Below are 171,076 nucleotides of genomic sequence, written 5' to 3' on the forward strand. Positions count from 1 at the left end.
CGCGCCGCGGGTGTGGACCTTCAACTCATGCTTGCGGCCCAGCACGGAAATCATGGCGAGGTTGATCAGGCTGCGGTCACGGCGGGAGAGTTCTTCCTCGCGCCCCCAGGTCCAGCCCCAGCAATAGGTGGCGACCAGTTCCTGCAGCGGGTCGTTGAAGGGGTTGGGATTGGCCGTCGCCTTGTCGACATAGGCATCGCCCAGCACCTCGCGGCGGATTTTCATGCCCCGCTCGAACAAATTCTGGTCGAAGAGATCCTTGTCCATGGTGTGTCCTTTTCAGAGAGCCGCGTAGACCGCGTCGATCAGCCGCCGCGCACGCGGGCCATTGTCGCCCACGGCGTGCATCTGGTTGCAGCAGTAGGAAAAGCCGAGCTTCGCATCGGGATCGCCGAAACCGATCGAGCCGCCGAGGCCGTGATGGCCGAAACTGCGCATGTTCGGCCCCATGTAGACTGCCTCGGGCGTGTTCAGCAGGACGCCGTTCGCCTGGTGGTAGGGCCGATCCTGTAGCAGTTCGATCTGGTTGTGCTGCTCCGTAATCATCGCTTCGAGCTGCGCGTCGGACAGCAGGTCGACGCCGTCCACCTCTCCGGTAGCCGCGCCGTAGATGCGCGCCACGCCGCGCGCGTTGCCGTGGCCGGAGCCGCTGGCGATCTCCACCTCGCGCCAGCGGGCGGAGTTCATGGTGTCGTACCACGGCTCCTTCGCGTTCTGCAGGAAAGCGAAGCTGCGCAGCACCGCGCCATCCTGCCAGCCTTCGGGCGTGGTCGGCTTCTCCGGCACCTGCTGGTCCTTCGCCGCGAACAGGCGCGCCTTGGTGTTGGGCAAAACCTCGGCGACATGGCTCTGCTCTTCGGCGTCCATGCCGCCGATGTAATATTCCGCGCCCAGCGGCTCTGTCACGTTTTTGCGCAGGAACGGGCCTACGGTCATGCCCGTCACGCGGCGCATGATTTCGCCCAGCAGGAAGCCCTGATTGTGCACGTGGTATGCGGCGACGGTGCCCGGCTCCCACAGCGGCTCCTGCACTTCCAGCGCGCGGATGTAGTTCTCGTAATCGAGCAGGCCGCCGGGATACATAACATCGTTGGTGAGCACCGGAATGGCGGCGGTGTGATCGAGGATCATCCGAACGGTGATCCGCTCTTTCCCGCCATGCGCGAATTCCGGCCAGTAGGTCGCCACCGACTCGTCGAAGTCAACCAGCCCCCGGTCCGCGAGCATGTTGAACGCGATGCCGGTCACGCCCTTGGCAACGCTCATCATGCAGACGGTGGAGTGCTTGTCCCACTCGGCGGAATGGTCGGCCTGCGCAAAGCCGCCCCACAGGTCCACCACGGTCTGCCCGTCGACGACCACGGAGCAGCCCGCCCCCAGTTCCTCTTCCTCGCGGAAATTGGTGGCAAAGGCCTCTGCCACCCCCTCGAACCCTTCGGCCACATGGCCGTGCAGCGGAAACGTGCTCCCGCGCGCTTGGATATCCTGCGCGATTTCGACGTGCGCCAATCATGCTCTCCCCTTGTGAAGTCGCCTGGTTTGTTCTCCGGTCGACTCTAACGATCGTTAGCGTAGGCGAGGCTTGTGCCCCGCATCAAGCTCAATCGAAGTAGGCGATGGTGCGCAGCTCGATGGATTCGCGCGGCGCGGCGTCGCTCGGCACTTCCGTCGGGTTGAAGCTGGTGTGCGCGGTGAACTGCACGGCATCTTCGTTGGTATCGAACAGCTTGAACACCATCATTTCTTCGGGACGCTGGTAGGGCAGCCAGCACCAGCGATGGACGGGATTGTAAGCGAGGTTGAAGCCCCACAGCGAGAAATCCACGCCGCCAAGGCCGCCCACGATCTCGCTGGGGAACAGGTCTTCGCGCTTCACCGTGCTGGCATCGCACAGGGCAAAAGGGGCGCTCTCGACCGTGGAGATGGGTCGCCACAGGTTGAACAGCATGTGCCGTTTTGCCAGCCGCTCCTCGGCCTCCTCGGCGGGCAGGATCAGGCGGGTGTAGTCGCCCACTGTCTTCGCCCCGTAATCGACATGTGCGCCGTTGGCGGGCTGGTTGTGCCCGTGGGTGCCGGTGGCACTGGTGCGCCGGATCGCGCCGAAACTGACGACTTTCGATGCGCCTGTCAGCCGCTGGACCGTGTCCTCGCAATAGCGGCAGTAGGCTTCGAGCTGATCTGGATCGGCATAGTCCGAAACGGGCGATGGCTCGTCCAGAACGACAAAGCCGTTGCGGTCAAACGCCAGCCGGTCCTTCTCGCCGCGGATATCGTGGATGGTGACGAGGTGGTCCTCCCCCGGCCAGTAGCTGCGGTCGCGGTCGCCCGCGTAGAAGGTCGCCTTCTCCCCTCGCACGACATAGCGGATTTCCGCCTCCGCATCGCGGGTGATCGTATCGCTGTCGTTTCGCATCGGTCGTGCCTAACCTCTCGCTCTCCGCGCATGCCATATCGCCAAGCGCCGGTGTGCCGCAAGTCGCGCAGGTGCCAATTCCCCCTCGAAGCTTGCCATTCGTTTCAAGCAGATCGGTCAATGCTGTTGCTTGATTACGACAATCACGCCCAGCTTCTTGGATTCGTGCGCAACGCGCTTGATTGTAACAGTCGTGATTGTAAAAAGGCGACTGGAGAGGAAATTGGCAGAAACGCGCGTCTGGCAGACAGCGTAACTGTACTTGCACCCTCACCAGACTTCGAAGCGACCCGCCAATAATGGGCGCGCGAAATACATAGCATTTGCGCACCGTCTTAACGGGCGGCGCGCCATAGGGAGGATGCCTGATGAAATTCAAGAAGCTCAGCGTAGCGTCGTCGCTGGCCATTGCCGTGTGCATGGCCGCGCCAGCGCTCGCCCAGGACGAAACGGATGCGCAGGAAGCGTCCGAGCGTCGCGACAACCAGACCAACGTCATCGTCGTGACCGCGCAGTTCCGCGAACAGAACCTGCAGGAAACCCCGATCGCGATCACCGCGGTGAACGCGGAAATGCTGGCCGCCCGCGGCCAGACGGACATCTCCCAGGTCGCCGCCCAGGCCCCGAACGTAACCCTGCGCCCGCAGCCGCAAAACGGCGGCTCGGGCCTCATCGCCTTCATCCGCGGCGTCGGCCAGACGGACTTCAACTACGCGCTCGACCCGGCAGTGGGTGTCTACGTGGACGATGTCTATATACCCACCCTGTCCAGCTCGCTGCTTGAACTGGTCGACCTCGACCGGGTGGAAATCCTTCGCGGTCCGCAAGGCACGCTCGCCGGCAAGAACTCGCTGGGCGGTGCCATCAAGCTGTTCTCCGCCCGTCCGACCGGCGACGGCTCGGGCTCGCTGCGCGCCGAGTACGGTTCCTACAACAGCGTGTCGATCCGCGGCATGGCCGACATCGGGCTGACCGACACCCTGGCCATGCGTGTGTCCGGCATGGGCCGCACGCGCGACGGCTATGTCGACATCGTCGACTATTCGCTGACCCATCCGAACTCCAACGTGCCGTCGAACAACGCGCGCGGCGCACAGACCAGCTACGAGACGATGGGCGGCCAGAGCGTCGTCGCCGGTCGTGTCGCGCTGGAGTGGGAGCCCAACGATCGCCTCAACATCTATGTCGCGGGCGATTTTAACCGCGAGGATTCGGACGCCATCCCGACCGTGCTGATCGCGGCCGGCGCTCCGGTCGGCAATGCCGCCAACTTCGATCCGGATTCGACCAACCCGGCAACGGATGCGAATGGCAACGCCTGGCTTCCAGGCCTGAACGGTCAGCCGGTAACGGTGGATTGCCGCTTCGTGCCCGCCGGGCAGTACAGCTGCGACAGCGCGAACCTTTCCAGCCTCGGCTATGATCCGCGCTATGTCAGCTATTCCAACTTCGCGGACACCAAGGTTCCGACAGGACAGGCTCCGTACAAGCCCTACTTCGCTCTTCCGATTACGGAATTCGAAGGCTGGGGCGTGATGTCGAACGTCACCTACGACTTCACCGATGCGCTGCAACTGGTGGCCATCGGCTCTTACCGTACCTACACCTCGCGCTGGGGACAGGACCAGGATGCGACCCCGGTTCCGATCGCGCAGCTGGACAACCAGCTCGACCACGAGGCGTGGAGCGCGGAAGTTCGCCTGAACTTCGAATTCGCGGACGAACTGGTGCAGGGTACAGTCGGCGGCTTCTACCTCGATCAGGATGGTGAATACACCGCCCGCGTCGATCTGAACTACGCCGGTATCGACTTCATCCACGGCCCGGACACCACGCCGAGCACGACGAAGGCCGCGTTCGGCACGGTAACGATCACGCCGAGCGAAGTGTTCAGCATCACGGGCGGCATCCGCTATACGAAGGACGAGAAGCTCTACACCTACTTCCGTTCGAATCCCGATGGCACCGTGCCGTTCCGCGAGAACGGTTCGCTGCTCGGGCCGGAACTCGAAGTTGCGCCCGGCGTCTTTATCCCGACGCCTCCTGTCTGCGAGTTCTTCCTCGGCGCGCCGACAGCCGGCCCGACCGGCATCGGCAATACGCCCAACTGCCTGCTCACCGGCTTGTTCGGGATTTCGGACGGCTTCGAGGGCGATCGCTGGGACTGGCGCATCGTGGGTAACCTCAACGTCACCGAAGACGTGCTGCTCTACGCCTCGGTTTCGACCGGGTTCAAGGGCGGCGGCGTGAACCCGCGTCCGTTCTTCGGCCCCTCCGCCGGTGACTGTAACGCGCCTGACTACGTCGCTCCGGCGCCGTGTAACCAGCTGCGTTCCTTCGATCCGGAGGAAATCACCACCTACGAAATAGGCTTCAAGGTCGATGCTCTAGACCGTGCCCTGCGCCTGAACGGTGCAGCGTTCTACAACGACTACAAGAACATCATCCTGACACTGCCGGCCTGCCCCAGCGTGCCCTGCCTGCAGCCGCGCAACGTAGGCGAGGCCAAGGTGAAGGGCTTCGAACTGGAAGTGACGGCCTATCCGGCCGATGGCTTCTCGCTCGACGGTGCACTAAGCTACATCGACTTCAACTACGATGATACCTCGGTCGCCGCTGCAGGACTGACGGGTGACGAAATCACCCCCTATACGCCGGAATGGACCTGGAGCTTCGGCGCCCAGTACGACCACGAACTGCAGAGCGGCGCGAACATTTCCGCCCGTTTCGACGGCAGCTACCAGTCGACCATCTACACCGACGTGTTCAACACTGTGTGGTCGGAAATCGAAGGCTACTTCATCGGCGGTGCCCGCGTCGCCTTCACCGATCCGGCCGATCAGTGGACGCTGGCGCTGCGCGTCGACAACATCTTCGACGAATACTACTTCCAGTCGGTCAGCGATGTGACCACTTCGCTGGGCGTGGTGACGGGTGCCCCCGGTCTGCCGCGCACCTGGTCGCTGTCGGTCGAACGCCGCTTCTGAAGAAAGGGGGCTCCCGCTTCGGCGGGGGCCTTCCTTCCACGCCCTCCTTTCACGCAGGGCAAACAAGAAGGGCGCGGACTTTACGAAGTCCGCGCCCTTCTTGTTTGTGCCGCTATGTGCGAGGAGGATCAGCCTTCCGGGTTCAGCCGCTCGCGCATTTCCTTGCCCGGCTTGAAATACGGCACCCGCTTGGCCGGAACGTCCACCGTTTCTCCGGTGCGCGGATTGCGCCCCGTGCGCGCATCGCGCTCACGCGTGGAGAACGTGCCGAAGCCGCGCAGTTCGACCCGGCCGCCTTCAGCCAGTCGCTGCGTGATTTCCTCGAAGAAGATGTCGACCACCTGTTCGACTTCTTCGGGCCGCAGGTCGGGATTGTCTGCCGAAAGGGCTTGGAGAAGTTCGGACCTTATCATTTATTTCCCCCCAGAGGCTCGGCCACGCGAACGCGTTGCCGTTGTTATCGTCCAATGCGCGCGACCCGAAGCGCAGCTAACATTTGTTAACGTGCCAGAACATGTGCGCAAGCGCAATTATTTGGGTCAATTATCGGCGGGGCCGGGAGTGACGAAATCTAGGCGTGATCGAGCAGGTCTGCCGGGTCGAGACCGAGGCGCTCTATCCGCGCGCGAATGTCGGGCCATTCGTCCTTGAGAAAGGTCTCCCGCTCCGCCTGGCGCAGCGCCTGAGCCGCGCCTTCGCGCACGAACATGCCGACCCCGCGCTGCACCCGGATCAGGCCGTCCGCCTGGAATTGCTGGTAGGCCTTGGCCACCGTCAGCGGATTGGCGCCCTGTTCCGCCGCGAACGCGCGTACGGAAGGCAACATCTCGCCCTCAGGATAGCTGCCGTCGATGATCGCGGCGGCAATCTGCTCTCGCAAGCGAAGGTAGACGGGGCGGGTATCGGCCATAGGTGAGTGAGTGCCATAATACAGCGGGTCAGGTCAAGGGATTGGCCCGTAAGCGCCCAACAAAATTCGGTTTCATGCGCAACTTGGCTTCACATGACCGAAACAATCGCTAGGGTGCCCGTTTTTCGGGACAAGCCTGGCAAGCCGGGCAAGCAGTGAATTCGGGGAGTACGAATGAAAGACATGGCCTTGTGGAACGAGGGCGACTGGATCGTGGCGATCGCCTCGGTCGTCCTTGCGCTCTTCCTGATAGCCGGCGCCTGGGCGGTGACCCGCAAGGAGCCGGAAGTCGGCGGACACCCGAAGGGTCTCTACATTCTGTTCTTCGCCGAGATGTGGGAGCGTTTCTCCTACTACGGCATGCGGGCTTTGCTGATCTTCTACCTTACGCAGCACTGGCTCTATAACGACAGTTCCTCGAACATCATCTACGGCGCCTACGTCAGCCTCGTTTACATCACGCCGGTCCTCGGCGGCTGGTTGGCAGACCGCTACCTCGGGCAGCGCAAGGCGGTGCTGTTCGGCGCGGTTCTGCTGACGCTGGGCCACTTCTTCATGGCCTTCGAGGGTACCGGCGGGCAGAACGATCCCACGATCAACATCTTCTGGCTGGCGCTCAGCTTCATCATCGTCGGCTCGGGCTTCCTGAAAGCCAACATCTCGGTGATCGTCGGCCAGCTCTATCCGCGCACCGACGTGCGCCGCGACGGTGCCTACACCATCTTCTACATGGGCATTAACGTGGGTGCTGCCGTCGGCACGATCATCGCCGGCTACCTCGGCCAGACACTCGGCTGGGCTTACGGCTTCGGTGCGGCCGGCATCGGCATGCTGCTCGGCCTCGTCGTCTTCATCCTCGGCAAGCCGCTCCTGCTGGGCCGGGGCGAGCCGCCGCGTCCGCTTGCAAAGCGCACCGAAACCACGATGTACGCCATCGGTATCCTTGGCGTTGCCATCATGTGGGTGCTGATCCAGTACCAGTCGGTCGTCGGCTGGCTGATGCTGGTCTGCGGTGCCGCGCTGCTGCTCTACGTGCTCATCGAAGCCTTCAAACTTGAGAAGCACCCGCGCGAGCGCATGTTCGCCATTCTCTTCCTTATCGCCCTGCAGCCGCTGTTCTGGGGCCTGTTCGAACAGGCTGGCGGCTCGCTCAACCTGTTCACCGATCGCTACATCGATCGCCAGGGCGTGCCTGCTTCGCTGTTCCAGTCGATCAACCCGATCTACATCATCCTGCTGGCACCCGTGTTCGCCGGACTGTGGACCTGGCTGGGCCGACGCGGCCTGGAACCGTCCACCCCGGCCAAGTTCGGCCTGGGCCTCGTGCAGCTGGGCTTCGGCTTCCTCGTGCTGGTCTGGGGCGCGGCCACGGTCAGCCCGGAAGCGCTGATCCCGGTGATCTTCCTGTTCGGCATCTACCTGTTCCATACCACCGGCGAGCTCTGCCTCAGCCCGGTCGGCCTCTCGGCCATGAACCGGCTTGCGCCGAAGCACCTGGCTTCGCTCATCATGGGCGCATGGTTCTTTGCGACGGCTGGCGGCAATTTCGTGGCCGGCCTGATCGGCGCTGCCACCGGCGGCGAAGACGGGGAAATGACCCGTGAAGGCACGCTTGCGGTTTACCAGCAGATCGGCTGGGTCGCGATTGTCGTCGGCATCGTGGTCATCGTGATCGCCCGCTTCGTGAAGAAGCTCATGCACCTCGATACGCTGGCCGACGACGATGTCGGTGACGACCTCGAAGGTCAGGCTGAAGGTCCCGGCGAGCCCCAGGGCGCCGGCATCCACCCCAGCACCCGCCCGCAGGAGTAGAACAGAACATGGGTCGTCACTCGAAAAAGGGCGGCCCTGTCGCCCTGCTGCTTACCACTGCCGCGTCACTGGCGCTGGCGGGCTGCACCTCGGCATCGGGCAACGATCGCCCTGCCGTGGCTGCTGCGCCCGTCGCGGCGGAGGAGCCTTACGCCTCCACTTACGAACGCTATCCGGGCGTGCCGACCGCCATCGTGGGCGCCACGATCTACGATGGCGCGGGCGGCATGATCGAGAACGGCACCGTGCTGTTCGCCGATGGCGAAGTGGTCGGCATCGGCGGGGCGGACCTTGCCATTCCCGCAGGCTACACCCGCGTCGATGGCACGGGCCGTTTCGTGACGCCGGGCATCATCGATATCCACTCGCACCTGGGTGACTATCCCACGCCTTCTGTCGACGCGCACAGCGACGGCAACGAGGCGACCGATCCCACCACGCCGGAGGTCTGGGCCGAACATTCCGTCTGGCCGCAGGACCCCGGCTTCAGCCGCGCGCTGGCGAACGGCGGGATCACCAGCCTGCAGATCCTTCCCGGCTCGGCCAACCTGATGGGGGGCCGCTCGGTCACGCTGAAGAACGTGCCCAGCCGCACGGTGCAGGGCATGAAGTTCCCCGGCGCGCCCTATTCGCTGAAGATGGCCTGCGGCGAAAACCCGAAGCGCGTCTACGGCGGCCGCAACCGCATGCCCAGCACGCGCATGGGCAACTTCGCCGTCAACCGCGAGACGTGGATCGAGGCGCAGGAATACATGGCCGAGGAAGAGCCCGACCGCGACATCGCAATGGAAACCCTGGCAGGGGTCCTCTCCGGCGAGATCATGATCCAGAACCACTGCTACCGCGCTGACGAAATGGCGCTGGTGCTGAGCATGGCGGACGAATTCGGCTACCGCGTCTCCGCCTTCCACCACGCGGTGGAAAGCTACAAGATCGCCGACATGCTGCGCGACAACGAGGTATGCAGCGCCGTCTGGGCCGACTGGTACGGCTTCAAGATGGAAGCCTACGACGCCATTCCCGAAAACGCCGCGCTCATTCACAACCAGGGTGCCTGCGTCGTCATCCACTCGGACGACGAGAACGGCATCCAGCGCCTGAACCAGGAAGCCGCCAAGGCGCAGGCCGACGGCCGCCGCATGGGCATCGACATTGCCGACGCGGACGTGATCAGCTGGATTACGCTCAACGCCGCGCGGGCGATGGGCATCGGCGACGTCACCGGCAGCCTCGAAGCGGGCAAGATGGCCGACGTGGTGCTGTGGAACGGCGATCCGCTCTCCATCTATTCGCGCCCGGAAATGGTCTGGATCGACGGCGCGGTCATGTACGACATGAATGATCCGCAAATGCGTCCGGTGAGCGATTTCGAACTGGGCCAGCCGGGTGAAGGAGACGTGAAATGAAGCGCCTCCTGACCCTTGCCGTCTCTTCCCTGGCCCTCGCCGCCTCCCCCGCCCTTGCACAGGATGTCGCCATCACCGGCGCTACCGTCGCGCTCGGCGATGGGAGCGATCCGGTGGAGAACGCCACCGTCGTCGTACGCGGTGGCCGCGTGGTGGCCGCTGGCGCAGGCGTCAGCGTGCCAGCGGGCATGACCGTGCTGGACGGCACCGGCACGTGGGTGACGCCCGGCATTTTCGCCTCGATCACCAATCTCGGTCTGGTGGACGTGGGTGCGGTTTCTGAAAGCAACGATGTCGATGCAGACGATTCGCCGTTCGGCGCGGCGCTCGACGTATCGCCCGTCATCAATCCCAACGCGCAGGATTTCGGCTACAGCCGGGCAGGCGGCGTCACCCGCGCCAGCGTGATGCCCGAGGCCGGAGCCTCGATCTTCGGCGGACAGGGCGCGATCATTGATCTTGGCGCGGATTACGACGCGGTGCGCCATCCGCGCGCCTTCCAGGTCGTCGAATTCGGCGAACGCGGCGCACGCCTTGCGGGCGGCAGCCGCACCTCGGTCCACGCCCTGCTGCGCAATGCACTGCACGAAGCGGGCACTTACGGCGATGCCGGAGAATTGCGAACCGCGGGCAGCGCGGGCGGCCAGCGCGAGGGGCTTGGCCTCGATTCCCGTATGCCCAACAACGTAGACCGGCAGGGCGACGTGTTACTGACTCGCTTCGATGCTGCCGCGCTGGTGCCTGTCGTGCGCGGCGAGCAGAAGCTCTACGTGCAGGTCGAACGCGCCAGTGACATTCTTTCCGTGCTTGCCTTGCGGGAGGAATTCCCTGCACTCGATATCGTGCTGGTCGGCGCGACCGAGGGGTGGATGGTGGCGGACAGGATCGCCGCAGCGGACGTACCGGTCATCGCCAACGCGCTGCGCGACCTTCCTGCCTCGTTCGAGCAGTTGGCGGCAACGCAGAGCAACGTCGGGCGCCTGGTGGATGCAGGCGTGAAGGTCGCCATCGGCGGCTACGACAGCAGCGGGGACCACCCGCGCAACCTGCCGCAGCAGGCGGGCAACATGGTCGCCCTGAACCGGGTGCCGGGCGCGACGGGCCTGACCTGGGGCGAGGCATTCGCCGCGATCACGTCCGTCCCCGCCGAAGTCGCCGGGCTGGGCGGGCGCATGGGCGTGCTGGCCGAAGGTGCCCACGGCGATCTCGTGGTGTGGGATGGCGACCCGCTGGAGACCAGTTCGGCACCTGTGAGGGTTTTCGTGGATGGCGTGGAGCAACCGCTCACCAACCACCAGACGCGGCTGCGCGACCGCTACCGTTCGCTCGACGAGAGCGAGCGGCCGCGCGCCTACGAATGGTGATGCCATCCTGAACGGGGGGAGAGGGCGGAACCGCGAAGGTTCCGCCCTTTTCGCGTCGGCTGGCCGCGTGATATCCTGCGCCCGTAGAGGGAGGGGGATGCCGTGGACGAGTCGCTGGTTCAACTGATCGCTGCAAGCACAGCATTCGTCGGAACGCATTTCGCCCTGTCCCACCCGCTGCGCGCGCCGCTCGTCCGCATGCTTGGCGACAATGGGTTCATGGCGCTCTATTCGGTCGTCGCGCTGGCCTGCCTCTACTGGATGTCGGAAGCGTTCAAGGCCGCCGCAGCGGCATCGCTGGGCGGCAGCGGCATTGTCGGCTGGATCGTCGCCAGCGCACTCACCGTAGCGGCGCTGGTGTTGCTGCTCGGTTCGTTCCGCGCCAACCCCGCCCTGCCCGCGTCCGGGGCCGAGAACATCGCCGCCACGCGTGAGCCGACCGGCGTGTTCGCCGTCACCCGGCATCCGATGATGTGGGCTTTCGCGCTCTGGTCCGTGTCGCACGTGGTGCTTTGGTGGAGCTGGCGCACGAACGTGGTGGCCATTGCCGTGCTCATCCTCGCCCTCGTCGGCGCGCATTTGCAGGATCGCAAGAAGGAGGCGCTGATGGGCGAGGCGTGGACCACCTGGGAAGCGAAAACACGCTACTGGCCACGCTGGGGCAAGCTGCTTTCGGCTGGCTGGGCCCTGTGGCTGGCAGCAATCCTCGCATGGCTGGGTATAACCTGGATGCACCTGTGGCTGGCCGGTATTCCAGCGGGCGCCTGGCGCTGGCTCTAGGGGCGGGAAATCGCCTCGACGAACGCTGCAATCCGGTCCTGCACGGGCTCGTGCGCGATCAGGTCGTGGCCCCAGCCGGGAAAGGTCTCGATCACCGTATCGTCGCGCACGGAGGCAAGCGCCTGCGCCTGTTCCAGCGCGATGAGCGAATCCTCCTCTCCATGCAGGATCAGGATGGGTTCGCCGATCTGCACGATCTTTTCGTCGTTGGCATAGCGATCCTGCAACAACAGGCGCATCGGCAACCAGCGCGCGCGGCGTGCGGCGGTATCGCCGAGGTTGTTGAAGGGCGAGACGAGCACGAGGGCCCGCGCCGTCACTTCGGTGGCAAGCTGCAGCGCCACGGCCGCGCCCAGCGAATTGCCAACCAGCACGATGTCGCCATCATCCACGCCCTGCCCGCGCAGGAAGGTCCACGCCCCGCGCGCGTCCTGATAGAGCGCTTCCTCCGACGGCGTGCCCGGATTCCCGCCGTACCCGCGATACTCCACTGCCAGCAGGCCGTAGCCCTTTGCCATGAGACGCTGCGAGACCATGATGGAGCTCTGCCAGCTTGCGCCGTTGCCGTGGAAGAAGGCGATGGTCGGCATCCCGTCGCGCGCGGGGCGGTATCCGGCCACGAGTTCCAGCCGGTCCGGCGTCCTGATCGTCACCCGCTCAAAGCCGGAAGGGACCCCGCCCTGCACCGGCGGGGCGGGATAGATGAGCTGGCGCTGGTTGAAATAGACGATGGACACTAGCCCGCCGTAGATCACCGTCAGGCTCACGGCGAAAAAGACGAACATCCGTACCCCCTTATTCTTCCAGGACTCCGCCATGGCACCCCCACATCCGTAGCCGCCAGCGCGATGCTACCCGAATTGGGGGCACGCGCAAAGGCAGCGGCGGCGAAGGGCCGCCCGCACTATGCCGGGAGGGAAATGGCGGGAGCCGTCAGGCGCGGGCTTCTTCGACGCCTGCCGAATTGTGCCGCAGGGCGTTCAGCACCGTATCGACGATATGCGGCGCGTTCAGCTTCGCCTGTTCGTACTGCTTTTCGGGCGAGTCATGGTCGATGAAGACATCGGGCAGGCGCATGGTGCGGATTTTCAGGCCGCCATCTGTCAGGCCCTCGTCGCTTGCCATCGTCAGCACGTGCGCGCCGAGGCCGCCGATCGCGGCTTCCTCGACTGTCACCAGCACATCGTGCGTGGCGGCCAGCTTGCGGATCAGCTCGCTGTCGATGGGCTTGGCAAAACGCATGTCGGCAACCGTGGTGGCAAGTCCCTTGGCCTCGAGCTGGTCGGCGGCCTTCTTCGCCTCTTCCAGGCGTGCGCCGAGCGAGAGGATGGCGACCTTGCCGCCTTTCTCCGCGTCGCCGCGCACGATCCGACCCTTGCCGATTTCCAGCTTCTGCAGCGTCTCGGGAATTTCCACGCCCACGCCGTTGCCGCGCGGGTAGCGGAAGGCGATGGGGCCTTCGTCGTACTCGACAGCGGTGTAAGTCATGTGCGCCAGCTCCGCTTCGTCGGCGGCGGCCATCACCACGAAATTGGGCAGACTCGCGAGGTAGGTCACGTCGAAGCTGCCCGCGTGGGTCGCGCCATCGGCACCGACCAGACCGGCACGGTCGATGGCGAAGCGGACGGGCAGGTTCTGGATCGCGACGTCGTGCACCACCTGATCGTAGGCGCGCTGGAGGAAGGTGGAATAGATCGCGGCGAACGGGCGCATACCCTGCGCGGCAAGGCCTGCTGCGAAAGTGACGCCGTGCTGTTCGGCAATGCCGACATCGAAGGCGCGTTCCGGATGCGCCTTGGCGAACTTGTCCACGCCGGTGCCGCTCGGCATGGCGGCGGTGATGGCACAGATCCGCCTGTCGGTTTCGGCCAGCCTGGCCAGCGTTTCGCCGAACACGTTCTGGTAAGCGGGCGGACCAGCCTTGGACTTGGCCTTTTCGCCCGTCACCACGTCGAACTTGGGCACGCCGTGGTACTTGTCGGCGCTGGTCTCTGCCGGTTCGTAGCCCTTGCCCTTGGTGGTGACGACATGGATCAGGACAGGGCCCTGCTCGCTGTCGCGCACGTTTTCGAGCACCGGCAGCAGGTGATCGAGGTTATGGCCGTCGATGGGGCCGACGTAGTAGAAGCCCAGCTCCTCGAACATGGTCCCGCCGGTCACCATGCCGCGGGCATATTCCTCGGCCTTTTCGAGACCGTGGTGCACCTTGCGCGAAAGCTTGCGCGCCACCTTTGACGCGAGCGAGCGAAGGCCCAGATATTCGCTGCTAGACACCATGCGCGCCAGATAGGCGGACAGGCCGCCAACCGGCGGGGCGATCGACATATCGTTGTCGTTCAGGATCACGATCAGGCGATTGCCCGCCTGCTCGGCGTTGTTCATCGCCTCGTAGGCCATGCCTGCGCTCATCGCGCCGTCGCCGATCACGGCGATGGCCTTACCCGGCTTGTCGTTCAGCTTGTTGGCGATGGCAAAGCCGAGGCCTGCCGAGATCGAGGTGGAGGAGTGCGCCGCGCCGAACGGATCGTATTCGCTCTCGCTGCGCTTGGTGAAGCCCGACAGGCCGCCGCCCTGGCGCAGGGTGCGGATGCGATCGCGCCTGCCGGTGATGATCTTGTGCGGATAGGCCTGGTGGCCGACGTCCCAGATCAGGCGATCTTCGGGCGTGTTGAACACGTAGTGGAGCGCAACGGTCAGTTCGACAACGCCGAGGCCGGAGCCGAGGTGCCCCCCGGTCGATCCCACGGCGTCGATCATTTCGGTCCGCAATTCGTCGGAAAGCTGCCGCAATTGCTCGGGCTTGAGCTGGCGGAGATCGGTGGGTGTGTCGACGGTGTCGAGCAGGGGGGTGTCAGGACGATTGGCTGTCATAACCTTCGGCTCTACACGCTCAAATCTGGCCTGTCGATGAACGCTTCATCGACAAATTAGCACGGCTCGTCGCTGTCATATCGAGGCTCACGCGGCGCAGTCGCTGCACAGGCCGCGCAGTTCCACAACCGGGCGCACATCGGAATAGCCGTGAGCCTTGCCCGCTTCGCGCAGCGCGCCGGTCAGCTTGTCGTCGTCGAAATGCTCTGCCTGTCCGCAATCATCGCAGATCAGGAAGATGCAATCGTGGCGGCAACCGGGGTGCGCGTTGGCGAGATAGGCGTTCGCGCTCTCGATCCGGTTAGCGAGATTGGTGCGCACGAACAGGTCGAGAATGCGGTAGACGGAGTTTGCCGCAACCCGCTTGCCGCGGCGTTTGCCCACTTCCTCCGCGATGTCATAGGCCGATGCGGGCCGGTCATGGTCCGCCAGCGCGCGGAACACGTCCTCGCGCATCGTGGTCCACTGTTCGCCTGCGTCGGCGAGAACTTTGCCCGCTTCGTCGACGAGCCGATCGCCGGAATGTTCGTGATGCTTATGCTGCGTAGCCATGGAACCTACATAGGACGGGCAGCCGGGTACGGCAATCTGTCCCTAAGGCGGTTGCGGGTTTCCGGGTTCAGCCCGTGCGGAAGCGCGAACGGTAGAACCGCGGGAACATCTCCTGCAGCGCTTCTACCTTGGGCGCATCCCAGCGCACGATATAGGCGGCACGCGGGTTCTTCAGCATGTAGTCCTGATGATAGTCCTCAGCCTCGTAGAACGTGCGGTAACGCTCGATCGCAACGGCCATGGGGCGATCCCACACACCGGAGCGCTCCATCTGCGCCACATAGGCCTGCGCCACGGCACGCTGTTCGTCCGTTGTCGGCACTATTGCCGCGCGGTACTGCGGGCCACGGTCCGGGCCCTGGCGATTGTGCAGTGTCGGGTCCGCGCCAACCGAGAACAGGATCTGCAGCAACTGGTCATAACGGATTACGCTGGGATCGTAGGTGACGCGCACGGATTCGGCGTGACCGGTCGTGCCGCTGACAACCTGGCGATAAGTCGCCGTGTTCGCCGTTCCGCCGTGATATCCGGAAACCGCGCTGGTGACGCCGCGCGTATGACTGAAAATACCTTCGATACCCCAGAAACAGCCGCCGGCGAAGATCGCGGTCTGGAGGCCGCTTTCGTTTGCCTGGCGCGCGGCCACCGGCGCGTCGAACACTTCATCCGCCATTGCCATGCTTGGAAGCGCGCAGGCCGAAAGGCCCAGCGCGGCGGCAGCAAAGAGCGATTTGATATGCATTACATTCCTCCGATTTGCGGCAGAATATTCGCTGCAAGTACTACAGCGGTTACAGCAAATCCGGCAAGGAAAGAGCGGTAGAGTTCGGCGTTGAAGAGTTCCATCGGGAAGTGTCCAGTCGGGTCGTGTGTCTGTCTTTATGTTCGACCCGAACCTAGCAAACAGTTACTTACGACCGACTGAACCTCACGCGCAGCAACGCGCGCCCATCGCAGGTGCGCCACGCTTCGTCGCACATGGTTAAGATCGTGTTAGTGGCGGAAGTGCCGCATTCCGGTGAAGACCATGGCAATGCCCGCCTCGTCGGCGGCGGCGATCACTTCGTCATCACGCATGGAGCCACCCGGCTGGATCACCATGGTCGCGCCCGCTTCCACCGCGCTCAGCAGGCCATCGGCGAAGGGGAAGAAAGCATCGGAAGCCACCGCGCTGCCCACGGTGCGCGGTTCGCTCCACCCGGCAGCTTCCGCCGCCTCGCCCGCGCGCACGGCGGCGATGCGGGACGAATCGCGGCGGTTCATCTGGCCTGCACCGATGCCTGCCGTCACGCCGTCTTTTGCGTAAACGATGGCGTTGGACTTCACATGTTTCGCCACCTTCCACGCAAACAGCGCATCGGCCACTTCCCGGTCGGTCGGCTGGCGCTTGGTGACGACTTTCAGATCGTCATCGCCGATCACGCCGTTGTCGCGCGACTGGAACAGCATGCCGCCGGCGATGCTCTTCATGTCGAGGCCGGGACGCGCGGGGTCGGGAAGGTCTTCCAGGATCAGCAGGCGCAGGTTCGGCTTGGCGGCAAAGGCCTCGCGCGCGGCATCGTCTGCGCCCGGCGCGATCACGACTTCGGTGAAGATTTCGGTGATGGCCTTCGCGGTCGCCCCGTCCAGCGGCACGTTCGCCGCCACGATCCCGCCGAATGCGGAAACGCTGTCGCAGGCAAGCGCCGCCTGCCACGCTTCCAGCAAGGTGTCGGCCACGGCCACGCCGCAGGGGTTGGCGTGCTTGACGATGACGATGGCGGGCTTGTCGGCAGGGAATTCCGCGACAAGGCCCAGCGCTGCATCGGCATCGTTGAGGTTGTTGTAGGAAAGTGCCTTGCCCTGCACCTGGTCGGCCTGCGGCACGCCCTTCGTTGCCGGGCCGTTCGGCAGGTAAAGCGCCGCCTGCTGGTGCGGGTTCTCGCCGTAGCGCAGCGTATCGCCCAGCTTTCCGGCAACCGTCAGCGCGGCGGGGAACTGCTCGTGCTGGTCGGCAAAGGCGAACCAGCTGCTGATGGCCGAATCGTAGGCTGCGGTCGCGGCAAAGGCCTTGGCTGCCATGGCCTTGCGGAAGGCAAGCGTCGTTGCCCCGTCATGCTCGGCCAGCTCGTCGTACAAGCCGTGATAGTCCGCAGGATCGGTCACGATGGTGACATAGGCGTGGTTCTTCGCCGCACTGCGCACCATCGAAGGGCCACCGATGTCGATGTTCTCGATGATGGTCTCCCGGTCCGCGCCGCTCATCACGGTGTTCACGAAGGGGTACAGGTTCACCACGACAAGGTCGATCGCGCCGATATCGTGCGCTTCCATCGCGGCGGCATGATCCGGATCGTCGCGCACGGCCAGCAGGCCGCCGTGTACCATCGGGTGCAGCGTCTTCACCCGCCCATCCATCATTTCCGGAAAACCGGTCACGTCCGACACGTCGAGCACGTCCAGCCCCGCGTCGCGCAGTGCGCGCGCCGTGCCGCCGGTGGAGACCAGTTCCACCCCCGCCTTGGCAAGGCGGCTTCCCAGTTCCACAATACCGCTCTTGTCGGACACCGAGAGCAGTGCCCGCTTGATCGCCACATCAGTCATCGTGTTAAATCTATCCCATTCGTTTGAGCAGCCAGGCGAAATTTCCGCCCCCGCGCGAGGCGAATCCCTCGATCACGAGCTGCTGTACCGGATGCGGCCTGCCATTGCCATCGACCCACAGGCTTTCTTCCAGCGTCACGCCTTCGGCGCCCGTCATGAATTGCCACAGGCTGCCATCGGGCAGTAACAAGCTGGCGCCCTTGCCGTTGTCCGCCACTTTCGCCTCGATATTGCGGCCAAGGTGGAAGCGGATAGCGAAGGGCACCTTGCCGCGCTTGCCCTTGCGGCCGGAGGGAACGAGCACGTCCTCCCCACGCAGTTCGTGGCCATCGTCCCGCAGCATCAGGATGCGGCGGTGCACGAGGCCGAAGCGCGAGGCATAGCCATCGTGGCTGGCCTCGATCCGGGTGGCGGAACCGTTGCCCAGCTTCACCTGCCGGGTGTCGATCTCAACCTCGCCGACGCCCGCGCCCAGCTTGCCGTCGATCATCACCGCGGTGGAATTGGCATCGCCCAGCACCATCGTGGAATGGGCCGCGGTGGCGCGCAGGCCCTGCTCGATGCGCACCGGTACCTGCCCGCCTGCCAGCGCCGCGCCGCCGCAATTGACGATCAGGCGGTGTTCGCCGTGGCTGAATTCAAACGCCAGCGTGGACGCGCAGCCGTGGCGCGCGTGCTTGCCGTGGGGCGGCGGAGCGCCATCAACCAGCAGCGTGGCCTTGCGCGCAGTCACCCGCTGATAACCCCATCCGCTCGGGTCCTTCAGCGGACGGGCGCGCACACCGCTCGCCTCGATCAGCTTGCCGAGGCGGGAGGCCTTGATCGCTCCGCTGCCCTGCCAGTTGCCGATCCCGCCATCGCCGTGCGTTAGCGCCAGCAGGGGCGGCACCAGCATGTGCAGCATCGTGGCAAGCAGTTGCGGCGGCTCGCGCCCCGCCGCCTTGTAGCAGGCGCGAAGGTCGACGAGGCTGGCAATCGCCTGCATCTGCGCATCCGGGCTGCGTGACAGCAGGCCGCCATCTTCGCCCACCGCTTCGCCCAGCGACTTGGCAAGACCCGCTTCGCCGTAAAGGCGGCGCGGCTTGCCTTCGGGCAGCAGCAGGCCGGCGGCGATGATCGCGCACCAGCCGATCACTTCGCCCAGCCGGTCGTCGGCCTTGCGCACGTTGCGATCCAGCCAGCGGGCGGTATCGGCCATCACGCCCAGCACGCGGTGGCGCAGTGCACGGTCCTCGCCGGAAATCAGCAGCGGGGCATGGACCAGCCAATTCAACAGGCGAAGGCCGACGTTCTCCACCCGCCATGCAGGCCCCTTGCCCGCCGTCGGGTTGGCATCCAGCCACGCGGCAACCAGCCGTTCTCCTACCGGGCGGCACTGGTGCAGCAGGCCGGAACTGGAAAGGTCCTGCAACCAGGTGAAGCCTTGCACCACCCGCTCGAACGGGGGACTGAGATTGCCGAGCGGGCCCATGTCGACTTGCGCGAACGGCGCTTTCACGCCGTGGATGTAGAAATGCCCTGCCCGCAAGGCCATGCCCGCCGCGCGGTCACCCTCCAGCGGTGCCTCAACCGTTGCCAACAGGCGCGGGCGCAGGGGCTTGCGGAAAGGCGCGACAATCGTCGAGTGCGAGACGCCCAGGCTGAATGCGAGCCGCATCAGGCGGTCCGACGGAGAGGCGGCGGGCGGCGAGAAATCGGTGATCACCAGCGCCCGATCGGGCGCGAGGTCTTCCGTCCTGCCGGTATCCTCTTCGCTCTCGATAAGGTCCTCGCGCTGTTCCGCACCCAGCGGCATCGCCATCTGGCCGGCTTTCTCCAGCCTCTCCCTCGAGACCTTGCGCGAAAGCTCGGCAGAATGTGCGTTCACCGACTGTCTCCCCGAAGAGCCGCGATATTGGCGGCGTAGCAATCCGGTCCGCCCTTGAAGGTGGCAGATCCCGCCACCAGCACGTCGGCCCCTGCGTCGACGCATTGCCGGGCGGTATCGACGTTCACGCCCCCGTCCACTTCGATCAGGACGTCGTATCCGCCCTTGTCGATGGCCTTGCGCACGGCTTCTATCTTGCGCAGTTGCGAGGGGATGAAGCTCTGCCCGCCGAAACCGGGATTGACGCTCATGATCAGCACCAGGTCGATTTCCTCGAGCAGGTAATCGAGCATCTTGGCCGGCGTGCCGGGATTGAGCGAAATGCCCGCCTTGCAGCCCGCCGAGCGGATCGCCTGCACGCTGCGATGCACGTGCGGACCCGCCTCTGGGTGGACCGTGATGATATCGGCCCCCGCCTTTGCGAACGGCTCGATCCACATGTCCACCGGCGACACCATCAAGTGCACGTCGAAGGTCTTTTCGGTATGCGGGCGAAGTGCTTTCACCACGTCCGGCCCGATGGTGAGGTTGGGCACATAGTGCCCGTCCATCACGTCCACGTGCACCCAGTCGCATCCTGCCGCGTCGATCGCGCGCACTTCTTCGCCCAGCTTCGAAAAATCGGCTGAAAGGATCGAGGGTGAAATGAGTGGTTGGGCCATGATTAACTATTCGCGTTAGAGGGGCACGAATCGCCTAACAAGCGCTGTGCAAGGCGTTTTCCACCAGTGTTGCGACGCATTGCCCTTAGCGTGCGATTTCGGGACGCTTCAGCCCCGGTTCACTGCGCCGGCGGCAAAAGACTGGCAACTATCAGTTATTGTCAGTGGAAATTGCCGGATCGATGCCCATTGTCTGCGGCACGGCCGTTTCGTTGGCGAAAAGGAATTATGATTTCGATGACCAAGCGCTTTCTTCGCCTTGCTGCCGCCGCGGCCATCGCGGTGGGTCTTTCCGCCCCGGCGGGCGCGCAGTTCCGTAACGAGATTACCCATTCTGTCGTACCGTGCCAGGGCAATGGCCCGGCGGTGTGGATCCAGGTTTCGGGGATCGAAGGCTCGACAGGCACCATGCGCATCCAACTCTATCCCGGCACGTCTGCCGACTGGCTGGAAACGGGGCGCTGGATCAACCGGATCGAGGTGCCTGCGCGCGCAGGTTCCATGCAGGTCTGCATGCCGGTGCCGCGTCCGGGCAACTATGCCATCGCGATCCGGCACGACAAGAACAACAATGGCCGCACCGACATCACCAGCGATGGCGGGGGCATGTCGAACAACCCCAGCATCAACATCTTCAATCTCGGCAAGCCGTCGATCGACAAGACCCGCTTCTCGATCGGCCGCGAAGTGCTGCCGATGTCGATCCGGATGCGCTACCTGTAAGACTAGTCCCGGTTTGCCCGCTTCGCCCGCCAGAGCTGAAAAGCGACGGCGGGCGCGGACAGGATCGGGTGCTTTTCCCGGAACGGCGTGACTTCGATCTTCGTGCCGGTGTGCCGCTCCACTTTCCAGGCTGCGTAGCGCGCGGCCCCGTCGAACGTGCGGGTGGCGCGTGCCAGCCTTGCCACGTTCAGCGGCTTGCCCATGCGCCGCCGCTTCTTCCACCAGCGCAGCACCTGCTCGCGCTCCGCCACGGTGATGCGCGGAGTCAGGACCTTGCCGTCGCGGCCGTAGGGAATGCCCCCCGCGGCCAGGGCCGCTGGCAGCAGGCCATCGAAATGCGCGGCATTCAGCGTGAGGATCGAGTCCTCGCGCCCCGGCTTCTCCACGCGGAATTCGGCCCGGTAGGTGGCCTGGAACAGGGCGCGCCAGAACTGGTCTTCCGTCCCGCTGTCCGGGCCGACGGCAACGGCCAGCCGCGCCGCCGTCATCGCAGCTGCCGCGATACTGACAGCGACCTGTTCGTTCGCGTTCTCGTCCGCCTGCCACACCAGCGCGCTGGGCTGCACGAAGCGCGCCCAGATCGTGGTGTCGATGCTCTCACCGCGCGCAGCCTCGGTGAACTTGGCCAGCGTCATCGTGGCGATCTTGGCGCGCAGGGGTTCGCAGTCGTGCTCCCATTCGCGGTAGGAAACGGTCGGCCACAGGCCTTTCTCGGCCTCACCCTCTGTCAGAACGTAGAAATCGAGCACGCCCTCGCGCGAACCGGTGCGCAGGTTGGAGCCGTAGAACAGCACCGCGCGCGCATCCGCCTCGCCAGCGAGACGCGCCGCGAAGGCGGTAACGGCGGGATCGACTTCCCGCGATAGCGCCGCGCGGACGCGCGCGCGAAGGTTCACGGGACCACGAACCGCAGCTTGGGCCCGGCAGAAAGGCGATACTGGCCAGCAGGGAAAGCCTCTCCGTCGAGGATGAAGGAATCGCCGATGTCGAGGTGCACCGCCTCGTCCCCGAAAGCGTGATATCCGCGCCGCTTCGTTTCATCCGAAGCCGTGCCACGGAAAATCGAGGGCAGGCGCAGCAGCAGCCCGCGCCGCGGATTGTCCATCACCGCCAGTTGCAGCGGCGTTTCCACATCGCGGAAGGGATCGAGCCCGGCGGGGAAGGATTGCAGCGTGGAGGCGAAAAGCAGGTAACGCTCGTCCTCTGGCAGACCGCCCCGGTGCGCCAGCTCGCTGCCATCGGCCATTTGGAGGCGCATAGGCGTGCCCTGTCGCCATTTGTTGCCCGCCCGTCCGAACATCGCCTGCAACACGCTCCACACCGTGGTGACGCCCACGACCGCCTGGTTAAAAGCGCCAAGCTGGTGGCTGCGCTGGCCAAGGTTGATGACCTGGTTGAAAGCACCCCCGCCCAGCACGAAACCGCGCACCTGCGAGCGTTCGTCTCCGCGCTCGGCGACCACCAGCGGCTGCCTGCGGGCAAGCTTCCCGCGCTGCACCGCGGCCAGCGCATCGTCGAGCGACCAGTCCGTCGGCACGCCAAGATCCAGTGCCAGCGCGTTGGTCTTGCCGCCCGGCAGCACGATCAGCATGGGCCAGCTGTCGCCGAACAGCCCGGCGCCGCAAGTCAGCACGTCGCGCACCGTCCCGTCGCCGCCATCGATGGCGATGTAGTCCACCCGCTTTTCGGCAAAGTCTGTCAGCACGCCCAGCAGTTCGCTGCGGCGGCGCGGCGTTGCCAGCAGCACGCCCTCGCGCAGTTCTTCGGTTCCCGAGCGGCCTTCGTTGCGATGGCTTCGGGCGTTGCGGATCACCCCGATCAGCGGGCGCGTGCGCACGGGCGATGGCGCAGGGTCGTTCGCCGCGCGCGGATTCGCGCCTATCTGCGGCAAGCGCTCGAAGAGATGGATGCTCTCGTGCATGACCTCGTCGCCTTAAACATGGGGCCGCGCCAAATACTACGCTTTTGTCGGCACGGAGCGCAAACTGTCGCCACATTGCAACAAGTCGGTCCACGCACTGTGCCTTTATCGCACCACACATGTCGGGCGGTTTCATGGATGCGCGTCGCGGAAATGGGTGGCATAATGCCGCAATCAACTCCGGGATCATCCATGCTGACCGAAAACCTGCTCAACGCCGCTCGCGATCATGCCGACGCGATCACCGCCCTTCGCCGCGCCATCCATGCGGAGCCGGAACTGGGGCTGGAAACACCGAAGACGTTGGCCAAAGTAAAACAAGCCCTCGCCGACCTGCCGTTGGAATGGCGCGAAGGCCCTTCGTGCACCGGTGCGGTGGCCGTACTCAAGGGCGGCAAGCCAGGCCGTGCCGTTCTGCTGCGCGGCGATATGGATGCTCTGCCGATGGACGAACATACGGGGCTGGATTTCGCCTCCAACGTGCCGGGCCGGATGCACGCCTGCGGCCACGACGCCCACACCGCCATGCTGGCGGGCGCCGCGCGCGTGCTGGCTACGCGGGCAGACGATCTCGCAGGCGAAGTGCGCTTCATGTTCCAGCCGGGCGAGGAAGGCTTTCACGGCGCGCGGCACATGCTGGAGGATGGCCTGCTGGGTGGCAGTGGCGATTATGCCCTGCCCGACGCAGCCTTTGCCCTGCATGTCTGGCCCAATGCCCCGCACGGCCGACTGGAAGCGCGCGCGGGTGCGATGATGGCATCTGCCGACATGCTGGAAATCACCGTGAAAGGGAGCGGCGGCCACGCCTCCATGCCCTACGATTCGATCGACCCGGTGCCCGTCGCTGCCGAGATCGTGCTGGCGCTGCAGGTGATGATCACCCGCCGCTTCGCCGCTGCCGAGGCCAGTGTGCTGACGATCGGCAAGATCGAGGCGGGCAGCAACAACAACATCATTCCCGACAGCGCCTACCTGCTCGGCACCATGCGCAACCTTTCGCCCGAACGGCGCGAAGCGATGAAGGATGCTGTGCGCGAGGTTGCGGAGAACATCGCCAAGGCCCACCGCTGCACGGCAGAGGTGACGATCACCCCCGGCTTCCCGCCCACCATCAACGATGCCCGCGCCGTCGCACTGGGTCAGCAGGTGGCAGAAGGACTGGGCGGCGAGGAACCCTGGGCCACCCGACCTGCGCCCACGATGGGAGCAGAGGACTTCTCCTACGTGCTGGAGAAAGTGCCCGGCGCGATGTTCTTCCTCGGCGTGGCGGCGGAAGGGGTCGACTGGCAGGGCTGCTGCGGCCTCCATTCCAGCCGCATGGTCGTGGACGAAAGCGTGATGCCCAAGGGCAGCGCCTTCCTGGCGGGATGCGCGGTGCAGTTTCTGGAAGACGGCTGGAGCTAGGCGGCGAAGTTCCGCGCGCAGGCATCCAGCATCGCGGAAACCTTGCCGAGATCGGCAGGCTTCGCGCCGGGCGGGAGCGGCTGCATCTTCTCCGGCGGCGGAAAGGTGCCGTAGCCTGCGAACAGGCAGTGCCAGCTCATCGGGGCGTAGGCGGGCACGGCGTAGTTCTGCCGGTTGGCGGCGGCCATGTCCTGATGCGTGAACCACGCCGTCATCATCGCTTTCAGCTGGTCTGACAGTGCGTGGTTCGCGGCGTTGTCGCGCCAGAAGGCGGAATCGCTGCGCTGGTTCATCCGGTAATGCGCCACGATGTAATCGCGGATGCTCTCGTAACGCGCGGCGATGTTGCGGTTGAAGGTATCGCGGTGCTGGGAGGTGAAGCCGCCCTGCTCATGGGCCTCGGCAAATTCCAGCGCGGTGGCAATCACTATGTGCAGCGCGGTCGCCTCCAGCGGCTCTATGAACCCCTGCGCCAGACCTGCGGCGAGACAATTGCGGCTCCAGCTCTTCTCTAGCCGTCCCACTTTCATCTGCAGGAAACGTGCAGGCTGGCCTTCGCCTTCCATACCGATCGCCGCGCGCAGTTCCGCTTCCGCGTCCTCGTCCGAGATATATTTCGAAGAATAGACGTATCCGTTGCCGGTGCGCGTGGTGAGCGGGATGTGCCAGCGCCACCCTGCCGACATGGCCACCGCCTCGGTCTGCGGGCGGAAGTGTGCGACGCGCGGCGTGGGCATGACTACGGCACGGTCTGCGAAGAGGTTCTCGGCAAAGGGCAGGAACGGTTCGCCTAGTGCACCCTGCGCGATCATGGCGCGAAAGCCGGAGCAATCTACGAACAGGTCGCCCTCGACACGCTCTCCGCCGTCGCACAGCAGCGCGGCAAGGTCGCCCTCGCCCGATAGCTCCACCTCGCTCACTTTCAGCGGGCGATGGTCCACGCCGCGCGAAGTGGCCCAATCACGCAGGAAGGCGCCCAGCTTGTAAGCGTCGAAATGATAGCCGTAGCTGGGCGCGAAGGGGAAACTGTCGTCCGGATGCGGACCCTTGCCCTCTGCCGCCAGCCTGGCTGCAAGGAACCAGTCGTCGGGCAAGGCAGGCACATCGAACCCGCGCCGGGCGAGCGAGCAGTTCTGCACGAAGCCGGGCTCCGTATGCAGGTCGACCGGGCCGGGGAACGGGTGGAAATAGCTGCCGTACCCCTCGCGCTCGCTCCAGCCGGTGAAGCGGATACCCAGCTTGTAAGTGGCATCGCAGGCGGCCATCCAATCGGCCTCGGCGATGCCGAGGTGATCGAACATGGCCTTCAACTGCGGGGTCGAGCCTTCGCCCACGCCAATGATGCCGATGTCCGGGCTTTCGACGACCGTGACTTTCCCGCCCCTCTCGCCCCAGCGATGGTGCAAGAGGCAGGCGGTGATCCATCCCGCGCTGCCGCCACCAAGGACGACGACGTGCGGCGGCGAGGGCGCGCTCATTGCTCCGCCAGCAGCCATGCGAAGACCTCGGGCAGGCGCGCGGCCCATGCGTTTTCCTCGTGCGCGGCACCGTCGTAGACTTCGCTGCGGAAGTGCTCTCCCTCCCGCCAGCCGCTCGCGCGAAAGCGCGCATCGATCGCCTGCTGATACGGCGCATAATAGGCATCGAGCGTAGCGGTGCCGTGATCCATCCACACCCGCCGCCCGTAGGGGTCGCCAAGACGCTCGGCAAACCAGCGGTCCCACAAGGCGATCAGTTCCGGATTCGCCTCACCCACGATGCGAGGATCGGCGGCCGGCCAGTGCGAGGAGATGCATCCCGCGCGGCCATAGACATCGGGCCGTTCGAGAAAGGCATAACACGACATGAGGCCGCCCATGCTGGAGCCCGCAATGGCGGTGGCATCGCGCCCGGTCTGCGTGCGGTAATTTGCGTTCACCCAGTGCCGCAGCGGACCTGCCAGCCAGTCAAGATAGGCGCTTCCGACGGGCGGTCCCTCGATCATCGCATCCATCGCCGCGCGCGGCGCGCCTTCAGCCTCCTCGTAGAGCGACTGCGGCAGGTACTGGCGATAACGGTCTTCGCCCGGCGCCCAGATGCCGACGATGATATGCGGCTCGATCCCGTCATCGCGCATGGCTGCCAGCATGGCCTTGTCTGCCGCCCACACCTTGTCGAAGTTCGACTTGGCCGGGTCGAACAGGTTATGCCCGTCGTGCATGTAGAGCACCGGGTAACGACGCTCCGAACTGTCGTAGCCGGGCGGGAGCCAGATCGTCAGCCGCTGGTCCGGCAGTCCCGCCGCTGCCATCTGCTCCACCTCGACGAAGCGCGCCGGGCTCCCGGCAGGGCCTGCGGTGGTGCAGCCCGCCAGGACCAGCGCCAGCAGGGCCGCCAGCAGCTTCACGGCACCGGCTCGAGCCGGATCGCCAGCCCGCCGCCGGGGGCGAGGTGGAAGGTGTGCTCATCCCCGGCGCGGACTTCGAAATCGTCGTAAGCGATGTTGTGCCGCGCTTCGGTTTCGTAGGTCGCGCCCTCGCCATCCTTCCACACGCTTGCGCGGTAGGTCACGCCGGGTTCGAGGAAGGCGAAATCCAGAGTCACGTCACGCGGCGTAGCATCGTTGATGCCGCCGGCATACCAGTCGTCGGAGCCTCGATCCTTACGCGCGAAAATCGCGTAGTCCCCCACTTCGCCCGACACGAGGTGGCTCTCCGCCCAGTCGGCGGGCACGGCGCGGATGAATTCCAGCTCGCGCGGATGTTCTGCCAGGCTCTCGATGAAATCGGCGGCCATCTGGATCGGCGAATAGATCGCGAGATAGAGGCCAAGCTGCTTCGCCAGCGTCGAGGCGAGGGGCACGTCGTTGTCGCCTTTCAAGCTCAGCACGCCGGGGGTGTAGTCCATCGGGCCCGACAGCATGCGGGTGTAGACCAGCGTCGGCTCGTGGTCCGGGCCGTTACTGAAAGCGCCCCAGGCGTTGTATTCCTGCCCCCGCGCGCCCTCGCGGCTCACCCAGTTGGGATAGGTCCGCCTGAGGCCTGTATCCTTCACCGGTTCGTGCGGGTTCACCGCCACGCCGTTGGCGGCAGCAGCTTCCAGTACGCGGATGTGGTGCTGCACCTGCCGCTGGCCGTCGTGCCATTCCATCACCTGCCCCTCGCAGGGGTCGGCAATATCGGCGTTGCAACTGATGATCGCGCCCGCATCGGCGACGTAGCCGGTCTTCACCCAGTCCACGCCGAGGCGACCGTACAATTCCATCGCATCGTCCAGCTGCGCTTCGTAATTGGCGATGTTGCCGCCCGTCTCGTGATGGCCGACGAGGCGCACACCGCGTTCGCGCGCGTAGTCTGTCACTTCCTCAAGGTCGAAATCGGGATAGCTTTCGGTAAAGCTGAAATCGCGGCCGTTGCCGAACCAGGTGCCGTCCCAGCCGTAGTCCCAGCCTTCCACCAGCACGCCGCGAAAGCCGTTCTCGGCGGCGAAATCGAGATATTCCTTGGTCCGCTCGGTCGTTGCGCCGTGGCGCGGCCCCTGCGCCCAGGTCCAGCGGTTGGAAATCATGCCCCACCAGATGCCGATGTACTTGCCCGGCTCCACCCAGCTGACATCGCCCAGCTTGTTCGGCTCGTTGAGATTGAGTTCAAGGTCGTTCTCCACCAGCCCCGCGGCATCGTCGGCAATGCGGATCGTGCGCCACGGCGTGGTGAAGGCACCCTCGCGCACCACTTTCGCACCGCGGCTCGAAGGCGCGAGGGTGGAGCGGAAGCGCTGTCCGTCCATGCGTTGCAGCCACATGCCCGAATAGTCGACCAGCGCGGCCTCGTGCATGGACAGGTGCGTGCCGTCCGCCAGCCGCATGGTAATGGGCGTGTGCGCGACGGACACCGCCTCGATCGGCGTGTGGTGATAGAGGTATTCGTAGCGGTTCCAGTCGCCCGCCTGGATCCACCACGCCTCGCCTTCGGACGCGATATTGAATTCGGTCAGCTCCTCGGCAATGCGCGTTTCCCCGCGATCAGGGAATTCGTACCGAAAGCCCACGCCTTCATCGAACACGCGCAGCCGCACGGTGAATTCGCGCGCCGCATCGTCCTGCTGGCGGAAGGTGACGGCCAGTTCGTTGTGCCGGTCGGTCACGAACTGGCGTTCGCCCCATGGCTGTTCCCAAGTCGTATCGGCACTGGAGGTGCCCTGCGCCACGACGGTGAAATTGCGCCGCAGCGGGTCCTCGTTCTCGAGGTTGAAGCCGAGGCCGGACGGAGCGATGAGTTCCTCCCCATCGCGCTCCACCGCCCAAGTCGGCTTGCCTTCGCCATCGGCGGCGAGCGAGGCGGTGATGCGGCCATCGGGCGAGGATACGCTCTGCGCCAGCGCCGCGTGCGAGGTGCCGAGCGCGAGCGTTGTCAGGGCGGCGGCGAGCGAGAAATGCAGGGGGCGCATCGGATCAGATCTCCAGGATAAGGGCAGCGTAGGGGGGAAGGGTTTGCGCCTCCGCGCCGTTGGCGGTGAACAGCGTGGTGCCCGCCGCATCGCCCAGCGCAATCGGCGCGGGGCCGAGGTTGAACAGGCAGCGCAGGCGCTGGCCTTCGCTCGCCCGCGTCAGGTCGAGCAGGTCGCCATCGACCTTGCATGAAGTGACCGCGCCGTGGTGAAGCGCGGGGTTCGCCTTGCGCAAGGCCAGCATCGCCCTCGTATGTTTGAGCAGCGAAGCGTCGTCCGCCTCCTGCCGATCGACGGCCCGCGCGTGGTTTTCCTCGCCCAGCGGCAACCAGCTCGCCTCGGACCCGAAGCCGCCGTCCGCACTCTGCGTCGTCCACGGCATGGGCGTGCGCGCTCCGTCGCGGCTTAGCGTCAGCGGCCAGTTTGCGATGGCTTCGGGATCGTGCAGCTGGTCGAACGGGATATCGACCTGAGTCAGGCCCAGCTCCTCGCCCTGGTAGAGGATGATGTTCCCGCGCAGCGCCGCCAGCAGCGTCATCTTCAGGCGGGCGAAGGCATCGCGGTGGCCGTTGTCAATCCAGCGCGAAAGGGCACGCGGGGCGTCGTGGTTCTCGAAGGCCCAGCTGGGCCAGCCGAGACCCGGCTCGTCGGGCCAATTGCCCAGCGCCTTGCACACCAGTTCCCCGGTCAGCTTGTCGGCATAGAGGAAATCGAAGCCGTAGGCGGAGTTCAGGTGTGTCTCGCCCTGCGTAAAAGCTTTCATCTCGCGGTCGGCATCGTCGCCGCCCACTTCGGCCACGGTGAAAGTGCCGTCATAGCGGTCGGTCAAGGCGCGGATACGCTCGATGAAACGCGGAATGTCGGCGTGCGACTGGTTGTGCAGCTTCAACTGGAAATCGAACGGGCGTGTACGCGGCTTGCCGTTTGCGGGTGCAGGCGGATTGTCGGTGAGCGCAGGGTTGTGCATGCAGAAATTCAGCGCATCGATGCGGAAGCCGTCGACCCCGCGGTCGAGCCAGAACTGCATCACGTCCAGCACCGCGTCCTGCACCGCCATGTTGTGCAGGTTCAACTGCGGCTGCGAGGACAGGAAATTGTGCAGGTAATATTGCCGCCTCCGGGCGTCCCACGTCCACGCGGGACCCCCGAAGACGGACTGCCAGTTGGACGGCGGCGACCCGTCGGGCTTGGCGTCGGCCCAGACATACCAGTCCGCCTTGTCGCTATCTGCGCTGGACCGGCTCTGCGTGAACCACGGGTGTTCGTCGGATGTGTGCGAGTAGACCTGGTCGATCAGCACTTTCAGGCCGAGTTCGTGCGCGCGGGCGACCAGCGCGTCGAAATCGGCAAGCTCGCCAAAGATCGGATCGACATCGCGGTAGTCCGAAACGTCGTAGCCGAAGTCCTTCATCGGGCTGGTGAAGAACGGGCTGATCCAGATCGCGTCCACGCCAAGATCGGCCACGTAGCCCAGACGCTGCGTGATGCCGGGCAGGTCGCCGATGCCGTCGCCGTTCGCGTCCATGAAACTGCGCGGATAGATCTGGTAGATCGCCGCGCCCTTCCACCAAGGCAGTTGTGTGGTCATTCGGCCACCTCGCTCACCCGGCACAGCGCCCATCCGAATGCCGGCAGCGTAAAGGCCGCGCTGCCGGGAGCGGGCACGGCCGCAGGGCAGGTGCCCGCCAGCGTCTCGAACGCGCGCGCCTCGTAACTGAGCCACACGTTGGCGCTGCGCTGTTCGTCGGCGGTGTTGAACACGGCGAGGTATTCTGTGCCGTCGTCGGGATCGAAGCGGGAGACGGCGAAGAAGCCCGGCTCCTGCTCGTAATGGCGCACCTGTTGGCGCCCCAGCGTGAAGGCATCGTGCCCGCGCCGGATGGCAGAGAACTGCGCGATCAGCCGATAGAGCGGATGATCCTCGTCGAAGTTGCTTTCCGCCGTCGTCGCATCGGTGCCGATCAGGTCGTTGTCGTTGTAATCGGGCGTGCGGCTGGGGAACATGTCCTCACGCGCCTGCTGATCGTTGCCGTCGCCCACGAAGCCCTGTTCGTCGCCGTAGTAGATGACCGGAGAGCCGCGCAGGCTCAGCATCATGGCGTGGCCCAGCATCACGCGGGAGAGCAGTTCGTCCTGCGAAATGTCGGGCTGGTCGGCGCGGATCAGGGTGGAGAAGCGGCCCATGTCGTGATTGCCGAGGAAAGTCGGCATGGCGCGTGCGGCCTCCTCGCCGCCTTCGTAGAGCACGTCACCATCGAACATCTCGGACAGCACCACGGTGCCGGTCTCGCGCCCCAGCAGGTCGCGCATGGCGGCCTGGAAGGCGAAATCGAGCACGGCGGGGAAGCCGTCGCGGCGGGTGTACTGGGCGATGTAGCCACTGTCGGGCACGTCCTTGTAGACTTCGCCGAAGATGTGGAAGTTGGGGATGCCTACAACCTCGCTGCGCGCTTCCATTGCGGGCACGAAATGCTGCCAGAAGCCGGGATCGACGTGGCGCGCGGTGTCCACGCGGAAGCCGTCGATGCCGAAATCGGCGATCCAGCTTTCGAAGATCTCGGTCATTCCCTCGCGCACGCGGGGATGTTCGGTGAACAGGTCGTCCAGTCCGGCGAAGTCGCCCATGCGGCTGTCTTCGCCCGTAAAGGTCGTGCTGCCGCGGTTGTGGTAGTAGATCGGGTCGTTGAGCCAGGCGGGCACTTTTACGTCGCTCTCGGCTTCGGGCACTTCGACGGTGTAGGCGTAGTTCGGGTTCACCAGTTTCGCGAAGTTTTCCTCGCTCGAATCCTCGTGGCCCATGAAGCCGGGGTTGATCGGCGCGCCGTCGGGGCCACCGCGCGTGGAATAGGGATAGTCGCCGAGGCTGCGGTAGGCGAAGCCGGTGTCGTCACCTTCGGTAAACTGGATCACGTCGGCGGTGTGGTTCGTGATGATGTCCATGTAGACCTTCATGCCGCGCGCATGGGCGGCTTCGACGAAGGCGGCGAACTCCTCGCGCGTGCCGAAATGGCTGTCGGGCCGGGTGAAGTCCGTCACCCAGTATCCGTGGTAGCCTGCGGACTCGTTGCCTTCCGGCCCCTGCACCGGCTTGTTCTGGAAGATCGGCGCGAACCAGATGGCGGTGATGCCGAGGTTTTCGAGGTAATCGAGACGCGCGGTCAGCCCGGCAAGGTCGCCGCCGTGGAAGAAGCCGCGCGCGGTGGGGTCGAAGCCGTGATCCAGCCGGCCGCCCTCGAAACCGCCGGTGTCATTGGACGTGTCGCCGTTCTCGAACCTGTCCGGCAGGACGAAGTAGACGATCTCCTCCGACGGCTCACGCTCGCGGAAGTCGGCGGATGCGTCCGCGGTGTCGGCCTGCGCCGTGGCACAGCCCGGCAGGGCGAGCGCGGACATGGCGAGCGCGAGGGCGGTCTTGTGGATTGCGGTGTTTGTCATGCGGGAATCTCCACGCGGGCATTTCCGCGCACACAGGATTGCAGATAGTCGAGATGGCGCGGCAGAGCCGAAGCCTGCTGGGCGAGCGTTGCTTCGAGGCCGTCGAGCATCGCGCGAAGGTCGGCCTCGCTCATGGCATCGGCCACGGGGTTGTAGCCTGTTGCCTCCACGCCCTGCCCTGCCAGCACCTGCAACCAGCCCACTTCGGTGAACAGTTCCTCGTGTTCGCGGTGAATGTGGCCGGAGGCGCGCCACTGCTCCAGCTTGGCGGTCAGCGTTTCGGGCAGGTCCATGTGCCGCACCTCGTCCCAGAAAGGCTCTCCTTCGCGGCCATTGGCCCAGTAGTGCAGCACGAGAAAATCGCGGATGCGCTGCCATTCGAAATCGGCCTGCGCGTTGAACCAGTCGATCGTGGCGGCAGGCGCGCGGCCCTTCGGCAGGACCTGAATGAAGCGGCTGATGGCGCTCTGGATCAGGTGGATCGAGGTCGATTCCAGCGGCTCCATGAAGCCTGCCGACAGCCCGATGGCAAGGCAGTTGCCGATCCACTGCTGCCGCCGCTTGCCAGTGGTGAAACGGAGCGGTTTCGGCTCTGCCTGCGGTGCGCCGTCGAGATTGGCGAGCAGCAGGTCCGCCGCCTCATCATCGCTCATGTGCGCACTGGCGTAGACCAGGCCGTTGCCGATGCGGTGTTGCAGCGGGATGCGCCACTGCCACCCGGCCTTTCGCGCGATGGCGCGGGTGTAAGGTGTGAATTCGCCCTTCGTCGCGCAAGGCACGGCCATTGCACGGTCGCAAGGCAGGTAGTGGGTCCAGTTCTCAAAGCCCGCTTCCAGCGCACCTTCGATCAGCAATGCGCGAAAGCCGGTGCAGTCGATGAAGAAGTCGCCTGCGATCCGCTGCCCGTCCTTCAAAATCAGCGCGCCGATCTCGCCGCTCTCGCCGTCACGCTCCACGCTCTCGATCATGCCTTCGATGCGCGTGGCGCCGCTCCCTTCGGCAAAGCGGCGCAGGTACGCGGCATAGAGCCCGGCATCGAGGTGATAGGCGTGCGGCATGGCCTCGCGCTGCATCCGGAGGTCGCGCGCTGCGATCTCGTTAAGCGAAAAGTGCGCCAGCGACTTGGCGAAGCCCGCCTGCTTCGCTCGCAGCCAGTAGTGCTGAAACGGCAGCACACCATGCGCGCGGCCAACGGGGCCGAAGGCGTGCATGTATTCGTGGCCTTCGCCCAGCCAGCCCTCGAACGCGATGCCCAGCTTGAACGTGGCCCGCGTCTCGCGCAGCAGGGCGTTCTCGTCGAGGCCCAGCGCCTTGTTGAACAGGCGGATCTGCGGGATCGTCGCCTCGCCCACGCCCACCGTGCCTATGGCTTCGGATTCCACCAGCGTCACCCGGCACGGGGTCAGCTTCGAAAGCGCTGCCGCCGCCATCCAGCCCGCGGTACCGCCGCCGGCGATCACGATGCTGGGAAATGGCGTATCGGTCATCCTGCTGGCCTTTCGCTGGCGTCAGTCACCCTGCTGCCCCGTTATGGGCGCGCAGGGTAATCGATGGTTCAGCCCATGAATCGGCGGGGAGCAAGAGGAGGAGCGTCTCCCCGCCGATCAGGAACCTATCGGAAACGATAGGTGAAGCCTGCGAGGAAACGGCGTCCGTATTCCTGGTAGTCGATCACGGCGCGCGGCTCGGGCACGTCGAACTGCGACACGAACGGTGCGTTCGTCAGGTTCTGGCCCTGAAGGTAGACCGACAGGCCATCCAGCGCGCCGCCGTCGAAATCGTAGCCCACCTGCGCGTCGACGATCGTCTCTGCGCGGGCCAGGCGGCGCGTCGGCGATCCGCCGAAGCCGGTGAAGTCGGCGAGGAATTCGGAGCGGTAGCGCACGCTGCCGCGAGCATTGAACCCGCCGCGCTCGTAATAGAGCGTGCCGTTCGCCACCCACTTCGAATAGCCGGGGATCACGTCGGTATCGCCGTTGGCGTTCTCGATCGCGGTCTTGGTGTAGCCCACGCCGCCGGTCACGCCGAAGCCGTCAAGCGCGGTGGTGAACACGTCGAACGGGATCGTGGCCGAGAGTTCCGCACCGTAGAAGCTGCCGCCGCCGGTGTTCACTTCGGAATCGAGGAAGCCGACGGTGGTTTCGGGCGTCTGCCCGGCAGGTGTCGGCAGTCCGGCGAAATCGAAGATCGTACGCGAGGAGTCGACGTAGTTGACGAGGTCCTTCACGAACAGCTGCAAGGCCACCACGCCAGCGCCCCCGGCAAAATACTTCTCGATATTCATGTCGAGCGCATTGGCACGGTAGGGGCGCAGGAACGGGTTGCCGCCGCTGCCGCTGATGAACGGCGCTACGCCGGTCGGGCTTTCGGCTTCGTTGTTGTTGATGCCATAGCTGATGGCGGAACGCAGGTCGTCGAGCTGCGGACGCTGAATCTGGCGCGAATAGGCGAGGCGCAGCACCCAGTCGCTGTCGAAACGCACGGTGAAGTTGGCGCTGGGCAGCACGTCCCAGAACTTGTCGCCCAATTCCACGTCCACGCGCTGGCCGCCGGCAAAGGCGATACCGCTCGAGCTCTGGTCGGTGCGGATCGCCTGCACGCCGATGTTTCCGGTCACCACGCCGCTGTCGAAGGGGCGCTCGAAATCGAGCTGAACGTAGCCGGTCATCAGCTCTTCGGAAATGGTGAAGGCCTTGGCCGGGATGTCGTTGGAGGGGTTTTCCTCCAGCACCAGCGTGCCGTCCGCGATCAGGTCGCGCGCGTCGTAGCTGACAATGGGACCGAGGCCGAGATAGCCGAGGTTGGTGGCGCGCAGCAGGAATTCTGAGGGGATGGCGAGTTCTTCCGCGCCGCCTGCGGGAACGACGAAAAACTCGTCCGGCGTCAGGCTCTTGCTGCGGTCGGTGTAGTTCGCGCCCACGTGCAGGGCGGTGAACAGGCCGTCCATCTCGAAGGTCAGGCCGGTGCGATACTGGAACAGCTCGTCTTCAAGGATGCGGTTGTTGTAATAACCCGCCTGGATACGGTCGCCGCCCCAACCCAGCGGGTCGGTCAGCACGATCAGGTTCGGATCGGAGTAGTCGAGCGTCGGGTTGAAGCTGGTGCCGTTGCTGTCGGATACGAAACCGATGGTATCGGTCGCCCCGCCGTCCACATTGTAGCCGGTACCCGAATAGCTCTCGATGCTCAGCTCGTTACGGTCGGTGCGCGAGTAGCCGAAGTCGAAAAAGGCACTCCAGCCGTCGTCGCTTTCGTAGTCCAGGTTCACGCCGCCCGAATAGAGATCAGCCTGGCGCTGGAAGATGTCGTTGCGCACGACGCCCTGCACGTTCTCGAACGTACCGGCTTCGGCAAACCCGCCGAAGGGGCCGTCCACCACGGTGGCGGTGTCGGGATCAAAGGTGGTGCCGAATGCCTGGAAGCCCAGCGGCAGTTCGATGCCGCGCTTGGACTGGTCGTCGTCAAAATTGGAGTAGAAGCCGTCGACCGTCAGCATCAGGTTGGGCGAAGCTTCCCACTGCAGCGTGCCGTTCACGCCGATCCGCTCCAGCTGGGTGGAGGTGACGAAGCTCTTGCTGCCGCCGATGACGAAGGGGCTGCCTTCCTCGCCGCTACCGGCATAACCCCAGGCATTGAATTCCTGCAGCTGGTAAGGCTCGTTGGTGTAGGCCGCCGACAGGGCAAGGCCGATGGTGTCGTTGGCGAACTGGTCCACGTAGGTGGCGTTCACGCGGTAGCCGTATTCCTTCGAGCCTGCGTTCAGTGCGCCGATATCGGCGTAGGAGCCCTTCGCACCGATAGCGAGAACCTGCTCGCCCGCTTCGAGCGGACGAATGGTGCGCACGTCGATCGTGCCGACGAGGCCCTGACCCACCAGGCTGGCGGACGGAGTCTTGTAGACCACCACCTGGCTGACGACTTCGGAAGGATACTGGTCGAATTCCACGGCGCGGTTGTCACCGGTGGAAGTCTGCTCGCGTCCGTTCAGCAGGGTCTGCGAGAAATCCGGGCCGAGGCCGCGAATGGCGATCACGTTGGCGCGGCCATTGAGGCGCTGCGAGGTGACGCCGGGCAGGCGGGCGATCGATTCGCCGATGGAATCGTCGGGCAGCTTGCCGATGTCCTCGGCCGTCACCGATTCCACGATCAGCGCGTTGCTCCGCTTCTCGCCCACGGCGCTTTCCAGCGCGGCGCGGAAGCCTTCGACGATGATCACGTTGTCATCGGCAGGAGCGGGCGAAGCCTCGGTTTCCTCTTCTTCCTCAGTATCCTGCGCCAGGGCATGGGCCGGGAAAGCGGCAAGGGTGGCCAGCGCCATGCCCGCAGCCAGTGCCCGCGTGCTGATGCCCCCACAGAGCGTATTGCGGTGAAGCGAATTGCGAATTGCCATCGAAATGTCCTCTCAATCACCGGCATTCTTTGCACCGGTTGTCCCACGGACTCGGCAGCCTGATCCAGATGTGGCCGCGTCCTTGGCCCTCTGGATAGGCGCGACATTTCGCATATTTGAAGATAGCATACGTATGTGATGCATTCATGCCACAGTTCGGCAGGGCTGCGCCGAGCAGCGGCAAGGCCGTTGTTTACCCCTTGTGCCGCGTTGCCAACGCCCGGCGGTGGGCTATAGCCGGAAAGGCCCGTGACACCGCGCCAAAGACGGCGCGCACCGGACGACATCGGGCAAGAGGAGAGCGAATTGGGACGCAAGCCGAGCGGCAGGCCAACCAGCTTCGACATCGCATATCGGGCGGGGGTATCGCAGCCCACCGTCAGCCGTGCCCTGCGCGGCGACAAGTCCGTCAGCCCCAGCACCCGCGAGCGAATCGAGGAGATCGCGCGGGAGCTGAACTACACCGTCGACAAGAACGCATCGTCGCTCCGCTCGCAGCGATCGAACACCATCGCCCTGCTCTTCTTCGAGGACCAGACGGCGGACGAGAGCATGATCAACCCGTTCTTCCTCTCCATGCTCGGCTCGATCACCCGCGCCTGCGCCAACCGCAAGCTGGACCTCTTGATCTCGTTCCAGCGCATGGAGGACGACTGGCACGTGCAGTACCAGGACAGTCACCGGGCCGACGGGCTGATCCTGCTGGGCTACGGCGACTACACGCTTTACCGCAAACGGCTGGACCAGCTCGAGCGGCAAGGCACGCATTTCGCCCGCTGGGGATCGGTGACGAACGACAGTTCCGGCTCCACCATCGGCTCCGACAATTTCGGTGCAGGCAAGCTGGCAGGAGAGCACCTGATCGAGCGCGGACGGCGCAGACTCGCCTTTCTCGGCCATGCGGACGATCACTATCCCGAATTCGCCCAGCGCTATCGCGGTATGTGCGCCGCGATGGAGGAAGCGGGCCTTGCGCCCGACGCTGGCCTGCAGCGCGATGCCATCACCACCGAAGAGGCCGGGCAGGCCGCAATGCGCAGCCTGATCGAAAGCGGCGCGCAGTTCGACGGCATTTTCGCCGCCAGCGATCTCATCGCGATCGGCGCGATGCGCGCGCTGGCCGAGGCCGGGATGACGGTGCCCAAGGACGTGGCGCTGGTGGGCTTCGACGATATCCCCGCGGCCAGCCTCACCAGTCCGCCGCTCACCACCATCATGCAGGACATCAAGGGCGCGGGCGAACGGCTGGTGGAAACGCTGCTGGCCAAGGTAGACGAGCGCGACATGCCCGATAATCGCCTGCCCACCCGCCTGATCGTGCGCGCCAGCAGCGGAACGGCCCGGAGCGACTAAGCGCCGAAATCCTGCCTGCAATACATTCGTATACGTGTTGTCCGGCCTCGCCATTCGTGCCAGCCACCGGGGATTGACGCGAGACGGCCACAAGACCGTCCGCGCTACGGGATAGGGACACGTTCGATGCAAAAACCGCGTCAGAGTTTCTGGGGGCTGTGGAATATCAGCTTCGGCTTCTTCGGAATCCAGATCGGCTTCGCGCTGCAGAATTCCAACATGAGCCGGGTGTTCCAGACGCTGGGCGCGAGCATGGACGACCTGCCCGCGCTATGGGTCGCCGCGCCGCTAACAGGCCTGATCGTGCAGCCCATCATCGGTCACCTGTCGGACCGCACGTGGAACCGCCTTGGCCGTCGCCGCCCCTATTTCCTGACCGGGGCGATCTTTGCCGCGATCTCGCTGTTCGTCATGCCTCTGGCGCCTACGTTCGGCGCGCCGCTGCTGTTCGCCGCGGCCATGCTGTGGGTGCTCGATGCTTCGCTCAACGTTTCAATGGAGCCGTTCCGCGCTTTCGTGGGCGACATGCTCGATACCGACCAGCACAGCGCGGGATACGCCGTGCAGACGGCCTTCATCGGGGCAGGCGCGGTGGTCGGTTCGATCTTCCCATACCTGCTGGAACAGCTTGGCGTCGCCAACATCGATCCCGCTGGCGGCATTCCCGATACCGTGCGCTGGAGCTTCTGGGCAGGCGCCGCCGCGCTGCTGATCGCGGTGGTATGGACCGTGGTGACAACGAAGGAATACAGCCCCGAAGAACAGGCTGCCTTCGCTGGCGGGCAACCGGTGGAGGACGGCCATCCGATCCGCCTGCTGGCGCAGAAAACCTACCTCTCCAGCTTCATGTGGATCATCGCGGGCGCGATCCTGCTCGCCATCGTGCAGGTTTTCGCGCTCGAGAAGGAGCTGTTCCTGCTGGGCGGCCTGCTGGCAGTCTACGGCCTGCTCTCCGCAATCGCCATCGGCCTCGCCCGCGATGGCCGGACGACCAACATGCTCTCCAGCATCGTGGGTGATTTTTCGGGAATGCCGGAAGTGATGAAGCGCCTCGCCGTGGTGCAGTTCTTCAGCTGGTCGGCGCTGTTCATCATGTGGATCAACACCACGCCGGTGGTGACGCAATACGTGTTCGGCAGCACCGACACCACCAGCGCCGCCTACAACGAAGGGGCGAACTGGGTGAACGTGCTCTTCACCGTCTACAACGGTGTGGCCGCGATCGCCGCCCTCGCCCTGCTCCCGTGGCTCAGCCGCCGTTTCGGGCAGGTGTGGACCCACTCGATCTGCCTGACGCTGGGCGCGCTGGGCTTCCTGATGTTCTTCTTCGTGCGCGATGCGCAGGCGCTGCTGCTGGCCGAGGTTGGCATCGGCATCGCCTGGGCCAGCATCCTGGCGATGCCCTACGCCATCCTCGCCAGCAATCTGCCGCAGGCGAAGCTCGGCATCTACATGGGGCTGTTCAACATCTTTATCGTCGTGCCGCAGCTGCTGGTGGCGACCGTGATGGGCCAGATCATGCTGTGGCTGTTCCCCGGCGAGCCGGTGTGGACGATGCTGTTCGCGGCCATCGTCTGGCTGATCTCCGCCGCCGCCATGCTGCGCGTGCAGGCCGTCCTTCCTTCCGCCAAGCCCGAGGTTTCCCATGCCTAGAATCGCTCTCACCGCCGCCCTTGCGCTGGCAGCCACACCGCTCGCAGCGCAGCAGGCCGATCCATGGCAGCCGCAGCAATACGTGCAGATCGAGGCGCCGGAATGGTCGCGCGATGCAGTGCTCTACCAGATCAACACCCGGCAATTCACGCCGGAGGGCACTTTTACCGCTGCCGAGCAGGAACTGCCGCGCCTCAAGGAACTGGGCGTCGATATCCTCTGGCTGATGCCGATTCACCCCATCGGCGAAGTGAACCGCAAGGGTACGCTCGGCAGCCCCTACTCGGTGCAGGACTATTACGCGGTAAATCCCGAGTTCGGCACCGAGGAAGACCTGAAGAGCTTCATCGAGGCGGCCCACGATCAGGGCTTTCGCGTCATACTCGACCTGGTGGCCAACCATACGGCATGGGACAACCAGCTCGCGAGCGACCATCCCGACTGGTACGAAAAGACCTGGGACGGCCAGTTCCGCCCTACCCCCTGGTGGGACTGGTCCGACATCATCGATCTCGACTGGAGCCAGCCCGGCGTGCGCGAGCACGTGGGCGGAGCAATGGAAATGTGGGTGCGCGATTTCGAGGTCGACGGCTTCCGTGCCGACGTTGCTGGCTATGTCCCCATCGATTTCTGGGAGACGATGCGCGCCCGGCTCGATACCATCCGCCCGGTCTTCATGCTCGGCGAAGTGCAGCAGGTGGTCCACCACCGCGCCGCCTTCGATGCGACCTATGCGTGGGACTGGCATCATACGTCGAAACGCATCGCCAAGGGCGAGGCCGACGCCACCGGCCTGTTCGGCTACTATGCCGAGAACGAGAGCCTGTGGCCGCGCGAGGCCATGCGCCTCACCTATATCGAAAACCACGACAGCAATGCGTGGGAAGGCACGATCTACGAGAACTACGGCCCCGCGCTGCCGGCGATGACCGCGCTCTCTTTCACCGGCGAAGGCCTGCCGATGATCCACAACGGGCAGGAAGCCTGCAACGCCAAGCGCCTCGAATTCTTCGAGAAGGACCCGATCGACTGGAGCCAGGGCGAGGACTGCGCATACGGCGACCTCCTGACGGACCTGATCGCCTTCCGCGATGCCAACCCGGCGCTGCACAACGGTGCCTGGGGCGCTGTGATGAGCCAAGTGGTGAACGACAGGCCGCAGCAGCTCTTCGGCTGGGTTCGCCAGCGCGATGGCAACAAGGTCGTCGGCCTGTTCAACCTGGCGGACGAACCCGTCGAGGCAACGCTGGCCGATGGCCTCGCCGCCGGCACGTACCAAGAGTTCCAGTCCGGGGCGGTGGTGACGATTGGCGTCGGTGACACCGTGTCGCTGCCTGCATGGGGCTTTCGCCTGTTGTCGGCTGGCGGTCATTGAAAGAACTGGCGCACCCGACAGGATTCGAACCTGTGGCCTCTGCCTTCGGAGGGCAGCGCTCTATCCAGCTGAGCTACGGGTGCCGGTCGCCACTATTGGCAGCGGCGCGCCCGTAGCAATGGCACGGGGCATCGCCAAGCGCAATCTCGCGTTTAACCTGCGGGCGAAAGCTTATTGCGCGCGGGGCAGTTGCACCAGTTCGGTGCCGTCTTCCTTGATCACCCGCACGTTGAAGCCGCCGCGGCGTCCGTCGCGCAGGGGATAGTAGCCCACGGTAATCACCTCGCCCGGTGCCAGCGAGCGGCGGTTCCAGCCGAAGCGGCTCAGCGTGTTGGGCGTCATCCCCTCGAATGACCAGCGCCGATCGCGCGTATCGCGGGCGTAGATGAACGTGTGCGGATTGGTCCACACCCAGCGCTCCACCGTCATCTGCTCCAGCGTGCTCTCCGCTCCCCACTCGAACATGGCGGTGGAATGGTGCGCCGAGCCGGGCACGGACATGCCTGCAACCACGGCCAGGGCAGCCCCTGCGGCCAACGCAATGCGGCGGAACGGTTTCGTGGTCATGCGTCTCACTCTCTCCGCAAATGGGCAAGCTGTCTGCGCCGCTCGCCTCTAGTCTGGAAAGATCATGCCAGCAAGAACCGGACAAAATCAACCCGTCGCTTGACTCGTCCCTGTAAAGCACCGCAACCTCGTGCGAAACAGGATCAACATGGGTGAGGAAAACCGGATGAAACTCAACGCAGGATTCCTGCGCGCGGCAGCTGTAACCGCGCTGGCGACGCTGGCTGTTCCGGCCGTTGCTGAGGAAGGCGACTACACGCCCCCGCGCGCGGAGGGTTATGCCGAACTGGCAGATCTGCCCGACTGGACCGGCACCTGGCACCAGGACTGGGCGCGCCTGTTCGGCGTCACCGTGGCCCCCGTCGTGCTGACGCCCGAGGCGCAGGCTGTGCAGGACGAGTTCGAGGCGCGCTACGCCGAAACCGGGCCGCCGCTGGAAGCCGAAGCGCGGTGTCTGCCGCCGGGCGTGCCGCTGATCATGAGCGTGGGCGGTATGCCGATCGAAGTGCTCTATTCACCCGGCCGTGTGACAATCCTCACCGAAGCATACGGCCAGGCGCGGCGCATCTTCACCGACGGGCGCGCGCTGCCGGACGATCCCGAACCCTTCTTCAACGGCAATTCCGTGGGTCACTGGGAAGGCGACACGCTGGTGGTGGAAACCGTGGGCCTGCACGAGATGAACGGCATCGCGCGCGGCATCTACGTGCCGCATTCGGAACAGATGCGGGTGAGCGAGCGGATCTACATGCCGGCGGAAGGCGAGCTGGCGGTGGAGATTACCGTCACCGATCCGCCCGTGCTGGCAGAGCCGCACGTGATGCACCTGTTCTACAAGCGGCAGAACGAATTCCCGATCCGCGAATACGTGTGCGAGAACAACCGCCTCGTCACCGGGGAGGACGGCGCGAACATCGATCTGGGTCTGGATGACGAGGGCGATCCCTTCGGCCCGCCGTTTACGGAGAACTCTACGGAGGATTGAGCGCGGCTTTTTGCGTGCGGATCGCTAAGAGATTGGCAACCTACGCGGCGCTATCGCGCATGGCATGAATGCACCCTCGGTCAATTTCGGCAATTCCCATTCCCGCTCCACCCTCAATGCCAGCAGCACGTCGATGCGCTGGGCCGCTCTTGGCGAGGCGGGACAGGTGGTGGCCATGCTGGCCGGGCTGGAACCGGAGCGGCCGAGCAAGGAGATTCGCAACTTCCCGGCCCTCATCCGCGATGCAGAGAAATGGCGGCGCGACCTTGTCGACAACGGCTGCGCCGATCTCGCCGCGGTGATGGAGCCGGGAATTACCGCGCTGCTTTCGGTGAATGCGCGCGGGGCCAACTGCAAGCCTGCCGCTCTCGCCCTGTGGCGCGAATTCGTGATGGCGCGCTCCGCCCTGCTGGCGCTGCTTCCTCCCACTGGCGAGTACGGCCCGCGGCGCAGCGCGTGAGCGGAAAAGAGAATCGGCACGACTTGACCGTGTTCGCTTTTCGTTCCAGTTTCGGAATATGGCCGATTCGCTGATCCAACCCTCCGCACACGTCCTTGCAAGTGCCTCGCACGATGCGGGCGACGATCCCTTCACCCTGCGCTCGCGGGCCGTGTGCCGCGGCATTTCCCGCCTGTTCGCGCGCAACAACGTATGGGCCCTGCCCGAAATGCCGCTGCGCAATGGCAGGCGTGCAGACCTTATGGGCATCGATGCCAAGGGCAAGATCGTGATCGTCGAGGTGAAGACCGCACGCGGAGACCTGATGGGCGATGGCAAGTGGCCGGACTACCTCGATTTCTGCGACCGATTCTACTGGGGCTTGCCGCCGGAGCTTGACCGTGCCTGCCTCGACGGGCCGGATTTCCGCCCGGAATGCTGCGGCGTGATCGTGGCCGACGAATACGATGCCGAAATCGTGCGCCCTGCCCCCAGCCATCCTCTCGCCGCGGCGCGTCGCCGGGTGGAAGTGGAGCGATTGTCACGCACGGCGCTGCGCCGCCTGCAAGTGGCGGCGGACCCGCATTGCAACACCTGGGGCGCGGAACTGGCGGGTTGAGCCGCGACTTTCGCGAACCATGCAGCAGGTAATGGAATAATTACGCGGCTTGCGCCATAAGCCTTGCGCCAATGCTTCTCGCGATCATCCTTTCGGCCCTTGTCATGACGGCCATCGTCGCCGTGCGCTACCTGCTCACTAGCGGGGGCTTCGCACTTGCGACGCGCGCCGTGCGTCCGGGCCTGTACAACGGGCTGAACCCGCAGATCCGCAAGGAAATCGGCTGGTCGATGGTGTCGGCGGCGATCTACGGCATACCCGCAGGCGTGGTGGCCTGGGGCTGGCAGGAACTGGGCTGGACGCGCATCTATACCGATCTGGCGGCCTATCCGCTGTGGTACCTGCCGCTCTCGCTGTTCCTTTACCTGTTCGCGCACGACACTTGGTTCTACTGGACCCACCGCTGGATGCACGAACCAAAATGGTTCCGCATCGCCCATGCCGTGCACCACGCCAGCCGCCCGCCGACGGCATGGGCGGCGATGAGCTTCCACCCGATCGAGGCAATCACAGGCGCGGTGGTGATACCGTTCCTGGTGTTCTTCATACCCGTGCACGTCGGTGTGCTGGGCCTGGTGCTGGGGATCATGACAGTGATGGGGGTCACCAATCACATGGGCTGGGAAATGTTTCCGAAATGGCTTGTTCATTCCCGCGCAGGGAATTGGGTGATAACAGCCAGCCATCACCAGCGGCACCATGACGAGTACCGCTGCAACTATGGCCTCTATTTCAGGTTCTGGGATCGCTTGTGCAAAACGGATCGCGGGCTGGCAAAGCCCTCCTCGCCCTCTTGACCGCCGCCCTGCTGGGCGCGCCCGCCGCGCAGCTTTCGGCTGAGCCTTCGGGCACGCAGGTGGTGATCGAAGTCGCCAACCTGCGCAATGCCGATGGCGTGGTGCGCGCCTGCATGACTCGCGATTCGCAGCGTTTCCCGCGCTGCCAGAATGCGGCGCAGGGCTATCGCACGGTGGTGCCCGCCGGGCAGGCCGCCACCCTTCGCTTCACCAACGTGCAGCCAGGCACCTATGCCATCGCGCTGCTGCATGACGAGAACGACAACGGCAAGGCGGACAGGGTGCTGGGCATGATGCCGCGCGAGGGCTTCGGATTCTCGAACGATGCGCCCGTCAGCATGGGCCCGCCGTCGTTCGGCGATGCCGCCATCCAGGTGGGCGCGCGCGAAATGCACCAGACCATCCGCATGCGCTACATGCTGTAAAGGCTGGCAGATTTTCTCCGGGCAGACTCGTTTTTCCGCGTCCCGGCCCTGAAAAGCCCGGCACAACTTCACACAATTTTTACCAAAAATGGCCAAAGGTGTCTTTGTCACAAGGACACATGAAAAGGCGATTTTGGCATGGATACTTTGCGCGGCAACTTCGAAGCGCTCGACACGGCAGACCTGGGCCCCGGCCTCGATGCCATGGATTACGAGCACGACGACGCGGTGGATAACACCCCGCCGCCTGCCATCGGCACGGACGAGCGCCGGATGCAGGTGCGCGCCTACAATTTCTGGGCCAGCCTGCTCGACAATCGCAATTTCCCCGCCATCGACGATCTCGATCCCGAGGCCCTGCCCGACTTCGGCCCCAACTCGGTGCTGCTGGATTTCTCGCGCGGGCTGGAAAACCCTGAAGTCGCCTATCTCGGTGCCGGGCTGGCGCAGGAATGCGACAGCAACTCCGCCGAGATCAACCAGCTTTCCGACGTGCCTGCGCGCTCGCTGCTGAGCCGCATCACCGACCATTACATGCAGATCATCGCCAACCAGGCGCCGATCGGGTTCGAGGCCGAATTCGTCAACCAGCGCGGGGCGACGATCCTCTATCGCGGCATCCTGCTGCCGTTTTCCAGCGACGATGAGACGATCGATTTCATCTACGGCGTCATCAACTGGAAAGAGATGGCGAGCAACGAGATATCGGACGAACTGGTGCTGGAAATGGGCCAGGCGCTGGACCACGAGGACGACGACGATCCCTGGGAAACCGGGGCACGTCGCCCGGCGGCGGACGAAATGGTCGACTGGGCCGATGGCCCGGCAAGCCTGGACCTTGCCGCAGGCGACATCGCCGAACCTGAAGTCGCCCCTTCCGTCATGCTCGACCCCGCGCAAATGGAGCTGGCCGACTGGCTGGCCGCCGCGCGCGAAATGGCGCACACCGCGCAGAGCAGCGAGGAGCGTACCCGCACCTCGCTCTACGAAGCGGTCAGCCGCGCCTACGATTTCGCCATCGCCGCTCTCGATGCACCGGCCGACTTTACAGAGCTGCTGCGCGATTCGGGCCTGACCATGCAGGAGCGTGCGCCGATGACCCCAGTGGTGAAGCTGGTCTTCGGCGTCGATTACGACAAGACGCGCCTCACCGAATATGCCGCCGTGCTGAGTTGGGCTAAGCGCACAGGCGTGGAGCGCGGCGCGCTGGCCGAACACCTGAAGACTGCCGAGGGCGGCCTCAAGGGCATCATCGCGGCAGAGCGCGCATACCGCCGCGAACAGGACGGCAAGCCCGTCGCCCCCAAGGCGAAGGGGCCTAAGAAGTCCGTCGTGCGCAAGCTGCGCGCCATGGAACCGCGCCGGTTCGAATCGCTGGCGGGCGAAGGCGAGGAATTCGGGCTGGTAATGATCCGCCGCACCGAAGATGGCGACGTGGTGATGCTGGGCGAAGTGCCCGCCAACGCCGCGCTTATCGAAAAGGCTGCGCGCGGCCTCTTCGACTGACGGGTTCTTCCTGCCGCGAGGCGGAACCGACAGGCCGACATCAAGGTTGGGAAAGGCATGCCTCTTTTCCCGACCCGGCCGCTCCGCATCCAGCCCTATTTCGGCCACCGCAGCCGCTCCCGCCTCGTCCTGTCCGCTCGCGCGCTGCGGGTGAAGGAAGCCAATTTCGACAGGCAGAGCACGCTTGGCGCGATCGGTACCATGCTCGGCCAGTTCATCAGCCACGAGGTGGCGGGCGTGGCCGTGACGCTGGTGGTCCACGGCAAGGACGGCCCCATCCTCTCGCACGAGATGCAAAGCGACGAGGAAGGATTCGTCCATTTCGACGTTCCGCTGGAGCCGGAGTGGGACCTGCCCGAACACCCGGCATGGGAAGTGGTGCACCTGCACTGGAACGCGCCAGACGGCGTGCAGGAGGTGGAGGCGCATGTGCTGGCGCCCGGCTGCGACGGCAGGCTGGCCGTCATCTCCGACATCGACGATACCATCATAGAGACCGGCATTACCGGCGGCATCGGCTCCGTCGCGCGCAACTGGGACCGCGTGTTCGCGCAGATGCCCGGCCAGCGCACCGTGGTGCCCGGCGCGGCCACCTTCTACAGCGAACTGGGCGGCGCTGGCGATAGCGGCAAAGCGGACAAGCCCAGCGAAACCCTCGTCGCCACGCGGCGGCCGTTCTTCTACGTGTCGTCCAGCCCGTGGAACCTGTTCACCTACCTCGTCGCGTTCCAACAGATGCGCGGCCTGCCACTGGGGCCGATCAAGCTGCGCGACTGGGGCCTCAACCGGCAGACGTTCGGCAAGTCCAGCCACGGCAGCCACAAGGTCGAGGCGATCGCCGGTATCCTGAAGATGTATCCCGACATGCATTTCGCGCTGATCGGCGACGATACCCAGGGCGACCTGCCCGCTTTCGCCAATGCGGCAGAGGCGTTCCCCGGTCAGATCGCCGCCGTCTTCATGCGCACTGTATCGAGCGAGGGGCTCTCCACGAAGGAGCAGGACGCCATCGACGCGATCCGCGCGGCGCAGATCCCGCTGTGGATGGGCGAGGATTACGAGACCGGGCTGGAGTTCCTATCCGCCAACGGCTTCACCCCCAGCGGCGAGACACAGCAGATCGTCAAGACGGTCGACCGTGTGCCCGAAGCGGACGAAGGCACGGCAGCCGCGAATGCCGAAGGGCAGACGAGCGCCTAAATCTTCAGTTCCGGTTCATGGCGCAAGCCGCTAGGCTGCGGCCCTCATGGCCACGATAAAAACCCTCGCCACCCGCCTGCTTGCCCTGCTGGCCGCGATCGCCGTCACCGTGCAGCCCGCTGCTGCGCAAAGCCTCTCCATCCTGCGCGATGCCGAGACGGAGCAGCTCTTGCAGGACATGGTCGATCCGCTGGCCGAGGCCGCCGGGCTGGGCGAAGGCGCGGTGGAAGTGGTGCTGATCAACGACAATTCGATCAATGCCTTCGTCGCCGGCGGGCAGCGCATCTTCGTGCATTCCGGCCTCATCAACGCCGCCGACAGCGCCAACGAGGTGCAGGGCGTGCTGGCGCACGAGTTGGGCCACATCACCGGCGGCCATATCAACCGTTTCTCCGAAGGCGCGGGTAATGCAACGCGCATCACCCTGCTTTCAGCGCTGCTGGCCGTCGGTGCGGCACTGGCTGGCGGCGGCGAAGCGGCGATGGGCGTGCTGGGCGCGGGGCAACAGGCCGCGATGGGTAGTTTCCTCGCCTTCAGCCGCGTGCAGGAAGCCAGCGCCGATGCTGCGAGCGTGGAATACATCGAATGCGCCGGAATCGACGGCGCGGGGCTGATCACGTTCTTCGGCAAGTTGCAGAACATGGAATACCGCCGCCACATCCCGCAGGACGAGAGCGCAGGCTATTCGCGCACCCACCCGCTGACGGGCGACCGCATCGCCCGGCTGACGGATGCCATTAACAACGGGTCGGGCGGACCTGAGGCCGATCTCTACGCCGAAGTGCAGGAAGCGCCGTCCGTACAGGGAGGGCAGACGATTGCGCGGGATCCCGGCATCTGCGCCACCGCTCCCGTCGACACGACCGTGTTGGAAGAGCGGTTCCAGCGGGTGAAGGCCAAGCTTTACGGCTATCTCGCCCCACCAGAGCGCACGCTGAACAACTACCCTGCCTACATGACCGGCGCACCTGCCCGTTATGCCCGCGCCTATGCCTACCACCAGCAGGCCAAGGTGGACGAGGCGCTGGCGGAAGTGGACGCGCTGATCGCGATGGACCCGCAAGACCCCTATTTCCTCGAATTGAAGGGGCAGATCCTGCTCGAATCGGGCCGGGTGGAGGATGCCCTTCCCCCGCTGCGCGAGGCAACGCGTCTTACCGGGTCCAACCCGCTGATTGCCGGGAGTCTGGGCCATGCGCTGATCGCCACGGAAAACCCTGCCAATCTCGACGAGGCGGAAAGCGTGCTGCGCGCTGCCGTGGGGCGCGACCACGAGAACCCCTTCGCCTGGTATCAGCTTGGCGTGGTCTACGGCCAGCGCGGGGATACGCCGCGCGCCCGTCTCGCCAGTGCGGAACAGCAGGTGATGCAGGGCAATTTCCAGGGTGCGCTGGTGAATGCGCAAGCGGCGGAAAGCAACCTGCCCGTCGGCTCGCCTGACTGGATTCGCGCGCAGGACGTGGCGCTGCAGGCGCGCGGACTGCTTGAACGCCAGCGGGATCGACAGTAACCCCTTCCGCCATGCGCTGGATCATCACCATTGTCATCGCCCTAGTCGCCGGTTTTGCGGGGGCCGCCGCCTGGGACTACGCCGGGCTCGGTCCGGACAGGACGCGCGAAGCCATCATGGCCAATCCCGAAATGCTTCCCGAAGCGATCGAGGAACTGCAGCGGCGGGAGGCGGTGGCGAGGCTGGAGCCGGTGCGCGACGAGATCGAGGAGCCGTTCCCCGGCGCCGTGCTGGGTAACCCCGATGGTGAAATCACTCTTGTCGAATTCTCCGATTACGCCTGCGGCTACTGCCGCATCAGCGTCGACCATGTGAACCAGCTTATTGCTGCCAACCCCGACCTGCGCGTGGTCATCCGCGAATATCCCATCCTCTCGGCAGGCAGCGCCGATGCCGCGCGCATGGCGCTGGCCGCCGCGCAGCAGGGCAGGTTCGAGCAATTCCACAACGCCATGTTCGAATTCGAGGGACTGACGTCTGAGAACATCGAGGCTGCGGCGCAGCAGGCCGGGGTCGACATGGAGCGCGCGCGCACCGCCATCGAGGCGGGCGTTTTCGAAGGGCAGTTGCAGAACAACGTCTTCCTCGCGCGTAACATGGGCCTTACCGGCACGCCGGCCTGGGTGGTGGGGGACCAGGTGCTTTCCGGCGCGGTCGGCGTGGAAACCCTGAGCGCGGCTATCGACGAGGCGCGCGATTCCTGAGGCAGGCCGCCTTGCACGGGAGACCAATTCCGCACGGCAGCCGATGGCAAGCGGCGCAAGCGATACCAGATTAGCCGGCATGAACATGCTGCCGATCAGCCCCCGGCCCTTCTTCGCCGACAAGAACAAGGCGTTCTGGCGGTTGCAGTTGCTGGGCTGGGGCGGCGCTTTCGTGTTCCGCTCCGCCACCACCATCGCCAACGAACGGCCGCTCGACTTCCTCATCACCGTGTTGATCACCGCCATTGCGGGCTTTTCCATCAGCACCGTGCTGAGCGTCATCTATTCCAACCTCATCAACCGACGTCCGCTGATCACCTGGACGTCCACCGCCGTCGTGCTGCTGATGGCCGTAGGGGTTTCCGCCTTCATCAACGCCTGGACGCTCGACGTGTACCAGGGCGGCGCGGAATCCAGCTTCCTCCAGCTGATGCTGGGCGTTGCCTACATCGACATGACGCTGCTGGGCGCATGGTCGGCGCTGTATTACGCGATCAATTTCTTCCTGCAGGTGGAGCAGCAGGCCGAAAGCCTCGAACGGCTGGAAACGCAGGCCACCAGCGCGCAGCTTGCCATGCTGCGCTACCAGCTCAACCCGCACTTCCTGTTCAACACGCTGAACTCCATCTCCACCCTCGTGCTGCTGGGCGAGACGAAGCCTGCCAACGCCATGCTCACCCGCCTGTCCAGCTTCCTGCGCCATACGCTGGTGAACACGCCGGGCGGCAAGGTAACGGTGGCGCAGGAGGTGGAGACGCTGAAGCTCTACCTCGATATCGAACGCATGCGTTTCGAGGAGCGTCTGCGCACCGATTTCGAGATCGGCGAGCGCGCCGCGCGAGGGTACATCCCCTCGTTCCTGCTCCAGCCGCTGATCGAGAACGCCATCAAGTACGGCGTTTCCGCACAGGAAGAAGGCGCGCGCATCAGCCTCTCCGCCCACGTGATCGGCAACATGCTGCGCATGATCGTGTCCGACACCGGCCCCGGCTTGCAGGGCGCACAGCGCAACGCCGAATCGCTGGTGCACACGCCATCGTCCACCGGTGTGGGTCTCGCCAATATTCGCGACAGGCTGGCCCAGGCTTACGGCGAGAACAGTCGCTTCGAGATTGAAACCCCGCCCGATGGCGGCTTTACAGTGATTATCGAACTGCCCTTCGAACCGGCGGAGGCAGAGCAGGAACAGCAAGGCCGGGGGAAACCTCCCCGCGCCTCGCGTGTTTCACACTCACCGGCTGCAACAGGGAACGCACAACCTAACGAAAGCGACGGCGAAACCGTCCCAGCCCCCCGAACCGGAGCCAATGCATGAGCATCCGCACAATCATCGTCGATGACGAAAAACTGGCCATCCAGGGCCTGCAACTGCGCCTGGAACCCTTCACCGATATCGAAGTGATCGAAACCTGCGCCAACGGGCGCGAAGCGATCCGCGCGATCAAGACGCAGAAACCCGACCTCGTCTTCCTCGACATCCAGATGCCGGGGTTCGACGGGTTTTCCGTGGTGAAAGGCGTGATGGACGTCGATCCGCCGCTGTTCGTCTTCGTCACCGCCTACCAGGAACACGCTATCCGTGCGTTCGAGGCGAATGCCGTGAACTACCTGATGAAGCCGGTGGACGAGGACAAGCTGGCCGACACGGTGGAACGCGTGCGCCAGCGCCTTGCAGAAATGCGCAGCGCGGAAGAGGCGGAAAAGCTGAAGGACGTGCTGGCCGAAGTCAGCCCCGACAGCCTCGAGGCGATTTCCGAGGGCGAGGATCCCACGGGCCGCTACGAGAAGATGATCAACGTGAAGGATCGCGGCCAGATCTTCCGCGTCGATGTCGACACCATCGAGCATATCGAAGCTGCCGGCGACTACATGTGCATCTACACCGGCGACAACTCGCTGATCCTGCGCGAGACGATGAAGGACCTGGAACGACGGCTGGACCCGAAGAACTTCCAGCGCGTCCACCGCTCCACCATCGTGAACCTCGACCAGGTGCGACAGGTGAAACCGCACACCAACGGCGAATGCTTCCTCGTGCTGGATTCGGGCGCGGAGGTCAAAGTAAGCCGGTCGTACAGGGACGTGGTGGCCCGCTTTGTCCATTAATCCCTGACCCCGCTCGCCCTGAGCTTGTCGAAGGGCTGCCTTTTCTTCTAGCGCAGCGCCGGAAGGGAAAAACAATCCTTCGACAAGCTCAGGATGGGCGAGGAGTTGGCATGGAATTCAAACTGGAAGGCTTCGACCTTCACGCATTCGTCCGCGAAACGCTCGCCGAAGACCTTGGCGAAGGGCTGCCCGGCGGCGGCGTGGATGTCACCGCCACCAGCGTGATCCCGGCTGATGCACGCTTCCAGGGCGTGATGGACAGCCGCGATGCCATCACCGTCGCGGGCCTGCCCATTGCCGTCGCCTTCTTCCGCCATCTCGATCCTGACATGGCTGTAGACCTGCTTGTGGAGGAAGGCGCGCAGGTCCAACCCGGCACGGACCTGATGCGCCTGTCCGGCAACGCCCGCGCCATGCTGACAGCGGAGCGAAGCGCGCTGAACACGGTGCAGCACCTCTCCGGCATCGCCACGCTGGTGCGCCAGTATGTCGATGCGATGAGAGATGGGGGAGGCAACGCCGATTGCACCCTGCTCGATACCCGCAAGACCATTCCGGGTCTCAGGCACATCGAGAAATACGCCGTACGCATGGGCGGCGGCAGCAACCACCGCATGGGCCTGTGGGACGCGGCGATGATCAAGGACAACCACATTCTCGTTGCCGGGAACGTGGGCGAAGCGGTGCGCCGCGCACGCGATGCGGGCGTCACGAACATCATCTGCGAGGTCGACCGGCTCGACCAGATCGAGCCCGCGCTCGCCGCAGGGGCGGACCATATCCTGCTCGACAACATGAACCCGGAAACCTTGCGGGAAGCGGTGGCCATGATTGCCGGTCGCGCGAAGACCGAGGCGAGCGGCGGCATCGATCTCGACACGATCAGGGCGAAGGCCGCGACGGGCGTGGACTACGTCTCCGTAGGCCGCCTGACGCAAAGCGCGCCCGCCGCCGATATCGGGCTGGATTTCACTGTAGAATGAGAACGGTGAGCGGGCCGCGCCCGTTTCCGATCCGGCTGTTTGCCGCGCTATTCCTGTTCGCGGCGCTGATCCGCCTCATCGCTGGATTGATCGACACAACGCCGATGATCGCGGACCTGTTTCGCTGGCTGCCCCTTACGGTCATCACGCAGGACCTCGCCATCGTGGCGCTGAGTGCGGAATTCACCATCGCCTGCATTCCGGTGGCCCTGGTGTGGTTTCGCGCGATGCGCATCGCTCGCGTGCTGGTGGGCGTGATGGCAGGCGTGCGGCTCGTCTCCTTCGAGACTGCGCCTTGGCTGATCGGGCTGCCGGTGCACGAAATCGCGCTGGCCTGCTCCGTCATCGCCGCGCTGCTGCTTTTTACGCCGCCAGCGACACGCTGGTTTGCGCACAGGGGGAGGCGCAGAAGCAATGCCGAGATTTTTGAATAAGGCCGCATTCCTCGCAGCCGCGCTCGCGCTGCCCACGTCGGCTTATGCGCAGGCCTACCAGTGCCGCGTGCCGAACGGCCCCGTCTCCCTTCCCCCTGTCGAACGCGACGGCCCGGTGCGCGAATCGCGCGTCACCGGCTACACCCTCGCGCTCAGCTGGAGCCCTGAATTCTGCCGCTTCCGCGACGAGCAGGCTCGCCATGCGCGCCAGTGCGGCGGGCGGGCCGGGCGTTTCGCCTTCGTGGTCCACGGCCTCTGGCCCGAAAGCGGACCCGGACGCTGGCCGCAGTGGTGCCCCGCCCTTCGCCAACCGAGCGCTGCCGAAGTGCGCGCCAGCATGTGCATGACGCCGGACCTGTCGCTGCTCGCTCGCCAGTGGCGCAAGCACGGCGCCTGCATGACGCGCGACCCGGACACCTACCTGCGCGTAACCCGCATCCTGTGGAACTCCCTGCGCTGGCCCGACTTCGACCGCCTCTCCCGCCGCGACAACCTGACCGCAGGCATGATCCGCGAGACCTTTGCCGAGGCGAACCCCTACTGGGACGCGGAAGACGTCGGGCTGGTGGTCAATGAACGCGGCTGGCTGCGCGAAATGCGCCTCTGCTACGATGCGGACTTCATGCCGACGCCGTGCGACCGGCAGCGGTTCGGACCGGGAGATGACGCGCGGGTGCGAATATGGCGGGGGCTTTAATGTCCGAAATGGGGTGGGAAGCTGAAATTGCAGAATGATGATCCTCGTGGCACTGACAGCAAATGTATAGGCCCATTGAGATAGGCAGTGGCTTGATTTCTGCCACTATGGTCGCGACAGCTTCAACAGCTGGGATCGTATCAGTTGTGTCCAGTATCGACGATTTGTTCTGGCTGATCGAAAACAATCAAAGTATTTCGATGTGGCCAATCAGGGTCGTTTTTTCGGCCATAGGCACGGCGGGTGCTGGTGTCGTCTTCGGATTCATTGGCGCTGTCTTATTTCTCGCTGTCGGCCTCCTTCCTCTGCTCAAGAGAGGCTCGAAAGTCCTGATGATTGTTGCGGGCGGCCTTGCTGGTCTCGCCCATTCAATCGTTGGCTGGGCGTTGCGTATCGCAGACAATTACGTCGGACCTCTAAGCCAGCTTGAGGGTTTGTTATTATCGGTGGGGGCGTGGGGGGGCTTCCTTTTGACAGACGGTCGACAAACCGTGGCCATTGCAACCGTGCCCGCCTCTATCGTTGGCGGTTGTGCAGCCGGTTGGATTTTTTATCACATTGTGATTGGTCGGCCACCAGCAACACAATAGCGTCCGCAATCGGGTCGTTAGCGGACATTCCCGCCCCTCACCGCCGCTCAGCAAAGAAGGTCCGCAGCAATTCCGCCGCCTCGCCCTCACCCAGCCCGCTGTAAACCTCCGGCTTGTGCAGGCATTGCACCTGCTGGAACACCCGGCTCCCGTGTTCGACCGCGCCGCCCTTGGGGTCGCTTGCGCCGTAATAGAGCCTCCCAACCCGCGCATGGCTGATCGCGCCGGCGCACATCGGGCAAGGTTCCAGCGTCACGTACAAATCGCAGCCGGTCAGGCGTTCATCGCCAAGCTTCTCCGCCGCCGCGCGAATCGCCACCATCTCCGCGTGGGCGGTGGGATCGCGATGGGTGCGGGTGAGATTGTGGCCCTCGCCCACCACCACGCCGTCCTTGACCACCACCGCGCCAACGGGCACTTCGCCTGCGGCAGCCGCCTCGTGCGCCAGTTGCAGGGCGCGTCGCATCGGTTCGGGAGTGGACCATTTCGCCATGCGGCAGGGCTACCGCGAAGCTTGACGAATCTCCACCCCCCCTGTATGCGCGCGCCTTTCCCAGCCCAAAAAGCTGTTTCGAACAACCGTTGTAAACGAGAGAATTCGCCATGTCGCGCATCTGCGAACTTACCGGCAAGGGCCGCCAGGTCGGCCACAATGTCAGCCACGCCAACAACAAGACCAAGAAGGTCTTCCTGCCGAACCTGCAGAACGTCACGCTGATCAGCGAGAAGCTGGATCGCAGCTTCAAGTTCCGCGTGTCGACCCACGGCCTGCGCTCGGTGGAGCACAACGGCGGTCTCGACAACTGGCTGCTGAAGACCCGCGACGACAAGCTTTCGGGCAACGCCCTGAAGGTAAAGCGCGAGCTGAAGAAGGCGATGGCTTCCAGCGAAGCCGCCTGACGTCGGGCTAGCTCGGCGCGTTCCAGCACTGGAGATTGCAAAAGGCGCGTGAGGTTTACGGTTCCTCACGCGCTTTTTCGTGCGCGAAATCCGGGTCCCAGTCGAGCCGAGCGAGCAGGGTGCGCTGGAACGAGGCGATGTTGTCGTCCGATGCCAGCCACAGCCGCACCGTGCCGTCCGCGTCCACTCCGTCCACCGCCAGCGCCTCGTAGTTCTCGCGCGGCAGGATGTCTTCCAGCCTGATGAGGAGTTCGAGGTCCAGCGTCTCGCCTTCTTCAAGCCCCGTCGGGTCGGCGATCGCAATGGCGGTGGCGAACGGCGGGACGGCCCAGGCCACCTGCCGCAGCAGCACCAGCACCCGGCCATCGGGAAGGGCGGCCATGTCGGTCGGGCTGTATCCTTCGGGAACGGCGAACCGGAAAGCCAGCGGCTTGAGGTCATCGGTCGGATCGGAGGGATGGAGAAGCCCGACGGAATCGCTTTCGGGCAGCACGAGAAAGCGCCCGTCGGGCAGGCGCGCCATGGCCTCTGCGCCGCTATTGTCCGGCCAGTGTTGCCACTCGGGCGGCTGTCGCGAGGCGAGGTATCCGCTGGCGACCGAGAAGCGCACTACGGCATTGGTATTCTCGAAAGCCAGCCAGTAATCGCCCGTCGCGGGGTCGCGCGCAGCCGCCTCGATATCGGGCAGGGTCGCGCTGAGGGGGCCGCGATCCCAGACGGTCGCCACGCGTGGCTCACGCGTGCGCGGACCATCGGGCGATGCGAGTGTCAGCATTTTGCCCCTGTCCGAAAAAAGCCGAAGGGTGTCTTCGCCAAGCACCAGCATCGCGGAATAGCCGCCGAAATCGATGCGGGAGTTCGACAGTTCCCAAACGCCTTTTCGAGTGAAACCGCCAATGCTGGCCAGGGCCGGCAGGTCCTCCACCGCGCTTACCGAGAGATCGACCTCCGACCCGGTAGGGATCTGGGTTCGTACCAGGGTGCCCGGCGCCAGGGCCAGGGTGACGAGCAGCGCCGCAGCGAGCTTTCTTCGCTTCATGCCCCCCAGCCAGCCGCGATCAGGGCATGGGGCCGGTGAACAGGATGGGATCGAGGCGGGTGAGGTGCCATTTCAGGCTCCAGTGCAGGTGCGGCCCCGTCGCCCGGCCGGAAGAGCCGATACGGCCCAGCACCTGCCCCTGCTCCACCCGGTCTCCCTCTTCCACGGCAATGTCGGACAGGTGCAGGAACGCGCTGTTGAGACCCGCGCCGTGGTCGATGATGAGGAGGTTGCCTTCGAGGCTGAAGCCTTCGACGGCGAGCGTCACCACGCCGCTGGCAGGGGCGACGAACGGGTCGCCGCTTCCGCCTGTCGCGATGTCGATGCCCGAATGGTAGCTGCCCGGTTCGCCGCGATAGATGCGCTGCGAGCCGAAGCGGCCCGAAATGCGGCCCGTCAGTGGCCAGATGAAATCCTCTTTCCACCCGTCGACGGGCGAATCGGCGGTGCGCGCGTCCCAGATCGCGTCGAGTTCGGGCTGGCGGCGGCGCATGAAGCTTTCGCTCGCCCCGCCCGCACGGCGCGCCACGTTCACGCGTTCGATATCCCAGTCGCGCGGGGATACGGCCAGCTCCTCGGTGACGATGGAGCCATCGGCCATGGTGGCGACAAGCATTTCCGACGTTCCGGCATCGCGGTCGAACGCGGCGAAGAACCGGCCTTCGTCGTCCAGCTTCACCGGCGTCTCACCCAGCGTGGCGGATACCGCGCCACTGGGGGCCTGACCGCGAATCCAGCCGCCCTGCGTCAGTTCTCCGGCATAGGAGAAATCTCCCCGCAAGGCGGGATCGGCAGCAGGCGCAGCAGAAGCACTGGCACTGGCACTGGCGAGATTTTCCGCCTGCGTGGGCTCGTCACCGGCATGGGCGGGCTGCGATGCACAACCGGCGAGGGCCAGCGCGCAGGCAATGGCGGAAGGAAATAGCAGGGCCTTGATCACAGGTCCTCAAGCGCGCGGCGGGTGGAAAGTTCCGCGCTGGCATAGGCTTCCTGCCGCTCCACGCTCCAGTAGCGCAGTTCTTCCAGCGGGACGGGCACGCCGCTCATCGCGCAGACCACGAAGTGGCCGGGTTTCACGACGCGAAAGCCATTGGGGCCGTACATCAGGGTGGCGGCTTTATCGGATGATGACATCAACATGGTTGCCTATGTAGTGCGTGGAGCCTGTCGGCGCAATTTACAGCAGTTTCGGTTGCCCGCTTTCGGGTGCTTCCTTCGGGCGCTTGGGCGTCTTCTTCGGCGCGGAGCCGGGCACCACCTGCAGCGAGCCGTCGGCGAATTCCAGTGTCAGCAACGGCTGCGCGGCGGCCACCGCCTGCGATTTCACCACCGGGTGCCCCCCCGCGCTCACCAGCGCATAGCCGCGCTTCAGCGGAGCCTTGGGGTCGAGCTGAAGGCGCAGGCGCTCCAGCGCGGCAAGGCGTTCGCGACGTTCGGCTATCGGACGGGTGACGAGGGCAGGGGAGAGCCGCGCGGAGGCGAGCCGCTGGCGCGAATCGCGCAAGGCACCGCGCAGGATCGCGGGCGAGAGGCGTAGGTCGGCCAGCTTCTCGCGGCCCTTCGCGGCACGGTCCACCAGCCCGCGGCGCAGGCGTTCGCCCAGCTCGTCCAGCCGCTGCGCGTGGGGTTGCAGCAATTGCTCCAGCTTCGGCAGCCGGTCGGCTCGCGCGGCAAGGCGTTCGCGGCCAAGCTGCACCGGGCGCAGCGCGCACTTACGCTGGCGCAGGGCAAGGTCGTCTATCGTCGCTTCCAGTTCGCGCAGCACCGGCACGGCGATTTCCGCTGCTGCGGTGGGCGTGGGGGCGCGGCGGTCTGCGGCATAGTCGCACAGGGTCGTGTCGGTCTCGTGCCCCACTGCGCTGATCGTGGGGATCGGCGATTCGGCCACGGCGCGCACGACGATCTCCTCGTTGAAGCTCCACAGATCCTCGATCGAGCCGCCGCCGCGCGCTACGATCAGCAGGTCTGGCCTCGGAACAGGTCCATCAGGTTCAAGCGCGCCGAAGCCGCGAACCGCGTTGGCAACCTGCTTCGCCGCACCGTCGCCCTGCACAAGCACCGGCCACACGATGACGCGGGTGGGGAAGCGATCTTCCAGCCGGTGCAGGATGTCGCGGATCACAGCGCCCGTGGGCGACGTCACGACGCCGATAATGCGCGGCGCGAAGGGCAGGGCGCGCTTGCGGGCCGGGTCGAACAGCCCCTCTGCCTCCAGCCGCGCCTTGGTCTTTTCCAGCAGCGCCAGCAGCGCGCCTTCGCCCGCGATCTCCATGCGCTCGATCACGATCTGGTACTTGCTGCGCCCCGGATAGGTCGTCAGCTTGCCGGTCGCGACCACCTCGATCCCGTCTTCGGGCTGGAACGCCAGGCGCGGCACGGCGCTGCGCCACATCACGCCATCGAGCACAGCCTTCTCGTCCTTCAGCGCGAGGTAGAGGTGCCCCGAGGCCGCCCGCTTCACGCCCGACAGTTCGCCGCGCAGCCGCACGTAGCCGAACCGGTCCTCCACCGTGCGCTTCAGCGCCTGCGAAATCTCGGTGATCGTCAGCGGTGCGGAATTGTCGCCCGCCTCGCTGGTCGCTAGGAGCCTGTCGTCACCTGTATCGTCGTAGGGAGTGTTGGCGGCCATGAATATCCTTGTCCTGGGCGGAGGCGGCCGTGAACATGCCCTGTGCTGGAAGCTGGCGCAATCCGCAGCGATCACCGAAAATGAGGGCAAGCTGTTCGCCGCGCCCGGAAATCCCGGCATTGCCGAGTGCGCGCAGCTGGTGACGCTGGACGAGAAGGACCACGCCGCAGTCGCCGCCTTCTGCGCCGAGAACGCCATCGGCCTCGTCGTGATCGGGCCGGAGGCACCGCTGGTGGATGGCCTCGCCGATTCCCTGCGCGCCGCCGACATCGCCGTGTTCGGCCCGTCGAAAGCCGCCGCGCAGCTGGAAGGCAGCAAGAACTTCACCAAGGCGCTGTGCGACCGGGCGAACATCCCCACCGCGGGCTATGTTCACTGCACCTCGCTGGAGCAGGCGAAAGAGGCGCTTGCCACCTTCTCCCCGCCCTTCGTGCTGAAGGCCGATGGCCTCGCGGCGGGCAAGGGCGTGGTGATCGCGGAGAGCGAGGAACACGCGCACGAGGCGCTGGAAGACATGTTCGGCGGCGCTTTCGGGTCTGCGGGCGCAGAAGTGGTGATCGAGGAATTCATGGAAGGCGAGGAAGCCAGCTTCTTCGCCCTGACCGACGGCGAGACGGTGATCCCCTTCGGCACCGCGCAGGATCACAAGCGCGTGGGCGAGGGCGACAGCGGCCCCAACACCGGCGGCATGGGCGCCTACAGCCCCGCGCGCGTGCTGACGGAGGAACTGGTGGCCGAAACGCTGGAGCGGATCGTCTTCCCCACAGTGCGCCAGATGCGCAAGGACGGCACACCCTATGTCGGCGTGCTCTACGCCGGGCTGATGCTGACGGACGAGGGCGTGAAGCTGGTGGAATACAACTGCCGCTTCGGCGACCCGGAATGCCAGGTGCTGATGATGCGGCTGCAAAGCGACCTCGCCGAATACATGCTCGCCTGCGCCAGCGGATCGCTCGCCGCGCTGCCGGAACCGACCTTTGCCGAGGATACCGCGATGACCGTGGTGATGGCCGCGAAGGGCTATCCCGGCACGCCGGAGAAGGGCGGGGCGATCGTGCTGGACGATACCGAGGGGGAGGGCACCAAGGTCTTCCACGCGGGCACGAAGCTGGACGGCGAGACGCTGGTGGCGAACGGAGGCCGCGTGCTGAACGTCACCGCCACCGGTGCGGATACGCGCGCCGCGCAAGCCGCCGCCTATGCTGCGGTGGAAAAGGTGGACTTCCCCAGCGGCTTCTACCGGAAGGACATCGGCTGGCGCGAGATAGCGCGCGAGGGGTAGGAATGCGCTGCGCGCGAACGGTTTTGGTACAGCGCACCTGGTGTGAAACAGGGCGATTCGCCACCGTTCGGAGGCGCCGCAATCATCAGCCGGGTTCACTTAACGTCATTAAAACGAGGCGTTAACCGACCTTCGGGCAAAGAGCTTTGTGATCCTGCGCCCTGTCGCTACTCTGGTCGGGCAATAGGGAGACTGCCGTGACCAGAATAGATCGGGTAATTTTCCCAAGGTCTCCACTGGTCCAGAACGCGCTTGCGATTCTGGCGGAGACCTCAAAGATCGTGGGAGAGGGCTACTTTCCCGTGCTCGTCGAAGCGCTTGCCCGCTCATTGAGCGTGCGGTGGGTATTCGTTGGAAAGTTTGACAGAGCAGATCCGACCCGATCGGAGACCATTGCCTTCTGGGACAATGGTCCCGCAGAGAATTTTTCCTACTCGCTCGAGAACACGCCGTGCGCGAATGTGGCGTCTGATAGTGTCTGTTGCTTTCCGGACAACATTTGTGACCTGTTTCCGGATGACCAGCTTCTTATCGATATGGGTGCCCGAAGCTATGCCGGCATGCCGCTGCGCGCTGCGGATGGGCGGGTTCTCGGCCTGGTGGCGGTTCTCGATGAAGAACCCTTCTCCGACCCGGAAGCCGTCGAGAACATCATCGCGCTGTTTTCTGGCCGGGCCGCCGCCGAGCTGGAGCGACTTGCCACCCGATCAGTAAACGAGCAACTCGGAAGGATCGTCGAGGCATCGGTGAGCGAGGCTTTCGTTTTCAACGGCGATTCCTACCAGTTCGAACTCGTGAACCGCGGTGCCCGGCAAAATCTCGGGTATACGATGGAGGAGCTTCGAACCCTGACGCCCTGGGACATCAAGCCCGAATTTTCCAAGGATGAGTTTCTTGCCTTCCTGCAGCCGCTGATTTCCGGTGAGGAAGAAACGCTCGTCTTCGAGACGGTGCATGTCCGCAAGGATGGGTCGACTTATCCGGTGTGCGTGCAGCTGCAGTATTTTCCCGACGTCGGAAACGTCTTCTTCGCCTCGATTACCGACGAGACCGAGAAGAAGAAGCAGGAAGACCACGAACGGCTCATCCTGCGTGAAATGAGCCACCGAGCGAAGAATGTACTGGCGATTGTCCAGGTTCTCGCGCGGCAAACGGTGAAGAACCATCCGGAGGATTATTTAGCCAGTCTGGAAGCGAGAATCGCAGCTCTTTCCGCCAGTCACGATATCCTGATCCGGAATGAATGGAAGGCCGTCCCCCTTCAGGACCTTGTACGCTCGCAGCTTGCCCATTTCAGGGATCTGCTGGAGAGCAGGATACAGTTGAGCGGCCCGCACATCCTGCTCACCGCCCAGGCGGCTCAGGGCTTCGGGCTGGCGCTGCACGAGCTGGGGACGAATGCCGCCAAATATGGGGCGCTTTCGAACGCGGACGGCATCGTCACCATATCCTGGCAGGAAATCTGCGAAGGCGGCGAACAGGTCTTCGAATTGACCTGGAAGGAAGCGGGCGGCCCCGAAGTGATACCTTCCGAGACAAAGGGTTTCGGGTCGTTCCTGATCGAGAAAGGGCTCTCCTCGCAATTTGGCGCTGATGTCCGGATCGCCTTTGATCGGACAGGCATCGTCGCAAGGTTCCGCGCACCGTGCGACAGGGTGCAGGCAGATGAACAGCGATAGGTAAGCCATCGGGCAAGGCCGCACCTTTCCTACAGCGGGTGCGCCTGCCACAGCCGCGCCCGCTCTTTCTCGCCGTCCGCTATCGCTTCCAGTTCGCGTCCATTCGCATGCGCGCGCGAGGCACGCCTATGGAAACAGACGAAACCCTACGCCGTGCATGTATTTCATCAACTAAAGTCGCCGTCGCCCGATCAGCCGAGCTTTACGGCCATCAGCTTGGCAAGGTCCGTTTCCGGGCGCGCGCCGTAGTGGCTGATGATTTCCGCCGCCGCGATGGCGCCGCGCTTCAGGCAGCGGTTCGGTTCCTCGCCGCGCACGTGGCCGAACAGGAAGCCTGCGGCGAACAGGTCGCCCGCGCCGGTGGTGTCCACTACCTTGTCGATCGGCTCTGCCGCCACTTGGTAAAACTCGCCGCCCGTGGCGCAGACCGCGCCCTTCTCGCTGCGGGTCACGACCAGCGTGGGCACCTTGTCCTTCAGCGCGTCGATCCCGGCGTCGAAATCCTTCTCGCCCGTCAGCGCGCCCAGTTCCACCTCGTTGGCGAACAGGATGTCGATCAGGCCATCGTCGATCAGCGCGCGGAAATCGTCGCCGTAGCGTTCGATCACGAAAGCGTCGGACAGGGTGAACGCCACCTTGCGGCCCGCCTGCTTTGCCGTCGCGATGGCAGAGCGCATGGCCTTGCGCGGCTCTTCCGGATCCCAGAGATAGCCTTCGAGGTAGAGGATCTCAGCGCCTCCGATGGCTTCCTCGTTCAATGCACCTGCCGGCAGGAACTGCGTTGCGCCAAGAAACGTGTTCATCGTGCGCTGGCCGTCGGGCGTCACGAAGATCAGGCAGCGCGCGGTCGGCGGCTCGCCCTCACGCGCGGGCACGTCGAAATCGATGCCCACGGCGCGAATGTCGTGCGCGAAGACGTTGCCCAACTGGTCGTCCGCCACCTGCCCCACGAAAGCGCACTGCGCGCCCATGCCGGAAAGACCTGCCAGCGTGTTGGCTGCCGAACCGCCCGAAATCTCCTTCGCAGGGCCCATCGCGTCGTAGAGTTCCTTCGCCTGGTCGGCATCCACCAGCGTCATGCCGCCCTTGGTCATGCCCAGCTCCTCGACCAGTTCGTCCGAAGCGGGGGCCATCACGTCGACAATGGCGTTACCGATGGCAATTACGTCGTAACGGGGGGCAGTCATGCAGTCTCCTGAACTCTATCCGGCGCGTTTTCCGGTGCGGGCGCGCCACGCGGCGTTGACTTGGCCGATAGGGCGCGCAATCGCAAGGATTGATGGGTTCACTTGCAACTTCCCTGGCACTGGGCCTGCGCCAACTGGCGGACAGCACAGTGCTGCGCATCCTGCTGAAGAGCCTGGGCGTGACGATCATCGTGTTCCTGATCGTCGCCACGGGCGGGTGGTTCGCGCTCGACTGGCTGCTGGCCTGGGGCGGGCTGGAGGACAGCCTGTTCACAGGGGCGGGCGCGGTTCGGGGCGCTGTCTCCGCGCTGCTGGCGGTAGTCGGCCTGTGGCTCACCTGGCGCATCGTCGCCATGGCGGTGATCCAGTTCTACGCCGACGAGGTGGTGCAGGCGGTGGAAGCCCGTCACTATCCGCAGCAGGCCGAACTGGCGCGCGACCTGCCGTTTGCAGAGCAGATGCGCAACGCCCTCTCCGCCTCCGGGCGCGCCTTGCTGGCGAACCTTGTTGCGCTCCCGCTCGCGCTGATCTTGCTATTCACCGGCATCGGCACCTTCGCGCTGTTCCTGCTGGTGAACGCCGTGCTGCTTGGGCGGGAGTTGCAGGACATGGTCTGGCTGCGCCATTGCCATTCCGCTGGCGACTGCGCGCCGGTCAGCCGTGCGCAGCGTTTCCTGCTGGGCGGGGTGATCGCGGCCATGCTGGCCGTGCCCTTCGCCAATTTCCTCGCGCCTGTGCTGGGGGCGGCATCGGCAACCCATCTCGTCCACCGCAATTCCCGCAACCGGTCCAATCCGTAGAAAGACGCCACCTATGCGCCTGACAGCCGCTCTCCTGCTGGCCGCCACCCTTTCCGCCTGTGTTTCCGCTCCCCGGCAGCAAGCCCCGGCCCCGCCGCCGATCACGGTCGATCCGAGGCAGGTCCCGCCGACCGATCCTGTGGCTGTGCCGCCGCCGAGGTCAGGCTTCCGCGTGCCGGAAATCATGGAAGGTCCAGGGCTGGCGGGTCTTATCCGCGAACCCGCCTCCACGCTGGTCTCGCGCTTTGGTCAGCCACGGCTCGACACGCCAGAGGGCGACATGCGCAAGTTGCAGTTCAGGGGCGAGGCCTGCGTGCTCGACTTCTACCTCTATCCCCTGTCGCCCGGTGCTGAGCCGGTGGCGACCTGGGTGGAAGCGCGCCGCTCCAGCGACGGGGCAGCGGTCGACCGGCTCGCCTGCATCCAGGCGCTTTCACGGCGGCGCTGAGGGGCGAATTCGGGTCTCGGTAACGCGAATTTAAGCCTGTTGCGGCATGACCTTCCCCGCACAGGAGGATTTGCCCCGATGAGTTTTGAATTCGCCGAGATCGCCCGGCACGCCGCTGCCGATCGCACCATCAGTTCGGAAGAAGTGATGGCCCTGCGCCGCGAAGGTTGGGCCGACGGACGGATGAGCCGCGAAGAGGCCGAAATGGTCTTCGCCACGCAGCACGCCATCGACAATCCCTCGCGCGAATGGTCCGACTTCTTCGTGGAGGCGATCCGCAACCACGTGCTGAACGGGTCCGACCCACGCGGTTTCGCCAGCGCCGAGGAAGCTGAGTGGCTGATCGCGCAAGTGGAGGCGGACGGCGCTGTCTGCTCGATGACTGAACTGGAACTGCTCACTTCCATCATCGAGCGCGCGCATAACGTGCCCGAAACGTTGAAAAGCTACGTGCTCGGCGTAATGGAGCGCGAGGTGCTGGAAGGCACCGGCCCCACCCGGTGCGGCGGAGAACTGTCGGACAGCCACGTCAGCGCGGCTGAATGCCGCATCATGCGCCGCGTGATCTTCGGTCAGGCGAGTGATCGTCCGGCAGCAGTCAGCCGCCGGGAAGCTGAAGTGATGTTCCGCATCAAGGACGCAGTCGCAGGCAGCGGCAATGCCCCGGAATTCAAGCGGTTGTTCGTGCAGTCCGTCGGCAATTACCTGATGGGTTTTGCCCATGCGAACGGGCAGATCAGCCGCGAGCGGATGCTGGAACTGGAAACCTTCGTGGCCGACAACAAGGCCAACGTGGGCCGCTTCATGGGCCGTATGGCGAAGCAGGCGCCCAATGCCTTCGGCGTCGTCTTCGGCAGGAAGGACGACAGCTCAAGCCGTGAAGAACAGGTTGCCGCAGATGCCGAGGTCACGGCGTTCGAACAGGACTGGCTCGACGCGCAAATCGCCCGAAGTGGCGACGTGGACGAATACGACCAGGCGCTGCTGGAATTCATCGCCGAGGAAACCGGCGAGGCCTGAGCCTCACGCGATAGAAAGCCTCAAACCATGAAGCTTTCGCCGCACCCGCAGGCGCCCTTGGCGTTGGGGTTTTCGAACACGAAACCGGCGGTGAAGTCGTCCTCCACCCAGTCCATCGTGCTACCGACGAGGTAGAGCACGCTGGCACCGTCGATGTAGAACACGCCGCCGGGCGTCTCGATCTTCTCGTCGAAAGCCTGTTCCTCGGTGACGTAATCGACCGAATAGGCAAGCCCCGAGCATCCGCGGCGCGGGGTGGAAAGCTTGACGCCGATCGCATCGTCGGGCGCTTTTGCCATCAGGTCTGCCACGCGCTGCTCGGCAGCGGGCGTCAGCACGACGGCGGCTTTTGGCGCGGGTCGGGTCTTTGTCTCGGTCATCACAGCATCCCCAGTTCGAGGCGGGCTTCGTCGCTCATCTTGGAGGGGTCCCACGGCGGATCCCACGTCACCACGACTTCGGCATCGCGCACGCCGGGAAGGCCCATCACGCGCATCTCGATTTCGTTGGGCATGGTTTCGGCGACAGGACAATGCGGCGTGGTGAGCGTCATGGTGACTTTCACGTCAGCATCTTCTGCTACCTCGACATTATAGATCAGGCCAAGGTCGTAAATGTTCACCGGGATTTCCGGATCGTAGATATCCTTCAGTGCATCGATCACCGACTGGTGCAGTTCGCCGCCCGGTTCACCGGCGGGCACGCCCTCGGGTTTCTTCTGCAGGAAACCCTCCAGGTAGTCTCGCTTTCGCTCGAACTTCTCGCCCGCTGTCTCTTCGGGCAGCGGCGCATCCGACACGCGGGCACGCGGCGGCTTCTCGACCACGTTCTCGGTGGGCGAGGGCGCTGCCACGAAATCCTTGTCGTCGTTCTGGGTCATGTCCTCGTGATTTGACATCAGCCGAAAATCCTCTTGGTGCGTTCGATGCCGCGGATCAGCGCGGCGACGTCTTCTTCGTCGGAGTATATCCCGAAGCTGGCGCGCGCGGTGGCGGGAATGCCCAGCTTCTCCATCAGCGGCTGCGCGCAGTGGTGGCCTGCGCGGATCGCCACGTTCTCTTCATCCAATATGGTGCCCAGATCGTGCGGGTGAACCCCTTCCATCATGAAACTGACGATCCCGGCGCTGTCATCCGGCCCGTAGAGCGTCACGTCGTTCATGCCGCGAAGGGCCTCGCGGGTCTGGCGCACCAGTTCCGCCTCGTGCGCGTGGATCGCTTCCAGCCCGATCTCCGCCACGTATTCGCAGGCCGCGGCAAAACCGATTGCCTCGACGATGGCAGGCGTGCCCGCTTCGAACCGCTGGGGCGCGGGGGCATAGGTGGTCTTTTCGAAAGTTACCTTGTCGATCATCGCCCCGCCGCCCTGCCAGGGGGCCATGGTGGCAAGCAGATCAGCCCGGCCCCATAGCGCGCCGATCCCGGTCGGGCCATAGAGCTTGTGCGAGGAAAAGGCGTAGAAGTCGCAATCGAGCGCGGCCACGTCCACAGGCACGCGAGGCACCGCCTGGCAACCGTCGAGCAACAGCTTTGCACCAACCGAGTGCGCAAGGTCGGCGGCGCGTTTGCCGTCTACCACGCTGCCGAGCACATTCGACACGTGCGCGAAAGCGACCATCGTGTGCTCGCTCGTCAGCATCGCCTCGGCAGCGTCGAGGTCGATCTGCCCGTCTTCGGTGATCGGGCACACGTCCACCTGCCATCCGGCCAGTTGCCACGGCACGATGTTGGAGTGGTGCTCCAATTCGGACAGCAGCACGCGGCCTTTGTCTGGGTAACTGTAAGCAAGCAGGTTGATCGCCTCGGTCGCGCCACGGGTGAAGACGATCTCGTCCTCCTGCCCGCCGATAAATTCCGCCACCCGGCGACGCGCTGCCTCGTATCCCAGCGTCATCTCGGCGGAGCGCGAATAGACACCGCGATGGACCGTCGCGTAGTCGGCGCCCAGCGCGCGCGACACTGCGTCGATGACCACCTGCGGCTTCTGCGCCGTCGCGGCGGAATCAAGGTAGTGCCACGGCTGGCCATCGGCAGTGACCATGCCGGGGAAATCGGCCTTGCGGGACTTCGTGGCAGCGTCGGTCGGGCTCATGCGATGCGGTCTCCCGCATCGTCTAAAACGTCGAGGGCGGCTTCGAGCAAACGCTCCGCCTCGCCCTCGTCTTCCAGAGCGGCAAGCGCATCGGCAATGAAGGCGCGCACCAGCAGCTTCTTGGCCAAGTCGGGCGAAATGCCTCGGCTGGCCATGTAGTAACGCGCCATCTCGTCCATCTGGCCGATGGCCGCGCCGTGGGCGCATTTCACGTCGTCGGCAAAAATCTCCAATTCCGGCTTGGCATTCGCGGTGGCGCCCTTCTCCAGCACCAACGCCTTGAAATCCTGCCCCGCATCGGTGCGCTGCCCGCCCCGGCCCACGTTGATCGCGCCGAGGAAGTTGCCCGTCGCCTCGCCCCAGTGAACGGCGCGCACCACCTGATTGGACGTCGCCTCGGGCAGGTCATGAGTCGTGCGGGTCACGAATTCGCGCACGGCATCCCCGCCGCCGATCGTGACGCCGCCGAATTCGAAATGCGCGCCCGTCGCGAGCTCGGTTTCCACTTCCACGCGGGCGTAGTCATTGCCCACGATGACGACGAACAACTCGGCCCGCGCGCCTTCACCCGCCTTGATGCGGATGCGATGCAGTTCGGGCGCTTCGTCGCCCACGATCATGCACTGGCGCTTCGTTTCACCAGCGGCGAGTGTGATCTCCTCCCACTGGTCGAGCGCCGCCGCGCCGAGTTTCTGGACTGCGGCAATATCAGAATAGCGCCAGGCTTCGTCTCTGGTTGTCGGCATGGTAGTCATGCTTCGCTCCTTTCAAGAGCTTCGCGTAAGTAATCGGTGAGGAGTTTCGCGGCGATCATGATCCGGCGCGCTCCCATGCCATGCGGGTCAGCACGGCGTCTTCGTAGTCTTCGGCGCAAGGGCCGACGGTTTGCGCCAGTTCGCCGATGCGAGCGTCTCGCTCCCGGCGCGGGAGGTCGAGCGCGGCCAGCGCCTGCACGTCGGCGTCCACCTGCATTGCGCAATAGCGCAGGGCATTGCAGCGGATATCGTCGAGCGCGGCATCGCCCGTGCTTTCGTCGATGTCGCAGGCAAAGGCCCCGTCCGCACGGCGCACGCGGCCACGAAATGCGTCCATGCGCTCTGCCAGCACGCGAATTTCCTCCGCGACCGCTGGCGGCATCGGTGCCTCTGGTGCCGTCTGCACCATGGCAGCAAGGGCGAAAGCCGCGATCACGCCGCCATCACCTCGTCGTAGCCCTCGTCTTCCAGCTTCTTCGCCAGGTCCGCGCCGCCGGTCTTCACGATGCGGCCGGCGGAAAGGATGTGCACGAAATCGGGCTGCACGTAGTCGAGCAGGCGCTGGTAGTGGGTGATCAGCAACACGGCCTTGTCGGGCTTACGCATGATGGCGTTGATGCCTTCGCCCACGACCTTCAGCGCGTCGATGTCGAGGCCGGAATCGGTTTCGTCCAGCACCGCGAAGGCGGGGTCGAGGATGCCCATCTGCACCATTTCGTTGCGCTTCTTCTCGCCGCCGGAGAAGCCGACGTTCACGTTGCGCTTGAGCATTTCCATGTCGAGCTTCAGCAGCCCGGCCTTTTCCTTGGCGAGCTTCAGGAATTCGCCGCCGGTGAGTGGTTCTTCACCGCGCGCCTTGCGCTGCGAGTTCAGCGCCTCACGCAGGAACTGCACGTTGGAGACGCCGGGAATCTCGACCGGGTACTGGAAGCCCAGGAACATGCCCGCCGCCGCGCGTTCGTGCGGCTCGAGGTCCATAAGGTCCTTGCCGTTGAAGGTAACGGAGCCCTGCGTGACTTCGTAGCCCGGACGTCCGCCCAATACGTAGGCCAGCGTGGACTTGCCCGCGCCGTTCGGCCCCATGATGGCGTGCACCTCGCCCGCGTTCACTTCGAGCGAGAGGCCCTTCAGAATTTCCTTGCCGTCGATTTCGGCGTGGAGGTTTTCGATTTTCAGCATTTCGTACGTCTTTCAAACTTCCATGAGGTTGATCGCAGAGGGGGCGAAGTAGATGGCAACGGCGGCAAACAGGAAAGCGAGCAGAAGGCCGGTTCCGCGTCGGTCGCTGTTCATCGCGGTCAGCAGTGAGAGGATTGCAATGGCCGCCGCGACCACGAACACGATCACCGGCATATACGGGTGCTGGAGCAATTCTCGCATGAAGCGTTCCTTTCAGGTTCGAGGGCCGACCACGTCGACCAGGTTGCGCGACCCGAACCATGGCACGGCAATCCGATTGGAGGACTGCGCCGCGCCGCACTTCAACTGTCCTGTTCTAGGCTATCGCCTGTCCCCCTCCTTTCTGCGCGGCGGACCGTTGCCTGCGCGGTCGTAGCGCGGGCGGGTCTGCCGGGGATTTTCTGCTTCGTGACGACGGCGCGCTTCGCCCTTGTCGGCGATGCGCTGCCGCATTCCGGCGGTGATACGCTTCAGCACGTCGTCCATGTTTTCGAGGATATCGGTGGCGGCGAGGTGCATCACCTTCACGCCGACGGCATCCAGCGACTTGTCGCGGCGGCGATTCAGCGCCGGGTCGTCGCCTTCCTCGTCGATCACGATGGCCATGCCGAGGTTGTGGCAATTGAAGTCAACAATCGCGCTGCCGACCACGGCGAACCGCTTGAAGGTATACTTGCCGAGGTCCGCCTTGGCGAAGCGCTCTGCCAGCGCCTTGTGCGCTTCGGAAGCATGGCGCTTCATCTCGCGCGCACGATCGTGCAGCGCGTCGAGACGCTTGTCGGAAATCTCCCAGCCTCGCCCACGCTTCTTGAGCGCGGGCGCTTCGGCGTCCGAGGTGTCGCGGAGGTTGAGGGTCTTGCGATCAGTCATTGGACGGTCTCGCGATTGCGATCTTCTAGCAGACTGCGCGCCAATCCATCGTGAATTTCGTCGTAAGCTTCGATCGACTCGGCAAAAACCGGGACAACGCGCATCCGGAGTGCATGGGCCCGCGCGTCAGAGCACTGTTCGCGTACTGCTGCCACATCCGAACCAACAGGTTGCGAAGGAACGCCCAGCGATTTGACCGCTTCGTCTATACATCGCGCATAGGCGAGATTCGCCGAAGAAATCTCTTCAAACGGGGGCATCGGGTCAGCCTCCTCCGCGCATCCGATAACCGAAGACGCACATATCAAAAGAAAAAGTGCCCTCACCCCACGCTCCCCTCAAGCGAGATCGCCAGCAGCTTCTGCGCTTCGACGGCGAATTCCATCGGCAGCTCTTTCAGCACTTCCTTGGCGAAGCCGTTGACGATCAGCGCCACGGCCTCTTCCTCGTCCAGGCCGCGCTGCATGGCGTAGAAGAGCTGGTCGTCGCTGATCTTGCTGGTGGTGGCCTCGTGCTCGATCTGGGCGCTGGGGTTCTTCACCTCGATATAGGGCACGGTGTGCGCGCCGCACTGGTCGCCCAGCAGCAGGCTGTCGCACTCGGTACGGTTGCGCACGCCATCGGCATTGGCCGCCACGCGCACAAGCCCGCGATAGGTGTTGTTCGACTTGCCCGCGCTGATGCCCTTGGAAATGATCGTGGAGCGCGAGCCCTTGCCGTTGTGAACCATCTTGGTTCCCGTATCGGCCTGCTGGTGGTTATTCGTAACCGCCACCGAGTAGAATTCGCCCACGCTGTTCTCGCCGTTCAGCACGCAGGAGGGATACTTCCACGTCACCGCAGAGCCGGTTTCCACCTGCGTCCACGAAATCTTGGAACGGTCGCCGTGGCACAGGCCACGTTTGGTGACGAAGTTGTAAATGCCGCCCACGCCTTCGGAATTGCCGGGATACCAGTTCTGCACGGTCGAGTACTTGATCTCGGCATCTTCCATCGCGACCAGTTCCACCACCGCGGCGTGCAGCTGGTTCTCGTCTCGCATGGGCGCGGTACAGCCTTCCAGGTAGCTGACGTAGCTGCCCTTTTCGGCCACGATCAGCGTGCGTTCGAACTGGCCGGTGTTCTCCGCATTGATGCGGAAATAGGTGGAAAGCTCCATCGGGCAGCGCACGCCTTCGGGCACATAGACGAAAGTGCCGTCAGAGAAGACCGCCGCGTTGAGGCAGGCGAAATAGTTGTCGCGCTGCGGCACGACTTTGCCGAGCCACTTCTTCACGAGGTCCGGGTGCTTCTTCAGCGCCTCGGAAATCGAGAGGAAGATGACGCCGGCGGACTCCAGTTCCTTGCGGAAGGTCGTGGCGACGCTGACAGAGTCGAACACCGCATCCACGGCTACCTTGCGCGCACCCTTCACCCCGGCAAGCACTTCCTGCTCCGCAATCGGGATGCCGAGTTTGTCGTAGACGGACTTGATCTCAGGATCGAGTTCGTCGAGCGATTCGAGCTGCTCCTTCTTCTTCGGAGCGGCGTAATAGTAGGCGTCCTGATAGTCGATTTCGGGATAGCCGAGCTTGGCCCAGTTCGGCTCCTCCATCTCTTCCCAGATGCGGAAAGCCTTCAGGCGCCAGTCAAGCATCCATTCCGGCTCGCCCTTCTTGGCCGAGATGAAGCGGACGGTGTCCTCGGTGAGGCCCTTCTCCGCAAATTCGGTCTCGATGTCGGAGGACCAGCCATGCTCGTACTCGGCAGCCTTCTCGGCGGCTTCGCGAGCTTCGCGGTCTTTCACTTCGACTTGTTCATTCATGCCATTTCTTCCGTTCTTGCCAGCTGCACCAGCGAGATATCCGCCAGCGCGCTGCGCAAAGCATTGTTCACAATCGGCCAGTGCGGCTGCACCGCGCAGCTGCCTTCCAGCGCGCAGTCGTGCCGCCCTTCATCGACGCAGGAGGTGAGCGCGATCGGCCCCTCCACCGCCTCGACAATGTCGGCAAGGCTGATCGCCGCCGCCGGGCGTGCCAGCTGCAATCCGCCCCCTGCGCCCCTTGCCGACCGCAGGAGGCCCGCTGCCGTCAGCTTGCTGACCACTTTCTGCACCGTGGGGGCAGGCAGGCCGGTTTCCTCGGCCAGTTCCGCCGCAGACGTGCGCCCGCCACCGCAATGGCGCGCGGCCTCGCTCATCGTTACGACGGCGTAATCTGCAAGATTGGATAGTCTCATTTCGGGCGCAATAGTTTAATCGGACCAATTCGTTCCGATTGGTCACCTATGCGTAAATCAGGCGGAATCAACCCATTTCCGCCTGTTGCGAGTCGTTAGCAATTCTGTCCGGAGGACTCAGCCCAGTTCGCGCAGGTTCTTTGCGTCGATCAATTCGCGCAGGTACGGCGCATCGCTATCGGCAAGACGCGCAGGCGTGCGCCCCACGAACTCGCGGATTTCGTGGATCATGTGCGGCTGATCGTAAAACGTATCCTCGATCATCGCCGCTTCCTCGGGCACCAGCTCTGGTTTCGAAAACGCGGCGGCAGCCCGCAGCGCGCGGTATTTCCTGCGCAGCGCCACGGGCGATACACCGAAATACTGCTGCACCAGTCGCTGGGTCTGGCGGCGGGAGAAGCTGCTGGCGGCGTAGAGGTCCTCGATATCGGGAAGCAGGCTCTGCGAGAGCCAGCGCCCGACCGTGGCAATCAGTTCGAGATGCGGCGCCCGCGGGAGCTTTGCATGGGCGACGATCATCGCCGAGATCTCCTCGACCATGTGTTGCGCACCGTGTTCGCCGTCGCGATAACCCTGGCAGAGGTTCTTGCTACGCTCCGCTATTTCCGGGGCAAGCCAGTCAGCGGCATCGTAGAGGTGATTCGCATGCTCCTGCGCATGAAGGCCCGTCAACGAAGCCCAGCCGAGCGGGGAAAGCGCAGCGCCGACGGCATGAAATGGTCCTTCCACCTCTATGTGGAGGGCCCGAGACAGCGGCGTCAACAGGTTGACCTCGTGCGACCAGTCGTATTCGCCGTCCGGAAGGCTCATGCGCCCCTTTCCGCACGGGAAAAGCGAGAGGTGGCCGATTGCGGCGGGCTGGATATCGCGGATGAGGCGGTCGTCGCAGCGGAAGTGATAGAACGTTGTCACGAATTTCGCGACATCGCCTTCGGGCGCGAGATAGTCGATCTCGAAGCGGCTCGGCGGGGTCAGTTCCCCAATGCCAGGATTTTCCCTCTTCATTGCCGCGTCCCCATCAACAGCCCACTCATCCTGACCGTTATCCAGCCATCGCGCCAGCCTTTCGATACGGACGGAAGGTCAGGATACCGCAACTGGATCCGAGCGACAAACACACGGACACCTAGGCGCGTTCCGACGGCACGGAGAGGGTCGCTGGTCGAATCGCCGAAACAAAAAAAGGGCGGCCAGAACCAGAAGGTTGGCCGCCCTGTTTGAGTAGAGGTCTCGTAGCGACAAACGCTTCGAGCCCTTCGGGTCGCGGATGCTGCCTAGCCATTTCTTGCGCGCAACGCTTGTAAGAAGACGACATTCGCAAGCCTTGGGCCCAGACAGACGAATTATTGACCGACGGACGGAACCCCGTCGCCACAAGTTGGCGCTAGAAAGCGTTGCGCAATGCGGCTTGCTGCTGCCAAGGGCCTATCCATGCTCTATTCGCTTATTCGTCCGGCCATCTTCACGCTCGATGCAGAACGTGCGCACGGCCTCGCAATCAAGGCGCTGAAGGCCCTGCCGCGCGGCAGGCCCGCACCCCTGAAAGGGCCGCTCGGTACAGAGGTGGCGGGCATTCGCTTCCCCAATCCCGTCGGCATGGCCGCCGGGTTCGACAAGGATGCCGAGGTGGCAGACGCGCTGCTGGGGCGGGGCTTCGGCTTCGTCGAGGTTGGCTCCATCACCCCCCTGCCGCAACCGGGCAATCCGAAACCGCGCCTGTTCCGCTTGAAGGAGGATCGCGCGGTCATCAATCGCATGGGCTTCAACAATCGCGGCGCCGAGGCTGCTGCTGTGCGCGTCGCCTCCCGCGGGACGCGCCCCGGCGTGCTGGGCATCAACATCGGCGCGAACAAGGACAGCGCGGATCGCATTGCCGACTATGCCGCGATGACGCGGATCATGGCGCCCTACGCCACCTATCTCGCGGTGAATATCTCCAGCCCGAACACGCCCGGCCTGCGCGCCTTGCAGGACGAAGGCGCGCTAGTGGAACTGCTCGACAGCGTGCTGGAAGCGCGCGGGGCTCAAGGCCCGCCGGTGTTCCTGAAAGTCGCGCCTGACCTGCAGAACGCAGACGTCGACGCGATTACTAGCATCGCGATGGACAAGGCACTGGGCGCACTGATCGTTGCGAACACCACGATCTCGCGGCCCGAACTCGTCTCTGTCCATAAGGGCGAGACCGGCGGCCTGTCGGGCGCTCCGCTCAAACCGCTGGCGCTGGAAATGGTCCGCGCCTTTCGCAAGGCATCGGGCGGGGCAATCCCGCTGGTGGGCGTGGGAGGCATCGCCACGGCCGAGGATGCGTGGGAGCGCATCCGTGCAGGTGCCTGCCTGGTGCAGCTCTACAGCGCGATGACCTATCGCGGGCCGAACATTGCCCGGCAGATCACTAAGGGTCTATCAAAGTTGATGAAGCGCGACGGCTTCGCCAGCATTGCCGATGCCGTGGGCAGCGAAGAGGTCTAGGGTTCTCCCACCAGCACCACGCCTTCGCGGCGCGGATCGTAACCGCCGTCGACCTCCCCATTGCGGATCAGCACCGCGTGAACGCCGGAGTCCTCGCCCTGGCCGGGCTGTAGGTCGAAACCACGCTCGGCAAGGCCCTCGACGATCGCCGGATCGAACCGGCTTACCTCGCCCCCAATGCGGTTGCCGCGCGCGACGAGGTTCGGCTGTGCGAGGGCATCCTGCACAGAAAGCCCCCAGTCGACTGCCGCGACAAGCGTCTTGCCGACGTAAGCGGGAATGGAATTGCCTCCGGCAGATCCGATCGCTCCGGCAAACTGGCCATCGGCATCGAGCAGGATCAGCGGCACCATCGAGGAACGGGGGCGCTTGCCGGGTGCCACGGCATTGGGTGCCTCGTCGCCATTCGGCTGCAGCGGGTTGAAAGAGAAGTCGGTCAGCTGATTGTTGAGGAAGAAACCGTCGACCATTCGGCCAGTGCCGAAAATGGATTCGACCGTGGTGGTGATCGAGAGGACATTGCCGTGCCGGTCGCGCACGATGAAATGTGAAGTTCCGGCGGGTTCGTGCGTCAGGTCTTCCATAGCGAGTTTCGCACCTGCGGGCTGTCCCGGCTCCACGTTTTCCGCCGCCACCGGGCCGATCAGCGAGGCGCGCGAGTCGAGGTAAGCCGGATCGAGCAGGCCCTCGACAGGCACGTCGACGAAATCGCCGTCGCCGAAATAGGCATCGCGGTCAGCATACATCAGGCGGCTCGCTTCGGCGAAGAGATACCAGGCCTGCGGATCGTCCGGACCACGCTCTGCGATATCGGTGCGTTCCAGCAGGGCGAGCAGTTCGAGCATCGCGGCCCCGCTCGACGGTGGCGGCGGAGCGCAGACACGGTATTCGCGCCACGCATTGCAGACGGGTTCGCGCCTGATCGGACGGTAAGTGGCGAGGTCCGCCATCGTCATCGCGCCGCCCCGCGGCGCGGCGCGCGTGCGCTGGACGATCTCGGCAGCCGTGCTGCCCTCGTAAAGTGCGGAGATGCCGTTGGCGGCCAGTCGCCTGAGGAAGTCGGCATATTCTGGGTTTTCCAGCCGGTCCCCCGCGCCCTTGCGCGTGCCATCGGGCGCGGCGAAGTAGGCGGCAGCATCGGGCTGCGCGAGTTGCGGGAAATCGATGCCGAGGAACCGCCCGAGACGCGGGCTGATGGCGAAGCCATCCTCCGCCGTAGCGATCGCAGCATCGAACAACCCGCTCCAGGGAAGCGCGCCATGCTCCTCGTGAAGCATTGCCAGCGCCGCCACCGCGCCGGGAACGCCCGTCGCCCGTCCGCTGACCACGGCTTCGCGATAGCCCAGCGGCTCGCCCTCGGCGTCGAGGAACATCGTGCGGCTGCCCTGCGCCGGAGCCGTCTCGCGCCCGTCGTAGATGATCACGCTGTCGCTGGAAGCATCGTAGTAGTTGAGGAAGGCGCCGCCGCCCATGCCGGAGCTTTGCGGCTCCACCAGCGAGAGCATGGCCTGCACCGCCAGCGCCGCGTCGGCCGCACTACCACCGCGTTCCAGCACGTCCATGCCCGCCTGCGCTGCCAGCGGATTGGCCGCGATCACGAACGGAGCGATCTCCTGCTGCGCGAAGGGTGCCGAGGCCGGCGTTTCGACCGTGGCGGGAACAGGGGCGCAGGAGGCGAGAGTCAGCGCGGCGAGAGCGGCGCACATACGTGTAAGGACCATGGCGCAAGCCTTAGGCATCAAGCCCATCGCTGGCAATGAAGCAGGCTTGCCCCCCGCGCGCCTGCCGCCTAACTCCTGTTTTCAAGTCACTGTCCCGGCCAGAACACAAGCAAGGCAGGGCGCAAGGGAGAGCACCGCGCATGCAACTCGCCGATATCGACAATGCCAGCAGCCTAGTCGCACTGTTCCTGCAGCGCGCCGACGAGCGCGGCGACAAGCCGTTCCTGACGGCGAAGAAGGACGGCGAGTGGGTCTCCATGTCCTATGCCGAGGCGGCCGAGAAGGTCTGCCTGATGGCGGAAAACCTGCGTAAGCTGGGCCTTCGCGATGGCGACAGGGTGGTGATCGTTGCCGAGAACCGGCCCGAGTGGTGCATCGCCGACCTCGCGATCATGGCGGCAGGCTGCATCACCACGCCTGCCTACACCACGAATACGGAGCGCGATCACTGCCATATTCTTGACGATTCAGGCGCAAGCGGCGTCGTGTTGGGCAATGCCAAGCTGGCAGGGCCGCTATTCCGTGCCATCATGAAAACGGGTCGTGGCAAGCAGGTGATCGCGATCGATCCCGTTTCCTCCTCGCAAAGCGGCAGTATCGAACTCACCAGCTGGGACACGATTGCCGAGGGAGACCCAGTGGCAGCGCGCAAGGCCGTCGACGCGCGCATCGCTGGCTTCAGGCGCGACGACATGGCCTGCATCATCTACACCAGCGGCACCAGCGGCGCACCGCGCGGGGTGATGCTGCACCACGGCGCGATCCTGCATAACGTCGCGGCTGCGGCTCATGTGATCGAGAACGACTTCGGCTGGGAAGAGGAACGCTTTCTGTCGTTCCTGCCTCTGAGCCACGCGTTCGAGCACACGGCCGGGTTCTACCTGCCGCTCGGTCTGGGCGCAGATATCTGGTTCTCCGAAGGGCTCGACAAGCTTTCCAGCAATCTCGAGGAAGCGAGGCCCACGATCATGGTGGTCGTGCCGCGCCTGTTCGAAGTGCTGCGATCGAAGATGATGAAAGCGATCGAGAAGCAGGGCAAGCTTGCCCGCTTCCTGCTGGGACGCGCGCTGGTGTTGGGCGAAAAGCAGGTGAAAGGAACCACCGGCCTCATCAGCGCGGCGGACGATGCCCTGCTGTCTGCCACCCTGCGCCCCAAGATCAAGGATCGCTTCGGCGGCCGGGTGAAGGCTCTCGTTTCCGGCGGTGCACCGCTTAACCCCGAAGTGGGCGGGTTCTTCCAGGCCATGGGTCTCACCATGCTGCAGGGCTATGGCCAGACCGAGAGCGCGCCGGTGATTGCGTGCAACTATCCCAGCGCCGGGATCAAGCTCGACACCGTCGGTCCGCCCCTGCGCGGCGTGGAAGTGAAGATCGCCGAGGACGGCGAGATCCTGGTGCGCGGCGAACTGGTGATGAAGGGCTATTGGCAGCGTCCCGACGACACCGAGAAGACACTGGAAGGCGGCTGGCTGCATACCGGGGACGTGGGCCACATCGACGACAAGGGCCGCATCAAGATCACCGACCGCAAGAAGGATATCATCGTCAACGACAAGGGCGACAATGTCGCGCCGCAGAAGCTGGAAGGGATGCTGACGCTGCAACCCGAGATCAGCCAGGCGATGGTCTCGGGCGACAAGCGGCCCTACATGGTCGCGCTGATCGTGCCCGATGCCGAGTGGGCCGTGGCTTGGGCGCGCGAGAATGGCGAGAAGTTCGACATGGCCGCGCTGCAGGAGCTGCCCGCCTTCCGCGCCGCCATCAAGGCCGCGATCGATCGCACGAACGAGGATCTCTCGGTAATCGAGAAAGTGCGTAAGTTCGTGCTGGCGGACGAGCCGTTCACGGTGGACAACAACATGATGACGCCGACGATGAAGATCCGGCGGATGCAGATCCGCGAGAATTATCAGGATCGGCTCGACGCGCTCTATTGAGCCGCCGCGAGCGTCAGGCGGCTTCGGCCTCGATCTTTTCCGGATAGAAAGCCGGTTCCTTGCGCGACCATGCGGGCGCAGTGGCGGCTGCCTCGCTTAGCGATTGCAGCAGCATCCGGCGGCGCTCGGGGCGGATCTGGGGCAGTGCGGCCGCAGCGCAGAAGGCTGCGGGAAGGAAGGGCCGCACCGCAGCGCCAAGCAGGCGCTCGTAGAGGAAGCGGTAGGCGGAAAAGCTGTCGAGCCGTTCCATGGCAAGGTCCTGAGCCGATATGCGGAGCAAGGTGCCCATCAGGTTCTGGATGCCATCGAAAGTCTCGCCATCGGGGATCAGCGCCCGCAGGTGCTTCAGCTCGCGGTAGGCAAGGTACTGGCCGCGAATGGCGCGCTTGTCCTCGGGAGAGACGCTCCAGGTCTTGAAGGCATCGCCGCGTCCCAGCGCGATATCGAGCGCGCGTTCGATGAACTCCTGCTCGTATTCGGCAAAGCCTGCAAACTCGCGCATCTCGGCGATGGTGAGTGAGAACGTCTTCGATTCGTGACCCATGATCGGCCCTTCCCTTGCGGTGTCAGGGAAGGTGTGCGGCACTATGGTTAATTTGTCGTAAGCAGGCGCCTCAGCCCTGCACCACGTCCGACCAGTCGGGGTGGCGTGCGGCCTGCGCCTTGAAGAACGGGCACAAGGGAATGATCCTGAACCCCTTGGCGCGCCCCTCCTCCACGACGCGCTGGGCCAAGGCCTTTCCGACACCCATGCCCCTCATGGAATCGGGTACGAAGGTATGGTCGACGATCACCAGCGAATCCGACGCGCGCGAGAATGTCAGTTCGGCCTCTTCGTCATGGCTATCGAGAGCAACGACGAAGCGTCCCTTGCTGCCGTTTTCCTCAAGCCGAATGTCCACTAGATCAATCCAGCGAGTGGCGAGCTTGGATCGGCATACTTGCGCCGCCCCATGCGGCCCGCGAGATAGGCCTCTCGCCCGGCTTCCACGGCCAGTTTCATGGCGCGGGCCATGCGGATGGGGTCCTTCGCCTCGGCAATAGCAGTGTTCATCAGCACGCCGTCGCAGCCAAGCTCCATGGCAACCGCAGCGTCCGATGCCGTCCCCACGCCTGCATCCACCAGCACGGGCACTGTAGCACCTTCCACGATCAGGCGGATGGTCACCTGGTTCTGGATGCCCAGACCCGAGCCGATCGGCGCGCCCAGCGGCATGATCGCCACCGCGCCCGCTTCTTCCAGTTGCTGCGCCGCGATGGGATCGTCAGTGCAATAGACCATCGGCTTGAAGCCTTCCTTGGCCAGAACTTCGCAGGCGCGGATGGTTTCGACCATGTTGGGATAGAGCGTCTTCGCTTCGCCCAGCACCTCCAGCTTCACCAGGTCCCAGCCGCCCGCCTCGCGCGCCAGTCGCAGCGTGCGGATGGCATCCTCTGCCGTAAAGCAACCCGCGGTGTTGGGCAGGTAGGTCACCTTCTTTGGATCGATGTGATCCATCAGCACGGGCTGGTTCGGATCGGAGATGTTCACCCGGCGCACGGCCACGGTGACGATCTCGGCCCCGGCAGCCTCGACCGCGGCGGCGTTCTGGGCGAAGTCCTTGTACTTGCCCGTGCCCACGATCAGGCGCGAGGTGAAGCGGTGGCCGGCAACTTCCCAGCTGTCGTCCTGCGAGTCCGGCGAAATGGTCTGCATCTGCGTCATGCGCGCGGCGGTATCGACCCGATGGCGCAGTGGCAAGGCCGATGCGGCGCGTTCCTTTCAGCCCCCGCCGACGAAGTGGACGATTTCCAGCTGGTCGCCATCTGACAGGGCGACATCCTCCAGCGTGGAACGCGGAGCTATTTCACCGTTGTGCTCCACGGCAACTTTCTCCGGCTTCAGGCCCAGCTCGCGCACCAGTGCAGCGATTGTGGCGGCTTCGGTCCGGCGGGATTCGCCATTGACGGTAATGGAAATGGGCTGGGTCATCACCAGCGGCACATAGGGCCTGTTAGGCGTGGCGCAAGTTGAGGATGTGGCCTGCGGCCACCAGTGTCACCCCGATCATCGTCAGCACCGCTTCCTCGAAACCATGGCCAACGGCCAGCGCGCCGCCCATGAAGGTGAGGCCCGTCATCGCCACGACGAAGGGTTTCGCGCGTCGATGACGCACGGCACCCACACCGATGGCAACGCCGGCGATGATCGTCGCCAGCAACAGGCCCCAGCGATGGATATCGGGATCGAGCAGGAAAGCGCCGCCAAGCCCCATCCCGGCGACCAGCACGAGACCGAGCACGCAGTGCACGAGACACAGCGCGGAGAGCATAACGCCGACGCGGTCCAACCGGCCGCGAATCCAGGGGGTGATCGAACCCATGCGCCCACATCTATGTAACGTCATAACATTGCGCAAGGGCCATATGCCATTTCCGGGGTCGTGACTGGCCGCCTGTGGGATACCTGCACTAAGGTGGGTGCTTGCGAATCCCGCCCTAAAGTTGCAAATCGCCTGCACCATGGTCGCCGCAACCCTCTCCGAGACCCCCTCCGCCGCTGGCGCGCCCCGTCCGCTTGCCGTCGCCCGCTGGCTGTTCGCAGTCGCTGCGCTGGTGCTGGTCATGGTCGCCGTGGGAGGTATCACTCGGCTGACCGAAAGCGGCCTGTCGATCACCCACTGGAGCCCTGTCAGCGGCACGCTGCCCCCTCTCAGCGAGGCAGACTGGCAGACAGAGTTCGATCTCTACAAGCAGACAGGCGAATACCGGAACGTCACCGGCCCTGCCGGAATGGACCTCGCGGCGTTCAAGTTCATCTTTTTCTGGGAGTGGTTCCACCGCCTGCTGGGCCGCGTGATCGGCCTGGCCTTTGCCGTGCCGCTGGCGTGGTTCTGGCTGCGGGGCGCCATTCCCGCTGGATACAAGCCACGCCTCCTCGCGCTGCTGGCGCTGGGCGGGCTGCAGGGGGCGTTCGGCTGGTTCATGGTCCGCTCCGGTCTCGGCGCGGAAATGACGGACGTTTCGCACTTCTGGCTTTCGATACACCTGCTGACCGCGTTCTTTACGCTGGGTGGCCTTGTGTGGACGGCGCTCGATCTGCGCCAGCTCGATGCAAGCGGACACGGGAAGCCAGCGCGATTTACCGGACTTACCTTTTTCGTGGCGGTGATCCTGTTTCTGCAATTGCTTCTCGGCGCCTGGGTCGCGGGACTGAACGCAGGGCTTGCTTCCAACACCTGGCCGCTGATGAACGGACGGCTCGTTCCGGAGACGAACTGGTCGCAAGGCGTCTGGTGGACTTTCACCCACGATCCGTTCTGGCTGCACTTCCTCCACCGCTGGTGGGCATGGGTCGCCGTGGCGGCGCTGATCGTGATGGCGCGCAAGGTGAAACCGCTTGATCGGCGGGCCTCGATTGCCATTCACTCGGCATTCGGCATTCAGATCCTGCTTGGCATCGCGACGGTGATGACAGGTGTCGAGCTCTGGCTTGCCGTAGCGCACCAGGTGGTGGGCGCCCTGCTGGTCGGCGCATTCGCCTGGGGCGCACACGCGCTGGGCAGGCGCACCTGATGGCGGACGAGGCCAGCGAGGCGGCCTTGATCTGGAGCCCGTTCGGCTCTGTCCAAGAGGCTCGCGAAGTGGCTGATGTGCTGCTGCAGGAAAACCTCGTAGCCTGCGCAAATTTTCTTCCGCAAATGACTTCGGTCTTTCGCTATGAGGGACAGGTGCAATCGGCGAACGAGGTCGGAGTGCTGTTCAAGACGCATGGCAGACTGCTCGATACGGCTACAACGCGACTGGCCGAACTGCACCCCTACAACACGCCCGCGATCTGCGGCTGGATGGCTGACAGCGCGCCGCCAGCCACGCGCGATTGGATCGCTGGCTTGCTGGGCGGGAACCGATCATGACTGCTAGTCCCGATAGAAGGGGCGCTTTGGTGCTGGGCCTGGCGGGGGCAGTCGCAACTACCTTTGTCAGCACGCCCGCCGTCGCCCTGCCAGTCGAACGCCTCATCGATCCGCCGGAAGGGCCGATGCGCTATACCCGCAGCGTGACGCGCGATCTGATCGACGGCACGCCATTCACGGTGACGCGGCATTTCCGGATCGTGTTCCAGCCGTTCGCCGAAGGGTTCATGCTGCACGGAGAGCAACAGGACGTGCGCGTTGACGGGCCGGAAGTTCTCGCACCGTTTGCAGAACTGGAGCGGGCGCGCGACGAGAGCGGACTGTTCCCGATCGCGCTCAATGCCTTCGGTCAAATTCTTTCGTCGCAGATCGCCGCGCCTGCCGGTCCGCATCTGCGGCAGGCCGTCGACGAAGCGGTTGCGGAAATCGCTTCCCATCCCATTGGCGAGGATGAGCACCAGCAGGTCGCGCAATTCCTGCGTGCCCTCCAGCAGGTGGGCAATCGCGTAACCGCGCACTTGCCGCTGGACCTGTTCGCGCCTTCCTCGCAATCACGCCACGAAGAGCGCGACATCGTCTTGCCGGGCGGCGTGGAGGGGAAGGTCGAAAGCGTGTTCGAAGCCGAGCGCGACGAGCGCACCGGGCTGATGCGCGAGGCAAGCCGATCGGTAATGACGCGGGTCGCGCAGACCTCCCGCGGCACTCGCGAACGCTGGAGCCTATCCGGCTTCTGAAATCGGGCCGAAGATTGACGCAAATCCAAGGCGGTATTATTTTACCTCTCCGCTATCGCCCGGATTTGCTTGACTTGCGGCACCTGAGGCGACAAATGCGCGCCTTCGCTGGCCCGCCAGCAAGGTGATTCTCCACCGCGATCGGGACAGCGGCGAATTTTCGCACTGATTTGAGGAATTCAGCCATGAAGGCTCTGACGAAGACCACCCGGTCGATCAAGCCGGCCGAGGTCGAAAAGAAGTGGCACATCATCGACGCCGAAGGTCTCGTCGTCGGGCGCCTGGCTTCGATCATCGCCAATATCCTGCGCGGCAAGCACAAGCCGAGCTTCACCCCGCACGTCGATTGCGGCGACCACGTCGTCGTCATCAACGCCGACAAGGTGAAGTTCACCAGCAACAAGGCTGCCAAGAAGGTCTACTACAAGCACACCGGCTATGCCGGCGGCCTGAAGGAAACCACTGCCGAGAAAATCCTCGACGGTCGTTATCCCGAGCGCGTGCTGGAGAAGGCCGTGGAGCGCATGATCCCCACGGGTCCGCTGGGCCGTGCCCAGATGAAGGCGCTGCACCTCTACAACGGCACCGAGCACCCGCATGACGGCCAGAAGCCCGAAGTGCTCGACGTTGCCTCGATGAACCGCAAGAACAAGGTGTCCGCATAATGGCTACCGAAGAAAACAACACCGCCAACGACCTGTCCGACCTGAAGGACGTGGTGGGCGATGCGCCTGCTGCCGATGCCGGTGAAGGCGAAACCGCCGCTCCCGCCGCGCCGCTGCGCGAGCAGGAACTGGACGAGCATGGCCGCGCCTACGCCACCGGTCGCCGCAAGGACGCCACCGCCCGCGTGTGGATCAAGCCCGGCACCGGCAAGGTCACCGTCAACGGCAAGGACCAGGAAGTCTACTTCGCCCGTCCGACGCTGCGCCTCGTGATCAACCAGCCGTTTACGATCTCCGACCGTGAAGGCCAGTATGACGTGATCGCCACCTGTTCCGGCGGCGGCCTCTCCGGCCAGGCCGGCGCGGTGAAGCACGGCATCAGCCAGGCGCTGAGCAAGTTCGAGCCAGCCCTGCGCGGCACGATCAAGGCTGCTGGCTTCCTCACCCGCGACAGCCGCGTGGTGGAACGCAAGAAGTACGGCCGCGCCAAGGCACGCCGCAGCTTCCAGTTCAGCAAGCGCTAAGTATCGGCGCGCTACAGCGCGTCTCAAGAGTTTCCTCGACGGAGGAAAATGCGAAGGGCGGCCCCCACGAAGGGTCGCCCTTTTTGCATTGGGGGATAAGTGGTCGGGTTCTAGTGGACCTTCTGGCCTTCGAGCAGCGCATCGACTCCGCCGAGCAGGCTATCGATGCTCAGCGGCTTGGCGAGATAACCGCCCGCACCGGCGCGGCGGATGCCTTCCTCGTCCAGTTTGCCGGCGTAGGCAGTGATCGCGAGGATGGGGATATGCTGCGTGCGCGGGTTCTTCTTGATCTCGCGGATCAGCTTGCGGCCCGACACGTGCGGCAGGTGGATATCCATGGTGATGATATCGGGTGCGAAACTGTCTACCGCGTCGAGCACGCGCGCGCCATCGTCCACGAGCATAAGCTCGTAGCCGCGCTGCTTGAAGACGGCCTCATAGAACATCCGGTTCAGCAGGTCGTCTTCGACGATGAGGACTTTCGTGGTCATGTCAGCAACTTACGTGGAAATTTCCCAATTCGATCCTTTGCTTGCGACAAACCGGCCCGAAAAGGCGGTGGGTTGACTTTCGCTGGTCCGATTTCACGCAGTAACGCTTTAGAATTAAGGATTAATAGCTAGTCGTTATAGCTGATTACCGGCAAGATTCACGATCAATGTACGGGGGGATCTGTGCGCGGGACCTTTCCGACGGGGGCCACGGGCTCTCCCTTTTCTCGCGGAGGCATGGCGTCTTCCGGCACATCTCCGATCATCATGTCGCGTGTACGCACGTCTTCCAGATTGCGTACGCGCACGGTCAGGTCTTTACCGTCCCACGTCAGTTCGTTGAAACTGGGAGGTGTCGAGCGAACCCGCTGCGACAGTGTGCCCGCGCCGATCATGCGAACCTGGCCGTGGACCGTTTCCTCCATGATATCGAAAGCATCGTGCACGTGGCCGGACAGGACCGCGAGCACCGGGCGCTGAGCGAGTTCGTTCAGCGCATTCTGCCCGTGCTTCGTCAGCGCCGTGCCCTGCGTGCCGACCTCGCGCAAGGGATGGTGCACGGCTACCAGTGCCTGCACCCCGGCGGGCAACTCGTCGATTGCGGTCAGGCACCTTTTCAGCGCCGCATCCGTCACCCAGCCTTTCGACCAGTTCAGGCGCGGCTGCCAGCGGCGGACCGTCTTCAAAGGCACGATGGCAAGTCCGGGGAGGTCGATCTCGGCCTCGACCTTGTCGGCGATGCCACGGATGCGCTTGTATGGGTCGAAGAACCGCTCGATCGGGTTGAAATAGGGCAAGTCGTGATTGCCCACTTCCACCGTCACCGGCGCGTCGAGCGACTTGATCCAGCGGCAGGCGGCATCGAACTCGCGATGCCGGGCGCGCATGGTCAGGTCGCCCGTGATGGCGACGGCGTCGGGCTGCCGCTCGGCGATTTCCTGCTTCACCCAGTCGAGTGCGCGGTTGTCCTCCAGGCCGAAGTGAATGTCGGAAAGGTGGAAGAGCAGCTTTCGATCAGTCATTGCCGGGCTTCGCTAGCAGGTCCACTTCGCACGTCACCAGTCGAAACTGCGTGGGCCCTGTCGCTTCTGCCGGTTCACCATCGAGCAGGACGCTGAATTCGTCTGCCCCGACGCTCGCCAACAGAAGTTCGTCGGAGTCGCCGATGTGATCGTGCGGTCCCTGACGGAAGTCGTGCTTAGCCAGAGCAAGCAGCTGGTCGACAAATTCGGCTGTGGTCTCGGCATGATAGGCGTGGACCGCGATACGCTCGTCGTGGGGCTCAAGCAGGAGAAGGGGGTAGCCCTCCGACCTGCCAAGGGGAGGTTCTGCGCAGCGTAGCGGTTCGTCCTGGAGAGTGTGCGCGAAGGCTTCCCGCGACTCGGTGGCGATGGCGAGGACATCGGTGTTGCGCATGGCTTCTCGCACGTCGTTCCAGCTGGTGCCCGGCCCGGCCAGCAGGCCAGCGTAGGCATCGCCCAGCGCGCTGCGGATAATGCCTGGTCGGCGCGCCCGCAGATCGCCCTTTCCTGCGAGACGCAGCACCTCTTCCATTTCCAGGTCCGCAAACAGGCGGTGGTAAAGCAGGTTCATCGTCCCGCCCGGCAGCACCAGAACCTGCCCGCCCCAGCCCGCGAGAGCTTTGAGCGCGGCATTAACCGTTCCGTCGCCTGCGAAAATAGCGACAAGGTCGATCCCCCCAGCATCAAGCATGGCGGGCGTCGGCAGATCGTCGGAAGGAAAGCTGCTGCGATAGGCCACGCGCAGACTGCAATCGGTGCAGCTGGAGCTCATCCGCTCCAGCGTCTCGCGATCATTCGACCCACTGGCGTCGTTGTGCACCAGCCAGAGCGCGCGTTCCTGTCCCCGGTCATCTTCCATGTGACTGACAGCGCAGGATCGCCCGGCCGGTTCCCGGTGCCCCTATAGCCGCCCTGTCACGATGGACCATGCCGCGCCCAGGTTTATGAGGAAGTAGCCGGCATAGAGCCAAACCCAATGCACCGCGCCTGCCTCGGCGGCGTAGAGCGCGCCACACAACAGCACGAATTCAAGTGCCAGGCTGGCCGCGCGGGCGCCCTGCAAGGCGCGAGGCGGCATTTCGGACAGCATCCGGTGTCCGCTGGCGATCACCGCACGGTGGCAGGCGAAATTGCCCATGCCGAGCAGGAAGGTGATGATCAGTGCCATGGCCTGCCTGTGCCCGATGCGCGCAACAATCGCAATGCGTGGGCCTGACAGCTTTCGCAATCTGTCGTTGGTGGAGCCGGATCTGCATTTCGTCGGCCAATGTACCTGCTGGTCGATTGGCAACGCGTGCATGTCGAGCCTTTGCAGCGCTGCGGCCCAGCCCGGCCTAGATAAGTAATCGCACCGCAGCTGTTCCAGTCCCACCAGCTGCGGTGCGACCCCCGCGAGGAGGAGGAGGAGTTCCAGGGACTTGAGGAGGAGGAGAGAAGACCATGAAGACCCCGAAGATCACTTTCGCCCTGGCCCTTGCCGCTGCCGGAATGGCCGCTGCCCCCACGATGGCGAGCGCCGAAGACACCCAGTCCGTTCGTGTCACTTACGACGATCTCGATCTCAGCACCCAGAACGGGATCGAAGAGCTGGAGAGGCGCATCGATCGCGCTGCACGGCAGATCTGCGGCAACGCCGAGCGCACCGGCACCCATCTGCGCAATCGCGAAGCCCGCGCATGCGTCGCCGAGACCAAGGAGCGGATTAACGAACAATTCGCGCAAGTGGTCGACAGCGCTCAGCGCGGCGGCTGATAGCGAAACCCATCACACGGAGATGAGGGCGCTTTCTCAGAAAAGCGCCCTTTCTCGTATGCCTTCCAAATCGCCTAAAACATAGAACCTCAGCGCCCGGCCATCGCCTTGACCTTCTTGAGATAGGTGCGCCCGATCCGAAGCTCTTCTCCGTCGGCAAGTTCCGCACACCAGACGCCCAGACCTTCATGCTTCAGGCCGGTGATGAAATCTCTGCGCAGAATGGTGGACCGGTGAATGCGGATGAACTTGTCCGGGTCGAGCTTTTCCTCGAGGCCGGCAATGGTCTGCAGCAGCAGGTAGCTGGTTTCGCCCACGTGCAGGCGCACGTAATCGCGCTCTGCATCGATGCGAAAGACTTCGGCTGCGTCGATCCGCAGCAGTTCGGAGCGATGCGGCACCCAGAACTCGCTGAGCCACTCGCTCTCGTCCTGTCCGCTTCCGGCACCCCGCGACTTTCGCGAAAGGGCGCGTTCTATGGCTCGCTCCAGCCGCTCGGTCGCAACAGGTTTCAGCACGTAATCGACCGCTTCAAGGTCGAATGCCTCGACAGCGAAGTTTTCATGCGCGGTTACGAAGATAACGGCGGGCGGCGCAATCATCTTGCCTGCTTCCGCCGCGACTTGCAGCCCGTCCTTTCCTGGCATCGTCATGTCGAGCAGCAGGAGATCAGGGTTGAGTTTCTCCGACAGGCGAAGTGCTGATTCGCCATCGCTTGCCGTGCCGATAACCTGCAACTGCGGCAATTCGGCGCACAGCACCTGCATCCGTTCGATCGCGAGGGGTTCATCATCCACGATCAGCGTACGCAATGTACCGTTGTCGTTGCTGTTCACGCTGCCACCCTCTCCTTGATGCGTTTCAGCGGCATACGCAGGTGTGTTGCATAACCGCCGGGCACCTGCCCGGATACGACCGTCGCCTCGTTGCCGAAACGCGCTTCCAGCCGCTGCCTTACGTTGGTGAGGCCGATGCCGAAGCCGGGGCGGGTGTCGTCGCGATCTTCCGCGCTCTGGCCATTGTCGGAAATGGTCACCACCAGCCGGTCGTACTCCTCGCGCGCGGAGAGGGTGATCGTCACCTGACCCGAAGACGGCGCCACGGCGTGTTTCACCGAGTTCTCGATCAGGGGTTGCAGGATCATGCCGGGAATCAGCGCATTCTCCAACTCGGCCGGAATGTCGTAGATCGTTCGCAGGCGCAGCGGGAAGCGAACGGCCTCGATCTCGAGATAGAGCTTCTGCAAGTGAATTTCCTCGCGCAGCGGCACGTCAGACGTGGTGTCATCCGCCAGGCTGCGGCGATAGAACGTACTGATGGTCTGGATCATCCGTTCGGCCGCGTCGGTCTTGCCGGTCAGCACGAGCGCGGAGAGCGAGTTCAGGGTGTTGAAAAGGAAGTGCGGGTTCACCTGGTAGCGCAGCGATCGCAACTCCGCAGCCTTGGCGGCGTTGCGGAACTGCTGTTCGCGCCGCTCGGCATCGCGGGCCTTCTCACCCGTCAGCAGGGCGAGGTAGAGCGCGCACCACGCCAGCAGCAGGAAATACCGGCTGAAGGCGATCTCGATCAACTGCTGGTAAGTGCCGATCGTCACCAGTTCGGAAAGGTCGGTCAGCAGCGCCTCCCGCCCGCTTTCCGCATCCAGCCCGCGCGCTTCGGCAAATTCCTGCAGCACCTTGTCGTTCAGCGCACTCTGCATGTCGGCGAAGATGACGGTGTTGGCCTGCGCGCACAGCAGGGCGGCTGGCATGGCCAGCAACAGCGCGGCGACGATCTTGATCCATAGGGGCTTGCCGTCGAACGGGCGCAGCACGATCCACAGGCCGAGGGTAATGATGATACCGACCGACACGGACAACACGCGCAACCAGACGATCTGGTCGGCAAAGTCCATGTCCAGCAATTCCGCGCGCAGTGTGACGATGACAAAATAGGTCGCCCACAATCCGAAGATCGAGGCGAGTACCGTCTTGAAAGGCACGCGGGACGTGTGCTTTTCCGGTTTAGCCGCAAATTCCATGCAGCCGGTCTAGCCCAGAGGGCTCGAAGCAACCAGTCCGGATAGCGATTTCCATCGAAGGCCCTGTGTCATTGGTCGAACACGGGCGCGCCGGAAACCGCCTACTTCGCGCCCAGCAGACCCTCTTCGCGAATCTTCTCGCGCCAGTGCAGCGGGGCGAGGGTGTGAACGTTGTTTCCCTGCGAATCGACCGCGACCGTCACCGGCATGTCCTTCACAGTGAATTCGTAGATGGCCTCCATGCCCAGTTCCTCGAAGGCAACGACCTTCGATTCCTTGATCGCGCGCGCTACCAGGTAGGCTGCACCGCCCGTGGCCATCAGGTAGGCAACCTTGAAGCGGCTGATCACGTCCACCGCGTCTGCCCCGCGTTCAGCCTTGCCGATCATCGCGAGCAGGCCTTGGTCGAGCATCATTTCGGTGAACTTGTCCATGCGAGTTGCCGTAGTGGGGCCTGCCGGACCGACGACTTCGCCCATCACCGGGTCCACGGGGCCGACATAGTAGATGGCGCGCCCTCTGAAATCGACTGGCAGTTCCTCGCCCGCGTCCAGCATGTCCTTGATCTTCTTGTGCGCAGCATCCCGCCCGGTCAGCATCTTGCCGTTCAGCAGCAGGCGATCGCCGTGCTGCCAGCTTGCCACCTCCTCCGGCGTCAGATTGTCGAGGTCAACCCGCTTGGCTTCGGCATCCGGCTCCCATTGTACGTCCGGCCATGCGTCGAGATCGGGCTGGGGCAGGTAGGCGGGGCCGCTGCCGTCGAGAGTTACGTGCGCATGACGCGTGGCCGCGCAGTTGGGTATCATCGCAACCGGCTTTCCTGCGGCATGGCAGGGCCAGTCGAGAATCTTCACGTCCAGCACGGTGGAAAGCCCGCCAAGACCCTGCGCACCCACGCCTTGCGCATTTACCGCATCGAAGATGTCGATCCGCAATTGCTCAATGTCGGTTTGCGCGCCGCGCTGCTTCAACTGGGCCATGTCGATCGGGTCCATCAGGCTTTGCTTGGCAAGCTTCATGCAGTGCTCTGCCGTGCCGCCGATGCCGATGCCCAGCATACCCGGCGGACACCAGCCCGCACCCATCGAGGGGATCTGCTCCAGCACCCATTCGATGATGTTGTCGCTGGGGTTCATCATCTTGAACTTGGACTTGTTCTCGCTGCCGCCGCCCTTGGCAGCCACGTCTACGCCGACGGTCTTGCCCGGCACCATTTCCACGGACAGGACGCACGGCGTATTGTCGCGGGTGTTGCGGCGGGTGAAAGCGGGATCGGCGAGGATCGAGGCGCGCAACTTGTTATTCTCGTTGTTGTAGGCCCGCCGCACGCCTTCATCGACCACTTCCTGCAGGCTCCTGTCCGATTCGAGGCGGCAGTCCTGCCCCCATTTCAGGAACACGTTGACGATGCCGGTGTCCTGGCAGATCGGGCGGTGCCCTTCCGCGCACATGCGGCTGTTGGTCAGGATCTGGGCGATGGCGTCCTTGGCCGCAGGACCCTGCTCCGCCTTGTAAGCTTCGCCCAGTGCCTGGATGTAATCCATGGGGTGGTAGTATGAGATGTATTGCAGCGCGTCGGCAACCGTTTCGATCAGGTCTTCCTCGCGGATCGTAATCATGTCGGTCATAGCTTGGGCACTCCTGTTGAACCGCTCGCCCATAGGCGCGGGCCGCCCGGTTCGTCAAAACGCTTTCGTCGAGCCTGGATGGCATCGTGACGAATTGCGACAACGGGGCCATTGCCCGCATCGACTGCAATCCCTAAGGCACTTTTCGTCCATCAAACGCGAGAGTTTCCAGCCGTGATTTCCGATCCGCTCGATGCAGCAGAAGCCGCAAACACCACACATGACCGCGCCCGCCGCGCGATGATCGACAGTCAGTTGCGCACCAGCGGGGTGAACACGCCTCTGGTGATTCGCCGCATGGGCGAAGTCGCGCGCGAGGATTACGTGCCCGCCGCCAGCAAGGGCGTCGCCTATGTCGACCGCGCGATCAAGCTGGAGAACGGAGCCTGGCTGCCCGCACCGCTGGTACAGGGCAAGATGCTGGAAGAAGCCGCACCCAAGGGAAGCGAGAAGGCCATCGTCGTCGATGCAGGCTCCGGCTACCTGGCCGAACTGTTCCGCCCACTGGTGGCCGAACTCACCGTGATCAGCCCCGAGGAAGCGGTGGGCAAAAGCACCAAGGGTAAAGGTGCCGACCTGCTGGTGATCGACGGCGCGGTTGAGGAAATCCCCGCTGCTCTCGCCAAGCGACTGGCGGATGGTGCGAAGATCGTCACCGGCATGGTGAGCAAGGGCGTGACTCGCATTGCAGTGGGTCGCAAGTCTGAAAGCGGCGTATCGCTGATGCCGGTCTACGACATCGGCATCCCGCAGCTGCACGAATTCGACAAGCCGAAGGGCTGGAGCTTCTGACAATGCGCAACTCCCTTCGGCTGGCGACCGCGCTGGCGGGCGTTTGCCTGCTTGCAGCGCCCGCTTCCGCCGACACGCTGAAGGAAGCGCTGACCCGCGCCTATCAGGACAATCCTACGCTCGAAGCAGCGCGGGCTCAGCTTCGCGCGACCGATGAAAACGTGGTGATCCAGCGGGCACAGGGCCTGCCGAGCGTCAACACCACCACGACCTACAGCGAATTTCTCGTCCAGAATTCCACCAGCTTCATCGCGCCCGAGCGCCAGCTCAATGCCAGCGTGGATCTGGGCGTACCGCTGTACCAGGGCGGCGCGGTGAAGAACGGCGTGCTCGCGGCAGAAAACCGCGTCGATGCCGGACGGGCCGACCTGCGCGGCACCGAAAGCGGTGTATTCGCCGACGTGGTGGCAATCTACATGGACGTAATCCTGAACGAAGCGCTCGTCAGCCTTTCGTCCAACAACGTCGAGGTGCTGTCGATCAACCTCGAGGCGACCAGCGACCGCTTCGAAATCGGGGACCTGACGCGCACCGACGTTGCCCAGTCCGAAAGCCGCCTCGCTGTGGCGCGCGGCGATTTGCAGACCGCCGAGGCCAACCTCGTCAACGCCCGCGAACGGTACATCGCGCTGGTCGGCACCGCGCCCACGGACCTGCAGCCGCCGCCCCCGCTGCCCGGCCTGCCTGACAGCGTGCAGATGGCGGTGGACGTGGCGCTGGAAAACAACCCGGACCTCATCGCCGCGAAAGAGCGGGCCGATGCCGCGGGTTACGATATCGAGGTTGCCGGGGCCGGGCGCCTGCCAACCTTCAGCGCTTTCACCAACGGCGGATACCAGAACTTCCTCGGCACGCTTGGCGCCGTTCCCGGTGCCACGGCAGACCAGACTGCCACCAGCGCGACTGCCGGGGTGCGCATGACATTGCCGCTGTTCCAGGGCGGCCGCGTCGCGGCGCAGCAGCGCCAGGCAACGGCCCAGGCAGAGGCAGCGCTGGAACAGGTCATCGCGACGGAGCGCAGCGTGATCGCCCAGACCCGCGCGATCTATTCCAGCTGGCGCGCAGCCAACGCCATCATCGCTTCCAGCCAGGCCGCGGTGGATGCCGCCGAGCTGAGCCTTGAGGGCGTGCGGGCGGAAAACACCGTGGGCAACCGGACGATCCTCGATATCCTCGATGCGCAGCAGGAATTGCTGCGAGCCCAAGTGCAGCTCGTCACCGCGCGCCGCAACGCCTACGTCGCGGGTTTCAACCTGCTGGCGATCATGGGGAAAGCGGAAGCGCGCGATCTGGGGCTGGGCGACGAGGGCCTGCTTTACGATCCTGTCGTGAACTACGACCGGGTGCGCGGCATCATCTGGGACTGGCAACGCGACCCCGAACCGCAAGCCGACAGTTCGCGCACCGTTGACATCCCGCCTGCCGACGGGGAAGTTCCCGATGAAGATCCTCTCGATGAATTCGGGACAGAGATCATCGACTATTCCGATACGGCGCCACCGCCGTTAGAAGCGCCCGAGAGCAATCCTTAAGAGGGGGACACAATGCGGCAGGAAGGCGAACCGTCGGTCGAGGAGATCCTCGATTCGATCAAGCGAGTGATTGCGCGCGACAATTCCGAGGCCGCAGCGCAGGCCACCAAGGCGCGCCGCCGTGAAAATCTGGTCTCCCGCAACGAGGAAACCCAGCCGCAGGAAGAGGACGTGCTCGACCTCAGCGTCATCGGTTCGGCCCTTCACGAGGATGGTGCTCACGAGGATAGTGCCGAAGATGCGCTGATCGAAGACGACGAGAACGAGGAAGAAAGCCTCACCACCGATCGCGCCGCCGAAGCCATGCGGCAGTCGCTCGCCGCGCTTGCCATGCTGTCCGATCCCCCCGCCAAACCACAGATCGTCCGATCCGGCGAGACCTCTCTCGAAGGCATGGTGCGCGAGATGATGCGGCCGATGCTGGCGCAGTGGCTTGATGCCAACCTGCCCGAGATCGTCGAGCGGCTGGTGAAGGCCGAAATCGCCCGTATCGCCGGGAAAAACCGCTGACAAAGCCGCCGTCAGAGAAGGAAATCGCCAAGGCCGAACGCACGCTGGCCAAGATGGGCGGCGAGGGTATCGAACGGCACATCTTCATCTGTGCCATGTCCGAAAAGGGCAAATGCTGTAAGCGCGAAGTCGGCGAGCAGTCCTGGAAGTACCTGAAAAAGCGGCTGAAGGAACTGGGTCTTGCCGGGAAGGGCGGGGTGCAGCGCACTAAGGCTGATTGCCTTCAGGTGTGCGATGCGGGGCCGGTCGCTGTCGTCTGGCCAGATGGTGTCTGGTATCGCTCCTGCACTCCGGAGGTGCTAGAACAGATCATCCGGAATCACCTGATCGGTGGAGAGCCCGTCGAAGAATTCCGCCTGCGGCCGAAATCCTGACGGCAGGCGGTATTACCGTTCCGCGCCGTCCTTCCAGCCCATCGTCCGCCGATCCGTCGGCTTTTTCGACAGGTCGAGCGAATCGAGATCGTTGTCGACCGAGGCGTCGTGACCGGTGCCGCTGGACAGGAACACCAGCCCCATCAGCGCGCTCATCAGCAGCATCGAGAAACCGATGCCCAGCGCCGTCGCAATGAAGAAGTGCGGCGATACGTCTTCGGTCTGGTTATAGATGATCGCCATGGCGATGATCACCGTCCCCAGCGTGATGCCCATCATCAGCCGCATGAGTCGGCGGTATCGCGCCCACGCAAAGGCGGCGTTTTCCGGGTTATCGAGCGGGGAGGGGTTGGCCATGGGAGGAGACATGCCCATCGCACCGGCCATTTGCAACGTCCCTTTGTACCATGATTTGCCCAGACTCGCCCTCTCGTGGCACAATTGGGGCGAAAGCACCCCGCCCCGAGGCGTGTCGTGGTGGGTAAAGCCGGAGGAGAACCTGAATGTCCGTAGCCAAGATCATTGCGAGTCGTGATCACACGATCGTTTCGTGCACGCCCCAAGACAGCGTGCTGCTGGCGGCTAAGCTGCTGGCGGACAAGCGTATCGGCGCACTGCCCGTGATGGATGGGGAGGGGATTGCAGGCATCTTTTCCGAGCGTGACCTGCTCTACTGCGTCGCCCGCGACGGTGCCGCTATTCTCGAACGAGCCGTGGGGGAGGTGATGACCTCTCCCGCCATCACTATCGAGAGCGATACCGATGCCCTGAAGGCCCTTTCGCTGATGACCCGTCGCCGCATCCGTCACCTGCCGGTGATGGAGGGCGAGAAGATGGTGGGCTTCGTCTCGATCGGCGATCTGGTGAAGCACCGCATGGAAATAATCGAGGCCGAGGCGCAGCAGATGCGGGATTACATCACCACGGCTTGAGAGAGCGCTCGCGGGACACTACATCGAAGCCATGACCAGTTCGCTGACCCTTACCGAAGCCGCGGCATCCCGTGTCGGCCTGATTGCCAAGAAGCAGGGCAAGCCCGCAATCCTGCGTCTTTCGGTGGAGGGCGGGGGCTGCTCCGGCTTCCAGTACAAGTTCGACCTTGATGATGCGCCGGAAGAAGGTGACGCGGTGAGCGAGACCGCCGGGGTGAAGCTGGTGGTCGATCCTGTCAGCCTCGACCTGGTGAACGGTTGCACCGTCGATTACGTCGAATCGCTGGGCGGCGCGGCGTTCCGGGTGGAAAATCCCAACGCGGCGGCAGGTTGCGGTTGCGGTTCCAGCTTCGGCATATAGTGTCCGGGCGATGAAAATCGCCAGCTTCAACATCAACGGTATCAAGGCGCGCCTGCCGCGCCTCAAGGAATGGCTGGAGGAAACCCGTCCCGCTGTCGCCTGCCTTCAGGAAATCAAGACACAGGACGATGGCTTCCCGGCCTCCGAATTCGAGGACATCGGTTACAAGGCCATCTGGCACGGCCAGAAGAGCTTCAACGGCGTTGCCATCCTCGCCGATGGCGTGGAGCCGGTAGAAATCCATCGCGGTCTGGGTATCGACGGGCCGAAGGATGGCGAGGGTGAACAGTCCCGCTACATCGAGGCCGAGGTAAACGGCGTGCGGATCTGCAACCTCTACCTGCCCAACGGCAACCCGCATCCGGGGCCGAAATTCGACTACAAGCTGGCGTGGATGAAGAAGCTGCGCAAACGCATGGCGGAATTGTCCGCGCTGGAACAGCCGACGGTCGTGCTGGGCGATTTCAACGTCATTCCGGAAGACAAGGATGTGTGGTCGGTAAAAGCCATGCAGGACGATGCCCTGATGCAGCCCGAATCGCGCGATGCCTATGCCCGCTTGCTGGCCGATGGCTGGACCGACGTGATCGACACGCTCAACCCGCGCGGCGGCGTATGGACATACTGGGATTACCAGGCCGGCGCCTGGCAGCGCGACCACGGCTTCCGCATCGATCACCTCCTCCTGTCACCCGAAGCGGCAGACCGCATGGTCACCGCCGGGGTCGACAAGGAATATCGTGGCCGGGAAAAGGCCAGCGATCACACGCCCGTGTGGGTGGAACTGAGATAGCTGGTTTTTCGCACCTGCCTCCACAGGTGCGTCCTCGCTAGACGCGCTGCGGGCCCGCTGCGGGCGGCCAGTCGGCCTTGCAATCCGCTAATCGCGGACCGTGGCAACTTCCTACTGAGAGAATCATGCGGGGAATCGGTTGCATAGCAACCGCAAGCGCGAACACGTGCCCGAGCTCATGCGAGGAAAGCCAAGCAGCGCGGACGCGCTGCGCCCGGCGTTTGAGGGTTACCTATAAAAAACGTGCCGGTTGATCGTGGCGCGAGCAGTCATGCGACCGGCCCAGCGTGGGCGCACGTGCGTCGCGTGGAAGTACAGCGCGTCGTCGGCGGGACTTTCCCACAATTCGCGGTGAGCGATGCGGGCGATCGCCTTGGCGCGGGTCCAGGCGGACGAACCGTGGTTCGGCTCCGGGATGCGGCCACCGCGCACGAAAGAGAACTGCGCGCGCTGGGTGACGACCGAGCAGTAATCGTCGGGGAACGTGCTGCTCTCGGCGCGGTTGATAACCACGCGGGCCACGGCCAGCTGGCCATCGAGCGGTTCACCACGCGATTCGAAATAGACAGCCTGGGCAAGGCACATCAGCTCGCGCGACATCTGGTCGTTGGTGTCGACGGAGCCTACGAGTTCGCGCAGGGATGCGGCGTCGCTGACGGAGGCTTCGGGTTCTTCCGGCTGATCGGGAAGCTCCTGCACCACTTCGTTCATGACGAAGCGGACTTGCGGAGCGGCATCCTGAGCCTGGGTGGAATTCTGTTCTTCCTGGACGGCTTCGATCGCTGCGGGCTCTGCGTCCTGGGCAACGGCACCATTGAGAGCGGTGCCAAAACTCGCGGCGAAAATCACCGTGGCCAGGGCAAGAACCCCGGTCCGCTTGCTGATAAACGTCATTGAACCTGTTACTCACGGCGGTGAGAGACACGATACAGGCTGGCGGACGCGGCGTTCACTTGTGCCGTCTGTCGCCCGCATTCCGCACGGTGCGGACCTGCCGGTCGTCCCCCCGTCTGCGCATCGAAAACCACCGCGTCATTGCGGTGCCATTCGATCGGCGCTGTGGGAAAGTCGAGGGCCAGATAGCCGCCGAGGATCAGATGTCAACCGTTGTGCGGTGCAACATCGATGAAGCGTTCGGCATTTTCGATATCCAGCTCGACGATCCATAGGTCGTCGTCCTGCTCTCCGCGACGCCTGTACCATGCCATGAATTCGTGCGGATTTTCAGGGTCTTGCTCCTTGGAAAGCACCCATTTCCGGCTCCCGTCGAGCTGTGGCATCCGCTCGTAGGCGCGGGCAGGAGTGGCACGATTACAACAGATTACCATCAGCGTGCCGGCCGTGCGTTCACCTTTTGAGATAACCATACCGAAGCCGCCTTCGGCTTCCACGGCGCGGATCAGACCGCTCACTTCGAGGTGTGCAGGAAGGCGATCGTCGATCATCGCATCACTCCGGCTGGCGATACCCGTCGAGACCGGAAAGCGCGATGTGGGAGCGCATGAAGGTACCCGTCCCGCGCCCGATTTCGTCGCCTTCCTCGTCCATCAGGTGTGCTTCGGCAATGAACACGCGGCGCTTGCCGCTGATCCACTTGCCCTCGGCGATCACCTTCCCGGTGCGCAGCGGCTTGGTGAAATGCAGGTTGAAGCCGGTGGTGAGCAGAAAGCGGTCGGAAACCAGCGAATTGGCCGCGTAAAACGCCGCATCGTCCAGCATCTTGAAGTAGAGCGTGCCGTGGGTTGCTCCGGCGGCATGGAAGTACCGTTCATTGGCGATGAAGGTGATCCTCGCTCGCCCGGCCTCCAAGATTTCGAGCTGCGACTGGAACAGTGAATTGACCGGCGCTGCGGCATAGAGGCTTTCCAGCGCACGAAAGTGACCGGAAGCTGCGCTTTCGTCGGCCGACTTGGCCGCGCCGCTGCTGCCTTCAGGCGACGTCACGATCCGTCACGTTGGTCAACACACCATAGAGCGCTTCGGCATCGGGCGCATCGCTGAGAGCATCGTGCACACCTTCGTCCCGCACCAGCCGGGAAATGGCAGCAAGGGCATGGAGATGCGTGGCGCCGCTGTTTGCGGGCGACAAAAGGCCGAAGACCAGATCCACCGGCAGGCCATCGGCAGCGGCGAAATCGACGGGCTTTTCGAGCTTCATGAGGGCTGCCACGGGGCGCGTGAGGCCGGGCATACGGGCATGGGGTATGGCCACGCCGCGACCGAAGCCGGTGCTGCCCAGCTTCTCCCGCTCTTCCAGATGCTCCAGCACGGTCGAGGGATCGAGCGCAAACGCGCTGGCGAACATCTCCGCCAGCTGGCGCAGGATATCGTCCTTGCCATCGGCCTGCGCGACGCAAACCGATTCGGGCTTCATCAGAAAAATCGAATCCATGATCTCAGAAAACTCAAATTATCCCGTTCGCGGCGCGGCGCGGCGCGCGGCCAGGCGCGCCGTCCGGTGCTGTTCGACACCTCTCCCCTAAAGGGATCGCCACGAGTGCGCGCGCGGCGCGCTATAGGGCGATCAGGACGGTTCGACCCACCCGATCGAACCATCTTCGCGGCGATAGACCATATTATGCCTTCCAGTGCCAGCATTTTTGAAAAACAGCGCGTTGGTGTGGCGCAGATCAAGCAGCATGACGGCGTCGGAAACGCTGACTTCGGGCACGTCAATCCGCGTTTCCGCGATGATCGGCGGTGATTCCTCGCCAGCTTCCTCTTCGGTTGCCGGCTCTTCCGATGCAAAGATGGTGTAGGCCGCTTCCTCTTCCTTCGCGGCGTGGCTGGCCTGCTCGTGACGATCCTTCAGTCGGCGCTTGTAGCGGCGCAGCTGCTTCTCGATCTTCTCGGCGGCCTGGTCGAAAGCGAGGTGCGCGTCCTGCGCCTGGCCGTGGCTTTTCAGGATCAGCCCGTGGTTTACGTGAAGGACGATATCGGCCGCGAAGCTGCTGGCCGGGCCCTTGCCGAAGGTAACCGTGGATGAAAGTGCCCGGCTGAAGTGCTTCTCGACGATGTTCTCAAGTCGGTCGGAAGCATGCTCCTGCAGTGCTGATCCTGTATCGACCTGGTGACCGGACACGCGAATATCCATGGGGCGTTGCTCCTTCTCTATCGTTCGCTCAATCCCTCATGTGGGACCTAAGTCTCAAGAGGTCCAGAGGGGAGATTCCAACGATCCGAGAAAGGCTTTGTGCCGCGCCAGTTCCTCCGCACTTGCAGCATGGGGGCGCGGTGCGCGGTATTCGCCTGTTTTCGGGATGAAACGTGTCTGCACGGCGCTTTCCGAGGCGGTGTTGTCGACTGCCAACTGCAGGCCGATCTGCCGACCGCCGGTAAGTTCGACGTAGACCTGCGCCAGCAATTCCGCGTCGAGCAGTGCCCCGTGCAAGGTGCGATGACTCCGGTCGACTCCGTAACGCGAGCACAAAGCGTCGAGCGAGTGTTTGGCACCTGGATGCCGGCGTCGGGCCAGCACGAGGGTATCGACCATACGATCATTGCCAATCGCGAGGTGCCCGCACTGGCCCAGCTCGAAATTCAGGAAGCCGAAGTCGAACTGCGCGTTGTGCGCCACCAGCGGCGAATCGCCGAGAAATTCCAGCAACGCCTCCACCTTCTCGGCAAATCGCGGCTTGTCCGACAGGAAACTGGCGGAAAGGCCGTGCACCTTTTCCGCCTCCATCGGCATGTCGCGATCGGGATTGAAATACTCGTGGAATGTGCGTCCGGTCGCGACGCGGTTCACCATCTCGATGCAGCCGATCTCCACCATCCGGTCTCCGGTGTTGGGATCAAGGCCGGTGGTTTCGGTATCGAAGATAATCTCGCGCATGGCCACCTTATCGCGCGGGAGGGTTCAGGCGCGCAAGTCGGCTGTTAGCTTGTCCACCAGAGCCTGCACCTGTGCAGCCGTTTTCTCCAGCGAAGTGCCGGTGTCGATCACATGATCCGCCCGCGCACGCTTCTCCGCGTCCGGCAGTTGGAGGGCGAGGATGTCGGCGAACTTTTCGGGCGTCATGCCCTTGCGCATCAACACCCGTTCGCGCTGCATCTCCGCGGGAGCAGAAACAACGACAACGGTATCGACGAGGGCCGCGCCGCCTTTCTCGAACAGCAGGGGAATGTCGAACACCACCATCGTCCTGTCGGCATGGCGTTCCAGGAACTGTTCGCGCTTGCGGGCGACAGCGGGGTGGACGAGCATTTCCAGCCGTGCCAGCGCGTCGGCATCGGAAAAGACGATGTCACCCAGTTTCTCACGCAGTACACCTTCCGGGCCGGTCGTGCCGGGGAAGGCCGCCTCGATTTCGGGCAGCAATGCGCCGCCGGGCCCCTGCATCCGGCGAACTTCGGCATCGGCATCGAACACCGGCACGCCCGCTGCCTCGAACATCTTCGCAACGGTGCTCTTGCCCATTGCGATGGAGCCTGTGAGGCCGATGATGTGCGGGCGCGTCATGCTCACTGGGTCAGGATCCTGCGTAATTCGGTATCGCCGTCGCCGCGCGGCGGAGAGACGCCGAAGAACTTCTCGAAGGCCGCGGCAGCTTGCCCGATGAGCATGGACAAACCGTCAACGGTGCGGAATCCCCTGTCCTGTGCCCCGCGAAGAAGCGGCGTTTCCAGCGGGGCGGTTACGATATCGTAGACCACACTGCCGGGCGGCACGTGGCTGAAATCGAGCTGCAACGGCGGCTGCCCGGTCATTCCGAGCGGGCTGGCGTTGACCACGAGATCGAAACAGCCCTCGCGGTCGTCGAATTCGAAATCGGTCGCATCGGCAAAATGATTGAGCGGGGCGACGTGATGCTGACCGCCGGGGTCGAGTTCGTCCAGCATGGCACGCGCCTTGGCCGGGTCGCGCCCTGCAAGGACGACGGTAATGCATTGTTCAAGCAACCCAGCGACAATGGCCCGCGCCGCGCCGCCGGTGCCCAGCACCCGCGCCATGCGGAAATAGTGCGGCTTCGCCAGATCGTCCGCCAGCGGTTCGAGGAAGCCGACCGCATCGGTGTTGAAGCCGGTAAGAGAGCCATCGGATTCGCGCACGACCGTGTTCACCGCCCCGATCCGCTCCGCCAGCGGGTCGAGCCTGTCCAGATGCTCCATCACCGCAAGCTTGTGTGGCATGGTGACGTTGCAGCCGGCCCACTGCGGATCGTCTCCCTGGCGGGCCAGGTAATCCGCCAGTTCGCCAGCCGTCACATGCTCGCGGTCGTAATGCGCGTCGAGCCCCAGTACCTTGATCCAGTGGTTGTGAATCGTGGGCGACTTCGACTGCGCTATGGGATCGCCAATGACGTGGGCATAGCGTGTCATCGCGGCAATTCCCCGAGATCGCGCAATGCGCCCAGAACGGGCAGCAGCGGCATTCCCAGCACGGTGAACTGGTCGCCCTCGATGCTCTCGAAAAGTTGTGGCCCGCGCGCTTCTATCCGGAACACGCCAACGCAATGGCCGACCTCTGGCCACTCGGCATCGAGGTAGTGCGCGATGAAGGCATCCGACAGGTCTCGGACTTTCAGATGCGCGGCGGCGGCATGGCGCCACACCACTTCTCCTCCGCGCGCCAGTGCCGCGGCGGAATGCAGGTGCATCGTCTTGCCGGAGAAGAAGCGCAGGTGCTCGGCGGCCTCGTCTCGGCTCGCGGGTTTGTCGAATCGCCCGCCGCCAGCCACCACGAGCGAATCGCTGCCCAGCACGGGCCGCGAAGGTTCGGCGATGGCGAGAGCCTTGGCCTCCGCCAGCGCGATGGCGACCGCATCGGGCGCGGCGCCCACCATCCGCGCTTCAATCGCGCGCTCGTCCAGATCGGCTGCCTGCGCCTCGAACACCACGCCAGCCGCTTCCAGCATCGCCCGGCGCGATGCGGACTTGCTTGCGAGCACGATCATATCGGCTTCGTACCGCTTTGCCGGTCGCGGCTCGTCCCTTGCCGCGCTTCGCGCTCCTGGTAGAGCTTGATGATCGCCGCAGCCGTCTCCTCGATGGAGCGGCGCGTGACATCAATTACCGGCCAGCCGTTGTCTGCAAACATGCGCCGGGCGAAGGCGATTTCCTTGCTGACCTTTTCCTCGTCGACATAGGACGTCTCGGTCTTCTCGTTGAGCGACAGAAGCCGGTTGCGGCGGATCTGGATCAGGCGGGCAGGGGCCGTGGTCAGCCCCACGACCATCGGCCTCTTCAGCTTGAACAGGAGGTCCGGCGGAGGGCTTTCCACCACCAGCGGGATATTGGCGACCTTGTAGCCGCGGTTGGCAAGATAGATGCTGGTCGGTGTTTTCGATGTGCGAGATACGCCCGCCAGCACGATATCGGCCTGCTCCCAGTTGTCCCATGCTATCCCGTCGTCATGGGCGATGGTGAACTGAATGGCATCGACGCGTTCGAAATAGGCCTCGTCCATCTTGTTCTTGCCGCCGGGCCGACCGTGCGCTTCCTGCCCCAGCCTTTCCTCCAGCGCCTCGACCACGGGATCGAGCGCGGCAACGTGCGGCAGGCCTTCCTGGCGGCAGAAGTCCTCGAGCCGGTCCCGCGTCGCTTCGTTGCTCAGCGTGTAGAGGACAAGGCCGGGATTGGCCTTGAAGTCGTCCACGATCCGCTCGAGGTGCTGGACCGAGCGAACCATCGGCCAGAAATGTCGCTGCACCTCGGCATCGCCGAACTGGGCAAGGGCGGCCTTGGCCAGCATTTCCAGCGTTTCGCCGGTGGAATCGGACAGGAGGTGGAGGTGCAGTGTCGCCATGTGGATATCTGCTGGCATAAACCACGGGAGCCTTTCGGGGACAAGCTGTTGGTGGACTTAGCCCCCGGTCAGAACCGGAATCGCAAGCCGAGTCATGGACAGGGCAGCCCGGTTCTGGACAGGCTGGGGATATCGGGGAGAAGTGTCGTTTGACTCGGCAACATCCATGAGTCGCGCTCGCGCAAATGGGTTCTCAAGCCGGGAGAATTCGGGCAGGGACACGCAATCCCCGTAATCCACAGGGCCAACAACGTCCTGAATCCTTCTTAATATATATATTTATTGTTTGATTGGACTCTTCGATGCCCGGATGTCTCCTCGATACGCTTGTCAGCCAGCCGAGCCAGAAACGCCCCGTCTGGTTCATGCGTCAGGCTGGCAGATACCTTCCCGAATATCGCGATCTGCGGGCGCAGAAGGGCGGCTTCCTCGAACTTGTCTACGATAGCGAGGCCGCGGCCGAGGTGACGATCCAGCCGATCGACCGCTTCGGCTTCGACGGCGCGATCCTGTTCTCCGATATCCTGATCGTGCCCTACGCCCTGGGGCAGGACCTGTGGTTCGAAGCAGGCGAGGGACCGCGACTGGCCCCTCCGCTGGTCGATGGGGCCTGGGAAGGGCTGGAACAGGCCTTCCAGCGCTTCGATGCCGTCTACCGGACCGTGGCCCTGGTGAAGGAGCGTTTGGGCCCTCAGACCACCCTGCTGGGCTTTGCGGGCTCGCCCTGGACCGTGGCGACCTACATGGTGGCGGGGCAGGGGTCGAAAGACCATCACGCGGCGCGCAAGCTTGCATACCGCGATCCGGCGGCATTCGCATCGCTGATCGGCGCGATCGAGGCGGCGACCATCGAGTACCTGATCGGGCAGATCGACGCGGGCGCGGAAGCCGTGCAACTGTTCGACAGCTGGGCGGGTTCGCTTTCCCCGGCGCAGTTCGAGCAGTGGGTGATCGCGCCCAACGCCCGCATCACCGCGGCCTTGCACGAAAAGCGTCCAGGCATCCCGGTAATCGGATTCCCCAAGGGTGCCGGTGCGAAACTGCCTGCCTACGCCCGTGAGACCGGGGTGGACGGCCTCGGCATCGACGAGACACAGGATCCGTCGTGGATTCACGCCCAACTTCCCGCAGGTCTGCCTGTGCAGGGCAATCTCGATCCGCTGCTGTTGTTGGCTGGCGGCGAAGCGTTGGACGGCGCGGTGCGCCACATCCTTTCCGCCTTTGCGGACCGGCCGCATATCTTCAATCTCGGCCACGGGATCGACAAGGAGACGCCGATCGCCCATGTCGAGCATGTTCTCAAACTGGTGCGCGGCTGAGGGGTGACGAAATCGCCTCGCGCTCCTAGATACGTCCCATGCAGGAAGCCCTCGCGATGACCTATCTCTGGCTGAAGGCCGGTCATATCATTTTCGTGATTTTCTGGATGGCCGGGCTGTTCATGCTACCGCGGCTGTTCGTCTATCACCAGGAGGCGCCCGAAGGCTCCGAAGAAGCGGCGAAATTCGCCGAGCGCGAGCAGAAGCTTCTCAAGATCATCCTGCTGCCATCCATCATCGTCGTCTGGGTGCTGGGCATCGCGCTGGCGATCGTGCTGGACGCGTGGAGCCAGGGCTGGCTGCACGCCAAGCTGCTGCTGGTGCTGATCCTGTCGGGCTATCACGGTTACATGTCGGCTTATGCGAAAAAGCTGGCACGCGGAGAACGGACGCTTTCGGGTAAGCAACTGCGGTTGCTGAACGAAGTGCCCGGCCTTGCCGTGGCGGTCATCGTGGTGCTGGTGATCGTCAAGCCGTTCTGATTCTCCGGCGGGCGACGTGCCCTGCCGAATTTGCGAATTGACCGGGCATGGCGAAAGCCATATTTGCGTTGGCACTCCAACGGCAAAGAGTCGCCTATCCCATGCGCGACACGGTCTGCTTTCTCCAAGCCCATAAAGGCCAGCCGGCATCCCAACCTACTGGAATACAACGAAAATGCATCTGAAAGAACTCAAGAAGAAGGCGCCGGCAGAGCTGGTCTCGATGGCCGAGGAACTGGGCGTCGAGGGCGCTTCCACCCTGCGCCGCCAGGAACTGATGTTCGCTATCCTCAAGGAAGTGGCGGAAGAGGGCGAGGAAATCCTCGGCATCGGCACGATCGAGGTGCTGCAGGACGGCTTCGGCTTCCTGCGCTCTCCCGAAGCAAACTATCTTGCCGGACCGGACGATATCTACGTTTCGCCCAATCAGGTCCGCAAGTGGGGCCTGCGCACGGGTGACACCGTCGAAGGTGAAATTCGCGCACCCAAGGATGGCGAGCGCTATTTTGCCCTGACGAAGCTGAAAGAGGTCAACTACGAAGACCCGGAAGCCGTGCGTCACCGCACCAATTTTGATAACCTGACACCGCTCTATCCGGACGAGCGCCTGAATCTCGACACCAAGGATCCGACGGTCAAGGACAAGTCGGCGCGCGTGATCGATCTCATCAGCCCGCAGGGCAAAGGCCAGCGTTCGTTGATCGTGGCACCGCCGCGCACCGGTAAGACCGTGCTGCTGCAGAACATCGCCAAGGCCATCACCGACAATCACCCAGAGGTGTTCCTACTGGTGCTGCTGGTGGACGAGCGCCCCGAAGAAGTCACCGACATGCAGCGCAGCGTGAACGGCGAGGTGATTTCCTCGACGTTCGACGAGCCTGCCTCGCGCCACGTACAGGTCGCCGAAATGGTGATCGAGAAGGCCAAGCGTCTGGTGGAGCACAAGAAGGACGTGGTGATCCTGCTCGACTCGATCACGCGCCTCGGCCGTGCCTACAACACCGTGGTTCCGTCCTCTGGCAAGGTTCTGACCGGTGGTGTGGATGCCAACGCGCTACAGCGTCCGAAGCGCTTCTTCGGTGCTGCGCGCAACATCGAGGAGGGCGGCTCGCTCTCCATCATCGCCACGGCACTGATCGATACCGGCAGCCGCATGGACGAAGTGATTTTCGAAGAGTTCAAGGGCACCGGCAACAGCGAAATCCAGCTCGACCGCAAGGTTGCGGACAAGCGCATTTTCCCGGCGCTGGATGTCGGCAAGTCCGGCACCCGCAAGGAAGAGCTGCTGGTGGACCAGGCAACGCTCAGCAAGATGTATGTCCTGCGCCGCATCCTTATGCAGATGGGCACTGTCGACGCGATGGAATTCCTGCTCGACAAGATGAAGGATTCGAAGACCAACGAGGATTTCTTCGAGACGATGAACCAGTAGGGTTCTTCTCGAAATTTCTGAATAGATACGAAAAAGGGGGCCAATCAGCCCCCTTTTGCGAATGCCTGTCGCGTTTTCACGCAAGGTGTTTCGCGAAGAACTCCGCCGTCCGTTTATCGGCCAAGGTTGCAGCTTCCTCGTTCCGACGCTTGCCGAATTCTGTTGCGAAACCATGATCCAGGCCCTCGTAATCGTAGAGCGTCACCTTGGGATGGTCGTCCAGCCCCTCATGCATCTTCGCCTGCGTTTCCTTGTCCACGAAGCCGTCCTCTGTCGGAATGTGCAGCATGAGCGGGTGGGCAATAGCGTCCTTCTCGCGGAGAAGCCCGTCGATACCTACGCCATAGTAGCCAACGGTCGCATTGGCGTCGGTGCGCGCGGCAGTCATGTAGGCGAGGCGGCCGCCTAGGCAGTACCCGACCGCACCAACCTTACCTGTTTCAACTATAGTGCGCGCATATCCGATTGTCGCCTCGATATCGCGGATCGCCGCGTCCTGATTCAGCTTTCCCATAAGGCTAAGCGCGCGCTGAAATTCCGGCTCGATATCGGGATCGAGCTCGACACCGCGTTCTATACGCCAGAACAGATCCGGGGCGAGGGCGAGGTAGCCTTCCTCGGCCAGCTTGTCGCACTTGCGGCGGATTCCGGCGTTCACGCCGAAGATCTCCTGGATTACGATGATCGCCGATTTCGGCTCGCCTTCGGGGCGCGCGATGTAGGCGTCGAACGCATCGGGGCCTTCGAGGGTGGTAATCCGGACTGTCTCACTCATATAGGACTCTCCTGGGCGTTGATTTGGTCTATGCCTATCTACGTGTGCAAGCGAGAAAGGTGTCCGCAATGAAGGTCAATATCGAAATCGATTGCTCGCCCGAGGAGGCTCGCCGCTTCATGGGCTTGCCGGATGTGGAGCAGGCGAACGCCATCTATGTCGATTCGATTGCGAACGCGATGAAGGGTGTCTCGAACACCGAACAGCTTGAGCAATATGCGAAGCAACTCGCGCCGATGGGTCAGATGGGGCTGAAGATGTTTCAGAATTTCATGGAAGGTGCAGCGAAGAACGCAGGCACTGTCGGCAGCGCAAAGCCGGGCAAGGACACCGCGGACTAGGCCATGGACACCATTTTTGCGCTTTCCAGCGGGCAGCCGCCTGCCGGGATCGGCGTGATCCGCGTAACCGGGCCCCAAGCCGTCGTCGCTTTGGAGACGATCGCGGGCAGGGTGCCCGAGCCCAGACGGGCGACGCGGGCGGTCTTCCGTGATGTTTCACGTGAAACACTTGATGACGGCCTGGTCGTGTTTTTTCCCGGCCCGAAGTCCGTGACGGGCGAAGATCTCGTCGAATTCCATTGTCACGGCGGTCGTGCTGTAATTGCCGCTGTAGAGAGCAGTCTCGGCGAAATCGCAGGATGCAGGCGAGCGGAGCCTGGGGAATTCACGCGCCGTGCCTTTGCAAACGGACGGATCGATCTGTCAGAGGCAGAAGGCCTTGCAGACCTTCTATCCGCCGAGACAGAAATCCAGCGCCGCAGCGCCATGGCCATGATGGGCGGAGCGTTGTCGCGGCGAGTCGAAGGATGGCGAGAAGAGTTGCTTCGCCTTTCTGCTCAGGTTGAAGCGGTGCTCGATTTCGACGACGAGGATGACGTCGCAGCGTTGCCTGTATCATTCAATCGATCGCTAAGTTCCTTGCACACGGCGCTTTGCGACGCGCTCGAAGCACCCTATGCCGAGACACTGCGCGAAGGCTTTCGTGTCGCACTGGCTGGGCCGCCCAACGCCGGAAAGTCCACCCTATTCAATGCGTTGGTGGAAAGCGAGGCTGCGATAACGGCGGATATAGCGGGCACGACCCGCGATATCTTGAGCCAGTCGGTCGCAATTGCCGGAGTGCCGTTCACCTTTGTCGATATGGCTGGTCTTCGTGATGAGAGTGGAGACCAGATCGAAAACATCGGTATCGCTAGGGCGCGCGATGAAATCGCCAAGGCAGACTTGGTCCTCTGGCTGGGCCCGGAGGGAGAAGGGCCGGAAGGATCCTGGGAGATTGCGGCGCAGGCGGACCGAGAGAAGTTACATAAGACCGAGTCCGATTTCCGGGTGTCCGCAGTCACGGGGCAGGGCATGGACAGTCTGCGAGAGGCGCTACTGGAAACGGCGCGGTCTGCTATGCCCCGGCACGGCTCGGCCGCGCTCAACGCTCGCCAGCGTGATCGTCTGGCCGAGGCTGCTCGTGCACTGGCAGCCGCGCAGGAAGAAGACGATCCTCTGCTGGTCGCCGAGAACCTGCGGCGCACGCGGCAGGCATTCGATGCGCTGGTCGGCAGAACCTCGACGGAAGACGTTCTTGATGCGCTCTTCGGACGGTTCTGCATCGGTAAATAGCCTGTTCCATGTGGAACATATGAGTTAGAGGGCCTGTCGAAATGCAGCATTTCGATGTCATAGTTGTAGGCGGCGGCCATGCCGGCGCTGAGGCCGCTGCCGCCTCTGCGCGGGCGGGTGCGAATACCGCGCTGGTGACCTTCGATACAAAGGCGCTGGGCGCGATGAGCTGTAATCCGGCAATCGGTGGTTTGGGAAAGGGGCACCTCGTGCGCGAGGTCGACGCGTTCGACGGTCTTCTGGGCCGCGCCGCGGATGCTGGTGCGATTCATTACAGGATGCTCAACCGGTCGAAGGGTAGCGCCGTACAGGGACCGCGCGTTCAGGCCGACCGCAAGCGCTTCCGTGTCGCTGTCCAGGCCATGCTGGCGGCGCAGGATAACCTAAAAGTGATCGAGGGCGAAGCCGCGGAGCTCATCCTTCGAGGTGAATGCGCCGAAGGTATCAGACTTGCAGACGGATCCGAGATAGCGGGCGGGGCGGTCGTGCTTTGCACGGGCACATTCCTAGGCGGCACGCTCTTCCGCGGAGAGGAACGCTTCGAAGGTGGTCGGATCGGCGAGAATGCGGCGAAGAAGCTCGCGGATCAGCTGCGCGGTGCCGACTTGCCGATGGCGCGATTGAAAACTGGCACGCCGCCTCGGCTCGATGGCAGGACGATCGACTGGTCGCGGTTGGAGGAGCAACCCTCCGACGCCGATCACTGGACGATGTCTGCGCTCACCGAGCGACGACTGAATCCGCAGGTGTTTTGCGCCATCACCCGTACGAACAGCCGGTCGCACGACATAATCGCGCAGAACCTGCATCGCTCACCCTTATTTACCGGTGCGATCGGTGCTGCGGGTCCGCGCTATTGCCCTTCCATCGAAGATAAGATCCATCGCTTCGCAGACCGCGACGGCCATCAGGTTTTCCTTGAGCCCGAAGGTCTGGATACGCATCTGGTATACCCCAATGGGATCAGCACCTCACTTCCCGTAGACGTGCAGGAAGCCATGCTCCGCACGATGGCCGGGCTTGAGAATGTCGCCATGGAAGTGCCGGGTTATGCCGTGGAGTACGATCACATCGATCCGCGTGCGCTCGGACAAGATCTGCAGCTGAAAGCGATTCGCGGTCTCTACTGTGCGGGCCAGATCAACGGCACGACAGGGTACGAGGAAGCAGCGGCGCAGGGCCTGATTGCCGGGCTGAGTGCTGCGTGCAAGGTCCTCGACCGCGCTCCGCCCTCGATCGACAGAACGAACAGCTACATGGCGGTAATGATTGATGATCTGACGCTACATGGCGTGAGCGAACCTTATCGCATGCTGACCTCGCGGGCGGAATACCGGCTGCGCCTGCGCGCCAACAATGCTACGTCTCGGCTCACACCGATCGCAATTGAGGCCGGGACGGTGGGCGAAGAACGCTCGAGATGGTTTGCTCGTCGTGAGGCAGAGCGTTCCACGTGGAACGCCGAACTCGAGAAGACGGTAAATGCGACGGAACTTGAAGATGCAGGTCTCGCCGTCAAGAGAGATGCTGGCCGCAAGTCGTTAATGGAATGGCTCGCTCTGCCCGATATTACCATGAGCGACCTGAAGCCATGGCTCTCGTCCGCTTGTGATTCCAGCTCGCCGCTGGCGGATGAGATCACGGAGGACGCGGCCTACGCACCCTATCTCGCTCGCCAGGAAGCCGAATTGCGGGATCTTCGTAGCAGTCAGCAACTTGCAATTGCTCCCGACTTTCCGTTCGCTGAGGTTCCGGGCTTGTCCAACGAGATGATTGAACGCCTGTCGGCTGCACAGCCGCGTGACCTCGCTGCGGCAGGACGGATTAGGGGAATTACGCCCGCCGCCCTTGCAGCCTTGCTTGTTCACGCGAAACGTCGCAATCAAGCCGCATGATCGAGGGCGAAGAGCAGGCGAGGGAATTCAGCGCCAAACGTTGTGAAGCGGGAGGGATGGAGCGACTGAATCGGTTCATCCCCATGCTCGTGGCCGAGAATGAGCGGCAGAACCTGGTCTCCAAGCCGAGCCTTCAGAGCGTTTGGACACGGCACATCGCCGATAGTCTTCAACTCTGGGATCATGTTCCACGTGAAACATCAGGGCCATGGCTCGATCTGGGTACAGGCGCGGGCTTTCCGGGATTGGCTCTCGCTCTTGCGAGACCTGCGCTCCCGATCATTCTCGTCGAATCGCGCAAGCGCCGGGTTGAATGGCTGGAAAGCATTTCATCCGAGTTCGACCTCAAGAACTGCCGCATCATGGGATGTCGGCTCGAAAGTGTGGATACTCTTGAATCAGGCGTAATCACCGCGCGCGCCTTCGCTCCGCTAGGTAAACTTCTCGAGTTATCCGCGCGCTTTTCCACACGCTCCACCACATGGTTGTTGCCCAAAGGGCGTTCGGGGGCGATTGAATTAGCAGAGCAACCTTCGGCGATTCGAGCGATGTTCCACGTGGAACAATCCGCAACCGATCCATCCGCCGGAATTCTGGTCGGTAAAGGGAGGCCCGCACTTCGATGATCGTCATAGCCATAGCCAACCAGAAGGGCGGGGTCGGAAAGACGACCAGCGCCATCAATATTGCGACAGCCATGGCTGCGAGCGGGTGGCGCACCCTGCTGATCGACCTGGACCCGCAGGGCAACGCCTCGACCGGTGTCGGCCTTGCGGCCGCTCAGCGCGATATGTCGAGCTATGACGTGCTGGTGGATGAGGCCACCGTCTCCGACTGTGTAGTTCCCTCCACGATCCCGGGCCTCGACCTGCTACCCGCGACCGTTGATCTCAGCGGTGCGGAAGTCGAGCTTGTCGGAGTGGAGGATCGCACCAACAGGCTCAGGAGGGCACTTGCCAGCCATCAGGGCCACGACATCTGCTTCATTGACTGTCCGCCGTCGCTCGGGCTGCTTACCCTGAATGCGCTTTGCGCTGCTGACACGCTGCTGGTGCCCCTGCAGTGCGAATTCTTTGCGCTGGAGGGCCTCAGCCAGCTTCTCCAGACTGTCGAGCAGGTGCAGCAGCGCTTCAACCCGGACCTCGGCATCATCGGCATCGCGCTCACCATGTTCGACCGGCGCAATCGCCTGACGGACCAGGTTTCCGACGACGTGCGCGAGTGCCTCGGCGATCTGGTGTTCGAATCTGTCATCCCGCGCAACGTGCGCCTGTCGGAGGCGCCCAGCCACGGGCTGCCTGCATTGATCTATGACCATTCCTGCCCCGGCAGCCGCGCCTACATGGCGCTGGCACGCGAGCTGATCGGTCGACTGCCCGAAGAGAGGAAAGCGGCATGAGCGAAGCCAAGAAAGCCGCCAGCGACGCTGCGACGCGTACCCCCGCCAATCGTCGCAAGCTGGGGCGTGGCCTCGGCGCGCTAATGGGTGACATGAAGCGGGAAGAGCCGTTGGTATCGCCGCGCGCGGCAACGGGCAGCGGTGCTGACCAGGACGGAAATTCCATCGCCGCCTCACGCACCGACGGTCTGGCGATGTTGGCGATCGCCGATATCGAGCCGCACCCGGATCAGCCTCGCCGTTACTTTGATGACGAGGCGCTGGCGGAGTTGGCCGCTTCCATTGCTTCGCGCGGCGTTATCCAGCCTGTCATCGTGCGTCCCATGGCACCGGGCAAATACCAGCTGGTGGCCGGTGAACGTCGCTGGCGCGCCTCGCAGAAGGCACAACTACATGAAATCCCTGCAATAATCCGCGAGCTTGATGAGCGCGACGTCATGGCGTTGGCGCTCATCGAGAATATCCAGCGCGAGGACCTGAACCCGGTCGAGGAAGCGCGCGCCTACCAGCGCCTGTCCGAGCTCGAGGACATGACGCAGGCCGAGATTGCTGGCTTGGTCGAGAAATCGCGCAGCCACGTTGCCAATCTGCAGCGCCTGCTATCCCTGCCGGAGAAGGTGCTGGACCATCTTGAGGCAGGACATCTCGACATGGGGCATGGCCGCGCCCTGATCGGACTGGATAACGCTGCAGAGCTGGCCGACAAGGCGGTGAAGGAAAAGCTCTCGGTCCGTGAGGTCGAGAAGCTCGCGCGCAAGGCCCGCAACGGAAGCGAAGCTCCGGTGCGCCGCAAGGCGCGTCCGCCGCGCGACCCGGCGCAGGATGCGGACATTGCAGCGGTCGAGAACCACCTCGAGGAGTTTCTCGGCTTGCCGGTGAAAATTGCAACGGACGAAGATCCACGTTCCGGCACAGTCACGGTGCGGTTCAGGACGCTGGATCAGCTCGACCTGATATGCCAGCGCCTGACCGGGGGGGGGATATAGCGTTATTTCATTAAGTTAGCGCCGCGCGAAAGTCGTGCGGCGCAACTTTTACCTATTCGACGGATTGAATGCTTTCGTCCGGCTGCGCTGGTACAAAGTCCTCTACCCCGACCCATTCTTCCCGCAATGTCGTGGTGCATTCCGGCCCGTGCCGGTGGCCGTGCTGGCCATGGCGAGGCCCCGTCGCAACTGACTGGATCAGAATCGAAGGCTGGCCGTAGGACATCTGTTCGTGAAAACCTGCGCCACCGCCCATCTCGTAGCGGCGCAGGTAAGCCTCGCAATAGCGCGCGGCGTATAGTTCGTTGGCGTAGGCCTCTCGCACCCCATCCTCGTCGCCGTCACCTTTGATCAGCGAGCCTATCACCGCTCCTGCAATGCCACCCACACCGGCGCCGATCAGTGTTCCTGCCAAGCGATCGCCGTCGGCAATCCGGTTGCCCGCGATGCCGCCACCGATGGCACCCAGAAGGCCGCCGATCAGGCCGCCATCGGCATTGTCACGGTAATAATCGTCGTAATCGTAATAGCCCCCGGCGCCAGACATCAGCAGGCGGCAATCGGACAACCAGTCTTCTCGTTCCGACAGGGTGTAACCCAGCCGACCTTCCGGGGAGGCCGAAACGTCATCGTAGCGAAGGCGATGGTGCCCGAGCTCGTAGTCTTTCGCACTCTCGTGCCAGCCAGCGTCGCCCAAGGTCAGGACGCGGCCATCGTCGGCAACGAAGCGCCCCTCGCCGACGAAAATGCCGACGTAGCGGCCTTGCAGAACCTCGCCTTCCGCGGTGGTGAAGGTGCCGTTCCACATGCCGCGCCAAGTGTCGCCATCTTGCCAGCGGCCCGACCATTCCCCGTCGTAGCTACCACCCGCCTGGACGATATCGACTTCGCCATTGCTGGGGTCATCCTCTTGCGCGGCGACCGGCGCTCCAGGGGCCAGCAGCGCGGCAGCGGAAATCAGCCCAGAAACAAGCAGGATTTTGTAATTCGACATTGCGCGGTCATCCCCTCATGCGGAATCGGGCTGCTTGCCCGGTGAACCCCGCATTTATTGTCGTATTCCGCACAGATCCTAGGGGTACGGCGACGCTGTCCCGTTAAGGAGCATCACACCCTGTCCGACAGCATTGCTGCCAGTGCTTCGATGCCCGCTTGGTCCTCTGCATCGAAACGGGCGAGGTCGGGGCTGTCGAGATCGATCACGCCGATGACTGTGCCGTCGCGCATGATCGGCACGACCAGTTCCGAACGGCTCAGCGCGTCGCAGGCGATGTGGCCGGGAAAGGCGTGAACGTCTTCCACCCGCTGTGTCTCGCCGCTTTTGGCAGCCGCGCCGCAGACGCCTACGCCAAGCGGGATACGGATGCAGGCAGGCCGCCCTGCGAATGGGCCAAGCACCAGTTCGCCATCCACCATGCGATAGAAGCCGGTCCAGTTGCAGTCCGGCAGGAACTCGGCCAGCAGCGCGGCGACATTGGCCATGTTGGCAACGCCGTCGCTCTCGCCGCTTGTCAGGGCGTCGGCGGCGGCCAGCAGGTCTTTGTACAAGTCGGCCTTCGGGGCCGCGGGATCGGGTGTGAAATCGAACATGGGGCCGCTGATAGCGGGCAAAGAGATTGCCGCAAAGCCATGCCTCGCCTAATCCTGTGCGCCATGAGCACTTTCAAGAAGATCCTGATCGCAATCCTGGTCCTGCTGCTGATTGCGGGGGGCATTGTCTGGTACCTGCTACAGGGCGACCCTGCGCAGTATTCGCTGGAGGAAACCACCGGCACCGATCCCATCCTGGCCGAGCCCGATCCGCAGACGGTGCCCACGGTGGAGATTGCATCGCCGATCGGCTGGCCAGACGATGCTGCGCCCACGCCGGCCGAGGGTCTAGCCGTCAATCGTTTCGCCGAGGGGCTGGACCACCCCCGCGTCGTCTACGCCATGCCCAACGGCGACGTGCTGGTGACGCTGACCCGCGCGCCCGAAACCGAAGTGACCGGTGGCTGGCTGACGAATTTCGTCGCCGGTATCCTCTTCAGCGAAGCGGGCTCTGCCGGACCTTCGCCGAATCAGCTGGTGCTGCTGCGCGATACCGATGGCGACGGCGTTTCCGACGAGCGCCACGTGCTGCGCGAGGAAGACCTCGATTCGCCGTCCGGCATCGCCTGGGGCGACGGCAAGCTATACATCGCCAACCACGATGAACTGCTCAGCTTCGATTACGAAGAGGGTGCCAATGCCGTGACCGGGAAGCCGGAAAAGCTGGCGGACCTGCCGCCTGCCGGCAATCACTGGATGCGCAACATCATCCTCTCGCCCGATGGCGAGCGGCTCTATATCGCCGTGGGTTCCGCATCGAACATTGCCGAAGGCGGCCTGGAAATCGAGGAAGGCCGTGCCGCCATTCACGAATTGGACCTGGAAACGGGGTCTGCTCGCCTGTTCGGCGCGGGGCTGCGCAATCCCAACGGCATGGCCTTCAACCCGTGGACCGGCGAATTATGGACCACGGTGAACGAGCGCGACATGCTGGGGTCGGACCTGGTGCCCGATTACCTCTCCAACGTGCCCATCGGCGTGCATTACGGCTGGCCCTGGTTCTACTACGGCGACACCGAGGATACACGGGTGAAGGGCCGCTTCGGCATAAACCCCGATTACGTTCGTGTGCCCCGCTACGCGCTGGGCGCCCACGTCGCCGCGCTAGGCCTCGTCTTTACCGAGGAAGGCACCACCATGGGCGCCGGTTACGGGCAGGGCGCGTTCATCGCGCGGCACGGCTCCTGGAACCGCCTGCCGCCTGCCGGCTATGACGTGGTTTTCGTGGAGTTCGACGATCGCGGCAATCCCGTCGGCGAACCGCGCACCGTGCTCGAGCCGTTCCTTGCGGGTAAGGGCGACACCTATGGCCGCCCGACCTGGGTGGAATGGGACAGCACCGGCGCGCTGCTGGTGAGCGACGATACCGCCGGTATCATCTGGCGCGTCACTGCTCCGGGAGCGCAGGGCGCTGCCGCTATCGAGCGGGTCCAGAGCGAAAGGCTGCCGCCGCGCCGCCGCCTGACCGACGATCCGGCCCGCGCATTCGAGGAAGGTGCGCTGGGGCCCGGCGACATCGGGATGTAACCAGCACGTCAGCCGAGCGGCTTGCCCGCCCGGCCCGCGAGTTCGGTAATGAAGTGCCAGGCGATGCGACCCGATCGCGCGCCGCGCCGCTTGGCCCATTCCAGCGCTTCCGCCTCGTCGAGGTCAAGCGCGTACTGCTTTGCATAGCCGCGCACGATATCGAGGTATTCGTCCTGGCTGGCGTTGTGGAAGCCCAGCGACAGGCCGAACCTGTCTGCCAGCGCGAGATTGTCGTCCACCGCGTCACGCGGATTGATGGGATCGTCCTGCTCGCTGCCGTGACGCGGCAGGATTGCGCGGCGGTTCGACGTGACGGCAAGACGCACGTTGGCGGGCCGGGCCTCGACCCCGCCATCCAGCCAGCTTCGCAAGTGTCGCGGCGTGGCCGAATCACCCTCGGCAAAACCGAGATCGTCGATGAAGACGAGGAAGTTGCGCTCTACCTGCGAAAGCTGCGTGAACAGCGCAGGCAGGGTGGCCACGGCATCGGTCGCCACCTGCACCAGAGCGATTGCGCCGCCGGTCTCCTGCGCTGCGGCCACGCTGGCGCGCAGCAGGGCGGACTTACCCATGCCGCGTGCGCCCCACAGCAGCATGTCGTGTGCCGGATTACCCTTCGCCAGCCGGGCGACATTGCCGGTGACAGCGCGCTTTTGCTTGTCGATCCCGCGCAGAAGGTCGAGCGAAGGCGCCTCGATTCGCCCGATGCCGCGTGCGCCCTTCGCGTCCCAGCCATACGCCGGATGCGCCCGCCAATCCGTAGCGGCGCGGCTATCGGGCGCCAGCTTTTCCAGCGCGGCAGCGATGCGGGCGAGGAGTTCGGCTTGGTCTTCCATTACATTCGTCACTATAGGCGAGGGCGATGAGCGGCAAGCAGACCCTGATTACGCCCGACGATGCGGGTTTTGCCCGCGCTGCGCTAATCCTGCGCGACGGCGGATTGGTCGGCATGCCGACGGAGACGGTTTACGGCCTTGCGGCGCGCGCCGACAGCGCCGAAGCCGTCGCCCGGATCTATCGCACCAAGGGCAGGCCCGATTTCAATCCGCTGATCGTTCATGTCGCTTCGCTGGAGCAGGCGCGCGAGCTTGCGGTGTTCGATGAGGCGGCGGAGAAACTCGCAGCGCGTTTCTGGCCGGGTCCTCTCACCCTGGTGCTTCCGCTCCGCAGCGGCGCGGGGATAACCCCTGCGGTAACGGCGGGCCTCGGCACTATTGCCTTGCGCCAGCCGGGCCATCCGCTTGCGGCGCGCCTGCTGGCGGAAACCGGCCTGCCGCTTGCCGCGCCTTCGGCCAATCGCAGCAATGCGGTCAGCCCGACACGTCCGGAGCACGTGCTGAACTCGTTCGGTGACGTAGCGCCCCCAGTGATCGACGGGGGTGCCTGCGAAGCGGGTCTGGAATCCACCATCGTCGCGCTCGATCACGACGGCGGCTGGCGGTTGCTGCGGCCCGGACCGGTCACAGCGGAGGACGTGGCGTGGCTGCTGGGGCCGGAAGCGAAGTCGCGCGGCGCAACTATCGAGGCACCCGGCCAACTCGCGAAGCATTACTCGCCCGGAAAGCCCGTGCTGCTGGAGCAGTCGGCGCCCGATGAAGCGGCGTTCGTGATCGGGTTCGGCGATGTGCCGGGCGATGTGAACCTCTCGCCCTCAGGCGATCTGGCGGAGGCTGCAGCGCTCCTTTACGCGGCGCTCCATGCCGGGGCTGCCTCCGACAAGCCGGTTATCGCGGTGGCTCCGATCCCGACGCAGGGCATGGGCCGGGCCATCAACGATCGCCTGCAAAGGGCGGCGGCGCGTTAATCCCGCTCAGGTTCGACAGGGACCATCGGCCGCAGGGCCTCTATCTCCCGGCGCGTGGCCACGGCCTCGCGGCAGGCCTCGTCGTCGCCATCGAGGCAATCGTCTTCCAGCTCCGCCAGGTCTTCGTGCAACTCGCCAAGCCGTTCCTCGCGGCGGCGTATTTCGCGTCCGCGCTCCCTGTCGGCTTCGTCCTGGCTGGTGGTAGCCCAATCGACGACTTGCGAACCGGCCCGCACCGGCGCCGTCACGACGTCAAACGCCGTCCTCGCGACGCAGCCTGACAGGATAAGCGCCGCGGTGGGAAGGAAGATCAGCGCTCTGGCGTACATTTGCGGGTCCAACGTTGAGGTGCTTCCCCCACCATGGACCCGCTCCAATGTGCTGGCAATTAACGACGGAAGCCGGTTCGTCAGGCTTCCTCTTCGGTAGCCTCCACCATCGGCTCCTCGCAGACGAGGTCGCCCGAACCGACCGTGTTCACCTCGCAGCTGGCAGAGCCAAGCACGCGCACGTTGCCGGAGCCTACGATGGATGCTTCCACACTGCCGTTGGAGGCAAAGGTCGCATCGCCCGATCCCGCAACGGTGACTTCCGCGCGCTCCGCTTCGAGGCCCTGCATCTCGGCGCTGCCGCTGCCGGCGACGGTGAGTTCCAGCCGCTCGGCAGTGCCGCTCGCCGCAACCGTGCCGCTGCCGGCAACGGTCACTTCCATGCGCTCTGCTGCGATCCCGCTGGCGGTGATTGTGCCCGAACCCGCCATGGTGATTTCCGCGGCGGTGGCCACCGCGTCGACGGTCATGGAACCGGAACCTGCCATGACCAATGATTCCGGTGCGGGCATCGTCACGTTGATGGTGGCCACGTCGCCTTCGGACCAATCGCCCTCAGCGCGGTGGATTGCCAGCGAATCCTCATCCAGCGCGAACCGCATCCGCTCTCGCGCCTCGGTGCTGCCTTCGACGTCGATCGTGAACGCGTCACCCGTGGTCACGATCACGCTATCGGGCGATGCCAGCACCAGTGCGGGCGGCGCCTCTCCGCTCAGGTCCAGCTCGGACAGAGGCACGCCTTCGTTGTCACCGAACTGCACGTCCACATTGTCGCATCCCGACAGTCCTACCGCCGCCACCAGCGTCACGACCGGCGCGATCTTGCCGAGTATCTTCCGCATCCGCATTCCCAACTCCTGTTTCCAACGCGTGTTACAGGTGCAATACAGCAACGCAGGCATTTTCGCAAAGCCGCTGGTCGAGCGAACTCGATGGCTTGCAGAGCAGGCAGCAAAAAGGGCCGCCCGCGCGATGCGGACGGCCCCTTGCTGTTCCCTGCGGGACCCTTGCAGGCCCCCACGGTATACTTACGCGTCTTCGGTGTTCTCGTAGTACTGCGGAGCATGTTCCTTCAGCACGTCGAGGATTTTGGTCAGCGCGGTCGGTTCGTCGGTCTTTTCCATCGCGGCCAGTTCGCGGGCGAGACGGCTGGACGCAGCCTCGAAAATCTGGCGTTCGGAATAGGACTGTTCCGGCTGGTCTTCCGGGCGGAACAGGTCGCGCGTCACTTCGGCGATCGAAACGAGGTCGCCGGAGTTGATCTTGGCTTCGTATTCCTGGGCGCGGCGGCTCCACATGGTGCGCTTCACCTTGGGCTTGCCTTTCAGCGTTTCCATCGCTTCCTTCAGCGTCTTGTCGCTGGAGAGCTTGCGCATACCGATGGATTCCACCTTATTGGTGGGAACGCGCAGCGTCATGCGCTCTTTTTCGAACCGGAGAACGTAGAGTTCGAGCTGCATGCCGGCGATTTCCTCGCTCTGCAGTTCGATGACACGGCCCACGCCGTGCTTGGGGTAAACAACATAATCGCCTACATCGAAGGCGGGCGCATTCGCAGCCATGGACATTCCTTTCTTTGGCAGGGACCGCAGCGAAAAAGCTCTCCACGCCGCAAAGCGAAGCGGCGTCTCAAGAAGAACCATTCCTGTAGCTAAAAGCGGGGACCTGCCTTCCTATCCGCCTGCATATCCGTAAAGAACCATGCAGTTGTCCTATTATATAGCAGATTCGAAGGCTAATTGCGAGTCTTGCAATTGGCCCGCACTGACTTCGGCTCAAACGGTGTCGTCCTGAACGCCGACTGCCGCAATTTCCGCGCCCAGCAGAAGGACATAGGCGGAAAGCCACAGCCAGGTCAGCAATACGATCACGGCGCCGAGCGAGCCATAAGTGGCGTTGTAGCTGCCGAAATTCGCCACGTAGAACCCGAAAGCGAGGGTAAGCACGACGAGGCCGATGCTGGCAAAAACCGCCCCCGGAAGTACCTCGCGAAAGCTGGGCGAGACACTGTTCGGCACGCGGCGGTAGAGCAGCGCGGCGCCGAGTATCCCCAGCACGCCCAGCACACCGTAACCCAGCGCCTTTACCGCGAATTGGCCAGCGCCCGACAGGTCGGGAACGATCTCCGCAAGCGAAGCTGTGGCTGTGAGAATGACGATCACGATACCCATGCCGAGGATGGCCCCGACGGTGATCGCCAGGGCGAGGGCGTTACCGCGCAGGAAGCCGCGCTGTTCCTCGTCGTTGTAAGCCAGCGAGATCGCGGTGATGAGAGCACCCGCCCCGTTGCGCGCTCCGAAGAGGGCAACCGCAAGCGCGACCAGGAGGCCGAGCCCCTTGGCGGTTCCCGACGTTTCCACCATCGATTCAAGCTGCCCGCCGATCAGTTCCGCGGCCGACTGCGGCAATTCCTGCGCCAGGCTGGAAATGTGCGAGGCCACCATCGCCGGGTCCGCGAACAGGCCATAGCTGAGCACGATTGCGCCCAACAGCGGTACCATGGCGAGAAAGGCGTAATAGGCCACGCCCGCCGCGAGAATGGGAATGTTATCCTCGCCCGCGGCGGCGAAAGCGCGTTTCAGTCTATCGATGATGCCCATGTCCCGCCAACGCAGCGGGCGGGATATGGTTCAAAATACCTGCCTCGTAGGATGGGCGATCAGTCGCCTTCGCCGGGCTCTTCGGAGAAATACTTCTCGAACTTGCCGTCTTCGCCCTTGTGCTCGTCTGCGTCGGCGGGCGGATCCTTTTTCTCCGTGATATTCGGCCATTCGGCGGAGAACTTGGTGTTGACCTCAAGCCACTTTTCCAGGCCGCCTTCGGTGTCGGGCAGGATGGCTTCGGCCGGGCATTCAGGCTCGCACACGCCGCAGTCGATGCATTCGGAAGGGTTGATGACGAGCATGTTCTCGCCTTCGTAGAAACAGTCCACCGGGCAGACTTCGACACAGTCTGTGTACTTGCACTTGATGCAGGCGTCGGTGACGACATAGGTCATGGTAGCGATTGTCCTTCATGTTCGGCCGGTCGTGGCCGCGTTTGCGCCCCTGCTATGGCGATAGGAGGGTGAGCGTCAAGCTTGCGATAGCAGGATTGCGCTTCCGCTGGCGGACCGCGACGCTCTGGTAAAGCAAGGATTTCTATCACCTGCACATGGCGGCCAAGGGGAAGAGTGAGAACGTCGCCCTCCGCCACGGCATGCTGGGCGCGCGAAATCCGCACGCGGTTGCAGCGTATGTGCCCTTCCTCGATCCAGCGTTGCGCAATCGAGCGGCTCTTCGAGAAGCGTAGCCGCACGAGGAGCAGGTCGAGCCGCATCAGCCCTTCTTGAGCAGGTCCGCCAAGCCGGCAAATGCCTGTCCGCCGTCACCCTTGGGTTCGGGCCGACGCGGGGGCGGGGCGCCCTTGCGCGGTTTGCCACCGTCTTTACCCCGCCCGCCTGCCTTGCCTTTCCTCTCGGCATCGCCGCGAGGTTTGCGCGGGGCGCCCCTTGCTGGGGCAAAGTCCTTGCGCGGAGCGCGCCAGGTCCAGGGCACGGGGCGGGGCGGGCCGAAGGCGCCCTCGGCAAGTACCACCGGCTGGCCGGGACGGAAGCCTGCGTCCTTCATCAGGCTGCGAAAGCTTTCGGGGGCCAAGCCCATGCTGGTGGCAAGCGCGGTGTCGACCGGGAAGCCCCGCACGTCCTTGCCCTGCGGAGCCTTTGCGCGCTGCTCGTGCGCGGCGCGGAACAGCTTTTCCGCCATGTCGATACGGATCGCCTGCTTGCCCGCGCGGCGATATCCGGCAGGCGGCCTGTCCTCCAGGTCGATGACGGCTTCCATGCCCTCGCGAACGGGGCGCGGGTCCAGTCCCAGCTTCTTCAGGAGGATTCGCGGCGCGGGCTTCAGCAATGCAGGCACGAACACGTCGAGCGAACCGATGCTGACGCCAAGACGGCGAAGGAACGGGCGCTTTTCCTTTGGCACGTGGGCCAGGCCCGCATCCTCGCGGCGCGTGGTGCCGTTACGGTCTGCCAGGGTCAGCAACAGGGCGCGCACTTCGGTCCCAGCTTCGGGGTCGGTCGCCGCGTCTTCCAGCGCTCGCAGCGGAGCGACCGGCGCAAGCTGCTCTTCCAGCCACAGTTCCAGCGCGTCCTGCAGGCGGGCGCGGTGCGCCGGATCGAGTTGGCCCAGTTCCTTCGCCATGACGAGGCGCGGGCGGCTTGGGCTCTTGCCCTTTTCCAACACGGCAACGGGCTGGTCGCCGCGAAGGACCTGTCCGCCAGCGATGCTAAGTTCGCCCAGCTCGTCGGCCACCAGCTTCTGCGCCTTCTGCGCCAGCAGGCTCGCCATATGCTTCTCGGCAGCGGCAAGCATCAGCTTGCGCTCCTCGCTGGAAGCGTCGGCATCGACCACGAAGCGAAAACCTTCGAGGTGGCCGATCGGCTGGTCTTCGACCGTTACTTGGCCATCGTCCTTCAATTCAACGCGCAAAAGACCTGCATCCTTTCCCATACCCTTCATCAATACCGAGGTTCGCCGATTTACGAAACGTTCCGTCAATTTCTGGTGCAGCGCGTCGGACAGTTTCGCCTCCGCCTGCCGTGCCCGAGCAGCCATTTCGTCGCGCGCCAGCACCCAGTCGGGCCTCTGGCAGATATAGGCCCAGCTGCGAATACCCGAAAGGCGACCCTGCAACGTGTCGATATCGCCCGACGTGTTGCCAAGCTCGGAAATCCGCGCAGCCACGAAGTCTGCGCCGATATGTCCGTTTTTCAGGTCGCTCCACAGGCGTGCGACGAAGCGGGCGTGGGCATCGGGTCCTTGCTGGCGGAAATCGGGGAGCTGGCACGCTTCCCAGAAGCGGCGCACGTTGCCCGGCGTCCTGACGTCGTCTGCAATGTCGGGCTGTTCGGCCAGCCGCTTGAGGACGGCAAGGTCAATCGCTTCGGGCGCGGCGGTGAGGCCGTCCTGTATGGGACGCGATTCGAGGTCGCCGATCAGCACGTCGAGATTGTCGAACCGGGGATTGGGCTCGCGCCAGTACAGCTTCGTGATCGGCGCGAAGCGGTGGTTCTCGATCGCGTAGATCTCGTCCTCGGTCAGTTCCAGCGGCGCCCCGCGGCGATTGCCCGAAAGCGTGCCGAAGGTGCCGTCGGTCTGGTGTCGTCCGGCTCGCCCCGCGATCTGCGCCATTTCGGCAGGGGTGAGCCTGCGCTGGCGCACGCCGTCGAATTTAGAGAGCGCGGCAAAGGCGACGTGATGGACATCGAGGTTGAGGCCCATGCCGACGGCATCGGTGGCGACGATGTAATCCACTTCACCGGACTGGAACAATTCGACCTGTCGGTTTCGCGTTTGCGGTGAAAGTGCGCCCATAACGACAGCCGCTCCACCACGGAAACGTCTGAGAAGCTCGGCCACTTGGTAGACCTGCTCAATCGAGAAGGCGACGATGGCAGTGCGCGGTGGCAGCCGGGAGAGCTTGGCGCTCCCAGCGTAGGAGAGCGTGGAGAAGCGGGGTCGTTCCTCGATCTCGATACCCGGCAGAAGTTTGCGCGCCAGGGGCTCCAGCGTGGCGGAGCCGAGCAGCATCGTTTCTTCCCGGCCGCGTGCATTCAGCAGCCTGTCTGTGAAGATGTGCCCGCGTTCGCGGTCCGCGCCCAACTGCGCCTCGTCCAGCGCCACGAAGGCGTGTCCGCCGCCGTTGCGGGGCATGGCCTCTGCCGTGCACATGAAATAGCGCGCATTCGGCGGCTCGATCCGCTCCTCGCCCGTGATCAGCGCGCATTCGGTCTCGCCCTTGAGGCGGCAGACCTTGTCGTAGACCTCGCGCGCCAGCAACCGCAGCGGGAAACCGATCGCGCCGCTGGAATGGCCGCACATGCGTTCGATCGCGAGGTGGGTCTTGCCGGTATTGGTCGGGCCAAGAACGGCGCGAATCCGGCTGTCGGTGCGTGGCCTATTCACAGTGCCTCTGACATGGCCTTTCCCCCGTCTTGGCGCAACCGATGCGCCCGGCTTACCCCCGTCATCACGGTTCGGCGCTGAGGAGACTCGACTCATCGCCGTTAAGTGGAAATTTACTTTATTGCGGCACGCTTTCGGACAATTACAGCGGCTTGAAGTCAGGCCCGGCATGCCCTTGGACAAGGCATGCCCTTTTCGCGGCCATCGAAGGAGGGCGCGTTGTTTACCGAACGCGGCAGTGAAGGACAGGGATCGACGCCGGGCGACTATCCGCCCGCCGACCTGTCGCTCGCGCATATGGCAGCCGACGGAGCCTCCAGGCCGAAGCGCCTCAAGCGCAAGGCTTCCACCCTTGGTGAAACTTACGGCGACTGGCGCACCGCGCTTTCGGCCAGGCTATCGCGGGCAGACCTCGCTCCCGATCTCGGCAGCGATATCGGTTCGCGCCGCTGGCTCCGCGGCGTCGCCACGCTGGTGGGCCTTTCTGCCATCGCCATTGCCGCATTCCCCGGTTTCTCCGCCGTGGAAGCTGCCCCTGCCATGCGCATCGACGACCGGGTGCGCGACGAATTCCGCAGCCAGATGATTCAGCCTCTCGCGCTGGGCGCAGACAGTGGCCGACGCATGGGTGCGACGCTCGCGGTGCAGCCGCTCGCCAGCGCACCCGAACGCCCAAGCCTCGATCTCGTGGCAACGCTGGCACAAGGCGACGGGTTCGACCGGATGCTCCTGCGCGCCGGCGTGAGCCGTGAGGAAGCGCAACTGATCGCCGAGATGGTGGGTGAGGCAGTTGACCTCGAAAGCATCACGCCCGGCACGCCTGTCGACATCACCCTTGGCCGCCGTATTGCGCCCGATGCGCCGCGCCCTGTCGATGCCCTTTCCTTCCGCGCCCGGTTCGACCTGGAGCTGGCGGTGGAGCGGCGTGGCGGAAAGCTCACACTCGATCCGCGCCCGATCATGGTCGACACCACGCCGCTGCGCATCCGCGCCCGCGTGGGAGACAGCCTTTATCGCTCCGCCCGTGCCGCGGGCGCTCCGCCCAGCGCGGTGCAACAGTTCCTGCGTACAATCGGGCAGGACATGAACGTGAACAGCGACATCGGGGCGAACGATGAATTCGATCTGATCGTCGACTATCGCCGCGCCGCAACCGGCGAGGTGGAAGTGGGCGACCTGCTTTATGCCGCGATCATTCGTGACGACCGTCCCAAAAAGCAGCTGATGCGCTTCGGGCGCGAGGGCAAGTTTTACGATGCGTCGGGCGAAGGCGTACAGCAGGACGGGCTGATTGCGCCGGTGCCGGGCGCGATTTCCTCGCGCTACGGGATGCGTCGTCACCCTATCCTGGGCTACCGCCGGATGCACTCCGGCCTCGATTTCCGCGCCCGCCACGGCACGCCGATCTACGCCGTTACCGACGGCACGGTGAACTTCGCCGGGCGAAACGGCGGCTACGGCAATTTCGTGCGCATCCGCCACGGCGGCAACCTGTCGACCGGTTATGCCCACATGAGCCGCATCGCCGTGCGCAATGGCGAGTCCGTGCGGCGCGGGCAGGTGATCGGTTACGTCGGTTCGACCGGCCTCTCCACCGGGCCGCACCTGCATTACGAGATGTATCGCGGCGGGCAGAAGATCGACCCTGCCAGCGTCCGTTTCGTTACCCGTGCCCAGCTTTCGGGGCAGGAACTGGTGAATTTCCGCGAGCAACTGGTGCGCCTGCAACTGGTGGAGCCCGGCGCTGCGCTGTCCGAACTCGCGCCCGATCCGAGCCGGGTCGAGGAACCGGTGCGCGAGATCGACCGGATCGAAAACCGGCAGAAAGTCGGATAGGCAAGTCGGCTAGGCAATAGATTGCCCGGATGGCGCTTTTCCGGCACAGGAACGTCATGACCCGCAGCTATCCCATTACCCGCCTTCGCCGCTCCCGAGCCAGCAGCTGGAGTCGCGCCATGCACCGCGAGACGGTGTTGACCCCGGCAGACCTGATCTGGCCGCTGTTCGTCACCGATGGGAAAGGCGTTGAGGACCCTATCGCCAGCCTGCCGGGCGTCTCTCGCTGGTCAGTAGACGGGATTGCCAAACGCGCGCAGGAAGCGGTTGAACTCGGCATCCCCTGCGTCGCGCTGTTTCCCCATACGCAGTCCGAATTGCGCAGCGAGAAAGGTGACGAGGCACTCAATCCCGACAACCTGATGTGCCGCGCGATCAAGGCGATCCGCGATGCCTGCGGCGACGACATCGGCATCCTCACCGACGTGGCGCTCGACCCCTACACCACCCACGGACAGGACGGTCTGGTGAACGAGGCGGGCTATGTCGTGAACGACGATACCGTGGCCGTGCTGGTGGACCAGGCCATGAACCAGGCCGAGGCGGGCGCCGACATCATCGCCCCGTCGGACATGATGGATGGACGGGTGCGGGCGATCCGCATGGCGCTGGAGATGGGCGGGCACCATAATGTCCAGATCATGAGCTACGCCGCCAAGTATGCCAGCGCATTCTACGGCCCGTTCCGCGATGCCGTGGGGTCAAGCGGAGTGCTGAAAGGCGACAAAACCACCTACCAGATGGACCCAGCCAACGCCTCCGAAGCGCTGGCCGAAGTCGCGCTCGACATTGCCGAGGGTGCGGACAGCGTAATGGTGAAGCCGGGCCTTGCCTACCTCGACATTATCTGGCGCGTGAAGCAGCGCTTCGAAGTGCCCGTCTTCGCCTATCAGGTGAGCGGCGAATATGCGCTGATCGAGGCTGGCGCGGCGGCTGGCGTTGCCAACCGCGACGCGCTGCTGATGGAAAAGCTCGTCGGCTTCAAGCGGGCGGGCTGCTCGGGCGTGCTGACCTATCACGCCCCTGCTGCGGCCCGCATCCTGAACGGCTGAGCGGCATGAGTGAGTTCCGGCACGAGACAGAGCGACTGATCCTGCGCGACTGGCGCGAGGAGGACTGGCCGCGCTTCTGGGAATTGACCAACACGCCTGAGGTCATGCGCTGGCTGGGCGGCGTTGCAAGCGAGGTCACGAAGGCCGCGGCCCGCGCCCGGCTGGAAGGCTATCGCGCCAGATTCGGCCACACGTTCTGGGTGCTGGAGCGCAAGGACGATGGCGGCCATCTCTCAGGCGAAATGCTGGGATTCTGCGGCCTGAAACGGGCTAACGTCGAGGGCACGCCGGTGTTCGACATGGTCGAGGTGGGCTGGCGCATGCGGGAGGATGCATGGGGCCACGGTTACGCCAAGGAAGCGGCCGTCGCCTCACTCGATCTCGCCTTCGATCGCTTCGATGCGGAGCAAGTGATCGCGCTGACGGTGGATGGCAACGCGGCAAGCTGGGGCCTGATGCGCAGGCTCGGCATGACGCGTCGCGAAGATCTCGATTACTTAGACGACAACTGGCCAGCCGATCTCAATCCCACCATCGTCCACCTCATCACCGCGCAGGAGTGGGCGCAGCGCCGCAATGGCTGAGGTGGCAGGTCCACCGCGCCGCTGGCTGTTCACGCTGGCGATCTTTGCGGGCAGCTTCCTGCTGTTCCTCGTCCAGCCGATGGTCGCGCGCATGGCCCTGCCGCAACTGGGCGGCGCGCCAAACGTCTGGAACAGCGCCATGCTCGTCTACCAGGCGCTGTTGCTGGCGGGGTACGGCTACGCTCATGCGATCGGACGCTTCTCGCTGCGGAGGCAGGGCCTGATCCACTTGGGCGTTCTGTTGCTGGCAGGCCTCACACTGCCGCTGGCCTTGGCGCCGGTATCCGAACCGCAAAGCGGCTGGGAAGTGCTTTGGGTGCCATGGCTGTTCCTGCTTACCGTCGGTCCCGCGTTCTTCGCCGTTTCCGCGCAGGCACCGCTGATCCAGCGCTGGTTCGCCGCCCATCCGCAGGCGGGCAATCCCTATCCGCTCTATGCCGCTTCCAACCTCGGCAGCTTTGCCGGACTGCTGGCCTACCCCCTGCTGGCGGAGCCGCTACTGAGCCTCGGCGCGCAAAGCTGGGGCTGGACGCTCGGCTATATCGCCATGCTGGGCCTGATTGCCTGGGCAGTCTTCAGCCGCCGGGATGCCACGGGCGATGCAGCACCGGAGCCGGCCGATAGCGATCAAGTCGGATGGAAGCGGCGGGTGATGTGGCTGCTGCTGCCCGCAGTGCCTTCGGGCCTGATGCTGTCGACGACGACATTCCTGACGACCGACATAATGGCGATCCCGCTACTCTGGGTAATCCCCCTCGGGCTCTACCTCCTCAGCTACACCATAGGTTTTGCCGAGCAGCGCGGAACGGCGCAGATATTCCTGTTCCTCGCCCCGCTGGTGGTCCTGGTGGATGGTGGCATCGCTATCTTTGCCGCAGGCCGTGCAGACCTGCTGGCCGCCGTTGCAAGCGTGATGCTGCTATTCGTTGTGGCGACGGCCCTGCACGCGCGCCTTTACGATCTGCGGCCCGGCACGGACCGGCTATCGCAGTTCTACCTCTACATGGCAGCAGGCGGCGCGCTCGGCGGCGTGTTCACTGGTCTGCTGGCACCCGTGCTGTTCGACTGGACGTGGGAGCACCCGCTGCTGATCCTCGCCGCGGCTGCACTGGTGCCGCTGGGTTCGTGGCGCGGGTTGATGCGACTGATCTCTAAAGATCGCCAGACGACGCGCGTCGTGCTGATCGTCGGCCTGTTCGTCGTCTTCAATGCGGCCCTGCTGCTCTACGCGCGCGTGCAGGCCGAAACGGAGCTTGTGTGGATCGACTGGCTGGCGCTGCTGGTAATCCTGTGCCTTGCCATGGTGCTGGCCGCGCGGCGACTTTCGTTCGTGCTGGCCTGCGCCGCGCTGCTGATGGCGCTTGGTGGTCTCAGCAACCTGCTCGCCAGTATCGGGGGTGAGCGCGAGCGCAGCTACTTCGGCACCTACTCAATCACCCAGCGCGACGATGGCGACCGCATCCTGATGCATGGCACGACGATCCACGGTATCCAGCGCGGCGGGGCGGATACGCGCGAGCCGACCGCCTACTACGGCTCGACTTCCGGCGTTGGCCTTGCGCTAGCCAATGCGCAGGCCATCGTCGGTCCCGATGCCCGTATCGGGGCTGTGGGCCTCGGCGTGGGCACACTCGCCTGCTATCGCCAGCCGGGCCAGGAATGGACCTTCTTCGAGATCGACCCGACAGTGGTGCAATTCTCGCGCAACGGCGACTTTACCTTCCTCGATCAGTGCACGCCCGATGCTAAACTGCAGATGGGCGATGCGCGCCTGCGCCTCGCGGACCTGCCGCCTGCCAGTTTCGACGTGCTGGTGATCGACGCGTTCTCGTCCGACGCCATCCCGCTGCACCTGTTGACGGTGGAGGCCATGGCCATCTACGAACGCACGCTTGCACCCGGCGGGCTCTTGCTGCTGCACACGTCCAACCGCTATGTCCGGCTGGAGCCCGTGGTTGCGCGCCTCGCCGAAGTGCGCGGTCTCGATGCCATGGTGTGGCAGGACGAGCCGGTGCGGCGGAACGATGTCTATTCCTCCACCTGGATCGCCCTTGCCCCTACGCGTGCGCCGCTGGATGCGCTGTCCACGACGGCGGACTGGCGTCTGCTGGTAGAACCCGAAGGTCCGGTCTGGACCGACGACTACGCATCCGTCCTGCCTTATCTCGTCTGGGAGAATTTCCTGTGACCATAAACAGCCGTATCACTTCAGACCCCCGCTTTCCCGGCGCGACCATCCTGCCGTTCGAAGGCAAGATGCCGCAGATCCACGAGACTGCTTTCGTCGCGCCCGGCGCGCGCATCATCGGTGACGTGAAAATCGGTCCGGAAGCCAGCGTCTGGTACAACTGCGTGCTGCGCGGCGACATTCATCGTATCGAAGTAGGCGCGCGCAGCAATGTGCAGGACGGCAGCGTCTTCCACGTCGAGGGGCCGCGCCCCGATACGGACGGCGAACCGACAATCATCGGGGAGGACTGCGTGATCGGCCACATGGCAGTGGTCCACGGCTGCCAGCTGGAAGACCGCGCTTTCGTTGGCATGGGTGCTGTCGCCATGGATGGCGCGCGCATTGCCGAGGGCGGCATGTTGGGGGCAGGCGCTTTGCTCAGCCCCGGCAAGACGATCGGCAAGGGCGAGATATGGATCGGTCGCCCGGCCAAGTATTACCGCACGCAGGACGAAGCGCAGATTGCCAAGATCAGGTTCCAGACCGAGCGCTATTGCAAGCTGGCGCAGAAACACCTGGCGGAACTGCGTGCCATGCCAAACGACTGATCTGTTGCGCGGCGCAACTTTTCAAAAAGAACGCGCCTGAGGGTCGACTAGTCGCGGATCAGCGCGCGCAGCGCGGTGAGCCTGTCGGCTTCGTGCACCGGTTTGTCCCAGCGGATGCGATGAATACGCGGGAAGCGCATGGCCAGGCCGCTCTTGTGGCGCTTGCTGGAATGGACCGAATCGAAAGCAACTTCGAACACCAGTGTCCGCTCCACTTCCCGCACCGGGCCGAAGCGGTTGAGCGTGGTCTGCCGCACCAGCTTGTCGAGCTTCTTGAGCTCGGCATCGGTGAAGCCGGAATAGGCCTTGCCCACGGGCAGCAGTTCGGCCCCCTCGTCGGGGTCCCCGTCCCAGCAACCGAAGGTGTAGTCGGAATAGAAGCTGGAGCGCTTGCCGCTGCCGCGCTGGGCATACATCAGCACGCAGTCGATCAGCAGCGGATCGCGTTTCCACTTGTACCACAGGCCCGTCTTGCGGCCCGGCACGTACTGGCTGTCGCGCCGCTTCAGCATCAGGCCCTCGATGGCATCGTTGCGCGCGCCTTCGCGGATTTGCGCGAGGTGATCGAAATCCCGCGCCTCGACCAGCTGGCTGAGATCGAAGTGGCTTTCCGGCAATACCGGCACCAGTTTTTCGAGGCGCCGGCGTCTCGCTTCCCACGGCAGGCTGCGCAGGTCTTCGCCTTCCAGCATCAGCACGTCGTATAGGCGCACGAAGGCGGGGCTTTCGCTCAGCATCTTCTTGCTCACCGTCTTGCGCCCAAGCCTCTGTTGCAGTGCGTTGAAACTGGCCGCACCGCCCGCTTCGCCGCCCTGGTGGGCTCCGCGCACCAGCAATTCGCCGTCGAGGACTGCGGGCACATCGAGCGCGTCGACCATTTCCGGGAAAGTCGCGCTGATATCGTCGCCGCTGCGCGAATAGACGCGTGTCTCTCCCGCGACGTGTACCAATTGCACACGGATGCCGTCCCATTTCCATTCCGCTGCGTAGTCGGCGAGATCGACTACCGTTTCCTCCAGCGGATGGGCCAGCATGAAAGGGCGGAACAGCGGCAGGTTCTCGGTATCGGGCGGATCGGCGCCCTCCGCGCCCCAGGCGAACAGGTCGGCATAAGGCGGCTCCAGCGCGTGCCAGTATTCCTCCACGTCATCCACCGGCACGTCGAAAGCCTGCGCGAAGGCGACTTTGGCGAGGCGGCTGGAAACACCAACGCGCATCCCGCCCGTCGCCAGCTTGAGCAGGGCGTACCGACCGGCGGAGTCGAGCCTGTCGAGCAGGCGCGGAAGCTCGGTCATCACCGTTGCGCGGGTCATTCCGTCCAGCGTATTAACGGCTTCGCTGACCGTGGGGGGCGGCCCTGCTTCACCCAGCGCTTCGGGCCAGAGTAACGCGGCGGTTTCGGCCGTGTCGCCCACGAAATCGCGGCTGAGGCTCCACAGCACCGGGTCGACCCGCTCTTTAAGAAGGCCGCGGATGGTGGAGCTTTTCACCGCCTTGAAATCGAGACCATCGGTCAGCGCCGCCAGCGCCCAGCCACGATCGGGATCGGGGGTTTCGCGCAGGTATTCCGCGATCAGGCGCAACTTCTCGTTGCGGCTGCGCGTGTAGATCAGCGCGTCGATAAGGGCGGCGAACTTCTCCACCGCTAGTCGTCCTCATCCTCGTAGCCGACCAGTGCCAGGGCGCGGGCGCGGCGCTGGTGGAGCTGGTGCCAGCGCAACAACGCTTCCTCTCGCCCGTGCGTGATCCACGTCTCGTGCGGGTTCACTTCCTCGATAGTGCGCGTCAGCTCGTTCCAGTCGGCATGGTCGGAAATCACCAGCGGCAGTTCAACATTGCGTTGCCGTGCCCGCTGGCGAACGCGCATCCACCCGCTGGCCATGGCGGTGATCGGGTCGGGCAGGCGACGGCTCCATCGGTCATTCAGAGCCGACGGCGGACAGACGACGATTGACCCGCGCATATCGTCCTTCTCGTGATCGGACACGAGCCGCAATTCGCCAAGGTCGACGCCGAATTCCTCGTAGAGACGGCACATTTTCTCCATCGCCCCGTGCAGGTAGATCGGCTGTTTGTGTCCGGCCGCGCGCAGTTCCGCGATCACGCGCTGCGCCTTGCCCAGGGCATAGGCGCCGACGAGTACGCAGCTATCGGGGTGGGCTTCCAGTCGGCCGAGCAGCTTGGCCATCTCGTCCTCGATCGGCGGATGGGTGAACAGCGGCAGGCCGAACGTCGCCTCGGTGATAAAGATGTCGCACGAGGTCACCTGAAAAGGCGGGCAGGTGGGATCGGCGCGGCGCTTGTAATCGCCGGTAATCACTACGCGCTCGCCTGCGTGTTCCAGCAGGATCTGCGCGCTACCCAGCACGTGGCCGGCAGGAATATACGTGGCATCGACGCCGCCCTTGAGCCGGATCGTCTCGCCATATTCGACCGGGGTCGCACCTTCGCGCGTGGCGTAGCGCAGTTCCATGATCGCCAGCGTTTCCGGCGTGGCGACGGTTGTGCCGTGGCCGCCGCGCGCGTGGTCGGCATGGCCATGGGTGACGAGTGCGGTGTCGACCGCCCTTGAGGGGTCGATCCAGACATCGGCAGGCACGATGTGAACACCGTGCGGCTCGGGCCGGATCCAAGAGAAAGGTGCTGCCATTGCCCCTTAGAAAGTTGCGCCGCGCGACATTCGTTCCGGGCTAGTCGCCTGTTTCCCGGTTCTGCCAGGCATCGACGGCGGCATCGTATTTAAGGATGCGGTTGTCGGGATCGGGGAGGAAATGTGCCTCGGCGCTGGGGAGGGTGATCTCGCCACGCCCGCCTGCCATCATCAGCGTGCGATTGCTGCTGCCTACGCGCACCTCCAGCGGCATTTCGAATGGCAGGTCCGAAGGGGTTATCCATTCGAAGGATACCATTGCGCCGTCCTGCCGTATGTCGAGCCGGGGCAGGTCTGCCTCGTAGAAGTAGGCATCGAAGAACCAGCGAAGGTCTTCAGCGGTGATGTCTTCAAGGATCGCGCGGAAATCGTCGGTTGTGCGTGTCAGCGGACGAATTTCTCCGGACACAGGGTTGCTCGTGCCATAGGTAAGGCGGGTGATGGCAGGAAAAAGGGCTTCGTCGCCGACGAGGTAGCGCAGCGTGTGCATGATCCACGAGCCCTTGAAGTAGATATCGTCGCCCCACATCGCTTCGCGGTCGCTGTAGTCAGGCAATTCGCCTTCGGGCGGCACCAGCGGCACCCGGCTCCACACCCGCTGGCGCAGCTTCCACATTTCCGCATCGTAGAACATCCGGCCACGTGCGTGTTCGAGATAAAGCGGCTGGGTCCAGGTGGTGATCCCCTCGGCCAGCCACATGTGGTTGACCGTGGCGTTGCGAAGCTGGTTGGCGAACCATTCGTGTGCGAACTCGTGCTGGAGCAGCCAGTCATGGCCGTAGGCTTCAGGCCGGAAGCCGTTACCGTAGGCGTTGATGGTCTGGTGCTCCATGCCGAGGTGCGGGGTCTCGGCGACGCCCGCCTTCTCGTCACCGAAGGGATAGGGGCCGAACGTCGCTTCCATGAAGGCGATCTGCTCGGCCATTTCGCCAAGCAGACGCTGTGCGCCCTCGGCTTTGCCCGGCAAGTGCCAGAAGGCGAGCGGGATCGTGTTGCCGTAGCTACTGCGATAGTCGCGCCGCGCAACTTCGTAAGGGCCGATCTGCAATGCGATGCCGTAATTGCTCGGGTCGCGCGCCTGCCACTGGAAGGTGGTGGTGCCGTTGCCGTTGTCATACGTGCCGATCTGGCGACCGTTCCCTGCTGCTACCAACCCATCCGGCACCGTTACCATCAGGTCCAGCGTGTCGATCCGGTGGGACGAGTGATCGATGCACGGCCACATGAGGTCGCACCCCTCGCCCTGCACAGCGGTAGCGATCCAGGGTTGACCGTCCTCGGTCTGCGACCACACGAAACCACCCTCCCACGGCGGGTTGATCGCTTCGTGCGGAACGCCAGAGTAATCGATCCAGACCATCACCGGCTCGTTCGCAAAGGCAGGCTTCGGCAACGTGATCGTCAGCAGGCCATCGGGATTGCCCCAGTCACTGCTCGCAATCTCGACGCTGTCGATTTCCACGCGGCTCACGATGAAGCGCGGATCAAGATCGAATTGCAGTTCGGACAGATCGGCCTGGGGAACGACGCTGTAAAACCCCGTTCCCTCGATGCGCTTTTGTGAAGGATGCACGGCAATCGAAAGCGAGACATGCTCGATCTGCATCGCGCCGCGCGAACCTTCCAGCGGCAAGTCGCTCTGGGCGGTGCGCTCGGCCAATGGTGGCGGATTGCCCTGCGCCCAAACGGAAGCGGCGGGAGCCAGAGCCCCCGCCGCCACTATCGCGATTGCGGATTTCAGCTTCATGGCGCGAGATTACCCCGCGCCGCGCAGTCCGACTAGTCCTCGGAATCCTTGCTGCCATCCTTGTCGGCGGCAGGGGTTTCCGGCTTCTTCGTGTCCGCCTTCTTCGCCGCAGCCTTGCGCTTGCGCTTCGGCTTGGTCTTGGGCGGAGCAGGCGTGAGTTCGAAAGCGAGCTTTTCGTCCTTCACGGTGACATGCACCTCGCCGCCTGCGGACAGCTTGCCGAACAGCAGTTCCTCGGCCAGCGGCTGCTTCACCTTTTCCTGGATTAGGCGCGCCATCGGGCGGGCACCCATCAGCTTGTCGTAGCCGCGCTTGCCCAGCCACTCGCGGGCATCGCCGTCGAACTGGATGTGCACGTTCTGCTCGGCCAGCTGGAGTTCCAGCTGCAGGATGAACTTGTCCACCACGCGGCTGATCGTTTCCGGGCCGAGGTAGCCGAACGGCACCACGGCATCCAGACGGTTGCGGAATTCGGGGGTGAACATCTTCTTCACCGCCTCTTCCGATGCTTCTGTCTTCTGTCCGGCACCAAAGCCGATGCCCTGCTTGGCAGCGTCCGCCGCGCCCGCATTGGTCGTCATGATGAGGACCACGTTGCGGAAATCGACGGTTTTGCCGTGATGGTCTGTCAGCTTGCCGTTATCCATTACCTGCAGCAGGATGTTGAACAGGTCCGGGTGCGCCTTTTCGATTTCGTCGAGCAGCAGCACGCAGTGCGGATGCTGGTCGATGGCATCGGTCAACAGGCCGCCCTGGTCGTAACCGACATAGCCCGGAGGTGCGCCGATCAGGCGAGAGACGCTGTGCCGCTCCATGTATTCCGACATGTCGAAACGCTTGAGCTCGATACCCATGATCGAGGCGAGCTGGCGCGCGACCTCGGTCTTGCCGACGCCGGTCGGGCCGGAGAACAGGAACGAGCCGATGGGCTTGTCCGCCTCGCGCAGTCCAGCGCGGCTCAGCTTCATGGCAACCGACAGGCGTTCGATCGCCTCGTCCTGGCCGTAGACGACCCGCTTCAGGTCCTTGTCGAGATTGCCGAGAGCCTTCTTGTCATCCTTCGAGACGGATTTCGGCGGGATGCGTGCCATCGTCGCCACGACCTTTTCGATCTCCTTGGCGGTGATCGTCTTGCGGCGGCGGCTGGGCGGCACCAGCATCTGCATCGCGCCCACTTCGTCGACCACGTCGATGGCCTTGTCGGGCAGCTTGCGGTCGTTGATGTAGCGGGCGCTCATTTCCACGGCGGTCTTCAGCGCGTCGGGCGTGTATTTGACGCCGTGATGTTCCTCGAAGGCGCTCTTCAGGCCCTTGAGGATCTTGATCGTGTCCTCGATCGTCGGCTCGTTCACGTCGATCTTCTGGAACCGGCGCAGCAGGGCACGGTCCTTTTCGAAGTGGTTGCGAAATTCCTTGTAGGTGGTGGAGCCGATGCAGCGGATCGTGCCGCCGGAAAGCGCCGGCTTCAGCAGGTTGGAAGCGTCCATCGCCCCGCCGCTGGTGGCGCCAGCGCCGATCACCGTGTGAATTTCGTCAATGAAAAGAATGGCATCGGGCATCTTTTCGAGCTCGTTCACGACCTGCTTCAGCCGCTCCTCGAAATCGCCGCGATAGCGCGTGCCGGCCAGCAACGCGCCCATGTCGAGCGCGTAGATCACGGCAGGCTCCAGCACTTCGGGCACGTCGCCTTCCACGATCTTGCGTGCCAGGCCTTCGGCGATGGCCGTCTTGCCCACGCCGGGATCGCCCACGTAGAGCGGGTTGTTCTTCGAACGGCGGCAAAGGATCTGAACGGTGCGGTCCACTTCCGGGCCGCGGCCGATCAGCGGGTCGACCTTGCCGTCCAGCGCCTTCTGATTGAGATTCACGCAGAACTGGTCGAGCGCGGAATCCTTCTTGTTCTTGTCGGGCTTCTCTTCGCCGCGCGCCTGCGATTCCTCCTCGCTGCCGGTGGGGGAACGATCCTCTAGCTGGCGACCACCCTTGCCGATGCCGTGGCTGATGAAGCTGACAGCGTCGAGGCGGCTCATGTCCTGCTGCTGCAGGAAATAGACGGCGTAGGAATCGCGTTCGGAGAACAGGGCAACCAGCACGTTCGCGCCGGTGACGGTGTCCTTGCCGCTGGACTGGACGTGCAGGATGGCGCGCTGGATAACCCGCTGGAACCCGGCGGTTGGCTGCGGATCGGCGTCCTCGTCAGTCTTCAGTGACTGGTATTCCTGGTCGAGATACTGGCGCACCACGCCGCCCAGCTCTTCCATGTCGACACCGCAGGCGTTCATCACTTCGCCTGCGTCCTCATCCTCCACCAGCGCCAGCAGCAGGTGTTCGAGCGTGGCATATTCATGCGCACGGTCGATCGCGTGCTGGATCGCAGTGTGAAGGGTCTTTTCGAGGTTTTGCGCGAAACTTGGCATGATCTTCCTTGGGCGGCCTCAGGCCATTGCGGGAACGGTTGAGAAAGGTGCGTCGGGCTTGGTGAACATCGGCCTAACGCGGCGGGTTAACTCGCACGCGGATAGGCCTGCAAGCGGGTGTAAAAAGGATATGGTGCGCATCTGCGCGATTTCGAGGGGTACGAAGGGCCGGGTCCGGCCCATCAGTCCGTCTCTCGCGGCTTGAACAGCGCGTCGGCAAACTTTCGGTGCTGGTCTGCCTTGCTGTGATGCGCCTTCACGCGCGCGATTTCCGCTTCGAGCAACTGGATACGCGCCATCAGCTCGTCCTGCGAATAGCTGTCGAGGCTTTCTCCGGCCAGCTGGCCGGCGGCGTCGGAACGCATCCGGGGAAGGTCGTCTTCCATTGCAGTGCAACATCACCATACGGGCGCTTGCTGTCAATGGTGGCCATCACTAGGACTGTGCATCACACCAGGGCGTTGAACAGGGGGGAGCCTTCTTGGCAGACGAATTGCCGCAAACCATGTCCGTTGTCGCGATCAGCGAACCGGGCGGGCCGGACGTGTTGCAGATCGAGTCGCGCGTTGTGCCGCAACCGGCGCAGGGCGAAGTGCTGGTGCGGGTGAGCCATGCGGGCGTGAACCGTCCCGATTGCCTGCAACGGGCAGGCTCCTATCCGCCGCCCAAAGGCGCCAGCGACCTGCCGGGGCTGGAAATCGCGGGCGAGATCGTGGCGCTTGGCGAAGGTGTCGATCCCGGCGAACTGGGCAAAAAGGTCTGCGCGCTCACGAACGGCGGCGGCTACGCCGAATACTGCATTGCCCGCCCCGAACACTGCCTGCCGGTGCCGCCGGGCCTTTCCATGGCGGAAGCCGCGGCGATCCCCGAGACGCTGTTCACCGTGTGGCACAACGTGTTCCAGCGCGGCTTTGCCCGCGACGGGGAAACCATCCTGATTCACGGCGGCACGTCGGGCATCGGCACAATGGCGACGATGCTGGCCAAGCTGTTCGGCATGACCGTCGTCACCACCAGCGGTTCGGACGAGAAGTGCGCCGCCTCGCGCAAGGTGGGGGCGGATCTGGCGATCAATTACAAGACGCAGGATTTCGTCGAGCACGTGAAGGCCTTTACCGACAGCAAGGGCGCGGAATTGGTGCTGGACGTGGTGGCGGGCGAATATACCCAGCGCAACCTCGATGCGCTGGGAGAGGACGGCCGCCTCGTCGTGATCGCCGTGCTGGGCGGGCCGAAGTCCGAGATCAACGTGGCGAAGATGATGGTGCGACGTCAATCCATCACCGGCTCTACGCTCCGCGCGCGCTCCAACGTTTTCAAGGGGATGCTGGCGGACGAGCTGTTCCGCGAGGTGTGGCCGCTTGTCGAAAGTGGAGAGCTGCGGCCGGTAATGGACAAGACCTATCCACTTGCTGAAGCTGCCGAGGCACACCGACGCATGGAAGCGGGCGAGCATGTCGGCAAGATCGTGCTCGACGTGGCCGGGGCCGCGAACTGATGGCTAATTCGATGTCTTCTGCTGTGCATACGCGCGACGAACTCTGCGCCCACATGGATACCTTTCTCGGTGCGCTGGCGGCGCGCGACGTATCGCAGGTGCCTTGGGCCGAGCACGTCGTCTTCACTGAGAACAACGTCCAGCTGGCTGTAGGTGACGGCATCTGGAGCACGGCGACCGCCATTCCGCGCGACTACGACCTGAAGGCCGCAGACCCGGCGACCGGCCAGGTGAACTGGTTCGGCTTCGTCACCGAAGGGCCGGACACCGCCGTAATGGGCCTGCGACTGAAAATCGAGGCAGGACGCGTCGCCGAGGCAGAGGCAATCATCTGCCGCCCTCACGAGCTTGGGCCGTTCCCCGTGATCGACCTCGATCGCCGCCCGCGCGAAAGCCTCCTCGCCGATGTGCCGCCCGACCAGCGCACCGCGCGTGAGCGGATGATCGCGCTCGCCAACGGCTATTTCGATACGCTGCAACTGAACGACGGCAAACTCTTCACCCATTTCACCGACGACTGCGACCGGATTGAGAACGGCCTGCAAACGACGAACGTGGAGATCGAAGGCTATCCGATCGCAGCGATGGGCACGGCGGACCAGTTCCGCCTGGGGCAGTACAAGTACGACGACCGCCTGCGCGACCGTCGCTTCCCGCTGGTGGACGAGCAGAAGGGCCTGGTGATCGCCGCCGGTTTCATCGATCATTCGGGCCGCATGACCGAAGTGATCTGGACCGACGGCAGCACGCACGATTCCATCTTTCATTTCCCGCATAGCTTCGCCCTGCTGGAAATGTTCAAGATCGTGGACGGTAAGATCGCCGACGTGGAAGCGGTGTTCATCACCGTTCCCTACAACATGCCTTCGCCGTGGATCGCGCCACAGCCATACGTTGTGCGCTGATCAGCGTGCGCTGACTCGAAAGCGTCACACTGTCGCCGAAGTGCCACCAAACTGTGGCCAGCGTGTAACATCCTTGAATCATAGGCTGATAGCCAAACGGGCAGCGACGAGGCGCGCATCATGTTTGGCAACTATCTCGACGGCGAATTCGGCAACGGGGGCGGCGTATCCGCATTCCCCGATCTGGAGCGGCACAAGCCCGCGACGCCGGAGCGTTCTGCCGAAGGCCGGCGCAAGTACCGCACGATCTGGATCTCCGACATCCACCTCGGCACAAAGGGCTGCAATGCGGACCTGCTGGTCGATTTCCTCGACAGCGTCGATTGCGAGACGATGTACCTGGTCGGCGACATCATCGATGGCTGGCGGCTGAAGAAGAAGTTCTACTGGCCCGACGCGCACAACGACATCGTCTGGCGCATCATGAAGCGGGCCAAGCGGGGCACCAGGGTGGTCTACATTCCCGGCAACCACGACGAGATGTTCCGCCAGTTCACCGGCCTCAACTTCGGCGGCATCGAGATCAGGCGGGCGGCCTTTCACGATACCGCGGACGGGCGGCGGCTGATGGTGCTGCACGGCGACGAGTTCGATGCCGTCATGCTGTCGCACCGCTGGCTCGCCTTCGTGGGGGACGCGCTCTACCATTTCATGATGGGTGTGAACCATTGGGTGAATGCCGTGCGCCGCAGGCTGGACCTGCCCTATTGGTCGCTTTCCAAGATGGCCAAGCACAAGGTGAAGAACGCGGTCGAGTTCATCGGCAAGTACGAGGAAGTTGTCGCCCGCGCCGCGGGAGAGCGCGGCGTGGATGGCGTCGTCTGCGGCCATATCCACACCGCCGAACACCGCATGTTCACCCACGATGGCAAGCGCATCGAATACTGGAACGACGGCGACTGGGTCGAAGGCTGCAACGCACTGGTGGAGCACGCCGACGGACGCATGGAAATTCTCCACTGGCCCGAGGAAGTCGCCAGGCGCGAAGAGCGCATGCGGCAGGCCGACAGCGCCATTGCCCAAGCGGCGTGATGGGAAAAGTCGCATGAAGATCGCTCTCGTCACCGATGCCTGGCACCCGCAGGTGAACGGCGTGGTCCGCACGCTGGACACCGTGATCGGCGAACTGCGCCAGCGTGGGCACGAGGTCGACGTGACTTCGCCTGACCTGTTCCCTTCGATGCCGGCGCCGTCCTACCCGGAGATCCGGCTGGCATTCACCGGGATGCGCGGAGTGGCCACCAGACTGGAGCGGTTCGCGCCCGACACGATACACATCGCTACCGAGGGGCCGCTGGGCTGGGCTGCAAGGCACTATTGCCTGCGCCGGGACCTGCCATTCACCACCGCCTATCACACCCAGTTTCCCGACTACGTGGCGCGGCGCACGGGGATGCCCGCGAGTTTGTTCTGGCCGATGATCCGTCGCTTCCACGCGCCCGCCGTGCGCACCATGGTGGCGACCGAGACGATCCGTGAAGAGGTCACCGCGCAGGGTATCGGCCCGCTGCATCACTGGAGCCGCGGCGTGGATGTGGAGACGTTCCACCCGGACCATGCACCGCCCGATCTGTTCTTCAATCTTCCGCGTCCGATCCAGCTCTATGTCGGCCGCGTGGCGGTAGAGAAGAACATCGAGGCTTTCCTCTCGAACACACACCCCGGCTCGAAGGTCGTCGTTGGCTGCGGACCGGCGCTGGAAAAGCTGCGGGCACGGTTTCCCGAAGCGCATTTCCTTGGCAAGCAGACCGGCGATGCGCTGGCCGCCTGTTATGCCGGTGCGGACGTATTTGTCTTTCCCAGCAGGACTGACACCTTCGGCCTCGTGATGATCGAATCGCTCGCTTGCGGGACGCCGGTCGCTGCCTATCCCGTCCCCGGCCCACTAGACGTCTTGCACCCGGAAAGCGGTGCGATGGCTGAACGGCTGGAGGACGCGATCGCGGGCGCGCTGCGCCTCGATCGCCGCCGCTGTCATGCACGGGGCCGCGCCTTCACCTGGTCCGCCAGCGCCGATCAGTTCCTCGCCGGACTTGCCCCGATGACGCAGGAAGTGATGCCCGAAGAGCTTGCCCGCGCGCCGGCCTGAGCGCGACGCCTGACAGGCGGAATCGCCAAAAGCTTGCCGATTGTCCGCAACTGTTCTACATCATTCGGCGACGATGGCCGTCCCGCGAGGGGCGGCCCTTTTATTTTCAGTTTTGGAGAACCGCTGTGGCTAACCAGCCCACGCCCCTGATGCCTCATGCCACCGCCAGCTGGCTGGTGGACAACACCGCATTGAGCTTCACCCAGATCGCCGACTTCTGCGGCCTTCACATTCTCGAAGTGCAGGCGATGGCAGACGACCTGGCAGGCGCCAAGTACACCGGCCGCGATCCCGTACACTCGGGCGAACTGACGCACGAAGAGATCGAGCGCGGCCAGGCTGATCCCAGCTATTCGCTGAAGATGCAGAAGGCCCCGGTCGACGTCAGCCGCACCAAGGGCCCGCGCTACACGCCGGTGTCCAAGCGGCAGGACAAGCCTGATGGCATCGCCTGGATCATTCGCAATCACCCGGAGATTTCCGACGCGCAGATCGGCCGCCTGATCGGCACGACTCGCAACACGATCAACGCGATTCGCGAGCGCAGCCACTGGAACATTGCCAACATCCAGCCCAAGGACCCGGTAACGTTGGGACTGTGTTCGCAGCGCGAACTCGACGCCGCGGTCGCCAAGGCGGCCAAGCGCGTCGCTGCCGCCGAACCGGCTGCCGAAGGTGAGGAAGCGGTCGAAACCGCCGCGCCCACCGCTCCGCGTGACGACAAACAGGAACTGATCGCCGAGCTGCGCCGCGAGCGTGAGGAAGCGGCCAAGGCTGCGGCCGAAGCAGCGCAGGAAGCCGAAGCCGAAGCATGGCTGACGGCCAAGCGCGCGGCAGAGGAACAGGGCGAAGGCTGATCCCCGCCCGTTTCGGACGGCTGAACGAGCTGGGGCGGCCCATCGGACCGCCCCACCCCCTCCACAAACTGTAAGCTGTATCAGCCCGCCAGCGTCAGGCCGGGCTGCTTGCCTTCACCCTGCGCGCCTTCGGCGGCGGGCTTCTGCTGATTGTTGCCTTTGGCGCGCAGCGGCGCGAAACGACCATCGACAGATGCGCCCTGTTCGATCGTCAGCGTGTCATAGCTGACATCGCCTTCGATCTGAGCGCTCTTCAGCACCACCAGGTTGCGCACTTCGATGGTGCCCTTGATCTCACCAGAAAGGCGGGCGCTCTCGGCCTTGATCTCGCCTTCGATGCGACTGGATTCGCCCTGCACCAGGCTGGCGCAGGCGAGGTTGCCGACGATCTTGCCGTCGACGTGAAGGTCGACCGATGCCTCGATATCGCCGCGAATGGTGACATCGGGGCCGATTACGGAAAAGGTGCCGCCGGGATTAGCCATCGACTTTGCTTTCGTCGGAATCTGGGGCGAACTCGGCTCGGACTTGCTCGAGAACATGGGGGGCTGTCTCCAGGAACGGACGCGGGTTCACCGCGCGGTTGTTGATGCGTACTTCGAAGTGCAGGTGCGGGCCGGTGGAACGGCCGGTGCTGCCGATGGCGCCGATCACGTCGCCGGCATCTACCGTGGCACCCACCTGCGCGTTGAAGCGCGACATGTGAGCGTAGCGGGTGACGAGGCCGGCGCCGTGGTCGATCTCCACCACCTTGCCGTAGCCGCCCTTGGTGCCGACGAATGTCACGCGGCCATCGGCGGCGGCATGGATGGGCGAACCCATCGGGGCACGGAAATCGAGGCCAGAATGCATTGCGGCCGTGCCGCGGAACGGGTCACGGCGATAGCCGAAGCCCGAGGAAATCGAATTGAGATCGGCAGGCATGACCTGCGGGATCTGGTCCAGGCCGCGCTCCAGCGCGCTCATCCGGGCAAGGCTGAGGCCAAGGCGCTCGAAACGCGGGTCTAGCGAACCGTCGCTCTCCGATGCGAGGCTTTCCAGCGGACCACCCATTGCGGTGTCGTTCGCCCGCTCCACAGCGCGCGGATCGAGACCGAGCTGGCGGATCGCTTCTTCGGCGCGCTCGGCGCGGCGGTCCGCGTAGCGGGTCAGCCGCTCGGTGAAAGCAAGCTGGCGCGCTTCCATGCGCGCAAGGCCTTCCGCTTCGGGGAAGACGTTGCGGATCATGCTGATGAGTTCTTCGCTTTCGGCGGCGGAGTCGCTGACCGTGTCAACACCTTCGGCCAGAACGTCTTCGGGAAGCATCTCGACAATGCCGTCGAGCAATTGCTGCCGCGCCTCGAGGTCGGCGACCGTGGCGGCGATATCGTCGGAATAGGCGGAGAAACGATCTTCGGCGGTGGCCACCTGCGCTTCGCGTTCCAGCAGCGATGCGCGCTCCGTACTGGCCTGCCACTGGCTGACGGCCATCACGCCCATCGAGACAGCCCAGCCCAAGGTCACCGCGGCAACGGTGCCAGCCGCCGCCATCTGCATTTTCGTTGTGATGGTAAGAAAGCGCACCTGGCCTTGCGAGCGCATGAAGAACTCTCGCTCCGGAAACCATGTGCGCAGGCGGTCTAGAATTCCGCCCGTCGATTGCTGTGCCAAAACGACCCCGTCCGTCCGCTTGTTTTGTGTGTCATCAGGGATACCCATCAGTCGCGCGAGGCCAAGCCAGAACGTTAACCTATGGGGCGAGTTGAACCTATCGCGGGGTGAAACGTTACATACTTGAGAAAAAATTGTGCCGCGCCGGGAACTATTCGGCTGATCGGGCTTTGCGAGGCGCTCCTACCCCGTCCCGCGATTCGCCCTGACAGGCACGCCCACTCATGTTAGAAGGCGACACATGACTACAGACACCCTGGAAAAGACCGACTACACCCAACTCATTGAAGACCTTGCGAAAAGGGGTCGAGCCGCGCAGCGCAAGCTGGCCCGCGCCAGCGATGCGGAGAAGGCTGCCGGCCTGCGCGCCGCCGCCCAGGCCATCCGCGCCGATTCGGCCAGCATTCTCGAAGCCAACGCGAAAGACATGGCCGCAGGCGAGGAGCGCGGCCTTACCGGCGCCATGCTCGACCGGCTGAAGCTGGATGAAGAGCGGCTGGAAGCCATCGCCGGGGCCATCGAAAACGTTGCCAAGCTGCCCGATCCGGTTGGCGAAGTGATCGACAACCGCAGTTCGCCCTCCGGCTTCGGGCTGGAGCGCGTGCGCATTCCCATCGGCCTGATCGGCATCATTTACGAAAGCCGTCCAAACGTGACTGCTGATGCCGCAGCTCTGTGCCTGCGTTCCGGCAATGCGGCGCTGCTGCGCGGCGGGAGCGAGGCTATCCATTCCAACCGCGCGCTGCACGCCGCCTTTGCCAAGGGGCTGGAAGAAGCGGGCCTGCCTGCCGATGCCATCCAGCTGATGCCGACGCAGGACCGCGAAGCCGTGGGCGCGATGTTGAAGGCCGCGGGCCTTGTCGACATGATTGTGCCGCGCGGAGGCAAGGGCCTGGTGGCCCGCGTGCAGGAAGACGCCCGCGTGCCCGTGCTCGCCCACCTCGACGGCATCTGCCACACATATATCCACGCCGATGCCAACCCCGACATGGCCCGCGAGATCGCGGTGAATGCGAAGATGCGCCGCACCGGGATTTGCGGCGCGATGGAAACACTGCTCATCGATTCCAGCTTCGGCGAGGGCGACAAGGTGCTGGCGGCAATCGCCGATGCAGGCTGTGAACTGCGCGGAGACGAACGGGCGCAAAAGCTCGATTCCCGCGTTAAGCCGGCAACGGCGGAGGATTGGGACACCGAGTACCTCGATGCCATCCTCTCGGTAGCCGTGGTCGATGACATCGACGGAGCGATGGAACACATCGCCGCGCATTCCTCCGGCCACACCGAAGCAATCATCACCGACGACGACAAGGCGGCCGAGCGCTTCCTCGCCGAGGTCGACAGCGCCATCGTGATGCACAACGCCTCCACCCAGTTCGCCGACGGCGGCGAGTTCGGGCTTGGGGCGGAAATCGGCATTGCGACCGGTCGCCTGCACGCACGTGGCCCGGTGGCGCTGGAAGGCCTCACCACCTACAAGTGGCAGGTGAAGGGCAAGGGGCAGGCTCGACCGTAACCTTAGCCCGAGGGGAGGGGCAGGCATGCGCTACAACAGGCTCGGCAATTCCGGCCTCGTCGTTTCCGAACTGTGCCTTGGCACGATGACGTTCGGCACTGCCCCTTCCGGCATATTTCAGCACGACCTCGACCAAGAGGGCTCCACCACGCTGGTGAAGCAGGCGCTCGATTCTGGCGTCAATTTCATGGACACGGCAAATCTCTATTCGGCGGGCCAGAGCGAGGAATACCTCGGCCAGGCGCTGCGCGATACGGGCGTGGCGCGAGATCAGGTAGTGATCGCCACCAAGGGCATGGGCCCGATGGGCGAGGGGCCGAACGACAGCGGCAATTCGCGCTATCACCTGCTGAACCAGATCGATGCCAGCCTCGACCGGCTCGGCCTCGATCACGTCGATCTTTACCAGATTCACGGCTGGGATCCGAACGCGCCAATGGAAGAAGGCCTGCGCGCGATGGAGGACATTGTGCGTTCGGGACGCGCGCGATATATCGGCGTGTCCAACTGGGCCGCCTGGCAGATCGCCAAGGCGCTGGGCATTGCCGAACGGCGCGGATGGGACAAGTTCGTCTCCAACCAGGCGCTCTATGCGGTGACGGGGCGCGAACTCGAACGCGAGCTGGTGCCGATGATGCTGTCGGAAGGACTGGGCCTGATGGTCTGGAGCCCGCTGCTGGGCGGCCTCCTTTCCGGCAAGTACCAGTTCGAGGACGGCGACATCAGCGGCGAGGGCCGCCGAGCCAAGCTGGATTTTCCGAGGGCGGACAAGCATCTGGCTGCAAGGGCGGTGGAGGCCATGCGCCCCATGGCCGAGCGGCACGGCGTCACGGTGCCTGCCATCGCGCTTGCCTGGCTGCTCCATCAGCCCGTAACCTCTTCGGTTATCGTAGGGGCCAAGCGGGAGGAGCAATTGGCACAAAACCTTGCCGCGACCGACGTGGAGCTTTCGTTGGAAGAGCTGGCCACGCTGAGCGAGATCGGCGCGCGTGAGGACGAATACCCGGCATGGGCGATCAAGTCGCAGGACCGGCGACACGGCTTCCGCATTTCCCCCCGACGCAAGCCGGACTGATGAGAGGCCCCGTTACCGGGCTGCTGGGTGGCAGCTTCAATCCGGCCCACGCGGGCCATCGCCGGATCACCCTGTTCGCCATGGCCGCGCTGGGCCTGGACGAGGTGTGGTGGATGGTCTCTCCTGGCAACCCGCTCAAACCCAGGAAGGGAATGGCCCCGCTCGCCGCCCGTGTCCGTTCTGCCAAGGCCGCCAGCAGGCGCGCCCCGATCAAGGTGACAGCCATCGAACGCGAACTGGGCACCCGCTATACCGTCGACACCCTGCGCGCGCTCAAGCGTCGCTATCCGCGCCGCCGTTTCGTGTGGCTGATGGGCAGCGACAACCTCGCGCAGTTTCACAATTGGCGGAATTGGCGGCAGATCGCGCGGGAAATGCCCATTGCCGTGATCGCGCGTCCGGGGTATGACGATGCTGCTCTTGCGAGCCCCGCAAGAGCCTGGCTGCGCGATTACCGGTTATCCGCAGCCGGACTACGCAACCGGGGCGAATGGAGCGCACCCGCGCTGATAGAGCTGCGTTTCGATCCCGATCCGCGTTCGGCCACACAGATACGCCGGGCGGATCCTCACTGGGCGGAAGACCACGCCGGTCCGCCGCCAAGGGACGAAGTGACGCATTCCCTCATCCATGAAAGTCACAAGGGGGCGGACGCGTGAGGCGTGCAGCCCTTTACGCTTTTGTCCTTCACCCCATATACGGAGCATGACCTTTCGCGATGAGCCAAGCCAACACAGGAACGCCGCTGCGTTCCGCCGACACGGGCAACCGCCGCGCAACTGCAACCATCCTTTCCATGCCTGATCTAGAAACAACCATTCACGCCGAACCCGGCACGCTCCACGCACTGATCCTCGAACAGCTCGATGACGACCAGGCGCAGGACATCGTCTCCATCCCGCTCGAAGGCAAAAGCTCGATCGCCGATCACATGGTCGTCGCCTCGGGCCGCTCGACCCGGCAGGTCGCCGCCATGGCGATGAAGCTGGCCGAGAAGCTCAAGCAGTCGGGCGAGCAGAGCCCGCGCATTGAGGGTCTTCCCGCTGCCGACTGGGTGCTGATCGATGCGGGCGACGTCGTCGTCCACCTGTTCCGCCCCGAAGTGCGCAGCTTCTACAACCTGGAGAGGATGTGGGGCTTCGGCGAGGACGGGCAGACGCGGCAGATGGGCAGCGCCTGATTTGTTAAGCCCTCAAGCGCCGGGCGCAGCGCGTCCGCGCTGCTTGGCTTTCTCCGCATAGGCTCAGGCGCGCGTTCGCGCTTGCGGTTGCTGCGCAACCGTGTCCCGCGCAGAGATCGGCCAATCTCTCTGGCTCGGTCCGCGACCAGCGGATCGCAAGGCCGAACGGCCGCCCGCAGGTGCCGCGCAGCGAAGCGGAGCGAACAGCACCGAGGACGCAAGCGCGGAGGCGCTTGCGGAAAACAAACTAATCGCGGAAAGCCAATCCAGGGTATCAGGCAGGAGCCGCAACCATTCTTCTTCACATCATCGCCCGCGGCAAAATCGCCCGCTCTCCCGAAGAGGAACTGGTGGAGCGCTATGCCAAGCGCATCCAGTGGCCGCTGAAATTCACCGAACTGCCCGAAACCGGCGGACGCATTCCCGATCCGCAGACACCGTTCAAGACGGTCCTCCTGGACGAACGCGGCAAGAACCTCGGCTCCGAGGAATTCGCGCGCGTTCTCGAACGCTGGCGCGACGACGGGATGCGCGAATGCCGCTTCGTGATCGGCGCGGCGGACGGACACTCTAAGCAGGAGCGCGACGAGGCGGACCTGCTGATATCCTTCGGCAAGGCCACCTGGCCGCACCTGCTGGCCCGCGCCATGCTGGCGGAGCAACTGTTCCGCGCCACCTCCATTCTTGCAGGCCATCCCTATCATCGGGCAGGATAGAGCGCGATGCACCGCGCCATCCTCCTCATCGGCTCGATAGCCTTCTGCGCTGCGGCGGCATTCGCTCAACGCGCGCCCGTCAGCCAGAGCCCGGAGGACATGCGCGCCGCCCTCGCCGAAGCGCTGGCAGAGCGCGAGAACGCCGAGGCGCGCAGCCAGCGGTTTGAGGAAGAAGCGGAAGAGGCACAGGACGCCGCCGAGCGCGCCGCTCGCGAAGCCGCTGCGCTCGCCGCCCGCGTGCAGCAGGCGGAGGCCGGGATTGCCGCTGCCCGGGCCCGCATTGCCATGATCGACCGCGAACAGGCCGTCCTGCGCGAGGAACTGGGCCGCGAGCAGCAGCCGGTGGTCGAACTTACTGCCGCGCTCCAGCAGTTCTCCCGCCGCCCGCTCGTGCTCTCGGTGATGCGACCCGGTTCCGTGAAGGACGTGGTGTACCTGCGGGCCATGCTGCACGACACGGTGCCACAGGTGCAAGCGGGCACCCGCGATCTGCGCAACCGCCTCAACCGCGCCCGCGAACTGCGGCGGGAAGCTTTGGCCGCCGCGCAGGTGCTGGAGGCGGAGGAAACCGCGCTGGCCCAGCGGCGTGAGGAGCTGGCCGAGATCGAGACGCGCGAGCGCCTCGCCGCCCGCGCCGCCGGGGGGGCGGCGAGCCGGGAGGTGGACCGCGTTCTGGCGCTGGCCGAGGAAGCGCGCGATCTCGACAGCCTGGTGAGCGAACTCGACCGGGCAGCCGATCTGCGGCAGCGCCTAGCCGCGCTGCCGGGGCCGCGCCTGCGCCCTTCGCAGCCCGGCGCAGCGCAGCGGGTCAGCCCGCCTTCTCCCACGCCATCGCAAGCACAGGCGCAGGGCGCGCCCCGGCCGTACATGCTCCCGGTTTCTGGCCGTACCGTGATCGGCTTCGGTGCGCCGCAGGCATCGGGCCTCAGCCGCGGGCTGACGCTGGCACCGATCGGCGGGGCGCAGGTGGTGGCGCCTGCTGCAGGTCGCATTGCCTTTGCCGGTCCCTATCGCGGCTATGGCAGCATCGTGATTATCGAGCACGGTGGCGGCTGGACCAGCCTGGTAACAGGCTTGGCCCGCAGCGACGTGGACGTTGGCGAGAGTGTGCGGGCAGGCTCCCCCCTTGGCATTGCAGCGCCGACCGATCCCAGCGTGACGCTGGAACTGCGCCGCGACGGTGAAGCGGTGAACCCGATCGCCAATATTCGCTGAATGTCTCTACCGGGACCGCATTGCACCCTCATCTGGCGTTAAGACGCGCCATGCGATAAACGGGCAACTGGGACTCCCTCCTTGCCGAGGACGATACGTATATGAAATTCGCACCCGCCATCCGCGCTGCCGCCCTTTGCACGGCCGTTGCGCTCGTGCCCGCCACCACTGCCGCCATCGCGCAGGTGGAAGGCCGCGCCTCGCCCGAATTCGCCAAGCTGTTCGCTACCTATCAGCGGATCAAGGCGAGCTACGTGGAGCCGGTGGACGACGAGGTGCTGATCCGCGGGGCTATCGACGGGATGCTCGCCGCCCTCGACCCGCATTCGGCCTATCTCGACGGCACGGCGCTGGAACGCCTGACCACGATGATCGACGGCAACTACCAGGGCCTTGGCATTTCGGTGCAGATGGAGGACGGCGCGGTGAAGGTGATCTCGCCGTTCCGTGGCAGCCCTGCCGATGCCGCAGGGATCAAGGCCGGTGACTACATCACCCACATCAACGGCGAACTCATCTACGGCATGGAGCTGAACGATGCCGTGGCGCAGATGCGCGGGCCTGCGGGCACCGACATCGAGGTAACGATTTTCCGTCCCGGTCGCGAGGACAGTTTCGAAGTGCAGGTAACGCGCGGCGTTATCGAGCTGGAGCCGGTGACCTGGGAATTGATGGACGGCAATATCGGCCACATCAGCGTGAACGAATTCTCCGCAGACGTCGGTGCCGACGTGCGCCGCGGTCTGCGCGAATTACAGGAGCAGGCCACTGGCCGCCTCGGCGGGCTGGTGCTGGACCTGCGCCGTAATCCCGGCGGTTCGCTGGACGAGGCCGTGGCACTGTCCGACCTGTTCCTCACTGACGGGCAGATCGTGTCGCAGCGCGGTCGTTCGCGGCGTGAGACGATCTACTACGATGCTGAAACCGTCTATCGCGGCGACGTGGCCGAGGGCCTGCCCATCATCGTGCTGATCGACGAAGGCTCCGCCTCGGCCAGCGAGATCGTGGCAGGCGCGCTGCAGGATCACCGCCGCGCGCTGGTGATGGGCGAGCGCAGCTTCGGCAAGGGCAGCGTGCAGACGCTGCTGCCGCTCAGCCGTGATTCGGCACTGAAGCTGACCACGGCGCGGTATTACACGCCTGCAGGTCGCAGCGTGCAGGAAGGCGGGATCGAGCCCGATATCCGCGTGCCTCAGCTTTCCGATCCCGATGCAGAGCGTCGCCAGCGCATGGCGCTGCGCGAAAGCGACCTTCGCGGGCATCTCGTGGGCGAAATCGGCGTTGAGGACGAGAACCTGGAGCGCGACCGCCTCGACGATCCGCGCTTCCAGCTCACCGCTGCCGAACTCGAAGAGCAGGGCGTGGATGACTTCCAGCTCGACTATGCCGTGCGCACCCTGCGCCGGACGAGCGGCGTGAACGTGGCCGTCCGCGGCGAGAACGGATCGCGCCGCTGAATAGCAACTGGGCTTCGACAAGTCCCGGATGAGCGATTAGGGAACGAAGGATGAGCACACCGCTTTCCCCTTCCGACAGGCTTGCCCAGCGACTGGCGCTCGGCATCCCTGCCATCCTACTCGCCGGAGCTTACATCTCGGAATACGGCTTCGGCCTGTTTCCGTGCGAGATGTGCTGGTGGCAGCGTTATCCGCACTTCGTGGCCGTGGCGCTGGCTTTCGTTTCCTACGTGTCCCCGCCGAAGCGCGCATGGATCGGCCTTGCCGCGCTCGCCATCGCGGTTTCCGGTGCGATCGGTGTTTTTCATGCAGGCGTCGAATACGGCTGGTGGGAAAGCCCCCTGGGCTGCACCTCCACCGATCCCTTTTCGCTGGAATTCGTACGGTGTGACGAGCCGGCATGGACGCTGATGGGCATTTCGCTGGCGGGCTTCAATGCCCTCCTTTCCATCGGCAGCGCCATCGCCATATGCATGCTGTTGCTCGCCAAGGAGAGAACGCAATGACCGACGCTTTCAGGAAAGACCGTTCCGAAATGATCCGCGTGGACCAGGCGGGCGAATTCGGCGCCACCCGCATCTATGCGGGGCAACTGGCGGTCATGGGCGATCGCGGGCCGCACTCTGCGGAAATTCGCGGCATGGCGGAGCAGGAAGCGGGCCACCGCGCCGAGTTCGACGCGCTGATGGCAAAGCGCGGCGTGCGCCCCACGGCATTGCAGCCGTTCTGGAACCTTGCCGGCTATGCGCTGGGCGCGGGTACGGCCCTGATCGGGCCCGAAGCGGCCATGGCCTGCACCGCCGCGGTCGAAACCGAGATCGACAAGCACTATTCGCAGCAGCTCGACGAGCTTGAGGCGGACGGCGATGATCCCGAACTCGCCGACATGATTCACCGCTTCCGCGAGGATGAGCGCGAGCACCGCGATGCCGCCCTTGATGCCGGCGCGGAAAATGCTCCAGCCTATCCGCTGCTGTCCGCCGCAATCCGGCTGGGGTGCCGGGCGGCGATCAGAATTTCCGAGAAAATTTGACACAAACCAACTTCATCATGCGTTCAACAGGTAAGGTGCCATATGGAAACGAACGCAAAGCCGAAGGATCGATCATGACACGCCTCCTAGCCCTGACTGCCGCCTCCGCCATCGCCGCGGCATTGGCCACGACGCCAGCCGCTGCGCAGGACGATGCCGGAGATCGCGTGAACACGGTCATCATCTACGGCGACGATGAATGCCCGCAATCGACCGACGACATGATCACCGTCTGCGCCCGTCTTGATGAAAGCGAGCGCTATCGCATTCCGCCGAACCTTCGCACCAGCAGTTCGCCTCAGAACGAAAGCTGGACCCAGCGCGCACTGGCACTGGAAGCCGTGGGTGACTTCGGTCCGCTAAGCTGCACCCCGGTGGGTGCGGGCGGCGACCTGGGCTGCACGATGGAAATGATCGAGGCAGCCTACGAAGAGCGCGCCAATTCCAGCGACGTCCGCTTTGCCGAACTGATCGCCGAAGAACGCGCCGAACGCCTGGCCGCCATCGATGCCGATGCCGAAGCGACGCAGGCCCGCGTCGAGGAACTGGAGGAAGCCGAATTCCAGCGCCGCCGCGAGGCGCAGTCGCAACCGATCCCCGGCGAGGAAGTGGACCCGTCCGCCCCTCCCGCGACCGTTGTCGACCCCGATCGCGTGCCGCCGCGCGACGTGCCGCCGCCCAGCTTCGACGATGACGAGGAACAGGTGCCGCTTGACGCAGCGCCACCAGCAGAATTGCCGAATTAAGCCGGGGCGACCTCAGGTGAGCGCGATATCCGGCGCGTCTTCCTGCTTCATGCCCACGACGTGGTAGCCCGCATCGACGTGATGGGTTTCGCCCGTCACGCCCGATGACAGGTCCGAACAGAAATACAGGCCTGCGCCGCCCACGTCCTCGATCGTGACATTGCGCCGCAGGGGCGAATTCAGCTCGTTCCATTTGAGGATGTAGCGGAAATCGCCGATGCCGCTGGCTGCCAGCGTCTTGATGGGTCCGGCGCTGATGGCGTTTACCCGGATGTTATCCGGGCCAAGGTCGTTCGCGAGATATTGCACGCTGGTTTCCAGCGCGGCCTTGGCAACGCCCATCACGTTGTAGTGCGGCACGACCTTCTCCGCGCCGTAGTAGGTCAGGGTGACGATGGAGCCGCCCTCGGACATCAGCGGCGCGGCGCGCTTCGCAGCGGCGACCAGCGAATAGGCCGAGATGTTCATCGTCATCAGGAAATTGTCGAGACTGGTGTCGACATATTTGCCGCGCAACTCGCTCTTGTCGGAAAAGCCGATGGCGTGGACGAGGAAATCCAGCTTGCCCCACTTCGCCTCGATCTCGGCAAAGGCGGTGTCCATCGCGTCCATATCGGAAACGTCGCACTCGATCAGGAAGTCGCTGCCCACCTGCTCTGCCAGCGGGCCGACGCGCTTCTTCAAGGCTTCTCCCTGATAGGAGAAGGCCATGTCTGCACCTTGCTCGTGCAGCTTCTTCGCAATGCCCCAGGCCAGCGACTTGTCGTTCGCGAGGCCCATGATCAGGCCCTTCTTGCCTGCCATCAATCCAGTCATCGGGCAGTGTCCTCCATTGTGTCTGCCTCTTGCGCCAGCCGATCCTCCTCCTCCTCGGGCGTTTCGGCTAGCGCGGCGTTCAGTTCGGCGCCTGCCACAATCCCTAAGCCCACCAGCCAGAAAAAGAAAAGCGTGATCATCACCCCGGCCAGCGATCCGTAGGTCAGGTCATAGGCGAAGATGAGCCGCAGGACCGGCGGGAAAGCGAGCGCGACCATCGTCCACCAGCCGGTGACAAGCAGGGCGCCCGGCCACTTGCGATAGCGGCGGTGTCGATATTCGTGCGGCGTCAGCGCGATGAACAGCATCCAGATCGAGAAGAACAGGCCGACGGCGGTGACTATGCGCGAGTAGGAGAGGTTTCCGAGCGCATGGGCGAATTGCGGGAAATTCTCCTGGATCACGTTCTGCGCGGCGGAGATAGTCACTTGCGCGACCAGCGAGAGGATCAGCATGAGCACGGCGGCCACGATGATGCCGACCGAACTGATGCGGTATTTCCAGAAGGCCTTGGTGGCGCGCGTGCCGTAGGAACGGCGCAGGATATCGCGAATGGTCTCGATCAGGCTGCCCGTCGTCCAGAGTCCAAAGAGAGCGCCGATCCACAGCAGCCAGCCGGTGCGCGCTTCCATCACGGTGCGGGCCACCGGCTCGATCACCTCGGCGACAGTAGGGGGCAGGGCGGAGACGATCGCGGCAATGGTGGCCAGCCGTTCACCCTCGCTGCCGATGGCCGAAAGGATTGCGGCGGCAGTGATGAAGAAGGGAAAGATCGCCAGCAGCGACATATAGGCAAGGTTGCCTGCGTGGATGGTGCCGTCGTTGAAACAGCCCACCACCACGCGGCGGATCACTTCGATTGCGCGGGTGCTGATGCCGAAGCGGCCGCGGAAGGACGTGGAATGCCCACCTGCCAGCACCGTGCGCCGCCGCGCCTCTGGCGAGACATCCGCAGGCAGGGCGTCGTCGGCATCGACCTCGTGGGCTGTGGATTGCTCCATTACCTGCCGCTTCTAGCACCGCCAGCCATGCTGTCGAGCAGCGCGATGACAAGTCTCTGAAATCAAAGGCCCATGTGCTCGCGCGGATTGCCGGTATCCTTCCAGCCGTCCAGCGTCTTGGCGAGCTCGGTCGCGTCCTCGGGCAGCTGGATTTCCAGCGTCACCAGCTGGTCGCCGCGGGTGCCGCTCTTCTTGCTGAAGCCCTTGCCCTTCATGCGCAGAACCTTGCCGGAGCTGGAACCGGCGCCGATCGTCAGCATGACAGGGCCATCCACGGTAGGCACCTTGACCTTGGCTCCGTTCACGGCCTCGTCCAGCGTGATCGGCAGCTCCACGCGCACATCGTCGCCTTCGCGGTAGAAGAAGGGGTGCGGCTGGATGTCGACCACGACGATGCCGTCACCGTTGCCGCCGGGGCCCTTATGACCCTTGCCCTTCAGCCGCATCGTGGTGCCGTCCTCCACGCCTGCGGGCAGCGAGAGGTCAATGGTCTTGCCGTCGGCCAGCGTGATGCGCTGCTTGGCGCGCGTGGCTGCATCCACGAACGGCACGGCCAGCTTGTAGCGGATATCGGCCCCCTTCTGCGGCGGGGGAGGGGGCGGACGACGGAAGCCCTGCGGGCCGCCACCCATGCCGCCGCCCATTCCGGCACCGCGCGCAGAACTGCGCTGGTTACCGCGACCGAACAGCCCTTCGAAAAGATCGCCGAGATCAAGGTCTTCCGCACCGCCGAAGCCCTGGAAATCGCGCGAGGAATAGCTGCCGCTGCCGCCGGGCCGCGCGCCGCCGAAGCCGCCACCCATGCCGAAAGGGCTGGTGGGGTTGCCGTCCGCGTCGATTTCGCCCCGGTCGAACTGGGCGCGCTTGTCCTTGTCGGACAGCAGGTCATACGCCTGCGTGACCTTGCCGAACTTTTCCGCGGCTTGCGGATTGTCCTTGTTGCGGTCCGGATGCAGTTCCTTGGCGAGCTTGCGATAGGCGGACTTGATGTCCTGCTCGCTCGCGGAACGGCTCACGCCGAGGGTGGAATAGGGATCAGCCATGGTGTGTTAGCTAGGTAAGGCAATGATATTTGGCAAGCAGGGCCTTTCATACGGCCCAAAGCGGGATTAATCGTCCTTCTCATGAGCGACACAGTAGATGCAATTCCCGTCACCGATCCCTTCGCGCTGTTCGATGAATGGTTCGCCGAGGCACAGGCGAGCGAGCCGAATGATCCCAATGCCATGGCGCTGGCAACGGCGACGCCCGATGCCGCGCCCTCGGTGCGCATGGTGCTGCTGAAGGGTCATGACGAACGCGGTTTCGTGTTCTACACCAATGCGCAGAGCCGCAAGGGCGGGGAAATCCTTGCCAATCCGCAGGCCGCGCTGCTGTTTCACTGGAAGAGTCTGCGCCGCCAGATCCGCATCGAAGGGCCGTTGACCGAAGTTAGCGAGGACGAGGCCAATGCGTACTTCCACTCGCGCCCCTTCGTCAGCCAGGTCGGCTCCGCTGCCAGCGACCAGTCGCGCCCGCTGGACAAGCGCGCCACCTACGATGCGCGGGTGAACGAACTTCGTTCCGCATACGAGGACGCAGGCGAGGTGCCGCGCCCGCCGCACTGGACCGGCTTCCGCCTTTCCCCGAAAGCCATCGAGTTCTGGCTCGACCGGCCCAACCGCCTGCACGAACGCCGCCGGTTCACGAGCGATGGAAAGGGTGGATGGTCCAGCACGCTGCTCTATCCATGAGCGATACCCGCGCCTCCCTCACCCGCAGCGCGGCCATGGCATCCATGGTCACGGCGCTGTTTCTCGCCGCTATCAAGACCTGGGCAGTCTGGCAGACCAGTTCCACGGCCATGCTCGGCAGCCTCGCCGATACGGCGCTCGATTTCGTGGCCAGCATGGCGACGCTGGTGGGCGTGTGGGTGGCGGCCCAACCGGCGGACGAGGAGCACCGCTTCGGCCACGGCAAGGCGGAATCGCTGGCGGCCATGTTCCAGATCATCCTGATCGTCTTGTCTGCCAGCGCAATCGCCTTCCGCGCCGTGCTGCACCTTGTGGAAGGCGGCGAGACGCAGGCGGCGGAGCAGGGGATTATCGTGTCGGTAATCGCCATTCTCGCCACCTTCGCGCTGATCGCGTGGCAGCGCCACGTCGTGCGGCGCACCGGTTCGCTGGCGATCAAGACCGACAGCGTCCACTACCAGTCGGACCTTTTCCTGAACCTCGCCGTGATCGCCGCGCTCGTGCTCGATCAGTATGTCGGCTTTGCCAAGGCAGACCCGCTGTTCGGCCTCGCCATCGCCGGCTGGCTGCTCTGGAACGCGTGGCAGGCCGCGACCGAGGCGATCGACCACCTGATGGACCGCGAATGGCCGGAAGAGAAACGCCGCGCCTTCGTGGAAGCGGCCGCTGTCCACCCGGAACTGACCAACCTGCACGACCTGCGCACCCGCACCAGCGGCAGCCATGACTTCGCACAGTTTCACGTCGACCTGCCCGGCACGATGACGGTGGAGCAGGCACACGTCATCATCGAGCGGGTGGAGGAAGACCTGTGCGCCCGCTTCCCCGGCCTGGAACTGCTGATCCACATCGATCCGCTCGGTCACGTGGACGAGCCGGACAACCCGCTCGTGGAAACCAACGAGTTCGAGCAATTGAAGGATACCCCATGACCCGCAAGTCGATCCCCTACTGGCACGTCGATGCCTTTGCCGCGAAGCCCTTTACAGGCAACCAGGCGGCGGTGGTGATGGTCGACAAGTGGCCGGATGACGACACCATGCGCGCCATCGCGGACGAGAACATGTTCGCCGAGACCGCCTTCCTGATCGAGACGCCCGAAGGCGACGCTGACTATGCCCTGCGCTGGTTCACGCCCACGGTGGAGGTTGCGCTGTGCGGCCACGCCACTCTGGCCTCGGGCCACGTGCTGCTGGGAGAGAACGAGGGCCGCGATGCCGTCACCTTCTCTACCCGCAAGGCCGGTATACTCGAAGTGCGCCGTGCCGATGCGGGCTACGAGCTGGCGCTGCCCGCCATTCCAACGCAGGAAGGCGAGTATCCCGAGGCCGTAGCCCTGCTTGGGGCCGAGCCCAAGGAGGTCTGGCGCAACCCGGATGGTTACATCGTGTTCCTGTTCGAGGACGGCGCCGCGATCCGCGCGCTCGAACCCGACCTGCGCGGTCTTGCGAAGTTGGGCGACGAGCAGTTCATCTGCACCGCGCCGGGGCGGGAAACCGACGTCATCAGCCGCAATTTCGTGCCCGGCGGCGGCGTGGACGAGGACATCTTCACCGGCTCCGCCCACGCCGTGCTGACCCCATTCTGGACCGAGCGGCTGGGGCGCGAGAGCTTCACCGCCTACCAGGCATCCCGGCGCGGCGGCCATGCTGTTTGCCGACTGGAGGACGACCGCGCTGTACTGTCCGGCGACTGCGTAACGGTGGTGGAAGGCCGCTTTTACCTGGAGGGGTAGAGCGCCACGATATCCTCGAGTTCCTCGACCAGCCGGTCACGGTTCTCGTCATCGGTCTTACCAAGGCGCACGACGGTCAGCCGCCGTTCCGGCGAGACCACGATATACTGGCCAAGGTGGCCCACGGCGGCAAAGATATCCTCGCCCAGCGCGCCGCCAAACAAAACGTCCCGTTCTTCGCCGGAGGGTTGGTTGAGCCACAGCTGCGCGCCGTAATCGGGCGCCGCAGGGCTGGGGCGGCGCATGAATTCGATCCACCCGCGCGGCACGATCTGCGCACCGCGCACCGATCCGTAATTGCGCAGGAACTCGCCGAACTTCGCCCAGTCGCGGGCCGTCGCCCAAAAATGACTGCCACCCACCAGCGTGCCTTGCGCATCGTATTCGCCCACCAGCGAATCCATGCCCAGCGGCACGGCAAGCCGCGCGTCGACATATTCGGCCATCGCCCGCTGCCGGGCATCGGCGCTTTCGCCTTCGGCAACGGTATCGGTGGCAATGTCGGAGAGAATTACCGAGCTTGCCGTCGAATACCGGAAGGTGGTGCCGGGTTCATGCTCGAGCGGCTGCGCTTCGGCCCAGCCAGACATGTTGTCGCGCCCGTCGAGGAACAGCATCCGCACCTCGGACGATTCGTAGGGCGGATCGCCGCCTTCGGTGTGGCGCAGGCCGGAGCGCATCTGCAGGAGGTGGCGCAGGGTCACGCCGCTGCGCGGGTCTCCGGGCCGTTGCCAGTGGGGGACGGGAGCCGGGTCGTCCAGCCGCAGGCGGCCGTCGGCCACCATCATCCCCAGCAGCACGGCCGTGACGCTTTTCGACATCGACCAGCCGGTGTGGCGGATGTCGGCGTCGTAGCCCTCGCCGTAACGCTCGGCCACGATCTCTCCGCCCTGCAACACCAGCAACGCGCGCGTCTCTCCGATATCCTCTGCGGTGAACAGGTCGTCCACGGCGCGGGCCAGGCGTTCGCGCGGCACGCCGGGATCGTCGACCACGGCGGCCATCGCCTCTTCCGGCACGGGCGGTTCGGGAGGCGGTCCGTCCTGCGAACAGGCGGAAAGCAAGGCGATTGCCAAAATGCTAGGCAGCAAGCTCGACAACGCACTTGGCGAGCGGGCAGGCAGGCGGCTAGGGGAGGATCGAAGCGTCATTGGCGCACACCCTTTCCTGCAGGATCCGGCAAATGGCAACCGCAAATAAGGCTGGCGACAAACGCCGCACCCCGTGGCTCAAGCTGCTCGCCGTCGTGGTGCTGATCGGCGGCGGGGTGGCCTGGTATTATGGCGATATCATAGATGGTTACGCGCAGGCTGGCACCGGCTACGCGGCGAAGACGGCCTGTTCGTGCCGCTTCATTGGCGGGCGCGAAATGGGCCAGTGCAAGGACGACCTGATGCCCGGCATGGCAGCGATCTGGCTAAGCGAGGACGAGGCCGCGCAAAGCGTGACGGCAAGCGTGCCGCTGGTGGAAAGCACCACAGCGACCTACCGCGATGGCTACGGCTGCGTGCTGGAGCGCTGGGACGGCTAGGAAAGCGTCGAAGGGGCCTTTTCCGTCCCCTCTATCCATCCGCCGCCGACCACCCGGTTTCCGGCATAGATCACCGCCGCCTGCCCCGGCGCGACGCCGAATTCCGGCTCTCCGAAGCGGATCGTCACCTCCGCGCCTTCGCCAAGCGAACCTTCCAGCGTGATCGGCACGGGCTTTGCCATCGAGCGGACCTTGGCCATCAGCGGCACGTCGGGCAGGGGACCGATCCGATTGGTCTCGATCACTTGCGCCGCGCTGACCGCCAGCATCCGCTTCGGCCCCACCAGCACCTGCGCCGCTTCGGGATCGAGTCCGACGACATAGAGCGGCTCCGGCTGGCCGCCGATTTCCAGCCCGCGGCGCTGGCCCACGGTGTAGTGGATGATGCCAGGATGCTGGCCCAGCACGTCGCCCGTCTCGGCATGAACGATGTCGCCCGCGCGCCCGCCCTCGGGACGCATTTTCTTCACGATCTTGGCATAGTCGCCATCAGGCACGAAGCAGATGTCCTGGCTGTCGGGCTTGTTCGCCACGACAAGGCCGAATTCCTCGGCAATCGCACGCACTTCGCTCTTGGGCAGGCCGCCCAGCGGGAAGCGCAGGAAATCGAGCTGCTCCTCTGTCGTCGCATAAAGGAAATATGACTGGTCTCGCGCCGGATCGAGCGCGCGGTGCAGTTCCGGCCCATGCTCCGTCGGTACGCGGCGCACGTAATGGCCCGTAGCGAGACAATCCGCGCCGAGTTCCTTCGCCATGCGCAGAAGATCCGTGAACTTGGGTCCCATGTTGCAGCGGATGCAGGGAATGGGCGTGCGACCCGCCAGGTATTCGTCGGCGAATGTCTCGACCACTTCCTCGCGAAAGCTGCTCTCGTGGTCGAACACGTAGTGCGCGATGCCAAGCCGGTCCGCCACCATCTGCGCGTCGCGGATATCGTCGCCCGCGCAGCAGGCGCCCTTGCGCCCGGTTGCAGCGCCGTAGTCGTAGAGCTGGAGCGTGATGCCCACCACTTCGGCACCGCTGCGCGCGGCCAGTGCCGCGACGACGGAGGAATCGACGCCGCCCGACATGGCCACCACGATGCGGCACTCGGCCGCAGGGCGGGGCAGGTCGAAAAGCTGCTCGGCATTAACCGAGACGGGGAGGTCTGCAATGCGGGACATGATGGCCGCGCCCATACACCAGCATGCGTCCGGGCAAAACCCCGCAGTCACGTCTCAACGTTCGGTAAAGGGCGGCTTTACCGGTTCTTGACGCTTGTCGGGCTACAGCCTTGCCTCATGTTCGAAGGCAAACCCATCCCCGCGCCCGACTCGCGCATTTCCGCCGTTGACGAGACGGTGGAGAGCACCCTGTGCGAGCTGAGCTGGGCCGACCTGACGGCACGGCTCTCTGCCGCCCGCGAATTGCGCGCCGAACTGGCGCACAGCGACGAGGCCGTGCTCGCCAGTTTCAATGCCCATTCCGCGCGCCACCTCGCGTCCCAGCACGACGGCTTCCGGGACGAGCATGACCAACGGGATGTTAACCCTGATGATTTAGGTAATGGCAAAGGCCAGGCGGCAGAACATGGAACACGCGCTGCCCGCGAGACATCGGCCACCCGAGGAAATACATGATCGAGAACCAGAAAATCCGCCCGGCGCAAGTCATCGGCCCCCTCGGAGAGCCGCTGACCATCGACGACCTTCCCTCGCCCAAGACGAAACGCTGGGTCGTGCGTCGCAAAGCCGAGGTCGTGGCTGCGGTGAACGGTGGCCTGTTGACCATCGACGAGGTGCTGGAGCGCTACAATCTCACGCTGGAAGAATTCGCCGGCTGGCAGCGCGCGGTCGACCGTTCCGGCATGCAGGGCCTGCGCGTGACCCGTATCCAGCACTACCGCGATCTTTACGAGCGTCAGCTGAAGTACTGATCGAGAGGAAAGCGCGTGAAATGCCCGTTTAAGGGCGATTTCACGCCTGGCCGCAAAGATGGCCCGGAACGTCGTCCTTGTGGCGGCGTTTTCTCTTTCGTAACCCTGATCTTGGGGGAACTCGAAGGAGGTATGTAATGGGTTGGATTATTGCACTAATCGTCGGCGGTATCGCCGGTTGGCTCGCCAGCATGGTGATGAACCGCGATGCCTCGATGGGCATTTTCTGGAACATCGTTGTCGGCTGCATCGGCTCCGTCATCGGCAACCTGATCGCTGGCCCGCTGCTTGGCGTGAGCGGCAGCGTGCAGGAATTCTCGCTGACCGGCCTGATCATCGCCATCGTGGGCGCCATCGTCCTGCTGGCCATCGTCAACTTGATCCAGCGTGGCCGCGTGCGTTAAAGAATACGCACGACAAAATGATACAAATTGCCCAAAGGGGTGGAAGGCCAAGGCTTTCCGCCCCTTTGAAGCGTGTGGAGCACACGTTTCATCGGAGACTATCGCGTCTTGGCAGATGGTCGCATTGCGCGCCGCACCATTAAGGGGCTATGGCGCGCGGGCATGGTCAAAGGGGCCGGTCGCGCGGGTGACCCTGGTGTTGTAGAACCCGGCGCGCGCTTAAAGAGGCATGATGCCGATGAATTATGAAACACGAGTCGACACGAGCGACACCGAAGATCGCGTAGAGCTGGACGAGGCATCCGGCCCCGACGCCGCGCGCGAGCGTCGCAAGAAGATGTGGATCGTGATCGCCGTGCTGGTTGCAGGGGCTCTGATCGCTGCGCTGATGCTCTCGGGCGGCGAGGAAGAAGTGCCGTTCGCCGCGCCCGAAAGCGCGACTGCGCCTGCGGTGACGGTGCTCGCGCCCGGCGCTGGCACGGTGCAAGGTGCAATAAATGCCACCGGTACGCTGGCCGCGCGCCGGGAAATGCCCGTTGGCGTGGTGGGCGAAGGTGGTCGCGTGGTTTCCGTCAACGTGGAGCCGGGCGACTGGGTCGGTGCAGGGCAGGTGCTGGCCGTGATCGACCGTTCGGTGCAGAGCCAGCAGGAATCCGCGCAGGCGGCGCAGATTGAAGTGGCACAGGCCGATGCCGAGCTGGCGCAGGCAAATCTCGACCGCGCACTGCAACTGGTGGAGCGCGGCTTCATCAGCCAGGCCGATATCGACCGGCTTACCGCCACCCGCGATGCCGCAGTGGCACGCGTGCAAGTTGCCCGCGCCCAGTTGGGAGAGCGCCGCGCGCGCAATGCCCAACTCAACATCGTAGCCCCCGCTGCCGGCCTTGTGCTGACCCGCAACGTGGAACCGGGCCAGGTGGTCAGCCCCGGATCGGGCACCCTGTTCAGCATCGCGCGCGGTGGTGAAATGGAACTGCTCGCTCGCATCGGCGAGGTCGAGCTGGACTCGGTTTCCGTCGGCGCCATCGGAACGGTTACTCCTGTAGGGGCGGAACAGCAGTTCCAGTGCACCGTCTGGCAGAAGAGCCCGGTGGTCGACGAACAGACGCGGCAGGGCACGGCTCGCTGCGCGCTGGACTACGACCCGGCGCTGCGCCCCGGTGGCTTCGCCAGCATCGAACTGGCGAGCGAGACCGTAGTGGCCCCGCGCCTGCCCGAAAGCGCGATACTGTCCGACGATCGCGGCAGCTACGTCTATATAATCGATGCTGACAACACCGTGGTGCGTCGCCCGATCGAGGTCGGTTCGATCAGCGACGAGGGTATCGTCGTGGCATCGGGCCTGCAGGGGAACGAGCGCGTGGTATTGCGCGCCGGTGGCTTCCTGACCGAGGGCGAGACTGTGCGACCCGTTACCCAGGGTCAGGCCGAATAACGACATGGATTTTTCGCAGATCTCTGCATGGTCGATCCGTAACCCGATCGTCCCCATCCTGGCTTTCATCGGCCTGATGCTGGCCGGCATCTTCGCTTTCCAGGACATGGAAGTGCAGAACCAGCCGGACATCGAGTTCCCGGTTGTCATCATCTCGATCTCGCAGCCCGGCGCGGCCCCGCCGGAAGTCGAGAATCAGATCACCCAGCGTGTGGAATCGGCCGTCCAGACGCTGGACGGCGTGGAAACCATCCGCTCCACCGCCAGCGAGGGCAATTCGCAGACCGTCATCGAGTTCGCCATCGGCACCGACATTGCCGAGGCGACGAACGAGGTGAAGAGCGAGATCGACAACATCCGTGGCGAGCTGCCCGACGGCATCCTCGAACCGCGCGTGTTCAAGCAGCAGACCAGTTCGCAGCCCATCGTCTCCTTCGGCGTGGCCGCGGACGACATGACGCTGGAGCAGCTGAGCTGGTTTATCGACGACACTGTCACCAAGCAGTTGCTGACTGTCGAGGGCCTGGCTGAAATCAACCGCAGCGGCGGCGTCGACCGCGAAATCCTCGTCATTCTCGATCCGGGCCGGATGCAGTCGCTGGGCGTTACTGCCAGCCAGGTGAACAGCGCGCTGCGCCAGCTCAACGTGAACGCTGCGGGCGGGCAGGCGGAAATCGCCGGATCGCGCCAGTCGGTGCGGGTGCTGGGCAACGCGGAAGATGCCTACGAACTCTCGCAAACGCAGATTTCACTTGGCGGCGGCCGTTCGATCAAGCTGTCGGACATTGCCACCGTGCGCGATTCCTATGGCGAGGTGCGCACGCTGGCGAAGTTGAACGGCAAGCAGGTCGTCACCTTCTCCATCACCCGCGCCCGCGGCGCGAGCGACGTGAGCGTTTATGACGACGCCGTCGAGGTGCTGCAGCAGATCGAGGATGCCAATCCCGGCATCACCTTCACCCGCCTCTTCACCGAGGTGGACTATACCCGCGGCGAATACGAAAGCTCGATGGCTCTCCTGGTGGAAGGCGCACTGCTGGCCGTGGTCGTCGTGTTCCTGTTCCTGCGCGACTGGCGCGCCACGATCATCGCCGCGCTGGCCATCCCGCTTTCCGCCATTCCCACCTTCTGGTTCATCGACATGCTCGGCTTCACGCTGAACACCATGTCATTGCTCGCACTCGGACTGGTGGCAGGCGTCCTTGTCGACGATGCCATCGTGGAGATCGAGAACATCGTGCGCCACATGCGCATGGGCAAGAGCGCCTACCAGGCATCCATCGATGCGGCGGACGAGATCGGCCTGCCGGTGGTGGCGACCACCTTCTGTATCGTGGCGGTGTTCCTGCCCGTTGCGCTGATGCCGGGCATTTCGGGCGAGTTCTTCAAGAACTTCGGCCTCACCGTGGTAGCCGCCGTGCTGGTAAGCCTGGCGGTGGCGCGCATGATCACGCCGATGGCGGCGGCCTATTTCCTGAAGGCAAAGGGCCACGCCAACCACGGCGAGGGCCGCGCGATGGACACCTACATGAAGGTGCTGCGCTGGTCGCTGGATAATACTGCTCTGACGAGGATGAGGGAGCGTATTGGCCATGTCCCAACGCACTGGTCCTTCCAGCTTTCTGCTTTGGCAATCGGTCTCCTTATCTTTGCGTTCCTGATGTCGCCCGCCGGGCTACTGACAGCGATGGGTCTGATGGGTGGCTTCGGTTGGGCCAAATTGGCCGGATTGATTTTCCTCCCGCTGCTGGCCTATTTCCTTGGCGGCGCCCTCATGCTGACAGTTGGGATGCTTCTTGGGCTCGTCATCGGTTATGAGCGAACTCATTTCACGGCGCGTGCGCGCTATCTTGCTGCCCGCTTCCTCGACCACCGCGTATGGATGATGCTGATCGGGTTCTTGGCGCTGATCCTCACCGTGATCGTCGCCTCCAGCATCCCGCAGCAGTTCTTCCCCGATGGCGACAGCGATTTCTCGCGCGTCTCGATCTCCATGGTGCCCGGCACCACGCTGGAGCAGACCGAGGCTGTCGTAGACGAGATTTCCTCCCGCCTGAGCGAAGAACAGGAAGTGGCGCTGGCGCTCGGCATTGCCCGCGAAGGGTCGGGCAACATCAGCCTCGTGCTGCGCGACGACCGCGAGCGCTCGAGCCTCGATTTCGAGCGCGAACTCACGCCCATCTTGCAGAACATCCCCGATGCGCGGGTGAACTTCCAGAACAACCAGGGCGGCGGAGGCGGCACGGGCCGTGCCATCTCGATCATGCTCTCTGGCTCCGATCCGGAACTGCTGTACGACACTGCGGCGACGCTGGTGGAGCAGATGGAAACGGTCGAGGGTGCGGTCGCCCCGCGCATCGACTACGACCTGCAGCGGCCCGAACTGCTGATCGAACCGCGCGAGGACCTTGCCTCCAGCCTCGGCGTCAGCACCAGTGCACTCAGCCAGGCGATCCGCATCGCCACGCTTGGCGACATCGACCAGAATGCGGCCAAGTTCTCCCTGTCGGATCGCCAGATCCCCATCCGCGTTCGGCTGGCGGAGAATGACCGGCGCAGCCTCTCCACCATCGAGAACCTGCCGGTGCCCACCGCGACGGGCGGTTCCGTGCCGCTGAGCCGCGTCGCCGATATCTCGCTCGGCATGGGGCCGACCTCGATCCAGCGGTACAACCAGAACCGCCGCGTATTCGTGGGCGTGGACGTTGCGCAGGGTGTGGCCCGCGGCACCGTGCGGACCGCCATCGATGCCTTGCCCATCATGCAAAACCTGCCAACCGGCGTCTCCAACGCGCCCGTCGGCGCGGACGAATGGCAGGGCGACCTGATCAACAATTTCATCACCGCCGTGATAACCGGCCTGCTGCTCGTGTTCTCGGTGCTGGTGCTGCTCTATCGCCGCGTCGTCTCGCCGCTGGTGAACATGAGCTCGCTTGCGCTGGCACCACTGGGCGGGTTCCTCGCTCTCTATATCGCCGGCATCGTGGCGACCGGGGCGCCCTATCCGTTATCGCTGCCGGTGTTCATCGGCATGTTGATGCTGCTCGGCATCGTGGCGAAGAACTCGATCCTGCTGATCGACTTCGCGATCGAGGAGATGGATGCAGGGGCGACCAAGCTGGCCGCCATCCTGGAAGCAGGGCACAAGCGTGCGCAGCCCATCGTGATGACCACCGTTGCCATGACGGCGGGCATGGTGCCCACCGCGCTCTCGCTGTCGGGCGACGGGGCCTGGCGCCAGCCGATGGGCATCGTGGTGATCGGGGGCCTCACGCTTTCCACCTTCCTCACCCTGCTGATCGTGCCCGCAGGCTTCAGCTTGGCGGACGGGCTGGAGAAGAAGCTCGGCCCGTGGCTGCGCGACCGACTGCTCACCTACAAGCCGGGCGACGAGAGTCCCGGTGGCCGGGAGATTCAGCCTGCCGAGTGAGGGCGGCCTGACGATGCGGGGCGGCGCTCCCCTGCCGCCAGATCGCGCACGCCGGATGCGGATCACCGCCACGCTGCTGCTCGTGGTGATGGCGGGGATATTCCTGCTCGCCCACAACATGCTGACGGTCCATCCGGCCTGGGGCTATGTCCATGCCTTTGCCGAGGCCGCGATGGTGGGCGGGCTGGCCGACTGGTTCGCCGTGACCGCGCTGTTCCGGCACCCGATGGGCATTCCCATCCCGCACACCGCGATCATCCCCGAAAACAGGGACCGGATCGCCGACACCATGGCGCAGTTCCTGCGCTCCAATTTCCTCACCCCGGTCGTGGTGGCGCGCCGGATGCGCGACATGAACGTGGCGAGAGTTGCGGGTGATTTCCTGGTCAAGCGCGGCGACGATACCGAGGGGCGCCTGCGCGCGGGCGCGGCGGGCCTGTTCGTCGAGCTGCTCGAATCGCTCGACCCCGAACGCCTGGGGCTACAGGTGAAGGCGGGCCTCGCGCGGCAGGCGGAGAAGCTGGATGTCGCGCCGTTGCTGGGCAAGATGCTGGAAGCCGCGATCGCCGATGGGCGGCACAAGCCGTTGATGGATTCGATGATCCGCTGGGCCGGGCTCACCTTGGAAGACAACGAGGACATGGTCCGCGACATGGTGCAGGAGCGCGCCAATTCGATCATCCGCTGGACGGGGCTGGACGGGCGGCTGGCCAACTCCGTACTGGACGGGCTTTACCGGCTGCTGGCCGAAATCCTCGTCGATCCCAACCATCCTCTGCGCGGCAAGGTGCAGGAAGGACTGGAGAAGCTGGCGCATGACTTGCAGCACGATCCGGAGACCCGCGCCAAGGTGGAGCGGATGAAGGTCGACCTTCTCAACAATCCCACCGTCGCCGACTGGTGGATGGGCGTGTGGGAACGCCTGCGCCGCTCGCTGATCGACAATATCCGCGATCCGGAAAAGGGCATGAGCGGCGAAGTCAGCCACTCGCTGGCGGAACTGGGCAAGACCTTGCAGGGCGATCCGAGGTTGCAATTGCAGGTGAACCGCTTTGCCCGGCGCACCCTGGTGGGCGTGGTCAATCGCTACGGCGAACAAATCGTCAGCCTCGTTTCCACCACGGTGAAGAGCTGGGACGCCAGCACCATCACCATGCGCATAGAACGTGCCGTGGGCCGCGACCTGCAATTCATCCGCATCAATGGCACGCTGGTGGGCGGCCTGGTGGGGGTAACTATCCACCTGCTGACGGAAGTCCTCTAGTCAGTCGCTCTGTCTGCTCCAGTCGCCCAGCAGTGCCGCGACTGGAACCAGCCAATAGCTGCCCAGAGTCCTTCCCTCGGCATCGCGTGCAGGATCGAAACGCGCGTTTTCCAGCACCTGTTCGCAAATCTGAGCGTTCAACTCCCCGTCCAGCGTGGGGAAATGGATATGGCATGACGTTGCCTCGCCTGTGTCATTCACCATCACGCGGACCTGATTGTAGCCGCCTGCAAGTCCGGCAAGCTGGTCGAACGGCACGGTGGTGGGCCTGATCAGAGGCCCTGCAAGGGGGATTGGACAATGCCGGAGCGTTGTATGTCGTTCTGCATCGACGCCCCAGCTGCCAAGCAGGTCATCGGTGCAAGTCTGCAGGACCGCCATCACATCATTCATCGGCCCGGTGTTGAATTATACTGCCCGTTGCAGTCCCCGGTCGAATACGAGGTGATCGATGGCCGCCGCACGCTCCCGCTCAACTTCCGGATCATAGCCAGGCGATTGTCCAGCTTCTCCCGCAGGAGACCCCAGGGCGAAGGTCGGTTCATCGCCGGCATTCGTGCGACGCTGGAATACCTGCGTGATCTCAGGTGCGGGTTCGATTGAAATGAAGCTGACGATTGTCAGCCGCCGATCATCCGGAGTACGCGAGGAGGAGAAATCGCTCGATTTTTCGGTCGGGCGCTGATCCCGGCTTGACGCGAAATGATAACCGATGGTGTCCGCACCGCGGAAACTTCTGATACTGTCACCGATGATCAACACTCGCATCGCGGGGCCAGGCTGGATCCGCTCAAAAGCCAGGGTTGTTTCATCGGCGTCGCTGCGCAGGCTGAGGACCAGCCGACAGTAATCTTCGCCAAAGTCCGCAGTCCAGGGCCCGGATGCTTCGAATACGCGTGGGCTGCTGTCTTGCGCCGGCGCAGGTATGGGAGTGGCCATTGCTGTCGCGGCGCAGGCGAGCGCAAGGTTTCGAAATCGCATAAAAGAAGCCCTCCCACGCGAAATGATATCCGCATGGGAGGGAGGCTTCAATCACATTGCCTGTATGATCGGTTTACAGCTTCTCGGTCAGTTCCGGCACGGCGTTGAACAGGTCTGCCACGAGGCCGATGTCCGCCACCTGGAAGATGGGGGCGTCGGGGTCCTTGTTGATGGCGACGATGACCTTGGAGTCTTTCATGCCGGCAAGGTGCTGGATCGCGCCCGAGATGCCGATGGCGATGTAGACTTCGGGCGCCACGATCTTGCCGGTCTGGCCGACCTGGTAATCGTTGGGCACGTAGCCTGCGTCCACCGCAGCGCGCGATGCGCCGATGGCGGCGCCCAGCTTGTCTGCCAGCGGGGTGATATACTGCTCGAACGTCTCGCCGTCCTTCAGCGCGCGGCCGCCCGATACGACGATGCCTGCGCTGGTGAGCTCGGGACGGTCGCTCTTCACCGCGTCCAGCTTCACGAACTGCGAGATACCCGCATCGCCGGGGCCGCTCGCGGCTTCCACGCTGGCGCTGCCGCCTTCTGCCTCAGCCTTGTCGAAGGCCGTGGTGCGAACGGTGATCACCAGCTTGGGATCGCTCGACTCGACCGTGGCGATGGCGTTGCCGGCATAGATCGGGCGGGTGAAGGTCCTGGGGCCTTCCACGCTGATGATGTCGCTGACCTGCATCACGTCGAGCAGCGCGGCAACGCGGGGCAGCACGTTCTTGCCGGTGGTGGTGGCAGGGGCCAGCACGGCGTCATAGCCGTCCATGAGGCCGGCAATCAGCGGGGCGAGGTTCTCGGCAAGACCGTTGGCATAGGCGGCATCGTCCGCCACCAGCACCTTCTCGACACCGGCGATGGCAGCATGCGCATCGCCAGCGGCGGTGGTGAGCACGTGCACCGGGCCGCCGAGCGCGGCAGCGGCGGTGATGGTGGCGAGGGTGGCATCGGCGACAGCGTCGCCGTGGGGTTCAGCAAATACGAGTGCGGTCATTTCATCTAACCTCTCATTCCGTTCGCCCTGAGCCTGTCGAAGGGCTGTCCTTCTCTCAGCGCGACGTTCAAAAACAAAAGCAGTCCTTCGACAGGCTCAGGACGCTCTGCGCGACTTACGCCACTCCGAGCGCTTTGAGCTTCGCGACCAGCGCGTCCACATCTTCAACGATCTCGCCAGCCTGGCGGACCGGCGGCTCGGAGACGTTGGTGGTGGTGAGGCGCGGGGCCACGTCGACGCCGTAATCGGCAGGCGTCTTGGTATCCAGCGGCTTCTTCTTCGCCTTCATGAT

At 64.3% G+C, this 171,076-nt stretch carries 177 protein-coding genes, 1 tRNA gene and 1 pseudogene (1 of these 179 cut by a window edge); 87 read left to right on the forward strand and 92 right to left on the reverse strand.

Features of this window, described 5'->3' with window-relative positions; all coding sequences use genetic code 11:
- From D4Q51_RS02345 to D4Q51_RS02355, 3 genes are all read right to left on the reverse strand, one after another.
- Window positions 1-267, reverse strand: partial view of a carboxymuconolactone decarboxylase family protein gene (locus D4Q51_RS02345; protein ID WP_120076148.1) — the 5' portion only. The gene continues 159 nt to the left of window position 1, outside the view; the window shows 267 of its 426 coding nt (coding positions 1-267); it begins with the start codon at window positions 265-267; the stop codon falls past the left edge of the window.
- 12 nt (window positions 268-279) lie between these two features.
- Window positions 280-1,509, reverse strand: a complete 1,230-nt coding sequence (locus D4Q51_RS02350) for a serine hydrolase domain-containing protein (RefSeq protein ID WP_120076149.1) — start codon at window positions 1,507-1,509, stop codon at window positions 280-282.
- Between the two features lie 91 nt (window positions 1,510-1,600).
- The gene (locus D4Q51_RS02355) at window positions 1,601-2,413 is read right to left on the reverse strand and encodes a CmcJ/NvfI family oxidoreductase (protein WP_120076150.1); all 813 of its coding nucleotides are present in this window, start codon (window positions 2,411-2,413) and stop codon (window positions 1,601-1,603) included.
- Window positions 2,414-2,781: 368 nt separating this feature from the next.
- Between D4Q51_RS02355 and D4Q51_RS02360 the strand changes: the two genes are divergently transcribed.
- Window positions 2,782-5,400, forward strand: coding sequence for a TonB-dependent receptor (locus tag D4Q51_RS02360; protein ID WP_120076151.1), 2,619 nt, complete (start codon window positions 2,782-2,784; stop codon window positions 5,398-5,400).
- A 128-nt stretch (window positions 5,401-5,528) separates the two neighbouring features.
- Here D4Q51_RS02360 and D4Q51_RS02365 read toward each other — a convergent pair whose 3' ends face one another.
- Together D4Q51_RS02365 and D4Q51_RS02370 are read right to left on the reverse strand one after the other, a co-directional pair.
- Complete coding sequence (locus D4Q51_RS02365) at window positions 5,529-5,813, reverse strand: integration host factor subunit beta (RefSeq protein WP_120076152.1); 285 nt, start codon at window positions 5,811-5,813, stop codon at window positions 5,529-5,531.
- 158 nt (window positions 5,814-5,971) lie between these two features.
- A complete protein-coding gene (locus D4Q51_RS02370) occupies window positions 5,972-6,310 on the reverse strand; it encodes a GntR family transcriptional regulator (RefSeq protein ID WP_120076153.1) in 339 nt (112 codons plus the stop codon).
- A 174-nt stretch (window positions 6,311-6,484) separates the two neighbouring features.
- On the opposite strand from D4Q51_RS02370, the gene D4Q51_RS02375 reads away from it, so the two are divergent.
- The 4 genes from D4Q51_RS02375 (at window position 6,485) to D4Q51_RS02390 (ending at window position 11,672) form a co-directional block, all read left to right on the forward strand.
- On the forward strand, window positions 6,485-8,122 hold the full coding sequence (locus D4Q51_RS02375; protein ID WP_120076154.1) for a peptide MFS transporter: 1,638 nt from the start codon (window positions 6,485-6,487) through the stop codon (window positions 8,120-8,122).
- 8 nt (window positions 8,123-8,130) lie between these two features.
- Window positions 8,131-9,528, forward strand: coding sequence for an amidohydrolase (locus D4Q51_RS02380; RefSeq protein ID WP_120076155.1), 1,398 nt, complete (start codon window positions 8,131-8,133; stop codon window positions 9,526-9,528).
- Window positions 9,525-10,892, forward strand: a complete 1,368-nt coding sequence (locus D4Q51_RS02385) for an amidohydrolase family protein (RefSeq protein WP_120076156.1) — start codon at window positions 9,525-9,527, stop codon at window positions 10,890-10,892. The genes D4Q51_RS02380 and D4Q51_RS02385 overlap by 4 nt, the downstream gene beginning before the upstream one ends.
- A gap of 102 nt (window positions 10,893-10,994) precedes the next feature.
- On the forward strand, window positions 10,995-11,672 hold the full coding sequence (locus D4Q51_RS02390) for an NnrU family protein (RefSeq protein WP_120076157.1): 678 nt from the start codon (window positions 10,995-10,997) through the stop codon (window positions 11,670-11,672).
- On the opposite strand, the gene D4Q51_RS02395 is transcribed toward D4Q51_RS02390, so the two are convergent.
- The 7 genes from D4Q51_RS02395 to rpe form a co-directional block, all read right to left on the reverse strand.
- Window positions 11,669-12,457 carry an alpha/beta hydrolase gene (locus D4Q51_RS02395; RefSeq protein ID WP_162925105.1) on the reverse strand — a complete coding sequence of 263 codons (789 nt, stop codon included), beginning with the start codon at window positions 12,455-12,457 and terminating at the stop codon, window positions 11,669-11,671. The two genes, D4Q51_RS02390 and D4Q51_RS02395, sit on opposite strands and share 4 nt — an antisense overlap.
- A gap of 148 nt (window positions 12,458-12,605) precedes the next feature.
- Window positions 12,606-14,543, reverse strand: a complete 1,938-nt coding sequence (dxs, locus tag D4Q51_RS02400; RefSeq protein ID WP_120076159.1) for a 1-deoxy-D-xylulose-5-phosphate synthase — start codon at window positions 14,541-14,543, stop codon at window positions 12,606-12,608.
- An 87-nt stretch (window positions 14,544-14,630) separates the two neighbouring features.
- The gene (locus tag D4Q51_RS02405; protein ID WP_120076160.1) at window positions 14,631-15,095 is read right to left on the reverse strand and encodes a Fur family transcriptional regulator; all 465 of its coding nucleotides are present in this window, start codon (window positions 15,093-15,095) and stop codon (window positions 14,631-14,633) included.
- 67 nt (window positions 15,096-15,162) lie between these two features.
- Window positions 15,163-15,837 carry a peptide-methionine (S)-S-oxide reductase MsrA gene (gene msrA / locus D4Q51_RS02410; protein ID WP_120076161.1) on the reverse strand — a complete coding sequence of 225 codons (675 nt, stop codon included), beginning with the start codon at window positions 15,835-15,837 and terminating at the stop codon, window positions 15,163-15,165.
- A gap of 251 nt (window positions 15,838-16,088) precedes the next feature.
- On the reverse strand, window positions 16,089-17,678 hold the full coding sequence (gene purH, locus D4Q51_RS02415; RefSeq protein WP_120076162.1) for a bifunctional phosphoribosylaminoimidazolecarboxamide formyltransferase/IMP cyclohydrolase: 1,590 nt from the start codon (window positions 17,676-17,678) through the stop codon (window positions 16,089-16,091).
- 10 nt (window positions 17,679-17,688) lie between these two features.
- Window positions 17,689-19,545 carry a heparinase II/III family protein gene (locus D4Q51_RS02420; protein WP_338068446.1) on the reverse strand — a complete coding sequence of 619 codons (1,857 nt, stop codon included), beginning with the start codon at window positions 19,543-19,545 and terminating at the stop codon, window positions 17,689-17,691.
- Window positions 19,542-20,207: a ribulose-phosphate 3-epimerase gene (rpe, locus tag D4Q51_RS02425; protein WP_120076163.1), complete on the reverse strand. Its 666-nt coding sequence runs from the start codon at window positions 20,205-20,207 to the stop codon at window positions 19,542-19,544. Before rpe ends, D4Q51_RS02420 begins: the two co-directional genes overlap by 4 nt.
- A 237-nt stretch (window positions 20,208-20,444) precedes the next feature.
- Between rpe and D4Q51_RS02430 the strand changes: the two genes are divergently transcribed.
- Window positions 20,445-20,930, forward strand: coding sequence for a DUF2141 domain-containing protein (locus D4Q51_RS02430; protein ID WP_120076301.1), 486 nt, complete (start codon window positions 20,445-20,447; stop codon window positions 20,928-20,930).
- Between the two features lie 2 nt (window positions 20,931-20,932).
- Here the strand turns inward: D4Q51_RS02430 and D4Q51_RS02435 are convergent, their stop codons facing one another.
- Both D4Q51_RS02435 and D4Q51_RS02440 read right to left on the reverse strand, forming a co-directional pair.
- Window positions 20,933-21,826 carry a hypothetical protein gene (locus tag D4Q51_RS02435; RefSeq protein ID WP_120076164.1) on the reverse strand — a complete coding sequence of 298 codons (894 nt, stop codon included), beginning with the start codon at window positions 21,824-21,826 and terminating at the stop codon, window positions 20,933-20,935.
- Window positions 21,823-22,851 (reverse strand): diacylglycerol/lipid kinase family protein, encoded by a 1,029-nt coding sequence (locus D4Q51_RS02440; RefSeq protein WP_120076165.1) that lies wholly within the window; start codon window positions 22,849-22,851, stop codon window positions 21,823-21,825. The genes D4Q51_RS02435 and D4Q51_RS02440 overlap by 4 nt, the downstream gene beginning before the upstream one ends.
- A 192-nt stretch (window positions 22,852-23,043) precedes the next feature.
- Here D4Q51_RS02440 and D4Q51_RS02445 point away from each other — a divergent pair, with 192 nt between their 5' ends.
- The gene (locus D4Q51_RS02445; protein WP_120076166.1) at window positions 23,044-24,255 is read left to right on the forward strand and encodes a M20 metallopeptidase family protein; all 1,212 of its coding nucleotides are present in this window, start codon (window positions 23,044-23,046) and stop codon (window positions 24,253-24,255) included.
- On the opposite strand, the gene D4Q51_RS02450 is transcribed toward D4Q51_RS02445, so the two are convergent.
- From D4Q51_RS02450 to D4Q51_RS02480, 7 genes are all read right to left on the reverse strand, one after another.
- Window positions 24,252-25,733, reverse strand: coding sequence for a tryptophan halogenase family protein (locus tag D4Q51_RS02450; protein WP_120076302.1), 1,482 nt, complete (start codon window positions 25,731-25,733; stop codon window positions 24,252-24,254). The two genes, D4Q51_RS02445 and D4Q51_RS02450, sit on opposite strands and share 4 nt — an antisense overlap.
- Window positions 25,730-26,641, reverse strand: coding sequence for an alpha/beta hydrolase (locus tag D4Q51_RS02455; RefSeq protein WP_240624526.1), 912 nt, complete (start codon window positions 26,639-26,641; stop codon window positions 25,730-25,732). The genes D4Q51_RS02450 and D4Q51_RS02455 overlap by 4 nt, the downstream gene beginning before the upstream one ends.
- Window positions 26,638-28,680 (reverse strand): glycoside hydrolase family 97 protein, encoded by a 2,043-nt coding sequence (locus D4Q51_RS02460; RefSeq protein WP_120076167.1) that lies wholly within the window; start codon window positions 28,678-28,680, stop codon window positions 26,638-26,640. The genes D4Q51_RS02455 and D4Q51_RS02460 overlap by 4 nt, the downstream gene beginning before the upstream one ends.
- A 4-nt stretch (window positions 28,681-28,684) precedes the next feature.
- Entirely contained in the window at window positions 28,685-30,268 is a 1,584-nt protein-coding gene (locus D4Q51_RS02465) for an alpha-amylase family glycosyl hydrolase (RefSeq protein WP_120076168.1), read from the reverse strand.
- Window positions 30,265-32,115, reverse strand: a complete 1,851-nt coding sequence (locus tag D4Q51_RS02470) for an alpha-amylase family glycosyl hydrolase (RefSeq protein ID WP_120076169.1) — start codon at window positions 32,113-32,115, stop codon at window positions 30,265-30,267. The genes D4Q51_RS02465 and D4Q51_RS02470 overlap by 4 nt, the downstream gene beginning before the upstream one ends.
- On the reverse strand, window positions 32,112-33,602 hold the full coding sequence (locus D4Q51_RS02475; RefSeq protein ID WP_120076170.1) for a tryptophan halogenase family protein: 1,491 nt from the start codon (window positions 33,600-33,602) through the stop codon (window positions 32,112-32,114). Before D4Q51_RS02475 ends, D4Q51_RS02470 begins: the two co-directional genes overlap by 4 nt.
- A 125-nt stretch (window positions 33,603-33,727) precedes the next feature.
- On the reverse strand, window positions 33,728-36,505 hold the full coding sequence (locus D4Q51_RS02480) for a TonB-dependent receptor (RefSeq protein ID WP_240624527.1): 2,778 nt from the start codon (window positions 36,503-36,505) through the stop codon (window positions 33,728-33,730).
- Window positions 36,506-36,811: 306 nt separating this feature from the next.
- On the opposite strand from D4Q51_RS02480, the gene D4Q51_RS02485 reads away from it, so the two are divergent.
- The 3 genes from D4Q51_RS02485 to D4Q51_RS02495 all read left to right on the forward strand — a co-directional run bounded on the left by D4Q51_RS02485 (window position 36,812) and on the right by D4Q51_RS02495 (window position 40,886).
- Entirely contained in the window at window positions 36,812-37,858 is a 1,047-nt protein-coding gene (locus D4Q51_RS02485) for a LacI family DNA-binding transcriptional regulator (protein ID WP_120076171.1), read from the forward strand.
- Window positions 37,859-37,984: 126 nt separating this feature from the next.
- Window positions 37,985-39,511 carry an MFS transporter gene (locus D4Q51_RS02490; protein WP_120076172.1) on the forward strand — a complete coding sequence of 509 codons (1,527 nt, stop codon included), beginning with the start codon at window positions 37,985-37,987 and terminating at the stop codon, window positions 39,509-39,511.
- Window positions 39,504-40,886, forward strand: a complete 1,383-nt coding sequence (locus D4Q51_RS02495; RefSeq protein ID WP_120076173.1) for an alpha-amylase family glycosyl hydrolase — start codon at window positions 39,504-39,506, stop codon at window positions 40,884-40,886. The genes D4Q51_RS02490 and D4Q51_RS02495 overlap by 8 nt, the downstream gene beginning before the upstream one ends.
- A gap of 6 nt (window positions 40,887-40,892) precedes the next feature.
- On the opposite strand, the gene D4Q51_RS02500 is transcribed toward D4Q51_RS02495, so the two are convergent.
- Window positions 40,893-40,969 (reverse strand) — tRNA-Arg (locus D4Q51_RS02500).
- 88 nt (window positions 40,970-41,057) lie between these two features.
- Window positions 41,058-41,453, reverse strand: a complete 396-nt coding sequence (locus D4Q51_RS02505; RefSeq protein ID WP_120076174.1) for a DUF6152 family protein — start codon at window positions 41,451-41,453, stop codon at window positions 41,058-41,060.
- 166 nt (window positions 41,454-41,619) lie between these two features.
- Here D4Q51_RS02505 and D4Q51_RS02510 point away from each other — a divergent pair, with 166 nt between their 5' ends.
- The 15 genes from D4Q51_RS02510 (at window position 41,620) to D4Q51_RS02580 (ending at window position 54,448) form a co-directional block, all read left to right on the forward strand.
- On the forward strand, window positions 41,620-42,438 hold the full coding sequence (locus D4Q51_RS02510; RefSeq protein WP_120076175.1) for a hypothetical protein: 819 nt from the start codon (window positions 41,620-41,622) through the stop codon (window positions 42,436-42,438).
- Between the two features lie 64 nt (window positions 42,439-42,502).
- Window positions 42,503-42,898 (forward strand): hypothetical protein, encoded by a 396-nt coding sequence (locus tag D4Q51_RS02515; protein ID WP_240624528.1) that lies wholly within the window; start codon window positions 42,503-42,505, stop codon window positions 42,896-42,898.
- 58 nt (window positions 42,899-42,956) lie between these two features.
- The gene (locus D4Q51_RS02520) at window positions 42,957-43,496 is read left to right on the forward strand and encodes an MmcB family DNA repair protein (RefSeq protein WP_120076176.1); all 540 of its coding nucleotides are present in this window, start codon (window positions 42,957-42,959) and stop codon (window positions 43,494-43,496) included.
- A gap of 71 nt (window positions 43,497-43,567) precedes the next feature.
- Window positions 43,568-44,293, forward strand: a complete 726-nt coding sequence (locus tag D4Q51_RS02525; RefSeq protein ID WP_120076177.1) for a sterol desaturase family protein — start codon at window positions 43,568-43,570, stop codon at window positions 44,291-44,293.
- Window positions 44,290-44,718, forward strand: a complete 429-nt coding sequence (locus D4Q51_RS02530; protein ID WP_120076178.1) for a DUF2141 domain-containing protein — start codon at window positions 44,290-44,292, stop codon at window positions 44,716-44,718. Before D4Q51_RS02525 ends, D4Q51_RS02530 begins: the two co-directional genes overlap by 4 nt.
- A gap of 138 nt (window positions 44,719-44,856) precedes the next feature.
- Entirely contained in the window at window positions 44,857-46,224 is a 1,368-nt protein-coding gene (locus D4Q51_RS02535) for a PAS domain-containing protein (RefSeq protein ID WP_120076179.1), read from the forward strand.
- A gap of 57 nt (window positions 46,225-46,281) precedes the next feature.
- Window positions 46,282-47,424, forward strand: a complete 1,143-nt coding sequence (locus D4Q51_RS02540) for a phosphatase domain-containing protein (protein ID WP_120076180.1) — start codon at window positions 46,282-46,284, stop codon at window positions 47,422-47,424.
- Between the two features lie 46 nt (window positions 47,425-47,470).
- Complete coding sequence (locus tag D4Q51_RS02545) at window positions 47,471-48,934, forward strand: M48 family metalloprotease (protein WP_120076181.1); 1,464 nt, start codon at window positions 47,471-47,473, stop codon at window positions 48,932-48,934.
- Between the two features lie 11 nt (window positions 48,935-48,945).
- A complete protein-coding gene (locus tag D4Q51_RS02550) occupies window positions 48,946-49,638 on the forward strand; it encodes a DsbA family protein (RefSeq protein ID WP_120076182.1) in 693 nt (230 codons plus the stop codon).
- Between the two features lie 79 nt (window positions 49,639-49,717).
- Window positions 49,718-50,953, forward strand: coding sequence for a sensor histidine kinase (locus D4Q51_RS02555; RefSeq protein ID WP_120076183.1), 1,236 nt, complete (start codon window positions 49,718-49,720; stop codon window positions 50,951-50,953).
- Window positions 50,950-51,744: a LytR/AlgR family response regulator transcription factor gene (locus tag D4Q51_RS02560; RefSeq protein WP_120076184.1), complete on the forward strand. Its 795-nt coding sequence runs from the start codon at window positions 50,950-50,952 to the stop codon at window positions 51,742-51,744. The genes D4Q51_RS02555 and D4Q51_RS02560 overlap by 4 nt, the downstream gene beginning before the upstream one ends.
- 110 nt (window positions 51,745-51,854) lie before the next feature.
- On the forward strand, window positions 51,855-52,727 hold the full coding sequence (gene nadC / locus D4Q51_RS02565) for a carboxylating nicotinate-nucleotide diphosphorylase (RefSeq protein WP_120076185.1): 873 nt from the start codon (window positions 51,855-51,857) through the stop codon (window positions 52,725-52,727).
- Window positions 52,724-53,161, forward strand: a complete 438-nt coding sequence (locus D4Q51_RS15600) for a hypothetical protein (RefSeq protein ID WP_162925106.1) — start codon at window positions 52,724-52,726, stop codon at window positions 53,159-53,161. Before nadC ends, D4Q51_RS15600 begins: the two co-directional genes overlap by 4 nt.
- Window positions 53,154-53,858: a ribonuclease T2 family protein gene (locus D4Q51_RS02575; RefSeq protein WP_240624529.1), complete on the forward strand. Its 705-nt coding sequence runs from the start codon at window positions 53,154-53,156 to the stop codon at window positions 53,856-53,858. The genes D4Q51_RS15600 and D4Q51_RS02575 overlap by 8 nt, the downstream gene beginning before the upstream one ends.
- 62 nt (window positions 53,859-53,920) lie before the next feature.
- Entirely contained in the window at window positions 53,921-54,448 is a 528-nt protein-coding gene (locus D4Q51_RS02580) for a hypothetical protein (RefSeq protein WP_120076188.1), read from the forward strand.
- Between the two features lie 37 nt (window positions 54,449-54,485).
- On the opposite strand, the gene D4Q51_RS02585 is transcribed toward D4Q51_RS02580, so the two are convergent.
- The gene (locus tag D4Q51_RS02585; RefSeq protein WP_120076189.1) at window positions 54,486-54,941 is read right to left on the reverse strand and encodes a nucleoside deaminase; all 456 of its coding nucleotides are present in this window, start codon (window positions 54,939-54,941) and stop codon (window positions 54,486-54,488) included.
- A gap of 110 nt (window positions 54,942-55,051) precedes the next feature.
- Here D4Q51_RS02585 and rpmB point away from each other — a divergent pair, with 110 nt between their 5' ends.
- The gene (gene rpmB / locus D4Q51_RS02590; RefSeq protein WP_120076190.1) at window positions 55,052-55,348 is read left to right on the forward strand and encodes a 50S ribosomal protein L28; all 297 of its coding nucleotides are present in this window, start codon (window positions 55,052-55,054) and stop codon (window positions 55,346-55,348) included.
- A gap of 55 nt (window positions 55,349-55,403) precedes the next feature.
- On the opposite strand, the gene D4Q51_RS02595 is transcribed toward rpmB, so the two are convergent.
- The 4 genes from D4Q51_RS02595 to xseA are packed head-to-tail and all read right to left on the reverse strand — an operon-like array spanning window position 55,404 to window position 59,016.
- The gene (locus tag D4Q51_RS02595; RefSeq protein WP_120076191.1) at window positions 55,404-56,387 is read right to left on the reverse strand and encodes an esterase-like activity of phytase family protein; all 984 of its coding nucleotides are present in this window, start codon (window positions 56,385-56,387) and stop codon (window positions 55,404-55,406) included.
- A 19-nt stretch (window positions 56,388-56,406) separates the two neighbouring features.
- Window positions 56,407-57,327 (reverse strand): M23 family metallopeptidase, encoded by a 921-nt coding sequence (locus D4Q51_RS02600; protein ID WP_120076192.1) that lies wholly within the window; start codon window positions 57,325-57,327, stop codon window positions 56,407-56,409.
- Complete coding sequence (locus D4Q51_RS02605) at window positions 57,324-57,527, reverse strand: DUF2093 domain-containing protein (protein ID WP_120076193.1); 204 nt, start codon at window positions 57,525-57,527, stop codon at window positions 57,324-57,326. The genes D4Q51_RS02600 and D4Q51_RS02605 overlap by 4 nt, the downstream gene beginning before the upstream one ends.
- Before the next feature lie 37 nt (window positions 57,528-57,564).
- Entirely contained in the window at window positions 57,565-59,016 is a 1,452-nt protein-coding gene (xseA, locus tag D4Q51_RS02610; RefSeq protein WP_120076194.1) for an exodeoxyribonuclease VII large subunit, read from the reverse strand.
- Between xseA and purD the strand changes: the two genes are divergently transcribed.
- Together purD and D4Q51_RS02620 are read left to right on the forward strand one after the other, a co-directional pair.
- Window positions 59,015-60,298: a phosphoribosylamine--glycine ligase gene (purD, locus tag D4Q51_RS02615; RefSeq protein ID WP_120076195.1), complete on the forward strand. Its 1,284-nt coding sequence runs from the start codon at window positions 59,015-59,017 to the stop codon at window positions 60,296-60,298. The genes xseA and purD overlap by 2 nt on opposite strands.
- A gap of 197 nt (window positions 60,299-60,495) precedes the next feature.
- On the forward strand, window positions 60,496-61,977 hold the full coding sequence (locus D4Q51_RS02620; RefSeq protein ID WP_120076196.1) for an HWE histidine kinase domain-containing protein: 1,482 nt from the start codon (window positions 60,496-60,498) through the stop codon (window positions 61,975-61,977).
- Between the two features lie 191 nt (window positions 61,978-62,168).
- Here the strand turns inward: D4Q51_RS02620 and D4Q51_RS02625 are convergent, their stop codons facing one another.
- Window positions 62,169-63,164 carry an adenosine kinase gene (locus D4Q51_RS02625; RefSeq protein WP_120076197.1) on the reverse strand — a complete coding sequence of 332 codons (996 nt, stop codon included), beginning with the start codon at window positions 63,162-63,164 and terminating at the stop codon, window positions 62,169-62,171.
- A gap of 92 nt (window positions 63,165-63,256) precedes the next feature.
- Between D4Q51_RS02625 and D4Q51_RS02630 the strand changes: the two genes are divergently transcribed.
- The 3 genes from D4Q51_RS02630 to D4Q51_RS02640 all read left to right on the forward strand — a co-directional run bounded on the left by D4Q51_RS02630 (window position 63,257) and on the right by D4Q51_RS02640 (window position 65,432).
- Window positions 63,257-63,964, forward strand: coding sequence for an EI24 domain-containing protein (locus D4Q51_RS02630; protein WP_120076198.1), 708 nt, complete (start codon window positions 63,257-63,259; stop codon window positions 63,962-63,964).
- Window positions 63,965-63,977: 13 nt separating this feature from the next.
- Window positions 63,978-64,412 carry a hypothetical protein gene (locus D4Q51_RS02635; protein ID WP_120076199.1) on the forward strand — a complete coding sequence of 145 codons (435 nt, stop codon included), beginning with the start codon at window positions 63,978-63,980 and terminating at the stop codon, window positions 64,410-64,412.
- Between the two features lie 78 nt (window positions 64,413-64,490).
- Window positions 64,491-65,432, forward strand: a complete 942-nt coding sequence (locus D4Q51_RS02640) for a hypothetical protein (protein ID WP_120076200.1) — start codon at window positions 64,491-64,493, stop codon at window positions 65,430-65,432.
- 20 nt (window positions 65,433-65,452) lie between these two features.
- Here D4Q51_RS02640 and D4Q51_RS02645 read toward each other — a convergent pair whose 3' ends face one another.
- From D4Q51_RS02645 to D4Q51_RS02690, 12 genes are all read right to left on the reverse strand, one after another.
- Entirely contained in the window at window positions 65,453-65,812 is a 360-nt protein-coding gene (locus D4Q51_RS02645; RefSeq protein ID WP_205689426.1) for a HesB/IscA family protein, read from the reverse strand.
- Window positions 65,812-66,312: an SUF system Fe-S cluster assembly protein gene (locus D4Q51_RS02650; protein WP_120076306.1), complete on the reverse strand. Its 501-nt coding sequence runs from the start codon at window positions 66,310-66,312 to the stop codon at window positions 65,812-65,814. The genes D4Q51_RS02645 and D4Q51_RS02650 overlap by 1 nt, the downstream gene beginning before the upstream one ends.
- 17 nt (window positions 66,313-66,329) lie before the next feature.
- The gene (locus D4Q51_RS02655; RefSeq protein ID WP_120076202.1) at window positions 66,330-67,523 is read right to left on the reverse strand and encodes an aminotransferase class V-fold PLP-dependent enzyme; all 1,194 of its coding nucleotides are present in this window, start codon (window positions 67,521-67,523) and stop codon (window positions 66,330-66,332) included.
- On the reverse strand, window positions 67,520-68,278 hold the full coding sequence (locus tag D4Q51_RS02660) for a SufD family Fe-S cluster assembly protein (protein WP_120076203.1): 759 nt from the start codon (window positions 68,276-68,278) through the stop codon (window positions 67,520-67,522). Before D4Q51_RS02660 ends, D4Q51_RS02655 begins: the two co-directional genes overlap by 4 nt.
- Before the next feature lie 55 nt (window positions 68,279-68,333).
- Entirely contained in the window at window positions 68,334-68,714 is a 381-nt protein-coding gene (locus tag D4Q51_RS02665; RefSeq protein ID WP_120076204.1) for a hypothetical protein, read from the reverse strand.
- On the reverse strand, window positions 68,711-69,457 hold the full coding sequence (gene sufC / locus D4Q51_RS02670) for a Fe-S cluster assembly ATPase SufC (RefSeq protein WP_120076205.1): 747 nt from the start codon (window positions 69,455-69,457) through the stop codon (window positions 68,711-68,713). The genes D4Q51_RS02665 and sufC overlap by 4 nt, the downstream gene beginning before the upstream one ends.
- Window positions 69,458-69,469: 12 nt before the next feature.
- Entirely contained in the window at window positions 69,470-69,658 is a 189-nt protein-coding gene (locus tag D4Q51_RS15605) for a hypothetical protein (protein WP_162925107.1), read from the reverse strand.
- Window positions 69,659-69,778: 120 nt separating this feature from the next.
- Window positions 69,779-70,327, reverse strand: a complete 549-nt coding sequence (locus tag D4Q51_RS02675) for a DUF559 domain-containing protein (protein WP_120076206.1) — start codon at window positions 70,325-70,327, stop codon at window positions 69,779-69,781.
- Window positions 70,324-70,587, reverse strand: a complete 264-nt coding sequence (locus D4Q51_RS15610; RefSeq protein WP_162925108.1) for a hypothetical protein — start codon at window positions 70,585-70,587, stop codon at window positions 70,324-70,326. Before D4Q51_RS15610 ends, D4Q51_RS02675 begins: the two co-directional genes overlap by 4 nt.
- Before the next feature lie 62 nt (window positions 70,588-70,649).
- The gene (sufB, locus tag D4Q51_RS02680) at window positions 70,650-72,131 is read right to left on the reverse strand and encodes a Fe-S cluster assembly protein SufB (RefSeq protein ID WP_120076207.1); all 1,482 of its coding nucleotides are present in this window, start codon (window positions 72,129-72,131) and stop codon (window positions 70,650-70,652) included.
- Complete coding sequence (locus D4Q51_RS02685) at window positions 72,128-72,544, reverse strand: SUF system Fe-S cluster assembly regulator (RefSeq protein ID WP_120076208.1); 417 nt, start codon at window positions 72,542-72,544, stop codon at window positions 72,128-72,130. The genes sufB and D4Q51_RS02685 overlap by 4 nt, the downstream gene beginning before the upstream one ends.
- A gap of 117 nt (window positions 72,545-72,661) precedes the next feature.
- The gene (locus D4Q51_RS02690; RefSeq protein ID WP_120076209.1) at window positions 72,662-73,549 is read right to left on the reverse strand and encodes a helix-turn-helix domain-containing protein; all 888 of its coding nucleotides are present in this window, start codon (window positions 73,547-73,549) and stop codon (window positions 72,662-72,664) included.
- A gap of 426 nt (window positions 73,550-73,975) precedes the next feature.
- Here D4Q51_RS02690 and D4Q51_RS02695 point away from each other — a divergent pair, with 426 nt between their 5' ends.
- Window positions 73,976-75,013, forward strand: coding sequence for a quinone-dependent dihydroorotate dehydrogenase (locus tag D4Q51_RS02695; protein ID WP_120076307.1), 1,038 nt, complete (start codon window positions 73,976-73,978; stop codon window positions 75,011-75,013).
- Here the strand turns inward: D4Q51_RS02695 and D4Q51_RS02700 are convergent.
- The gene (locus tag D4Q51_RS02700; RefSeq protein ID WP_240624530.1) at window positions 75,010-76,734 is read right to left on the reverse strand and encodes a gamma-glutamyltransferase family protein; all 1,725 of its coding nucleotides are present in this window, start codon (window positions 76,732-76,734) and stop codon (window positions 75,010-75,012) included. The genes D4Q51_RS02695 and D4Q51_RS02700 overlap by 4 nt on opposite strands.
- Before the next feature lie 140 nt (window positions 76,735-76,874).
- Here D4Q51_RS02700 and D4Q51_RS02705 point away from each other — a divergent pair, with 140 nt between their 5' ends.
- Complete coding sequence (locus tag D4Q51_RS02705) at window positions 76,875-78,671, forward strand: AMP-dependent synthetase/ligase (protein WP_120076211.1); 1,797 nt, start codon at window positions 76,875-76,877, stop codon at window positions 78,669-78,671.
- A gap of 13 nt (window positions 78,672-78,684) precedes the next feature.
- Here the strand turns inward: D4Q51_RS02705 and D4Q51_RS02710 are convergent, their stop codons facing one another.
- From D4Q51_RS02710 to D4Q51_RS02730, 5 genes are all read right to left on the reverse strand, one after another.
- Window positions 78,685-79,215, reverse strand: coding sequence for a hypothetical protein (locus tag D4Q51_RS02710; protein ID WP_120076212.1), 531 nt, complete (start codon window positions 79,213-79,215; stop codon window positions 78,685-78,687).
- A 70-nt stretch (window positions 79,216-79,285) separates the two neighbouring features.
- A complete protein-coding gene (locus tag D4Q51_RS02715) occupies window positions 79,286-79,573 on the reverse strand; it encodes a GNAT family N-acetyltransferase (RefSeq protein WP_120076213.1) in 288 nt (95 codons plus the stop codon).
- Entirely contained in the window at window positions 79,573-80,376 is an 804-nt protein-coding gene (locus D4Q51_RS02720; protein ID WP_420807522.1) for a thiazole synthase, read from the reverse strand. The genes D4Q51_RS02715 and D4Q51_RS02720 overlap by 1 nt, the downstream gene beginning before the upstream one ends.
- Before the next feature lie 57 nt (window positions 80,377-80,433).
- Window positions 80,434-80,643 carry a sulfur carrier protein ThiS gene (gene thiS, locus D4Q51_RS16095; RefSeq protein ID WP_120076308.1) on the reverse strand — a complete coding sequence of 70 codons (210 nt, stop codon included), beginning with the start codon at window positions 80,641-80,643 and terminating at the stop codon, window positions 80,434-80,436.
- A 22-nt stretch (window positions 80,644-80,665) separates the two neighbouring features.
- Window positions 80,666-81,034 carry a MerC domain-containing protein gene (locus D4Q51_RS02730; protein WP_120076214.1) on the reverse strand — a complete coding sequence of 123 codons (369 nt, stop codon included), beginning with the start codon at window positions 81,032-81,034 and terminating at the stop codon, window positions 80,666-80,668.
- A 139-nt stretch (window positions 81,035-81,173) separates the two neighbouring features.
- Between D4Q51_RS02730 and D4Q51_RS02735 the strand changes: the two genes are divergently transcribed.
- The 5 genes from D4Q51_RS02735 (at window position 81,174) to rpsI (ending at window position 84,490) form a co-directional block, all read left to right on the forward strand.
- On the forward strand, window positions 81,174-82,226 hold the full coding sequence (locus tag D4Q51_RS02735; RefSeq protein WP_120076215.1) for a COX15/CtaA family protein: 1,053 nt from the start codon (window positions 81,174-81,176) through the stop codon (window positions 82,224-82,226).
- Window positions 82,226-82,567 (forward strand): divalent-cation tolerance protein CutA, encoded by a 342-nt coding sequence (gene cutA / locus D4Q51_RS02740; RefSeq protein ID WP_120076216.1) that lies wholly within the window; start codon window positions 82,226-82,228, stop codon window positions 82,565-82,567. The genes D4Q51_RS02735 and cutA overlap by 1 nt, the downstream gene beginning before the upstream one ends.
- On the forward strand, window positions 82,564-83,301 hold the full coding sequence (locus tag D4Q51_RS02745; RefSeq protein ID WP_162925109.1) for a hypothetical protein: 738 nt from the start codon (window positions 82,564-82,566) through the stop codon (window positions 83,299-83,301). The genes cutA and D4Q51_RS02745 overlap by 4 nt, the downstream gene beginning before the upstream one ends.
- Before the next feature lie 185 nt (window positions 83,302-83,486).
- Window positions 83,487-83,966: a 50S ribosomal protein L13 gene (gene rplM / locus D4Q51_RS02750; RefSeq protein WP_120076218.1), complete on the forward strand. Its 480-nt coding sequence runs from the start codon at window positions 83,487-83,489 to the stop codon at window positions 83,964-83,966.
- On the forward strand, window positions 83,966-84,490 hold the full coding sequence (rpsI, locus tag D4Q51_RS02755) for a 30S ribosomal protein S9 (RefSeq protein ID WP_120076219.1): 525 nt from the start codon (window positions 83,966-83,968) through the stop codon (window positions 84,488-84,490). Before rplM ends, rpsI begins: the two co-directional genes overlap by 1 nt.
- A gap of 110 nt (window positions 84,491-84,600) precedes the next feature.
- Here rpsI and D4Q51_RS02760 read toward each other — a convergent pair whose 3' ends face one another.
- The 4 genes from D4Q51_RS02760 to D4Q51_RS02775 form a co-directional block, all read right to left on the reverse strand.
- Window positions 84,601-84,981, reverse strand: a complete 381-nt coding sequence (locus D4Q51_RS02760) for a response regulator (protein WP_120076220.1) — start codon at window positions 84,979-84,981, stop codon at window positions 84,601-84,603.
- Window positions 84,982-85,145: 164 nt separating this feature from the next.
- On the reverse strand, window positions 85,146-86,003 hold the full coding sequence (locus D4Q51_RS02765; protein ID WP_120076221.1) for a metallophosphoesterase family protein: 858 nt from the start codon (window positions 86,001-86,003) through the stop codon (window positions 85,146-85,148).
- Complete coding sequence (locus D4Q51_RS02770) at window positions 85,996-86,862, reverse strand: diacylglycerol kinase family protein (protein WP_120076222.1); 867 nt, start codon at window positions 86,860-86,862, stop codon at window positions 85,996-85,998. The genes D4Q51_RS02765 and D4Q51_RS02770 overlap by 8 nt, the downstream gene beginning before the upstream one ends.
- A 42-nt stretch (window positions 86,863-86,904) precedes the next feature.
- Window positions 86,905-87,171, reverse strand: coding sequence for a hypothetical protein (locus D4Q51_RS02775; RefSeq protein ID WP_120076223.1), 267 nt, complete (start codon window positions 87,169-87,171; stop codon window positions 86,905-86,907).
- Between the two features lie 272 nt (window positions 87,172-87,443).
- Between D4Q51_RS02775 and D4Q51_RS02780 the strand changes: the two genes are divergently transcribed.
- Entirely contained in the window at window positions 87,444-87,755 is a 312-nt protein-coding gene (locus D4Q51_RS02780; RefSeq protein ID WP_120076224.1) for a UrcA family protein, read from the forward strand.
- An 89-nt stretch (window positions 87,756-87,844) separates the two neighbouring features.
- Here D4Q51_RS02780 and D4Q51_RS02785 read toward each other — a convergent pair whose 3' ends face one another.
- The 3 genes from D4Q51_RS02785 to D4Q51_RS02795 all read right to left on the reverse strand — a co-directional run bounded on the left by D4Q51_RS02785 (window position 87,845) and on the right by D4Q51_RS02795 (window position 91,403).
- Window positions 87,845-88,591 (reverse strand): LytR/AlgR family response regulator transcription factor, encoded by a 747-nt coding sequence (locus tag D4Q51_RS02785; protein WP_120076225.1) that lies wholly within the window; start codon window positions 88,589-88,591, stop codon window positions 87,845-87,847.
- The gene (locus tag D4Q51_RS02790; protein ID WP_120076226.1) at window positions 88,588-89,775 is read right to left on the reverse strand and encodes a sensor histidine kinase; all 1,188 of its coding nucleotides are present in this window, start codon (window positions 89,773-89,775) and stop codon (window positions 88,588-88,590) included. The genes D4Q51_RS02785 and D4Q51_RS02790 overlap by 4 nt, the downstream gene beginning before the upstream one ends.
- A 101-nt stretch (window positions 89,776-89,876) precedes the next feature.
- Complete coding sequence (locus D4Q51_RS02795; RefSeq protein ID WP_120076227.1) at window positions 89,877-91,403, reverse strand: fumarate hydratase; 1,527 nt, start codon at window positions 91,401-91,403, stop codon at window positions 89,877-89,879.
- A gap of 174 nt (window positions 91,404-91,577) precedes the next feature.
- On the opposite strand from D4Q51_RS02795, the gene D4Q51_RS02800 reads away from it, so the two are divergent.
- The 4 genes from D4Q51_RS02800 to D4Q51_RS02815 are packed head-to-tail and all read left to right on the forward strand — an operon-like array spanning window position 91,578 to window position 94,611.
- On the forward strand, window positions 91,578-92,195 hold the full coding sequence (locus D4Q51_RS02800) for a protein-L-isoaspartate O-methyltransferase family protein (protein ID WP_240624531.1): 618 nt from the start codon (window positions 91,578-91,580) through the stop codon (window positions 92,193-92,195).
- 2 nt (window positions 92,196-92,197) lie between these two features.
- Entirely contained in the window at window positions 92,198-93,727 is a 1,530-nt protein-coding gene (locus D4Q51_RS02805; protein ID WP_120076228.1) for a TolC family outer membrane protein, read from the forward strand.
- 12 nt (window positions 93,728-93,739) lie between these two features.
- Complete coding sequence (locus D4Q51_RS02810; RefSeq protein ID WP_120076229.1) at window positions 93,740-94,237, forward strand: DUF2497 domain-containing protein; 498 nt, start codon at window positions 93,740-93,742, stop codon at window positions 94,235-94,237.
- Window positions 94,238-94,290: 53 nt separating this feature from the next.
- Entirely contained in the window at window positions 94,291-94,611 is a 321-nt protein-coding gene (locus D4Q51_RS02815; protein WP_120076230.1) for a (2Fe-2S) ferredoxin domain-containing protein, read from the forward strand.
- 12 nt (window positions 94,612-94,623) lie between these two features.
- On the opposite strand, the gene D4Q51_RS02820 is transcribed toward D4Q51_RS02815, so the two are convergent.
- Window positions 94,624-94,968, reverse strand: coding sequence for a hypothetical protein (locus D4Q51_RS02820; RefSeq protein WP_120076311.1), 345 nt, complete (start codon window positions 94,966-94,968; stop codon window positions 94,624-94,626).
- 146 nt (window positions 94,969-95,114) lie between these two features.
- Here D4Q51_RS02820 and D4Q51_RS02825 point away from each other — a divergent pair, with 146 nt between their 5' ends.
- From D4Q51_RS02825 to xth, 3 genes are read left to right on the forward strand one after another with little or no spacing between them, the layout of a single operon-like run.
- The gene (locus tag D4Q51_RS02825) at window positions 95,115-95,543 is read left to right on the forward strand and encodes a CBS domain-containing protein (protein ID WP_120076231.1); all 429 of its coding nucleotides are present in this window, start codon (window positions 95,115-95,117) and stop codon (window positions 95,541-95,543) included.
- A gap of 31 nt (window positions 95,544-95,574) precedes the next feature.
- Window positions 95,575-95,904, forward strand: coding sequence for an iron-sulfur cluster insertion protein ErpA (gene erpA, locus D4Q51_RS02830; protein ID WP_120076232.1), 330 nt, complete (start codon window positions 95,575-95,577; stop codon window positions 95,902-95,904).
- Between the two features lie 10 nt (window positions 95,905-95,914).
- Complete coding sequence (xth, locus tag D4Q51_RS02835) at window positions 95,915-96,697, forward strand: exodeoxyribonuclease III (protein ID WP_120076233.1); 783 nt, start codon at window positions 95,915-95,917, stop codon at window positions 96,695-96,697.
- A gap of 228 nt (window positions 96,698-96,925) precedes the next feature.
- On the opposite strand, the gene D4Q51_RS02840 is transcribed toward xth, so the two are convergent.
- From D4Q51_RS02840 to D4Q51_RS02885, 10 genes are all read right to left on the reverse strand, one after another.
- Window positions 96,926-97,591, reverse strand: a complete 666-nt coding sequence (locus D4Q51_RS02840; RefSeq protein ID WP_240624532.1) for a cell wall hydrolase — start codon at window positions 97,589-97,591, stop codon at window positions 96,926-96,928.
- Between the two features lie 206 nt (window positions 97,592-97,797).
- Window positions 97,798-98,142: a DUF1491 family protein gene (locus tag D4Q51_RS02845; RefSeq protein ID WP_338068447.1), complete on the reverse strand. Its 345-nt coding sequence runs from the start codon at window positions 98,140-98,142 to the stop codon at window positions 97,798-97,800.
- Window positions 98,143-98,146: 4 nt separating this feature from the next.
- Complete coding sequence (locus D4Q51_RS02850) at window positions 98,147-98,641, reverse strand: PaaI family thioesterase (protein ID WP_120076234.1); 495 nt, start codon at window positions 98,639-98,641, stop codon at window positions 98,147-98,149.
- A complete protein-coding gene (locus D4Q51_RS02855) occupies window positions 98,628-99,089 on the reverse strand; it encodes a PTS sugar transporter subunit IIA (RefSeq protein WP_120076235.1) in 462 nt (153 codons plus the stop codon). Before D4Q51_RS02855 ends, D4Q51_RS02850 begins: the two co-directional genes overlap by 14 nt.
- 132 nt (window positions 99,090-99,221) lie before the next feature.
- Window positions 99,222-99,791 carry a ribosome hibernation-promoting factor, HPF/YfiA family gene (hpf, locus tag D4Q51_RS02860; protein WP_120076236.1) on the reverse strand — a complete coding sequence of 190 codons (570 nt, stop codon included), beginning with the start codon at window positions 99,789-99,791 and terminating at the stop codon, window positions 99,222-99,224.
- Window positions 99,792-99,845: 54 nt separating this feature from the next.
- Window positions 99,846-100,532 (reverse strand): DNA polymerase III subunit epsilon, encoded by a 687-nt coding sequence (dnaQ, locus tag D4Q51_RS02865; protein ID WP_120076237.1) that lies wholly within the window; start codon window positions 100,530-100,532, stop codon window positions 99,846-99,848.
- A 24-nt stretch (window positions 100,533-100,556) separates the two neighbouring features.
- Entirely contained in the window at window positions 100,557-101,159 is a 603-nt protein-coding gene (coaE, locus tag D4Q51_RS02870) for a dephospho-CoA kinase (RefSeq protein WP_120076238.1), read from the reverse strand.
- Between the two features lie 2 nt (window positions 101,160-101,161).
- Window positions 101,162-102,019 carry a shikimate dehydrogenase gene (gene aroE / locus D4Q51_RS02875; RefSeq protein ID WP_120076239.1) on the reverse strand — a complete coding sequence of 286 codons (858 nt, stop codon included), beginning with the start codon at window positions 102,017-102,019 and terminating at the stop codon, window positions 101,162-101,164.
- Window positions 102,016-102,594 (reverse strand): Maf family protein, encoded by a 579-nt coding sequence (locus D4Q51_RS02880; RefSeq protein ID WP_120076240.1) that lies wholly within the window; start codon window positions 102,592-102,594, stop codon window positions 102,016-102,018. The genes aroE and D4Q51_RS02880 overlap by 4 nt, the downstream gene beginning before the upstream one ends.
- Window positions 102,591-103,445, reverse strand: a complete 855-nt coding sequence (locus D4Q51_RS02885) for a pyruvate, water dikinase regulatory protein (RefSeq protein ID WP_120076314.1) — start codon at window positions 103,443-103,445, stop codon at window positions 102,591-102,593. The genes D4Q51_RS02880 and D4Q51_RS02885 overlap by 4 nt, the downstream gene beginning before the upstream one ends.
- A gap of 302 nt (window positions 103,446-103,747) precedes the next feature.
- On the opposite strand from D4Q51_RS02885, the gene hemE reads away from it, so the two are divergent.
- The 3 genes from hemE (at window position 103,748) to rho (ending at window position 106,678) form a co-directional block, all read left to right on the forward strand.
- Window positions 103,748-104,764 (forward strand): uroporphyrinogen decarboxylase, encoded by a 1,017-nt coding sequence (hemE, locus tag D4Q51_RS02890; protein ID WP_120076241.1) that lies wholly within the window; start codon window positions 103,748-103,750, stop codon window positions 104,762-104,764.
- Between the two features lie 56 nt (window positions 104,765-104,820).
- The gene (gene hemJ / locus D4Q51_RS02895; protein ID WP_420807523.1) at window positions 104,821-105,246 is read left to right on the forward strand and encodes a protoporphyrinogen oxidase HemJ; all 426 of its coding nucleotides are present in this window, start codon (window positions 104,821-104,823) and stop codon (window positions 105,244-105,246) included.
- Window positions 105,247-105,421: 175 nt separating this feature from the next.
- Window positions 105,422-106,678 carry a transcription termination factor Rho gene (gene rho / locus D4Q51_RS02900; protein WP_120076243.1) on the forward strand — a complete coding sequence of 419 codons (1,257 nt, stop codon included), beginning with the start codon at window positions 105,422-105,424 and terminating at the stop codon, window positions 106,676-106,678.
- A gap of 76 nt (window positions 106,679-106,754) precedes the next feature.
- Here the strand turns inward: rho and D4Q51_RS02905 are convergent, their stop codons facing one another.
- A complete protein-coding gene (locus D4Q51_RS02905) occupies window positions 106,755-107,453 on the reverse strand; it encodes a dienelactone hydrolase family protein (protein ID WP_120076244.1) in 699 nt (232 codons plus the stop codon).
- Between the two features lie 68 nt (window positions 107,454-107,521).
- Here D4Q51_RS02905 and D4Q51_RS02910 point away from each other — a divergent pair, with 68 nt between their 5' ends.
- The 6 genes from D4Q51_RS02910 to D4Q51_RS02935 are packed head-to-tail and all read left to right on the forward strand — an operon-like array spanning window position 107,522 to window position 113,349.
- Window positions 107,522-107,794 (forward strand): DUF6489 family protein, encoded by a 273-nt coding sequence (locus tag D4Q51_RS02910; protein ID WP_120076245.1) that lies wholly within the window; start codon window positions 107,522-107,524, stop codon window positions 107,792-107,794.
- 3 nt (window positions 107,795-107,797) lie between these two features.
- Window positions 107,798-109,069 carry a tRNA uridine-5-carboxymethylaminomethyl(34) synthesis GTPase MnmE gene (gene mnmE, locus D4Q51_RS02915; protein WP_120076246.1) on the forward strand — a complete coding sequence of 424 codons (1,272 nt, stop codon included), beginning with the start codon at window positions 107,798-107,800 and terminating at the stop codon, window positions 109,067-109,069.
- Window positions 109,070-109,110: 41 nt separating this feature from the next.
- Window positions 109,111-110,964, forward strand: coding sequence for a tRNA uridine-5-carboxymethylaminomethyl(34) synthesis enzyme MnmG (gene mnmG / locus D4Q51_RS02920; protein ID WP_120076247.1), 1,854 nt, complete (start codon window positions 109,111-109,113; stop codon window positions 110,962-110,964).
- Window positions 110,961-111,590: a 16S rRNA (guanine(527)-N(7))-methyltransferase RsmG gene (gene rsmG / locus D4Q51_RS02925; RefSeq protein ID WP_120076248.1), complete on the forward strand. Its 630-nt coding sequence runs from the start codon at window positions 110,961-110,963 to the stop codon at window positions 111,588-111,590. The genes mnmG and rsmG overlap by 4 nt, the downstream gene beginning before the upstream one ends.
- The gene (locus D4Q51_RS02930) at window positions 111,587-112,363 is read left to right on the forward strand and encodes a ParA family protein (RefSeq protein ID WP_120076249.1); all 777 of its coding nucleotides are present in this window, start codon (window positions 111,587-111,589) and stop codon (window positions 112,361-112,363) included. The genes rsmG and D4Q51_RS02930 overlap by 4 nt, the downstream gene beginning before the upstream one ends.
- Complete coding sequence (locus D4Q51_RS02935; protein ID WP_120076250.1) at window positions 112,360-113,349, forward strand: ParB/RepB/Spo0J family partition protein; 990 nt, start codon at window positions 112,360-112,362, stop codon at window positions 113,347-113,349. Before D4Q51_RS02930 ends, D4Q51_RS02935 begins: the two co-directional genes overlap by 4 nt.
- A gap of 52 nt (window positions 113,350-113,401) precedes the next feature.
- On the opposite strand, the gene D4Q51_RS02940 is transcribed toward D4Q51_RS02935, so the two are convergent.
- Together D4Q51_RS02940 and D4Q51_RS02945 are read right to left on the reverse strand one after the other, a co-directional pair.
- The gene (locus D4Q51_RS02940; RefSeq protein WP_240624533.1) at window positions 113,402-114,343 is read right to left on the reverse strand and encodes a glycine zipper 2TM domain-containing protein; all 942 of its coding nucleotides are present in this window, start codon (window positions 114,341-114,343) and stop codon (window positions 113,402-113,404) included.
- Window positions 114,344-114,456: 113 nt separating this feature from the next.
- Window positions 114,457-114,939, reverse strand: a complete 483-nt coding sequence (locus D4Q51_RS02945; RefSeq protein WP_120076251.1) for a GAF domain-containing protein — start codon at window positions 114,937-114,939, stop codon at window positions 114,457-114,459.
- Between the two features lie 63 nt (window positions 114,940-115,002).
- Between D4Q51_RS02945 and D4Q51_RS02950 the strand changes: the two genes are divergently transcribed.
- Entirely contained in the window at window positions 115,003-116,466 is a 1,464-nt protein-coding gene (locus D4Q51_RS02950; protein ID WP_120076252.1) for a PQQ-dependent sugar dehydrogenase, read from the forward strand.
- Window positions 116,467-116,474: 8 nt separating this feature from the next.
- On the opposite strand, the gene D4Q51_RS02955 is transcribed toward D4Q51_RS02950, so the two are convergent.
- Window positions 116,475-117,302 (reverse strand): ATP-binding protein, encoded by an 828-nt coding sequence (locus D4Q51_RS02955; RefSeq protein ID WP_120076253.1) that lies wholly within the window; start codon window positions 117,300-117,302, stop codon window positions 116,475-116,477.
- A 26-nt stretch (window positions 117,303-117,328) separates the two neighbouring features.
- Here D4Q51_RS02955 and D4Q51_RS02960 point away from each other — a divergent pair, with 26 nt between their 5' ends.
- A complete protein-coding gene (locus D4Q51_RS02960; protein ID WP_120076254.1) occupies window positions 117,329-118,270 on the forward strand; it encodes an L-threonylcarbamoyladenylate synthase in 942 nt (313 codons plus the stop codon).
- Here the strand turns inward: D4Q51_RS02960 and D4Q51_RS02965 are convergent.
- The 7 genes from D4Q51_RS02965 to D4Q51_RS02995 form a co-directional block, all read right to left on the reverse strand.
- A complete protein-coding gene (locus D4Q51_RS02965) occupies window positions 118,267-118,599 on the reverse strand; it encodes a hypothetical protein (RefSeq protein ID WP_120076255.1) in 333 nt (110 codons plus the stop codon). The genes D4Q51_RS02960 and D4Q51_RS02965 overlap by 4 nt on opposite strands.
- 80 nt (window positions 118,600-118,679) lie before the next feature.
- Window positions 118,680-119,441: a head GIN domain-containing protein gene (locus D4Q51_RS02970; protein WP_120076316.1), complete on the reverse strand. Its 762-nt coding sequence runs from the start codon at window positions 119,439-119,441 to the stop codon at window positions 118,680-118,682.
- 186 nt (window positions 119,442-119,627) lie between these two features.
- A complete protein-coding gene (locus D4Q51_RS02975) occupies window positions 119,628-120,161 on the reverse strand; it encodes a CarD family transcriptional regulator (RefSeq protein ID WP_119586336.1) in 534 nt (177 codons plus the stop codon).
- A gap of 213 nt (window positions 120,162-120,374) precedes the next feature.
- Window positions 120,375-121,199, reverse strand: coding sequence for a YihY/virulence factor BrkB family protein (locus tag D4Q51_RS02980; RefSeq protein WP_120076256.1), 825 nt, complete (start codon window positions 121,197-121,199; stop codon window positions 120,375-120,377).
- 59 nt (window positions 121,200-121,258) lie between these two features.
- Window positions 121,259-121,597, reverse strand: coding sequence for a ferredoxin FdxA (gene fdxA / locus D4Q51_RS02985; protein ID WP_120076257.1), 339 nt, complete (start codon window positions 121,595-121,597; stop codon window positions 121,259-121,261).
- Window positions 121,594-121,917 carry a S4 domain-containing protein gene (locus tag D4Q51_RS02990; RefSeq protein ID WP_120076258.1) on the reverse strand — a complete coding sequence of 108 codons (324 nt, stop codon included), beginning with the start codon at window positions 121,915-121,917 and terminating at the stop codon, window positions 121,594-121,596. The genes fdxA and D4Q51_RS02990 overlap by 4 nt, the downstream gene beginning before the upstream one ends.
- Window positions 121,917-124,643, reverse strand: a complete 2,727-nt coding sequence (locus D4Q51_RS02995; RefSeq protein ID WP_120076259.1) for a helicase-related protein — start codon at window positions 124,641-124,643, stop codon at window positions 121,917-121,919. The genes D4Q51_RS02990 and D4Q51_RS02995 overlap by 1 nt, the downstream gene beginning before the upstream one ends.
- A gap of 123 nt (window positions 124,644-124,766) precedes the next feature.
- Here D4Q51_RS02995 and D4Q51_RS03000 point away from each other — a divergent pair, with 123 nt between their 5' ends.
- The 5 genes from D4Q51_RS03000 (at window position 124,767) to D4Q51_RS03020 (ending at window position 130,797) form a co-directional block, all read left to right on the forward strand.
- Entirely contained in the window at window positions 124,767-126,383 is a 1,617-nt protein-coding gene (locus tag D4Q51_RS03000) for a M23 family metallopeptidase (protein WP_240624534.1), read from the forward strand.
- Window positions 126,384-126,439: 56 nt separating this feature from the next.
- Window positions 126,440-127,435: a porphobilinogen synthase gene (hemB, locus tag D4Q51_RS03005; protein ID WP_120076317.1), complete on the forward strand. Its 996-nt coding sequence runs from the start codon at window positions 126,440-126,442 to the stop codon at window positions 127,433-127,435.
- Between the two features lie 5 nt (window positions 127,436-127,440).
- Window positions 127,441-128,019: a GNAT family N-acetyltransferase gene (locus tag D4Q51_RS03010; RefSeq protein ID WP_120076261.1), complete on the forward strand. Its 579-nt coding sequence runs from the start codon at window positions 127,441-127,443 to the stop codon at window positions 128,017-128,019.
- The gene (locus D4Q51_RS03015) at window positions 128,012-130,207 is read left to right on the forward strand and encodes a spermidine synthase (RefSeq protein WP_120076262.1); all 2,196 of its coding nucleotides are present in this window, start codon (window positions 128,012-128,014) and stop codon (window positions 130,205-130,207) included. The genes D4Q51_RS03010 and D4Q51_RS03015 overlap by 8 nt, the downstream gene beginning before the upstream one ends.
- 68 nt (window positions 130,208-130,275) lie before the next feature.
- Complete coding sequence (locus tag D4Q51_RS03020; protein ID WP_120076318.1) at window positions 130,276-130,797, forward strand: gamma carbonic anhydrase family protein; 522 nt, start codon at window positions 130,276-130,278, stop codon at window positions 130,795-130,797.
- A 47-nt stretch (window positions 130,798-130,844) separates the two neighbouring features.
- Here the strand turns inward: D4Q51_RS03020 and D4Q51_RS03025 are convergent, their stop codons facing one another.
- From D4Q51_RS03025 to D4Q51_RS03045, 5 genes are all read right to left on the reverse strand, one after another.
- The gene (locus D4Q51_RS03025) at window positions 130,845-132,440 is read right to left on the reverse strand and encodes a cisplatin damage response ATP-dependent DNA ligase (RefSeq protein ID WP_120076263.1); all 1,596 of its coding nucleotides are present in this window, start codon (window positions 132,438-132,440) and stop codon (window positions 130,845-130,847) included.
- Between the two features lie 2 nt (window positions 132,441-132,442).
- Complete coding sequence (locus D4Q51_RS03030) at window positions 132,443-133,447, reverse strand: ligase-associated DNA damage response exonuclease (protein WP_120076264.1); 1,005 nt, start codon at window positions 133,445-133,447, stop codon at window positions 132,443-132,445.
- Window positions 133,448-133,487: 40 nt separating this feature from the next.
- A complete protein-coding gene (locus D4Q51_RS03035; RefSeq protein WP_120076265.1) occupies window positions 133,488-135,194 on the reverse strand; it encodes a M1 family metallopeptidase in 1,707 nt (568 codons plus the stop codon).
- Window positions 135,195-135,226: 32 nt separating this feature from the next.
- Entirely contained in the window at window positions 135,227-137,611 is a 2,385-nt protein-coding gene (gene clpA / locus D4Q51_RS03040) for an ATP-dependent Clp protease ATP-binding subunit ClpA (protein ID WP_120076266.1), read from the reverse strand.
- A 182-nt stretch (window positions 137,612-137,793) separates the two neighbouring features.
- Complete coding sequence (locus D4Q51_RS03045; protein WP_120076267.1) at window positions 137,794-137,997, reverse strand: DUF1192 domain-containing protein; 204 nt, start codon at window positions 137,995-137,997, stop codon at window positions 137,794-137,796.
- 95 nt (window positions 137,998-138,092) lie between these two features.
- Here D4Q51_RS03045 and D4Q51_RS03050 point away from each other — a divergent pair, with 95 nt between their 5' ends.
- The 5 genes from D4Q51_RS03050 to D4Q51_RS03070 all read left to right on the forward strand — a co-directional run bounded on the left by D4Q51_RS03050 (window position 138,093) and on the right by D4Q51_RS03070 (window position 142,960).
- Complete coding sequence (locus D4Q51_RS03050) at window positions 138,093-139,109, forward strand: NAD(P)H-quinone oxidoreductase (RefSeq protein WP_420807524.1); 1,017 nt, start codon at window positions 138,093-138,095, stop codon at window positions 139,107-139,109.
- 11 nt (window positions 139,110-139,120) lie between these two features.
- Complete coding sequence (locus D4Q51_RS03055) at window positions 139,121-140,014, forward strand: DUF8021 domain-containing protein (RefSeq protein ID WP_120076319.1); 894 nt, start codon at window positions 139,121-139,123, stop codon at window positions 140,012-140,014.
- A 120-nt stretch (window positions 140,015-140,134) separates the two neighbouring features.
- On the forward strand, window positions 140,135-141,046 hold the full coding sequence (locus D4Q51_RS03060; protein WP_120076269.1) for a UDP-2,3-diacylglucosamine diphosphatase: 912 nt from the start codon (window positions 140,135-140,137) through the stop codon (window positions 141,044-141,046).
- 13 nt (window positions 141,047-141,059) lie between these two features.
- Complete coding sequence (locus D4Q51_RS03065) at window positions 141,060-142,103, forward strand: glycosyltransferase family 4 protein (RefSeq protein ID WP_120076270.1); 1,044 nt, start codon at window positions 141,060-141,062, stop codon at window positions 142,101-142,103.
- A 149-nt stretch (window positions 142,104-142,252) separates the two neighbouring features.
- Window positions 142,253-142,960: a DUF1013 domain-containing protein gene (locus tag D4Q51_RS03070; protein WP_120076271.1), complete on the forward strand. Its 708-nt coding sequence runs from the start codon at window positions 142,253-142,255 to the stop codon at window positions 142,958-142,960.
- Between the two features lie 80 nt (window positions 142,961-143,040).
- Here the strand turns inward: D4Q51_RS03070 and D4Q51_RS03075 are convergent, their stop codons facing one another.
- Together D4Q51_RS03075 and D4Q51_RS03080 are read right to left on the reverse strand one after the other, a co-directional pair.
- On the reverse strand, window positions 143,041-143,445 hold the full coding sequence (locus D4Q51_RS03075) for a bactofilin family protein (RefSeq protein ID WP_120076272.1): 405 nt from the start codon (window positions 143,443-143,445) through the stop codon (window positions 143,041-143,043).
- Complete coding sequence (locus D4Q51_RS03080) at window positions 143,438-144,541, reverse strand: M23 family metallopeptidase (RefSeq protein ID WP_120076273.1); 1,104 nt, start codon at window positions 144,539-144,541, stop codon at window positions 143,438-143,440. The genes D4Q51_RS03075 and D4Q51_RS03080 overlap by 8 nt, the downstream gene beginning before the upstream one ends.
- 310 nt (window positions 144,542-144,851) lie before the next feature.
- On the opposite strand from D4Q51_RS03080, the gene D4Q51_RS03085 reads away from it, so the two are divergent.
- The 10 genes from D4Q51_RS03085 to D4Q51_RS03130 all read left to right on the forward strand — a co-directional run bounded on the left by D4Q51_RS03085 (window position 144,852) and on the right by D4Q51_RS03130 (window position 153,548).
- Window positions 144,852-146,126 (forward strand): glutamate-5-semialdehyde dehydrogenase, encoded by a 1,275-nt coding sequence (locus D4Q51_RS03085; protein ID WP_120076274.1) that lies wholly within the window; start codon window positions 144,852-144,854, stop codon window positions 146,124-146,126.
- A gap of 25 nt (window positions 146,127-146,151) precedes the next feature.
- Window positions 146,152-147,201 carry an aldo/keto reductase gene (locus D4Q51_RS03090; protein ID WP_120076275.1) on the forward strand — a complete coding sequence of 350 codons (1,050 nt, stop codon included), beginning with the start codon at window positions 146,152-146,154 and terminating at the stop codon, window positions 147,199-147,201.
- Entirely contained in the window at window positions 147,201-147,860 is a 660-nt protein-coding gene (locus tag D4Q51_RS03095) for a nicotinate-nucleotide adenylyltransferase (protein ID WP_120076276.1), read from the forward strand. Before D4Q51_RS03090 ends, D4Q51_RS03095 begins: the two co-directional genes overlap by 1 nt.
- A gap of 137 nt (window positions 147,861-147,997) precedes the next feature.
- A complete protein-coding gene (gene rsfS / locus D4Q51_RS03100; protein WP_120076320.1) occupies window positions 147,998-148,381 on the forward strand; it encodes a ribosome silencing factor in 384 nt (127 codons plus the stop codon).
- A gap of 293 nt (window positions 148,382-148,674) precedes the next feature.
- Entirely contained in the window at window positions 148,675-149,097 is a 423-nt protein-coding gene (locus D4Q51_RS03105; protein WP_120076277.1) for a 23S rRNA (pseudouridine(1915)-N(3))-methyltransferase RlmH, read from the forward strand.
- A gap of 6 nt (window positions 149,098-149,103) precedes the next feature.
- Window positions 149,104-150,312, forward strand: coding sequence for a murein hydrolase activator EnvC family protein (locus tag D4Q51_RS03110; RefSeq protein ID WP_240624536.1), 1,209 nt, complete (start codon window positions 149,104-149,106; stop codon window positions 150,310-150,312).
- Between the two features lie 101 nt (window positions 150,313-150,413).
- Window positions 150,414-151,769, forward strand: a complete 1,356-nt coding sequence (locus D4Q51_RS03115; protein ID WP_120076278.1) for a S41 family peptidase — start codon at window positions 150,414-150,416, stop codon at window positions 151,767-151,769.
- A 50-nt stretch (window positions 151,770-151,819) separates the two neighbouring features.
- On the forward strand, window positions 151,820-152,275 hold the full coding sequence (locus D4Q51_RS03120; protein WP_120076279.1) for a disulfide bond formation protein B: 456 nt from the start codon (window positions 151,820-151,822) through the stop codon (window positions 152,273-152,275).
- Window positions 152,272-152,802: a demethoxyubiquinone hydroxylase family protein gene (locus tag D4Q51_RS03125; RefSeq protein WP_120076280.1), complete on the forward strand. Its 531-nt coding sequence runs from the start codon at window positions 152,272-152,274 to the stop codon at window positions 152,800-152,802. Before D4Q51_RS03120 ends, D4Q51_RS03125 begins: the two co-directional genes overlap by 4 nt.
- 74 nt (window positions 152,803-152,876) lie before the next feature.
- Entirely contained in the window at window positions 152,877-153,548 is a 672-nt protein-coding gene (locus D4Q51_RS03130; protein ID WP_205689428.1) for a hypothetical protein, read from the forward strand.
- Between the two features lie 12 nt (window positions 153,549-153,560).
- Here the strand turns inward: D4Q51_RS03130 and fabI are convergent, their stop codons facing one another.
- From fabI to D4Q51_RS03145, 3 genes are all read right to left on the reverse strand, one after another.
- Window positions 153,561-154,364 carry an enoyl-ACP reductase FabI gene (gene fabI, locus D4Q51_RS03135; protein WP_120076281.1) on the reverse strand — a complete coding sequence of 268 codons (804 nt, stop codon included), beginning with the start codon at window positions 154,362-154,364 and terminating at the stop codon, window positions 153,561-153,563.
- A complete protein-coding gene (locus D4Q51_RS03140) occupies window positions 154,361-155,365 on the reverse strand; it encodes a YihY/virulence factor BrkB family protein (protein WP_120076282.1) in 1,005 nt (334 codons plus the stop codon). Before D4Q51_RS03140 ends, fabI begins: the two co-directional genes overlap by 4 nt.
- A 62-nt stretch (window positions 155,366-155,427) precedes the next feature.
- The gene (locus D4Q51_RS03145; RefSeq protein WP_120076283.1) at window positions 155,428-156,408 is read right to left on the reverse strand and encodes a DnaJ C-terminal domain-containing protein; all 981 of its coding nucleotides are present in this window, start codon (window positions 156,406-156,408) and stop codon (window positions 155,428-155,430) included.
- Window positions 156,409-156,489: 81 nt separating this feature from the next.
- Here D4Q51_RS03145 and pdxH point away from each other — a divergent pair, with 81 nt between their 5' ends.
- Genes pdxH through D4Q51_RS03160 form a run of 3 tightly spaced genes read left to right on the forward strand, consistent with a single transcriptional unit; the run spans window position 156,490 to window position 158,833 of the window.
- Window positions 156,490-157,098 carry a pyridoxamine 5'-phosphate oxidase gene (pdxH, locus tag D4Q51_RS03150; RefSeq protein ID WP_120076284.1) on the forward strand — a complete coding sequence of 203 codons (609 nt, stop codon included), beginning with the start codon at window positions 156,490-156,492 and terminating at the stop codon, window positions 157,096-157,098.
- On the forward strand, window positions 157,095-158,030 hold the full coding sequence (locus tag D4Q51_RS03155; RefSeq protein ID WP_120076285.1) for a cation diffusion facilitator family transporter: 936 nt from the start codon (window positions 157,095-157,097) through the stop codon (window positions 158,028-158,030). Before pdxH ends, D4Q51_RS03155 begins: the two co-directional genes overlap by 4 nt.
- Entirely contained in the window at window positions 158,027-158,833 is an 807-nt protein-coding gene (locus D4Q51_RS03160; RefSeq protein WP_120076286.1) for a PhzF family phenazine biosynthesis protein, read from the forward strand. Before D4Q51_RS03155 ends, D4Q51_RS03160 begins: the two co-directional genes overlap by 4 nt.
- Here D4Q51_RS03160 and D4Q51_RS03165 read toward each other — a convergent pair.
- Window positions 158,818-159,909: a serine hydrolase domain-containing protein gene (locus D4Q51_RS03165; protein ID WP_240624537.1), complete on the reverse strand. Its 1,092-nt coding sequence runs from the start codon at window positions 159,907-159,909 to the stop codon at window positions 158,818-158,820. The genes D4Q51_RS03160 and D4Q51_RS03165 overlap by 16 nt on opposite strands.
- 107 nt (window positions 159,910-160,016) lie before the next feature.
- Between D4Q51_RS03165 and D4Q51_RS03170 the strand changes: the two genes are divergently transcribed.
- Window positions 160,017-160,364, forward strand: coding sequence for a hypothetical protein (locus tag D4Q51_RS03170; protein WP_120076288.1), 348 nt, complete (start codon window positions 160,017-160,019; stop codon window positions 160,362-160,364).
- On the opposite strand, the gene mnmA is transcribed toward D4Q51_RS03170, so the two are convergent.
- Entirely contained in the window at window positions 160,361-161,527 is a 1,167-nt protein-coding gene (gene mnmA, locus D4Q51_RS03175; protein ID WP_120076322.1) for a tRNA 2-thiouridine(34) synthase MnmA, read from the reverse strand. The genes D4Q51_RS03170 and mnmA overlap by 4 nt on opposite strands.
- 117 nt (window positions 161,528-161,644) lie before the next feature.
- On the opposite strand from mnmA, the gene D4Q51_RS03180 reads away from it, so the two are divergent.
- From D4Q51_RS03180 to D4Q51_RS03205, 6 genes are all read left to right on the forward strand, one after another.
- Window positions 161,645-161,983, forward strand: a complete 339-nt coding sequence (locus D4Q51_RS03180) for a hypothetical protein (protein WP_120076289.1) — start codon at window positions 161,645-161,647, stop codon at window positions 161,981-161,983.
- Window positions 161,980-162,279: a CtrA inhibitor SciP gene (gene sciP / locus D4Q51_RS03185; protein ID WP_120076290.1), complete on the forward strand. Its 300-nt coding sequence runs from the start codon at window positions 161,980-161,982 to the stop codon at window positions 162,277-162,279. The genes D4Q51_RS03180 and sciP overlap by 4 nt, the downstream gene beginning before the upstream one ends.
- A 137-nt stretch (window positions 162,280-162,416) precedes the next feature.
- Complete coding sequence (locus tag D4Q51_RS03190) at window positions 162,417-162,683, forward strand: GlsB/YeaQ/YmgE family stress response membrane protein (RefSeq protein ID WP_120076291.1); 267 nt, start codon at window positions 162,417-162,419, stop codon at window positions 162,681-162,683.
- Between the two features lie 238 nt (window positions 162,684-162,921).
- Window positions 162,922-164,118: an efflux RND transporter periplasmic adaptor subunit gene (locus tag D4Q51_RS03195; RefSeq protein ID WP_120076323.1), complete on the forward strand. Its 1,197-nt coding sequence runs from the start codon at window positions 162,922-162,924 to the stop codon at window positions 164,116-164,118.
- A 4-nt stretch (window positions 164,119-164,122) separates the two neighbouring features.
- Window positions 164,123-167,548, forward strand: coding sequence for an efflux RND transporter permease subunit (locus D4Q51_RS03200; protein WP_120076292.1), 3,426 nt, complete (start codon window positions 164,123-164,125; stop codon window positions 167,546-167,548).
- Between the two features lie 55 nt (window positions 167,549-167,603).
- Window positions 167,604-168,812 (forward strand): DUF445 domain-containing protein, encoded by a 1,209-nt coding sequence (locus D4Q51_RS03205; RefSeq protein WP_120076293.1) that lies wholly within the window; start codon window positions 167,604-167,606, stop codon window positions 168,810-168,812.
- On the opposite strand, the gene D4Q51_RS03210 is transcribed toward D4Q51_RS03205, so the two are convergent.
- The 4 genes and pseudogenes from D4Q51_RS03210 to D4Q51_RS15900 all read right to left on the reverse strand — a co-directional run.
- Window positions 168,813-169,193, reverse strand: a complete 381-nt coding sequence (locus D4Q51_RS03210) for a hypothetical protein (protein WP_162925110.1) — start codon at window positions 169,191-169,193, stop codon at window positions 168,813-168,815.
- Between the two features lie 27 nt (window positions 169,194-169,220).
- On the reverse strand, window positions 169,221-169,751 hold the full coding sequence (locus tag D4Q51_RS03215; protein WP_120076295.1) for a hypothetical protein: 531 nt from the start codon (window positions 169,749-169,751) through the stop codon (window positions 169,221-169,223).
- A 115-nt stretch (window positions 169,752-169,866) separates the two neighbouring features.
- A complete protein-coding gene (locus D4Q51_RS03220; RefSeq protein WP_120075405.1) occupies window positions 169,867-170,784 on the reverse strand; it encodes an electron transfer flavoprotein subunit alpha/FixB family protein in 918 nt (305 codons plus the stop codon).
- A gap of 115 nt (window positions 170,785-170,899) precedes the next feature.
- A pseudogene (locus D4Q51_RS15900) lies at window positions 170,900-171,076 on the reverse strand (electron transfer flavoprotein subunit beta/FixA family protein); the annotation flags it as partial.

Origin of the sequence: Aurantiacibacter odishensis (genome assembly GCF_003605195.1) — a bacterium.
GTDB classification, from domain to species: Bacteria; Pseudomonadota; Alphaproteobacteria; order Sphingomonadales; family Sphingomonadaceae; genus Alteraurantiacibacter; species Alteraurantiacibacter odishensis.

Excerpts from the sequence above, each read along its gene's own strand:
- D4Q51_RS02520 (WP_120076176.1), top strand. The coding sequence starts at position 42,957 with ATGGCCGATTCGCTGATCCAACCCTCCGCACACGTCCTTGCAAGTGCC.
- sufB (WP_120076207.1), bottom strand. The coding sequence starts at position 72,131 with ATGAATGAACAAGTCGAAGTGAAAGACCGCGAAGCTCGCGAAGCCGCC.
- D4Q51_RS02685 (WP_120076208.1), bottom strand. The coding sequence starts at position 72,544 with ATGAGACTATCCAATCTTGCAGATTACGCCGTCGTAACGATGAGCGAG.
- D4Q51_RS02480 (WP_240624527.1), bottom strand. The coding sequence starts at position 36,505 with ATGGCAATTCGCAATTCGCTTCACCGCAATACGCTCTGTGGGGGCATC.
- D4Q51_RS03090 (WP_120076275.1), top strand. The coding sequence starts at position 146,152 with ATGCGCTACAACAGGCTCGGCAATTCCGGCCTCGTCGTTTCCGAACTG.
- D4Q51_RS02370 (WP_120076153.1), bottom strand. The coding sequence starts at position 6,310 with ATGGCCGATACCCGCCCCGTCTACCTTCGCTTGCGAGAGCAGATTGCC.
- D4Q51_RS15600 (WP_162925106.1), top strand. The coding sequence starts at position 52,724 with ATGAGAACGGTGAGCGGGCCGCGCCCGTTTCCGATCCGGCTGTTTGCC.
- D4Q51_RS03030 (WP_120076264.1), bottom strand. The coding sequence starts at position 133,447 with ATGGCAGCACCTTTCTCTTGGATCCGGCCCGAGCCGCACGGTGTTCAC.
- D4Q51_RS02535 (WP_120076179.1), top strand. The coding sequence starts at position 44,857 with ATGGATACTTTGCGCGGCAACTTCGAAGCGCTCGACACGGCAGACCTG.
- D4Q51_RS02995 (WP_120076259.1), bottom strand. The coding sequence starts at position 124,643 with ATGAGTCGAGTCTCCTCAGCGCCGAACCGTGATGACGGGGGTAAGCCG.
- D4Q51_RS02650 (WP_120076306.1), bottom strand. The coding sequence starts at position 66,312 with ATGACCCAGAACGACGACAAGGATTTCGTGGCAGCGCCCTCGCCCACC.
- xseA (WP_120076194.1), bottom strand. The coding sequence starts at position 59,016 with ATGGCCGCCAACACTCCCTACGACGATACAGGTGACGACAGGCTCCTA.
- D4Q51_RS03070 (WP_120076271.1), top strand. The coding sequence starts at position 142,253 with ATGCCTCATGCCACCGCCAGCTGGCTGGTGGACAACACCGCATTGAGC.
- D4Q51_RS02945 (WP_120076251.1), bottom strand. The coding sequence starts at position 114,939 with ATGTTCGATTTCACACCCGATCCCGCGGCCCCGAAGGCCGACTTGTAC.
- D4Q51_RS02975 (WP_119586336.1), bottom strand. The coding sequence starts at position 120,161 with ATGGCTGCGAATGCGCCCGCCTTCGATGTAGGCGATTATGTTGTTTAC.
- hemE (WP_120076241.1), top strand. The coding sequence starts at position 103,748 with ATGCCCGGATGTCTCCTCGATACGCTTGTCAGCCAGCCGAGCCAGAAA.
- D4Q51_RS02700 (WP_240624530.1), bottom strand. The coding sequence starts at position 76,734 with ATGGTCCTTACACGTATGTGCGCCGCTCTCGCCGCGCTGACTCTCGCC.
- D4Q51_RS15605 (WP_162925107.1), bottom strand. The coding sequence starts at position 69,658 with ATGCGAGAATTGCTCCAGCACCCGTATATGCCGGTGATCGTGTTCGTG.
- D4Q51_RS02775 (WP_120076223.1), bottom strand. The coding sequence starts at position 87,171 with ATGGCACTGATCATCACCTTCCTGCTCGGCATGGGCAATTTCGCCTGC.
- D4Q51_RS03210 (WP_162925110.1), bottom strand. The coding sequence starts at position 169,193 with ATGGCGGTCCTGCAGACTTGCACCGATGACCTGCTTGGCAGCTGGGGC.
- D4Q51_RS02960 (WP_120076254.1), top strand. The coding sequence starts at position 117,329 with ATGAGCGGCAAGCAGACCCTGATTACGCCCGACGATGCGGGTTTTGCC.
- D4Q51_RS02655 (WP_120076202.1), bottom strand. The coding sequence starts at position 67,523 with ATGAGCCCGACCGACGCTGCCACGAAGTCCCGCAAGGCCGATTTCCCC.
- D4Q51_RS02505 (WP_120076174.1), bottom strand. The coding sequence starts at position 41,453 with ATGACCACGAAACCGTTCCGCCGCATTGCGTTGGCCGCAGGGGCTGCC.
- D4Q51_RS02805 (WP_120076228.1), top strand. The coding sequence starts at position 92,198 with ATGCGCAACTCCCTTCGGCTGGCGACCGCGCTGGCGGGCGTTTGCCTG.
- D4Q51_RS02825 (WP_120076231.1), top strand. The coding sequence starts at position 95,115 with ATGTCCGTAGCCAAGATCATTGCGAGTCGTGATCACACGATCGTTTCG.
- rplM (WP_120076218.1), top strand. The coding sequence starts at position 83,487 with ATGAAGGCTCTGACGAAGACCACCCGGTCGATCAAGCCGGCCGAGGTC.
- D4Q51_RS03015 (WP_120076262.1), top strand. The coding sequence starts at position 128,012 with ATGGCTGAGGTGGCAGGTCCACCGCGCCGCTGGCTGTTCACGCTGGCG.
- D4Q51_RS03110 (WP_240624536.1), top strand. The coding sequence starts at position 149,104 with ATGCACCGCGCCATCCTCCTCATCGGCTCGATAGCCTTCTGCGCTGCG.
- D4Q51_RS02550 (WP_120076182.1), top strand. The coding sequence starts at position 48,946 with ATGCGCTGGATCATCACCATTGTCATCGCCCTAGTCGCCGGTTTTGCG.
- D4Q51_RS03200 (WP_120076292.1), top strand. The coding sequence starts at position 164,123 with ATGGATTTTTCGCAGATCTCTGCATGGTCGATCCGTAACCCGATCGTC.
- cutA (WP_120076216.1), top strand. The coding sequence starts at position 82,226 with ATGGCGGACGAGGCCAGCGAGGCGGCCTTGATCTGGAGCCCGTTCGGC.
- D4Q51_RS02355 (WP_120076150.1), bottom strand. The coding sequence starts at position 2,413 with ATGCGAAACGACAGCGATACGATCACCCGCGATGCGGAGGCGGAAATC.
- D4Q51_RS03045 (WP_120076267.1), bottom strand. The coding sequence starts at position 137,997 with ATGGAAGACGACCTTCCCCGGATGCGTTCCGACGCCGCCGGCCAGCTG.
- D4Q51_RS02645 (WP_205689426.1), bottom strand. The coding sequence starts at position 65,812 with ATGACCGAGACAAAGACCCGACCCGCGCCAAAAGCCGCCGTCGTGCTG.
- D4Q51_RS02745 (WP_162925109.1), top strand. The coding sequence starts at position 82,564 with ATGACTGCTAGTCCCGATAGAAGGGGCGCTTTGGTGCTGGGCCTGGCG.
- thiS (WP_120076308.1), bottom strand. The coding sequence starts at position 80,643 with ATGACCCAGCCCATTTCCATTACCGTCAATGGCGAATCCCGCCGGACC.
- D4Q51_RS02640 (WP_120076200.1), top strand. The coding sequence starts at position 64,491 with ATGAGTTTTGAATTCGCCGAGATCGCCCGGCACGCCGCTGCCGATCGC.
- D4Q51_RS02885 (WP_120076314.1), bottom strand. The coding sequence starts at position 103,445 with ATGGCGACACTGCACCTCCACCTCCTGTCCGATTCCACCGGCGAAACG.
- D4Q51_RS02605 (WP_120076193.1), bottom strand. The coding sequence starts at position 57,527 with ATGTTGATGTCATCATCCGATAAAGCCGCCACCCTGATGTACGGCCCC.
- D4Q51_RS02720 (WP_420807522.1), bottom strand. The coding sequence starts at position 80,376 with ATGACGCAGATGCAGACCATTTCGCCGGACTCGCAGGACGACAGCTGG.
- D4Q51_RS15610 (WP_162925108.1), bottom strand. The coding sequence starts at position 70,587 with ATGCCCCCGTTTGAAGAGATTTCTTCGGCGAATCTCGCCTATGCGCGA.
- mnmA (WP_120076322.1), bottom strand. The coding sequence starts at position 161,527 with ATGTCCCGCATTGCAGACCTCCCCGTCTCGGTTAATGCCGAGCAGCTT.
- aroE (WP_120076239.1), bottom strand. The coding sequence starts at position 102,019 with ATGACACGCTATGCCCACGTCATTGGCGATCCCATAGCGCAGTCGAAG.
- D4Q51_RS02445 (WP_120076166.1), top strand. The coding sequence starts at position 23,044 with ATGCTGACCGAAAACCTGCTCAACGCCGCTCGCGATCATGCCGACGCG.
- D4Q51_RS02840 (WP_240624532.1), bottom strand. The coding sequence starts at position 97,591 with ATGACGTTTATCAGCAAGCGGACCGGGGTTCTTGCCCTGGCCACGGTG.
- D4Q51_RS02625 (WP_120076197.1), bottom strand. The coding sequence starts at position 63,164 with ATGACTGCCCCCCGTTACGACGTAATTGCCATCGGTAACGCCATTGTC.
- D4Q51_RS02585 (WP_120076189.1), bottom strand. The coding sequence starts at position 54,941 with ATGGCGAAATGGTCCACTCCCGAACCGATGCGACGCGCCCTGCAACTG.
- D4Q51_RS02405 (WP_120076160.1), bottom strand. The coding sequence starts at position 15,095 with ATGGCTACGCAGCATAAGCATCACGAACATTCCGGCGATCGGCTCGTC.
- clpA (WP_120076266.1), bottom strand. The coding sequence starts at position 137,611 with ATGCCAAGTTTCGCGCAAAACCTCGAAAAGACCCTTCACACTGCGATC.
- hemJ (WP_420807523.1), top strand. The coding sequence starts at position 104,821 with ATGACCTATCTCTGGCTGAAGGCCGGTCATATCATTTTCGTGATTTTC.
- D4Q51_RS02465 (WP_120076168.1), bottom strand. The coding sequence starts at position 30,268 with ATGACCACACAACTGCCTTGGTGGAAGGGCGCGGCGATCTACCAGATC.
- D4Q51_RS02510 (WP_120076175.1), top strand. The coding sequence starts at position 41,620 with ATGAAACTCAACGCAGGATTCCTGCGCGCGGCAGCTGTAACCGCGCTG.
- D4Q51_RS02820 (WP_120076311.1), bottom strand. The coding sequence starts at position 94,968 with ATGGCCAACCCCTCCCCGCTCGATAACCCGGAAAACGCCGCCTTTGCG.
- D4Q51_RS03180 (WP_120076289.1), top strand. The coding sequence starts at position 161,645 with ATGTTCGAAGGCAAACCCATCCCCGCGCCCGACTCGCGCATTTCCGCC.
- D4Q51_RS03190 (WP_120076291.1), top strand. The coding sequence starts at position 162,417 with ATGGGTTGGATTATTGCACTAATCGTCGGCGGTATCGCCGGTTGGCTC.
- D4Q51_RS02695 (WP_120076307.1), top strand. The coding sequence starts at position 73,976 with ATGCTCTATTCGCTTATTCGTCCGGCCATCTTCACGCTCGATGCAGAA.
- D4Q51_RS02690 (WP_120076209.1), bottom strand. The coding sequence starts at position 73,549 with ATGAAGAGGGAAAATCCTGGCATTGGGGAACTGACCCCGCCGAGCCGC.
- D4Q51_RS02980 (WP_120076256.1), bottom strand. The coding sequence starts at position 121,199 with ATGGGCATCATCGATAGACTGAAACGCGCTTTCGCCGCCGCGGGCGAG.
- rpe (WP_120076163.1), bottom strand. The coding sequence starts at position 20,207 with ATGGCCCAACCACTCATTTCACCCTCGATCCTTTCAGCCGATTTTTCG.
- D4Q51_RS02815 (WP_120076230.1), top strand. The coding sequence starts at position 94,291 with ATGGGCGGCGAGGGTATCGAACGGCACATCTTCATCTGTGCCATGTCC.
- D4Q51_RS03120 (WP_120076279.1), top strand. The coding sequence starts at position 151,820 with ATGAGCACACCGCTTTCCCCTTCCGACAGGCTTGCCCAGCGACTGGCG.
- D4Q51_RS03060 (WP_120076269.1), top strand. The coding sequence starts at position 140,135 with ATGTTTGGCAACTATCTCGACGGCGAATTCGGCAACGGGGGCGGCGTA.
- hemB (WP_120076317.1), top strand. The coding sequence starts at position 126,440 with ATGACCCGCAGCTATCCCATTACCCGCCTTCGCCGCTCCCGAGCCAGC.
- D4Q51_RS03205 (WP_120076293.1), top strand. The coding sequence starts at position 167,604 with ATGCGGATCACCGCCACGCTGCTGCTCGTGGTGATGGCGGGGATATTC.
- D4Q51_RS02970 (WP_120076316.1), bottom strand. The coding sequence starts at position 119,441 with ATGCGGAAGATACTCGGCAAGATCGCGCCGGTCGTGACGCTGGTGGCG.
- D4Q51_RS03095 (WP_120076276.1), top strand. The coding sequence starts at position 147,201 with ATGAGAGGCCCCGTTACCGGGCTGCTGGGTGGCAGCTTCAATCCGGCC.
- D4Q51_RS02440 (WP_120076165.1), bottom strand. The coding sequence starts at position 22,851 with ATGCACGAGAGCATCCATCTCTTCGAGCGCTTGCCGCAGATAGGCGCG.
- D4Q51_RS02810 (WP_120076229.1), top strand. The coding sequence starts at position 93,740 with ATGCGGCAGGAAGGCGAACCGTCGGTCGAGGAGATCCTCGATTCGATC.
- D4Q51_RS02560 (WP_120076184.1), top strand. The coding sequence starts at position 50,950 with ATGAGCATCCGCACAATCATCGTCGATGACGAAAAACTGGCCATCCAG.
- D4Q51_RS03125 (WP_120076280.1), top strand. The coding sequence starts at position 152,272 with ATGACCGACGCTTTCAGGAAAGACCGTTCCGAAATGATCCGCGTGGAC.
- D4Q51_RS03055 (WP_120076319.1), top strand. The coding sequence starts at position 139,121 with ATGTCTTCTGCTGTGCATACGCGCGACGAACTCTGCGCCCACATGGAT.
- mnmE (WP_120076246.1), top strand. The coding sequence starts at position 107,798 with ATGGACACCATTTTTGCGCTTTCCAGCGGGCAGCCGCCTGCCGGGATC.
- D4Q51_RS02780 (WP_120076224.1), top strand. The coding sequence starts at position 87,444 with ATGAAGACCCCGAAGATCACTTTCGCCCTGGCCCTTGCCGCTGCCGGA.
- D4Q51_RS02515 (WP_240624528.1), top strand. The coding sequence starts at position 42,503 with ATGAATGCACCCTCGGTCAATTTCGGCAATTCCCATTCCCGCTCCACC.
- fdxA (WP_120076257.1), bottom strand. The coding sequence starts at position 121,597 with ATGACCTATGTCGTCACCGACGCCTGCATCAAGTGCAAGTACACAGAC.
- D4Q51_RS02990 (WP_120076258.1), bottom strand. The coding sequence starts at position 121,917 with ATGCGGCTCGACCTGCTCCTCGTGCGGCTACGCTTCTCGAAGAGCCGC.
- D4Q51_RS02380 (WP_120076155.1), top strand. The coding sequence starts at position 8,131 with ATGGGTCGTCACTCGAAAAAGGGCGGCCCTGTCGCCCTGCTGCTTACC.
- fabI (WP_120076281.1), bottom strand. The coding sequence starts at position 154,364 with ATGACTGGATTGATGGCAGGCAAGAAGGGCCTGATCATGGGCCTCGCG.
- D4Q51_RS02765 (WP_120076221.1), bottom strand. The coding sequence starts at position 86,003 with ATGACTGATCGAAAGCTGCTCTTCCACCTTTCCGACATTCACTTCGGC.
- D4Q51_RS02630 (WP_120076198.1), top strand. The coding sequence starts at position 63,257 with ATGGGTTCACTTGCAACTTCCCTGGCACTGGGCCTGCGCCAACTGGCG.
- D4Q51_RS03140 (WP_120076282.1), bottom strand. The coding sequence starts at position 155,365 with ATGGAGCAATCCACAGCCCACGAGGTCGATGCCGACGACGCCCTGCCT.
- D4Q51_RS02540 (WP_120076180.1), top strand. The coding sequence starts at position 46,282 with ATGCCTCTTTTCCCGACCCGGCCGCTCCGCATCCAGCCCTATTTCGGC.
- D4Q51_RS02555 (WP_120076183.1), top strand. The coding sequence starts at position 49,718 with ATGAACATGCTGCCGATCAGCCCCCGGCCCTTCTTCGCCGACAAGAAC.
- D4Q51_RS02790 (WP_120076226.1), bottom strand. The coding sequence starts at position 89,775 with ATGGAATTTGCGGCTAAACCGGAAAAGCACACGTCCCGCGTGCCTTTC.
- D4Q51_RS03080 (WP_120076273.1), bottom strand. The coding sequence starts at position 144,541 with ATGCGCTCGCAAGGCCAGGTGCGCTTTCTTACCATCACAACGAAAATG.
- D4Q51_RS03145 (WP_120076283.1), bottom strand. The coding sequence starts at position 156,408 with ATGGCTGATCCCTATTCCACCCTCGGCGTGAGCCGTTCCGCGAGCGAG.
- D4Q51_RS03215 (WP_120076295.1), bottom strand. The coding sequence starts at position 169,751 with ATGGCCACTCCCATACCTGCGCCGGCGCAAGACAGCAGCCCACGCGTA.
- D4Q51_RS03075 (WP_120076272.1), bottom strand. The coding sequence starts at position 143,445 with ATGGCTAATCCCGGCGGCACCTTTTCCGTAATCGGCCCCGATGTCACC.
- D4Q51_RS03160 (WP_120076286.1), top strand. The coding sequence starts at position 158,027 with ATGACCCGCAAGTCGATCCCCTACTGGCACGTCGATGCCTTTGCCGCG.
- D4Q51_RS02595 (WP_120076191.1), bottom strand. The coding sequence starts at position 56,387 with ATGAAGCGAAGAAAGCTCGCTGCGGCGCTGCTCGTCACCCTGGCCCTG.
- rsmG (WP_120076248.1), top strand. The coding sequence starts at position 110,961 with ATGATCGAGGGCGAAGAGCAGGCGAGGGAATTCAGCGCCAAACGTTGT.
- rsfS (WP_120076320.1), top strand. The coding sequence starts at position 147,998 with ATGCCTGATCTAGAAACAACCATTCACGCCGAACCCGGCACGCTCCAC.
- D4Q51_RS02385 (WP_120076156.1), top strand. The coding sequence starts at position 9,525 with ATGAAGCGCCTCCTGACCCTTGCCGTCTCTTCCCTGGCCCTCGCCGCC.
- mnmG (WP_120076247.1), top strand. The coding sequence starts at position 109,111 with ATGCAGCATTTCGATGTCATAGTTGTAGGCGGCGGCCATGCCGGCGCT.
- D4Q51_RS02955 (WP_120076253.1), bottom strand. The coding sequence starts at position 117,302 with ATGGAAGACCAAGCCGAACTCCTCGCCCGCATCGCTGCCGCGCTGGAA.
- D4Q51_RS02770 (WP_120076222.1), bottom strand. The coding sequence starts at position 86,862 with ATGGAAGATGACCGGGGACAGGAACGCGCGCTCTGGCTGGTGCACAAC.
- D4Q51_RS02580 (WP_120076188.1), top strand. The coding sequence starts at position 53,921 with ATGTATAGGCCCATTGAGATAGGCAGTGGCTTGATTTCTGCCACTATG.
- D4Q51_RS02735 (WP_120076215.1), top strand. The coding sequence starts at position 81,174 with ATGGTCGCCGCAACCCTCTCCGAGACCCCCTCCGCCGCTGGCGCGCCC.
- D4Q51_RS02360 (WP_120076151.1), top strand. The coding sequence starts at position 2,782 with ATGAAATTCAAGAAGCTCAGCGTAGCGTCGTCGCTGGCCATTGCCGTG.
- D4Q51_RS03220 (WP_120075405.1), bottom strand. The coding sequence starts at position 170,784 with ATGACCGCACTCGTATTTGCTGAACCCCACGGCGACGCTGTCGCCGAT.
- D4Q51_RS03170 (WP_120076288.1), top strand. The coding sequence starts at position 160,017 with ATGGCAACCGCAAATAAGGCTGGCGACAAACGCCGCACCCCGTGGCTC.
- D4Q51_RS02490 (WP_120076172.1), top strand. The coding sequence starts at position 37,985 with ATGCAAAAACCGCGTCAGAGTTTCTGGGGGCTGTGGAATATCAGCTTC.
- D4Q51_RS03130 (WP_205689428.1), top strand. The coding sequence starts at position 152,877 with ATGACACGCCTCCTAGCCCTGACTGCCGCCTCCGCCATCGCCGCGGCA.
- D4Q51_RS02910 (WP_120076245.1), top strand. The coding sequence starts at position 107,522 with ATGAAGGTCAATATCGAAATCGATTGCTCGCCCGAGGAGGCTCGCCGC.
- D4Q51_RS03020 (WP_120076318.1), top strand. The coding sequence starts at position 130,276 with ATGCCGCAGATCCACGAGACTGCTTTCGTCGCGCCCGGCGCGCGCATC.
- D4Q51_RS02495 (WP_120076173.1), top strand. The coding sequence starts at position 39,504 with ATGCCTAGAATCGCTCTCACCGCCGCCCTTGCGCTGGCAGCCACACCG.
- D4Q51_RS02845 (WP_338068447.1), bottom strand. The coding sequence starts at position 98,142 with ATGATCGACGATCGCCTTCCTGCACACCTCGAAGTGAGCGGTCTGATC.
- D4Q51_RS02660 (WP_120076203.1), bottom strand. The coding sequence starts at position 68,278 with ATGACTACCATGCCGACAACCAGAGACGAAGCCTGGCGCTATTCTGAT.
- purH (WP_120076162.1), bottom strand. The coding sequence starts at position 17,678 with ATGACTGATGTGGCGATCAAGCGGGCACTGCTCTCGGTGTCCGACAAG.
- D4Q51_RS03115 (WP_120076278.1), top strand. The coding sequence starts at position 150,414 with ATGAAATTCGCACCCGCCATCCGCGCTGCCGCCCTTTGCACGGCCGTT.
- pdxH (WP_120076284.1), top strand. The coding sequence starts at position 156,490 with ATGAGCGACACAGTAGATGCAATTCCCGTCACCGATCCCTTCGCGCTG.
- erpA (WP_120076232.1), top strand. The coding sequence starts at position 95,575 with ATGACCAGTTCGCTGACCCTTACCGAAGCCGCGGCATCCCGTGTCGGC.
- D4Q51_RS02395 (WP_162925105.1), bottom strand. The coding sequence starts at position 12,457 with ATGTTCGTCTTTTTCGCCGTGAGCCTGACGGTGATCTACGGCGGGCTA.
- D4Q51_RS02460 (WP_120076167.1), bottom strand. The coding sequence starts at position 28,680 with ATGCGCCCCCTGCATTTCTCGCTCGCCGCCGCCCTGACAACGCTCGCG.
- D4Q51_RS02760 (WP_120076220.1), bottom strand. The coding sequence starts at position 84,981 with ATGACCACGAAAGTCCTCATCGTCGAAGACGACCTGCTGAACCGGATG.
- hpf (WP_120076236.1), bottom strand. The coding sequence starts at position 99,791 with ATGGATATTCGCGTGTCCGGTCACCAGGTCGATACAGGATCAGCACTG.
- dxs (WP_120076159.1), bottom strand. The coding sequence starts at position 14,543 with ATGACAGCCAATCGTCCTGACACCCCCCTGCTCGACACCGTCGACACA.
- D4Q51_RS02905 (WP_120076244.1), bottom strand. The coding sequence starts at position 107,453 with ATGAGTGAGACAGTCCGGATTACCACCCTCGAAGGCCCCGATGCGTTC.
- dnaQ (WP_120076237.1), bottom strand. The coding sequence starts at position 100,532 with ATGCGCGAGATTATCTTCGATACCGAAACCACCGGCCTTGATCCCAAC.
- D4Q51_RS02545 (WP_120076181.1), top strand. The coding sequence starts at position 47,471 with ATGGCCACGATAAAAACCCTCGCCACCCGCCTGCTTGCCCTGCTGGCC.
- D4Q51_RS02950 (WP_120076252.1), top strand. The coding sequence starts at position 115,003 with ATGAGCACTTTCAAGAAGATCCTGATCGCAATCCTGGTCCTGCTGCTG.
- sufC (WP_120076205.1), bottom strand. The coding sequence starts at position 69,457 with ATGCTGAAAATCGAAAACCTCCACGCCGAAATCGACGGCAAGGAAATT.
- D4Q51_RS03195 (WP_120076323.1), top strand. The coding sequence starts at position 162,922 with ATGAATTATGAAACACGAGTCGACACGAGCGACACCGAAGATCGCGTA.
- D4Q51_RS02710 (WP_120076212.1), bottom strand. The coding sequence starts at position 79,215 with ATGGGTCACGAATCGAAGACGTTCTCACTCACCATCGCCGAGATGCGC.
- D4Q51_RS02795 (WP_120076227.1), bottom strand. The coding sequence starts at position 91,403 with ATGACCGACATGATTACGATCCGCGAGGAAGACCTGATCGAAACGGTT.
- xth (WP_120076233.1), top strand. The coding sequence starts at position 95,915 with ATGAAAATCGCCAGCTTCAACATCAACGGTATCAAGGCGCGCCTGCCG.
- rho (WP_120076243.1), top strand. The coding sequence starts at position 105,422 with ATGCATCTGAAAGAACTCAAGAAGAAGGCGCCGGCAGAGCTGGTCTCG.
- D4Q51_RS03085 (WP_120076274.1), top strand. The coding sequence starts at position 144,852 with ATGACTACAGACACCCTGGAAAAGACCGACTACACCCAACTCATTGAA.
- D4Q51_RS02470 (WP_120076169.1), bottom strand. The coding sequence starts at position 32,115 with ATGACAAACACCGCAATCCACAAGACCGCCCTCGCGCTCGCCATGTCC.
- D4Q51_RS02475 (WP_120076170.1), bottom strand. The coding sequence starts at position 33,602 with ATGACCGATACGCCATTTCCCAGCATCGTGATCGCCGGCGGCGGTACC.
- D4Q51_RS02635 (WP_120076199.1), top strand. The coding sequence starts at position 63,978 with ATGCGCCTGACAGCCGCTCTCCTGCTGGCCGCCACCCTTTCCGCCTGT.
- coaE (WP_120076238.1), bottom strand. The coding sequence starts at position 101,159 with ATGACGCGCCCGCACATCATCGGCCTCACAGGCTCCATCGCAATGGGC.
- nadC (WP_120076185.1), top strand. The coding sequence starts at position 51,855 with ATGGAATTCAAACTGGAAGGCTTCGACCTTCACGCATTCGTCCGCGAA.
- sciP (WP_120076290.1), top strand. The coding sequence starts at position 161,980 with ATGATCGAGAACCAGAAAATCCGCCCGGCGCAAGTCATCGGCCCCCTC.
- D4Q51_RS02880 (WP_120076240.1), bottom strand. The coding sequence starts at position 102,594 with ATGATCGTGCTCGCAAGCAAGTCCGCATCGCGCCGGGCGATGCTGGAA.
- D4Q51_RS02365 (WP_120076152.1), bottom strand. The coding sequence starts at position 5,813 with ATGATAAGGTCCGAACTTCTCCAAGCCCTTTCGGCAGACAATCCCGAC.
- D4Q51_RS02375 (WP_120076154.1), top strand. The coding sequence starts at position 6,485 with ATGAAAGACATGGCCTTGTGGAACGAGGGCGACTGGATCGTGGCGATC.
- rpsI (WP_120076219.1), top strand. The coding sequence starts at position 83,966 with ATGGCTACCGAAGAAAACAACACCGCCAACGACCTGTCCGACCTGAAG.
- D4Q51_RS03155 (WP_120076285.1), top strand. The coding sequence starts at position 157,095 with ATGAGCGATACCCGCGCCTCCCTCACCCGCAGCGCGGCCATGGCATCC.
- D4Q51_RS02935 (WP_120076250.1), top strand. The coding sequence starts at position 112,360 with ATGAGCGAAGCCAAGAAAGCCGCCAGCGACGCTGCGACGCGTACCCCC.
- D4Q51_RS02855 (WP_120076235.1), bottom strand. The coding sequence starts at position 99,089 with ATGGATTCGATTTTTCTGATGAAGCCCGAATCGGTTTGCGTCGCGCAG.
- D4Q51_RS02450 (WP_120076302.1), bottom strand. The coding sequence starts at position 25,733 with ATGAGCGCGCCCTCGCCGCCGCACGTCGTCGTCCTTGGTGGCGGCAGC.
- D4Q51_RS02940 (WP_240624533.1), bottom strand. The coding sequence starts at position 114,343 with ATGTCGAATTACAAAATCCTGCTTGTTTCTGGGCTGATTTCCGCTGCC.
- D4Q51_RS02675 (WP_120076206.1), bottom strand. The coding sequence starts at position 70,327 with ATGACTGATCGCAAGACCCTCAACCTCCGCGACACCTCGGACGCCGAA.
- D4Q51_RS03035 (WP_120076265.1), bottom strand. The coding sequence starts at position 135,194 with ATGAAGCTGAAATCCGCAATCGCGATAGTGGCGGCGGGGGCTCTGGCT.
- rpmB (WP_120076190.1), top strand. The coding sequence starts at position 55,052 with ATGTCGCGCATCTGCGAACTTACCGGCAAGGGCCGCCAGGTCGGCCAC.
- msrA (WP_120076161.1), bottom strand. The coding sequence starts at position 15,837 with ATGCATATCAAATCGCTCTTTGCTGCCGCCGCGCTGGGCCTTTCGGCC.
- D4Q51_RS03010 (WP_120076261.1), top strand. The coding sequence starts at position 127,441 with ATGAGTGAGTTCCGGCACGAGACAGAGCGACTGATCCTGCGCGACTGG.
- D4Q51_RS03065 (WP_120076270.1), top strand. The coding sequence starts at position 141,060 with ATGAAGATCGCTCTCGTCACCGATGCCTGGCACCCGCAGGTGAACGGC.
- D4Q51_RS02965 (WP_120076255.1), bottom strand. The coding sequence starts at position 118,599 with ATGTACGCCAGAGCGCTGATCTTCCTTCCCACCGCGGCGCTTATCCTG.
- D4Q51_RS02930 (WP_120076249.1), top strand. The coding sequence starts at position 111,587 with ATGATCGTCATAGCCATAGCCAACCAGAAGGGCGGGGTCGGAAAGACG.
- D4Q51_RS02525 (WP_120076177.1), top strand. The coding sequence starts at position 43,568 with ATGCTTCTCGCGATCATCCTTTCGGCCCTTGTCATGACGGCCATCGTC.
- D4Q51_RS02730 (WP_120076214.1), bottom strand. The coding sequence starts at position 81,034 with ATGGGTTCGATCACCCCCTGGATTCGCGGCCGGTTGGACCGCGTCGGC.
- D4Q51_RS02430 (WP_120076301.1), top strand. The coding sequence starts at position 20,445 with ATGACCAAGCGCTTTCTTCGCCTTGCTGCCGCCGCGGCCATCGCGGTG.
- D4Q51_RS02705 (WP_120076211.1), top strand. The coding sequence starts at position 76,875 with ATGCAACTCGCCGATATCGACAATGCCAGCAGCCTAGTCGCACTGTTC.
- purD (WP_120076195.1), top strand. The coding sequence starts at position 59,015 with ATGAATATCCTTGTCCTGGGCGGAGGCGGCCGTGAACATGCCCTGTGC.